A 225,908-nucleotide genomic window follows, 5' to 3' on the forward strand; every position below is an offset into this window, starting at 1 on the left:
CCGCAGCAGCAGCCACCGTCACCGCCGACGACACCACACCCGCCATCGTCTCCCGCAGGGACTCGCGGGCGCTCGCCAGGGACCGGGCCATGTCGCCGATCTCGTCGTTGCTGGTGACGTGCGCCTCGACGGTGAGGTCGCCGTCCGCCATCGCGTCGATGGAGGTCTGCAGCTCGCCCGCGGCGACCTTGATGCGACGCGCGAGGACGATGCCGAGGCCGAGCGCGATGATCACGCCGACCACCACCACGACGGTCACCAGGAGCTTGGTCGCGGCCACCGCGGAGTCGCTCTCGGCCATGTCGGCCTCGATCTGGGGACCGATCTGGTCGGTGAGGCCCGCGACCGCGGCGACCATCGCGTCGCCCAGCTCGGCGCGCTCCTCCTTGGTGATCTCCTCGCCCGTGTAGGCCGGGTCGAAGGCGGAGGCTTGCGCGAGCTTGTACCGCTCGTAGACCGCGACGCCGTCGCCGCCGTCATCGGCCAGCGGCACCCCGAACAGCTCCTCGAAGGTGGTGCCCAGCGTCGCGAACTCCTCCTCGAAGGACGCCTGCAGCGTCTGCAGCGTCGCGTAGTCGGTCGCGAGGTCCTCGGGGGCGGACGCACGGAGGCGCAGGCTCTGCGCGCGCATCTGCCAGAAGGCGTCGGTGAGCTCGGCGACCGCGAGGTCCGCGCGGTAGGCGCGCTCCGTGATCGCCTTCTGGTCGACGCCTTGCGCTCCCATCTGCACGATGGAGAAGACGCCGACGGCGGCGAGGATCGCCACGACGATGCCGAACGCGCCAAGGATCTTGGCCGTCAGCGGGAAGCGGCGCGCGGTGGCGCCGGCGGTGAGTCCGTCCGAGTTGTCCATGACATCTCCAAGATCGCGTACAGCTGAGGGGGTTGACGCTGTTCTCATCGGCCCTGGGACGTGCGTGGTGAGCGTTCGCCCGGTGCGGCGCGTGTCACGCTTCCGCCGCCCACGGATCCCTCACCGGCGCCCGCTCGGAGCCGATAGGCACCCGGATACCCACGTCAGCACCACCCGGAGGGCCCATGGACGCGATCAGCGCGATCAGCCAGCGCATCAGCGAGATCCACTCGCTCATCGGTGCCGTCGCGCCCTCGTCCGTCGCGACCGCGTCGTCCGCGGCCGCGGCGTCGACCGCGACTACGGCGAGCGCGGCGCTCGCGCTGCTCGGCTCCTCCGCATCGTCCGCCTCCTTCGAGGAGCTGCTGACCGCGGCGACGTCCCAGACGGGCACGCTCACGGCGGCGTCGACGCAGCTCAACGCCGACGGCGTGCCGGTCGCGCTGGCCGGCTACGGCAACGGCCGGATCCCGGCCGAGGCGCTGAGCCCGATCACGGGATCGTCGCAGCGCATGTGGGGGCCCGCGGCGGAGCAGCTCAACCGCCTCATGGCGGACGCGAGCGCGGACGGCGTGACCATCGGCGTGACGGACGGCTACCGGGACTACGACACCCAGGTGAGCCTCGCCGCGAGCAAGGGCCTGTACAGCCAGGGCGGTCTCGCGGCGGAGCCCGGGACCAGCCAGCACGGATGGGGCCTCGCGGCGGATCTGAGCCTCGACTCGACCGCGCTGGCCTGGATGCGCGAGCACGCGGCCGACTACGGCTTCGTCGAGGCCGTGCCGCGCGAGTCGTGGCACTGGGAGTTCCAGCCCGGCGCGTAGGTGCGCGTGGGCGTCCCGCTACAAGTCACGGATGTCCGGCGTCTCGATCCGGATCCTCCGTGCGGATCCGGATCGAGACTCTCGTGGTCCGTGACTTGTGGCGATAGGTGGCGGGCCGGCGCCGTCAGTACGCGACGACCACCGAGATGCGCCCCGAGCCGTAGCCCTGGATCTCGAGGGCGCCGTCGATGCGGCTCCCCTGCAGCAGGCACAGGTCGTTGACGTCCGCGGGCAGCGTCTCGCGCGGCGCGAACGTCTCGAGCAGCTTGAGGTGAGGCGTGTCCGGCTTGTTGAACATCGACGCGGCGACGTTGAGGATCTCCGCCATGTTGTCGAACATGGGCGGCGTGACGAGCCCGTCCTTGACCGCGGCCTCCGCCCCCACCTGGGGCATGAGCGCGATCGCCGAGCCGGCGCGTGCGGTCAGCGGCACGTCCGCGAGCGCGACCGCGGCGAGGTTGCCCAGGTCGTCGACGTACATCGCGACCGTGGCGCCGTCGAGCGGGTCGACGCGCCTCGCGGTGCCGTCCCACTCGACCTCGCGGCCCAGCATGCCGGCGAACAGCTCACGGATCTCGAACGCGGTCGGGACCGGCGTCGTGCGGGTGGTCTCCATGGCGCTCACCCGATGAACGGGTCGATGGTCTCGCGGAAGATGTCCGCGGTGAACGGCTTCGCGATGAGGAACAGCGCACCCGCCTGCTCCGCCTGCTCGCGCATCTGCGGCGAGCCCTCCGAGGTGACGAACGCGAACGGCGTCTCGTCCCCCTCGGCGCGCAGCGCGCGCAGCAGGTCGATGCCCGTCATGTTCGGCATGTTCCAGTCGGACAGCACGAAGTCCGGACGCGACGCGCGGATCTTGCCCAGCGCATCGGCCCCGTCCTCGGCCTCCTCGATCTCCCACCAGTCGTAGCCCGCCTGGCGCAGCGTGCGGACCACGATCTGCCGCATCACGCGGCTGTCATCGGCGACGACCACCTTCATGACGTCGACCTCCCTTCTTCTTGCACAACAGTTCTGCGAGCGGCGGCTACGGCAGGAGCCACAGCGCCACGGTGAGCGGCGCGCCGCGCCAGCTCAGGCATGCGTCCACGAGCACGGTGCCGTCCCCGAGCGGCGGCGCGGCGTGCGCCACCACGGGGATGGTGAGGGTGCCCGGGTGCGTGACCAGCGACTTCACGTTGCCGCACACCACATTGGCGACCTCGCCGACGGCGTCCATGAAGTCCTCGTCCGTCACCTCCGCGTCGTCCGGCAGCGCGAGCAGCGCGCGCGTGATCGCCTCGCCGGTCTCGCGGCCGGTGCCGATCACCACGCGCACGATCTGCTCGTCGGTGACGTCCACCCAGGTGTAGCGCGGGTCGACGAGCTCGGGGCGGGATCCGACCCAGTGGTGCACGTGGCCCGGCTCCGCATCGATCATGGTCGCGAAGAGGTCCTGCGAGATCTGCAGCAGCGGGTCCGTGTCGAGCACGGGCGCCCAGTCGATGGTCGCGGTCACACCGACACCCCGGTCTCGATCAGGCCCAGGTAGTCGAGCTTGTCGATGATGACGTCCGCGGTGAACGGCTTGATCACGTACTCGTGGGCGCCGGCCGCGAGGGCGCGGACGATCTGATCCTGCTCGCCCTCCGTGGTGACCATCATCAGCGTGATGTCGCGGTACTCGGGTCGCTTGCGCGCGGCCACGATGAACTCGTAGCCGTTCATCACCGGCATGTTCCAGTCGATGCAGCACAGCCGCACATCGGGGTGCTGCTCGAGGCGCATGAGCGCCTCCTGACCGTCGCCCGCTTCGATCACCTCGAAGCCGACGTCCGTGAGGATCGTGCCGACGATCCTGCGCATCACGCGCGAGTCGTCGATGACCAGGGCCTTCATGCTGCCTTCCCTTCCCGGGGCCGGTACAGGGCGCCGCCCGCGACGGGCACACGCTCCCAGATGTCGTCGACGCCGATGGTGCTCTCCGCGGCGCCCAGGAACACCCAGCCGCCGGGGGCGAGCACCGACCGCACGCGACGCATCACGTCACGCTTGGTCGCCACGTCGAAGTAGATGAGGACGTTGCGCAGGAACACGACGTCGTACGGTCCGCCCAGGGGCGGCGCATCGAGGAGGTTGTGGCGCCGGAACGTCACGGTCGACCGCAGCCGCTCGTGGACCTCGAACACGGGCCCCTTGCGCGCGAAGTGCTTGACCAGCAGGGGAGCGGGCAGGCCGCGGCTCACCTCGAGCTGCGAGTACTGACCGGCGCGGCCCTTGGCGAGCACCTCCTCGGACAGGTCCGTCGCGACGATGCTGGTGCGCACGTCGGGGAAGTGCTCGGCCATCGTCATCGCGATGGAGTACGGCTCCTGGCCCGACGAACACGCCGCCGACCACACGCGCAGGTGCTTCCCGCGCCGCGCGATCGTGTCGGGGACCACCACGTCCTTGAGCACCGTGAACGGGTGACGGTCGCGGAACCACGACGTCTCGTTGGTGGTGAGCGCCTCGACCACCTGATCGTGGAGCGTCACGTTCGCGCGCACGGCCCGGATGTAGGCCTCGACGTCCGCGACGCCCGCCAGCCGGGCGAGCGGCGCGAGCCGGCTCTCGACCAGGTACTCCTTGCCGCTCTCGAGCTGGATGGCGCTGCGGCGGCGCACGAGCGTCGCGACGAAGGCGAACGAGTCGGGTGCGAGCGTCATGCGACGGCCCCCGTCCCGATCGGGCGCGCCTGGATAGCGCGGGCCATGGCCGGGGCGATCGCCTCGAGCGGCAGGATCTCGTGCGCGAGCCCCGCGCCGGCGACGGCGCCGGGCATGCCCCACACCACCGAGGTCGCCTGGTTCTGCGCGATGGTGCGGCCGCCCGCGTCGACCAGCTCGCGGGTGCCGTCGCGTCCGTCCGAGCCCATGCCCGTGAGCATCACGCCGAGCAGGTCGCCGCCGTAGACCTTCACGGCCGAGCGGAACAGCACGTCCACCGCGGGACGGCAGAAGTTCACCTGCGGCCCGCGGTTGAGCGACGTGATCACGGCGGTCCCCGCGGAGCGCACCTCGAGGTGCAGGTCGCCGGGCGCGATGTAGACCGTGCCCGGCGTGAGGGTCTCGTTGCCGGCCGCCTCGATCACGCGCGACGGGCCGATGCGGTCGAGCCGGGCCGCGAGCTGCGTGGTGAACATCGGCGGCATGTGCTGGACCACCAGGACCGGCACGGGCAGCGGCGCGGTGAGCGCCCCGAACACCTTGGACAGCGCCTCGGGGCCGCCGGTCGACGAGCCGACGACGATCGCGCGCGGGGGACGCGCGGGGGCCGTCGCGGCGCGCGGGCGCGCGTTCGCGGCGGCGACCGGCGTCGCCCCGCACAGCGCCTTGACCTTGGGGATGAGCTGCGACGTGATGACCCGGATGGCCTCGGCCGGGTTGGCGACCTGCGTGGGCTTGGTCGCGTAGTCCGAGGCGCCGGACGCGAGCGCGTCGAGCGTCGCCGAGGCGCCGTGCGACGTGAGCGTCGAGAACATGACGATGGGCGTGCGCACGCCCGAGCGGCGCAGCTCACGGACCGCCTCGATGCCGTTCATCACGGGCATCTCGATGTCCATGGTGATGAGGTCGGGCTTGAGCGCGGCGACCTTGGTCAGCGCGATCGAGCCGTTCTGCGCGACGCCAACCACCTCGATGGAGGGGTCGGAGGCGAGCGACTCCGAGACGATGCGGCGCACCACCACGGAGTCGTCGACCACGAGCACCCTGATGGGCGCCATCACGGCCGCCTGACCGCGGCCGTCGCGGGGGCGACGGCGACGCAGCACTCGTGTGACATGGGGGCTCCTGAACGGGGAAGGGGAAGGGGGTCAGACCTGGGCGGCCAGGTCGACGTCGAGCGCGAGCAGCAGATCGTCGTCGAGCGAGTACACGCCGGTGACGAAGTCGCGCAGCGCGGGCTCGAGCGTGGGCGGCGGCGAGCCGTAGCGGGACGCGTCGATCTCGAGCACGTCGCCCACCTGGTCCACCAGGAGCGACACGGGTTCGCCGTCGACCTTGACCACCATCATCATCGGCTCGTCGTCCTCGCCGAAGGCCTCGCGGCCCAGCCGGACCCGCAGGTCGACCAGCAGGACCACCTGGCCGCGGAGGTTGACCAGACCCGCGACGCCCTTCGGCGCGTGCGGGACCGGGGTGTGGGCCTGCATGCGCAGGGCCTCCTGCACCCGGGAGACGTCGATGCCGTAGAGGCAGTCGTCGAGCTTGAACGTCGCGAGCTGGTGTCGCATCTCAGTGCTCCGATCCGACGCCGACGAGCTCGGCGTCCTGGGCGTCGTAGAAGCGTGCGTCAGCGTCCCGCACGGTCGTCTCGAGGTCGAGCAGCTCCGTGACCCGGCCGCGGACGATGATCGACCCGAGCAGCCCGAAGCCGGAGACCTCAGAGCGGTCCTCGGTCGCGCACTCGACGATGTCGACCACCTCGTCGGCGACCAGCGCCACCGAGCGATCGCCGCGCTGGCACACCACCACGGCGAGCTCCTCGCGGAACGTGGTGCCCATGCCCAGGATCTGCGCGAGGTCCACCACGGGCGTGATCCGCCCGCGGTACTGCATGACCAGCGAGCCGGAGACCCGCTCGAGCACGTCCATGGGGAAGCGCTCGAGGCGCGTCACCATGCCCATCGGCATGGCGACCTGGCGGTCCTCGCCGACGGACACGATGAGCATCTGCTCCGTCGCGCCGGTCTCGGCGACCACGGCCTCGCGATCATCGCCGATGGCCTCCTGCAGCTCGAGCGCGCGTCGCGCCACGGCCGGGATGTCGAGGATGAGGGTGACGGAGCCGTCGCCGAGCAGCGTCGCGCCCGCGTAGAGCCCGATGCCCTTGACCGCCGCCGAAATCGGCTTGGCGACGATCTCCTCGGTGTTGCGCACGTGATCGACCAGGAGGCCGAACCGGCCCCCGTCGGCGTGCATGACCGCGATGACGGCGCCCACGAGCGACTCGCGCGGCGTGCGGTCGAGCACGTCGCGGAGATCCACGAGCGGCAGCAGGCGACCGCGCAGGCGGAACACCGGCGCCTCGCCCACGTACTCGACGCCCGTCTGCTTGTCGTCGATCGCGAGCAGCTCGAGGAGGTTGATCTGCGGGATCGCGTAGGTCTCTGCGGCGCACTCGACGGTCAGCGCGGGCATGATCGCGAGGGTGAGCGGGATGCGCAGGCGCCACGTGGTGCCGACGCCGACGGTCGACTGCACGTCGACCACTCCGCCGATCGCGTCGACCTTGGTCTTCACCACGTCCATGCCGACGCCGCGGCCGGACACGTGGGTGACCTTCTCCGCAGTCGAGAAGCCGGGCAGGAACAGCAGCTGGAACACGTCCTGCGGCGCGAGGTCGGCCACATCGGCCGCGGAACGCAGGCCGCGCTCGACGGCCTTCGCCGCGATGGCCTGCGGGTCGATGCCCTTGCCGTCGTCCGCGATCTCGATGACCACCTGGCCGCCCTGGTGGTACGCGCGCAGCGTGAGCACGCCCTGCGCGGGCTTGCCCGCGGCGGTGCGCTGCTCGGGCGCCTCGATGCCGTGATCGATGGCGTTGCGGATGAGGTGGGTCAGCGGGTCCTTGATGGCCTCGAGGACGCCGCGATCGAGCTCGGTCTCCTTGCCGATCATGTCGAGGCGCACCTGGCGGCCCAGCGAGGCCGAGATGTCGCGCACCATGCGCGGCACCTTCGACCAGACGTTGTCGATGGGCTGCATGCGGGTCTTCATGACGCCCTGCTGCAGCTCGGTGGCGATGAGCGCGAGGCGCTGCGTCGCGTGCACCAGCGCCGGGTCGTCGAGCTCGGCTGCGATGCTCGTCATCGCGTTGCGCGCGAGCACCAGCTCGCCCACGTGGCGCATGAGCGCGTCGAGCACCTCGACGTCCACGCGGATGGAGGACTCGGTCGCGGAGCGCACCGGGGCCTCCTCGGCCGCGGTCGGCTCGGGCGCCGGCTCGGGCTCGACCGGTTCCGCCGCGGCGGCGGGCGCGGCCGGCAGCACAGCGGCGGGCTTGGCAGGCAGCACGGGCGCGGGTGCGGACGATGCGGCGGGCGCCTCGGCGGCGGGGGCCTCCTCGCCGTCGAGCACGGCCTGGATCGCCGCGACGACGGTCGTGGTGTCGAGGTCGCCCTCGGCGCCCGTCGCCTCGATCGCGCCCAGGATCTCGCGCACGCAGTCGACCATGGTGAGCAGCACGTCGGTGGTGCGCTGGTCCATCTCGCGCTTGCCGTCGCGCAGCTCCGCGAGCAGGCTCTCGCCCACGTGGGTCACGCCCTCGAGCGCCCCGAAGCCCAGGAAGCCGCTGGTGCCCTTGATCGTGTGGATGGTGCGGAACACCGAGCTCAGCAGCGAGCGGGATCCAACCTCGCTCTCGAGCGCCACCAGATCCGAGTCGAGCTGGTCGAGGTTCTCGTAGCTCTCCACCACGAACTCGCGGACGATCTCGTCCATCGCGTCCATAGAAATGCTCCCGTCGCCCGTCGTGGCGGCATCGCCGCCGTGTCGGGTGACCCATCGGCACGCGTCCCACGGTGGTGAGCAGTCCGCGAGCGCGCTGCGGGAGCGGGGTCAGGTGGCGGGCGGGGCGAGCTTCTTGAGCCCCTCGACCGCCGCATCGTCCACCGAGGCGGAGGCGGCGTTCTCGCGCTCGATCGCCTCGAGGATCTCGGCGCGGGTGACGCGGATCTCGCTGGGCGCGTCGATGCCCAGGCGCACGCCGTCGGAGCGCACGTCGAGGACCGTCACCACGATGTCGGTTCCAATGACGAGCTTCTCGCCGATGCGGCGCGACAGGACAAGCATGGGTCAACGTTATCGGCTCCGCGCCGAACCCGACGAACTACCCGCGCGGACGCGCCTCGCGGGCACGATGCGCACCGAGCGCCTGGTCGAGCCGCGCGGCCCACACCACCGCCGTCGCCGGCAGCCCGTCCAGCCAGGCGACGGGCAGGGGTCCGCCGAGCAGGCGGCCGGGATCGGGAAGCCCGGTCGCCCCCACGATCGCGACCGCGTCGATCCGCCCGGCAGCGCGCAGGTGCTCGACGGCCTCGCCGGGCACGTCCTCGGGAGCGCACGCGAGCCAGCACGCCTGCGCGCCGAAGGCGTCGAGCAGCGCCTCGGCCGGCGCACCGCCGGCCTCCTCGTCGATGCCGAGCGCGACGATCGCCGGATCCGTGCGCCGCGCCTCCTGCGCGATGCGTTCCCGGAGCGCCCGTGCGCCGGCCGCGGAGCGGATGCGTCGCCCATGCCCCGGCGTGGCCGGGGCGTCGCCCGCGAGCGCGACCGCCGTGGCGGGCATCCCATGCCATTGCGCCACCTGGCTCGCGACCGCGAGCGCGCGCTCGGGCTCGCCCAGCACCACCAGGAGCTCGCCCGGCTCGAGCGCGGACGCGGTTCCCGCGAGCCGGCGCGCCAGCGGCGCCAGCGTGCACGGGCCGTCCGTCGCGAGCGCCTCTGCGGGCACCCCGAGCGCCACCAGCTCCTCCGCCGTCGGATCAGCCGGGTCGGCCACGGGCGCGTCGAGCCGTGCGACCACCCGGTCGGTGGTCGCGGCGGAGGGGAAGCGGGCGGGCGTGAACTCGCGCGCCTCGGACGCGACGTTCCCGCGCCGCGCGGGGACGGGCACGTGGAGAGGCGCGGCGGGCGCCTCCGGCGGCTGCGGCGTGGCGACCAGCCGCGCGAGCAGCGCCGCGAAGTCGTCGGAGGCCTCGGACGCCTCCGCCGGCGCGGCCTCGGCGACGCCGCCGCGCCCCACCGCGGCGAGCAGCTCGCGGCTCACGGCCGCGACATCGGCGAGCTCGTCCGCCAGCTCCGCCGCCGCATCGTCCACCCGCACGCCGGGAACCAGGGACGATGCGGGACGCAGCGGCGCCTCGGACGCGTCGGGCACCTCGAGGGTGAGCGAGTAGGACTCCCTGGCGAAGAGGCCCAGCACGCCGCCGGTGCGCACACGCTCGGCGTGCACCACCCTGACCTCCGGGCCGTGCTCGTCGCGGGCGCGCACGAGCAGCGCCTCGGGGTCGGCCCCCTCAAGCAGCAATCGCCGCGGCATCGCTCACCACCCCCACGGCCTCGACCTGGAGAGGCGCGCAGGTCACCTCGGAGTAGGACAGCACCGGCACCAGCGGCATGGTGGCCGCCACCGTGCGCCGGAGCGCGGGGCGCAGCACCGGCGCGCACGCGAGCACCGCCTCGTGGCCGGCGCGCTCGAGCTCCGCGAGCCTGCCGCGCAGCGACGCGAGCATGCGTTCGAGGCGGTCGGGGTCGACCGCGAGGATCATGCCCTCGTCGCCCGGGCGGCGCGCCTCGACCAGGTGCTGCTCGAGCAGCGGGTCGAGCGTGAGGACGCGCAGCACGCCGTCCTCGGCGTAGGGAGCGGCGATGGCGGGGCCGAGAGCGGCGCGGGCCGCCTCGACGAGCCCCTCGGGGTCGGTCGCGACCTTGGCGCGCAGCGTGAGTCCCTCGAGGATGCGGGGCAGGTCGCGGATGGACACCCGCTCCGCGAGCAGGCCGTGCAGCACGCGCTGCACCTCGCCCAGCGACAGCAGGCCGGGGATGAGCTCGTCGACCACGGCGCGGTCGAGCTGCTTGACCCCGTCGACCAGCACGCGCACGTCCTCGCGGCTGAGCAGGCGCGGCGCGTTCTCGGTGATGATCGAGCCCAGGTGGGTGACGAGCACCGAGACGCGGTCCACCACGGTCGCGCCGGCGAGCTCCGCCTGCGCGCGCACCTCCGCGGGGATCCAGCGGCCGGCGAGGCCGAAGACGGGCTCGCGCACGGGCGTGCCCACCAGGTGGTCCAGGTGGTCGCCGAGCGCGAGGAGGCGACCCGCGGGAGCCTCGCCGCGGCCCACCTCGACGCCGGCGATCTTCACCACGTAGGTGGAGCGCGGGAGGTCGACGGAGTCGCGGGTGCGCACCGGGGGGATCACCAGGCCCAGGTCCATCGCGACCTTCCGGCGCAGCCCCTTGACGCGTGCGAGCAGGTCCTGCTCGGAGCCGCCGCCGACCAGGTCCACCAGGTCGGGGGCGAGCTGGATCTCGAGGGCGTGCACGCGCATCTGCTCCATGAGCGCCTCGGGCGAGTCGAGCTCGGGGGCGCCCCCCGGGGGCGCGGCGGGCAGCTCGGCGGCCTCCGCGGCGCGGAGCCGGTCGCGGGAGCCGACGCGCTGGCCGGCGATGAGCAGCACCCCGCCGACGAGGATGAAGGGCAGCTTGGGCAGCCCCGGCACCAGCGCGAGCGCGATGGAGGCCGCGCCCGCGATGAGCAGCGCGGTGCGCGACTGCGTGAGCTGCGCGCTGGTCGCGGTGCCCATGTCCGCGGACGCGGTCGCGCGCGTGACGATGAGACCGGTCGACACCGACAGCAGCAGCGCGGGGATCTGCGACACCAGGCCGTCGCCGATGGTGAGCATCGAGAACTTCTCGATCGACTCCTGCGGGGACAGGCCCATCTGCATCATGCCGACGCCGAAGCCGCCGACCAGGTTGACGATGGTGATGATGATGCCCGCGATCGCGTCGCCCTTGACGAACTTGGAGCCGCCGTCCATCGCGCCGTAGAAGTCGGCCTCCGCGGCGACGTCCGCGCGGCGCTGGCGCGCGGTGTCCTCGTCGATGAGGCCCGCGTTGAGGTCCGCGTCGATCGCCATCTGCTTGCCGGGCATCGCGTCGAGCGTGAAGCGCGCGCCCACCTCGGCCACGCGGCCGGCGCCGTTGGTGATGACCGCGAACTGGATCACCACGAGGATGAGGAAGATCACCAGGCCGATGACGAGCGAGCCGCCGACCACGATGTCGCCGAACGCGCCGATCGCCTCGCCCGCGTAACCGTCGCGCAGCACCAGGCGGGTCGACGCGACGTTGAGGCCCAGGCGGAACAGCGTGAGCACCAGCAGGAGCGACGGGAACACGGAGAAGTCGAGCGGCCGCTTCACGTACATCGACGTGAGCAGCACCACGAGCGCCATGCCGATGTTGAAGACGATGAGCAGGTCGAGCATCGCCGCGGGCAGGGGCACCACGAGCAGCAGGACGATGCCGACGACGCCGAGCGGGACGCCGAGGGTGCTGAGCTGGGACTTCACTGGGGTCCCTCCTTCTGATGGCGGGGGTGGACGATGCGCGGGATGGTCATGCGGCGACCACCTCCGCCTGGGGGTCGCGGTGGACGCCGGCGGCGGCGCCGCGGCGCTTGAGCGCCATGACGAAGGCGAGCACGCGCGCGACGGCGGCGTAGAGGTGCGCGGGGATCTCCTGACCCACCTCGCATGAATCATGGAGGGCGCGGGCGAGCGGGACGTCCTGCACCATCGGCACCTGCGCGTCGCCGGCCTTCTCGCGGATCCGTGCCGCGATGTGGCCGCGGCCCTTGGCGATGACGCGCGGGGCGCCCGTGCCGGGCTCGTAGCGCAGCGCGACCGCGACGTGCGTGGGGTTGACCATGACCACGTCCGCGTTGGCGACCTCGGCCATCATGCGGTTGCGGCTCATCGCGATCTGGCGCTGGCGGATCTGGCCCTTGATGTGCGGGTCGCCCTCCGACTGCTTGTGCTCGTCCTTGATCTCCTTCTTGGACATGCGCGTCTGCTTGCGGTTGCGCCTCATCACCACGAGCGCGTCGAGCCCGGCGAGCACGAAGCCGGCGATGACCGCGATCTTCACCAGGTCCATCGCGCCGCCGACCGCGAGGTCGAGCGTCGCGGGCAGCGAGTGGGCGCCCGAGCCGATGAGCAGCGGCACCACGCCCTGGATGACGGTGTAGAGCACGATGCCGATGGCGGCGGCCTTGAGCGCCGCCTTGGCGCCGTTCCACCACGCCTGGGCGCCGAACACCTTCTGGAACCCCTGCTTCGGGTGGAAGTGCTTGAAGGACGGCTTGAGCTTCTTGGGAGCGACGTGGATCCCGCCCTGCGCGGCGGCGGCGACCACGGCGGCCAGCACCGAGGCGCCGAGCATCGGCGCGAGGGTGCCGAGCATCGAGGCCATCGCGTCGCCGAGCATCTCGACGGCGACGCGGGCGTCGGGCGCCGTCGCGATCGCGTCGACGCGCGCGAGCTGGGTCTGCGCGGCCGCGCGGCCGCTCGTGACGACCATGGGCAGGGTGATGACCACCGCGCCGATGACGAGCCACGCGGAGAGGTCCTGCGAGCGCTGGAGCGAGCCCTCCTTGCGCAGCTTCCTCATCCGCTGCGGGGTGGCCTTCTCGGTCTTCTCGCCGCCTTCGTCCTTGCTCACCATGCACCCCCGCCCACGAGTCCGGTCGCGCGATCCGTGAGCCCCGAGATCATGGCGGGCAGGCCCAGGAAGGCGATCGACCCGAGCGACAGCGTCACCAGGATCTTGAGCGGGAAGCCGAGCGCGAACGCGTTGAGCGCCGGGGCGACGCGGGTGAGCAGGCCCAGGCCCACATCGGTGAGGAACAGCACCGCGATGAGCGGCCCGGCGATCTGCAGCGCGGCGAGCATCATGTCCGCGACGCCGCCCGTCATGAGGTCCGCGAGCACCGCGAGGTCCATGCCGCCCGCGAGCGGAAGCGCGTCGAACGAGCGCACGATGCCGGCGATGAGCAGCTGGTGACCGTCGGAGGCGAAGAGCAGCGCGAGCGCCGCCATCGAGTAGAAGCGGCTGAACTGGGCGCCGTTGGTGCCGCTGGTCGGGTCGAAGGCGGCGGCGACCTCGAACCCTCCGAACAGGTCGATGAGGCCGCCCGCGGTCTGCACGGCGGCGAACACCAGTCGCACCAGGAAGCCGAGCGCGAGCCCGACGAACGCCTCGACCACCAGGGCGCCGACGATCTCCCCGGTGCCGGACACGAGCATCGCGCCCTGCACCAGCTCCGACCGGGCGGCGGCCGCGGGACCCACCGCGAGCGCGATGCCCAGCGACAGCGCGACCTTGACCGTCCCCGGGAACGCCGTGACGTGGAACGGCGGGGACACGACCAGGAACGCCAGCAGGCGGACGCTCACGAGCATCGTGGTCTCGAGCCAGCCCAGGTCGAAGGCGAGGTCCACGTCAGCCCGCCAGCAGCGAGGGGAGCGTGTCGAAGAGCCCCTGGGTGAAGGTGATGGCCTCCTGGATCATCCAGTGGCCGCACACCAGGAGGGCGATGCCCACCGCGATGGCCTTGGGGACGAAGGAGAGCGTCGCCTCCTGGATCTGCGTGACCGACTGGAACAGCGACACGGCGAAGCCCACGACGAGCGCGGTGATGAGCATCGGCGCCGCGAGCTTCGCGGCGAGGATGAGCGCGTCGAGCCCCACGTTGAGGACGGCGGAGGTGTCCATCAGCCGTAGCTCCCCACGAGCGCGGAGATGATCAGCGTCCAGCCGTCGACCAGCACGAACAGCAGCAGCTTGAACGGCAGGGACACCATGACGGGCGGGAGCATCATCATGCCCATCGACATGAGCGCGGCGGACACGACCAGGTCGATCACCAGGAACGGCACGAAGATGACGAAGCCGATGATGAACGCCGCGCGCAGCTCCGACAGCATGAAGGCGGGCATGAGCGTGGTGAGGGGCACGTCCGCCGCGGTGGCGGGGTTGGCGGCGTCCGCGGCGCGCGTCATGAGCGCGATGTCGGACTCGCGCGTGTGGGCGAGCATGAACTCGCGCAGCGGGTCGATCGCGGCCTGCAGGCCCTCGGCGAACGTCATGTCGCCCGCGAGGTAGGGCTGCACGCCCAGGTCGTTCATCTCCGACAGGACGGGCGCCATGATGAACATCGACAGGAACAGCGCGAGGCCGGCGAGCACCTGCGCGGGCGGCGTCGACTGGAGGCCGAGCGCGTTGCGGGTGAGGCCGAGCACCACGAGGATCTTGGTGAACGCCGTGGTGAGCAGCAGCAGCGAGGGCGCGACGGACAGCAGCGTGATCGCGATGAGCACCACGATCGAGGTGGACGGAGCCCCGTCCGCGCCGTAGATGTCGATGCCGACGGTGGCGTCGACGGCGGGAGCGGTGGGCTCGACCGGCGACGTGGGGGCGTCAGGCCCGGAGGGCGCGGCGAGCGCCGGGGACGCACCGATCAGCAGCGTCGTCGCGAGGACGACGGCAAGCAGGATCGAGCGCCGCATGGCCCGCAGCGGGGCCCCGAGCGCGACTCGGTTCATGGACGACGGTTGGTCCGTTCTTGCAGCGCCACCACCGCCTTGCGCCACGTGTCGGGCGCGAGGATCGATCCGTCGAGGGGTGTGCGCTGCCCTCGGACGTCGGCCATCCGGGCCGCCGTCGGGTGAGAGCTGTCGGTGAGGGTGCCGGGCTCGGAGGCGAGGGCCCGCCCGAGGTCGGCGTCGAAGTCGTGCGTCCCCACGGGACGCGGGTCCGGCTCGGGCTCCGCCGCGGGCGCATCGCCCGCATCGTGCACGAGCGTGACGCCCTGGTCGCCGTAGCCGACCACGAGGCGACGTCCTGCCACCTCGACGACCGCGAGGCCGCTGCGCTTGGTCAGCTGCTGGCGCCCGAGGACCGCGAGGGTCTCGCGACGATGTGCCCGGCCACCGGCCTGCAGGCGGCGGGAGAGCCACCACATCAGGCCGAGCACGGCGACCAGCGAGAGGCCGACGCGCAGCACGAGCACGAGCGTGTCCATCGTCAGATGCCGCCGTCCGTGATGATCTCGGAGATGCGGATGCCGTAGTCCTCGTCGATCACGACGACCTCGCCGCGCGCGACCAGGCGGCCGTTCACCATGACGTCGGCGGGGGCGCCCGCCGAGCGGTCGAGCTCGAGCACCGTGCCGGGGACGAGGTCGAGCACCTGGCGCATCGGGAGACGCGTCCGGCCGATCTCGGCGGTGAGCACCAGCTCGACGTCGTGGAGGACGCGCATGCGGGCGCGGGTGGAGTCGGGGTCGGCCGCCGCGGGGGCGGCGGGCGCCTTCGCGGCTGCGCGGACGCGCAGCCCGAACCACGCCTGGGCGACGCCCGCGGCGTCGACGAGCGCGAAGGACTCGGTGTCGGCGTCGGCGAGCGCGTCCCCGAGCTCCTCGACGCGCGCGGTGTCGAGCACGCCGGCGCCGAGCGTCGCGGCCGCGGCCTCGAGCGCGGGGCGCAGGATCTCCGCCGCGGTGACGTCGCCGCCGGCGGCGGCGAGCGCGTCCGCGATCGCGGCGTCGGCCGCGAGCACGAGGTCCGCGCCGGTCGCGCCGACGAAGTGGGCGCGCACGCACGCGGTGCCCGCGGCGGGCGCGGTCGCGGCGTCGAACGGCGCGACCGTGAGCGGGGTGGCGCTCGGGAGCTGGGCGACGAGCTGCTCGGCTGCGGCTCCCGCGGTGGTCAGGGTGGTCATGCTTCCTCCTCGGTCGCGACGACAAGACAGGCGGCGCGCGTGCCGTTCGCGCCGATGGCGGCGTGCGCCAGGATCACGTCGCCGACGACCACCTCGAGCGGGCGGTCGGCGGCATGCCCGAGGGGCACGATCGAGCCCACCTCGAGCGCCGCCACGGCGGCGGCGGTCATCTCCCGCCCGGTGAACCGGACGGCGACGGGCAGGGGCACCTCGCCCATGCGGTCGGCCAGCTGGTGCACCGCGGCATCGTGCTCGCGCTGCTCCTCCGGGGTGCGCCCGTCCTGGGCGTCGGAGGTGCGCAGGAGGGCGAGCATCGGCTCGGCCATCAGCATGAGCGTGATCGGCGCGGTGACGGGGCCGAGCGTGAGCTCGAAGCGCGCGACGACAACCTGCTCGGAGGCCGGCACCAGCTGCATGAAGCCCGGGTTGTAGCGCACCGACTTCACGGAGAAGGACACCTGGCCCACGGTCGCGAGGCCGTACGCGAGGTCGTTGCACGCGTACTCGAGCATGTCGCTCATGAGCTTCCACTCGATCTCGGTGAGCTCGCGGAACGGCAGGTCCAGGTCCATCGCGGGGCCGCCGAGCATGCAGTCGACGAGCGTCATGGTGGCGCCCGTGGGGAGCTGCAGCAGCGCGGCCGTCCTGCTCGGGTCCATCTGGAGGACCACGGCGGTGGTCGAGCCCGGGAGCGAGTCGATGTGGTCGCCGTAGGTGAGGATGTCGAGGCGCTCGAGGCCCACGGTGGTGAGCACGCCCAGGCGCGAGGTCAGCAGCGTGCCCCACTGGCGCGCGAAGCCCTGCAGCCCCACCTCGAGGGCGCGCGCATGCTCGCGCGTCAGCGTCATCGGCTGGCGGAAGTCGTAGAGCTCGGGCACGCCGGAGCCACGCTTGCGTCGCGCGGGGGTCTGGGCAGTCACGCCGCCCCCATCGTCCGTACCGGGTCCGTGGTGAGGGTGCCGCCGCGTTTCCGGGCATGGCTACGCACGGGATGTGACGAACGTCTCCCCGTCGCACCCCTCACCCGGTCGGTGGGCCGCCGTCGCGGCCCGCGCGCTACTGGGTCACGAAGTCGGTGTAGTACACCCCCAGCACCTCGCCGTGATAGAGCTCCTCGAGCTCGGCGGCGAGCTCTGCCTTGAGCTCCTCACGGACCTCCTCGTTCATCAGCTCGTCCATCTGGTGGCCGGAGAACAGCGCGATGGTGGCGTCGAGCGCCAGCGCGGGGTCGACCTCGCCGTGCCCCTCGGCCCCGAGCTGGAGGCCCAGGCCGATGCGCAGGTAGTGACCGCCCTGCAGGTTGAGCGAGATCGCGTCGACCGTCTGCACGTCGCCCAGCTCGACCGGCTCCTCCGCGACCTCGGCCGCGGGGTCCTCGGCGCCCGTGCTCGCGCCCGGCCCGGCGAGGAACCAGTACGCGCCGGCGGCGATGACGAGGACGAGCACGCCGATGATGAGCGCGGGCAGGCGCTTGCGGCCCTTCGGCTGCTCCGGCTCGGGCTCGGGCGCGGCCGCCGGGGGCGCGGACAGCGGCGAGGGGCGCGTGCCGATCGTGGGCCGGGGCGCCATCACGCGGGTCTCGTTGCTCATAGGTCTCCTGCCTCCTTCTCTGTCGCTGCGGCGACCAGCTGGGCGCGCAGCTCCTCGGGCGTGAGGGCGCCCGTCTCGATGGCCTCGGCGATCTCCGGGAGCAGCGCCCGGACCTCCTCCGAGGCGGACGACTGCACCACGATGTCGACGCGGCGGTTGCTCTCGAGCGCCGCGTCGGAGCGCCCCGCGACGGCCGGGCGCGCGTCGCCGTAGCCCGTGGCCGCGACGCGCTCGGGCGCGATCCGGCCGGACTCGACGAACCGGCGCAGGACGCGGGTCGCGCGCTCGCTCGACAGCTCCCAGTTGGACGCGAAGTTGGACGAGGGCAGGGTGTTCGCGTGGCCCTCGATGGACAGCTCGCGACGCTCGGCGCGCAGCGGGCCCGCGAGGGTGTCCACCACCTTGCGCGCCACCTGCGTGAGATCCGCGGTGTCCGCGTCGAAGAAGACGTTGGAGCCCACCAGGCCGACCACCAGGCCGCGCTCGTCGATCTGGAACGTGACGTTCGCGTCGAGGCCCTTCTCCGCGAGGCGCTCCTCGAGCTCCTTCCGGACGTCGCTCAGCTGCTCGTACTCGCGCGCGGCGGCGAGGAAGTCGAGCGTCTCCTGGGAGATCGGGGTCGCCTGGCCGCCTCCCTCGGCGCCCTCGGTCGCGACCGTCGTGAAGTCAGGCGCGATCTCGAAGGACTCGAGACCGAGCATCGTGCCGGTGGAGCCGGGGATGATCGACGCGGCCTCGTGACCGAAGCCGAGCGCGAGCGACTGGCGCAGCTCCTCGAACTTCTCCTGGTCGATCGCGGACATCGCGTAGAGGACGATGAAGGTCGCGAGGAGCACCGTCATCATGTCGGCGTAGGAGACGGCCCACCGCTCGTGGTTCTCCGCCTCCTCCTCGTGGCTCTTGCGACCGCGGCGCGCGCTCACGCCGCCTCCTTCTGCTTGCCCGGGTCGCCCACGAGCGCGCGCAGGCGGGCCCCGACCACGCGCGGCCCGGAGCCGGCCTGGATCGCGAGCATGCCCTCCATCGCGAGCTCCATGTGGGCGGCCTCGAGCTCGGACACGCGCTTGACGCGCGCCGAGATCGGCAGCCAGATGAGGTTAGCGGAGAGCAGGCCCCAGAGCGTGGCGACGAAGGCCGCGGCGATCATGTGGCCGATCGAGGAGGGGTCCGCAAGGTTCTCGAGCACGTGGACCAGCGACACCACCGTGCCGATGATGCCGATCGTGGGCGCGAAGCCGCCCATGTCCGCGAACAGCTTCGCGACGGACCGGTCGGCCGCGCGGCGCCCGTCGATCTTCGCCTCCATCATCGCGCGGAGGTCCTCGGGGTCCGTGCCGTCGATCGCGGCCTGGAGTCCGTCGCGCAGGAACTCGTCGTCGACGTCGCGGGCGGCGTCCTCGAGCGCGAGCAGGCCCTCGCGACGCGCGCGGTCGGCGAGCGACACCACCAGCTCGACGGTCTCCTCGGCATCGCGCCTCTTGTACATGAGGTAGCGGCCGAGCCCGGTGAAGCCCCCGATGAAGTCCGCGAGCGTGGTGGTCGCGAGGCCCGCGCCGATGGTGCCGCCGATGACCAGCAGCATCGGGCCGGGCAGGATCACCGACATCGGCGACGATCCCTCGAGGAAGATCGACACGATGATCGCGCCGAACGCGACCGCCATGCCGATGAAGGTGGCCGGATCCATCAGTCGACCTCGGGCGTGACGCTGAGGTGGGCGCGGCTGCGGCGCGGCGGCATCGCGTCGGCCTCGGCGGCCTCGTTCGCGATCTCGATGGAGCGGGCGACCATCGCGGCGCGGTGGTCGTCGACGATGCGGATGACCTGGTCGAGGTCCTCCTTGACCAGCAGCTTGGTGCCGTCGACGAGCGTGACGATCGTGTCGGGGGTCGCCTCGGCGCGCTGGATCAGATCCGGGTTGACCGCGAAGCGCTGCCCGTTGAGGCGCGTCAGAGAGATCACGCGTGCACCATCCTGGTAGTTCTCGCGGGCCCATCCGTGGGCCCGACGTTCATCTCTCCCATCGGCGCGCGTGACCGACGTGTGAGACGTCTCCGGCCGATCGCCGCCGCATCGTGGCACGGGGTGACACCTGCGCATGCCGCCCGGGACGCACGACGCCGGCCCCCCGCGACGCGCGCGAGGGGCCGGCGTGGGCGGGGTCAGCGCTTGAGGTTGACCAGCTCCTGCAGGAGCTCGTCCGAGGTGGTGATGACGCGCGAGTTCGCCTGGAAGCCGCGCTGGGCGACGATGAGGCTGGTGAACTCCGAGGACAGGTCCACGTTCGACATCTCGAGCGACCCGCCCGTGAGCGAGCCGCGACCGCCCGAGCCCGCGGCGCCCACCTGCGCGTCGCCCGAGTTCACGGTGGCGGCGTACAGTGACGAGCCGGTCTTCTCGAGGCCGCCCGGGTTGGTGAAGTTCGCGAGCGCGACGCGGCCGATGGCCTGCTTGAGACCGTTCGAGAACGAGCCCATGAGCGTGCCGTCGGAGTTGATGATGAAGGACTGCAGGCTGCCGGCGGGGCGGCCGTCCTGGTCCTCGGCGGCGATGGTCTCGAGCCCCGCGTACCCCGTGAGCGTGGAGAGGTCGACGCCGACGGCGGGGAGGCCGCTCGCCGCATCGGCCGGGAAGCTCGGGAAGGTGAGGCCCGAGATGGCGCCCGCGGTGTCGAACGTGATCGAGCCGGTCTGGGTCGAGGACGTGCCGGCGATCGAGCCCGCGATGTCCCAGCCGGTCGCGGTCTTGGTGAACGAGAGGTTGAGCGAGCGCGCGGTGCCGGTGCCGTCGTAGATGTCGATCTGGCGGTTGAGCACCGTGCCGTCGGCCGCGTCGGCCGGGAGGTTGCCCGCGTACGAGACGTTCGAGGTCGCCGCGGCACCCATGAGAGTCGAGATCGGAAGGCGCAGCGGGGAGACCGCCGCGTTGAGGTCGACGCCGCCGGCCGCATCGGCCGCCCAGCCCTGGACCAGGCCGCCGTCGGGCGTGACCAGCTGGCCGAGCGAGTCGAAGGAGAAGGCACCGGCGCGCGAGTAGAGCTGCTGCCCGTCCTTCTCGACCACGAAGAAGCCGTCGCCGTTGATCATCATGTCGGTCGAGCGGTTGGTGAGCTGCGCCGCGCCCTGCTGGAAGTTGGTGACGATGCCGGCGACCTTCACACCGAGGCCCACCTGGGCCGGGTTGGTGCCGCCGACGCCCTGCTGGGCGCCGCCCGCGTTCTGGAGCACCTGGGACAGCGTGTCCTGGAACTGCACCTGGGAGGACTTGAAGCCCGCGGTGTTGACGTTGGAGATGTTGTTGCCGGTGACGTCGAGCATCGTCTGGTGGGCGCGCAGGCCCGAGATGCCGGAGAACAGGGAACGGAGCATGGTCGACTCTCTTTCGTGGAGGGGGAGGCCGGCTATGCGCCGGTGGGGGTGACGGACATGATCGCGTCGAGGGCGATCTGCTCGTCACCGACGGTGAGGGTGGGGACGGAGTATGCGAAGGACGCCGACTCGGCGACGCCCTCGACGATCTCGCCGGAGGCGTCGGTGTACGTGACCTGCTTGCCGACCATGTCGGACGCGGCCATGCGCATCGTCAGCGCGAACTGCTCCTGCATCGCGGTGTTGAGCTCGGTGAGCTGCTCCATCGAGGCGAGCTGCACCTGCTGCGACATCATCTCGTTGGTGTCCATGGGGGACGAGGGATCCTGGTTCTGGAGCTGAGCGACCAGGAGGCTGAGGAACATCTCCGAGTCGTACTCCTGTGACGCGGTGGATGCGGTGGCGCCGCTGGTGAGGGACGACACGGTGGTCGTCGCGGACACGGGATCGATGCTCATGGGCTCTCCCTTCAGAGGACCAGGTCGACGCCGCCGGGACGGACGGACGTCGGGAGGGACGATGCCGGCGCCGCGGGTGCGGCGACGGTCCGGGTGGGGGTGGGGACGAGCGGGCGGCCGCCCGCGGACGGCTCGTCGGCGTCGCCGCGGGGGTCGCCGCCGAAGCTGGTGTCGGAGCCGAGGTCGAGGTCGGCGGACATGCCCGCGGCCTCGAGGTCGCGGCGCAGGTCGGGCAGCGCGGCGCGCAGCGCCTCGCGGCCCGCGTCGGTCGAGCCGAGCAGCTGCATCGACACGCCGTCCGGCGTGATCGTCGCGATCACGCGCACGTGCCCGAAGGTCTCGGGAGTGACCGAGATCCGCAGCTGGTGCTCGCCCTGCGGGAGCTGGCGCAGCTGCGTGAGCGGCGCCGCGAGCTGCGACGCGAGCGGCACCTGCCGCGCGGGCGCGGCGGGGGACGATGCGGGGGCGGCCTGGGCGGGGGCGGCGGGCTCGGTGGTCGTGGGCGCGATCGCCGACGTCGGCGCCTCGGCGACGCGGGGCGTCGCAGCGAGGGGCGGCTCGACGTCGTCGGCCTGCCCGGCCGTCGCCGCAGGCGCCTGGGGAGCGACGGTGGCGAGCGGCGCGGCGACAGGGGCCTCGTCGACGTGCGTGACGGTGGCCGCCGGCGCCGGGGCGGGGACCTCGAGGGGCGCGGCCTCCGGCTGCGCGGTCGACGCGGTCGGCACGGTCGCGGCGCCGGGCACGGCCGGAGGCGCCGCGGGCTGCGCCGGGGCGTGGTCGGCGCCGTCCGGTGCGGGGGCCTGCGTCGCCGGGGGCGCGGTCGTCGCGGCCGCGGCGGCCGCCGCGAGCACGGCCGGCCGGATCGCCACGGTCGCCGGGGCGACCGCGGGCTCGACCGCGGGCGCCTCGCCCTCCGTCGTCGGCGTGGTCTCACCCTCGGACGTGGGGGCGGCCCCCGCGACTGCGGCGGCGAGTGCCTCCGCGAGCGGGGTGCCGGGCGCGGGCGTCGTGGCGGGCTGCGCGACAGGGGCGGCGGTCGGGGTCGCCTCGCCGGCCGCGGCGTCGTCCTGCGCCGTCGCGGCATCCGTCGACCGCGCATCGTCCTTCTGCTCGCGGCCGACGCGGCGGTGCCCGTCGGCCGAGCGCTCGGGACGGTCGGGGCGCTCGGGACGGTCGGGCCGGTCGGCGCGATCCGACGCCTGCGAGAGCTCGCGGGCGAAGGCGTCGCCGTCTCCCGCGGCCTTCTGCTGGGCGGACGCGCGCGCGGGCTGGGGCGCGGGCGCCAGGGGCATGACGGTCACTGGTCCTCCTCGGTGGCGCGGCGCAGCGCCGCCTCGTCGAGCACCACCTGCTCGGCGCGCAGCTCCTCGGCCACCACCTCGTCCTCGTGGCGGTCGCGCAGGCGCTCGATCATCGACGCTTGCGTGCGGGCGCGGTTCCAGGTCTCGGACGCGCCGTCGGCGCGCGCCTCGGCGACCGCGAGCGCGGTCTGCAGCTCCTGAACCCGCGCGGCGAGCGAGGCGCGCGCCGCGACCATGGCGCTCCATGAGCGCGCGAGGTCGGAGCCGTCCTCCTCGCCCTGGAGGCGCGGGTCGCGGAACTCGAGGCCCGCGAGCTGGGTGCGGGCGGTGCGCACCGCGGTCGCGGCCTCGTCGCGTGCGCGGTTGGCGCGGGCGAGGTCGGCCGCGGCCTGCTCCTCCGCGAGCGCGCGCGTGCGCAGCAGCCCGGCCAGGGGGAAGCGCCTGCTCATGCGTGGACCCCCATCTGCTGGACCAGCATCGCGAGGCGCGCCCACGCCTCGTCGGCGGGGATCGCGTGGTCGACCGCCTGCGTGAGGAAGCCGTCGATGGCGGGCGCATGCGCGACGGCGGCGTCCACCAGCGGGTTCGACCCCGCGGCGTAGGCGCCCACGTCGAGCAGGTCCTGCGCGCGCTTGCGCGCCGCGAGCACCTGGCGCAGCGCGAGCACCAGCGCGCGCTGCTCGGAGGTGGTGACGCGGCTGGCGACGCGGGAGATCGAGCCGAGCACGTCGATCGCCGGGTAGTGGCCCGCGACAGCGAGCTCGCGCGTGAGCACCACGTGGCCGTCGAGGATCGAGCGGGTGGCGTCGGCGATGGGCTCGTTGTGGTCGTCGCCGTCCACGAGGACCGTGTAGATGCCGGTGACCGAGCCGGAGGCGTCGGTGCCGGTGCGCTCGAGCAGCTGCGCGAGCATCGAGAACGTCGACGGCGGGTAGCCACGGGTGGCGGGCGGCTCGCCCACCGACAGGCCGATCTCGCGCTGCGCCATCGCGACGCGCGTGAGCGAGTCCATCATCAGCACCACGTCGCGGCCCTGCGAGCGGAAGTCCTCGGCGATGCGCGTGGCGACGAAGGCGGCGCGCAGGCGCACCATCGCGGGCTGGTCGGAGGTCGCGATCACCACGACCGACCGCGCGAGGCCCTCCGGCCCCAGGTCGTCCTCCAGGAACTCGCGCACCTCGCGGCCGCGCTCGCCGATGAGCGCGATGACGCTCACCTCGGCCTCGGTGCCGCGCGCGACCATCGACAGGAGGCTCGACTTGCCGACGCCCGAGCCGGCGAACAGGCCGATGCGCTGGCCCCGGCCCACGGTGGTCATGGTGTCGAGCGCGCGCACGCCCAGGCCCAGCGGGGTGTCGACGCGCGCGCGGTCGAGAGCGGACGGCGCCGTCGCGTCGACGGGGACGCGGCGCGCGTCGGGACCGGTGAGCACCGATCCCTTGCCATCCATGGGACGGCCGAGCCCGTCGAGGACGCGGCCGAGCAGCTGCGGCCCGGCAGGCACGGTGAGCGGGCGACCGGTCGCGCGCGCGGCCATGCCGACGTGCAGTCCGTGGACGGGGCCGAGCGGCATGCACCGCAGCGCGGTCGGGGTCACCGCGACCACCTCGGCCTCGGTCGAGCGTCCCTCGCCGATGTCGATCGCGACCAGGTCGCCGACCGCGCCCTGGAGCCCCGCGACGTCGACGGACAGGCCCACGATGGAGGAGACGGAGCCGACCAGCTCCGGCGCGGCCGCCGCGACGGCGCGCGCGAGCAGCGGCGAGCCCGCCGTCTCGGACGGCGCGCGATCGAGCAGCACGGGGGTGGTCACAGGCCGGCCTCCAGGGCGGCGCGCGCCCGGTCGAGCCCGGCGCCGATGCGCGCGTCGAGCAGCCCGTCGGCGTGCTCGGCGATCACGTCCCCGCGCGACAGGCGCGGGTCCGCCGCGAGCGCGATCATGGCGGGCACCGCCGCCTCTCCCGCGTCGACGAGCCTCCGGATCTCCGCGAGATCGTCGGGGTGCAGGCGCATCGTGGTGGTCTCGAGCCCGGCCGGCATCGCGAGGGCGCGGGACAGCACCGACCGCGCGGAGGCGTCGCCGTCGCGCAGCTCGTGGGTGAGGACGGCCTCCGCGAGCTCGACGGCGGCGGCGTGCATCGTCGACTCGGCCTGGGCGATCACGGGCAGCGCGCGCTCGTGCCACGTGCGGGCGGCCGCGCCGAGCGCGAGGAGCGCGTCGCACAACGCGGCATCGCGCGCCTCCTGGCGGCGGGCGTGATCGGCCTGCTCGCGCGCGCGGTCCTGCTGGGCCGCCTCGGCGGCCGCACGGGCACCGGCTGCCCACCCGGCGGCGAAGCCGGCCGCGTGGGACTCGCCCGGCGCATCGGCCCGCTGGGGCGCGATGGCCGACGGCACGAACGTGGAGACCTTGGCGTCAGGCGACATACTCGTCCTCGCCGTCCCGGCTGATCATGATCTCGCCGCGCTCCTCGAGGCCGCGGATGACCTGGACCACCTTCGAGCGCGCCTCCTCGACCAGCGAGATGCGCACCGGACCCAGCGAGTCGATCTCCTCGAGCAGGTTCTCTCGCGCCCGCTCGGACATGTTCCGCAGGATCTTGTCCCGCACGGCGTCCTCGGCGCCCTTGAGGGCGGTGGCGAGCGTGCTGGTCTCGACGGAGCGCATCACCAGCTGGATCGCGCGGTCCTCGAGCAGCGTGATGTCCGCGAACACGAACATCATCTGGCGGATCTGGTCGGCGAGCTCGGGGTCCTGCTCCGACAGCCCCTCGAGGATGAGCTTCTCGGTGGCGGCGTCGGCGCGGTTGATGATCTCGACCAGCGGCTGCACGCCGCCCACGGAGGTCAGCTCCTGCGAGGTGATGAGCGTGGTCGCCTTGAGCTTGAGCTGATCGGCGATGAGCGTGACGACGTCGGGCGACGCGCCCTCCATGAGGGCGATGCGGCGCGCGACGATGGTCTGGGTCTCGGGCGTGAAGCCCGCCATGATCGCGGAGGCGTGCTCGGGGCGCAGGTGCGCGAGCACGAGCGCGATGGTCTGGGGGTGCTCGCCGTTGAGGAGCGAGACCACCTGGCGGGCGTCGGCGTGCTTGAGGAACTCGAACGGCTGGACCTGCACGCTCGACTGGAGGCGCTCGAGGACCTCGGCGGCCTTCTCCCGCCCCAGGGTCTCCTCGAGCAGCTTCTTCGCGTAGGAGTAGCCGCCGCTCGCGACGGTGAGCGCGCGGGTGGCGGTGCGCTGGAACTCGTCGAGCACCTCGACGACCGTCGCCTCGTCCACCGTGCGCAGCCGGGTGATCTCGGCCGTCACCAGCTCGATCTCGTTCTCGGAGAGCTGCTGCATCACGCGCGAGGCGGAGTCCCGGCCCATCTGGATCAGCACGAGCGCGGCCTTCTGGGTGCCCGTCAGCATCACGGTCATGCGTTCCTCCCCGAGCCGATCCAGCCGCGCAGCACCTCGGCCACCTCGGCCGGCTGCTGCGCCGCGAAGGCGGCGATCTCGTCGCGGACCGCGAGCGCGACCGCGTCCATGTCCGGCACGGGCGCGGCCTCGAGCGCGAGCTCGGCCTCGTCCGCGACCGAACCGGCCTGGTCGAGCAGCGCCTGCGTGCGCGCCTCGAGGGCGGCCTGCGCGCGGGCCTCGAGCTCCTCGACGGCCTCGAGGCTCAGCTCGATGCGCTCGTCCATCGGCCCGCGACGACGGCGGCCCTTCACCAGGGCCAGCACCACGATGAGGATCACGGACAGCAGGAGCGCGCCCCACTTGGCGAACTCGATGTACATGGACCGGGTCGCGGCCTCCTTGTCGGCCGCGGCGGCCTCGCCGAGCGCCGCGGTCGCGGCATCGGCAGCGGAGGAGTCGAACGCCATCGTGTTGACGGACACCACGTCGCCGCGGGTCTCGTCGATGCCGGCGGCTGCGGCGACCATCGCGCTCAACGCGTCGAGGTCGATCGCGGCGGCGGCCTCCTGGTTCGCGACCACGGACACCGACTGGCGGCGCACGGAGCCCGGGGCGGTCTCGGTCACCTCGACGGTCCTGTCGACCGCGTTGTTGGTGACCGTGTCCTCCTTCTTGTAGGTCCCCTCCGAGTCCTCGCCGGACGGCACCGAGATGTTGTCGGGTCCCAGCACGCCGGCGCTGGTGCTGCCCGCGCCACCCGTGTACTCCTCGAGCGTCTGCGACTCGGACAGCGGCGCCGCGTCGGGGTTCGAGTCGTAGGTCTCGGAGGTGGTCGACGTCTTGTCGTAGTCGAGCTCCGCGGTGACGGAGACCATCGCGTTGCCGGCGCCGACCACGCGGTCGAGCATCGCCTGGACGCTCGCGGCCACGCGGTTCTCGTAGTCCGCGGTCTGGCCGCCCTGCTCGAGCGCGGTCGAGCCGCCGCCCACCGTGGACAGCACCACGCCGTTGGCGTCGATCACGGCGACGTCCTCGGGCTGCATGCCCTCGATCGACGCGGACACCAGGTGGACGATGGCCTGGACGCTCTGCGTGTCCAGCGAACGGCCGGCCTCGGTGTCGATGAAGACGGAGGCGGTCGGGTCCTCGCGCTCGTCCACGAACACGGTCTCCTGGGGGAGCGCGAGCTTGACCGAGGCGGTGCGCACCGCCTCCATCGCGCCGATGGTCTGCGCGAGCTCGCCCTCGAGGGCGCGCTGGTAGGTGACCTGCTGCTGGAAGTCCGAGCTGGTCATCGACATGTCGTCGAGGAGCGCGTACCCGGTGGCGGTGCCGGCGGGCAGGCCCGTCGCGGCGACCGCGAGGCGCGTGTCGTACAGCTGCTCCTGGGGCACCAGGATGGTGCCGCCGCCGGCCGTCAGCTCATAGGCGACGCCGGTCGCGTCGAGCTGCTCGACGATCGCGGCGGCGTCATCGGCGGCGAGGTTGGTGAACAGCGGCGACATCGTGGGCTTGGTGGTGTACTGCGCGAGGGCGATGAGGCCCACCACGAGCAGGCCCGCGAGGAGCGCCGCGAACACCTTCTGCGCCACCGACATCTGCCCCGCGTAGTCGCGCACGCGGTTCCACTCCTGCTGGATCTGCGCGGGCATCAGACCTGGATCCTCAGGATCTCGGTGACGCCCTCGACGGCCTTGTTGCGCAGCGCCGCGGCGAGCTCGAGCGCCACCGCGGCCTCGGTCGCGGCGATCGTGTAGTCATGCACGTCGGAGAGGTCGCCGGTGACGGCCTTGATCGCAAGGTCGCTGCTGGTCGACTGGAGGCCCTGGAGGCCGTCGACCGCCGAGCTGAGCTGAGCGGCGAAGGCCGCGCCGCCGTCCGCGGAGGCCGTCGCGGTCGCCTCGGTGGCGGCCGTGGGCAGGAGGGACGCGGCGGAGACCGCCGAGATGGGCGAGATGGACATCAGGCCTTCCCGATGGTGAGCGCGGTGGAGTACATGTCGCGCGCGCGGTCCACCACGGCGGCGTTCGCCTGGTAGCCGCGCTGCGCCATGATGAGCTGCGTCATCTGGCTCGACATGTCGATGTCGGGGTAGCGGACGTAGCCGTCCTCGTCCGCGAGGGGGTGGGTGGGCTCGTAGACCAGGCGGCCCTCGGCGTCGCCGAACGCGGCGCCGGCGACGTGCACGCCGCCCGACTCGCCGCCCTGGGTGTCGTTGGCCTGAGCGATGACGTAGCGCGCCTGGAAGGCGTCCTCGGAGGTCGCGGTGACGGTGTTGAGGTTCGCGAGGTTGTCGGAGACCGCGTCGAGCCACTTGCGGTAGACGGTCATGCCCGATCCGGCGATGCCGAGCGCGGCGAAGGTACCCATCAGGAGCTCCTCATCGCGGTGCGCAGCGCGGTGAACTTGCCGTCGATCGCCCGCGTCGCGAGGTCGTAGCGCAGCCCGGTGTCGACGTTCGAGAGGGTCTCGGTGTCGAGGTTGACGTTGTTGCCGTCCTCGCGCGTGGGCTCGAGCGAGCGCGCCACGGTCGCGGTCACGGATCCGTCGCCGTCCGCGACAGCCGCCGCGAGCGCGTCCTCGAAGACCACCTTGCGGGCCGTGTAGCCCGGGGTCTGGACGTTGGCGATGTTGTCGGCGATGGTGCGCTGACGCAGCGACAGCGCGTCGAGCGCGCTGTTCATCGCGTCCATGCTGACGGATCCGAACACGGGTCACCCTTCGAACGAGGTGGGGTGGCCGATCCGTGGCCGAGGCGAGAGCGATCCGTGCTCGCAGTCCTCATCGGACGGCGGAATCCGCCGGTGAGGCTTCACTTAAGTGACATGTGTCACTTCTGCAACAGGGGTCTACGCAGGGATGTCGACGTAGACCGGCGGCGTCGAGGCGCCCGCCGTGAGCTGCGAGATGGCGCGCCCGTGACGGCGCGAATCGCTCGCCGCGGCGGCGAGGCGCGCGGAGACGTCGACCTGGCGCGCGAGCAGCGCACGGGCACGGGCCTCGAGCGACGCCGGCATCGGTCCGATGCCGACAGGGGGACGCCACGTGCGGGTGGGCGCCTCCGGGGGGATGTAGGCGGCGGCGAGCATGCGCTCGGCCTCGTCGACGTCGAGCTCGAGCTCGGCGAGGGTGCGCTCCCAGGCCTCGTGCCAGGCCGCCTCGTCGCTCATGCGACGCCGGTCATCGCCAGGTGGTCGGCCGCGGCGGCGGCCGAGCCTTGGGCCACCTGACGCCACGTGTCGCGCAGCGGACCGACCAGGGAGCGGCACTCCGCGACCTTGTCGACGTCCTGGCGGATGTTCGCGTCGATGAGCGTGCCGCTGAGATACACGTAGATGGACATGAGCTGCGGGGCTCCGTCCCACGCGGTGACGTCGAGCGTGCTGGTGAGCTCGGCGACGATCTCCTGGGCGTGCTGCAGCTGCGCGCTCGCCTCGGCGCGCTTGCCGTCGCGCATCGCGATGTCGGCGCGCTCGAGGTCCAGCACCAGACGGTCGTAGAGCATCACCAGCAGCGCCCCGGGCGTCGCCGTGGTGACGGCGTCCTGGAGGTACCGGTTCCGTGCGGCGGCGTATCCCTGCATCGTGCCCCTCCCGTTACTTGCTGCTCGACGTCGACAGCGACTCGAGCGCGGACGTGATGTAATCCATCTGCGAGTTGAGGGAGGACAGCGTGACCTCCATCGCGGTGAACTTCGCGTAGAGCGCCTCCTGGCGCGCGGCCAGGCGCGTGTCCCAGTTGGAGATCTGGCTTGCGAGCGAGTCGATCTCGGTCTGGCGGGTCTTAAGGCTCTGGGTGAGCACGCCGTCCTGGGAGTCCGCGTAGATGTCCGCGGCGTCCTCGAGGCGGGTCGCGAGCGACTGCATCGCCGTGGCGACCCCCGCGGGGTCCTCGGCGAGCGCCTCCGCGAAGGCGGTCTCGTTGAACGTGATGGCGCCGTACCGGTCCACCTCGATGCCGTACTCCGACGGGGACTTGCCGTCGATCGGGTACGTCATCGCCTCGTTGAGCTTGGACCGCATGTTCCGCACGAGCGCGTCGCCCGCGAGGAGGCCGCCCGAGACGGAGCTGGTGCCGTCCGAGTTGGTGGTGGAGGTCGACTTGGTGCCCGCGTCGATCGCGGTGAGGATCGCGGTCATCTTGGTGACGAGCCCGCTCACCTGCGACTTGACCGCGGAGGAGTCGACCGCGGAGGAGACCGTGACGTCCTCCTCGACCTTGGAGACGGTGACGTCGACGCCGGTCATGAGGCCGGTGAAGGTGTTGGACGACTGGGTGAAGGACTGCTCCTCTGCGGTGCCCTTCCACAGCGTGATCTGCGCGTCGGAGGCGGCGCGCGTCACCGAGGCGTCGAGGCGCGTCGCGGTGCCCGCGGTCGCCGCCGCCTCGTCGCCGACGTAGAGCTCGAAGGCCCCGTCGGTGCCCGTGGCGGTGCCGGTGAACTGCAGGCGCGAGGTGCCGCCGCCGGTCGAGACCACCGTGGCGGTCACTCCGAGGTCGCCCGAGTTGATGGCTTTCGCGATGTCGGCGAGCGAGTTCGAGGTCGCGGTGACCGAGGCGTACGTGCCGTCGGCCTTCTTCACGGTGAGCGTGGGCGGGTTGTCCGCGACCAGGTCGGCGCCGGAGGCCACGGAGGCCGAGAGCGAGACCTGGGACTTCGCGACGGCGTCGACGGAGAACGTCAGCGAGCCGGCGGTCGCAGAGGTCGAGGCGGTCGCGGTGACGGCGCTCGAGCTGGAGGTGGCCTTGAACGTGGTCCAGGTCGAGGCCTTGGCGGCCGTCGCGGCCGCGTCCGCGAGCGCCTTGATCTTGGTGTTGATCGACTGGAGCGAGGAGACCACGCTCTCGGCGGTCGACTTCTTCTTCGACAGCAGCGTCTGCGGGCCGGCCTCGATCTGCATGAGCGCGCTGATGATCGAGCTGGTGTCGAGTCCCGACGAGATGCCGTCGATTCCCAAGGTGGCCACTGGCGCTCCTCCGTCGGTTGGTTGTTCCTGCGACTGCTTGCGACTTCGCGCCGCGGAAGAGGCCTGAGGGGAGAGCCTTTCCGCGGCGCGAAGGGGGGTGGCGGCGCCCCGGCCCGAAGGTCAGGACGCCGCCGGTGGGCCTTAGCCCTGGAGAAGCTGCAGCACGCCCTGCGGCAGCGACTTCGCCTGCGCGAGCATCGCGGTGCCGGCCTGCGACAGGATGTTCGCGGAGGTGTAGTTCACCATCTCCGACGCCATGTCGGTGTCGCGGATGCGCGACTCCGAGGCCGTCAGGTTCTCGATCGCCACGTTGACGTTCTTGATGGTGTGCTCGAGGCGGTTCTGGTACGCACCGAGGTTGGCGCGGGCCGTGGAGACCGTCTTGATCTGCGAGTCGATCATGTCGATCGACGCCTGCGCAGCGTCGGCGCTCGAGAAGTCGAGGCCGATCGGCGAGGAGGTGCCCGCCGTGCCGGCCGCGATACCCGCACCCGGAGCGGTCACGCCCACGCTGCCGCCGTTGAGCGCCTTCACCGAGATGCCGGTCGCGGCGCCATCGGCGTCCTTGACCACGGACACCGAGAAGTTCGCCGCGAAGTTCGCGTCCGCCGACAGCTTGTCGGCGAGGTCCTGGACGGACGTCGGCGCAGCGCCGCCGCTCAGGTCCACCGCGATGGTCGAGGTGACGCCCGAGCCGTTGTCGACGTCGAACGAGTAGGTGCCGTTGGTGAGCGAGCCGGTCGTCACCGCGAACTCGGTGCCGGTGGTCGCGAGGGCGCCCGTGGTGAGCGTCTGGGCGATCGTGGAGATGTTCGCCGAGGACAGGTCGACCGAGATCTGGCTGTCCGTGCCGGAGCCCGCGCCCACCTGGAACTTCAGCGTGCCAGCCGTGCCGTCGAGCAGGTTGGTGCCGTTGAAGTTGGTGGACTTCGAGATGCGGCCGAGCTCGTCGACCAGGCTCGAGGCCTCGGTCTCGATCGCGGTGCGCGCGTCGGCGTTGTTCGAGTCGTTCGCCGCCTGGACGCCCAGGTCGCGGAGACGCTGGAGGATCGAGTGGACCTCGGTCAGCGCGCCTTCAGCGGTCTGGACGACCGAGATGCCGTCCTGCGCGTTGCGGGACGCGACGGTGAGGCCGCCGATCTGCGAGCGGAGGCCCTCCGAGATGGCGAGGCCGGCCGCGTCGTCAGCCGCACGGTTGATGCGGAGACCCGAGGACAGCTTCTCGAGCGACTTGCCGAGGTCGTTCTGCGTGTTGGAGAGGTTGCGGTACGCGTTGAGCGCGGCAACGTTGTTGTTGACGGTGAGACCCATGGTGTTTCTCCATCCTTGAGAGGGCCGGACTGGCAACCCATCCGTGGGTTGACATCTGCCTCATCGACCCCGGCGCGGGGGTGTTGAGGGATTCGGGAAGGAATTGACCCGACGTCCCGATCGCACCCTCTACGAGGCACGATGCATGGATTCAGGCCTCGTCGGAGGCGTCGTCGGCGAGCACGGCCATCGCGGCGATGGCGAGGGCGGCGCGGTCGGTCGCCGCGCGCTGCGCGGCGGAGCGCGCTGTCACCGCCGAGGCGCACGCCCCGAGGCGCTGCTCGGGCAGCCAGGACGAGTCGGCCTCGGCGCGCGCGGCGTCGACGGTGTGCTGGTCGACCTGTCCGGTGCGCACGTCGCCCTCGATCAGGACGCCGCTCGGGTGTGCGCGGGGCGGGCCGTCCCGTGGACCGCGCCTGCGGCCGCCATGACGCCCGCGTGGGTCGAGGTGCGCGCCGCGATGGAGGCGAAGTACGCCTGGCGGCGGCGCTCGGCCACGCCCTGCTGGGGGTCGACCGTGGGGACCTCGTCGCGCTCGAGGTTCGCCTCGAGCCCGTCCTTGAGCAGGGACAGCGCCTCGGTGCGCAGCTGGCTGATGCGCGAGCGCGTCACGCCCAGCTCCTCGGCCAGCTCGACCACCGGGCGGTCGTGCATGAACAGCTGCTCGATGACGTAGCGGAGCTTGTCGGGCAGGCACTCGACGCCGGCGCGCAGGTAGTCGATCCGCTCGGCTCCCACCACCGCGTCGAGAGGACCGGCGCTCGTGTCGACCACCACGTCGGCGATCGCACCGTCGAAGGCCTCGATCGACAGCATCCGGGCGTCGCCATCGGCGTGGGCCGCGTGGACCTCGGCGATCGAGACGCCGAGCGCGGAGGCGATCTCGGCCCGGCTGGGCTCGCGGCCCAGCGCGGCGGCGAGGCGCTCGGAGACCTCGGTCACCTGGCGAGCGCGCTGGCGGGCGCCGCGCGAGACCCAGTCCATCGAGCGGAGCTCGTCGATGAGCGCGCCGCGGATGCGCATCGAGGCGTAGCGGGCGAACGGGACGCCCTTGGACTCGTCGAAGGACCGTGCCGCGCGGACGAGCGCGATGGACCCCGCCGACATGAGGTCGGCACGCGACACATGCGCGGGGACGCGGGCCATGACCTCGTTGACGTTGTAGCCCACGAGCGCAAGGTGCTCTTCGACGAGAGCGTTCGAAGCGCGGAGATCGGTGTCCATGCGGAGCATCGTGGCAGGCGTTCACATCCCGGCGTCGCTTTTGCTGACCGGATTGACGGCATTACGTGCCATTACGTGTGTCATCGCGTCGAAAGCGCGTCCGTTTCGCACCCTTCGGCGCCGATGCACCCCCGGCTTTGTCCAGATTTGCGGCATTGAACTGTACAGGTGTCAGTGAGGAAGTCCACACGAGTGGGCCGCGTCACATTCGTTGCACGCGTCGCCGCACTTCCGCATGCGCAACATAACCGTCACAATTGCGTGTCGGAGGCCGATAGGACTGCTGTGACCGGTGCGAGAAGGCTCGCGAGGGTCGGAAAAGTCGACGCCGGCGAAGGGATACCGAGGAGCGTCATGTCATTCGATGAGCTGTCCGCCGTTCTCTGGCGCGAGCGCGAGCTCCTGGAGACCCTGCTGTACAAGCTGGAGACCGAGGAGCTGGTCATCACGAGCGGCCGTAGCCGCTGGCTGGCACGCGCGGCGCGCGAGGTGGAGCTGGTGCTCGACCAGATCCGCGGAGCCGACCTGGGCCGCGCGGCCGAGGCCGATGCGGCCGCGCGCTCGATCGGGCTCGACGGCGACCCGGGCCTGCGCGAGCTGGCCGCCGCCGCACCGTCCCCGTGGGACGAGATGCTGACCGCCCACCACGTCGCTCTCTCCGGCCTCGCGTCGCAGATCGCCGCGCTCGGCGAGAGCAACCGCGAGCTGCTGGCGGTGTCGCTGCAGGCGACACGCGAGGCGCTCGTCGGCATCGAGGCGACCGTCGGCACGTACGACCAGAAGGGCAGCGCGTCGCGCTCGTCCTCCTCCTTCCTCCTGGACGAGACCCTCTGATGAGCACCTTCTCCGGCATCTCGGGCGCCCTGTCCTCGCTCATCGCGCAGCGCCAGGCGCTCGACGTCGCGGGCCAGAACATCGCGAATGCCAACACCGCCGGCTACACCCGCCAGACCCTCTCGGTCCAGGCGATCAACGCGTCCTCCGTGACCGCGCTGTACTCGACGTCGAACGGCGTGGGCAACGGCGTGCAGGTGGTGGGCATCAACCGCATCGCGGACATGTTCCTGGACTCGCGGCTGCGCAGCCAGACCGCGTACGCCTCGAGCACCGACGCCGCGGCCACCGCGCTCGAGCGCCTCGAGACCGTGGTGACCGAGCCCAGCGACACCGGCGTGGCCTCGGCCCTCACCGCCTTCTGGTCCTCGTGGGAGGACCTCGCGAACTCCCCCGACAGCGCGGCTGTCCGCACCACGGTCCTCGGCCAGGCGTCGAGCCTCGCCAACCGCATCTCCGACACGTACACCCAGTTCCGCTCGCAGTGGGATCAGGGCCGCACGGAGGCCGACACGATGGCGGCGCGCGTCAACACCGCCGCCGGCGCGATCGCCGACCTCAACCAGCAGATCCGCGGCGTGCTCGTCTCGGGCGGCTCGGCCAACGAGCTCATGGACCAGCGCGACCTGCTGGTCACCGAGCTCTCCGGGCTCGTGGGCGCCACGGCGACCACCAAGGCCGACGGCACGATGACGGTCATGGTCGCGGGCAACCCGCTGGTCCAGGGCGACCATGCCACGTCGATCAAGGTCAACGGCTCGTACGTCATGACGACCGCGATCGCCGAGCCCGCATCGTCCGGCGCGATCTCGCTGTCGTGGGCCGACGGCACGGCCCTCGCGCTCACCGGCGGCGCGCTCGCCGGCACGGTGTCCTCCCTCCAGCCCGCGTCGCTGGGCGGCTCGGTCGCGAAGGCCGTGGGCGCCGTCAACGACCTCGCGACCGGCGTCGCGGCGAAGGTCAACGCGCTCCACGTCACCGGCTCGACGCTCGCGGCCGCGCCGGACGACACCGGGGTGGAGTTCTTCACCTTCAGCGCCGGCGCGCCCGCCGCGCTGGGCCTCACCGTCGCGATCACCGACCCGAGCAAGGTGGCCGCGGCCGTCTCCGGCGCCGGCGAGTTCGACGGCTCGCTGGCCGACGCGATCTCGCAGCTGCGCGAGGACCCGACCGGTCCCGGCGCGACCTGGCGCTCGTTCGTGGTCGACCTGGGCGTCACCACCGCGTCGGCGCGCACGCGCGCGACCGTCGCGGAGTCCACGCGGGCCACCGCGGAGTCCCTCCAGCTGGGCAACGCGACCGTCGACATCGACGAGGAGACCGCCAACATGCTCCAGTACCAGACGGCGTACGAGGCTGCCGCGCGCGTGCTCACCACGCTCGACGAGATGCTCGACACGCTCATCAACCGCACCGGCACGGTCGGGAGGTAACCCGTGATCAACCGCGTGACCCAGCAGACCGTCCAGCGCTCCACGCTGGCCAACCTGCAGATGAACCTGTCCAAGATGGCGGACCTGCAGGGCCAGATGTCCTCGGGCAAGATCATCACCAAGGCGTCGGACGACCCGAGCTCGGCGGGGCGCGCGATGTCCTACCGCGCCGAGAAGGCCGCATCGGAGCAGGCGCTGCGCAACGCGACCGACGGCGAGTCCTGGCTGTCGCAGATCGACTCGACCCTCCAGTCCGCCGTCTCGGCGCTGCGCCGCGCGCGCAACCTCACGGTGCAGGGCGCCAACTCGGGCGCTATGGGCGACACGTCGCGCGAGGCCATCGCGGTCGACATCGACGGCCTGCGCGACGCGCTGCTCGACCTCGCCAACACGAAGCTCGACGGCCGCTCGATCTTCGCGGGCACCACGAGCACCGCGGCGGCGTTCTCCGACACCGCGGGCGGCTACGCCTGGAACGGCGTCGCCGGCTCGGCCGTCACCCGGCGCATCGGCCCCGAGGCGACCGTCCGGGTCGACGCCGACGGCTCCGCCGCCTTCGGCGAGGGTGCCGCCTCGGTGTTCCAGCTGCTCGACGACATCTCGGCGGACCTCCGCGCCGGCGTCGATGTCGCCCCTCGCCTCGCGGAGATCGACACCCGGCTCGACGCGATGCTCTCCACCCTGTCGGACGTGGGCACCCGCTACTCGCAGATCACCGAGGCGAAGTCCTCGCTCGAGTTCCGCGTGCAGGACCTCACGTCGCGCATCTCGGGCCTCGAGGACATCGACCTCGCGAAGGCCGTCCTCGAGCTCCAGATGCAGGAGGTCGCGTACCAGGGAGCGCTCGGCGCGACCAGCCGCGTGCTCCAGCCGACGCTCCTGGACTACCTCCGATGAGCGTCGCGGTCGCTGTCGACGGTGCGCGCACGGACGTGCGCGAGGTCCCCGACGCGCTCGGGTTCGTCGAGCGCATCCCCGGCATGGCCGACCTCACCCGATTCCGCCTGGCCGCGATCGACGACGCAGGCTTCGTCTTCACCCTCCGCAGCGAGGACGACCCGGGCGTGCGGCTCTTCGCCGCCTCGCCGCAGGCCTACTTCCCCTCCTACGCGCCGGCCGTGCCCGCGGAGGTGCGCACGGCGCTCGGCGCCGGGGACGATGCGGGGCTCGTCATGCTCGCGATCGTCCACCCGGGCGGCGAGGCCGACGCGACGACCGTCAACCTGCTCGCGCCCATCGTCATCGAGCCGTCCTCCGGCTCGGCGGTGCAGATGGTGCTCGACGGCGACGAGTGGCCGCTCCGCGCGCCGCTCGGCGGCGCGGCGAACGCGGCCTGACCCGTGCACGGCCAGGCCTGATGGCGCTGGCTGACACTCACGTTACGATGCCCGCATGGGTGTCCTGGACCGCTTCGAGCGCGGCGTCGAGAACGTGATGCAGAACGCGTTCGCACGCACGTTCAAGGCGGGCGTCAAGCCGGTCGAGCTCGCCGCCGCGGTCAAGCGCGAGTGCGACGCCCGCGCGGCCGTGGTCGACCGCGGCCGCACCGTGGCCCCGAACGAGTACATCGTCGCGCTCGCGCCCGCGGATCACGACACGGTCGAGCAGTGGGGCGCCGACGCGCTCCGTCACGAGCTCGTCGACTCGCTGCGCACCCACGCCGAGCGCCAGCGCTACTCGTTCGTCGGGACCGTCGACGTGACGTTCGAGGTCGACGACACGCTCGCGACCGGGCGCTACGCCGTGGTGTCGCGCACCACGCGTGGACCCGTCGCGCCCGCCACGGGCACCAACCCGAGCTCGCGCTACCCGCTGCTCGACATCGACGGCGTGCGCTACTACCTCACGGGCGAGTCGACCACCATCGGCCGCGGCACGGAGGCCGACATCGTGGTCGACGACACGGGGGTGAGCCGCCGCCACGTGCGACTCGAGGTCACCGACCACGGCACCATCCTCACGGACCTGGGCTCCACCAACGGCACCTTCGTCGAGGATCAGCGGGTCGGGGAGGCCACCCTGCTCGACGGCAATGCGATCACCATCGGGCGGACCACGCTCATGTACTGGGACGCCGTCGCCGGGGACGAGGACCTCTGACGTGAGCCAGCTCTCCATCACCCTGCTGCGCCTGGGCTTCCTGGTCCTGCTGTGGGCGCTCGTGCTCTCCGCGATCGCGGTACTGCGCGCGGACCTGTACGGCACGCGCGTCACGGCCCGCGGACGCGGGCGCGAGTCGCGCCGCGAGGAGGCCCGCGCGGAGAAGACGGCGTCGCCCAGCCGCGCCGCGACCGGCATCCGCACCGGCTCGATCTCGACACGCGAGCCCTCCGCCGGGCACCTCGCGGTGACCTCGGGGCCCCTCAAGGGCACCACCATCCCGCTGGGCGCGGCACCCGTGCTCGTGGGCCGCGCGAGCACGTGCACGCTGGTGATCGACGACGACTACTGCTCGGCGAAGCACTGCCGCATCTACCTCGAGGGGGAGCGCTGGATGGTCGAGGACCTCGGCTCGACCAACGGCACCTACCTGGGCAACCAGCGCGTCACCGACCCCGTGCCGTTCCGGTCCGGTGACGTGGTGCGCATCGGCGCGACCTCGCTGGAGCTGCGCGGCTGATGTACCTGGGGATCCACTTCGCCGCGCGCTCCGATGTGGGGCTGGTGCGCGCCAACAACCAGGACTCGGGCTTCGCCGGCCCGCACCTGCTCGCCGTCGCGGACGGCATGGGCGGCGCCGCGGGCGGCGACATCGCCTCGTCGATCGCCATCGGCCGTCTCGCCGCCCTCGAGGGCGAGGCGCACGGCCCGGACGATGCGCTCGACGAGCTCAAGGCCGCGATCTCCGACGCCCACGCCCAGATCGTGGAACGCGCGCGCAACGATCCGGAGCTCTCGGGGCTGGGCACCACCGTCACCGCGATCCTGCGCTCGGGCTCCACGCTGTCCATGGCGCACATCGGCGACTCGCGTGCCTACCTGCTGCGCGGCGGCGAGCTCGAGCAGGTCACCACCGACCACTCGTTCGTCCAGCACCTGGTCGACACCGGGCGCCTGTCGGTCGCGGACGCGGAGCACCATCCCAAGCGCTCGATGCTGCTGCGCGTGCTCGGCGACATCGACGCCGACGTGCCCGTCGACATCTCGGTGCGCGAGACGCACCCCGGCGACCGCTGGCTGCTGTGCTCCGACGGCCTCTCGGGCGTGGTGAGCAAGGACACGATGCGCACCACGATGCTCGAGGTCGAGGACCCGGGCGACTGCGCCGATGCGCTCGTGGGCCTCGCGCTCGCCGGCGGCGCGCCCGACAACGTCACGTGCATCATCGGCGACATCGTCGACATCGACGCCGCGCCGGACGGCGTCGGGCCGTCCACCTCCTCCCAGATCGTCGGCTCCGCCGCGCGCGACCGTCGCAAGCCCTCCGCGGGCGGCGACTCCCCGGCGGGCAAGGCCGCGCGCCTCGCCGCGCGCGAGGAGCCCGAGGACGACGACGAGCCTGCGCGAGACCGCTGGGCGCGCCTGCGTCCGTGGATCCTGCCCATCGCCGCGCTGCTGGTGCTCGCGGGTGCGGCGTGGGGCGGCTACGTGTGGTCGCAGAAGCAGTACTTCGTCGGCGAGAGCGACGGGTTCGTCACCATCTACCGCGGGATCCCCGAGGCGGTGGGCGACCTCACGCTCTCCCACGTGGTCGAGCAGACCGGCATCCCGGTCGACGAGCTCGAGCCTTACCAGCGCGAACGCGTGCTCGATGCCATCCGGGTGAGGAGCCTGGACGAGGCGGCCGAGGTGGTCGTGGGACTGGAGACGGGCGACTAGTGGCCACCGTCACGGACGTCAAGGTCCGCACCGGCCGCAGGAGCGAGCTGGGCCTCCTCGGCCTCGCCGTCGCGATCGCGGTGCTCGCGCGCGGGCTGGTCGACTATCACGCCGACTTCCTCGAGCTCGACGAGCTCGCGTTCTACGCAGCCGGATGGACGGTGGTCGCCCTCGCGATCCACCTCGCGATCCGCCGCTGGGCGCCGTTCGCCGACCCCGTGCTGGTGCCGGCCGTGCTCGGCCTCAACGGCATCGGCCTCGCGATGATCCGCCGCATGGACTTCGCGTACGCGTCGCGCGGCCGCGAGACCGACTTCGGCGGGGTGCAGACGGTCTGGACGCTGCTGGGCATCGCGCTCGCGCTGCTGGTGATCCTGCTGCTGCGCGACTACCGCCTGCTGCGCCGCTTCACCTACACCGCGGGCGTGCTCGGCATCATCGGCCTGCTGCTGCCGCTCGTGCCCGGGCTGGGCACCGAGATCAACGGCGCCCGCATCTGGATCTCGGTCTTCGGCCGCTCGCTCCAGCCCGCCGAGTTCGCGAAGATCGCGTTCGTCGTGTTCTTCGCCGGCTACCTGGTCACCAACCGCGACACGCTCGCCCTCGCCGGACCCAAGGTGCTGGGCATGCGCTTCCCGCGGCCCCGCGACATGGGCCCGCTCGCGCTCGTGTGGGCGGCCGCGATGCTCGTGCAGATCTACGAGCGCGACCTGGGGACGTCGCTCCTGCTCTTCGGCATCTTCGTCGCGATGCTCTACGTCGCGACCGAGCGCCTCAGCTGGGTGCTCGTGGGCCTCGGCATGTTCGGGTTCGGCGCCGTGCTCGCGGGCACCCTGTTCAGCCACGTCGCCGTGCGCTACACGGCGTGGCTGCATGCGCTCGACGCCGAGGTCTACCGGTCCGGGACCAGCGAGCAGCTGGTGCGCGGCCTCTTCGGCATGGCCTCGGGCGGCCTGTTCGGCACCGGCCTCGGCGAGGGACGCCCCGACCTGGTGCCGTACGCCGAGTCCGACTTCATCGTCGCGTCGATCGGCGAGGAGCTGGGGCTCACGGGCCTCATGGCGATCCTCACCCTCTACGTCATCATCGTGCAGCGCGCCATGCGCACCGCGATCGGGACCCGCCACGGCTTCGGCAAGCTGCTCGCCGCGGGCCTGGGCTTCGCGATCGCGCTGCAGGTCTTCATCGTGGTCGGGGGCGTCACGCGCGTCATCCCGCTCACGGGCCTCACCACGCCGTTCCTCGCGTACGGCGGATCGTCGATGCTCGCCAACTGGATCATCGTCGGCCTGCTGCTGCGGCTGTCGGATCAGGCCCGGCGCCCCGAGGAGGTGACCGCGTGAACGAGCCCGTCCGCCGCCTCTCCGTCGTGGTGCTCGCGATGTTCCTCGCGCTCATGGTCGCGGCGTCCTACATCCAGGTGATCGCCGCCGGCGACCTCAACGCCGACGCACGCAACGTGCGCACGCTGTACCGCGAGTACGGGACCTTCCGCGGGCCCATCGTGGTCGACGGCGAGTCCGTCGTGTGGTCCAAGCCGGTCGACGACCCGTTCAGCTACCAGCGCACCTACGCCGACGGCCCGCTGTACGCCGCAGCGACCGGCTACTACTCCATCGTCTTCGGCCGCACCGCGATCGAGCAGACCGAGAACGATCTCCTGTCGGGCACCGCCGACTCGCTCTTCTGGACGCGCCTGTCGGACCTCGTGTCGGGGGAGACCCAGCGCGGCGCGAGCGTCGAGCTCACGCTCAGCGCGCAGGTCCAGGAGGCCGCCGCGAGCGCGCTCGGCGACAGCGCCGGCGCGGTGGTCGCGCTCGACCCGCGCTCGGGCGAGGTGCTCGCGATGGTCACGAGCCCCACGTACGATCCCGCGACGCTCGCCGGTCACGACAGCGCCGAGGTCAACGAGAACTACCAGGCGCTGCTGAGCCAGGAGGACGGCCCGCTGGTCAACCGCGCGATCGCGGGCGACCTCTACCCGCCGGGCTCGACGTTCAAGCTCATCGTGTCCGCGGCGGCGCTCGAGGCCGGCTACGACGCCGACTCCGAGCTCTACGCTCCGGACCAGCTCGAGCTGCCGCAGTCGTCGAACACGCTCGGCAACTACGGCGGCGAGTCCTGCTCCGCGAACGAGTTCCAGACCCTCGCGGACTCGCTCGCGATGAGCTGCAACACGTCCTTCGCGAACCTGGGTATGCAGCTCGGGTGGAACCTGGTCGCGCGCAAGGCCGAGGAGTTCGGCTGGGGCGAGCAGCTCTCCATCCCGCTCGCCGTGACCCCGTCGGTGCTGCCCGACAACCCGGACGATGCGCAGACCGCCATGTCCTCCATCGGCCAGTTCGACGTCCGCGCCACTCCGCTGCAGATGGCGATGGTCGCGGCCGGCATCGCGAACGACGGCGTCCTCATGCGCCCCTACCTGGTCGACTCGGTGCGCGACGCCAACCTGCGGCTGGTCGAGGACGCCGAGCCCGAGGAGATGTCGCAGCCGATGTCCCGCGCGGACGCGAACGAGCTCACCGACATGATGGTCCAGGTGGTCGAGGCGGGCACCGGCTCCGCCGCGCGCATCGACGGCGTCTCCGTGGCGGGCAAGACCGGCACGGCCGAGACGGGCACCGACGAGCGCCCGCACACGTGGTTCGTGGGCTTCGCCCCCGCGAACGACCCGGTGGTCGCCGTCGCCGTGCTCGTGGAGAACGGCGGCTCGACGGAGGGCGAGGTGACGGGCGGCAAGGTCGCCGCCCCCATCGCGCGCGCCGTCATGGAGGCCGCCATCGCGGCCCAGGGAGGAAGCTGACATGGCGATCCACGCGGGGACCACCCTGGCCGGCCGCTACGTGCTGCGCTCGCTGCTCGCGGTGGGCGGCATGGGAGAGGTGTGGCGCGGCACCGACGCCGAGCTCGACCGCGAGATCGCGATCAAGGTCCTCAAGGACGGCGCCGCGGAGAACGAGACGTTCCTCAAGCGCTTCCGCAACGAGGCGCGCAACGCCGCCGGCCTGGTGCACTCCAACATCGCGCAGGTCTTCGACTTCGGCGAGCACGACGGCACCCCCTACATCGTCATGGAGCTGGTCGAGGGCGAGCCGCTGTCGACGATCCTCGAGAGGGAGCGCACGCTCGACGAGGCCCGCCTCGTGACGCTCATGCGCCACACGTGCCGCGGCCTCGCGGTCGCGCACGAGGCCGGGATCATGCATCGCGACGTCAAGCCGGGCAACCTGCTGGTGCAGGAGGGCGACCGCGTCAAGATCACGGACTTCGGCGTGAGCCGGGGCACGGACCAGACCACGCTGACCGCGACGGGCATGGTGATGGGCACCGCGCAGTACCTCGCCCCCGAGCTCGCGCTGGGCAAGCCGGCCACCGCCGCCTCGGACCTCTACGCGCTCGGCATCATCGCCTTCGAGGCCGTCGTGGGCAGGCGGCCGTTCACCGCCGCGAGCGCCGTCGACATCGCGATCGCCCAGGTCAACGAGCCGGTGCCGCCGCTGCCCGCCGGCGTCTCGCCCGACCTCGCGGCGCTGATCTTCCGGCTGCTCGACAAGAACCCACGGCGCCGGCCCCACGACGCGCTCGAGCTCGACAGGATCCTCGCCGAGCTCGAGCTGCTCGAGCCCGGCACCGGCGCGGCGCAGCCGCCGCTCGACACCGGGCTGCCCGCCTCCGCGCCGCGCCGCGCGATGCCGCCCAGCATCGCCCCGCGCGAGTACCGCCCCCGCCCGGATGTCGAGCGTCGCAGGCCACAGGCCCGGTAGATGCGAGAATGGCCCCCAGCACGTAGGACCACGAAGGACGTTTCATGAACCAAGAGCCGAAGATCCTCGCCGGACGGTACGAGGTCGGCGACCTCATCGGCCGCGGCGGCATGGCCGAGGTGCACGTCGGCTACGACACGCGCCTGGGCAGGACCGTCGCCATCAAGATCCTGCGCGCCGACCTCGCGCGCGACCCGTCCTTCCAGACCCGGTTCCGCCGCGAGGCCCAGGCTGCCGCCGGGCTCAACCACCCGAGCATCGTCGCCGTGTACGACACGGGCGAGGACAGCATCGTCAACCCCGACGGCAACCCGCAGGCCGTGCCGTTCATCGTGATGGAGTACGTCGAGGGCCACACGGTCCGCGAGATCCTCAAGGGCGACGTCGCCGCGCCGATCGACGAGGCGGTCGAGATCACCGCGGGCGTGCTCGCGGCGCTCGACTACTCGCACCACGCGGGGCTGGTCCACCGCGACATCAAGCCGGCGAACATCATGCTCACGCCGACGGGCGCCGTGAAGGTCATGGACTTCGGCATCGCCCGTGCGCTGGCGGACTCCGGTCAGACGATGACCCAGACCCAGGCCGTCGTGGGCACCGCGCAGTACCTCTCGCCCGAGCAGGCGCGCGGCGAGAACGTCGACGCGCGCTCCGACCTGTACTCGACCGGCTGCGTGCTGTTCGAGCTGCTCACCGGACGCCCGCCGTTCATCGGCGACTCCCCCGTGTCCGTCGCCTACCAGCACGTGCGCGAGGCGGCGCCGCGGCCCTCGGAGTTCGCCTCCGACGTCCCGGAGGAGCTCGACCGGGTGGTGCTGCGCGCACTCACCAAGAACCGTGACGAGCGCTACGCGAGCGCCCAGGACTTCCTCGCGGACCTCCGCAGCGTGATGTCCGGCGAGCCTCTCGCGCCCTCGACCGGGGCGATCGCCCTCGGCTCTGCCGCGCTCGGCGCGGGCGCCGCCGGCGTGGCGGCCGCGGCGCTGGGAGACCAGGGACCGGAGACCAACGCGACGGAGATCATGCCCGAGCCGACGCTCGGCGGTCAGACCGCCGTCATGCCGGCCGGCGGCCCGTGGGCCTCGGTCGACGAGCCCGGCGCGACGGGTCCGGAGACCGCGGGCGTCGACACACTCGAGGAGGACGAGGAGGACGCCGCCGCCGCGCGGCGCAAGAAGATCGTGCAGTGGTCGATGCTGGGCGCCGCGGCGCTGGCCGCGATCCTCGCGATCCTCGCCATCTGGATGATGACCCGCGAGGCGGGGTCCGGCGCCGAGCCGAGCCCGTCGGCCTCCGTCACCGTCGACATCACCGACATGGAGGGCATGACCCGCGAGCAGGCGCAGGCCGAGCTCGACAGGCTCGGCCTGGTCGGGAAGTTCAAGCAGGAGGCCTCCGCCGACGTCGACGAGGGCCTGGTGACGCGCACCAACCCCGAGGCGGGCAAGGACGTCGAGGAGGGCGCGACCATCACGGTCTTCCTCTCGAGCGGCCCCGACGTGGTCACCATCCCCGACGTGAGCGGCGACACCGAGGAGGAGGCCGTCCAACGCCTCGAGGAGGCCGGTCTCCGGGTGGTCGCACGTGACACCGAGAACGACCCGAAGTTCGACGCGGGCCGCGCATCGAGCACCGAGCCCGAGGCCGGCGAGGAGGTGGCCGGCGGATCCGCGGTGACGCTCTACCTGTCGTCGGGCCTGGTCGACCTCCCCGACCTCACGGGCGCGACCCTCGCCGAGGCGCGCAAGACGCTCGGCGAGCTCAACCTGGTGCCGGACGAGTCCTACCGCGAGACCGAGGACAAGAACCCGGGCACGGTGCTCGAGCAGAACCCCGGCGCGGGCGAGGTCGAGCGCGGGTCCACCGTCGCCCTCGTCGTGGCCGAGGAGCCCTCGACCGTGGTGGTGCCGGACGTCACCGGCAAGTCTCAGAACGCCGCGAAGTCGGATCTCGAGGGCGACGGCCTCGCGGTCGGGACGGTCACCATCGACACGAGCGAGGCGAACCCCGACCTCGCCGGCACCGTCAAGGCGACCAACCCGCGCGCGGGCCTCGAGGTCACCCCGGGCAGCACCGTCGACCTCACGATGTGGTGCGACGTGCGCGCCGTGCTGGTGACGCCCGACCCGACCAACGCGCCCGACGTCACCGAGGAGCAGTACCAGTGCCGGTGACGACCCGCGACTGAGTCGCGGCCGACCAGCCAGGCACGATGCACGCCGCCCCGCGGGAATACCCCGCGGGGCGGCGCTGTCTATCCTGACGTGATGATGCCGATGGACACCGTCGACGGGGTGCAGGCGTTCGTCGCGCGGGGCCTCGACGAGGTCAGGCTGGTCCTCGCGGCGCACCTGGCCCGCGTCCAGGCCGAGCTCCCCGCGGCGGGCGCCGACTACCGCGACCTGTGGGACGCCGTGGGCGACCTGCACCTCGCCGGGAAGAACCTGCGGCCGATGCTCACGCTCGCCGCGTACTCGGGCCTGGGCGGTCGCGACACCCGCGCCATCGCCCCCATCGCGGCGGCCGTGGAGATGCTGCACGCCGCGATGCTGATCCACGACGACCTGCTGGACGGCGACGAGGTCCGGCGGGGTCGCCCCAACGTCGCCGGCGCCCGCCGGATCGCGCTCGAGGGCACCGGCCTCTCGCCCGCCCAGGTCGAGGCGCACGTCCGGGCCGCAGCCGTCCTGGGCGGCGACCTCGCGCTGTCCTCCGCCTACGACCTGGTCGCGCGGGCCGACATCGCCTCGCACCATCGCATCGCGTGCCTCGACCTCCTCACCCGCGCGGTGCGCACCACCATCGCGGGCGAGCTCCGGGACATGTACGCGGACGCGCGCGCACCCGAGGATGCCGAGCCCCTGGTCATCGCGGAGCTCAAGACCGCGACGTACTCCGTGGTGGTCCCGCTGCTCGCGGGCGCGCAGCTCGCGGGCGCGGATCCGACCATGACGGCGCACCTCGAGCGGCTCGGCACGGCGCTCGGCCTGAGCTTCCAGCTGGTGGACGACGACCTGGGGGTGTTCGGCGACCCCGCGGTCACGGGCAAGTCGGTGCTGTCCGACCTGCGCGCGGGCAAGCGCACCGAGCTGATGCGCCTGGGCTTCGCGCACGCGGACGCGGCGGGACGCGCCGTGCTCGCGGGCGCGGTCGGGGATCCGGCATTGGACGAGGCGGCCGCCGCGCGGGTCCGCGAGGTGCTCGTGTCGAGCGGCGCCCGCGAGCGCGCGCTGCTCACCGCGCGGCAGCAGGCACGGATCGCGCGCCGCATCGCCTACGAGCGGATCCCCGCCCCGCTATCGGGCTACCTGGTCGACCTCATCGCGACGCTCGAAGAGCGCACCTCGTGAGCCGAGGAGCGCGCCACCGCCGCCACGATGACGAGGCGGCCGCGCTGGCGCTGTACGACGCGACGGCGGACGAGGCGACCGCGCGGGTGCTCGCCCGCTACTCGACGTCCTTCGGCATGGGGACGCGACTGCTGCCGCGCGCGCAGCGCACGCATGTGCGCAACGTCTACGCGATGGTGCGCGTCGCCGACGAGCTGGTCGACACCTACCGCGGCCCGGACGCCGGCGCGCTGCTCGACGGCTTCGCGGACCAGGTGCACGCCGCGATGGAGCGCGGCTTCAGCGCCGACCTGGTCGCGCACGCGTTCGCGCGCACCGCCCGGGCCGTGGGCATCACGCGCGAGCAGACCGAGCCGTTCTTCGCGTCGATGCGGATGGACCTGGTCGACACCGTCCACGACGAGGAGTCGCTCGCGCGCTACATCCTCGGCTCGGCCGAGGTGGTGGGGGAGATGTGCCTCGCCGTCTTCGTCAACACCGGGCGCGGGCCCCGGCCGCTCGACCCGGAGGTGCGCGCGGGCGCGCGGCGCCTGGGCGCGGCCTATCAGAAGGTGAACTTCCTGCGGGACCTGGGCGTCGACCTGGACCGGCTCGGCCGGTCCTATCTCCCCGGCGTCACCGCGGCGACGCTCGACCAGGAGCGGCTCGCGGCGCTGGTCGCCGGATGCCGCGCCGACATCGCCGCCGCCGAGCGCGCCTTCGACCGCCTCCCGTGGCGCGCCCGGGCGGCGGTGGGCACCACCATCGACATCTACGCGCGGCTGCTGCGGCAGATCGAGGAGACTCCCGCGAGTGAGATCGCCTCCCGACGGGTGCGGGTACCCGATCGGGTCAAGCTCGCCCTCGCCGCGCGCAACGTCGCCACCGGCGGCAGGAGGAGGGACGCATGACGGCGCCGCGCATCGTGGTCGTCGGCGGGGGCGTCGCGGGCCTCGCGACCGCCGGCCTGCTCGCGCGCGGCGGCGCCGAGGTGACCCTGGTGGAGCGCCACGCGGCGCTCGGCGGCCGCACCGGACGCGTCGAGATCGCGGGCCACACGTTCGACTCGGGTCCGACCTGGTACCTCATGCCCGAGGCCTTCGCGCAATGGTTCGCGCTCATGGGGCGCGACGTCGAGGAGGAGCTCGAGCTGGTCGACCTCGACCCGCGCTACCGCGTGCTGTTCGAGGGCGAGGACCCGTGGGGCCCCGCCGACGCCCTCGAGGTGTCCGCCGACGCCGAGGAGAACTGGCGTCGCTTCGACGCGCTCGCGCCCGGCGAGGGCGAGGCGATGCGCGCCTACGCCGAGGACGCGCGCGAGCTCTACCGGATCGCCCTCGACCGCTTCCTCTACACGACGTACGCGCGCCCCCTGGGCGTCGCATCGTCCACCGTGCTGCGACGCCTACCCACGCTCGCGAGCCTGCTCGCGCAGTCGCTGGGCGCGCGCATCGCGTCGCGCGTGCGCGACCCGCGGCTGCGTCAGGTGCTGGGCTTCCACGCGGTCTTCCTCGGCTCCTCGCCCGACCGGGCGCCCGCGCTCTTCTCGCTCATGAGCCACCTCGACCTCAACGACGGCGTGCGCTACCCCCGCGGCGGCATCCACGCGGTGGTCGAGGCCCTCGCGCGCGTCGCGCGCGAGGAGGGCGCCGAGCTGCGCACCTCGTCGCCCGTCGCCGGCATCCTGGTGGACGATGCGGGGCTCGCGACCGGCGTCGCGCTCGAGTCGGGCGAGACCCTCCACGCCGACGCGGTGGTCGCGGCCGCCGACCTCCACCACGTCGAGACCCGCCTGGTCCCCGAGCGGTGGCGGACCCATCCCGAGCGCGCATGGCGGAGGCGCAGCCCCGGCGTGAGCACGCTGCTGGTGCTCGCCGAGGTCGACGGCGCGGTCCCCGAGCTCGCGCACCACACCATGCTCTTCACGCGCGACTGGGACGCGAACTTCGGCGCCCTGCGCGACGGCTCGCCCCCGCCGGTGCCCGCGTCCGTGTACGTCGCGCGCCCGGGCGCGACCGATCCGTCGGTGTCGCCGCCGGGCAAGGACTCGCTGTTCGTGCTGGTGCCGTTCCCGGCGGACGAGTCGCTGGGCGCCACCCCCGAGTCGCGCGCCGAGCTGGTCGCGCTCGGGCGCCGCTACCTCGCCCAGGTAGGGGCGTGGGCGGGCGTGCCCGATCTCGCCGAGCGGTCGACCGTGCTCCAGGTCATCACCCCCGCGGACTTCGCGTCCCGCTACGGCGCCTGGCGAGGCGGGGCGCTCGGGCTCGAGCACACGCTCGCGCAGACGGCGCTGCTGCGCCCGTCGAACGTCTCCGGCAAGGTCCCCAACCTGCTCTACGCCGGGGCGTCCACCGTGCCCGGCATCGGCGTGCCGCTGTGCCTCATCTCGGCGGAGCTCGTGGCGAAGCGGCTGCTCGGGGCGGTCGACGCCTCGCCGCTGCCGACGCCGGCGCCCCGCGGCTTCCTCGCGCGCTCGCGCGCCGCGGGCGTGCTGGGGGATCTCGCGCGGCGGGTGCGCCCGTGAGCCACCTCGCCTACCTGGCCGCGCTGCTGGTGTCCCTCGCGGGCCTGACCGCGCTCGACCTCCGGTACCGCGTCGCGGTGTTCGACCGCCCCCGTGCCGCGCTGCTCACCGTCGGCGCCACGGTGGCGTTCCTGCTGGTGTGGGACGTGGTCGGCGTGGGGCTGGGGATCTTCTTCGTCGGCTCCTCCGAGTGGCTCACCGGGATCCGCCTCGCGCCCGAGGTGCCGCTCGAGGAGCCGATCTTCCTCACGCTGCTCGCCTACCAGACGCTGCTGCTGTGGCGCTGGCTGTCGCGGAGGGCGCCGGCCTCATGACCTACGTGGTGCTGTCCGTCGCCGTGCTCGCGCTCGTGGCGCTTGCGTGCCTGCCCGTGCTCCGGCGGCTCCCGCATCGTCCCCTGCTGCTCACCGGCGCGGCGCTGGTGGCCCTCACCGCGGTCTTCGACCCGCTCATCGTCGCCGCGGGGATCGTCGCCTACGACGAGTCGCTGATCTCCGGCGTCCGCGTGGCGGGCGCCCCGATCGAGGACGTGGCCTACGCGCTCGCCGCGGTGCTGCTGGTCCCCACGCTGTGGACCCTCCTCACCCCCACCGGTCGGGACGCCGAGGCCTCATGATCCGCTCCCTCCTCAGGGCCTCGCGCCCCGTCTCGTGGATCAACACCGCCTTCCCTTTCGCGGCCGGCTACCTGCTCGCCACCCACGAGCTCGATGCGGTGCTGGTGGTCGGCACCCTGTTCTTCCTCATCCCGTACAACCTGCTGATGTACGGCGTGAACGACGTGTTCGACCACGAGTCCGACCTCGCGAACCCCCGCAAGGGCGGCATCGAGGGCGACGTGATCCGCGATCGCGCCGAGGCCGCGCGCGTGCACCGCGCCATCCTGTGGGCCTGCGTGGTGCTGGTGATCCCGCCGGCGGTCTGGCTGCTCACGCGGGGCCCGCTCGCGGCAGGGGTGACGCTCCTGCTCGTCCTGCTCGGGGTGCTCGCCTACTCCGTGCCGGGTCTGCGCTTCAAGGAGCGCCCGTTCCTCGACTCCCTCACGTCCGCGCTGCACTTCTGCGGGCCGCTGCTGTACGCGCTCGTGCTCGCCGGCACGCCGCTGCTCGCGCGCACCACGTGGCCCGTGTGGGTGGGATTCATCCTGTGGGGCATGGCGAGCCACTCCTTCGGCGCGGTGCAGGACGTGCGCGCGGACCGCGAGGGAGGGATCGCCTCGGTCGCGACCGTCATCGGGGCCCGCGCGACGGTGCGCCTCGCGCTCGGGCTCTACGTCGCATCGTCCCTGGTCCTGGCGTTCCTGCCGTGGCCGGCCTCGCTCGCCGCCGCGCTGCCGCTGCTCTATGCGGCGTCCGTGGCACGGTTCCTCGGCGTCACGGACGCGAGCTGCGAGGAGGCCAACCGCGGCTGGCGCACGTTCCTGTGGCTCAACCAGCCCGTCGGGTTCGCGGTGACGATGCTGGTGATCGGCGCGTGGAAGGGCTGGGGCTGACCCGACCGCTTTACGGCCGCTCGGCTCGGGCGAGCGCACCGCGCTGTCACCGGCGCACGAGCGGGCTGAGACCCGCCGACCGCCCCTCGGGGTCGGGCATCCCGCACACCTCGAGCCAGTTGGCGAGCAGGCGGTGGCCACCCTCGGTCAGCACGGACTCGGGGTGGAACTGCACACCGTGCAGCGGCAGCTCGCGGTGGCGCAGGCCCATGATGATCCCGTTCGCTGTCGAGGCGGTGACCTCGAGCTCGTCGGGCACCGTCGGGTTCTCGACCGCGAGCGAGTGATAGCGCGTCGCGGTGAACGGCGACGGTAGGCCGCCCAGCACGGAGTCGCCGCCGTGCGTGACCTCCGACGTCTTGCCGTGCATGAGCTCGGGCGCGTGGGAGACCACGCCGCCGTAGACCTCCGCGAGCGCCTGATGGCCCAGGCAGATCCCGAGCATCGGCGTGCCCGTCTCCGCGCACTGGCGGATGACGTCCATCGACGCGCCGGCCTCGGCGGGCGTGCCGGGCCCGGGCGAGATGAGCACGCCGTCGTATCCCGACACGGCGCCGGCATCCGCGACCGCATCGTTCCTCACGACCACGGTCTCGGCACCCATCTGCCGGAGGTAGCCGACGATGGTGTAGACGAACGAGTCGTAGTTGTCGACCACGAGGATGCGCGTCACGGCACGGCCTCCACGCTGGCCTCCTCGATGTCGAACGTCACCGAGAACCACGGGTAGACCCACTGGAAGAGCGCCGCCACGATCGCGGCGATGAGAAGCAGCACCAGGAGGAACCGCACCCACGCGGGGCCGGGCAGGATGCGCCACACGGCGGGGAAGATCATGGCTGCGGGATCTCCTCGAGGATCTCGGCGGGGACGCCGTTGCCGGTCGGGGCCCAGTACTCGAGCTCGCCGTGGACGATGTAGCGCTCGGCCGCCGAGTACATGGGATGGCAGGACGTCAGGGTGATGTAGTGGCCGTCGGGCGCGGCGCCGGGGTCGTACGGGTTCGGCGCGATGACCTCGACCTGGCTCGGGTCGACGATGAGGTGCTCGGTGACGCGGTAGACGTACCAGGCCTCCTCGGTCTGCACCACGAGCGCATCGCCCTCCTGGAGCTCGGCGATCCGGTTGAACGGCTTGCCGTACGTGGTCCGGTGCGCGCTGATGGCGAAGTTCCCGTACGCGCCTGGCATGCCGGTGCCCGGATAGTGGCCGATGCCCAGCACGTCGAGCACCTCGCGGCGCGTCACGCCCTGGGAGATCGGCTTGATGTAGTCCGTGCCCCAGCGCGGGACGTAGAACGTCGCGAAGGTCTCGGCGAAGCCGGGCTCGTCCATGACGGGCGCGGTGTCGGGGGACAGGTGGAGCTCCGCGGGGATCACCTGCGGGCCGTCGTCCTCGGCGACGTCACCTGCCGTGATGGCGCCGGTGTACGCCCAGTCCAGGTCCTCGACCACCTCGGCCTGCTCGCGATCCGCGACCACGTCGGTGTAAAAGAGCTGCCACACGACGTACAGGCCCACCACGGCGCCGGCGATGATGCAGAGCTCGCCGACGAGCGAGACGAGGCGGGTGCCGATGCCCGGCGCACGCCGCCTCGGGTCCGGCGGCGGGGCGTCGGGCTGGGTGGGGACTTCCACTGATGCGGACATGATCCACCAGCCTACGGGAGGCTCCGACCTGCGGGAATCCTGCTCACGGCATCTTGCTCGGTACCCTTGTCCGTGAGCACCGCGCGCGTGCGCGGGCACAGCAGAGCGACGGAGTGTGCAGTGGCGCGATCGAAGAAGAACGACGACAAGGTCTACAAGGCCCCCCGCAACCTGGGCAAGCCCCAGTCCGACAACCCCAAGTGGCTGCTGCCCACGGCGCTGACGCTGCTGGTGGCGGGCCCCACGTGGATCGTCGTCTACTACGTCGCGAAGGCCCAGTACCCCATCCCCGGCATCGGCGACGCGAACCTCATCATCGGCTTCGTGCTCATGGCCGTCGGCATGGGCCTGCTCACCCGCTGGCGCTGAATCACACGCGTGTAGTTATCCCCAGATCCCTCCACAGCGGTGGAGAAAACCACACGGCTGTAGTTATCCCCGAATGTGGATGACGGTGGGGATAACTACGCGGATGTCATTCACATCTGTGGATGAGTGTGGGGAAAGCGGGGATTCGGGCCGTACCTGTCCACAGGCCCGGCCTGTGGATGACCGGTGGACGATGCGCCGGGCGCCTCGGTGGTCCACCGGCCGGATCTCCAGCCTGACCACCAGCCGGGTCACCTCCCGAATGGGGCGCTGACGGTCGCTCTCGCGGGCTCCGTGCGCGCCATGGGGCATTCGGCGTCGCCCGGCCGCACCCCACGCCGCACCCCCCGCCGACCGCGCGCCGCACCCCACGCCGCCCGCGCGCCGCATCCCCGCGCCGACCGCGCGGCCCGTCCGCGGACGCCCCATGGGAGATACAGCGACCCGCAGATCGACCGTGAGCGCCCCATTCCGGGAGGGCGGCGCGCGGCGCAGCACGAAGGCCCCGCCGCACGCGCGACGGGGCCTCGGCACTGCGAAGCGCGGCTGAGCTCAGCCGGGCCTGCGCTCCACCCAGCGGAGCATGGCGAGCATCGTGAGCCCGCCGACCACGGCGCCGCCCAGGTGCCCCTGCCACGAGATGTTCGGGATGACGAGTCCCAGCGCCAGCCACAGGCCGGCCGTGGTGATGAGCGACCGGTAGTCGAGGCGCAGCTTCATCAGCACGACCGCATAGGCGGCGATGAGGCCGAAGATCGCGCCCGAGGCGCCGCCGTGCGGGCTGGCCCCGGTGCCCAGGAGCACGATGGCCGCCGAGCCGCCCAGCAGGGACGCGAGATAGAGCAGCCCGAAGCGGAGCCGCCCCATGAGCGGCTCGAGCTGCGAGCCGAACTGCCACAGCACGAACATGTTCATGCCGATGTGGAGCAGGTTCGAGTGCAGGAACCCGGAGGTGATCCACCGGTACCACTCGATGCCGAGTCCGCCCGTCTCCTTGCCCACCCCGGGGAAGAGCGCCCAATCGATCCACCAGGACTGCCAGCCCAGCACGTAGGTGCCGTAGAGGTAGGCGATCACGTTCGCGGCGATGAGGCCGAACGTCACGTACGGCGTGCCATGGGCCATCGTGAAGCCGAGCCGGTTGCGCATCGGCCTTGCCGAGGCCTTCGCCTCGCGCACGCAGTCGACGCACTGGATCCCGACCGCCGCGGGCTTCTGGCACTCGGGGCAGGCGGGACGCCCGCAGCGCTGGCAGCGGACGTAGGACACCCGATCCGGGTGCCGCGGGCACGTGGGCGCCGCGGCACCCGGATCGTGAGCCATCGAGTGTTACTCGGAGATCGTGACGGACGTGATCATCACGTCCTCGAGCGGACGGTCGCGACCGTCGGTCGGGGTCTTGCAGATCTTGTCGACCACGGCGCGCGACTCCTCGTCGGCGACCTTGCCGAAGATGGTGTGCTTACCGTTGAGCCAGCTCGGCTTGTCCACCGTGATGAAGAACTGCGAGCCGTTGGTGCCGCCCGGGCGCCCGGTGATGGGGTTGAGGCGCTGGCCGGCGTTCGCCATCGCGAGCAGGTAGGGCTCGTCGAAGCGGAGCTCGGGGTGGATCTCGTCGTCGAAGTTGTAGCCCGGGCCGCCGGTGCCGGTGCCCAGCGGGCAGCCGCCCTGGACCATGAAGCCGTCGATGACGCGGTGGAAGACGAGGCCGTCGTAGAAGGGCGCGGTCGACTTCTCGCCGGTCTGCGGGTCCTTCCACTCCTTCTCGCCGGTGGCGAGGCCCACGAAGTTCTTGACGGTCACGGGCGCGTGGTTCGGGAACAGCTCGATGCGGATGTCCCCGGCGGTGGTCTGAAGGGTTGCGATCATGCCCGCCATTGTTCCACGGCCCTCGCCACCACGCGCCTCTAGTGGCACGATGGACGGAAGGGTTCGCGCACCAGGTGGGTTGTCCACCGGGGTGGCCCAAGTCCCCACGGACCAGGAGGAGCGCAGCATGAGCAAGGTGACTTTCCAGAGCTTCGACGCCGACAAGGCTCGCGACCAGGCGGCCGATGCGGCCAAGGCGGCCCGCGAGGCCGCGCGCGAGGCGTCGGTCGCCGCACGGAAGGCCGCGAAGCGCGCCAAGGAGTGGGCCGGACCCCAGGTCGAGCACGCCAAGGACTGGGCGTCCCCGCGGGTCCAGGAGGCGTACCACTCGGGCGCCAAGAAGGCCTCCCCCTACGTCCGCAAGGCCGGCGAGACCACGGAGCACTGGGTCGACGTCGCGCACGCCGCGATCGTCGGCGCCGCCATCCCGGCCGTGATCGCGGCGGTGGACGATGCGGCGCGGAGCGAGCCCGAGGACAAGGGCGGGCGCTCGTGGAGCAAGGTGCTGGTGCCGCTCGCGCTCGCCGCGGCCGCAGGTGCCGCCGTGGTGGTGTGGGCGCGCCGCGACCAGGGTCGCGACGCGTGGGCCGGCGAGGACGAGGAGTGGGAGTTCGCCGCGGAGGGCGACCTCAAGGACACCGTCCGCCGCAACGTCAACAAGGCCGTGGACGCCGCCGCCGAGGCCGCCAAGAAGGCCGCGGACGCCGCGACCGCCGCCGCCAACGCCGCGGCCGAGGTCATCACGGACAAGGCCGGCCCCACCTACGAGAAGGTGCGCGAGGCCGCCGGCCCCGCGGCCGAGCACGTCAAGGACACCGCCGTCACCGAGGCGAAGAAGGTCGCCGACGTCGCCGGTCCGGCCTTCACCAAGGTCAAGGACACCGCGATCGCCGAGGCGAAGAAGGTCAAGGAGGCGGCCGACGAGGCGCGCGCCCGCGCGGCCGAGGAGGTCGTGTCGACCATCGACGACGCGGGCGACGTCTGGGAGGACGCGGTCGAGGAGCTGAGCGACGCCGCGGAGAACCTCAAGGGCGACGAGAAGTAGCGGTCCGCGCCGCGGGCCTGCCGGCGCTCAAGCCCGCGACGCTCAGCCCCGCGGGGTGGTCACGGTGAGCAGCGCGCTCGCGCCGCCCGCGTCCGCCCGGTACGCGTGATCGACGTCGCTCACCCACGTGAGAAGCTCGCCGACGGCCGCGTGCCGCTGCTCGCCCGCGCGCCCCGCGGTCACGGCGCCGTTCAGCACCAGCAGGCGCTCGACCACGCCGGCGCCGTGCGCCCCCGAGCGATGCTCGACCCCGCCCGCGAGCTCGAGCCGGTAGACCTCGACCACGGCGTCGGGACCCTCGTCGACGTCGAGCAGCCGCGCGGCAATCCCGTCCGCGGCCACCTCGGCCCCGGGACGGTCCGCGAGCAGCGTCGCGAGCGGCGCCCCGAGCGCGGCCGCGAGCGCGTACAGCGTGGAGAGGTTCGGGTTGCGCGACCCGCGCTCGAGCTCGGAGAGCGAGCCCTTGCCGATGCCCGCCGCACGCGCGAGCGCGCCGAGGCTCATCCCCTGAGCGACGCGGGCGTCGCGCACGCGGATGCCGATGATGCGTGCCAGCTCGCCTGCCTCCATGCTCCGAGCATACGGACCGCCGTTCCATCGACGGAACACCCGTGTTAGCGTTCCGTTCATGGAACACACGTGGCTGCGCCCCGCGACGGTCGGCGTCACCACCGCGCTCGTGGGGTTCACCAGCTCCGTCGCGGTGCTCATCGCCGGCCTCACCGCGGCCGGCGCAAGCGGCGCCCAGGCCTCCTCGGGCCTGACGGCGCTGTGTCTCACGGTCGGCGTCGGCACCATGGTCCTCGCGTGGCGCTTCCGCACACCCCTCACGCTCGCGTGGTCCACCCCCGGCGCCGCGCTGCTGGCGACCCAGGCATCGCTGGGGTGGGAGGCCGCGGTCGGCGCGTTCGCGGTCACGGGCGCGCTCATCGCGGCGGTGGGGCTGTGGCCCCGGCTCGGCCGCCTGATCGCCGCGATCCCCGCGCCGCTCGCGCAGGCCATGCTGGCCGGCGTGCTGGTGCCGCTGTGCCTGCGGCCCGTGACCGAGCTCGCGGCGCATCCGTGGCACGTCGCCCCGGTGGTCGCGATCTGGCTGGCGCTCCAGCGCCTCGCCCCGCGGTGGGCGACGCCGGCCGCGTTCGGCGCCGCCCTCGTGGCGATCACCGTCCAGGCCGGACCCGCCGTCACGGCCGCCGTCACCGCACCGGCGATCGAGCTGACGCGGCCCACCTTCTCCTGGGCGGCCGTCATCGGCATCGCCGTGCCGCTCACGGTGGTGACCATGGCGTCCCAGAACGTGCCGGGCGTGGCCGTGCTCGCGACGGCAGGCTTCCGCGTCCCCTGGCGGGAGACGATGCTCGTCACGGGGGCCGGCACCCTCGCGGGGGCCGCCGCGGGCGGACACGCGATCAATCTCGCGGCCATCACCGCCGCGCTGCCCGCGTCCCCGGACGCGGACCCCGCACCCGAGCGGCGGTGGATCGCGGCGTTCGCGGCCGGCTGCTCGTACGTGGTGCTTGCGGGGGCGGGTGCCACGCTGGTGGCCCTGGCCGACGTCGGCGCGGCCGAGGTCCTCGCGGTGGTGGCCGGGCTCGCCCTGCTTCCCACCCTCGCCTCCTCGCTCGGGGGAGCGTTCTCCGAGCCGCGCGACCGCCTCCCGGCCGCCGCCGCGTTCGTGCTCGCGGCGAGCGGCACCACGCTCGTCGGGATCGGCTCCGCCTTCTGGGCGCTGGTCGGAGGCCTCGCGGTGGCCGCGGTCCTGCGGCCGCGCCGCGCCGGGCGCCGGGTCAGCGCGCGGGCGTCATGAGCGCGACCGCGACGATCCCCGCGGTGGCGCCGCCGGCACCCGCCTCGAAGCGGACCTCGATCCCCGAGGCGGGCGCCTCGACCTCGTAGACGGCCTCGACGACGTCCCCGTACAGCGGCACGTCGCGCACGGCCGACGACACGGGGGAGGCGACCGCGCCACCCAGGCGCACCACGGCATCGTCCCCGCCCGCCGGCGCGCCCACGAGCGACCGGATCCTCACCAGGTGAGGTCCGGCCTCCCGCGGGGTGAGCACGTAGGAGAACCAGTCCTCCGCCATGCGCCAGCTACGCGCGTTGACCCACTCGATGCGCGAGGCGTGCGAGAGGTAGCCGTGGTCCATCTCGGACTGCTGCTCGCCGGGCGCGACGATGTCGACCACGTCGGCGTCCTCGAGCTCATCGGCGTCGAGCTCGAGGAGCATCGCGCGAAGCGCCTCCGCGGACTCGCCCACCGGGAGGTAGACGGTGGCGCGCTCGTCGTGGATGCCCAGGTACGGCTCGAGCGCGAGCTCGATGCGCCGCGGCTCGTCGCCGTCGAGCCGCCACGCGGTCAGCGTCGCCCGCGATCCCCAGGCCGCGACGTCGACCTCGTCGCCCACGACCACGGGCGTCTCGATCATCCGGCGGCGCGGCCCGAGCGCGATGTGCGGCGCGCCCTCGCCCGTCGCCACCAGGCCCTCGAGCGCCTCGGCGCCGTCGCGATGCGCGAGCACGAACGGCCCGTAGCGGAACGACGCCCAGGGCGACCCATCCGGCAGGCCCCCCAGCGCGAGACGCGGCGCGAGGTCGAGGACGATGCGCGTGGTCCCGTCCCAGCGCCGGCTCAGCGCGATCTCGCCGGCGCCGGGCTCGACGGCGACGGGCGCGCCGTCGACGGTCACGGTCGCGCCGTCGACGGTCACGGTCGCGCCGTCGGACCAGTCCGGGATGCGCAGGCGCACGATGCGCTCGTGGGGCCGCGCCGCCGTCACGTCGACCTCGACGCGCCACGAGGCCTCGAGGTCGGCGCGTACCTCGATGCGGACGCCGTCCCAGTCGAGGACGGCGGGCTCGTAGATCTCGACGCGCGGGCTGTCGCCGTCGCGCGAGAACAGGAAGCGGTCGTAGCGCGAGTGCCCCTCGAGCCCGCTCCCGACGCAGCACCACATCGACTCGCCGTGCGCCGAGTAGACGCGGTAGTGCGCGGGACGGAGCGGGGAGAAGTAGACGAAGCCGCCGTGACCGGGGTGCTGCACGGTGAGCGCGTGGTTGTAGATGGCGCGCTCGGCGAACTCGACCAGCTCGAGGCTGTCGGTGCCCTGGCGGAGCAGATCCGTGAGCTGGAGCATCCCGAACGTGTTGCAGGACTCGGGGCCGAGCGCCTCGAGGATCATCGCGCGGAAGTCGCCCCGGGGGTGGAAATGCTCGCGCACGCCGTGGCCGCCGATCGCGACGGTGCGGTGGTGGACCACCTGGTCCCAGAACACGCGGGCGGCGTCCACCAGGTCCGCCTCGCCCGAGCGCGCGTAGCCGACCACCTTGGGCACCTGGGTGTTGGCGTGGAGGCCGTCGAGCCGGTCCTCGCCCGCGACGAGCGGGTCCAGCAGCAGACGGTGCGACCACCGGCGTCCCTCGGCGGCCAGGTCCTCGCGGTCCGCGAGCGCGGCGAGGCGGAAGAAGGCGTCGTTCATCCCGCCGAACTCGGCCGTGAGGATCTCCTCGATCTGCGCATCGTCGAGCTCCGCAGAGATGCCCATCCACCAGTCGGCCCACGCGCCCGCCATCGCGAGCGCATCGTCCTGGCCGGCGACCTCGAAGGCGTCGAGCAGCCCGTTGAGCACCTTGTGGAGGTTGTACATCGGGACCCAGCGGCCGTTGAGCGCGAAGGGCTCGGCCTCGATGCGACCGGCGCGCAGCTCCTCGCCCAGCGCCACGCCGCGCGGCGTGCCGCCCAGATAGCCGGTGCCGACGGCGTCCTGGCATGCGCGCAGCCCGTCGAGCATGGTCCGCAGCCGCGCGAAGACGTCGTCGCGCCCGGTCGCGGCGTAGAGGTGCGACAGCGCGGACACGTAGTGACCGCCGATGTGCCCGTCGAGGCCGCGCGACTCCCAGTCGCCGTAGGGCTCGGCGAGCGGGGCCAGACCGGCCTCGCGACGGTAGGGCGCGAGCAGACGATGCGGGTCGTGGGCGAGCGCCGTCGCGACCGAGCGCTCGAGCGCCGCGAGCAGGGGCCCGCCCGTGAGCGTGATCGAGCCCGGCGGGAAGGAGCGCGCGGCGGGTTCGTTACAACGTTGGAAATCACCCATGGATCGATGGTAGCCGCGGGCGGCCGCGACCGCGTCGGGCACCGCGTGCGGGAACTGTGGCGAACTGCACATCCCGGGCCGCTCGATTCCCCTGAAGTCGCCGCGAAACGGGCCGATAGGACGATCACAGGACACGGAGGTGTGCATGCGAGAGCCCGTCGAGGCGCGATCGTGAGGGCATGGCCCACCGCCGCGCGCGGCTACGCGCCGCCCGCCCCGCCCGGCTCCCCGGACGACGACCCGACCACGCATCGTGCCCGCCTGGACCGGCTCCTCTCGCCGCCGCTCCTCGACGCGCGGCCGCGCCGCCGGCGCGTGCTGTGCGGCGCCGTGGTGCATGTCGACGAGCTGAGCGGGCGCGTGCTGCGCTGCACGCGCGACACCGGCCACGGCGGCACGGATCACGACAACCTCGGCGCGCAGGTGCTCACCGACTGGGCCGAGACGGGCGGCGCGGAGCTGCTGACCTCCCCCATCCCGGTCACGCCGCTCGGTCAGACGATCGCGACGATCATGTCCCACATCCGCTCCTACGAGGGCGTGCGCCAATGGCGCCTCGAGCGCGGCCTCGAGGCCGATGCGACGGCCGCGTGGGAGCGCGCGGAGGCCCTGCGCCTCCTGGTGAGGACGCTCGGGCGCTGACGCGGCGGCCACGCGGCCCCGCCCCCACGTCACCCCCCCCCTCCGACACAAGTCACGGCTCTGGAGACCGCCGCTCCGCTCTTCGTGCGTGGACCCGAGGTCGACGGTCACAGGATCCGTGACTTGTGGCGGGGGGTGCGGCTCAGCGGCAGGACGGCTCAGCGGCAGGACGGCAGCGACGGACCGCGCGGGCGACGGCCTCAGGCGGTGCCGGCGACGGCGAGCGTGCCGCCGCAGCCGGGAACCGGGTGCCAGTCGCCCGACAGGCCCAGCCGCCGCGCCGGCGTGCCCGGCTCGACCGCCGCATCGGTCGCCGCGATGATGCGGCCCGCCGCGGTGCCGACGATGGCCGGGACCGCAGCCGCATGCAGCACGCCGTCGGTGAGGCGTTCGAGGCGCGCGACCGACAGGTCCGCGCCCACGACGCCCGCGACCGCGCCGTCGACCGTGACCGGCGAGGTGAGGGTGAGCGTGAGCTCGTCGGTGCACAGGTAGTCGATGTAGGGACCCGTGAGATAGGCGCCGCCGGACTCGACCGCGCCGCGCCACCACTCGAGGCGCGTGTAGTCGTGGAAGGACTCGTCGAGCGGGTTCTCGACCGAGGCGAGGCGCCGGAGCGTCCCCGGACGCGCGCCCAGACCCACGCCGTTCGCCGCGCTCACCCACCACGCGAGATGCCACGGCGCGTCCTCGAGGAACCCCGGTGCGGCGACGAAGCCGGCGCCGATCATCGGCCGGGCGTCGTCGAGCGACGGCGCCACGAGCCACTCGACCGCATCGTCGACGACCGGGCCGGTCGAGGACCCGGCGGCGAGCGCCTGCTCGAGGCGCGTGCGCCAGTCCGCGACCTCGGCGAACACCGGCCCCAGCGCCGTGCCGAGCACATCCGCGATCTCGAGGATCGCCTCCGTGATCACCGTTCCGCGACCTCTCGGATCGCCAGCAGGCGGTCGACCAGCCACCCGACCTGTTCGGCCACGACGGCGCGCGCCTGCTCCGGGCTCTCGTCGCCGATGGCCGCCAGCAGCCGGCGGTGGCGCGCGGCGTTGCCGGTCACCACCCCATGCTCCTGCAGCGCGATCCACAGCAGCGGGCCGAATTCCGCCTGGAGCCGTACCTGCTCGGACACCAGGCGCGCGGAGCGGGACAGCGCCGCCACCTCGAGCCGGATGCCGTTCTCGGCGCGCCGCGCGGCGACCCCGTTGGCCACCGCGCCGTCCTCGACCAGCGTGCCGAGCATCGCGACCTCGTCCGGCGTGGCGAACAGCGCCGCACGCTCCGCCGCGGCTCCCGCGATGAGCCCGTAGTGCAGCCCCATGTCGCGCAGCTCGACGCGCGAGAGCGCCGCGAGACGCGTGGTGAGCGCCGCGCGCGCATCGTCCCCGCTGCCGCACACGAAGCTGCCGCCGGCACGCCCCCGGCGCGTCTCGATCAGCCCCGCCGAGCGCAGCGACTCGAGCGCCTCGCGCGCGGTGACGGTCGCGACCCCGAACTGACGGCCGAGGTCCTGCTCGGTCGGCAGGCGCTCGCCCTGCTCGAGGAGCCCGAGCTGGATCGCGTCGGCGAGGCGCTGCGCGACGGCCTCGGCGCGGCCGACCGGCGCGAGCGGCGCGAAGATCGCCGCGTGCGTCGCGGACCGCGCGGCGTACGCGCCGGTGCCCCAGGTGAGTCCCATCGCGCCATTGTGACGGGTGCGCATGCGCCCCGGAAAGGTCTGGATCCAGAGATTTAATCAAGTCGTTACACGCCAGGTCTTGCCAATGACATCTGGAACCAGATGAATAGTGGGTCATGGAACCAGCCATCCGTCTCCGCGGCCTGCACAAGCGATTCGGCGACACGGTCGCGGTCGCCGACCTCGACCTCGACATCGCCGCGGGGGAGTTCTTCTCGATGCTCGGCCCGTCCGGCTCGGGCAAGACCACCGTGCTGCGCGTCATCGCGGGGTTCGAGCAGCCCACCGCCGGCACCGTCGAGCTCTTCGGCAAGGACGTCACCGCGCTCGCGCCCTTCGCCCGGCCCGTCAACACCGTCTTCCAGGACTACGCGCTCTTCCCGCACCTCAGCGTCATCGCCAACGTCGAGTACGGGCTGCGGGTCGCCGGCGTCGGCCGCCGCGAGCGCCGCGCGCAGGCCGAGGAGGCGCTCGCCTCGGTGCGCCTGGCCGGCCTCGAGGACCGCCGCCCCCACGAGCTCTCGGGCGGCCAGCGCCAGCGCGTCGCCCTGGCCCGCGCCGTCGTGCTCCGGCCCCAGGCGCTCCTGCTCGACGAGCCGCTGGGCGCGCTCGACCTCAAGCTCCGCGAGCAGATGCAGGTCGAGCTCAAGGAGCTCCAGCGCTCGCTCGGCATCACCTTCATCTTCGTGACGCACGATCAGGACGAGGCGCTCACCCTGAGCGACCGGGTCGCGGTCTTCGACGCCGGGCGCGTGGTGCAGCTCGGCACGCCGCGCGAGGTCTACGACCACCCGCGCAACCCGTTCATCGCGTCCTTCGTCGGATCCTCGACGCTCCTCGAGCCCGCGATCGCGGAGGCGTTCGGCCTCCCCGCCGTCGCCACGGCGGTGCGCCCCGAGCGGGTCACTCTCGACGCCCCGGCGGGCGGCGTGCGCGGCACCATCGCCGAGGTCATCTACACGGGCCCGGAGCACCGCATCGTGGTCGACCTCGAGGGGCTCGGCACGCGCATTACCGCGCTCGAGCCGAACATGGGCGCCGCGCACGAGCGTCGCCGCGGCGACGCCGTCACCGTCGCGATCGACCCCGCAGGCGCGGCCGCCCTCGAGTCCGAGGCGCCCGCGGCCTGACCGTCCCACCCAAGCCAGCACCACCCGCAGTTCCCATCGAAAGGAAGTGAAGTCCCGTGTCGAAGTCCCCGTCCCGCCTGGCCCTCCGGGCAGGCATCGCCGCCACCGCGGCCGTCTCCCTCGCCGCATGCGGCACCTCCGGCTCCGATGGCGGCTCCGAGGCCGCCTCGTCCATCGGCGACACCGAGGGCTCGGTGTCGATCCTCGCCTGGCCCGGCTACGTCGAGGACGGCTCCAACGACCCGACCGTCGACTGGGTGTCCGGCTTCGAGGAGGCGACCGGCTGCATGGTCGACGCCAAGACCTACGGCACGTCCGACGAGGCGTACCAGCTCATGCAGAGCGGCGGCTACGACGTGGTCGCCGCCTCGGGCGACCTGACCCTGCGCCTGGTGGCCTCCGAGCTGGTCGCGCCGGTCAACACGGACCTGCTCGAGAACTACGAGGGCATCTTCGACTTCCTCAAGAACAAGGAGTGGAACTCCGTCGACGGCGTCTCGTACGGCGTGCCCCACGGCTACGGCGCCAACCTGCTCATGTTCAACACGGACGAGGTCACCCCCGCGCCCACCAGCTGGGACGTCGTGTTCGACAAGGCCTCCGACTACTCGGGCAAGGTCACGGCCTACGACTCCCCGATCTACATCGCGGACGCCGCCGTCTACCTCATGACGCACAACCCCGAGCTGGGCATCGAGAACCCGTACGCGCTCGACGAGGACCAGTTCGCCGCCGCCGTCGAGCTGCTCAAGGAGCAGAACGCGTCTGTCGGCGAGTACTGGTCGGACTACCTGCTCGAGATCCAGGCCTTCGAGACCGGGGACTCCGTGGTGGGCACCACGTGGCAGGTCATCCAGAACTCGATCAGCACGGGCAACACCGACGTGGTGCTCCCCGAGGAGGGCGCGACCGGCTGGTCCGACACGTGGATGATCGCCTCGGACGCCGAGGCCCCCAACTGCGCGTACAAGTGGCTCGACTACATCGCGAGCCCCGAGGTCAACGCGACCGCCACCGCCTACTTCGGCGAGGCGCCCTCGTCCGAGGCGGCATGCGACTTCCGCGACGACTGCGAGGCGTACCACGCGGGCGACGAGGAGTACGCGAAGCAGATCTGGTACTGGACCACCCCGATCGCCGAGTGCGTCGACGGGCGTGAGGACGTCGAGTGCGTCGACTACTCCGAGTGGACCAAGGCCTGGCAGGAGATCAAGGGCTGACGCCCCGCGCGGGGGGACGATGCGCATCGTCCCCCCGCGCACCCCTCACCTCCCCCGGAAGGAACCATGACCGCCACCCGCGTCTCCACCTACCTGGCCCCGCGCCGCCGCCTGCGGCTCGCGGGCCTGCTCACGGCACCCGTGCTGTGGCTGGGCCTCGTCTACGTGGTCGCGCTCGCCGCCCTGCTCATCACGGCCTTCTGGACCGTCGACGCCTTCACGGGCCAGGTGCGGGTCGAGTGGACCACCGAGAACATCGTCGAGGTCCTCACCGAGGCGCTCTACCGCACCGTCACGCTGCGCACGCTCGGGATCGCGGCGCTCGTCACGGTGCTCGACATCATCGTCGCCGTTCCCGTGGCGTTCTTCATGGCGAAGATCGCCCGACCGCGCATGCGCCACCTGCTCGTCATCGCGATGCTCGCCCCGCTGTGGGCGTCGTACCTGGTCAAGGTCTACGCGTGGCGCGCGCTGCTGTCCGGCAACGGCCTCATCGAGTGGGCGGTGGCGCCGTTCGGCGGCGAGACCCCGGGCTACGGGATCGTCGGCGTGGTGCTCACGTTGTCGTACCTGTGGCTGCCGTACGTGGTCATGCCGATCTACGCGGGCTTCGACCGTGTCCCCGACCGCCTCCTGGAGGCCTCGGCCGACCTGGGCGGCCGCGGCTGGCGCACCCTCACCGCCGTGGTCCTGCCGATGATCCGCCCCGCGATCATCGCCGGCTCGATCTTCGCGTTCTCGCTGAGCCTGGGCGACTACATCACCACCACGATCGTCGGCGGCTCGACGCAGATGCTCGGCACGCTCGTGTACGACAACGTCGGCTCCGCCAACAACCTGCCGCTCGCCGCGGCGATCTCGCTCATCCCGATCGGGATCATCCTCGTCTACCTCGCCGCGGTCCGCCGGACCGGGGCGCTCAGGAGCCTCTGATGCAGCTCGGACGCGTCGCCCGCTGGGTGCTCGGCGGGATCACCACCGTGGTGCTCGCCCTGATCTACCTGCCGCTCGGCGTGGTGTTCCTCAACTCGATCAGCACCTCCGAGAGCCTCACGTGGCCCCCGCCCGGCTTCACGCTCGAGTGGTGGCGGCGCGCGATGCACTCGGAGGGCGCGTTCGAGGCACTCGGCATGTCCGTCATGGTGGCGCTCGCCGCCTCGGCGATCGCGCTGGTGCTCGGCACCCTGGCGGCGATGGCGCTGTCGCGGCACCGGTTCTTCGGCAAGGAGAGCGTCAACCTGCTCATCGTGCTGCCGATCGCGCTGCCCGGCATCGTCACCGGCATCGCGCTCAACAACGCCTTCCGCACCCTCATGGGCGTGCAGCTCGCGGTGTGGACGCTCATCATCGCGCACGCGACGTTCTGCATCGTCACCGTCTACAACAACGCCTTCGCGCGGCTCAACGCGTCCGGCACGCGCCTCGAAGAGGCGTCGATGGATCTGGGCGCGGGACTCTTCACCACGTTCCGCCTGGTGACCTTCCCGCACCTCAAGTCCGCGCTCATGGCGGGCGGGCTGCTGGCCTTCGCGCTGAGCTTCGACGAGATCATCGTCACCACCTTCACCGCGGGCACCGGCGTCACGACGCTGCCGCTGTGGATCCTGCAGAACATGTTCCGGCCCAACCAGGCGCCCGTGGTCGCGGTGATCGCCGTGATCCTCGCGGTCGTGTCGGTGGTACCGCTCGCCATCGCGCAGCGGCTCACCGCGAAGGACGCGGAGGCCGTGTCGCGCTGAGGCGCGGTGCCCATCGCCATGCGGTGGTCCACCACAAGTCACGGATCTGGTGATGGTCGATGCCCGGCGCGTGCGTGAATGCGCGATCGGCAGGCCCGGGATTCGTGACTTGTGCGCCGGGGCGCCGGGGCGCCGGGGCGCGGCGCGGCGCGACACCGGGACCAAGGGTTGACCTTCCACCCGAGGGGAAGGCTTACCGTCGAGGCATGAACGACACCACCCTCGCCGGCGCGACCGGCACCGTCCTCGACCTCGCCGTCTCGGGCATGACCTGCGACGGCTGCTCCTCGACCGTGCACGATGCGCTCGTCGCCCTCCCCGGCGTCCGCTCGGCCTCCGTCGACCACGCGACGGGCCGCGCCGTCGTCCTCCTCGCGCCCGAGGCGTCGGCGGAGGACTTCGCCTTCGAGGCCGACGCCGCGGTGCACGATGCGGGCTACACCCTCGAGTCCGCGCGCGTGCTCGAGCTCGCGACCGTGGGCGACGACGAGGGCGTGACCTCGTGCGGAGGCGACGGGGGCTGCGGCTGCGGCGGGGCGGCCGAGGCGTCGGACAAGGCCAAGGCCAAGGACGAGTCCGGCGGCTGCGGCGGGGGAGCCGGCGGCTGCTGCTGAGCCGCGCCGCGCATCGTCCACCCGCACCCGGACACCACGAAGGCCCCGCCGCCGGCGGGGCCTTCCATGTCTGGTGGAGCCTAGGGGACTCGAACCCCTAACCCCCTGCTTGCAAAGCAGGTGCGCTACCAATTGCGCCAAGGCCCCTCGTGGTCCACCGGGTGATCAGCGGACCGGGTGGTGGACATCGTCCCACACGTCTCGATCGGAGTTCTCGGTGATGAGCACGTACGCGATCGCGCCTGCCACGAAGGCGGCTGCCAGGATCAGCGTGTTCCTCATCGAATCACCTCGGTGGGCCCAGGAGGACTTGAACCTCCGACCTCTTCGTTATCAGCGAAGCGCTCTAACCGCCTGAGCTATGGGCCCTTCGCGGCATCCCTGCCGCGGCGATAAACGATACCGGACGCCAGCCGCGAAACAAAATCGCGGCCGGCGCGGCCTCGTTCACCGGACGATCAGTCGTCCGTGAGGGTCACGTAGACGCCGCCGACCACGGAGGCGACCACGTTGTACAGGAACGCGCCGATGGTCGACAGCGCGGTGAGCAGCACCACGTTGATGACCGCGACGAGCGTCGCCGCGCCCATGACCTTGTTGGGGTCGACGAACTGCATGATGTCGATCTCGGAGTCCGTCGAGAAGAGCTGCACGACCCACTCGTTGACGAGCGTGAACACGCCCATCTGGTTGAGCACGGTCCACATGACGAAGACGGCGACCACGAACATGATCCCCGCCGCGATCGACAGCAGGAAGCCGAGCTTGAGCGCCGACCACGGGTCGATGCGCGACAGCAGGACGCGCGCCTTGCGCGGGCCGCCCTTCGACGCGGGCACGGCCATGTCGTCGCCCGCCTTGAAGCTCTCGGCCGCGCGACCCGCGAGGCCCTTGACCTTCGCGGCGCCCGCACCCAGCACGGCGCCTCCGGCACCGATCGCGCCCTCGCGCTTGGACGGGGACTCGGCCGGGGCGGCGGGCGCCGCAGGCGCTGCGGGCGCGCCGGTCGGGGCGAAGGCCTGGGGACGCTGCGCGGTCCGCGTCGGGATGCCCTCGGGCGCGGACTGCGGCCGCAGCGCGGTGCGCGTCGGGATCGAGCCGGTCGACGTGGGTGCCGCCTGGGCGGGGGACGATGCCGCGGCGGCGGGTGCTGCGGAGGCGGTGGGGGCCGCGGGCGCGGTCGGGGCGGGGGCCGCCGGGGCCTCTGCGCCGACGGGCATGAATGCTCGACGCGACGGGACCTGACCGGTGGTCGGCTCCGTCGGGCGCGGCGTGTACAGGCCGCGGGCCGTCGAGGTGGTGCGGTCGTCCGCGTTCATAAGGCTCCCTGTTCTCTGACACGCTTCTCAGCGGTCGCATCCGCTCGCTCGCGCGTGCGGGCATCATCGTCAAGGGTAACCGAGCGGCTCGCGCTGGTCATTCCCCCTGGTGGGCGCGGCGCGCCGGACCCTCCCGCGGCCATGCGATGCGGTCTAGCGTGGCCCCATGGACACCGAGACGCCCCGGTCCGAGCCGTCGCCCCTCGCCTCCGCCTGGGAGCTCGTGAGGCGGGTGCCCGGCACCATCACCGTCACCGTCCTGGTGCTCGCGGTGGGTGCGCTCACCGGCGCGCTGTGGACCTCCGCGGAGAGCTCCGGCCTGGTGGATCGCTGGGGATGGGGCGTCGACGAGTTCGCCGATGGCCGCTGGCTCAACCTCCTCGCCGGCGCCGCGATCGCACCGGCACCGTGGATGTACGTGCTCATCCTGGGCACCTTCTGCATCGGCGGCGGTTTCCTCGAGCTGCGCTACGGCACGGTTCGCATGCTCATCGCGGTGATCGGCACGCATGTCGCGGCGGTGCTGGGGACCGCGGCGCTGCTGCTCGGGCTCGGCGCGCTCGGCGTGGGCTGGGCGGAGACGCTCGCGCATGTGCCCGACGTCGGGCTGAGCAACGGCGGCTTCGGCGCGCTGGGCGCCGCCACCGCGGGCATGCCCCTGCTGTGGCGCCGTCGCGTGCGCCTGGTCGGGCTGCTCTACTGCGTCGCGATGATCCTCTACGCCGCGGAGATCTGGGACTTCACCCACGGCATGGCCTTCGCCGTCGGCATCCTCATCGGGCCCTGGATCGTCGGCCGCGAGCGCGAGCGCCTCGACTGGCGCTTCGGCACGCAGGAGGTGCGCGACACCGCCGCGATCCTGCTCGCGTTCGGCGGCCTGCACCAGCTGCTCACGCGCATCTGGCCCGGTCAGGGCGGCATCCTCGAGTTCGGCGGCGCGGCGGACGATGCGGGGGTCACCACGCTCGGCCTGGTCGGCGGCGCGGTGGTCTCCCTCGCGTTCGCGTACGCCCTGCACAAGGGGCGCCGCGGCGCGTGGTGGGTGGTGACCGTCCTGTCGGCGCTCACGGTGCTCGCGTCGCTGCTGGTCGATCTCACGCCGTCCGTGGTGCTCGACGTGATCCTCGACGCGGCCCTGCTGGCGCTCCTGATCGGCTGGCGGCGGTGCTTCGCGGTGAAGGCGTCGAAGGCCAACCGGCGCCGGGTGTGGCGACGGGGCCTTCTCACGGTCGCCGGTCTGGTGACGTTCACCGTGGTGGCGATCATGGCGCTCGGCGACCAGATCGACCCGGAGCCGACGCTCGGCTACGCGATCGGCGAGGCGCTGCTCCGGGTGTTCGGGCTGTCGAGCGGACTCGAGGGCACCACCACCCTGGCGCGGACCCTGCTGAGCGGCATCGGCATCGTCTGGTTCGTCGCGTTCGCGATCTTCCTCGCGAGCCTGCTGCTCGCCTCGCGTCAGCACAGCACCGACGAGGCGGTGAGGGACCGCTACATCGCCCTCCAGCGCGGCACGGCCTCGATGACGAGCATCGGCTACATGACCCGCTGGGAGGGGATCGACCACTGGATCTCCGACGACGGCGAGGCCGGCGTGGGCTTCCGTCAGGTGGGCAGCACGGTGATCGTGCTCTCCGATCCGGTCGGGACGGCGGAGGGCGTCCCGGCCGCGCACGCCGAGTTCGCCGACTTCTGCCGCTCGCGGGGCTGGCGCCTCGCGTACTTCGCCGTGAGCGAGGCCCAGCGCGCGGTCCTCGAGCGCGAGGGCTGGCGGGCGATCCAGGTCGCGGAGGACACGGTGATCCGCCTGCCGGAGCTCGCGTTCACGGGCAAGGCATGGCAGGACGTGCGCTCCGCCATCAACCGCGCGAAGCGCGAGGGCATCACCATGCGGACGGTGAGGTTCGCGGACGCCCCACGCGGCCTCAAGGACCAGATGGAGGCGATCTCGGCGCAGTGGGCGGGCGACAAGTCGCTGCCCGAGATGGGGTTCACGCTGGGCGACCTGCGCGAGGCGGACGATCCCAACGTCGAGATGCACCTCGCCGTCGACGCGGACGGCACGGTCCACGGGATGACCAGCTGGCTCCCGGTGTACCGCGACGGCGACGTGGTCGGCTGGACCATAGACATCATGAAGCGGCGGCTCGACGACGGCGTGATGAGCGGCGTGATGGAGTTCCTCATCGCGCAATCGGCCGTGGAGTTCAAGGAGGCCGGCTACGAGTTCATCTCGCTGTCGGCCGCGCCGCTGAGCTACTCGGGCGAGATCGAGGGCAGCGTGGAACGGCTGCTCGACGTCCTCGCCGACAAGATGGAGCCGTACTACGGGTTCACCAGCCTCGAGCGGTTCAAGGCGAAGTTCAAGCCCGAGCACCGGCCGCTGTCGCTCATGTACGCCGACGAGGCCCAGCTCCCCGCGATCGCACTGGCGATCCTCCGCGCGTACCTGCCCGACGCGACGGCGGCGGACCTGGTCAAGGCCGCGGTGAGCCGCCCCGATTAGCCCCCCTCGCGCGGCTCGGGACGCCGCGTCCTCCCGCTGGCTAGTGCCCCGTGCCCAGCTGCCCGGTCATGCGCCCGTGGAACTCGCGCGAGGCCTCGTTGAGCCCCACGATCTCGACCTCGATGCCGTGCGCGGCGTACTTGTGCTCGACCGCGTCGAGCGCCGCGACCGTCGAGGCGTCCCACACGTGCGAGTCCGACATGTCGATGACCACGCGCGACGGGTCGCCCGCGTAGTCGAACTGGCTGTAGAGATCGTTGGAGCTGGCGAAGAACAGCTCGCCCGTGACGGTGTAGCGCCGCTCGCCGTCCTCGATCGGGCCGCCGGTGACCTCCGCGAGGTGCGCGACGCGCCGCGCGAAGAGCACGGACGCGAGCAGCACGCCCGCGACCACGCCGAATGCGAGGTTGTGCGTCACGACCACCACCACGACGGTGACCAGCATCACCGCGTTCTCCGAGCGCGGCAGACGCTTCAACGTCGACGGCCGGATCGAGTGCCAGTCGAAGGTCGCCCACGACACGAACAGCATCACCGCGACGAGCGCGGCCATCGGGATGACCGCGACCACGTCGCCGAGCAGCAGGATGAGGACGAGCAGGAACACGCCCGCGGACAGCGTCGACAGGCGGGTGCGCGCGCCGCCGGCCTTGACGTTGATCATGGTCTGGCCGATCATCGCGCAGCCGCCCATGCCCCCGAACAGGCCCGTGACGATGTTAGCCGCGCCCTGACCCCACGCCTCGCGGGTCTTGTCGGAGTGGGTATCGGTGACGTCATCCACGAGCTTCGCGGTCATGAGCGACTCCAGCAGGCCCACGAGCGCGAGGCCCAGCGCGTACGGCAGCACGATGCGCAGCGTGTCGAGCGTCCACGGCACGTCGGGGACGAACAGCCCGGGCAGGCCCTCGGGCAGCGCACCCTCGTCGCCCACGGTCGGCACGGCGATGCCCGCCCACACGGTCACGATGGTGAGCACCACGATCGCCACCAGAGGCGCCGGCACGGCCTTGGTCAGCCGCGGCCACAGGAAGATGACGACCAGTCCCGCCGCGACCAGTGCGTACACCGGCCACGTCTTGCCGGTGAGGTGCGGCAGCTGCGCCATCGCGATGAGGATCGCGAGCGAGTTCACGAAGCCCACCATGACCGAGCGCGGGATGAACCGCATGAGCTTCGCGACGCCCAGCAGCCCCAGCGCCACCTGGATCATCCCGCCGAGGATCACCGCGAGCACCAGGTAGTCGAGCCCGTGCTCCTTCGCGAGCGGGGCGACCACGAGCGCCACCGCGGCCGTCGCGGCGGAGATCATCGCGGGGCGCCCGCCCAGGATCGCGATCGACACCGCCATCGTGAACGAGGCGAACAGACCCACGCGCGGGTCGACTCCGGCGATGACCGAGAAGGAGATCGCCTCGGGGATGAGCGCGAGGGCGACCATGAGGCCCGAGACGAGCTCGACGCGCATGACGCGCGGCTCGAGGGCGGCACGCCAGGACGATGCGGCGGCGGCCTCGGGCACGCCGGTGGCGGTGCGGGCGGCGGTGGGCATGGGGACTCCGTCCGGGCAGGTGGGGGAGGCCGGCATCGGCCGCGCACCAGGGTAGCCGGTGGACTCCCGATGACGAATGTGTACTGAATTGCCGCCCGTGCCGGATGTGGTCGCACCGGCCATGACATCGTCCGCTCGCGCCACATGTGTCATCGGGAGTCGCGCGGGCGGCACGGCGCAGGCCCGGACCCCCGTGCGGGGGTCCGGGCCTGCGGAGGGGACTGCTTAGACCGTCACGGGCTCCACGCCGGTGCCGGGCTCGCCCGCCTCGACGGGGGCCTCGCCGGAGAGGTTGGCGCGAAGCTTCGCGCCCAGACCGGCGTCGACGTTGGTCCAGTACTGGATCGCACGCTCGCGGATCTCGTCCGACTTCACCGCGCCGACGTGGCCGGTGATCTGGTCGAGGATGTGCGCCTTCTGCTGGTCGTCGAAGACCTCGCGGTACAGCGTGCCCGCCTGACCGAAGTCGTCGTCCTCGGCGTGCAGCGTCGCCGCCGCGCGGACCATGGCGCCGTCCGACTCCCAGTTGCCCGCGTCGCCCGCGCGCTCGGCGTCGGCGTGAGCGCCGCCGTGCGAGTTGGGCGCGTAGACCGGCGTCGACGCCGAGGCGAACGAGTAACGCATCGCGCCGTCCTTCGCGTACGAGTGGCCGTTCGCGTCGGCCGCGTGCGGGGCGTTGACCGGCAGGTCGGCGTGGTTGGTGCCCACGCGGTAGCGGTGCGCGTCCGCGTACGAGAAGATGCGCGCCATCAGCATCTTGTCCGGCGAGGCGCCGATGCCGGGGACGAAGTTCGAGGGGGCGAAGGTCGCTTGCTCGATCTGCGCGAAGTAGTTCTCGGGGTTCTTGTTGAGCTCCATGACGCCCACCGGGATCAGCGGGTAGTCGCCGTGCGGCCACACCTTGGTGAGGTCGAACGGGTTGAAGCGGTAGGTCTTCGCGTCCTCGTACGGCATGACCTGGACGAACAGGTCCCAGCGCGGGAAGTCGCCGGCCTCGATGTGCTCGTAGAGGTCGCGGATGTGGTGGTCGCCGTCCGAGCCCGCGAGCTGGCCCGCCTCATCGATAGTGAGGCCGTGCACGCCCTGCTGGCTCTTGAAGTGGTACTTCACCCAGAAGCGCTCGCCCTCGGCGTTGATCCACTGGTACGTGTGCGAGCCGTAGCCCTGCATCTCGCGCCACGAGCGGGGGAGGCCGCGCTCGCCCATGAGCCACGTGACCTGGTGGGCCGACTCCGGCTGCAGGGTCCAGAAGTCCCACTGCATGTCGTTGTCGCGCAGGTGCGAGCCCGGCAGACGCTTCTGCGACCGGATGAAGTCGGGGAACTTGATGCCGTCGCGGATGAAGAACACGGGCGTGTTGTTGCCCACGAGGTCGTAGTTGCCCTCGGTCGTGTAGAACTTCAGCGCGAAGCCGCGGGGGTCGCGCCACGTGTCGGGCGAGCCCGCCTCGCCCGCGACGGACGAGAAGCGCGCGAGCATCTCCGTCTGGACGCCGTCCTGGAAGAGCGCCGCGCGGGTGTACTTCGCGATCTCGGGGTTGGTGGTGGTGAACGTGCCGAACGCGCCGCCGCCCTTGGCATGCACCACGCGCTCCGGCACCCGCTCACGGTTGAACTGGGCGAGCTTCTCGACCAGGTAGTGGTCGGTCAGCGCGGTGACGCCGCTGTTGCCGACGGTCAGCGAGTGCTGGTCCGAGGCGACCGGGGCGCCGGCGTTGGTGGTCGTGAACTTCTCCGACATGGAGATCCTCCTAGGAAGTGATGACGTTCAAGGGTGGGCGGGGACGGGGTCCGACGCGGTGGTGACGGCGGCCTGGCATTCGAGGCACAGGCCCCAGAACGTGACCTCGGCCTCATCGAGGACGAAGCCGTGGGACTCGCTGGGGGTCAGGCACGGCGCATGACCGACCACGCAGTCGACGTCCACGATCGCGCCGCAGCGCGTGCAGACGAGGTGGTGGTGGTTGTCGCCTACCCGAAGCTCGTACCGGACCGGGTGATCGCCCGGTTCGATCGCTCGGGTGAGACCGCTGCCGGTGAGGTCCCGCAACACGTTGTAGACGGTCTGGAGGGACACGTCCGGCAGCGCCTGCGCGACCTTGGCGTGGATCGCGTCGGCCGAGGCGTGCGGAAGACCCCCGAGGGCCTCGATCACCGCGCGTCGCGGCTCGGTGACGCGCAGACCCGCTCCACGGAGCAGGTCGGTGGCGTCGGTGAGGGTCATGGGGGACAGCGTACGGCCTTTTTTTGAATGATTCAAATGAAAGTCCTCACGCCACGCTCTCGGGTGGTCAACGGACGGCGCGCGGCGCACGCTCCCTGGGCCGAGCCGGGACTTGATACCCCCAGGTGTGGATACCCCGGGGGATATCTTCGACAGCAGAAGCAGATACCTCGGGAGGTATGTCATGAAGCTCGTCGTCATCGGTGGCGTCGCCGCCGGAGCGTCCACCGCAGCACGCGCCCGTCGGCTCGACGAGTCCGCCGAGATCGTGGTCTTCGAACGCGGTCACCACGTCTCGTTCGCGAACTGCGGCCTGCCCTATCACGTGGGCGAGGTCATCACCGATCGCTCGCGACTGCTGCTCCAGACGCCCGAGAGCCTGCGCGAGTCGCTCGACCTGGATGTGCGCGTCGCCACCGAGATCGTGTCCATCGACCGCACGGCCAAGACCGTCACGGCCCGCGAGGTCGACGGCGGCCGCGAGTACACCGAGCCGTACGACACGCTCGCCCTGTGCATGGGTGCGGAGGCCGTGCGGCCGCCCCTGCCGGGCATCGACCACCCCGCCGTCGAGGTCCTGCGCCGCATCGGCGACATGGACCGCATCAAGACCCGGCTCGACGCCGCGATCGCGGCCCAGAAGGCGGGCAGGCGCGGCACCGTCACCGCCGTCGTGGTCGGCGCCGGGTACATCGGCCTCGAGATGGCGGAGAACCTCCACCACCGCGGTGTGCGCGTCGAGGTGGTCGAGCTGTCCGACCAGATCCTGCCTCCCGTCGACAATGAGATCGCCACCCCCGTCGAGCAGCACCTGCGCATGCGCGGCATCGGCCTGCACCTGTCGACCGCGGCGGCGGCCTTCCAACCGGCGGACGATGCGGACGGCGCGGGCCGCGTGAACGTCGAGCTCACCTCGGGGAAGGTCCTCACGGCCGACCTGGTGATCCTGGCCGCAGGGGTGAGGCCGGCGGTGCAGCTGGTGAAGGACGCCGGGATCGAGCTCGGCCCGAAGGGCGGCATCAAGGTCGACACCCACATGCGGACGTCCGACCCCGACATCTACGCGGCGGGCGACGCGGTCGAGACCCCGCACCCGGTGCTCCCGGGCTCGTACCTCTCGCCCCTCGCCGGCCCGGCCAACCGCCAGGCGCGCGTGGCCGCGGAGAACATCTGCGGCCGCGACACCGAGTACCGGAGCACCCAGGGCACCAGCATCGTCAAGGTCTTCGACATGACGGCCGGCGGCACCGGCGCCACCTCGCGCCAGCTCGACGCGGCCGGCATCGACTACCGGGTCGCCCACGTCCACCCGTCGGGCCACGCGGGCTACTACCCCGGCACCGCGATGATGCACATCAAGCTGCTGTTCTCGCCCGTGGACGGCCGCGTGCTCGGCGCCCAGGCCTGCGGCTTCGACGGCGTCGACAAGCGCCTCGACCTGTTCGCGATGGCGGTCCGGTCGGGCCTCACCGTGTTCGACCTCGAGGAGCAGGAGCTGGCGTACGCGCCGCCGTTCGGCTCCGCCAAGGACCCCGTCAACATGGCCGGCTTCGTCGCCGCGAACACCCTCCGCGGCGACTTCACGCTCTGGTACGCGCAGGAGTGGCCGCTCGCGGCGGGTGCGCGCCTCATCGACGTGCGCACCCCCGAGGAGTACGGCATCCACCACCTCGCCGGAGCCGAGAACCTGCCGCTCGCGACCTTCCGCGAGGCGGTCGCGGGCTGGACGGACAAGGACCGGCCCATCCGCCTCTACTGCGCCGTCGGCTTCCGCTCCTACCTCGCCCACCGGATCCTGGTGCAGCTCGGCTTCACCGACGTCGCGACCCTGTCGGGCGGGTCGACCACGTTCGGCCACGTCCACGACGACCCGGCCGACCGGTACACGGCGCGCCCGCCCATGGAGAGCTACGCGGAGGAGGTCTCGGTCGCCTCGGCCGTCGCCGCCGCGACCGGCACCCTCACCGAGCTCGACTGCACCGGTCTCGCCTGCCCGGGCCCGATCATGCGCCTCGCGGATGCCATGGCGAAGGCGAACGCCGGCGACGAGGTCCGCATCATCGTCTCCGACCCGGGCTTCGCGCTCGACGGCCCTGCGTGGGCATCCAAGAACGGGCACACCCTGGTGAGCCTCGACCCCCAGGGCCCCGGCTTCGTGGGCACCTTCCGCAAGGGCGGCGTCGCGCCGGTCGCGACCGGTGCATCGTCGTCGGGCAGGAGCAAGACCTCGATGGTGGTCTTCAGCGGCGACCTCGACAAGGTGCTCGCGGCGTTCATCATCGCCAACGGCGCGGTCGCGATGGGCGACGAGGTCTCGATGTTCTTCACCTTCTGGGGCCTCAACGCCCTGCGGAGGACGGACCCGCCCAAGCGCGAGAAGACGATGATGGACAGGATGTTCGGCGCGATGATGCCGCGCGGCGCCGAGAAGCTGACCCTGTCGCAGATGCACATGGCCGGCGCCGGCACCGCGATGATCAAGAACGTCATGAAGCAGAACGACGTCCCATCGCTGCCCGCGCTCATCCGGTCGGCGCAGGAGGGCGGCGCGCGCCTGCTCGGCTGCACCATGACGATGGATCTGCTCGGCATGGCGCAGTCCGACCTCATCGACGGCGTCGAGCTCGCGGGCGTCGCGACCTTCCTGGGCGAGGCCGACCAGAGCGGCACCACGCTGTTCATCTGACGCCGTCACCTCACGCGGCGGAGGCCTCCGAGGCCGAGGGCGCGGTGGGAGAGTTGAGCGCGGGCGCCGTGCCGATCCCGAAGATCCCTGCGTAGCCGATCGCGCACCCCAGCGAGAGGACCGCGGCGCCGGTGACGACGATCCCGAGCGCCGTGATCCCGCGGTCGCGCGAGGTCGCACCGATCGCGAGGGCGGCGACGGCCAGGCCGACGGCGATGACCGCCACCACGAGCGCGGCGAGCGGGACCCAGAAGAGCAGCAGCGCGATGATCGCGCACAGGATCGCGCCCGTAGCGAGCCAGAAGCCCCGACCAGTCACGCGATCCTCCGTCCACGCCCTGTTCGGAATCTAACAAGAGCGGGCGCGGCGCGCAGGGGCGCGGGGCCTACGGCTCGGCGACGCTGAGCGAGCCGGGGTCGACGAACCACACCCGGGCGTGCCCGCCCCGGGAGGTGGGGACGATGAAGGCGTCGCCGTCGCGCGTCACCCCGCCGAGGGCGTCGTAGTAGTCCGCGAGCCCCTCCTCGGTGAGGACACCCCCGACCGACTGCTGCGCGTCCGTGACGTCCGTGCTCAGCAGCATCGACATCGGCTCGCCGACCGGTGGGAAGGGGATCTGGAAGGCGACGGTGCTCGCGTCCCGCCAGATGGCGACCGCGTCGGTGGCGAGCACGTAGACGTCGTCCCCCTCGAACACGTCGCCGTCGTCGCTGGGTGTGACGCGGTAGCGGATCCCGTCGTCATGCACCACCGACCAGGACCCGGCCTCCACCTCGCCCTCGGGATGCGAGGCCTCGAGGTCGGCGACGAGCGCGTCCCAGCCGCGCCCGTACTCGAACACGTACGTCGCCCCGTCCTTCGCGAGCGGGACGTTGCGGACCTCCGCGGAGAACTGCGGGTCGCGGTCGTGGAAGCCGACCACCCAGATCTGGTCGACCTGCTCGAGGCGCTGGACCCCGAACGAGGCACCGACGGCGAGCGCCGCGAGGATCCCGAACGCGGCGGTCACGCGCCACAGGCGCGCGAGCGCACCGATGAGCGCGATGACGGCGGCGAGGGCGGCCACCCACAGCGCGGCGGTCGCGAGCGTCTCATGGAATCCCACCTGGTCCCCCTCGGTCCTCGGTGAGGGGAATGTAGCAGGAAGGGCCGGCCGCGGAGGCGGCCGGCCCTTCCTGTCAGCTGGGGATCACTCCGCGGTCGGAGCCTCCGGCGCCACGGTCTCGACGGGGGTCTCGGGAGCGGCGCTCTCAGCGCCCTCCTCGGCCTCGTCGCCGTCGAGGTTGCGCTCGACGTTGCGGGCGATGCCGATGATGCGGTCGCCCTTGCCCGGCTTGGCGAAGATGACGCCCATCGAGTTCTTGCCCTTGACCGGGACCTCGGACACGGCGGAGCGGACCACCTTGCCGGACTCCATGATGACGAGCACCTCGTCGGTGTCCTCGACCAGCAGAGCGCCCACGAGGTCGCCGCGCTCCTCCGTGAGGGTCGCGACCTTCACGCCGAGCCCGCCGCGATGCTTCGCGCTCCACGCCGAAGCGCTCGTGCGCTTCGCGTACCCGTGACGCGTCACCACGAACGAGTACGGGCCGTCGCCTGCGGGGACCTCGTCCTCGCCGCCCTCGACAACGGCCGCGTCCTCGACCTCAGCATCGTCCGTCGCCACCGCCGTGCCGGCGAGGATGACGTCCAGCGCGAGCAGCTCGTCCTCGCCGCGGAAGCTCATGCCCTTGACGCCGGAGGTCGCGCGGCCCATGGGGCGCAGCTCCGAGTCCTTGGCGTTGAAGCGGAGCGACTGGCCGAGGCGCGAGACCAGCATGAGGTCGTCCTCCGCGGAGACCAGCCGCGCCGAGACGAGCTCGTCGGGGATGAGCTCGCCGTCCTCGGACTCGACCTCGCGCAGGTTGATCGCGATGAGGCCGCCCGTGCGGTTGGAGTCGTAGGCCTTGAGCTCGGTCTTCTTCACCAGTCCGCGCTTGGTCGCGAGGACCAGGTAGTCCGCGTCGTCGTAGCTGCGCAGGTCCAGCACCTGGGCGATCTCCTCGCCCGGCTGGAACGCGAGCATGTTCGCGACGTGCTGGCCCTTGGAGTCGCGGCCGCCCTCGGGCAGCTCGTACGCCTTCGCGCGGTAGACGCGGCCCAGGTTGGTGAAGAACAGCAGCCAGTGGTGCGTGGTGGTGACGAAGAAGTGCTCGACCACGTCGTCGTTGCGCAGCGTCGCGCCGCGCACGCCCTTGCCGCCGCGCTTCTGCGCCCGGTACTGGTCCGAGCGCGTGCGCTTGACGTAGCCGCCGCGGGTGATGGTGACCACCATCTCCTCCTCGGCGATGAGGTCCTCGATCGAGACGTCGCCCTCGAAGGGGTGGATCACGGTGCGGCGGTCGTCGCCGTACTTGCGGGTGACCTCGGCGAGCTCCTCCGAGATGATCGTGCGCTGACGCTGCTCGTTGGCGAGGATGTCGCGCAGGTCGGTGATCTCGACCATGAGGGCGTTGTAGTCGTCCGTGATCTTCTGGCGCTCCAGGGCCGCGAGCCGGCGCAGCTGGAGGTTGAGGATCGCGGTCGCCTGGACCTCGTCGACGTCGAGCAGCTCCATGAGGCCGCCGCGGGCCTCGTCCGCGGACGGCGAGCGGCGGATGAGGGCGATGACCTCGTCGAGCGCGTCGAGCGCCTTGAGGTAGCCCTGCAGGATGTGGGCCTCGCGCTCGGCCTCGCGCAGGCGGTAGGCGGTGCGGCGCTGGATGACCTCGAGCTGGTGCGTGGTCCAGTGGCGGATGAAGCCGTCGAGCGACAGGGTGCGGGGCACGCCGTCGACGATGGCGAGCATGTTCGCGCCGAACGTCTCCTGGAGCTGCGTGTGCTTGTAGAGGTTGTTGAGCACCACCTTGGCGACGGCGTCGCGCTTGAGCACGATCTCGAGGCGCTGGCCGGTGCGGCCCGACGTCTGGTCGCGGATGTCCGCGATGCCGGAGACCTTGCCGTCCTTGACCAGCTCCGCGATCTTGATCGCGAGGTTGTCGGGGTTGACCTGGTACGGCAGCTCGGTGATCACCAGGCACATGCGGCCCTGGATCTCCTCGATGTTCACCACCGCGCGCATGGTGATGAGGCCACGGCCGGTGCGGTACGCGTCCTCGATGCCCTTGCGGCCCAGGATGGTCGCGCCGGTGGGGAAGTCCGGACCGGGGATCCGGGCGATGAGCGCCTCGAGCAGCTCCTCGCGCGACGCGTCGGGGTGGTCGAGGTGCCACTGCACGCCGTCCGCGAGCTCGCGCAGGTTGTGCGGCGGGATGTTGGTCGCCATGCCGACCGCGATGCCGGCGGAGCCGTTCGCGAGCAGGTTGGGGAAGCGCGCGGGCAGGATGGTGGGCTCCTGCTCGCGGCCGTCGTAGTTGTCCTCGAACTCGACGGTGTCCTTGTCGATGTCGCGGACCATCTCCATGGCCAGCGGCGCCATCTTGCACTCGGTGTACCGCGAGGCCGCGGCGCCGTCGTTGCCGGCGGAGCCGAAGTTTCCCTGGCCCGCGATGAGCGGGTAGCGCAGCGACCACGGCTGCACCATGCGGACGATCGCGTCGTAGATCGCGCTGTCACCGTGCGGGTGGTACTTGCCCATGACGTCGCCGACGACGCGGGAGCACTTGGAGAACGCGCGGTCGGGCCGGTAGCCGCCGTCGAACATGGCGTAGAGCACGCGACGATGCACGGGCTTGAGGCCGTCGCGCACGTCGGGCAGGGCGCGGCCGACGATGACCGACATGGCGTAGTCCAGGTAGGACCGCTGCATCTCGGTGTTGAGGTCGACCGCCTCGATGCGACCGTGATCCATCTCGGGGGTCTCAGATGTCAAGGAACCTCACGTCCTTCGCGTTGCGCTGGATGAAGCTGCGGCGGGACTCCACGTCCTCGCCCATGAGGACGGAGAAGATCTCGTCCGCCGCGGCGGCATCGTCCATGGTGACCTGGAGCAGGGTGCGGGTCGCGGGGTCCATGGTGGTGACCCGCAGCTCCTCGTGGTTCATCTCTCCCAGACCCTTGTAGCGCTGCACCCCGTTGTCCTTGGGGATACGCTTGCCGTTGGCCTGGCCGTCCTTGAGCACGGCGTCGCGCTCCCGGTCGGAGTACACGTACTCGTGGTCCGCGTTGGTCCACTTGATCTTGAACAGCGGCGGCTGCGCGAGGTACACGTAGCCGGCCTCGATCAGCGGACGCATGTAGCGGAACAGCAGTGTGAGCAGCAGCGTGCGGATGTGCTGGCCGTCGACGTCGGCATCGGCCATGAGCACGATCTTGTGATAGCGCGCCTTGTCGATGTCGAAGTCCTCGCCCATGCCCGCGCCGAACGCGGTGATGAGGCCCTGGACCTCCTGGTTGGAGAGGGCCCGGTCGAGGCGCACGCGCTCGACGTTGAGGATCTTGCCTCGGATGGGCATGATCGCCTGGTTGTAGGGCTCGCGTCCGGCCTTGGCGGAGCCGCCGGCCGAGTCGCCCTCGACGATGAAGATCTCACACTCGGAGGGCTTGCGGCTCTGGCAGTCCGAGAGCTTGCCGGGCATGCCGCCCGACTCCAGGAGCCCCTTGCGCCGGGTCGCCTCGCGCGCCTTGCGAGCGGCGATGCGGGCCTGCGAGGCCTGGATGGCCTTGCGGATGACGTCCTTGGCCTCGTTCGGGTGCGCGTCGAACCAGTCCGTGAGCAGCTCGTTGACCACGCGCTGCACGAAGGTCTTGGCCTCGGTGTTGCCCAGCTTGGTCTTGGTCTGGCCCTCGAACTGCGGCTCGCCGAGCTTGATCGAGATGACCGCCGTGAGGCCCTCGCGGACGTCGTCGCCCGTGAGGTTGTCGTCCTTGTCCTTGAGGATCGACTTCTCGCGGGCGTACTTGTTCACGAGCGTGGTCAGCGCCGCCCGGAAGCCCTCCTCGTGCGTGCCGCCCTCCGTGGTGGAGATGGTGTTCGCGTACGTGTAGACGGCCTCGGAGTACGCGGAGGTCCACTGCATGGCCATCTCGAGGGAGATCTTCTTCTCGGTGTCCTCGGACTCGAGCGAGATGACCTCGGGGTGGACCAGCTCGGCTTTCTTCGCGGCGTTGAGGTGGGCGACGTAGTCGACCAGTCCGCCGTCGTACTTGTACGTCACGGTGCGGGACGTCGGCTGCTCCTCCGCCTCCGCATCGTCCTCGACCGCGATGTGCTCGGGACGCTCGTCGATGAGCGTGATGCTGAGGCCCTTGTTGAGGAAGGCCATCTGCTGGAAGCGCGCACGCAGCGTCTCGTAGTCGTACTCGGTGGTCTCGAAGATCAGCGGGTCGGCCCAGAAGGTCTGCTGGGTCCCGGTCTCGTCCGTGGCCTCGCCCTGGATGAGCGTGCCCTGCGGCTTGCCGCCCTCGGCGAAGCTCTGCCGCCACACGTGCCCCTGGCGACGGACCTCGGTCTCGACCTTGTAGGACAGCGCGTTCACCACGGAGATGCCGACGCCGTGGAGGCCTCCGGACACCGCGTAGCCGCCGCCGCCGAACTTTCCGCCCGCGTGCAGGATGGTCATGACGACCTCGACGGTCGGCTTGCCCTCGGTCGGGTGCATGTCGACCGGGATACCGCGCCCGTTGTCCTGGACCTTGACGCCGCCGTCGGCCTGCAGCGTCACCGTGATGGTGTCGCAGTAGCCGGCGAGCGCCTCGTCGACGGAGTTGTCGACGACCTCGTACACCAGGTGGTGGAGACCGCGCTCGCCCGTGGACCCGATGTACATGCCGGGACGCTTGCGGACGGCCTCGAGGCCCTCCAGGACGGTGATGTTCTCGGCGCCGTAGGCAGGCTCGTTCGCCCGCTCCTCGCTATTCGCCACAGATTCGCCTTTCAAGCCGCTGACGGGACTGTGCACCAGTCCCGTCGTATCTCGACCCATTCTAGTGGCTCTGAGGGGCGATACGGCGCGTTTCACAGGGTGTTCAGGGCGGGTCGACGGTATCCGGCGACGCGCTCCTCGAGCCCGCACCCTGTGGGAGGCCCGCCGGGCGCCATGAAGCGCACATGCGCGGGAACCGTTCCGGGGAGCGGCCGCGCCCTCAGCTCACGTCCGCTCCCCGCGGCCGCCGATGCGACGATGCGCACCGGCACCGGGCGTCATCGCCCGGCCCCCTCGACGCGTCGCCGCCTCGCGGCGGCGACGCGCGCCCTCCAGGGACGGAGACCTGGAGGGAACCGGGTCAGAGACCCAGTTGATCTGCGGCGTGCTCCGCCTGCGCCTGGGTGAACTGGCTGCCGTACTCCGACGTCATCTGATCGATGAGCCCGGCGCGGCTGAAGGCCATGGTCTCGAGGTACGACTCGGCCGCCTCGACCGCCTCCGCCTTCCAGTCGACCTCGATGCGCTCGACGGCGTGCTCCGCCTGCGCCTTGGTGAACTGGCTGCCGTACTCCGACGTCATCTGGTCCATGAGGCCCGCCTTCGAGAAGGGCAAGGTGTCGACGTAGGACTGGGCCTGCTCGACCGCCTCGGCCTTCCAGTTGACCTCGACGTTGTCGATCGCCCAGGTCGCGGCCTTCTCGGTGAACTGGCTGCCGTACTCCGAGGTGAGCTGCTCGAGCAGGCCCGCCTTCGAGAACGAGGAGAACTCGAGGTACTGCTCCGCCGCCTCGAGCGCCTGCTCGGACTCCTTGTTCGGCGCCTCGGGTCGCGCGGGCTCGGGCTCCTCCTCGACCGCGTCGGCCGCGGCGTCGACATCCTCGACGGGGTCCGCGTCGCCCGCAGTCGCATCGGACGTCTCGTCGGCTGCCGCGGCGTCGGGCTGCTCGGCGGGCTGCTCGATCGCCGCCGCATCGTCCTGGGTCCCGGCCTCGTCGTCGCCGCCGGCGACCGCGTTGCTCGCTCCCACGACGAGGAGGACGCCGCCGACGCCGGTGAGGATCTTGTGGCGGGCGAACCAGTTCTTGCGGGTCTCGGGCTGCTGCTCCATCGGAGGCGCCTGGTCGGTGTGCTGCTCGGTCATGCTGTGCTCCTGCTGGGGCGCGCAGCGGCGCGACCCTGTCGGTTTCGTGATCCACAGGCAGGAGTCGCAGATGACGGCCCTCGTCGGGGCCGCACGGCGCGGGGACGCCTCGTGCTTGCATGGCACCAAGTGCCTCAACCACGATACGTCCGTTTCGCGGCTATCGTGACCGATCCCAATGTGGGGATCGTCACATGAGGGACGGCGCCTCGATCACCCGTAGGTGTCGCGCGGCCCTCGACCCTTCACCGTACGAGGGCCTTTGGTCCACGAGCGTGGCGCGGTGGGGCCGAGCACCTTGAGCTCCGTGACGATCTCGCGGCCGAACTCCTCGTTGATGCGGTGGCGGATCTGGCCCGACATGATCTGGAGCTGCGTCGCCCACGCGGTCGAGCTGGCCTTGACGGTGAGCACGCCCTCGTCGAACCCGAGCGGCTCGCAGTGATCGGCGATGCGATCGCCGATGACCTCACGCCATCGCCCGGTCACCGAGGAGACCTCGATCTGCTCGGTCCAGCCCATGCGGCGCAGCAGCGACGCGACGGCGTCGCCCATCGGCAGAGGGTCCCGGCCGTTGGTGTACGGCTCGGTGGAGCGCCGTGCCTCGGTGCGCTGCTTGCGTGCGCGGCCGGGGCTGGTGCGCTTCGCACCGCGCTGGCGAGCCGCCTGACGCGCACGCTCGAGCGCCTCCCGCGCCATCCGTGCCGCGTCGGTGGGCACCAGCGGCTCGCCGGGGGAGTCGGCAGCGGGATCGGGGACGATGCCCTCGTCACTCATCGCCGACCCTCCCCTTGGTCACGGGGATGACCCTGCCCGCGAGCGACGACGGCACATCCTCGGCGACGGCAGCGGTGATGAGCACCTGGCTCGCGCGCTCGAGCCGTGCCGCCAGGGCGGCGCGCCGGCCCGCGTCGAGCTCGGCGAAGACATCGTCGAGGATGAGCACCGGCTCCCCGTCCTCGTCCGAGTCCGGCCCGGCCTCGGACGTGAGCAGGTCGTAGGTGCCGATGCGCAGCGCCAGCGCGCAGGACCACGACTCGCCATGGCTCGCGTACCCCTTCGCGGGCATGCCGGCGAGCCTGATCTCGAGGTCGTCACGCTGGGGACCCGCGAGCGTCACCCCGCGCTCGAGCTCCTTGGGACGCAGCTCGCCCAGCCGTGCCAGGAGCAGGTCAGCGAGCGCGCTCGCTTCCCCTGGAAGCGACTCTGCCAGGGACGATGCATAGGAGATCCCGCACTCACCACCATCGGGAGCGACATCCTCGTAGGCGGCCTGGACGTGAGGCGCGAGCGCGGTCACCGCACGTAGGCGAGCCGCGACGATGCGGCCGCCGAGCTCGGCGAGCTTCTCGTCCCAGATGTCGAGCATCGTGAGATCGCCACGCGCGTTCCTCGAGGTCTTCAGCATCGTGGTGCGCTGCCGGAGCACGCGGTCGTAGTCGGCGAGATCGCCGGCGAGGGCGGGCTGCAGCGCGACGCAGAGCTCGTCGAGGAACGCGCGCCGCCCCGAGGGATCGCCCTTGACCAGCGCCAGATCCTCCGGCGCGAACAGCACGGTCCTCAGGATGCCGAGCAGGTCGCGCGGACGCGCCGCGCCTCGATTGAGGCGCGCCGTGTTCGCACGGCCCTGCGTGAGCGTGACCTCGAGCCCGAGGGTCCTGCCCGCCTTCTCCACCTTGGCCCTCACCACCGCCCGCTCGGCGCCGAACCGGATGAGCGGGGCGTCCGACGCGACGCGATGCGAGCCGAGCACCGACAGGTAGCGGACCGCCTCGACCAGGTTGGTCTTGCCCTGCCCGTTGCGCCCGACGAACGTGGTGACGCCCGGGCCCAGCTCGACGTCGGCGTCCGGGTACGAGCGGAAGTCGGCGAGCTGAACGTGGGTGACGCGCACTAGGAGGCGATGCGGATGGGCACCAGGAGGTAGCGGAAGTCCGTGGAGACCTCGCCGCCGGGCTCCGAGAGCCCGACGAACTCGACAGGCTTGGTCTCCTGCGTGAAGCCGAGCTGCACGAAGTCGCTGCCGAGCGCCGAGAGCCCGTCGAGCAGGTACTGGGGGTTGAACGCGACGGTGATGGGCTCGCCGTGAAGGTGAGCCGTCAGCGCCTCGGACGCCTGCGCATCGTCGCTCTGGCCCGCATCGAGCGTGACCTCGCCCTCCGCGAAGGCGAGCCGCACCGACGAGTTGCGCTCGGCGACGAGCGCGACACGACGGGTCGCGTCGATGAGGTCCTGCGTGCGGACGGTCGCCGTGATGGGGCTCGACTCCGGGAAGAGGCGACGCACCTGGGGGTAGTCGCCGTCCATGAGGAGCGAGGTGGTGACCAGGCCGCCGGCCTCGAAGCCGATGAGGTCCATGCCCTGACCCGAGCTCAGCGCGACGGTGACCTCTCCGGCTCCCAGGGACTTCGCGGTGTCGGACAAGGTCTTCGCCCGCACGAGCGCGACCGCGCTGATGTCGGTCTGGGACGGGGTCCACTCGAGCTCGCGGAGCGCGAGGCGGTAGCGGTCGGTCGCGAGGAGCGAGATGTGGGAGCCCTCGATCTCGACGCGCACACCCGTGAGGATGGGAAGGGTCTCGTCGCGGGACGCCGCCGAGGTGACCTGCGCGACGGCCTGCTGGAGGGTCGACCCGTCGATGGTGCCGGAGGTCTCGGGCAGCTCGGGCAGCGACGGGTACTGGTCGACGGGCATCGTCGCGAGCGTGAAGCGCGAGGCGCCGCAGGTCACGGTGACCTTGGTGCCCTCGAGCGAGAGCTGCACGGGCTTGTGCGGGAGAGCGTTCGCGATCTCTCGGAGCAGTCGACCGCTGACGAGCACCTCGCCGGCGTCCTCGACGTCTGCGGGGAACTCGCCGCGCGCGGATACCTCGTAGTCGAAGCTCGCCAGGCGCACGAGACCCTCGGTGTCCGCGGTGATGCGGACGCCCGCAAGGACGGGGACCGGCGGGCGTGCCGGCACGGCACGCGACGTCCATGCGACGGCGTCTGCCAGAACGTCGCGCTCGACGGTGAACTTCATGCTTGCTCCTCTGATTCCGAACACAGACTATGCCACGGGTCCGACGATGCCGGGAGGCGACGACGACGACGGCGACGCTTCGGGGCGCCGGCCCAGATGAAGGCCATGTGGACAATCACAAGAAAGTGGTCTCATAGTCGTATTAGGCGCCGTGGATTCTGTGGAAGGCCGTCATCATCGCTGGAAATCACAAGAATCGGCATGTGAGATTCCTGAGGGCGGATCGACGGTCGGCTGGGGACGGCCCTGGGATGGACCGCGTGGGCGCCTCAGGATTCTTGTGATTCTTCACAGGTCGTCCCCTGGGGATCCAGCACGTCATCCACGGGCGTCCACAGAGTTTTCCACATTTGTGAGGGAAATCGGCCGGGAGGTGCTCCAGGGGCCCGCACGGCCCGCTCACGAGCCGCTGCGCGAGGTCGATCCCACCACGTAGAGGCCCTCGGTGACGCAATCCGGGCGGCTCTGACGGAGGTCCTCCGAGGCCCTCGGCTCGCAGCCCTCGTGAGGATCGGTCCTGACGAACGATTCAGGCACCTTCGGCACACCTGGGCGTGTCGGGGCTCTATGAGGCGTCGATTCGCTCGTCAGGACGCGCCAGGAGCGAGGCGAGCTCCGGGGCGTCGGCGTGGTGGGACGATGCTCCGGTCTGGCGTCACGCGACAGGTCGCGTCATATCGCGTTCTGGCGAAGGAATCGGGGCGTCCCGGCGCACCGGGACCGCGCGCGGCGCCCGAGGGCCCGGAATCGTGCGTCAGGAGCCACGGAGACGATGAGGCGGTGGCGTCGGCCTCGATCCTCGCGGTGGGCACGATCGTCGCCGCGCGGGCGGTGCGGCGCATGCGAGCCCGCCCGCGGTCCGGCGCGGGCGGATGGTCAGCATCCCGCAGGACGGCTGCTGACGAACGATTCGGCCGGTCGTGGCGCCGACGGGCGCCCTTCGGCGCCCGAGGCCCCGGAATCGTGCGTCAGGAGCCGCCGAGAGCGCCAGAGCAGCGAGGAGGCGTCCGCGCCTCGTCTCGGCGGCGTCGCGGCCGTCGATGCGAAGCGCCGCCACGAGGGCTCCTGGAGAAGGATTCGGGCCCTTGTCGGGCCGTGGAGGCGTGAGGGCGCGCCGAGGCGCCCGAATCGTTCGTCAGGAACGATCGAGTCGGGCGGGCTCGACGCTAGGCGCGCGACTGCTTGATGCGGGCGTGGATCTCGTTGACCTGGTTGTACATCTGGCGCCGCTGCGCGATCTGGTCCTCGACCTTCTTGACCGCGTACATGACGGTGGTGTGGTCCTTGCCTCCGAAGTGCTCGCCGATCTTGGGCAGCGAGAGGTCCGTGAGCTGGCGGCACAGGTACATGGCGATCTGCCGTGCCGTCACGAAGACCCGGGAGCGGCTGGTGCCGGTGAGCTCCTCGAGGGAGATGCCGAAGTACTCAGCGGTCTTGCCGATGATCGACGCGGCCGTGATCTCCGAGTCGTCGTCGGAGATGAGGTCCTTGAGGACCACCTGCGCGAGCGACAGGTCGACGGGCTGCCGGTTGAGCGCGGCGAAGGCCGTGACGCGGATGAGCGCGCCCTCGAGCTCACGGATGTTGCTCGTGATGTTGGACGCGATGTACTCGAGGACGTCCGAGGGCGCCTGGACAGCATCGGCCGCGGCCTTCTTCCTCAGGATCGCGACGCGCGTCTCGAGGTCCGGCGGCTGGACGTCGGTCATCAGCCCCCACTCGAAGCGCGTGCGCATGCGCTCCTCGATGCCGTCGAGGTAGCGCGGGCTCACGTCCGAGGTGATGACCACATGCTTGCCCGCGTTGTGCAGCGCGTTGAACGTGTGGAAGAACTCCTCGAGGGTCTGCTCCTTGCCCTGCAGGAACTGGATGTCGTCGATGAGGAGGACGTCGACCTCGCGGTACGTGCGCTTGAAGCTCAGCGAGCGGTCGTCACGGATCGAGTTGATGAAGTCGTTGGTGAACTCCTCCGAGTTCACGTACCTCACCCGGGTCTGGGGCTTGAGGTGCCGGGTGTAGTGGCCGATCGCGTGCAGCAGGTGCGTCTTCCCCAGCCCGGAACCGCCGTAGATGAACAGCGGGTTGTAGGTCTTACCAGGCGATTCGGCCACCGCGAGGGCGGCCGCGTGCGCGAAGCGGTTCGACGGCCCGATGACGAAGGTGTCGAACGTGTACCGCGGGTTGAGGTGCGGGTCCTCGACCACCGGGGCCGGTGCCGGCTCGGGCCTCCGCACGGCGGGCCGCGGCGCATCGTCCGCGACGGCGTCGCCGTCGGTCGACGCGGGCGGCGTCACCGATGCGTCGACCGTCACCGCGATCCGCACGTCCCGGCCGAGCACCTCGCTCAGCGCCTCGGTGACCGGCCCGCGCAGGGTGGTCTCGACATAGTTCTTGGTGAAGTCCTCGGCGACCGCGAGGAACACGTTGTCCTCGACCACCGCCAGTGGCTTCACGAGCCGAAGGAAGGATCGGTTCTGTGCGCTCAGCGACCCGTCTTCCGTCAGGAAGTCGAGCGCACCGCGCCACACTGCGTCGATCGATTCCGGGGCAGGCTCTGCCGCCACTGGCGTCACCCCCAAGTTGTTTCCACAGAGTTGCTCACAGTCGGTGCATGGCCCGTCACCTGCTCGTTACCGCGTCGCCGCGTGTCGCTCAGCTGGTGCGTGGCCGTGATGGTGGAGCCTATCCTGTTCGGGTGGCGCCACCCAAGGGCGCGCCGCGATTTGACCGTCGTGGTGGATACGCGTAACGTGAGTGCGCTGATTTGACCATGCCCTGAAACTTGGAGTTACCCGTGAGCAAGCGGACTTTCCAGCCGAACAACCGCAAGCGTGCCAAGACGCACGGCTTCCGTCTGCGCATGCGTACGCGTGCCGGACGCTCGATCATGGCGTCGCGCCGCCGCAAGGGCCGCGGCAAGCTCTCGGCCTGAGGTTGCTGCCGGCCGACGCGCGTCTGCGATCGTCCGCGGAGTTCCGCTCCGCGATGCGATCGGGGACTCGCAGCGGCCGGCGCACCGTCGTGGTGCATCTGGCGCTCACCGGCGATGCTTCGCGCATGGCCGGTTTCGCTGTTTCTAAGGCCGTAGGAGGTGCGGTGGTGCGCAATCGCGTCAAGCGACGCCTTCGCGCGATCATGTCGCCGCGCCTCGCCGCGCTTCCCGCCGGCAGCTCGGTGGTGGTGCGGGCGCTCCCGCCGGCCGCGGCCGCATCGTTCGCGACCCTCGAGGCCGATGTCGACGGCGCGCTTCGGCACGCGATGTCGAAGGCGGGCCGATGAGCATCGCGGCACGTGCACTCGGTGGCGCCATCCGTGGCTACCAGCTGACGGTGTCGCCGCTCACCGGGCCGCGCTGCAAGTTCCACCCGTCCTGCTCGCACTTCGCGCTCGAGGCCATCCAGGTCCATGGCGCGGCCGTGGGCTCGAGCCTCGCGGCGTGGCGACTGCTGCGCTGCAACCCCTGGAGCAACGGTGGCGTCGACGACGTGCCGGCGAAGGGGGAGCGACTCTTCCGCCTCACGCGCAATAATGCCGCGATGCTGACCGAACCGACCTCAGCCGTCTGACCGAAGGACTAGCGCCTCCATGCTTGACACCATCCTCTACCCGCTCGAATGGGTCGTCGCCAACGTCATGGTGATCTGGCACTGGGTGTGGTCCGCGATCGGGCTCGATCCGGCGGCCGGCATCACCTGGGCCCTGTCGATCGTCGGCCTCGTGATCACCATCCGTGCCGCGCTGATCCCGCTCTTCGTCAAGCAGATCAACGCCTCGCGTGCGATGCAGGTGATCGCGCCCGATCTCAAGAAGATCCAGGACAAGTACAAGGGCAAGAAGGACCAGGCGTCCCGCGAGGCCATGAGCCGCGAGACGATGGAGCTCTACTCCAAGCACAAGACGAACCCCTTCGCCTCGTGCCTGCCGATGCTCATCCAGGCGCCGATCTTCTTCGCGCTGTTCCGTGTGCTCAACTACCGCCTCGAGGGCAATGCGAGCGGCAGCGGCAGCACCGAGGGAATCGGCATGCTGACCAACGAGGTCGCGGCCCAGGCCCAGCACGCCGAGCTGTTCGGCGCCTCGCTGTCCGACTCGTTCTTCAACAGCCCCGGGGCGGCCGCCAAGATCCTGTCGGTGGTGCTGATCGTCGCGATGGTGGCCACCACGTTCCTCACCCAGCACCAGCTCACGCGCAAGAACCTGCCGGCGTCGGCGCTCGAGGGGCCGATGGCCCAGCAGCAGAAGATCCTCATGTACGCGCTGCCGTTCATCTTCGTGATCTCCGGCCCGAACTTCCCGATCGGTGTGCTGATCTACTGGACCACCACCAACGTGTGGACGTTCGGGCAGCAGTGGTACGTGATCCGCAACAACCCGACGCCGGGATCCGAGGCCGACAGGCTCCACAAGGAGCGGCTGGCCGCAAAGGCCGCGAAGCGTGCGGCGAAGCGAGGCGAGGACCCGCAGGCGGCCGTGATCGAGGCGGCTCCCGAGGAGGAGAGCGCCCAGAAGCGATCCGGCCAGCGCCAGCAGCCCAAGCGCAAGAGCCGTGGCGGCGGCAAGTCTCAGCAGCTTCCTGTGAACGACGACAAGGACCTCTCATGACCGACAACATCAAGAAGCTCGACGCCGAGGGCGACGTCGCGGCCGACTTCCTCGAGGAGCTGCTGGACATCCTCGACATGGATGGCGACATCGACATCTCGGTCGAGGCCGGGCGTGCCAAGGTCGCGATCGTCGCGGATGGCCCGAGCCAGGACCTCAAGCGACTGGTCGGCCCTGACGGCGAGGTTCTCGAGGCGCTCCAGGACCTCACGCGCCTGGCCGTCCAGTCGGAGACGGGCGAGGTGAGCCGCCTCATGCTCGACATCGCGGACTTCCGTGCGGGACGCCGCGAGCGTCTTGCCGAGCAGGCGCGAGAGGCGGTCGCGCAGGTGCGCGAGTCGGGAAGCCGGGTCGCGCTTCCGGCGATGAACGCGTTCGAGCGCAAGGTGGTGCACGACGTGGTACTCGAGGCCGGCCTGTCCTCGGAGTCGGAGGGTGAGGACCCGCAGCGCTACGTCGTCGTGCTTCCGGCCTGACGTTTCACGTGAAACAGCGATGACAAACGCGAGCCTCGGCGAGGATCCCCTGCACCAGAGCGACGCGGTGCGCGAGTACTTCGGTGATGTGTACCCGCGGGTGCTGGCGTTCGCGGAGCTGCTCGCACGGGAGGGCGTCGAGCGCGGACTCATCGGTCCGCGCGAGGTGACGCGCCTGTGGGAACGGCACATCCTCAACTCGGCGGCGCTCATGCCGTTCCTGGGGGAGGGCCGCGTGGCGGATGTCGGTTCGGGCGCCGGGCTGCCGGGCATGGTCCTGGCGGCCATGGACCCCGAGCGCGACTACGTGCTGATCGAGCCGATGGAGCGCCGCACGCAGTGGCTGTTCGAGGCGGCTCGGGAGTGCGGCATCGACAACGCGAGGATCGTGCGCGGCCGTGCCGAGGAGGTGGCCGAGTCCGTCGAGGTCGAGGTCGTCACTGCGCGTGCCGTGGCTGCGATCGACAAGCTGGTCAAGTGGTGCTCGCCGTTGCTCACATCCCAGGGACGCATGGTGCTTCTCAAGGGAAGGAGCGCGGCCGACGAGCTCGAGCGTGGCAAGTACACGCTTCGCAAGCAGCGGTTCACGGGCGAGGTGCACCGCGCCGGCACGGTGCCCGGGGTCGAGGAGACGACGGTGGTGGTGCTGGAGAGGGTGTGATCTCCACACGTCGTCTCCACAACGCTATGCACAGCGATTCGTTCGGGAATCGGGGTCCCATGACCGTCTTTTCCACAGGCGCTCGGCGGCGATGTCGGTGCCCTCGCGCATGATGATGTCGACCGTGGAGGGCTTGTCATGCACGCATCGTGCTGGGGTAAAGTCGGGGATTCCGGCAGGCGTTCTCGTTCATGACTGAGATGCCCCGGCTTCTCGAATGGGGCTTGTGTTTCACGTGAAACGAATGACGTCACGTCTGTCCGTACCGCCGTATGCAGAAGGGAACTGGGTGTCCAGCGACAACATGCACGCACCGATCGCTTCAGGCGAGCCGCGTGGCGCCGCCACCGCTGTTTCACGTGAAACACGAGATCCCTTCGACGGTCTCGCCGACGACGCCGACAGCCCTCTCGCGGCGGAGATGATGGCGACGGAGCGTCGGCGCCGCGAGCTGGAGACGGCAGACTTCCCCAAGCCGCCGGGCACCCGCATCATCGCGGTGTCCAACCAGAAGGGTGGGGTGGGGAAGACCACCACCTCGGTGAACGTGGCCGCGGCGTTGGCGAAGCGTGGCGCGAACGTGCTCGTGGTGGATGCCGACCCGCAGGGCAACGCATCGACCGCGCTCGGCGTCGAGCATCGGTCGGGGACGCCCTCCATCTATGAGGTGCTGCTCGACGACACCCCGATGGCGAAGGTCGCTCAGCGGTGTCCGGACATCGACACGCTCTGGTGCATCCCCGCGACCATCGATCTCGCGGGTGCCGACATCGAGCTCGTCTCGGTGGTCCGGCGCGAGTTCCGCCTGCACGATGCGCTGAAGGAGCTGCTCGCCGGCCCTGGCAAGGACCTCGACTACGTCTTCATCGACTGCCCGCCGAGCCTGGGCCTGCTCACGCTCAACGCGATGGTCGTGGCGACCGAGGTGATGATCCCCATCCAATGCGAGTACTACGCTCTCGAGGGCCTCACGCAGCTCATGAAGACGGTGGAGATGGTGCGGAAGCACCTCAATCGGGGCATCCACGTGTCGACCATCGTCCTCACGATGTACGACGGTCGCACCAATCTCGCGCGCGAGGTCGCCAACGAGGTCCGTTCGCACTTCCCGACGCAGACGCTCGAGCAGACGGTGCCGCGCTCGGTGAGGGTTTCGGAGGCCCCGGGATTCGGCCAGACTGTCATCACGCATGACCCCCATTCCTCGGGTGCGGTCGCCTACATGACGATCGCCAGGGATATCGCGGTGCGCGGAGCCGCGGGATCGGAGAGCAAGTGAGCAAGGCGAAGCGTGGCCTCGGACGGGGCCTGGGCGCCCTGATCCCCACCGAGCCCGAGGAGGACAGCATCGCCGCACCCGCGAGGGACCGCCCGCGCGATGTCTTCTTCTCCGATACCTCGACGGCGGCGATCCCGACGATCACCGAGGTGTCGGAGGACGGGGAGCTGGTCCCGGTGCCCGGCGCCGCCTTCGCACACATCGAGCCGGCGAGCGTGGTGCCGAATCCGCGGCAGCCGCGCTCGGTCTTCGACGAGGACGCGCTCGCCGAGCTGGTCGCCTCGATCAAGGAGATCGGCGTCCTGCAGCCGATCGTCGTGCGTCCCCACCCCACGGGGGAGGGCTACGAGCTCATCATGGGTGAGCGGCGCCTTCGCGCGACCAAGGAGGCCGGCCTCAGCGAGATCCCGGCGATCATCCGTTCCACGGACGACACCGACATGCTCCGCGATGCGCTGGTCGAGAACCTGCATCGCAGCCAGCTGAACCCGCTCGAGGAGGCGGCCGCCTACCAGCAGCTCCTCGAGGACTTCGGGATCACCCATGAGGAGCTCGCGGCGCGGATCGCACGATCGCGCCCGCAGATCTCCAACACGCTGCGTCTCCTCAAGCTCCCGGCGACGGTGCAGCGCCGCGTCGCGGCGGGTGTGCTGAGCGCGGGCCATGCCCGTGCCCTGCTGGGGCTCGACTCCGCCGAGGCGATGGAGCACCTGGCTACCCGCATCGTCGCGGAGGGCCTGTCCGTGCGCGCGACCGAGGAGGCAGTTGCGCTGGGGGTCGAGGCTCCGCGCCAGCGCCGCGGCACCACGCGTGCCGGGGGTAGGACCGAGGCGCTCGACGAGCTCGGAGGGCGGCTAGGCGACCGCTTCGACACGCGCGTGAAGATCAAACTCGGACGCGCCAAGGGCTCGATCACGATCGACTTCGCCACGGTCGACGACCTCAACAGGATCGTCGCGATGATCGATCCTCAGGATCCCGGGGTGCTCGCCGCGCAGTAGGCCGCATCAGCACAAGGCCCGGATCGCGATGATCCGGGCCTCGTGCTTCGTCGGCACGGCGGGTTCAGTCGCGCGAGACGGCCGTCTCGATGACCTCGCGGTACACCGCTCCGAGGTCGAGGCCCGCAGCCTCCGCCGCTTGCGGGAAGAGCGACGTCTCGGTCATACCAGGGGCGATGTTGATGTCGATCACCTGCGGGACGCCCGACTCGTCGAAGATGAGGTCGATCCGCGAGAGGTCCCGCAGGTCCATCGATCGGTGCACGGCGAGCGCCGTCGACGCCGCCGCCTCGGCCTGCGCGTCCGTGAGCCGGCCGGGGCAGAAGTACTCGACGCGACCCGGGTTGTAGCGCGCGTCGTAGTCGTACGCGCCATCGGTGACGGTCTCCACGGCAGGAAGGACACGGGCCGTGTCGCCGGTCCCGAGCACGCTCATCGCGACCTCCGTGCCGGCCACGAAGCGCTCGACCAGCGCGGTGTCGCCGTACGCGAAGCAGTGGACCATGGCACGCGCGAGATCCTCGCGTTCGCGGACGATCGACACGCCGAGCGCCGAACCTCCGCGCACCGGCTTCACCACCACGGGAAGCCCGAACTTGGCGACAACGGCATCGAGCACCTGCTCCGCACCCACCTCACGGAACAAGGATTGAGGCAGGGTGACGTGCTCGGGCGTCGCGATGCCGGACCTCGCCATCACCGCCTTCGAGACGGCCTTGTTCCAGGCGACGCGTGCCGAGTGCGATGCCGTGCCGACGAAGGGGACCCCGACCAGCTCCAACAGCGCCTGAAGCGAACCATCCTCGCCGGTGGCACCGTGAACCAGGGGCCAGACGACGTCGATGTCGCCGTGACGGAGCGTCGGGATCAGCTCGGTGTCCACATCGACCAGGCTGACCTTGTCGACGGCGCCCCTCAGCGCCTCCTGCACGCGCCGGCCCGAGCGGATCGAGACGTCGCGTTCGTGGGAGAGCCCTCCGGCGAGGATCAGTGCATGCATGGGGGTCCCTTCGTGCTCAGAAGAGGTCGGGTGCGGGGAAGTCGACGGTGTCGCCGGCGGCGCCGCCCGCGGTGCCGAAGATCCGTACGGTCTCGAGCTCCGCGTCGACCACGGTCGCGAGCCGCCGCACCCCTTCGCGGATGCGATCAGGGGTGGGGAAGCAGTAGGACAGGCGCAGGTGATCGGTACCGGAGCCGTCGATGTAGAACGCGCTGCCGGACACGTACGCGACGCGCGCCGTGATGGCACGGGGAAGCATCGACTTCGCATCGAGGCCGTCGGGGAGCTTCACCCACACGTAGAAGCCGCCTTCGGGCACGTTCCAGGAGGCCTCGGGGATGTGCTCGCTCAGGGCGGAGATCATCGCGTCGCGCCGTTCGCGGTACTGCTCGCGGAACTTCTTGATCTGGCCCTGCCAGTCGAAGTGCTCGAGGTAGGTCGCGATCGCCATCTGCGACGCGTTCGACGGCGAGAGGATCGCGGCCTCGGACGCGAGCACCAGCTTCTCGCGCACCGCGTGAGGCGCCACGGCCCATCCCACCCGGTAGCCGGGAGCGAAGGTCTTGGAGAAAGACCCCAGGTAGATGACCCCTTCGGGGCTCATCGAACGCATCGCGGGCAGCGGCTCCTGGTCGAAGCCGAGCAGCCCGTAGGGGTTGTCCTCCAGCACCAGCACACCGTGCCGCTGGCAGATGTCCAGCACCTGGGGACGCCGCTCGAGCGACAGCGTCACGCCGCCCGGGTTGTGGAAGTTGGGCACCGTGTAGAGGAACTTGACCCGCTTGCCCGCCGCCGCGAGGCGTGTGAGCGTCTGCTCCAGCGCCTCCGGGATGAGGCCGTGGGCGTCCATGGGGACGTGCACCACCTCGGCCTCGTGCGCACGGAAGACCCCGAGCGCCCCGACGTAGGACGGCGCCTCGGCCACGATGACGTCGCCCGGGTCGATGAAGATCTTGGTGACCAGGTCGAGCGCCTGCTGCGAGCCCGTGGTCACCACCACATCGTCCGGGTGAGCCGAGATTCCCTCGAGCGCCATGACGTCGAGGATCTTCTCGCGCAGCACGGGATCGCCCTGCCCGGACCCGTACTGGAGGGCGACCTCGCCCTGCTCCACGATGAGCCGTCGGCTCATCTCGCCGAGCTCCTCGAGCGGCAGGCCTCCGATGAAGGGCATCCCGCCCGCGAGCGAGACCACCTCGGGACGGCTCGCGACGGCGAAGAGCGCGCGGATCTCCGAGGCGCGCATCTGGTGCGCGCGCTGCGCATACGACCCGTACCAGGGATCGAGGCGGGTGCCCTCGCGAGGGGTGGGAGTGCCGTCGCTCATGGCGCAAGTCTGGCACGGCGCCCGGGGTCCAGCCTGCAACGGCCTGGACCCCGGACGCCGACGTTCAGGAGCCGACGGGAGCGGCGATGACCTCGTCGAAGAGCTGCACCAGCGCGGGCTTGGGACGTGCGCCCACGACGGACCGCACCACCTGGCCGTCCTTGAAGAAGCTCATCGTCGGGATGGACGTCACCCCGTAGGCCATGGCGAGCTCGGGGTTCGCGTCCGTGTCGACCTTGACCACCTTGAGCCGGCCGGCGTACTCCTCGGCGAGCTCGTCGAGCAGGGGCGCCACCGCGCGGCACGGGCCGCACCACGTCGCCCAGAAGTCGACCACCACGGGGACCGAGCTCTGGAGGACCTCCGCCGGGAAGGAGTCGACGGTCGCGTTGACCGGCACCGCAGGAAGCTGGGCCGGCGCCGCCACCGCGTCCGCGGGCTCGACGGCCGCCGGTGCGACGTCGGCGAGCGAGTCGAGGAAGTGTTGGGCGTCGAGGGCGGCGGCGCAGCCCGAGCCGGCGGCGGTGATGGCCTGGCGGTAACGGTTGTCGACCAGGTCGCCGCACGCGAACACACCGGAGACGTTGGTCGCGGTGGTGCGGCCGATGACCTGGACGTAGCCCTCGGCGTCGGTGTCGACCACACCCGTGACCAGCTCCGAGCGCGGCTCATGACCGATCGCAACGAACAGCCCGGTCGCGGCCAGCGTCGACTCCTCACCGGTGACCCGGTTGCGCACCCGCACCCCGGCGAGCTTGTCCTCACCGTCCAGCCCGACCACCTCGGAGTCCCACACGAACTCGATCTTCGGATCCGCATGGGCACGGTCGGCCATGATCTTCGACGCCCGCAGCTCGTCACGGCGGTGCACCAGATACACCTTCGACGCGAACCGAGTCAGGAACGTCGCCTCCTCCACCGCGGAGTCGCCACCACCGACGACCACCACCGCCTGGTCACGGAAGAAGAACCCGTCGCACGTGGCACACCACGACACACCCTTGCCCGACAGCCGCTTCTCATCGTCCAGCCCCAGCTCCCGGTACGCCGACCCGGTCGCGAGGATCACCGCCGACGCCGTGAACGTGCCCGACATGCCCGTCACCACCGTCTTGACCGGACCCTCAAGATCCAGCGACACCGCATCATCGAACAGCACCTCGGCACCGAAACGCTCCGCCTGCGCCTGCAACGTCTCCATCAGCTCAGGACCCTGCACCCCCTCGACGAACCCCGGGAAATTCTCCACCTCCGTGGTGTTCATCAACGCCCCACCCGCCGTGATCGACCCCGCCACCACCAACGGCGCAAAACCCGCACGCGCCGCATAGATAGCCGCCGTATACCCGGCAGGACCAGAACCGACGATGATCAGGGTGCGGTTGTCGCTCACGATGTTTCCTCGTTCGATGGGGATGCCCGGCGGTCACGGCCGGGCGGCGTTCTGTCAACAGATGGTACGGGGACGATGTTCCCCGCACGGGCGGCGTTCGCCGCGGGAGATCACCCGGATGGGTCGGGAGAGGGCTCGAGCGTCGCGGTGACCGCGGGGTTCGGGATCGACGAGGGGTCCTCCTCGATCACGATGGCAGGGTCCAGCGGCGAGTCGAGCCAGCCCAGCGCGAGCATCACGGCGAAGACCATGCCGACGATAGCGATGGTGATGACCACCCGCGAGCCGTTGAGTGGACCGCCGTGCACCGCGCGATCGCGCGCGCGCCGCAGGCTGGTGGCGATCAGCTCGGACCCGGGAAAGCGGCGGTTGAGGGACTCGAGCACCAGCTCCCAGGTGCCGGGCTCCCTCACGCGGTTCTGGTCGGCGACCATGATCTCGAGCGTGTCGAACGCGGCCTCGTGGCGATCCGCGGGGCGTCCCACGGTCGCGATCGCATCGGTGTCGGGCGCGGACGGCTCGTGGCCCTCCGGGGCCGCATCGTCCATGCCGATGTCGGTCGCCGGCACGGAGAGCGCGAGCACGGACTCCCGGAGCCCCGGCGTCGACATCTCGGCCGCGATCGCCTCGTCCGCCGAGCGCTGCGCGTTCGCGAGGGTCTCGGCGGCGACGAGCGCGCGTGCCGCCTCGCGGGCCTCGGCCTCGCGCCGCGCGGCCTCCTCCGCCTCCCGCAGCGCCCTCTCCTCGGCCTCGCGCTCCAGGCGCGGCGTCAGCGGCAGGGCATCCACGGTGGCCGCGAAGTCGGCGAGCGAGCGCGAGTCGGCGGACACGAGCGCCGCCACCACCTCGGACAGCGTGGCCGGTCCGGGACCCTGGAGCAGGCTCAGCACGAGCGCGCGGGCCTGGCCGGGGAGGTCCTCCGGAAGGTCGTCGGCCGTCGCCTCGGACGGCTCGAGGCCGGTGAGCGCTCGGACGAGCAGCGCGGTGATCGCGCGCGCATCCTCGGACTCGCCTGCCGAGCCCACCAGCCCCGCGGCCTGCGCCGCCTGCCCGTCGACGCCCAGCCCTCCGACCACCACGCGGCCGCGCGGGGAGACGGTGACGCATGCGGGCCGCACGTAGCCGTGCGACATGCCGTTGGAGCGCGCGACGGCGAGCGCTCGCGCGGCACCCGCGGCGACCGCCAGCGCGCGGCGCGGCTCGATGCGATGGGTCGCGAGCACCTGGTCCAGGACGGGCCCGGGCACGTGCTCGAAGGCGACGTACGTGACGGGACCGTCGGGCGCGTCCTCCTGGCCGGCGGCGACGATGCGCGCGAGGCGAGGATCGCGCAGCCGCGAGGCCCGCGTCGCCTCCTGGCGGATGGCGTCCGCGGCGTCGCCCGCGACGAGGTCCACGACCGTCCGACGCCCCAGCCGGGCATCGTGCCCGAGGTACCGCTCGACCCCCGGGATGTCGTGCTCGACCCGCTCGAGCAGGGTGAACCGCGCACCCACGATCGTGCCCGATTCCACCTGTGCCGTACCCCCGTGATCCGTCCGGTGCCTATCGTACGGTGCGCCGCAGACGTCGCAGCAGGGGCTCCGCGAGCTCGCTCGCCTCGGGCACGCGCAGCACGCGCAGCAGCGCCCAGTAGAGCACCCCCATGAGGGGCACGAGCACCGCGAGGGCGCCGCACGCGATCATCAGGCTGTGAAGCCGATCGGCGGGATCCGGCTCGGGGATGAAGCGCAGCAGGGACCATCCGGCCACCCCGGCGAGCGCGGCCGCCAGCAGCGCTCGCGAGGCCACCGCCGTGTAGGCCGCGAGGCCGAGGCTGCCGATGCGGCGCCGGACGCCCCGTGCGCGCAGCACCACCCCGACGACGTTCGACAGGGACAGCGCGAGCGCGACCCCCGCGGTCCACCAGTAGGGATCGAGCACGCGCTGGAAGGCGAGCATGCCCACCGCCCACGCGATGGTCACGGGGATCTGGATGAGGAAGACCGCCCGGCCGTCCTCGAGCGCGAAGAAGACGTTCTTGAACACGCCCAGTAGCGCGAGGGGCACACCTCCGACCGCGAGGGCCATCAGCACGTACGCGACGGAGCGCACCACATCGGCCTCCACCGTGGGCAGGGCGAGGCGCACGATCGCCGGGGCGAGCGCGACCAGCACGGCCGTGGACCACAGGCCGAACACCGTGACGATGCGCATGCCGCGCTGCACGGTGGCGCGCAGCGCGGCCATGTCCTGCGCGGCGGCGTGACGCGACATCGTGGTGGCGAGCGCCGTGAGCAGCGACACGATGATGAGTGAGTGCGGGAGCAGGTAGAGCATCATGGCGTTGAAGTAGGCGGCGTTGCCCGCGATCGACGGGTCGCCGAGCTCGGACCCGATCGCGCCCGCCTCGCTCGCGATGCGCGTCACGACGATGACGCCCGCCTGGTCGAGCAGCACCGCGCCGAGCGCCCACCCGGCGACCGTGGTGACGCCGGAAAGCTCGCCCTGGGGGCCCGTCCACACCGGGCGCCAGCGATAGCCGCCGCGCAGGAGCGGCCACACCAGGATCAGCGCCTGGGCCGCGATGCCGAGCGTGGCCGTGCCCGCGATGAGCCAGATCGCGTTCGCGCCCCACCAGCCCGGGTCGTCGAACGCGGCGCTGTGGCGGTCGTACCCGCCGTACATCGCAAGGAAGGCCGCGAGCCCCACGATCGAGACGATGTTGTTGAGCACGGGCGCCCACATGTAGGGGCCGTACTGCTCGCGCGCGTTGAGCACCTGGCCCAGGATCGTGTAGACGCTGTAGAAGAGCAGCTGCGGGATGCACCAGAATGCGAAGGCGATCGCGAGCTCGCGCTGCGGCGCGTCCCAGCCCTGCGTGTACACGTTGACGAAGACGGGCGCGGCGAGCGTGAAGAGCACCGTGATCCCGAGCGAGCCGGCGATCCCGAGGGTGACGATGCGGTCGACGGTGCGCTTGCCGTCAGGGCGGCGGAACGCGCGCACGATCTGCGGCACGAGCACGGCGTTGAGCACGCCGGCCGCGACGATGGCGTAGAGCGTGTTCGGGATCTTGTTCGCGACGTCGTAGGCGTTGGCGGCGATCCCGGTCGCGCCGATCGCGCCCACGAGCATCGCGTTGCGGATGAAGCCCAGCCCGCGCGACACGAAGGTGCCCGAGGCCATCACCAGCGTGTTGCGCCCCACCGAGCGGCGCGGCGCCGCCGGGGCCTCGGGCCCGCCGGCGGTCGCCTCGTCCTCGGTCACGTCAGCCCTTCCCGCCGCCGTCGGTGCGCGCGGTGCGGGTGTCCTTGCGACCGCGGCGCACCGTGCGGATCACGCCGAGCACCAGCATGACGATGAGCCCGACGGTGAACACCGCGGTGACGGCCGTGCCCCAGTCGGCGCGCACGCGCACCGACATGCTCACCGGCGCCGCGATGCTCGCGCCGTCGGTGTTGCGCAGCACCGTGCGCGCTTGGACGTTCGCGGTCGAGACGGCGGAGACCTCGACGGGCACCGTGATGCTCGAGCGGGCCGGGACGGTGACGGTCGGGGAGTCCCTGATCTGCAGGTTCGCCGAGAACGAGGTCATGTCGACCACCACCGTGGCGTCGACGTCGAGGTCGTTCACCACGGTGACGGGGAGCGCGCCCTTGTCGGCGATGAAGTTGATGTCGGAGCCGGCGGCGACGTGCAGCGCGCCGAGCGTGGCGTCGATGCTGGTGGCGGAGTCGGCGAGGCGCAGCTCCCGCGCGACCTCGTCGCCGCGCAGCGAGCGCGTGAGGGGCGACAGGACCGCGGCGCCGCCGGGATCGAGCACGTCGTCCGGGTCGTCCGCCACGACGCTGAGGTCCATGAGGTCCGCGAGGCGCGTCGTCAGGCCCGTGATGGCCGTTTGGCCGAGGTCGTCGTCCTCGCCCACGAGCGCGGGCGCGCGGGTGGTGCGGCCCTCGTCGGCCTCGACCAGCTCGGCGACGCCGACGGTGCTCACGAACGGGCTCTCGAGCAGCCCGGCCAGCGCGTCCGTCGCGTCGGAGGCGGACGGGGTCCAGTCGTCGCCGGTCCACACAAGCACGGGAGCGTCGGTCTCGGCTGCCGTGAGCGCCCCCGCCGCGACCGCGGCCCCCACCGCGCCGGGATCGACCTCGCCGTCGGCGACGGCGTAGCCCGAGAGCGTCGCGTCGGGGGTGAGGAGCGTGAGGCGGGCGCCGTCGCCCCGTGACGGCAGCGTCGCGGCGGTGACCCCCGACGTCGCCGCGTCCAGGCCGTCCGTGACGAGCAGCGCCGTCGCGCCGGCGTCCGCGGCCAGCCGCAGAGTGGGGCGGTCCGCCTCGCCGACGATGCCGAGCCACGGCAGGTCGGTGAACCCGCCGGTCGCGGCCTGCTCGGAGCGGGCCAGCGAGTAGTCGAGCAGCGAGGTGTTCTCGGCGTGGGCGAGGGAGACGAGGTCCGGGTCCTGCGCCGGCAGGCGCATCACGTCCCGGTCGGAGAGGTCGAACGTGCTGGTGCCGAGAGCCGAGAGCGCGGTGCCGTCGATCGCCAGGGTGACGCCGTCGATGCTCGAGGCGGTCGCGACGGCGCGCACCCGGGCGCTGAGGCCCGAGGCGGTGGCGAGCGTGGACAGCGTGAGCTCGGGGACGTCGGCATCGGCCCACGTCACGGCGCCCGTGAGCAGCGTGGTGACCTGGTCGCCCACGCGAAGCTCGAGCGTGACGCCATGCGCCGCCCACGAGTCCTCGGCGAACGGGAGCCGTCCCTCCCGCGCGGTGACGGACACGGTGGTCGAGACGCCGTCGCCCAGCCGGGTCACCTCCTCGGTGCCGTCCGAGCCGCTCGCCGGGGCTGTGGTGGTGGTCACCCCGAGCGGTGCGGTCCCGACCGTCACCAGCGCGGCCTCGCCGCCGCCGAGGAACTCCGCCAGCGCCTCCCGGTCCTCGAGCGGGTCGCGCGTGACGCGCATGGCGACCGTCGCATCGTCGACCGGCGCGCCGGTCGTGTTGGACACGGTCACCATCGCGCTCAGGGGATCGCCCGGCTCGACGTACGGGGTGGGCGCCGAGACGATGGAGGCCTCGAGGCCGAGGTCGACGGGGTCGGCCAGGGGAGCGGCGTGCGCGGGCGTGGTCAGCGCGACCGTGCCCAGCGCCGCCGCCGCGCCGAGCGCGCGGTGGAGCCGCGAGCGGGCGCCGGCGTCCCGCATCGTCCCTGCGGTCACGGCCCGATCGCGAGCAGGCGTGCCGCGGCCTGCGCCATCTTGCGCTCGTTGGGGTACGCGAGCTCCCGGGTGAGGTCGGCGACCGCGATCCACCGGGCGACCTCGGCCTCGTGGTCGGGGTCGTTCTCGGTGGTGATGATGCCGCCCTTGGCCTCGAGCAGGTAGTGGTGGACCACCTTGTGGACGCGACGGTCGTCCCCGGTGAACCAGTAGTCGATAATGCCCAGCGGCTGGATGATCTCGGCGTCGATGCCGGTCTCCTCCGCCACCTCGCGGACGGCCGCGATCTCGGGCGTCTCGCCCTCCTCGATGTGACCCTTCGGCAGGCACCACTCGAGGCGGCCTGCGCGGTTGCGGCGGCCGATGCACGCCGCGTAGGCCACGCCGTCCTCGACGCGCACCGCGATGCCGCCGGCGGAGGTCTCGTTGCTCACCGGGAGGTGGGGGGCACGATGCGCGACGCCCTCGCGACGAGGCCGGACCCCGGCGCCCTGCGGAGGCATCGGCACGGGGCCGGGGCGCGGGACGGGGGACGTGGGCATGGCCCAACTCTAACGACAGGCAGGAGGCGCGCCGGTAGGCATGACCGGGGGCGGCGTGCCCCGGGGCCGGGGCGGGACGGCTTGCGTCTGGGACACTGGTGCGGTGACCACCGCCTCCTCCGACCTGCCCACGCTCGATGTCCTGCGCCGTCGCGCCGCCGGACTGTGGGCCGCGCTCCCGCCCGAGATCGGTCGCCTGGCGGACGCGTTCGCGGAGGCGGGCCACGAGCTCGCGTTGGTCGGAGGTCCCGTGCGGGACGCGTTCCTCGGGCGCTCGAGCGCGGACCTCGACTTCGCCTCGTCGGCCAGACCCGACGAGATCGAGCGGCTCCTGCGCGGGTGGACCAAGGCGACGTGGGACATGGGGCGCGAGTTCGGCACCATCGGTGGGCGGCGCGGCGATCTGGTGGTGGAGATCACCACCTACCGGGCCGACGAGTACGACGGCGAGACGCGCAAGCCTGTGGTCGCGTTCGGCTCGTCCCTGTCCGGGGACTTGGCGCGCCGCGACTTCACTGTCAACGCGATGGCGGTGCGCCTGCCGTCGATGGAATTCGTCGACCCGTTCGACGGGCTCTCGGACCTCGCGGGCGGGCTGCTGCGCACCCCCATCGATCCCGCGGTGTCCTTCGGCGACGATCCGCTGCGCATGATGCGTGCGGCGCGCTTCGCGTCGCAGCTCGGCTTCGAGATCGAGCCCGCGACCTTCGCCGCGATGGCGTCGATGGCGTCGCGCATCGAGATCGTCTCGGCCGAGCGCGTGCGCGACGAGCTGGTGAAGCTCCTGCTCGGCACGTCGGTGCGGGAGGGCCTTGCGGCGCTCGTCGACTCGGGGCTCGCCGCGCACGTGCTGCCGGAGCTGCCCGCGCTCAAGCTCGAGGTCGACGAGCACCACCATCACAAGGATGTCTACGAGCACACGCTCACGGTGGTCGAGCAGGCGATCGCGCTGGAGACCTCCGCCGACGGTCCGGTGCCCGGGCCCGACCTGGTGCTGCGCCTCGCCTCGCTGCTGCACGACATCGGCAAGCCCCCGACCAAGCGCCTCGAGCCCGGCGGCGGCGTCTCCTTCCACCACCACGAGGTGGTGGGCGCGAAGATGGCGGCCCGCCGGCTCAAGGCGCTGCGTTTCGACAAGGACACGATCAAGGCGGTCGAGCACCTCGTGTTCCTGCATCTGCGCTTCCACGGGTACGCCGACGCGCGCTGGTCGGACTCCGCGGTGCGCCGCTACGTGGTGGACGCGGGCGCGGGGCTCGAGCGCCTGCATCGTCTGACGCGCGCGGACGTCACCACGCGCAACAAGCGCAAGGCCGATCGCCTGTCCTTCGCGTACGACGACCTCGAGCACCGCATCGCCGAGCTGCGCGAGCAGGAGGAGGTCGACGCGATCCGTCCCGACCTCGACGGCACGCAGATCATGGAGATCCTGGGCATCGCACCCGGCCGGGAGGTCGGCCAGGCCTACAAGCACCTGCTCGAGCTGCGCATGGAGCACGGCCCGCTGGGCCCCGAGCGCGCCGAGGCCGAGCTCAAGGCCTGGTGGGAGTCGCGCTCGGAGTGAGCGCGGGGCCCTGCACCCGCGGCGCCCTGCGCCCTGCGGCCTCGGTACGCCGACCCCTGCGCGCTGAGGTGATCGTCGCGTTCCGGTTCTTCACCCCTCGCTGAACTAAGCCCGCAGGCGACGCGGTCGTGAACGGGAACATCGCGCGCCGGGTGGGGTTGTTTCACCTCGGGATGAAGCTCCCGAGAGCGACAACGGTGGCCGAATGCGCCTCGCGGCGGTCGACGTCGATCGGGGGTCGGGGGTCGGGGGTCAGGCCGGGACGGTCCGCGACAGGTGTGGGAACAGCTCCGCGACCGGGGCGTGGACGATGCGTCCGTCGACCGTCGCGAGCCCGCGCGCCAGCGCCGGGTCCTTGGCGGTCGCCACCTCCCAGCCGTCGGTCGCCAGCCGCAGGGCGTACGGCAGCGTCGGGTTGGTGAGCGCCAGCGTCGAGGTGTGGCCCACCGCGCCCGGCATGTTGGCGACGCAGTAGAAGGTGGACCCCTCGACGGCGTAGGTCGGGGCGGCGTGCGTGGTCGGCCGCGAGTCCTCGAAGCAGCCGCCCTGATCGATCGCGATGTCGACCAGGACGGAGCCGGGACGCATGCGTGCGACCAGCTCGCGGGACACCAGCCGCGGCGCCCGCGCGCCCGCGACGAGCACGGCGCCGATGACCAGGTCGGCCTCGAGGCACGCGCGCTCGACCTCGTACGCGGACGAGGCGACGGTCCGTACCCTCCCGGCGTAGTGCGCGTCGAGCTGGCGCAGGCGGGGGATGGAGAGGTCGAGCACCGTGACGTCGGCGCCCATGCCCACGGCCTGGGCGATCGCGTTCTGCCCCGAGATGCCGGCGCCGAGCACCGTCACCTGCGCGGGACGCACGCCGGGCACGCCGCCGAGCAGCACGCCGCGGCCCCCTTGGCTCGACTGCAGGCTGAACGCGCCGACCATGGTCGCCATCCGTCCCGCGACCTCGCTCATCGGGGCGAGCAGCGGCAGCGAGCCGTCCTCGAGCGCCACCGTCTCGTAGGCGATCGCCGTGGTCCCGGAGGCGACCAGCGCGCGCGTCAGCGGCTCGTCGGCCGCGAGGTGGAGGTACGTGAAGAGGAGCAGACCCTCGCGCAGGTGGCGGTACTCGGTGGCGATCGGCTCCTTGACCTTGATCACCATAGCGGCGCCCCACGCCTCGTCGACCGAGCCCAGCGTCGCGCCCGCCGCGGCGTAGGCCTCGTCGGGGAACGAGGAGCCCACGCCGGCTCCCGCCTCCACGATCACGGTGTGCCCGGCGCCGACCAGCTCCCGCACGCCCGCAGGGGTGGCTCCGACGCGGCGCTCGTTGTCCTTCACCTCAGCAGGGATGCCGATGCGCATGGTCGCTCCTCACTGGCGCCGGGGACGCCGATCCGTGCCGGGTCTCGCATGTTCTTCACCCGACCCCTACGATTCTTGAAGAAAGTTCGAAGCACGCAAGCAATCGTGAATCGAAGTCCGAAAAAACCGATGCGGGGAGAAGGATCGATGGATCAGGGTGCGCGGGACGGCCTCCGGCCGAAGAGTGTTCGGCTCGACGATCTCGACGAGCGCATCCTCTGGGAGCTCATGCGCGACGCCCGCATCCCCAACGCGGCGCTCGCGGCCCGGCTGCACGTCGCCCCGTCGACCACGCACACGCGGGTCAAGGCGCTGCGTGACGCGGGCGTCATCCGGTCGAGCCACGTCGAGGTCGACTACGCCGCGCTCGGTCTCGACGTCCAGGGCATCGTCTCCGTGCGCCTCCGCGCGCAGGCGCGCCCTCAGATCAAGAGCTACGCCGCGAAGGTCATCCAGCTCCCCAACGTGCTCTCCGTGTTCTTCGTCGGCGGCTCCATCGACTTCCTCATCCACGTCGCCTGCACGTCCACCGCGCAGCTGCGGGACTTCGTCGCGACGGAGCTGAGCATGGATCCGGTGGTGGCGTCGACCGAGACGAACATCGTCTTCGATCACCTCATCGGCCAGGAGCACCTGGGATCCGGCGGCCTTGCCGCGTTGCGCGGCCCCATCACCCGGTAGGGACGATGCGTCAGGAGGCGGGCGTCGGCACGCGCGGCGCCCGCGCGAAGGCCGCCGCCAGCGCGAGGTAGGCGACCGCGATGCCGCCCATCACCCACGCGGAGTAGCCCGTGGGCGGCAGCACGAGCGCCGCGAGGGCCGCGCTCGACACGAAGGCGACGTTGTAGGCCATGTCGTAGAGGGTGAAGGCGCGGCCGCGGTAGTCGTCGGCGGTGTCCTGCTGGACGATCGTGTCGACGGCGATCTTCGCGCCCTGCACCGCGAGCGACACGGTGGTCGCGGCCGCGAGCAGCGACCAGCGCGCGGACGATGCGGCGAGCAGGGCCTGGCCCGTCGCGCCGAGGAGCAGGCAGCCGACGATCCAGCGGTGAGGGCCGACGCGCGGCCCGAGCCACGGCGTCAGCACCGCGGCGAGCCCGAAGCCGACCGCGGCGTACGCGAGCACCACGGTGAACTCGCCGAGCGAGCCGGCGGCCGCGCCCGGATCCGCGAGGAGGTAGCGCGACATGAGGATCGAGGCGACGAACATCATCCCGTAGAGCAGCCGCTGCGCGGCCATCACGCCGAGGGCGTGCAGCGGCGTCACGCGGGCGCTCAGGTAGCGCACCCCGGACGCGAGCTCCGCGACGAGCGCGCGCACCTGCGCGGCGAGGTGCAGCGCCGCCAACGGGGACTCGGGGCCGAGCTCGCCGCGCCCCAGCAGCGAGGCAGCCCACGAGGACAACGCGAACGCGCAGGCCGCGCCGATGATCGCGGACAGCGCGAGCGAGGAGTCCGAGGCGCTCGGGGACACGAGCGTCACGACCCCGCCGATCGCCGCCCCGGCCGCCGCCGCGATGGTCCCCAGCGTCGGCATGATGGCGTTCGCGGCGAGGAGCTCGTCCTCCGGGACCACGTTGGCGAGACCCGCGGACATCGCGGCGAGCAGGAAGCGGTTGACCGACAGCGTGAGCAGCGCGAGCGCGTAGAGCGACCACAGCGGCGGGTCGACGGCCAGGGCGGCGGCGATGCCGAGCGCGAGGCCGACGCGCACCAGGTTGCCCACAAGCAGGATGCGCTGGCGCTGCCAACGGTCGATGAGCGCGCCCACGAAGGGCCCGACCAGGGTGAACGGCGCGAGCAGGATCGCGAAGCCCAACGCGATCCGACCGGGGGTCGCGGCCTCGGTCGGATCGAAGAAGAAGGCCGTCGCGATTCCCACCTGGAGCATCCCGTCGCCGCCCTGGGAGAACAGCCGCGCCAGGGTGAGCCTGCGGAAGCCGCGCTCGCGCCACAGGCGTGCGAGGTCGCGGGCCAGTGTCACGTGCCCCAGCGTAGGGGAGGCGGTCAGTACAGTGACCGCATGGGATTCGCCGATGCCGTCGTGGCCTGCCTCCGTGGCTTCGCGACGTTCCGCGGCCGCGCACGGCGCCGCGAGTACTGGTGGTTCCAGCTGTTCGGCTCGCTCGTGTGGGCGGTGACGTTGCTCGTGGCCGTGCCGCTGTGGTTCGCGGCCTTCGAGGGGGAGGCCAGGCCGAGCGAGGACCCGGCCATCGTCCCCGACTCCGTGAGCTGGGGGCTGCTCACCCTCGCGGCGGGCCTCATGCTCGCCTACGTCGTCGGCATCGGCGTGCCGACGGTCGCCGTGACCGCGCGGCGGCTGCACGACCTGGACCAGCCCGCGTGGTGGCTCCTCGCGATCCCGCTGGGCCTGGGCATCGTCCTCCTGGTGATGGCGCTGCTGCCCGGCCAGCCCGGCGCCAACCGCTTCGGCCCGGATCCGCGCGTCGCCGCGTCCCGCCATAGCGACGTCATCCCTGGATAGATTGGTCCCGATGCGACGGACACGCCGTCGCGCGAGGGAGGGGCCATGAACGGCTACATGACGGCGCTGCGGCGCTACGCGGAGTTCAGCGGGCGCTCGCGCCGCGCCGAGTACTGGGGCTTCGTGTTCACCAACATGCTCATCGCGATCGTCTTCAGCATCCTGCTCGCGGTCACGGGCTACGACTACTCGAGCAACGAGCCCAGCGGCTTCGCGGTGGTCATCCTCGTGGTCTTCGCCCTGTACGGCCTCGCGGTGCTCATCCCGTCGCTCGCGCTGCAGTGGCGCAGGTACCAGGACATCGGCTGGGCGGGCGCGGTGTCGATCGTCGGGTGGTTCCTGCCTCTGCTCACCTTCATCGTCGCCCTCATCCCGGGCAACCCGGGCCCGAACCAGTACGGTCCCGACCCCAAGGGCTGAACCGCTCCCTCCGTCCTGGTCCCCCCGGTTGCAGCGCTGCAAGCGCGGGGCCAGGGTGGAGGTATGAGCATCCCGGCGCGTGTGGCGATCGTCGGCGGCGCGGGCAAGGTGGCCCGGCGTCTCATCCCCATCCTTCTTCACCGCGACCACGAAGTGGTCGCGCTCGCACGCACCGACGAGCAGCTCCACGAGCTCGCGGGCCTCGGCGCGGCGGCGCGCCATCTCGACATCGAGGCGGCGGACGAGCCGGACTTCGCCGCCGTCTTCGGTGGGTGCGACGCGGTGGTCTTCACGGCGGGGGGAGGGCCCGACGGGAACGCCTCGCGCAAGCGGACGGTGGACCTCGAGGGTTCCCTCAAGGCCCAGGCGGGCGCGCGGCTGCGCGGCATCAAGCGGTTCGTGCAGGTCTCGGCCATCGGCGTCGACGTCGATCCCGATCCGGAGCGCGGCGAGGTGTGGACCGCGTACGTGTACGCGAAGCGCGAGGCGGACGTCGCGCTGCGCGGCTCGGGGCTGCAATGGACCATCCTGCGGCCGGGCGTCCTGGTCGACGGGGTGGGGACCGGCGCGATCAGCATCGGCGAGAAGGTGATCCCGGGACCGATCCCGCGCATCGACGTCGCGCAGACCATCGCCTCGTGCATCTCGCGGCCCGCGACCGCCGGGCATCAGTGGGAGATCGTCACGGGGCCGGAGCCCATCGGGGTGGTGCTTGATCGGCTCACGGCCTGACGCCAGCACCGTCCTCTGCACACGACGATGCCCGGGTCCCCCTCAGCGGGGACCCGGGCATCGTGCGAGTCGGCGACTCAGATCAGCGCTCGACCTCGCCGGCGACGAAGGCCTCGAGCTGCGCACGGCCCTTCGTGTCCTCCATCTGGACCGGCGGCGACTTCATGAAGTAGGTCGACGCGGACAGGATGGGGCCGCCGACGCCGCGGTCCTTGGCGATCTTCGCCGCACGCATGGCGTCGATGATGATGCCGGCCGAGTTCGGGGAGTCCCACACCTCGAGCTTGTACTCGAGGTTGAGGGGCACCTCGCCGAAGGCCGAGCCCTCGAGGCGGACGTACGCCCACTTGCGGTCGTCGAGCCACGCGACGTAGTCCGACGGGCCGATGTGGACCTCGCGCGAGTCCTTGAGGCCGGCGAGCGGGCCCGTGAGGTTGGACGTCACGGCCTGGGTCTTCGAGATCTTCTTGGACTCGAGGCGGTCGCGCTCGAGCATGTTCTTGAAGTCCATGTTGCCGCCGACGTTGAGCTGGTACGTGCGGTCCAGGCGCACGCCACGGTCCTCGAACAGCTTCGCCATCACGCGGTGCGTGATGGTCGCGCCGACCTGCGACTTGATGTCGTCACCGACGATCGGCACGCCGGCGGCCTCGAACTTCGCGGCCCACTCGGGGTCGGAGGCGATGAAGACGGGGAGCGCGTTGACGAACGCGACCTTGGCGTCGATGGCGCACTGCGCGTAGAACTTGGCGGCCTCCTCCGAACCCACGGGGAGGTAGCAGATGAGGACGTCGACCTCGCGGTCCTTGAGGACCTGGGTGACGTCGACGGGGGCCTCGTCCGACTCGACGATGGTCTGGCGGTAGTACTTGCCGAGGCCGTCGAGCGTCACGCCGCGCTGGACCTGGACGTCCGTCTTCGGCACGTCGCAGATCTTGATGGTGTTGTTCTCCGAGGACTGGGTCGCCTCGACGAGCTCCTTGCCCACCTTGAGCGAGTCCACGTCGAACGCGGCCACGAACTCGATGTCCGAGACGTGGTAGTCGCCGAACTGCACGTGCATGAGGCCGGGCACGGTGTCCTCGGGCTTGGCGTTCTTGTAGAACTCCACGCCCTGGATGAGGGACGTCGCGCAGTTGCCCACGCCGACGATGGCGGCACGAAGCTTGGCCATTTCTTGTCTCCTTGACTAGTGGTCCGCTGGCGCGGAGCCGTTGTTCTCACCGCCGCGGGCGGATCGTTCGTTCTCGATGAGCTGGTCGAGCCAGGCGACCTCGCGCTCGACCTGCTCGAGGCCGTGGCGCTGGAGCTCGGCGGTGTAGGCGTCGTGGCGCTCGTGCATGCGCTTGAGCCCGTCCGACACCTCCTCGAGCCGTTCGGAGAGCCGGCTGCGCCGCCCCTCCAGGATCCGCAGCCGCGTCGCGGCGTCGGTGTGCGAGAAGAGCGAGAAGCGGACGTCGAACGCGTCGTCGTCCCACGACGACGCGCCGGCGTTCGCCAGCTCCTCCGACAGTCGGGTGCGGCCGGCGTCCGTGAGGCTGTACGCGATACGCGCACGCCGGGACGATGCGGGGGAGGCGCCCGTGGGCTCCTCGCCGGAGGCCTCGATGAGGCCCGCGTCGACCATGCGCCGCAGCCCCGGGTACAGCGACCCGTAGCTGAGGGCCCGGAAGGGGCCGAGCTCGGCGCCCAGACGCTTGCGGATCTGGTAGCCGTGGAGCGGCTGCTCGCGGAGGATGCCGAGGATCGCGAGCGTCAGCACGTCGGTCTTCGCCACGCATCCTCCGCTTCCTCCAGCGACCGGCCCTTCAGCCGATCGCACGAACAGTTATATCGCTCCGATACATCGGGAACCGTACATCACGAGATCGTGATGCGCGAATCCGCCCCGCCGGGTCACGATGAACCCACACCGCGCGTTGACGGTGCACCCGGTGACACCGGCGTGCGCCGCCGCGCGGCGCGCATCGGCCCCACCGGGGGTACGCATCGTCCGCAGTCCTTAAGGTGGTCACGTGACCGAACGCTCCTCCGCTCCGCAGCGCGTGCCCGCGCGCCGTCCAATGTCCGCCTCCGGCCAGCAGCCGGCGCGACGCACCACGCGCGCCTCGCAGCCGAGCACCGGGTGGGCGGCCACGGGCGTCGCGGCGTCCACGCCCGCGACCGCGCCGAAGGGCGCCGGCGGAGGCAAGGGCAGCGGGTCGGGAGGTGGCGGCAACGGCTCGGGCCAGGGCAAGGGCGGCAAGGGAGAGCTGCCGCGCTGGAAGCGCATCCTCCGGATCACGGGGGTCTCGGCGCTCATCGCGCTGTTCACCACCATCGCCGCCGGCGCGATCTTCGTCATGGTGATCTACTCGCAGCTCGAGGTGCCCGAGGCGAACGACGTGGCCCTCGCGCAGGCGTCCACCGTGTACTGGTCCAACGGCACGTCCGAGCTGGGCAAGGTGGGCGAGGTCGACCGCGAGATCATCGACTGCTCGACGCTGCCCGACTACGTCGCGCACGCCGTGGTCGCGGCGGAGGACCGCACGTTCTACACCAACCCCGGCATCGACTTCATGGGCACCGCGCGCGCCCTCTACCGGACGGTGGTCCAGGGTGACAAGCAGGGCGGCTCGACCATCACGCAGCAGTACGTCGAGCGGTACTACGTGGGCGAGACCACCACGGACATCCCCGGCAAGATCAAGGAGGCGCTGCTCGCGCTCAAGGTGGATCAGGAGCAGACCAAGGACGAGGTCATCTGCAACTACATGAACACCATCTACTTCGGTCGCGGCGCGTACGGCATCGAGGCCGCGTCCCAGGAGTACTTCGGCAAGCCCGCCTCCGAGCTCACGCTCTCGGAGTCGGCGATGCTCGCCGGCGTCATCCCCGCGCCGAGCGCGTGGGACCCGCGCATCGACGCGGTCAAGTCCGAGCAGCGCTGGAACTACGTGCTCGACGGCATGGTCACCACGGAATTCATCACCCAGGCGGAGCGTGACGAGCAGGAGTTCCCCGAGACCATCGAGTACAGCACCGCCAACACGTTCGGCGGCACGGACGGCTACCTCCTGCGCACGGCGCTGGACGAGGCGATCGGGCATCTCGACCTCACGCAGGAGGAGCTTGAGATGGGCGGTTACCAGATCATCACCACGTTCCGGAAGGGCGACCAGAAGTCCGTGGTGCAGGCCGTCAAGAACATGCCGGACGACCATGCTGACAACCTCCGCGTGGCCGCGACCACCGTCGATGCCGAGACCGGCGCCGTCACGGGCATGTACGGCGGTCCGGACTACCTCACGGTGCAGCGCAACGCGGCGACGCAGGACATCTCGCAGGCGGGGTCGACCTTCAAGCCGTTCGCGATGATCGCGGCGCTGTCGAACGGCTACTCGCTCGACACCAGCTACGTCGCCAACGACAACATGACCATCCCGGGCTTCGACAACCCCGTGCGCAACTACGGCGCGACCAGCTACGGGTGGATCGACATGGTCAAGGCCACCCAGAACTCGGTCAACACCTACTACGTCCAGCTCAACGAGGACGTGGGCCCCGCGACCACGATGGAGACCGCGATCGCCGCGGGCCTGCCGGAGGACACGTACGGTCTCGACGACAACGCCGCGAACGTGCTCGGCACGGCCTCGCCCACCGCGATGCAGATGGCGCACGCCTACACGACGATCGCGTCCGGCGGCGTGGAGAAGTCGACCTTCACGGTGAAGAAGATCATCGGCCCGGACGGCGAGCCGGTCTACACGCGCCGCGACGACTCGGAGCGCGTCTTCTCTAAGGACGTGATGGCGGACACGACCTACGCGATGCAGCAGGTGGTCAACGGCGGCTCCGCGTACAAGGCTCAGGAGCTCGGCCGTCCGCTCGCCGGCAAGACCGGCACCTCGAACGACAACAACTCCGCGTGGTTCATCGGCTTCACGCCCCAGATCGTGGGAGTCGTGTCGATGTACCAGGTGGGCGAGGACGGCTCGGTCGAGTCGATCACGCCGTTCGGCGGCTACAGCGAGATCACGGGAGGGTCGGTCCCCACCGACGTGTGGATCGCCATGATGGGCCCGATCCTCGAGCGCTTCGACGTGGTGGACTTCCCCGACCGCGCGAACGTGGGCACGGCGGTCAACTCGAGCCCGACGCCGACGCCGAGCGAGACGGTCTCCGAGGAGCCGACGCCCGAGCCGTCCGAGACCAGCACGCCGAAGCCCTCCAAGACGAGCACCCCGAAGCCGTCGAAGACCACCGAGCCCGTGGTCACGCCCACGCCGGAGCCGACCGACACCTCCGAACCGGTGGTCACGCCCACGCCGGAACCCACGGACGGCGCCGATGCGGCGGGCGGGGCGGGGTGACCCCGGTGGGTGCGCCGGCGGTCACCTCGCGCCGGCGCCCGGGCGTCAGCGCGCGATCAGGCGCTTGAGGCGCAGGGCCGCGACCAGGGCGCGGTAGCGCAGCGGCTTGAGCGGCACGTCCCACGCGCCGTCGCACTCGACGATGTCGCCGAACTGCTGCTTGAACTCCCGCACGCCCATGAGCTGGGGAGCGCGCTCCGAGCCGACCCCGAACAGGTCGTACTCCCGCACGCCCTCGGCCTTGAGGGTCATGAGGATCTCCCACTTGATCCGCAGCGCCGCGTTGGTGTCACGCGCCTCGAGGTTGTTGCCGGCGTAATAGTCGGTGCCGCCGCGCTCGTGCACCACGGCGATGACCCACGCGATCGCGCGCCCGGGCGCCAGGTCGCCGTCCGCGCCCGCATCGTGGCGCCGCGCGACCCAGATGCGGGCGTGCGGCGCGAGCGCCTCGAGCATCGTGAGGTACATCTCAGCAGGGAAGATGCCGAAGCCGGCGCCGGCCGCGGTCTCGCGGTAGATCTCGTAGAGCTCCGCGAAGGCCTCGGCCGTGAGCCCGGTCTCCTCGGTCACCGTCATCGCCTCGTCCTTGAGCGTGCGGCGGATCTTGTAGCGGCCGCGCTTCGAGAAGGTGGACATGATGGCGTCGCTGTCGGGGGTGAGGTCGATGATGACCGTGTGGTCGAACGTCACCGTCTGGAGCAGCTCCCGCAGGTCGGGGGCGGCGTGGCGCGCGTGCATGCGGAGGAAGGTCGCCCACGGGTAGCGGACCCGGAGGTCGGCGACCAGGGCGTCGCGGATCGCCTTCTCGTTCTCCGGGGTGCGCTCGACCAGCGGGATGGGCCCGTGCTTGGCCCACACGTAGGGGAAGCCGCGGACCTCGTAGCGCGACAGCGAGACGACCGCGACGGCCTCGCCGGCGGCGTCCATCACCCCCAGGCGGGCGAGGTGCTCGCGTCCGGGCACGGCCGCGTCGTACGCGTCCCACGCCGGCGCCTGCTCGATCGGGACCGGGTGGTCGCCGCGGCGGGCGAGCTCCAGGAAGCGGTCGTCGTCGAGGGGCACCACGGTCAGGTCTCGCATCGTCACGCCCACGAGCCTAGACGGACCCGTGCGGGCCCGCGCCGGCGCCCGCCGACCATAATGGCCCGATGGACTCCGTGAGGATCGGCCTGGCACAGGCGACCGGCACCCGGCCCGAGGACTGGTACCTGGCCTTCAAGGCGCGCTACGGCATGCAGCAGGTCTTCGCCGCGCTGTCCTCTCGGAAGGGCCCGGGTGCCGTGCTCACCCAGGCGCTCACCTGCGCGACCGCCGTGGATCCGATCGTGGCCGAGGGGCTCACGCCGGTGTACGGCGACATCTCGGCGGAGTCGCTCGCGCTCGACCCGGCCGCGCTGCCCGCGGGCGAGCCCTGGCTCGCGGTGATGATCCAGCACACGTTCGGCGTGGTGGACGAGCAGCGGGCGCGCGAGCTCGCCGCGGCCGCGCGCGTCCGTGGCGCTCTGGTCGTGGAGGATGCGGCGCACGCGCTCGGCCGCATGGCGCGCGACGCGGACGGGGCGCCGCTCGCGGACGTCTCGATCCACTCGTTCGGCTCGGAGAAGGCGCTACCCACCAAGTTCGGGGGGGCCGTGTGGGTCAACCCCGCTCTCGCCGATGCGGAGCTGCGCGAGCTCATGGTGGGGATGCTCGAGAACCTCGGGGCGCCCGGGACGCGGCTGCGCTTCGCGGCGCGGACCTACCGTGCGCAGCTCGCGGCGCTGCGCCGGCTGCCCGGCGGAGTCGCGTCGCGCCTGCGTCGCGCGCTGACCGCCGCCGGCCTGTTCGAGCCCGCGGTCGCGCCGGCCGAGCTCGAGGGGCGGCTCGCGCACGCCGACGTCGGCGCATCGTCCTGGGTGATCGCGCAGATGGCCGCCCACCTGCCCGGACTTGCGTCCCTCGAGGCGGGCCGACGCGAGGCCGTCGGCGTCTACGTCGAGGAGCTCGGCGACCTGGTGCCGGGCGCCGCTGCGCTCGCGGGCCAGCCGCTCATCCGCATGCCGCTCCTGGTGCCCGTGGGCGTCGACGCCGACGCGGTGGTGTCCGCGCTCGCCGCGCGAGGGGTCTACGCGGGCGACTGGTACCGCCCGGCGCTGTACCCGGGCGCGAAGGACCCGGCCGCCTACGGCTACCGCGAGGACGCGCCCGAGCTGGGTGTCACGCGCGACGTCATCGCGCGCATCGTCAACCTCCCGACGGGCGTGACCGCGGCGGAGGCGAGGCGCATCGCGGGCCTCGCCCGCGGGGTCATCGGTTCAGCCCGGAGCGCCCGTACCTGAAGGTCGACAGCGTGTAGCGCACGTCGACGCGCAGCACCTCGACCAGGCGACGCAGGCTCCGATCCTCGCGGTACCGCAGCGTGTGCGCCGTGCGGCGGCGCGCGGCGCGGCGCACCTGGGAACGCAGCGCGCGCGGCGTGTAGAGGCGGCTCACCCAGCGGGGCAGGTTGATCCACAGCGCCTGGTCCGTGGTGACCTGGTCGCCGGGATCGCGGCCGTACACCCGGTCCTCGACCAGGGCCTTCACGATGTTCCCGCCCGCCGCCATCGTGTAGTAGCTGGTCGCGCCCTGGCGGAGGTTGACCTCGAGGACCTTGGAGACGCCGTCGCGCGGGTCGCGCATGACGTCGAAGTTCGCGGTGCCGGTGTAGCCGACGCCGTCGAGCAGCGTGCGCATGGACTCGACCAGCTCCGGGTCCTCGACCGTCATGATGGCGTTGTTGTTGCCCACCATCGTCGGCTCGTGGTCCGCCATCACCACCTGGCCGACCGAGGCGAAGCGCATGCGGCCGCGCGCGTCGGAGTAGGTGTTCGCGACGCGCATCACCGTCTCGTCCCCGGGGATGAGCTCCTGGACGATCATGTCGTCCTCATAGCCCGCGCCGAACACCCGCGCGAGCACGTCGCGCAGCTCCGCGGCGTCCTCGACGCGGTAGACCTTCTCCTTGCCGGCGAAGCTCAACCGCGGGTAGACGTCCGTGTTCGAGGGCTTCGCGATGACCGGGTAGGGGAACGGCAGCGCCTCGCCCAGCGCCGCATCGTCCATGTCCGCGGGGGTGACGATGCGCGTGCGCGGGTGCGGGATGCCGTGCGCCTCGCACGTGGCGTAGAAGGCGGTCTTGTCGATGAGCGCGTCGGCGAGCTCGCGGTCCACGAGCGGGATGGTGTAGCGCTCGCCCAGGCGGTCGCGGTGGTCGATCACCACGTTCGTGTAGAACTCGATGCACGCGATGAGGAGGAGCCTGCGTCCCGCGAGCTCGTCGGCGAGCCGCTCGAGCGTGGCGACGATGCCCTCGGGCGTCGCGAAGTCGCGGGTCGCGCGCACGTCCATGATCGCCGAGTGCGCGGTCTCGTGGAGCGCCGCGCGGCCGAGCGCGAGCGAGCGCACGCCGTACGCCTCGTGGAGGGAGCGCGCGATGTTGTAGGCGCCCACGCCCGTGCCCAGGAGCACGGGCACGAAGTCGTCGTTGCCGTAGGTCATGGGCCGCAGTCTACGAAAGGCGCCCCGCGCATCGTCCTTCCCCAGGCCGGGACCTGCTACTGGCGCGGTGTCCGTGGCGGACGGTATCCTGTGATGTCGCGGAAACGACCGGCACCCGCCGGGACGTCCGCGACTGCATCACCCTCCTGCCACGGAACGTCCGTGGCCGCATAGTCCAGAGGAGGTGGGTATCGATGCGTCAGTACGAGATGATGATCATCCTCGACCCTGAGATCGACGAGCGCACGGTTCAGCCGTCGCTCGACAAGTACCTTCAGGTCATCACCGGCGATTCCGGCACCGTCGACAAGCTCGACATCTGGGGCCGTCGCCGCCTGGCCTACCCGATCAAGAAGAAGAACGACGGCATCTACGCCGTCGTGAACTTCACCTCGGAGTCCGCCACCGCGAAGGAGCTGGAGCGCCAGCTGGGTCTCAACGAGACCATCCTCCGCACCAAGCTGCTCCGTCCGGACGCCCGCTAAGGGCTGCTCTCTCCCGACTCTCACCAGTACTCATACGAAACCAAGGGGAACACAACATGGCAGGCGACACCCAGATCACCGTGGTCGGCAACCTCACCGGAGACCCGGAGCTTCGCTTCATCTCCTCCGGTGCGGCCGTCGTCAACTTCACGGTGGCGTCCACCCCCCGCACGTTCGACCGTCAGTCGAACGAGTGGAAGGACGGCGAGACCCTGTTCATGCGGTGCTCCCTGTGGCGTGAGGCCGCCGAGAACGTCGCAGAGTCCCTCACCAAGGGCATGCGCGTGATCGTCACCGGCCGCCTGGTTTCGCGCTCGTGGGAGGCGAACGGCGAGAAGCGCTCCGTCATGGAGATGCAGGTCGACGAGGTCGGTCCTTCGCTCCGCTACGCCACCGCCAAGGTCACGCGCACGCAGCGCGGCGGCCAGGGCGGCGGTGGCTTCGGCGGCGGCGGGGGCGGCGGCTTCGGCGGCGGCAACTCGGGCGGGGGCTACAGCGGCTCGCCGGCCGGCGGCTCCTCGAACGACCCGTGGGCGACCGCCCCGGCGTCGGACGAGCCGCCGTTCTGATCGGTACTTTTCACTCAGGAGTCTTCAACATGGCTAAGCACGACATCCGCAAGCCGCGCAAGAAGGTCAACCCGCTCAAGGCCGCCAAGGTCGACAAGGTTGACTACAAGGACACCGCGCTGCTTCGCAAGTTCATCTCCGACCGCGGCAAGATCCGTTCGCGCCGCGTCACCGGTGTCACCGTCCAGGAGCAGCGCGAGATCGCGCGCGCGATCAAGGTCGCGCGCGAGATGGCGCTCCTTCCCTACTCCGGCTCCGGCCGCTGATCGGGGGGATCTCACATGGCTAAGGTCATCCTGACCCACGAGGTCTCCGGCCTCGGCATCGCCGGCGACGTCATCGACGTCAAGGACGGTTACGCCCGCAACTACCTGGTTCCGCGCAAGCTCGCCACCCCGTGGTCGGCCGGCGCCGAGAAGCAGATCGAGGCCCTCCGCAAGGCGCGTCGCGCCAAGGAGATCGCCACCATCGAGGGTGCCCAGGCTGCGCGTGACACGCTGCAGTCCGCTCCCGTCACCGTGTCGGTCAAGGCCGGCGAGTCGGGTCGCCTCTTCGGCGCCGTGTCGCCTGCCGACATCGCGGACGCCATCGGCGACCGTGCGACCGTCGACAAGCGTCGCATCCACATCGCGCAGCCCATCAAGGCGCTGGGCGAGTACCAGGTGAAGATCGCTCTTCACTCGGACGTGGCCGCGAACGTCACCGTCAAGGTGGTTGCCGCCAAGTAGTCCTGGTTCTCCAGGTCGCTCGAGGCCCGTCGCTCCCGCTGGTCGGGGGTGGCGGGCCTCGTCGCGTCTGCGGCGGTGCTGAGACGGTCGCTGGGCCCGCCCGCCCGCCGTTCCGTCCCGCACCCCCGGCGCGGGTCTGGCGCCGGATCCGAGGGCCGCACCTCCGACATGGGTGCCTGCGGCGGCACGGATGTCGGGCCGATGCGGTCACGCTCCGTCATACGGGCGGGCGGGTGGGTGGCCGGGCAGGTGTGCCGGCTTGGTCGGGCGGGCCGACGGTGCGGGGGCGGTTCACGCGCCGTCCGCCGCCCGCGCGCGGGCACGGCTCGACAACGTTTGCCAGGGGATGTCCGATTTGCGGCACCCTGGCGCGCGACACGCCGGGGCGCGACACGCCCGGCACTTGAGCGCGCATCGTTGTCCACAGCCAAGACTGGACAAAGAGCGCAGGTAGCTTCCCTTTCATCGGGATACCAACCGAGTCATCCACACCGTTGTCCACAGCCGCACCGGGGGGTTGTCCACGGGTCCGACGCCCGTCATCCACGGTTGTCCCCACGTTGTCCCCATGTTGTCCACGGGTGCCGCCCCGCTCGATTTGTGAGCGTGCCCACCGCGCCATACATTCGCGTGTCTGGTCCGGCTGTCGGACCCCGGCGAGACACTGGTGACGGTGGTGGGAGAGGAGCGGCATGTCTGTCGACGAGCTTGAGGCGGCCTACGGCTCCGACCCCGGACCGCGCAGCTCGTTCGATCGCCTGCCTCCTCAGAACCTCGAGGCGGAGCAGAGCGTCATCGGCGCGATGCTCCTGTCGAAGGACGCGATGGCGGACGTCATCGAGGAGATCCGCGGCGACGACTTCTACAAGCCGGCGCACGAGACCATCTTCCACGTCGCGGTGAAGCTCTACAACGCGGGCGACCCGGTCGACGCGCTCACGGTGAGCGCCGAGCTCCAGCGCCAGGGCGAGCTGTCCAAGGTGGGCGGCGCCGAGTACCTCCACACGGTCATCTCGCTCGTGCCGTCGGCCGCCTCGGCGGGCTACTACGCGCGCATCGTCCGCGAGCAGGCGATCCTCCGCAAGCTGGTGGAGGCGGGCACGCGCATCGCCAACCTCGGGTACGACGGCGAGGGCGCGGAGGTCGACCAGATCGTCGACGCCGCATCGTCGGAGATCTTCGCGGTCACCGAGCGGCGCAACTCCGAGGACTACCTCCCGATCGGCGAGATCATGGAGCGCACGCTCGAGGAGGTCGACGCCGCGTCGTCGCGCGACGGCACGATGCTCGGCGTCCCCACGGGCTTCCGCGCGCTCGACGATCTCACCGGCGGGCTGCAGGGCGGCCAGATGGTGGTCATCGCCGCGCGTCCCGCGGTCGGAAAGTCGACGCTCGGCCTCGACATCGCGCGCTCGTGCGCGATCCACCACAACAAGACCGCCGTCATCTTCTCGCTCGAGATGAGCCGCGAGGAGATCACCAAGCGCATGCTCTCCGCGGAGGCCGGCGTCAAGCTGTCGAGCCTCACCAAGGGGCCGATGGGGCCTCACGACTGGGAGCGCCTCGCGCAGACGGCCGCCACCATCGCGAAGGCGCCGCTGTTCATCGACGACAGCCCCAACATGTCGCTCATGGAGATCCGCGCCAAGTGCCGCCGCCTCAAGCAGCAGCACGATCTCAAGCTCATCGTGGTCGACTACCTCCAGCTCATGACCTCGGGTCGCAAGGTCGAGTCGCGTCAGCAGGAGGTCTCGGAGTTCTCCCGTGCGCTCAAGCTGCTCGCCAAGGAGGTCGAGGCGCCGGTCATCGCGATCTCGCAGCTCAACCGTGGCTCCGAGCAGCGCGGCGACAAGAAGCCGATGCTGTCCGACATGCGAGAGTCGGGCGCGATCGAGCAGGACGCCGACATCGTCATCCTGCTGCACCGCGAGGACGTCTACGACCGCGACAACCGCCCCGGCGAGGCCGACTTCATCGTGGCGAAGCACCGCGCGGGCCCCACGGACACCATCGAGGTCGCGTTCCGCAAGGACTACGCGCACTTCACCGACATGGCTCACGACATGTAGCACCCATCCGGGGCGCGATGTGCTCCGAACACCTCGCGGTTCGACCGGGCGACGAGGAGGATGAGGAGATGCGACGAGCGACGATGCTGGCCGCCGTGATCGGGGCGATGGCGCTCGCGGGCTGCGCGAGCGGCGCGGGGGACGATGCGGACGTCGCCGAGGCGGGAGCCGCGCCTGGGCCGAGCGGGTCGGCACCCGCCGCGACCCACGACGGCGCGGGAGGCGCGGAGGCGTCCGCGATGCCCGACGCCGCCCCGGCGGACGATGACGCCGGCACCGACGCATCGTCCGACCCGGACAACGCCTTCGCCTTCACCGGCATGACGCTCGCGGGCGAGGAGTTCGACGGGCTCACGCTCGACGACCGCGACGTGATCCTGTGGTTCTGGGCGCCGTGGTGCCCCACGTGCTTCGCGGAGGCGGGCCCTCTCACCGAGGCGATGGACCGCCTGCCCGACGGGGTCGAGATGGTCGGGATCGCGGGGCTGTCCGACGATCAGGCGGCGATGGAGAAGTTCGTCACCGACGCGCAGGTCGAGGGCATGACCCACGTGGCGGACCTCGACGGATCGATCTGGAAGCGATTCGACGTGGTCACCCAGGCGACCGTGCTGGTGATCGACGACTCGGGCGACGCGTACACGCTCGGCGGCGGAGTGACCGCGGATCAGCTGGTCGACTACGCGGAGAAGATCGCCTCGACCTGAGCATCGTCGCTGGGTGCGCGGTCCCGGTCCGGACGCAATAGCCTCGGGGCATGAGCCTCATCTCCGGTGACCAGATCACCCTGACCTTCGGCGACCAGGTCGCCACCATCGCGACGCTCGGCGCGGCGCTGCGCGAGTACACCGTCGGCGGCCGCGAGGTGGTCATCCCGTTCGCGGCCGATGAGCTGCCGGCCGCGTTCCACGGCATGGTGCTCGCGCCGTGGCCCAACCGCCTGCGCGACGGCCGCTACGAGTTCGGTGGACGTGACCTGCAGGTCCCCGTCTCGGAGCCCGACCGTGGGACCGCGCTGCACGGGCTCGTGAGCTTCGCCCTCTGGACCGTCGCGTCGAGCAGCGCGACGCAGGCGGCGCTCGCCTTCACGCTCGCCGCGAGCCCCGGTTACCCGTTCCAGCTCGCCCTCGAGACCACCTATGCGCTCGGCCCGGACGGCCTCACCATCACCACGGTCGCGCGCAACGCGGGCACCGGCCCGCTGCCGTACGGCGTGGGCTTCCACCCGTGGTTCGCCCCGGGCGGCACCCCGCTCGACGAGTGCACCCTGCAGCTCGACGCCGCGTCGAGCGTCACGGTCGACGAGCGGCTCCTGCCCACCGGCACCGCCGCCGTCGACGGCGACTTCGACCTGCGCGCGCCGCGCTCCCTTCGGGGAGTCGCCTTCGACGATGCGTGGGTGGACGTCATCCCCGATGCCGAGGGCCGCTCGTGGGCGCGCCTGGGCTGGGCGGATGGCAGCACCGTCGAGATCTGGGCGGACGGCGAGGCGAAGGCCTGGCAGATCTGCACCGGCGACCAGGTCGCAGGCGTGCGCCGCGCGGGTGTCGCGATCGAGCCGATGAGCTGCATCGCCGACGCGTTCCGCACGGGCGAGGACCTGGTCACCCTCGAGCCCGGGGCCGAGCACACGCTCGTGTGGGGCATGCGCCTCGTCTGACGCGTGAGCCGCGGTGGCGGTTCCGCTCAGCGGACCCCGCCACCCGCGCGCCGTGCGGCGATGAGCACGGCGACGGTCGCGCATGCGGCGGCCAGCACCACGCCGACGAGCACCGTGGTGCCCCAGGACTGGATCGCGAGCGACAGCGAGGACTGCCACCGGGACGTCGCGAGCAGCACGCCGTCGAGCGCATGCACGCCGTGGCGCGGCAGGATCTCGGCGAGCGCGAACACCACCACGTAGATCCCCGCAAGGATCATGAGCACGCCGCCCGCGCGCATGAGCACGGGCGTGCGCCGCCGCAGCGCCGTCGCGAGCCCGGTGCCCGCGACCGCCGCGGCGAGCGAGACGAGGACCACCGAGGCCCCCATGCCGAGCGCATACGCGACGAACGGCGCGACGGCGGCCACCGGACCCGAGGCGGCCAGCGCCTGCGTCACCACCACGAGGAACAGGCCGATGGTGCAGCTGAGCGACGCGAGCGCGAAGCCCGCTCCGTAGACCGCCTGCGACGCGAGGGTGGAGCCGGGTGCGCGCCCCGCGCGGGCAAGGGCGCCGAGGCCCGGGCCGCGCAGCTCGCCGCGCACGGCCATCACCGCGCCGAGCGCGATCACGAGGATCCCGAGCGCCAGGGTGACCCACGACATGGACGGCAGCACGGAGCCCTGAAGCCCGAGGCTCACCCCGCCGAAGAGCAGGCCGAACGCGAGGAACACCGCCACGAAGCCGACCGTCATCGCGGCGGCGAAGCCGAGGGCGCGCCGGAGCGCGATCGCGCGGGGCACCGCCTCGCCCGCGGCGCCGGCCGTGCCCGTGATGATCACCGTGAGGTACGCCGGCAGCAGCGCGAAGCCGCACGGGTTGAAGGCCGCGACCGCCCCGAGAAGCAGGGCGTATGCGGCGTCCGACGTGTCCATGAGCGACCTCCTCGGCCCACGTTCGGAGCCTAGCGGCGCGCGGACGGGTGGCGGGCTCGGCGACGGGGCGGGCGCGGGCGGCGCCGACGGGGGAGGAGGGCGAGGATGGGAGGAGGAGGCGGCGACGATGCGCGCGGAGGCGATCGAACGGGTGGTGCCGGGGATCCGGGTGGCCCGCGCCTACCGCCGCGCGTGGCTGTGGCCCGACATCCGCGCCGGGGTGGTGGTGACCGCGCTGCTCATCCCGGCGGGGATGGGCTACGCGCAGGTGGCGGGCCTGCCGCCGGTCACGGGGCTCTACGCGACCATCGTGCCGCTGCTGGTCTACGCCGCGTTCGGCCCGTCGCGGATCCTTGTCCTGGGGCCCGACTCGGCCCTCGCGCCCATCATCGCCGCCGCGATCCTTCCGCTCGCCGGCGGCGACGCGGGCCGCGCGGTGGCGCTCGCGGGCCTGCTCGCGATCCTGGTCGGCGCGCTCATGCTGCTCGGCGCCGCGCTGCGGCTCGGCTTCGTCACGGACCTGCTGTCGAAGCCGGTCCGCGTGGGCTACCTCAACGCGATCGCGCTCATCGTGATCCTCACGCAGGTGCCCGCCCTGCTGGGCTTCTCGATCGACCGCGACGGCCCGTGGCGCAACGCGCTCGCGACCGTGGAGGCGCTCGCCGCCGGGGACGTGGTCCCCGCGGCGGCGGCCGTAGGGGTGGGCTCGCTCGCGGTGATCCTGGTGCTCGGCTGGCTGCGCTCCCCGGTCCCCGGCGTGCTGGTCGCGGTGGTGCTCGGCATGGCCGTGGTCGCCGCGACGGGGGTCGGCGACACCGTCGCCACGGTCGGAGCGCTCCCGCAGGGCCTGCCCGCGCCCGCGCTGGGCGGGCTCCGGTGGGACGATGCGGCCGCCCTGGTCGCGCCGGCAGCGGGCATCGCGCTGGTCGCCTTCACCGACAGCGCCGTGCTGTCGCGCACCCTCGCGGCCCGGCGAGGGGAGGCGGTCAGCGGGAATGCGGAGCTCGCGGGCATCGGACTCGCCAACATCGGCGGCGGGCTGTTCGGCGGCTTCGCCGTCTCCGCATCGTCCTCCCGCACGCCGGTGGCGGCCGCGGCCGGCTCGCGCACCCAGCTCACGGGCGTGGTCGGCGCCGCCCTCATCGTGGCGTTCATGCTGCTGGTGCCGGACCTCACGCGGTACCTGCCCGAGCCGACGCTCGCGGCCGTGGTGATCGCCGCGGTCCTCACGCTCGTCGACGTGCGTGCCGTGCGCACGCTCTGGCGCATGAAGCGCGTCGATGCGGCCCTGTCGCTGCTCGCGACCGTCGCGGTGCTGGTGGTCGGCGTGCTCGAGGGCATCCTCGTCGCGATCGTGCTCTCGCTCCTGACGTTCGTGGACCGCTCGTGGCGGCCCTACCGCGCGAGCCTGGGGCGCATCCCCGGGGTGCGCGGCTATCACGACCTCTCACGGCACCCCGACCACGCGCGGCCCATCCCCGGCGCGCTGGTGCTGCGCTTCGACGCCCCGCTGTTCTTCGCCAACGGCGGCGTGTTCGCGGACTGGGTGCGCGCGGAGGTCGCCGCCGCGGAGCCGGACGTGCGCACCGTCGTGCTCGCCGCCGAGCCGATCACCGACATCGACACCACCGCGGTCGACGCGCTCCTCGAGCTCGACGACTTCCTGGCGGTGCGGGGGATCCGCCTGGTGCTGGCCGAGGTCAAGGGGCCGGTCAAGGATGCGCTGGGACGCTACGGCGCGCTCGAGCGGTTCGCGCCCGACCGGCTCGCGCCCACGGTGGGCGCCGCCGTCGACGCCGTCACCGGGACGCTCCGCGGGGATCTCGAGGGCGGAGGGGCGGAGGGGCCCGCGTAGGAGCGGCGGGCGGGGCCAGGCGGCCGCGGTCCCGCGCGAATCGGCGTTTTGCGCACCGGTGACGGTGATCGCCACCGCGCGGGGCCGCGCCTTCCTACTCTGAAGCCGCTCACGACGAGGTGGGCATGCGCTGATTGGACGGTCCCCCCATGACGTACGTTGCACCCTTCAGGTCCCTTGCGAGCGGAAGGCGGCGCGCGATCGTCATCGCGGCGACGGCCTCGTTCGCCGCCGGCCTCGCCGCATGCACCCCGGCAGGAGTCGACGACGCCGACCCGTCGGACTCGGCCTCCGGCTCCGGCGGCGGTTCCGGCGACGCCTCGGGCGGCACCATCACGATCGGCTACATCGCTCCCGCGACGGGAGCGCTCACGGGCTTCACCGACGGCGACCCGTACATGCTGAGCGTGGTGCGCGAGCAGTTCGCCGACGGCATCACCATCGACGGCACCACCTACGAGGTCGAGATCATCGACCGCGACTCGGGCTCCGACGCGGCGAAGGCGGGCGAGCTCGCTCAGGAGCTCATCACGGAGGAGAAGGTCGACCTCCTCATGGCGACCTCCACGCCCGAGACCGTCAACCCGGTGGTCGCGCAGTGCGAGGCGCACGGCGTCCCGTGCCTCACCGCGAACGCCCCCTGGCAGGCGGTGGTCTTCGGCGGCGGCTTCGGCCCCGACAAGCCGCTCGAGTGGACGCACCACTTCTTCTTCGGCATCGAGGGCTTCGGCGACGTCGACCCGCTCGCGTGGGACCAGGTGGAGACCAACAAGAAGGTCGGCGTGCTGTGGCCGAACGACGCGGACGGCGGCGCCTTCCGCGACCCCGAGACCGGCTACACCCCGCTGGTCGAGGCGCACGGCTACACGGTGGTCGACCCGGGTGCCTACGAGAACGGCACGCAGGACTTCACCTCGATCATCCAGACCTTCAAGGACGAGGGCGTCGAGATCATCGCGGGCATCCCGATCCCGCCGGACTTCGTCACCTTCTGGACCCAGGCGGCGCAGCAGGGCTTCGAGCCCAAGGTCGCGACCGTCGGCAAGGCGCTGTTCTTCCCGACCACGGTGCCGTCGATCCCTGACGACCTGGGCGACGGCCTCGCCTTCGCGACCTGGTGGGGTCCCACCTACCCGTACGAGTCGAGCTTCGACGGCGCGACGCCGGAGGAGTGGATCGCGAGCTTCGAGGCGAGCCCCGAGGGGGAGGGGCTCGTGTGGAACCAGGCGACCCCCCTGAACGGCTCGCTGTTCGAGGTCGCGAAGGTGGCGCTCGAGGCCTCCGGCGACCCGTTCGACAAGGAGGCGCTGGTCGCCGCGTTCGACGACATCGACATGATGACGCTCGGCGGTCAGATCGACTTCACCAGCGGCCCCTTCCCCGGCATCGCGACCATCCCGACCGCGATCGGACAGTGGGAGAAGACGGCAGAGGGCGAGTGGGAGTGGGTGGTGGTCGACGCCGGCACGGTGCCCGACCTCCCGGTCGACCGTCCGCTCGAGCTCCTCGAGTGGTGATGACCCGCACGGCGGGGGCCGGCGAGGCCCTCCTCGAGGTCGACTCCGTGGCGAAGTCGTACGGCGCGCTCGACGTGCTGACGGCGGTCCACCTGTCGGTCCCCGCCGGGCAGGCCCTGGGCATCGTCGGCCCGAACGGCGCCGGCAAGTCCACCCTGCTCAGCGTGATCAACGGTACCGAGCGCGCCACGGCGGGCACGGTGCGCTTCGGCGGCCGGGACGTGACCGCCACGCCGGCCGATGCGCGGGCGCGGGCGGGCATGGGACGCACCTTCCAGGTGCCGCGCCCGTTCGCCCACCTCACGGTGTTCGAGAACGCGCTCGCGGGCGCGACGGCGGGCGCCGGGCTGCGCGGCCGGGCGGCCGACGACCGCGCGCTCGCGGCGCTCGCGATGGCGGACATGCTGGGCGTCGCGAACACCCCGGCCGGCGCGCTGCCGCTCCTCGGGCGCAAGCGCCTCGAGCTCGCCCGCGCGCTCGCGACGGATCCGCGGCTGCTGCTTCTCGACGAGATCGCGGGCGGCCTCACCGAGGCGGAGTGCGACAGCCTCGTGGCGACCATCCGATCGCTGCATACGCAGGGCATCACCATCATCTGGATCGAGCACGTGGTCCGCGCGCTGCTCGCCGTGGTCGAGCGCCTCGTGTGCCTCGCCACGGGCGTCATCGTCGCCGACGGCGAGCCGAGCGAAGTGATGCGCAGCGACGCGGTGCGCGCCGTCTATCTGGGAGGCGCGCTGTGACGGCCCTGCTCGCGGCCGAGCGCATCGAGGCCGGCTACGGCGACTCCCGAGCGGTGGCAGGCGTCTCGCTCGCCGTCGAGCCCGGCGAGGTGCTCGCGCTCGTGGGCGCGAACGGCGCCGGGAAGTCGACGCTGCTGCGCGTCCTGGCGGGCGCGCATCGTCCCGACGCCGGGCGCGTGCTGCTCCATGGCGATGACGTCACGCAGGTCCGGGACTTCGAGCGCAACCGGCTCGGCGTGAGCCTGGTCCCGGAGGGGCGACGCCTCTTCGCGAGCCTCACGGTGCGCGACAATCTCGAGATCGGGGCCGGCTCGCGCCGGACCGGGACCTGGACCGTGGACACGGTGGTCGACGCGTTGCCGATGCTCGGCGACCTGCTGGAGCGCAACGCGTCGCAGCTGTCGGGCGGCCAGCAGCAGGCCGTCGCGATCGGGCGAGGGCTCATGTCCAACCCCGAGGTGCTGCTGCTCGACGAGGTCTCGCTCGGCCTGGCGCCCATCGTCATCGACGAGCTCTACGCGTCCCTCGCGGCCGTGCGCCGCGGCGGGCTCGGCATCGTCCTGGTCGAGCAGGACCTCGAGCGGACCGTCGCCGTCGCCGACCGCATCGCCTGCATGCTCGAGGGCCATGCGGTGCTCGAGGGCACGCCCGCGACGCTCACCCGGGCCCAGATCACCGACGCCTACTTCGGCCACGAGGTCGCGTCATGGTGATCGTCAACGCGCTGGTGCAGGGCGTCCTGCTGGGCGGCCTGTTCGCGATGGCCGCGCTGGGCCTGTCGATCGCCTTCGGGATCCTGCGGGTGGTGAACCTCGCGCACGGCGAGATCATGACCGTCGGCGCGTACCTGGCCGCGGTGGCGCTGTCGAGCCTGGGCGTCGACGTGTGGGTCAGCCTGCTCCTGGTGGTGCCGCTCCTCGGCGTGGTCGGCTACTGGGTGCAGCGGCTCCTGCTCCAGCGTGCGCTCACGCTCGGCGAGCTCGCCCCGCTCCTGGTGACGTTCGGCATCGCGATCATCATCCCCAACGCGCTCATCGAGCTGTTCACCACCAATAAGCAGGCGATCCCGACGGGTTCCCTCGCGGTGCGCAGCATCCGCGTGGCGGACGGCGTGAGCATCGGCGTGCTGCCGCTCCTCACCATGGTCATCGCGGTCCTGCTCATCGCCGGCACGCAGCAGTTCCTCGCACGCACGCGGTCGGGCCGCTACATGCGCGCCGCCGCCGACGACTCGGACACCCTGCGCCTCATGGGCGTCGACCACCGGCGTGTGTACGCGTCGGCGATGGGGCTCGCGTTCGCCATCGCGGCGCTCGCGGGCGTGTTCTTCGGGATGCGTCAGGGCGGCGTCACCCCGTTCGACGGCCAGCTCATGGTGCTGTTCGCCTTCGAGGCGGTCATCATCGGCGGGCTCGGCTCGCTGTGGGGCACCCTCGCGGGCGGCATCGTCCTCGGGGTCGCGCAGACCCTCGCGGGGGTGGTGAGCCCCGAGCTCCCGCTCCTCGTCGGCAACCTCGTGTTCCTCGCGGTGCTGGTGCTCCGCCCGACCGGCATCGTCCGCAGCAAGGTGGTGGCGTAGATGACGTCCTTGGTCCCGGGGGAGGTGCGGGTCGACCGCCTGCGCCGGCGCATGATCACGGTGCAGATCATCGGCGCGGGCGTGATCCTCGCGCTCGCGATGGCGCCCTACGTGTTCGAGCCCTCGATCACGAGCCAGTGGATCAAGCTCTTCTACCTGATCACCCTCGCAACCGCGTGGAACCTCCTTGCGGGCTTCGCGGGGATGGTGTCGGTGGGGCAGCAGGCGTACATCGGGCTCGGCGCCTACGGGGTCTTCGTGTTCAACGACCTGGGCCTCGACCCGTACTCGAGCGCGTTGGTCGCGTCGCTGGCGATCGGGGCGATCGCGTTCGCGCTGTCGTTCGTCGCGTTCCGCCTGCGCGGCGGCTACTTCGCGATCGGCACGTGGGTGATCGCGGAGGCGGCCAGGCAGATCGTCATCCGCTTCGACTCCCTTGGTGCGGGGCGCGGGCGCGGCATCTCGGACTACACCGCGGACCCGGTCATGAGGAACCTGTTCACGTACTGGCTCGCGCTCGGGATCGTGGTCGCGACGCTCATCGGAACGCTGTTCCTGCTGCGCAGCAGGCTCGGCGTCGCGCTCCAGAGCGTGCGCGACAACGAGGTCGCCGCGCGCGCGCTCGGCGTGGACGTGAGCCGTGCCAAGCGCATCGTCTTCGTCCTCGCGGCGGTGATGGCCGCGCTCGCGGGCGCGGTGATCTGCCTCCAGCAGATCGGGGTCCAGTCGCCGTCGCAGATCTTCTCCGTGAGCTTCTCGGCGTTCATGGTCTTCATGGTGCTCATCGGCGGCATCGGGACGCTCGAGGGCCCCATCATCGGCGCGATCGTCTACTACGTCATGGACCTCTACTTCAGCCAGATGGGGCTGTGGTACCTCGTGGTGCTCGGGGTCCTGGCGATCGCGATCACGCTGTTCCTCCCGCAGGGGATCTGGGGTGCGCTGCGCTCGCGGTTCGACATCACGCTCTTCCCGGTGGGCCATCGGGTGGTCGCGACGTCGCGCCCGGCCGGTGCCGCCCCCGCCGGTCCGGGCGAGCCCCGGCCGAACCGCACGACCGACGCAACGGCCGCCTCGGCCACGACGGAAGGATGACCATGGGATTCTTCGAGCAGCCGGCCTGGGAGGGCCGCACATACCTGGGCGGATGGATCGAGACGGGTGCGGCGGCCGATGCGGTGTCGCCCTCGTCGGGCGAGCGCCTCGCGTCCTACGCGGTCGCGTCGGCGGCGGACGTCGAGACCGCGACGGACCTTGCGGTGAGCGCCCAGCGCACGTGGGCGGTCGCCTCGCCCGAGGAGCGCGCCGCGGTGATGCGGCGCGCGGCGGCCGTCCTTGAGGCGAACGAGCCGGCGCTCGTGCGCTGGCTCGAGGACGAGGCCGGGTCGGCGCCCGGCAAGGCCGCCTTCGAGGTCGGGCTGGTCGCCTCGGAGCTGCACCTCGCCGCCGCCACGGCGCTCGTCCCCTACGGCCAGCTGCTGCGCTCGGGCCGCCCGCGCCTCAGCATGGCGCGCCACGTTCCCGTCGGGGTCGTGGGCGTGATCTCGCCGTTCAACTTCCCGGCCATCCTCGCGATGCGCTCCGTCGCGCCCGCGCTCGCGCTGGGCAACGCGGTGGTGCTGAAGCCGGACCCCCGGACCGCCGTCGCCGGCGGGCTGCTGCTCGCGGCCGTGCTCGAGGAGGCGGGCCTGCCGGTCGGCGTCCTCTCGGTGGTGCCGGGCGGGGCGGACGTGGGCGCCGCGCTGGTGGAGGAGCCGCGCATCCCCGTGATCTCCTTCACGGGCTCGACTCCCGCCGGCCGCGCCATCGCCGCACGCGGCGGCGAGCTGCTCAAGCGCGTGCACCTCGAGCTCGGCGGCAACAACGCGCTCGCGGTGCTCGAGGACGCGGACGTCGAGGCGGCCGCCTCGGCCGGCGCCTGGGGATCCTTCCTCCACCAGGGCCAGATCTGCATGACCACGGGCCGCCACCTGGTCCACGAGAGCCTCTACGACCGCTACGTCGCGCTGCTGACCGAGAAGGCGGCGCGCATCCCCGCCGGGCCGCCGTCGACCGGCGCGCCCCTGGGCCCGATCATCGACGCGGGGCAGCGCGACAAGGTGCACTCGGTGGTGAGCCGCAGCGTCGAGGCGGGCGCCCGGCTCACCGTCGGCGGCACGTACGATGCGCTGTTCTACGCCCCCACCGTCCTCGCCGATGTGGCGCCCGGGCACGCGTCCTTCGAGGAGGAGATCTTCGGCCCCGTCGCGTCCATCACGCCGTTCGCGACCACCGAGGAGCTGGTGCGGCTGGTGAACGCGTCGCCGTACGGGCTCTCGCTCGGCATCCTCACCGGGGATCCGTACGGGGCGTTCGAGCTCGCCGCGCGCATGCCCACCGGCATCGTCCACATCAACGACCAGACCGTCGACGACGAGGCGCAGGCGCCGTTCGGCGGCGTCGGGCACTCCGGCACGGGCGTGAGGTTCGGCGGGCATGAGGCCAACATCGAGGCCTTCACCGACACGCAGTGGGTGACCATGCAGGCCGAGATCGCGACCTACCCGTTCTGACGCCCCTCAGAGGCGGTTTCATAACATTGTGGCCAACATTGTTGACGATCACCGGGCGCGAGCCTAGTTTGCAGAGCATCAGCGCAAGGAGGCGGTGATGGTCGTTCACGCGGTGGGCAGCGCGGACGAGTGGCAGGACGTGGTCCGGCGCTGCTTCGTCCCCATCAACTGCGGCGCGTTCGAGCCGGGGTTCCACGGCCGGATGGATCAGCTCGAGCTCGACGACAGCATCTCGATCGCGTGCGTCGCGACGGACGGGCACACCGTGGACCGCTCGGAGCGCCTCGCGGCGCGCGCGGACGGCGACGCGCTCCACCTGTCGCTCCAGGTCGCGTCGCGCGGCACCGTGCGGCAGGGGCGGCGCATGGTGTCGGTGCGGCCCGGCCGCGCGTTCATGTACGCCACCGACGCCCCGTACTACCTCGACTACTCGGAGCCGGGCCAGCGCCAGCTCATCGTGCAGGTGTCGCGGTCCGCCCTGGACGCGCCGCGCGCGGCGCTCGACCACGGGCTGGGGCAGCTCAACGTCGCGGCCGGGGCCGCGACCCGGGTGTTCTTCGCGTACGCGCTCGACGTGCACCGGCAGGGCCTTGCGGCCGGAGGCGCGGAGGCGGGCGCGGCCGCTGAGGTGGCGGCCGACCTGGCGGCGACCATGATCCGGGCGTCCGCGGAGGGCACGCGTGTGCTGCCGCGCACGCGTGGCGGGCTGCTGCGCGCGATCGAGGACTTCGTGGCCGTCAACCTGCCGCGGGTCCGGGTCGACGACATCGCCGCAGAGTTCTTCGTCTCGCGCCGCACGGTCTATCACGTGTTCGAGGACGTGGGCACCACGCCGAGCGACTACCTGCGGCGCGAGCGGCTCGCGCTCGCCGCGCGACGGCTGGTGGACCCGGCGCTTGCCGAGGTCCCCATCGCGGAGATCGCCGCCGGCGCGGGGTTCGACGATGCGACCACCTTCACCCGGGCGTTCCGTCGTCACCAGGGCGTGACGCCGCGGGAGTGGCGATCCTCGCATGGCGGCGCGATGAGCGTCGCCTCCTGACCGTCTCCCAGGCCCGCCGCGACGCTCAGCCCGTGGTGTACGCCGTCTTGACCTTGCGCTCGCGCAGGTACGTGGTGCCGTAGTACTTCACGAAGACCCGGCCCTGCGGGAGCGCCGCGGTGGTGACCCGCACCTTGTAGACGGAACCCGACCTCACCAGCTTCACCTTGGACGAGACCGGGGTCGAGCCCACGTACAGGCGCACGTAGCCGCTCTCGGGTGCGACGTCGCTCGCGACGCGGACCACGAAGGTCGCCTTGGCGTCCTTCCGCACGGCGGTGCGCGCCGCGGCCGTCACCTTCGGGGTCGCCTTGACCACGGTCGCCGTCACGGAGGTGGAGGAGGCCTTGAAGGTCGCGTCGCCGTTGTACCGCACTGTCAGCGTGCGTGTCCCCGGCTTCCAGTCCTTCGGCAGCGTGACCGTGGCCTTGCCCCTGGAGTCGACGGCGCGCGTCCACACCTTGGAGCCCACGGTGACCGTGACGGTGCCGGTGGGGGTGGTCCGCCCGGTCACCGTGACGGTCACCTTGCCGGCCGTGCCGTAGGGGGTCGAGGTGGCCTTCGCCGCGATCGAGCTCGCCAGGCGCTCGTTGACGGTGAGCGTGCGGGACGCCTGCGAGGGGCGCACCTGGTCCGAGCCCGAGTACACGGCGCGGAGCGCATGGGTGCCCCGGGGGAGCTTCGGCAGCGTCGCGGTCGCGACGCCGGAGGCGTCCACAGTCGCGGTGGCGGCGGCCGTGGCGGCGCCGTCGACGTAGAAGTCCACCGTGCCGGTGGGAGCGGTCGAGGAGGTGACGGTGGCGGTCACCTTCGGCTGCGAGCCCGCGTAGGTCGCGGGCGCCTTGAGCGCGAGGCTCGACAAGACCCGCATCGAGGCGCCGGTGGCGATCTCGACCGTCGCGGACGTCGAGGAGAGCGCGACGACGTCGACCGTGAACGCCTCGTCCGGCGCGACGAACGCGTCGCCCTCGCGATAGGAGGACTGGAGGACGCCGTCGGCGTCCTCGGTGGCGAAGACGTAGTCCTGGCCGTCGCCCGGTACCCACGTCACCACCACGCCCGCGCCGTACGCCGCGTAGAGGCCGTCGATGTCGAGCCAGTAGTCCGAGCCGTAGAACGCGCCGGCGTCGACGCCCGCGGCGTCGCGGAAGTCCACGTAGTAGGTGGTGCCCGTCGAGCCGTCGGCGATCGCGATCGCGGTGGTGCCCTCCTCGGCGGTGGACGATGCGAGCGTCACCGTCTGCGTCGAGGTGTCGCCCGGCGTGAGAGCGACGTGCGCGGTGGACCCCTCCACGCCCGGGAGGTCGAGCGCGGCCCGGTTGGCCGCGCTCAGGGCGGCGGGCGCGAAGTCGATGATGGAGGCCGCCATAGGGCTGAACGCGCCGTAGTACTCGGCGTACTCGCCGTCGCGGTAGGGGTCTCCCCAGATGAGGTTGGAGTGGTCGAGGCCGAGGTTGTGGCCCAGCTCGTGCGCGATCGAGGACGGATCCGGCGCAGGCATGTGGATGTAGCCGCCGCCGGACATGGTCCCGAACGTCGCGACGCCGGCGTAGGGGTACGAGCAGGACGTGGGCGTGTAGACCACCAGGTGGTTGGTGGCGCCGACGAAGTCGACGGACGGGAACAGCGCCTCGGCCCGCTCCCACAGGTCGGCGAAGCCGTAGCTGCACGAGGACGCGAGCGACAGCGTCGCGGTGGAGGCGATGTCGAAGGATCCGATCGCGCCGCGCGCCTCGCGCAGCCAGTAGTCGATGGTGCCCTCGACATCGGCGCGCGCGGCCGTCATCGCCACGTCGGTGGTCACCGTCGGGTCGTCGACGCGGACCACGTACGCGTGGTGCACGGTGGTGGCGGCGGTCGCCGCGACGGCGGCCTCCGTGACGGTGAGCGCGGTGACCTCGGCGGTGCCGCCCACGGGTGCGGTCGCGACGGTCGCCTCGACCTCGGCGCCGGACTCGACGCCGTCGAGGTGCGCGGGCAGGTCGACCGGGGTGAGGTCGCCGTCGTCCTCGACCAGCAGCCAGGCGTCCTCGCCGTCACCCGTCGGGTGCGCGGCGTCCGCCGTCTCGGCCTCCTCGCCGTGCGCGATGCGCAGCAGGTGCCCGGCGACGGTGTCGCGCTCGTCGGCCGAGGCGCTGGAGAGGCCGGTGAGGCACAGGGCCCCGGCGGTGATCGCGGCGGCCAGGGAGCGTCGGGCGAGGCGAGTGGTCACCTGGGCAACCTAGCGGCGGGGTCCGACGCTGACCAGGGGTGACGGGCGTATGTGACCGATCCCTCACCGTGAGGCAGGCGGCATCACGCCCTCCTCCCGGACGATGCGGGCCGCGGTTCGCGCGTGCGTGCGGCGGCCGCGCACGGCACAGTGGTGGGCAGGCGCGCTCGAGGAGGATGCACATGGACGTCACGATCAACGCCGGCCCCGCCTTCGCGATGGGGACCATCACCATCCCGCCGGGAGGCTCGGTGCGGGTCGAGGCCGGGGCGATGGCCATGACGCGCGGCGACATCACCATCGAGACCTCGACGCGCGGCGGGTTCATGAGCGGGCTCAAGCGGTCGCTCGGCGGCGAGAGCTTCTTCGTCAACGACTTCCACTCGGGTGCGGGCGGACAGGTCGGCGTCGCCGCGACGCTGCCGGGCGATATGGCGGAGGTGACGCTCGACGGGTCCGGCGCGCTGCTCGTGCAGTCGGGCTCGTGGATCGCGTCGGATCCGTCGATCCAGGTGGACTCGACGTGGGACGGGGGTCGGTCGTTCTTCTCGGGGGAGGGGCTGATCCTGCTGCGTTGCACGGGCGCGGGCGAGCTGCTGCTCGCGTCCTACGGCGCGATCCAGGCCTTCACGCTCGCGGCCGGCGAGACGCTGACGCTCGACACGGGACACGTGGTCGCGTTCGACGACTCGGTCCGGTTCTCCGTGCGCAAGGCGGGGAGCTGGAAGTCGACCATCCTGGGCGGCGAGGGCCTGGTCACGGACTTCACCGGTCCGGGGCGCGTGTGGCTCCAGACCCGATCGAGCAACGACCTCGTCGAGTGGATCAAGAAGGTCAACCCGCAGCGGAGCAACTAGCGCTCCGCGCGACCGTCAGGTGGTGGCGAGGTCGCGCCTGCGGAAGCCGGCGAAGCCGATCGCGACGAACGCCGCACCGACGAGGGTCACCACGGCCAGGCCCGTCCATTCGACGGTCGACGTCGCGATCGCGGGCACGTGGTAGAAGGGGCTGATCGCCAGGACCCAGTCGTCCAGCCCGAAGGTCGGGCCCAGCAGCGTGAGGCCGAACGACAGCAGGACGCCGGCCCACGCGGCGATCGACACGTGGGGTCGTGCGCCGACCACGGCCACCGCCACCGCGATGACGGTCCAGACCGCCGGCACGGTCGCCAGCGCCTGCCCGAAGGCCTGCCCGTAGGTGACGCCGATGTCGGCGCTCGAGGCGAACCCGGCGATGACGAGGCCCGCGATCGTGAGGAACGCGAGGGCGGCCCCGAGCGCCACCACGACGTTGCTCGCGTAGTAGCGCGCACGCGACGTCGGGGTGGCGAGGAGCGGCTCGACCCGGTCCTCCATCTCCTCCTTGCGTACGCGGAGCACGATCTGCACGCACGCGATCGACGCGATGATGCCGACGAGGCTGATCACGGTCGCGACGAACGTGCCGAACAGGTCGGCGGGGGTGGAGGCGCCGGAGGCGAGGATCTGACCGATGCCCGCGTCGCCCGACAGCAGGTCGGTGATGGCGGTGGTGAAGTAGCCGAACACGATGCCGAGGACCGCGAAGCCGAGGGTCCAGGCGACGAGGGTGCCGCGGTTGAGCCGGAGCGCGAGCGCGAGCGGGGACCGCGTGCTGCCGCGCGCAGGTCCCGGCGCGGGTGCGATCGCACCCTGCCCGAAGTCGCGCCGCGCCTGCAGGACGAACGCGACCGCGAGGAGGGCGCCGGTCAACGCGACGGCCAGGGCGAGCGGCCACCAGGTGTTCTCGACGGCGGGCTTGGTCTCGGTCATCCACGCGAGGGGGTTGACCCACAGAGCCCAGTCGGGGGCCTCGACCGAGTACGCGAATCCGCGCAGGATGAACAGCGTTCCCATGATGGCGACCGCCATCGAGCTCGAGGCGCGGGCCTCGGCGCCGAGCTGGGACGTGACCGCGGCGACGCCGGTGCCCATCCATCCGCTGGCGGTGTAGGTGGCGCACAGCAGCAGCGTCGCCTCGGTGCCGCCGCCGCACAGCAGGGTCACCGTGGCCGCCACCGCGCCGACCAGCACGGACACGATCGCGCCCATGGACACCGCGGTGAGCAGGCGCGAGGATCGGCCGAGGACGCCGGAGGCGAGCAGCTCCGCCTGGCCGGAGTCCTCCTGGCCGCGGGTGGCCTTGGTGACCACGAAGATCGCGCCGAGCGCGGTGAGCAGGCCGCCGAGCGCGAGCGTGCGCCACGCGTTGAAGCCGTCGGCGGTCGACACGTCGAACGCGGGCCCGAAGATCAGGCCAAGGGCCGGGTTCGCGCCGACCAGCGCCGCGAGGCCTTCGCGGTCGGCCTGCGTGGGGAACACCCACGGATAGACCAGGACGGACGATGCCGACAGCACCGTCGCGATCGCGATCCACGGCGCGAAGCTTCGCGCCTCGTGCTTGACGGAGGTCCGCAGCAGCAGCGGCGCGCCGACCACGGGAGCGTTCACCGCGCGCCCGCCGCATCGTCGTCGTTCTCGTACAGGCGAAGGAACAGGCTCTCCAGCGACGGCGGGGCCACCGCGAGCGCCTCGAGCCCGTACCCGGTGAGGAGCGTCATGGCGTCCCCGATGCCATCGGCGTCCACGGTGGCCGTGACCTTGGTGCCGTCGACCTGGACATCGTGGAGCCCGGCCAGCTCGGCCGCGACGGGCTCGCGCGCGAGCGTGGCGTGGACGGTGGTGCGCGCCTTGCCGCGCATCTGGGCCAAGGTGCCCGTCTCGACGATCCTGCCGGCGCGGATGATGCTCAGCCGGTCCGCGAGGGTCTCGACCTCGGACAGGATGTGGCTCGACAGCAGCACGGTCGCGCCACGCTCCTTGGCCTCGCCCAGCACCTCCTGGAAGACGTTCTCCATGAGCGGGTCCAGGCCCGACGTGGGCTCGTCCAGGATCAGCAGCTCGGCGTTCGACGCGAGCGCGGCGACGATCGCGACCTTCTGGCGGTTGCCCTTGGAGTACTGCCGGCCCTTCTTGGTCGGGTCGAGCTCGAAGCGCTCGATGAGCTCCGCGCGCCGCGCATCGTCCAACCCGCCGCGCAGGCTGCCAAGGAGGTCGATCGCCTCCCCGCCGGACATCGACGGCCACAGCGCGACGTCGCCGGGAACATAGGCGAGGCGCTTGTGCAGCTCGACCACGTCGGCCCACGGGTCGCCGCCCAGGAGCCGTGCCGTGCCGCCGTTGGCCTTGAGCAGGCCCAGCAGCACGCGGATCGTCGTCGACTTGCCGGCGCCGTTCGGCCCGAGAAACCCGTGGACCTCGCCCTGGGTGACCGCGAGATCCAGCCCGTCCAGCGCCGTGAACCTGCCGAACATCTTCACCAGGCCGTCGGTCTCGATGACCAGCTCGTCTGCAGACATGCACACCTCTCATGGCGTCGGCGCGAAGGCTCGCGAACCGCTCGTGCGGATGACAGCCATTCAACGCCATGGCACATCAATTCGCCAGTTGTGGAGTTTCGTTACGATGGGCGCATGGGTGGGACGGGCGAGGCCGGCAGACGCGGAGACGGAGCGCGCCGTCCCGTCGGGCGCCGGCCGGGTGAGAGCGGCTCCCGGGACGCGATCCTCGCAGCGGCGCGCGATACGTTCGCCGAGCGCGGCTTCGCCGGCGCGACGATGCGCGCCATCGCCGCTCGCGCAGGCGTGGATCCCTCGCTGATCAGGCACTTCTTCGGCAGCAAGGCGGCGCTCTTCGCCGCCGCTGTCGCGGCGGGCAGCGATGTCGCGAGCCACCTGCGCGACGCGCTCACGGGACCGCGCGACGGCATCGGTGCGCGCGTGGCCGACGCGTACCTGCGGCTGTGGGAGGACCCCGAGGTGGGCGAGGCCCTGCGCGCGTTGATCCGGTCGGGCGTGGCCCTCGGCGGTCCCGCCGAGCAGCTGCTCGAGGCCATCGGCGCGAGCGACGGCGCGCCGCTGCCCCTCGAACGGGTGCTGGCCGGCACGCATCTCCTGGGCGTCGCCTACGCGCGCTTCATCGCTCAGCTGCCGGCGGTCGCCGCGCTCGACCACGACGAGCTCGTGGAGCTGATCGCGCCCGCGATACAGCGGTACCTCGTGCCGGACGGCGCCTCGCGCGGCTGAGCATCGTGCTCGTGATCTCGCGGCGTTCGACGTTGCGGTGGCTGCACGTCGTCGCCACCCTGCGGCACCGGGGCTGCGGGTCGGGCGCCGTTGCGTCAGCCGGGCGTCTCCTCGTGGGGTCCGGTCATGCTGCGGTAGAACTCGTCGCCTGTGAGCGCGGGGGCGCCAAGCCCGGTCGGGCCGTCCCGGCGCGTCCGCAGGCCGTCGAGCAGCAACGCGGCGTAGCGCCGCCACTGGCCGGGCGCGACGTCACGGCTCCGCTCCGATGCGGCGCCGAGCATGAGCTGGAGCATCGGGAAGTCGATGGGCTCGAGGTCCTCGCGCAGATGTCCGGAGCGTTGCGCGCGCGCGATGAGCGCGTCGACCCTGGGCGTGAGGAGCGCCTGCGCGGTCTCCAGTGCGGCGCCGGTGCCATGTCCGCCGAGGAGCAGGATCTCGCGCAGCCCGCGGTCCTCCGCGAGCGCAGCGGTCGCCTCGAGGAAGAAGCGCTCGAACGCCGCCCATGGGTCGTCGTCGGTGAGCGCGTCCTTGGCGATCTGAGCGACGTGCCGGACGCCTTCGTCGAGCACGGCCTCGATGAGCTCCTCGCGGTTCGCGAATCGGCGGTAGACGGTACCGACGCCCACCCCGGCATGGCGCGCGACGTCGTCGAGCGCGACGTCGAGGCCTCGCGCGGCGAACACCTCACGGGCTGCGCGCAGGAGGCGCTGGCGGTTGCGTTCGGCGTCGGCGCGAAGGGGGCGGTGCTGCGGCGAGACCGAGGTGCTCATGGAGTCATCCTAGATCGGTAAGCGGATGCATGTGCTCCGCTTTAGTGCTAAGGTCCTATCGAAGCGGAGGTATAGCCTCCGTTTCTATGGCGTCGATGCCGGCTGCGGAGGCGCCACGATGGGCCGACGCTGCCAACCCCGACGCCGTCGACAGCCCTGTGATGCGCACCAGGCGCGCACATGGCACGCACCGAACGGGAAGGCACGATATGAAGGCGCTGCGCATCCATGCCTACGGGGGGCCCGAGGTCCTGCAGGTGGACGACGTCCCGATGCCGCGACCGGCCCCGGGGGAGGCGCTCGTCAAGGTGGCGGCGACGTCCTTCAACCCTGCCGACGTGGCCATCCGCACGGGCGCCTTCGCCGCGGTGCTCCCGTTGAGCTTTCCCCACACCTTGGGCATGGACCTCGCCGGGACGCTCGTCGGCGATGCCGGTCCCGGACTCCTCCAGGGAGATCCTGTCGTCGCGTTCCTCCCGCCGAACATGGCGGGAGCGGCGGCCGAGTACGTCGCCGTGCCGGTCGCGCTGCTCGCGCATGCGCCGGCCACGATCCCGCTGATCGAGGCCGCGGGGTTGCCGTCCACCGGGACCACCGCGTGGCAGGCGCTGTTCGAGCACGGTGACCTGGTCGAAGGCCAGCGCGTGCTCGTCAACGGTGGCGGCACCGCGGTCGGTGGCCTCGCGGTGCAGCTCGCGGTAGCAGCTGGCGCGGAGGTCGACGCGCTCGCGGGCCCGATGAGCGTGGAGCGCGTGCGAGGCTACGGCGCCGAGAAGGTCGTCGACTACACCGTGAGGGGCGCAAGCGAGGTCGAACCGGGCGTCTACGACCTGGTGGTCAACCTGGCGCCCACCCCGGTCGCCGAACTCGCGCCGCTGGTCCGTGCGGGAGGTCGCCTGGTGTCGGCGACCACTGCGAGCGAGGCGGCCGATGATCGGATCACGATCGTGAGGATGGCGGCCCACCCGTCGCGCCAGGTCCTCGAGGAGCTGGTCACGGCCGTGGACGCCGGCCGCCTGCACCTCCACGTGACCGGCGCGCGTCCCCTCGAGGACGCCGCTGCCGTGCACGTCGACCGCGCGCGCGGGAAGACCCTCCTGCAACCGTGACGCGTGACCGCGGGGCTTCGCACGCCCGGCGACCGGCCGGCTTCTCCGTTCTCCTCCTCGTTCCCCTCCACCTGTGAAAGGACCCCCAGTGGCTGCATTCCTCTACCGGCTCGGCATCTCGTCGGCCCGGCACCCATGGCGCGTGATCGGCGCGTGGCTCAGCGCGCTCGCGGTCGCCGTAGGCGCCTTCGTGCTGTTCGGTGGCACTCTCTCCACCGCGATCAGCATCCCCGGCACCCCGACCGAGGAGGTCGGCGCGCAGATCGCCGAAGGCTTCCCTGACGCGGGTGCGGGCGCCAGCACCGTGCTGTTCCAGACCGTCGACGGTGAGCCGTTCACCGAGGCGCAGCGGGCCGAGGTCGGAGCGACCCTTGCCGCCTTGGAGGACGTCGAAGGCGTCACGGGCACCGTGGATCCCTTCGCGACGGCCAGCGAGCTCGACACGCAGCGATCGGACGTCGCCCGGGGCCTCGAGCAGATCGCCGCGGCACGCGCCGACATCGAGGCGGGTCTCGAGCAGATCGAGGACCAGCGCGAGACCCTCGCGGACGCGGGAACGCTCGACGCCGCTAGGGGCGCCCTCGACGCCCAGCGGGACGAGCTGGAGGATGCACGCGACGAGCTCGACGCCCAGGCGACGTCGCTCGGCAACGTCGCCGCGCTCCTGGCCCTCGCGGAGGGTGCCGAGCAGATCTCCGTCGACGGCGCCACGGCGATGGCCGCGGTCCAGTTCGATGAGGCCGCCACGACGATCTCGGAGGAGCTCAAGGACGCCCTCAAGGACAGCCTCGCGGGCTACCCGATCGACGGCGTCGATGTGATCCCCGCCGGTGAGATCTCCGGCGAGATGCCCAGCATCGTCGGGCCGGGCGAGATCGGCGGGCTTCTGGTGGCAGCGGTCGTCCTGGTCGTCATGCTCGGCACCATCACGGCGGCGGGCCTCCCGCTCATCGTCGCGCTGCTCGGTGTCGCCGTCGGGCTCATGGTCTCGCTCAGCCTCTCGAGCGTCCTCGACATGATGACGCTCACGCCGATCCTCGGGCTGATGCTCGGCGTCGCGGTAGGCATCGACTACGCGCTCTTCATCATCAACCGCCACCGCAAGCAGCTCCGTGGCGGCATGGAGGTCCAGGAATCGATCGGTCTGGCCAACGGCACGTCGGGCAACGCCGTGCTCTTCGCCGGAGCTACCGTGGTGACCGCGCTGCTGGCGCTCAACCTCGTGGGCATCTCGTTCCTTGGCGCGATGGGCACCGTGGGCGCCATCTGCGTCGCGGTCGCCATCGCGATGGCGCTCACGCTCACCCCGGCTCTCATGGGGCTCGCGGGATCGCGTCTCACCCCCAAGGCGAAGGAGCGCGGCCAGAACCGCTCGGCACGGAAGCGCGACCGGGGCGCGACCCCCACGCAGATGACCACGCGCCGCGCCGTTCTGACGATCGTCGGCACGGTCGCGACGCTCATCGTGATCGCCATCCCCGCGCTCGACATGCGCATGGGTCTCAACACGAGCGCCGGCGAGCCGGCGGAGTCGGACGGCTATCGCGCCTACACGCTCACCCGGGACGAGTTCGGAGCCGGCTTCAACAGCCCCCTGGTCACGGTCGCGGACATGGGCGACGTCGTCGCGGACGATGCGCTGCTGGCGGAGCAGGTTCGCGTCGGTACAGCGTTGAAGTCGCTCGACGACGTCCGTGCGGTGGTGCCGATGGGTGCCTCCGAGGACGGCACCCTCCTCGCGTTCCAGCTCATCCCGACCGAGGGGCCCACCGCGGTGTCGACCGAGGACCTGGTGGTCGAGATCCGCGACCTCGAGCTTGCCGGGGTCGACTCCTTCGGCGTCGCAGGCAATGCCTCGGGCAACATCGACATCAGCGAGAAGGTCGCCGATGCGCTCCCGATCTACCTCGCCGTGGTCGTGGGATTCTCGCTGCTGATCCTGCTGGTGGTGTTCCGCTCGGTGCTCGTCCCGCTCACCGCGACTCTCGGCTTCGTCCTGTCGCTCGTCGCCATGTTCGGCGGCCTGACCGCGGTGTTCCAGTGGGGGTGGCTCTCGGGGGCGTTCGGCATCAACGAGCCCGGGCCCGTGCTGACGTTCATCCCGATCGTCGCCGTCGGGGTGCTGTTCGGGCTCGCGATGGACTACCAGCTGTTCCTGGTGTCCGGCATGCGTGAGGCGCACGTGCATGGCGCGCCCGCACGCGAGGCCGTGGTCACCGGCCTCCGCGCGGGCCGGAGCGTGGTGGTCGCCGCCGCCCTCATCATGGTGTCGGTCTTCTCGGGGTTCATCTTCGCCGAGTCGGCCCTGGTCAAGTCGGTCGGATTCGCGCTCGCGTTCGGCGTGCTGCTCGATGCATTCGTCGTGCGGCTGATGCTCATCCCGGCGATCATGCACCTGCTCGGGTCGGCCGCGTGGTGGCTTCCGAAGTGGCTCGATCGCGTCCTTCCCGACGTGGATGTCGAGGGAGCGGCGCTCGAACGATCGCATCCTCGGCGGCATGTGGAGGATCGGACGGAGGACGATGACCTTGTCGCGGCGGGGTCGCCGCAGGCCTGACGCTGCACTGACGGCCGTCCCGGAGCGCGCTGCCGCGCGCGTCGGGGCGGCCGTCTCGCGTCCGGGCGCCGGCGCGGGCAAGGTGGACTCGCAGCTGAACCGCGGGACGTCCGTCGTGGCCGGCTCTGGTCGGTCGACGGGCCCCGAGGGGCCGGCGTCGCGGGCGTCCGACGCGGTTATGTACGATCGTACGCATGAGAGATGACGAAACCCCTCGTGTCGACGACGCGGACGACATGCGGTCCCACCACGAACGGATGATGGCGGGAGACCTGTACATCGCGGACGACCCGGCGATCGCCGAGGCGCAAGGTGTCGCCGTGCGGCGCATGGCTCGTTTCGCCGACGAGTACCACCGGGACCCCGAGCGTGGTCAAGAGGCCGCGCGAGAGCTGATGCCGGGGGTGGACCCCTCCGCATTCGTGCGCGCGCCGGTCTACGTCGACTACGGCACGAACATCCGCATCGGCGCGCGCACCTTCGTCAACATGGGCCTCACCGCGTTGGACGTCGCGCCCATCACGATCGGCGCCGACTGCCAGATCGGTCCCCATGTCCAGCTCCTCACGCCGACGCATCCCTTGGAGCCAGGGCCCCGGCGCGACAAGTGGGAGGCGGCGCGGCCCATCGTCATCGGCGACAACGTGTGGCTCGGCGGGGGTGCCATCATCTGCCCAGGGGTGAGCGTGGGCGAGAACTCGGTCGTCGCGGCCGGTGCCATTGTGACCAAGGACGTGCCGGCGAACGTCGTCGTGGCCGGCGTTCCCGCAAAGGTCATCCGCACGCTCGAGGAGGACGGCGAGCGTGCGGCGCCATGATCCCGGAAGGCGCGACCGCATCGTCGAGGTCACGCTCGAGCTGATCGCGGAGGTCGGCGTGGCCGGCCTCTCTCACCGAGGGATCGCGCGACGCGCCGACGTGCCCCTGGGGTCCATGACCTATCACTTCGACGGCATGGATGACCTGCTCCGCACGGCGTTCACGCGCTTCGCTGAGCGCTTCTCCGCGTCCTACGCCGCGCACTTCGCGGAGGTGGGGGCTCGCGAGGAGGCCGTCTCCGCGATCGTGGCCCTGATCCGCGAGCTCTCGGCTGACGCCGGGATGCGCGACAACATCGTCGCGTACGAGCTCTACACGCTCGCGGCGCGGGATCCCGCCTACCGTGAGATCACCGGCCGATGGATGGCTGTCAGCCGGTCCGAGCTCGAACGCTGGTTCGCCGGGGATGTCGCGCGTCAGCTCGATGCCCTGATCGAAGGATTCGCGCTGCACGGTGCCCTCGATGTGGCGCCGCTCGAGATCGGGGTGGTGGAGTCAGCGGTGAGGAGGCTCGTGGGCGCGTGATCCGCCGCCGGAGCCCGCGCGCGCGGCGACGCGTGCCGCGCGCGCGAGCCGTGTCGAACACCGTCAGCGCGACGCCTTCCAGTCGCCGACCATCTCCACGTAGCAGTACCCGGTGACCGGCTCGCCGTCGATCGTGCCTGCGACGTCGCTCGCGGCCTCGTAGTGGGGGAGGAATCCCTGCAGCTCCTGCTCGCGCGGCGACGGCGTCACCACGAGGTCGAGGCTGAGCTCCGGGGCGGTCAGGTGCCACCGCGTGGGGTAGCGGTTGCCGCTCGCCGGCAGCCAATAGTCGCTGGCGCCTTCGGTCAGCGGGGTGAGAGAGGCGACGCGGTGGCTGCCGTGCTCGTCGATGCACGTCACCCAGGAATCGGTCCGTCCCTCCGTGTCGACGGCCTCCCACAGGCTCAGACGCAGGCCGTTGCTCAGGTTGAGGTCCATCCAGGTCCAACGCCCGTTGAGCTTGAGGATGTTCTGGTTCTGCCACTGGCGGTCGAACCAGGACGTTCCGATGACGTCGTGGGTCCGCCCCTCGATCGTGATGCGGCCCGAGGTCTCCATCGTCGGGAGCGAGTACTGGCGTACGTCGAGCCCGAGCAGCTCGAAGCGTCCGGTGCCCTTGTTGTAGAGCGGGTGGCCGGTGCCGTGAAGGACGAGGTCGATGCTGGCGCCCTTCATCTCGGCGCGGACCCGCATGGTCTCGAGGTCGCCCTCAAGGCTGCAGTTCGGCGCCCGGACCACGAAGCGATCGGGCGCGAAGGTGCCCTTCCATGGCGCGTACAGCTTGTCCTCGGATCCGTACCAGCCGGTGGTCTGATCGGTGACGGAGAACGAGCTGTTCAGCGCGACCGGGATGCCCTTGACGGACATCACGATCACGTGAGCAAGGTAGTTGAGCACATGATCATCCGACTCGAAGCGGCCGATCGCGAACCACGAGTTCACGGAGTAGCCGCGCTTCATGGGCAGGTCCGCGACGATGTCGATCGCGGGCCTTGCCCCCGGAGGCGTGGTGTGGGTATTCGCAAGGAGGGCGGTGCGGGCCATGATCGTCGCTTTCGGGTGGTGGATGGTGTCGGGGAACCGTGGGGGAGATCGGGGATCAGGGGGCCGGGCGATCCGCGTGCGCCGGGTCGTCGGAGCCGCAGGTGCGAGCCGCAAGGAGCGGCATGAGGATCTCGTCGACCGCGCGGATCGCGAGCTCGCGATCCGGCCCCGACCCCTTGACGAGCCCGTGCGTGACGACGATCGCGGGGATGAGCATGGCGATCATGTCCAGGCTGTCCGTGGCGGTGATGGCCTCACCGCGCATGCGCGCGCGCTCGATGATCTCGGTCAGCACGGGCTGGTTGTCGACCAGCACTCCGCCGACGAGCCGCTGAACGAGCTCCGGCTCGGTATCGCGCGAGAGCACCAGCGCGGCCAGCGCCCTCAGCCTGTCCTCCGTCATGTGACCTGATGCCGCCTCCAGCAGCCCGATGAGGTCGTCTCGCAGGCAGCCGCGGGGTTCGAACCGCACAGAGTTCGCCTCGACGTCGCGCTCGATCGCGGCGAGGACGAGCGAGTTCTTGTTGCCGTATCGGCGGTAGAGCGCGGGCATCGTGGTGCCGGCGCGGCGCGCGACCTCGGCGAGCGACAGCGCGTCATAGCCGACCTCCGCGAGCAGGCCTGCGGCCGCCCCGATCAGGGCGGCGTCGAGCTCGGGGTTCGGCGGGCGCCCGGGTGAGCGTCGAGTCGCGGTCATCTTGTCTCCATGGCGTTGCGGTGCGAGCGAGAGCAGGGCTCCCCGCTGATTCATTACGATAACACTCATAACGTTAATCGGCAACAATGCCGCAGTGCTGTCGCCGTGACCGTCGTCCCATGGTGAACGCGGCGTCAGCGTGACGGAGCGGCCGCGAGCTCGAGCTGCGCCGCGCCGCGCCGCGCCGCGCAAGCGTCCGCACATCTGCGAGCGCCGCGTGGTCGACCCCGGGCGTGAGGCCTTCGGGTTCGAAGGTGCGAAGCGACCCCCGGACGCCGGTCGGCCGCCCCAAAAACCGGCACTGGTGCCGGTTTCTGCTACGCTCTCTGCTCATCCCGGCCAGACGGCTCGGGACGTCGCGACGCACGAGAGGACGAGCCTCGATGGAGAGTCTCACCAAGAACCGCCAGTCCACCGCCGTCCTCCGGGTGCTGATCGAGCGCGGGTTCGGAAGCGATGAGGTGCCCGACGGCGAGGACTTTGCCGAGGAGATCACCGAAGGCTGGTTCAACGTGGCGTACCGCATCCGGCTTCGGTCGGGTCGGCTGGTGGTGCTCAAGGTCGCCCCGCCGGCGGACGTTCCGGTGCTCACGCGCGAGGTCGACATGATGCGCAACGAGCTGGAGGCGATGCGCCTGGTCGCCGAGCAGACGTCCGTCCCGGTGCCGCGGATCGAGCACGTCGACCTCTCGCATGAGGTGGTGGATGCGGACCTGTTCTTCATGGAGCACATCGACGCGGACAACTTCGGCTTCGCGGCCGCCGAGGGGCGGCTCGCCGCGGATGTGGTCGCCGCAGGCAACCGTGAGCTCGGTGCGCTCAACCGCGCGATCAACCAGGTGGTGGGTCCGCATTACGGGCCGCTGTCGGGTCCGGGTTTCGCCACGTGGCGCGAGGCCTTCACCGCCGCCGTCGAGGACACGCTGCGCGACGGAGCAGCGGTGGGGATCGACCTTGGGTGGGAGCCCGACGAGATCCGGCTCGTGCTCGAGGAGCATGCAGGCGCGCTTGACGAGGTCGCCGAACCGAGGCTCATCGAGGTCGATTTGTGGGCGAAGAACTCCATGATCAGGGACGGGCGCATCGTCGCGGTCCTCGACCACGAGCGCGCTCTGTACGGCGATCCGCTCATGGAGGCCGGCCTCACCGGACTCGACCTCGCCGGCTTCGACGACCCGACGGACTTCATGGAGGGCTTCGGCGTGCGCGTGCTCAGCGAGACGCAGCGCACCCGACGCCGCCTCTACTCGATGTACCTCGCGCTCATCATGGTGGTCGAGACCCGCTACCGAGGCCACACCGACACCGTCGTCTACGACTTCGGCAGGACGGAGCTCGACCGCGTGATGGCCGCGCTCGGTCGCGCGCGCCGCTGACGTGCGGCGCTCGCCTGCGCGCGCCGACGAGCTCGGGACCCGTCCCCTCGGACCCCTCCTGTGGGAGTCGTGCCTGCACACGACCATGTCCGTGGGTGTCTACGGCGTCTACGCGCTGACCAACGCGTGGTTCGTGGCACGGATGGTCGGCGAGACCGCGCTCGCGGCGGTCGCGCTGGTGACGCCGCTCCTGCTCCTCGTCGGCGCGGTAGCGACCACGGTCGGCGTCGGGGCGGCGTCGCTGGTCGCGCGGGCGCTCGGCGCGGGCCGGCCGGGCGACGCCGCTCGCGCCACGGGAAACGCGATCGTACTTTTCTGGTCGGCAGCGGGAGCGACCACCGTGCTCGGGCTGACGTTCCTGGACCCGCTGCTGCGGCTGCTGGGAGCGACGGCGGAGACGATGCCGTATGCGCGACCCTATGCGGCCGTGATCCTTGCCGGCGCGCTGGTGTCCACCGGCTTCTCGGCGATCGTGCGCGCTGAGGGACGGATCGGATTCTCCACGCTGCTCTGGGTGATCCCCGTGGCGGTGCAGATCGCGCTGGACCCGCTGCTCATCCTGGGATTCGACATGGGTGTCTCAGGAGCGGCGCTCGGCACGGTGGGCGGGCAGGCGGTGTCCGCGTTGATGTCCATGTGGTTCTTCTTCGGGCAGCCGAACCGCCCGTATCGGATCACGCTCGCGCATCTGCGTCCCCGTATGCGCACGATCGGCGCCATGGTCGCGATCGGTGCGCCGTCCTTCCTCGCCGGCATCGGAGCGACCATCGTCGCAACCGTGGTGAACGCGTCCCTCGCCACCGCGGGCGCGTCCGCGCTCGCCGCGTTCGCGGTATGCGCGCGGGTCCAGACCTTCATCACGATGCCGCAGACCGGCATCACCCAGGGGGCTCAGCCCGTGGTCAGCTACTCGAGCGGCGCCGGCCTCGCCGACCGGGTCGGCGCCGCGACACGCATCGTCATGCGCGCGACGGTCGTCTACGGCACATCGGCGTGCGCAGCCGTGCTTCTCGCCGCGGAGCCCCTGGCAGCCGTCTTCCTCGGCCCGGGCCCGGCGCACGACGACGCGGCGACGGCTCTCCGCATCGTCGCCCTGGGATTCGTCTTCTCCGGGGTCGCGCCGCTGGTGTCGGGGCTGTTCCAGGCCACAGGATCGCCCCTGGCCTCGTACGTCGTATCCATCGGCACGGTGCTGCTCATCCGGCTTCCGCTTGTCGTGACGTTCGCTCCCTTCGGTCCGACCGGGATCTGGATCGCCCTCGCGTCGGGCGAACTGGTCTCCGCCGTCACCGCCGTGGGCGTGACGCGGTGGGTTCGCCGTCCTGGCCGTGCCAAGGTGATGGCATGACGGGGAGCGACACGCCGCCTGCAGCGCGCGCACGCGGCGGCTACGCGAAGGGAGAGAGGCGGCGTGCCGAGATCCTCAACACCGCGTTCTTCGCATTCGCCGCTGGGGGATACCGCTCCGCGTCGATGGTGCAGATCGCCGCTGCGTGCGGAGTCTCACGCGCGGGACTTCAGCACCATTTCCCGTCCAAGGAGGCGCTCCTCACCGCGGTCCTCGAGGAGCGCGATCGTATCAACGGCGTCCTCTTCTTCGAGGGCGCGGACCCGCAGCGCGACGGCATCGACTACCTTCGCAGGCTGCTCGACGTCGTCGCGCACAACGTCACGCAGCGCGAGATCGTCGCGCTGTTCGCGGTCCTGTCGGCCGAGGCCTCCGACCCCGACCACCCCGCGTACGCCTACTTCGTCGCCCGGTATCGATCGCTGCGGGCGGACATCGACGATGCGCTGGTCGAGGCATCGTCCCGAGGCAAGGTGCGAACGGGCTCCTGGACGCCGGGACTCTCATCCGAGCTCGTCGCGCTCATCGACGGGCTTCAGGTCCAGTGGCTCCTCGATCCGCGAGCCGTCGACATCGTCGAGAGGCTCCGGAGCCGCCTCCAGGACGTGGTCAGCGAGGATCTCTCGCTCTAGCTCCGCCCCGTACCCTGATCCACGGTCTCCGATGGCACGGCAGGGAACATCTGCCTGAGCTCGACCTTGCGTACCTTTCCGCTCGCTGTCCGGGGGAGGTCGTCCACGATTACCACCGCGCGCGGTTGCTTGTACCGCGCGAGCCGTCCCTTGAGGTGGTCGAGGACCGCCTGCGGCGACAGGTCGGCGCCGTCGTGCAGCGCGATGACCGCGAGGGGGACCTCTCCCCACCGGTCGTCGGGCACGCCGATGACGGCGCTCGCCCGCACGGCTGACAACTCCATGATGAGCTGCTCGATCTCCGCGGGGTACACGTTCTCGCCGCCGGAGATGATCATGTCCTTGAGCCGGTCGGTCACGGTGAGGTAGCCGTCGCGGTCGACGCTGCCGACGTCCCCCGATCTGAGCCAGGCGCCGTCGTGGCTCTCCGCGCTCTCCTCAGGGCGCCGCCAGTACTCGCGGATGACGTTCGGCCCCGAGATCTGGATCTCACCGGCTTCGCCCGGCGGGAGCACCGATCCATCCGGACCCACGATGCGCACGCTCGTGAAGAAGTGCGCCAACCCGGACGTTCCGACGTGCTCGCTCGCCTTGCGTACCGGGAGCGAGGTTGCTCCGGGCGACGCCTCGGTCATCCCGTAGCCGCTTGAGAACGACAGTCCGCGTGCGGCATAGGCCTCGATGACGCGCAGCGGGATGCTGGAGCCGCCGCAGGTGAGCTTCCTGATGCTCGACAGGTCCGCCTCGGCCCATGCCGGATGCTCGGCGAGGAACTGGAACGTCGTGGGGACGCCTGACAGGCTGGTCACCCGATGGCGCTTGATCGCGTCGAGCACCGCCGCTGGTTCCACGCGCTCCTGGAGCACCACGGCGCCGCCCTTGAGCAGCGCCGGCAGGGCACCCATCGACAGGGAAGCGACGTGGAACATCGGCGAGAGCATGAGGGCGACCTCCTCGCTTGTGACGTCGTAGTCCACGATCGCGTTGAAGACGTTCCAGGTGAGGTTCCCATGCGTGAGGACGGCGCCCTTCGGGCGACCGGTGGTGCCGGACGTGTACAGGATCATCGCGGGATCCTCGAGCGAGACCTCTTCGTCGCGCAGCGATCCGCTCGCGGCGTCCACCACCTCGTCGAAGGATTCGACCGCGGGCAGATCCGCAGGGCCGCCTACCACGAGGCGATGGCGGATGCCGCTCGACCAGGCGGCGGCCCGGGCGAGGTCGCGGACCGACTCGTGGGTGACCAGGAACGTCGCACCGGAGTCCTCGATCATGTACTCGAGCTCTCGTGGGGCGAGCCTGGTGTTGAGCGGCACGAAGATCGCGCCGAGGGTGCCGCACGCGAAGAAGGTGGTCAGGAAGTCCTGGTGGTTGTTGCCCAGGTAGACGAGCCTGTCGCGCTTGGCGAGCCCTCGGTCGGCGAGCGCGTCGGCGAGCCGAGCGATCCGGTCTGCGAAGGCGTCGTAGGTGTACGTGCGATCCTCGCCGATCAGCGCGATGTCACCTGCGGACTTGATCCGTCGGCGGGCGACCCAGTCGCCGAGTCCCTGGTTTCTCATGTGTGCCTCGTTGCAGCGTGAGCGGGGTCGAGTTCGGAAGATATCAGGCGTAGAAGCGGTACAGGCCTCGCGCTACCACCGCAGGCTTGGCGCCGCCCTCGACCTCGATGGTCTGGTCGACGGTGAGCTGGTAGCCGCCGGGGATCTCGGCGACCTCGGCGATCACGGCGTTCATGCGCACGCGCGCGCCCACCGTGACCGGCGAGATGAACCGCACCTTGTCCAGACCGTAGTTGACCTTGGTGGTGACGCCGTCGACGTCGAGCAGCTCGGTCCAGAAGCGCGTGGCGAGCGACAGGGACAGGAAGCCGTGCGCGATGGGTGCCCCGAAGGGGCTCTCCGCGGTCGCGCGCTCGGGGTCGGTGTGGATCCACTGGTGGTCGTCGACCGCGTCGGCGAACAGGTTGACGCGGTCCTGGGTGATCTCGAGCCAGTCGCTCCACCCCAGGTCACGGCCCCGGAGGTCCGGCAGCGTGGCATAGGTGGCGGTGATGGTCATGATGGGTGCCCTTCGGGTCGGGGTCGGGGGGAGGGGACGATGCGGTGGTCGGGTGGTCGCTCAGGTGCCGAGTCCGAGCAGACGGACGGCGTTGTCCTTGAGGATTCCGCCGAGCCGCTCGGGCCTGAGCGCGGTCTGCCGCACGTCGTCGAGCCACCTGTCGGGGGTCAGCAGGGGGAAGTCCGTGCCGAACAGCACGCGATCCTTGAGGTAGGAGTTCGCGGCACGCACCAGTGATTCCGGGAAGTACCTCGGGCTCCAGCCGGACAGATCGATCCACGTGTTGTGCTTGTGGGTCGCCACCGCGAGCGCCTCGTCCTGCCACGGCACGCTGGGGTGGGCCATGACGATCTGCAGGCTCGGAAAGTCGGCCGCGACGCCGTCGAGCAGCATGGGGTTCGACAGTGCCAGGCGCAGCCCGCGGCCTCCGGGAAGCCCGGCCCCGATACCCGTCTGGCCGGTGTGGAACAGCGCGGGGACGCCGGCGTCGGCGATCGCCTGGTACAGCGGATACCAGCGCTCATCGCTCGGATCGAAGCCCTGCACGGTCGGATGGAGCTTGAAACCGCGTACTCCGTGAACCTCGACCAGACGCTGGACCCGTTCGACCGCATCGTCCCGATGAGGGTCGACCGAGCCGAAGGGGATGAGGACGTCGGCGTGGACCGCCGCGCCCGCGGCGATCTGTGCGCTCTCGAGGGGCGGGTGGCCCAGGTGGGCCTCGGCGTCGACGGTGAACACGACGGCTGCCATGCGGCGCTCGCGGTAGTGCTTCGCGATCGCGTCGAGCTCGGGGCGCGGACCATCCGCCTTGAAATAGCGCGACGCCGCCTCGACAAGATCGCGCGGCAGAGAGGCGTGGCCGTGATCGTCGATCTCGACGTGGACGTGCATATCGATCGCGGTGAGCGAGTCGAGGTCGAGCGCGGGCTCGTATCGCGTGGGTGCCATGACTGCCGCGTCAGGCGGTGGCCGGCGGGCGCACCAGGTCACCCGGGAGTGGCGGGAGCTTCTCACCTACCGACTGGAGGGTGCTGCCGATGGCGGTGGGGAACTCCGCGACGAGGGCTTCGAAGGTCCAGCCGCCGGCGCGGTAATCGGTGGTCACGGCCTCGGGGTGGGACCACAGCTGGAGCCTGTCGCCGCCGACGCCGATGGCCTGGCCCGTGACGTCCGCAGCGGCGTCGGAGGCGAGGTACGCGATGAGCCCCGCGACGTCGTCGGACGTACCGAACCCGATGTCACGGCGGAAGAACGAGGGCATCGCCTCGCCCGCGGCATCGGCCTCGACGGCCGCGGCGAAGTAGGGGACGGTTGCCGTCATCGCGGTCGCGGCGACCGGGACGACGACGTTGGCCGTGATGCCCGCACGCTTGAGCTCGAGCGCCCACGTGCGCACCATCCCGACGATGCCGGCCTTCGCGGCCGCGTAGTTGGTCTGGCCGAAGTTGCCCCGCTGGCCCGTGGGGGAGCCGATGCAGATGATCCGGCCCTTCACCTCGTTGTCGCGGAAGTAGCGCGCGGCGGCGCGCACGCAGGTGAACGTGCCCCTGAGGTGGACCTGGGTGACCAGGTCGAAGTCGTCGTCGGTCATCTTCCATAGGACGGTGTCGCGCAGCACGCCGGCGTTGGTCACCATGATGTCGAGCCCGCCGAACTTCTCCACCGCGGTGGCGACCAGGCGCTCCGCGGTCTCGGTCGGGCCGACGGGCGCGACGACGGCGCACGCGGCGCCGCCAGCGGCCTCGATGGATGCAACGGCCTCCTCGGCGGCGGCCGCATCGACGTCGTTCACCACCACGGATGCGCCCCGACGGGCGAGCTCCTGAGCGTAGGCGAGGCCCAGGCCGCGGCCCGAGCCCGTGACGACGGCGACCTTCCCGCGGAGCGGTGCGGTGTGCGGCATGGGCGAACTCCCTTGTTCCATGGGTACATGCCAGCACATATCGTTGAGAACGTCAATGATTGAAGATCTCGCGACGCTTGCTAGGCTTGCGCCATGGATGTCGACCGCATGCGAGCCGGGATCGGACGCAGCGCGCTCGACTCGGACGCGAGCTTCCTCCTCGCGCGCGCGGGAGCGGTGGCGGCGGCGGTGGCCAACCGTGCGCTCGGCGACCTGGGTCTCAAGGTGAGGTCCTACTCGGTGCTGACGCTCGCGGCCGAGTGCGGGCCGACGCAACGAGAGCTCGCCGCACAGCTCCGTCTCGATCCGAGCCAGATCGTCGCGCTGGTCGACGACCTCGAGGCCCGCGGCCTCGTCCGCCGCAGGGCCGTTCCGAGCGACAGGCGCACCCGGATCGTCGAGGCGACCGCAGAGGGAGCCTCGTTGCTCGCCGCAGCGAGGCGGGCCGTGGAGTCTGCCGAGCGTGACGCGCACGCCGCGCTGTCCGAGGCGGAAGCGCAGGTCCTGCGGGATCTGTTGCTCCGCATCGCCTACGTCGACCTGGGTTAGCGCGCGGCGTGCGGTGGCGCGGCGTCCGCTGCCGCGCACGGACGGCGAAGACGGCCCCGGCCGCGCTGCCATCGCGCCTCGGCGGGCGCAAGCGGTCAGGGACTAGTCACTGAAAGGTCAACCAGATACTCTGGCATTGCAGCAAGGCGACAACGAGGTCGCACCGACGATGCAAAGGCGCATGTGATGACGCAAATCAGAGAATCTCGACCGTCGACCGGACCGTCGACATCGGCCATCGACCAGGTCGCGCTCGGCGGCGAGGCAGGTGTCAGCCCCGATGCCCTCAAGGCCCTGTTCCGTGACCATCCGTCCGGAGTCGCGGTGATCACCGCGGACGCGGGGAGCGGTCCGGTCGCGATGACCGCCTCGTCCTTGTTCTCCATCAGCGTCGCGCCGCCGCTTCTCGTGTTCTCGGCGTCGGCGATGTCGTCGAGCACGCCGACGTTTCTCGAGGCCGAGACCCTGGTGATCCACCTGATCGACGCCGAGAGCCACGACATCGCGGTGCTCGGTGCCACCAGCGGGGTGGATCGGTTCGCCGACGCCGAGCGGTGGGCCGTGCTTCCCACGGGTGAGCCGTACTACGTCGCGCCCCGGAGGCGCCTCCGGGGGCGCGTCGTGAAGAAGGAGGATGCGGGCGCCGCGACCCTCTTCGTCGTGCACGTGATCGAGTCGTGGCAGGACGGATGCGACGAGGCGTCGCCGCTGGTCTATCACAACCGCGAGTGGCACGTCCTCGGAGACGTGTCGAGGCTCGCATGAGCGCCGACGCGAGCCCCGCGGTCCCGATCATCTCCGCGCCGGAGCCGGCCCCTGGTGCGTCACGTATGCTCCACGATGCCGATCTCACCCGTGAGAGCCTTGCCGCCCGTCTCCGCACGCAGAGCCGGATCGACGATCCGACCGTGGGCTGGTGCGATCCCGGCGCCTTCGAGGCCGGATCGCTCGTCTGGCCCGATCGCGGCTGGGGATCGATCGAACGCATCGGTGTGATGGAGACCGACGAGAGGGACGTCTGGGAGTACACGTTCCGCCGCAGCGATGGCGAGCCCGGCGAGGTCCCCGTGGCGTTCGTCTGGGACAAGAGCGGCCCGGAGCTCCTGACCCGGGTCTACTACAACAAGGCGCACTTCGGGCTGACAGATCCCCGCCGTCCTGTGCTCGCACCGACAGAGTTCGAGTGGCCGGACGAGCTGCACCGCTACTTCACCGCGGTGACCAGGGGGGATCGCGCGCTGCTCGAGGCGGTCGTCCATCCGGAGGCCGAGTTCCACTCGCCGATCGGCGTCGTCGGGCGCGACGTGTTCGTCGCGGCCTTCTCCGGCGACAAGGGCGGGGTCCCTCTCGAGTTCACCACCGTCACGGGGGCGGCCGGCGAGTACCTGGTCGAGTTCACCAGCTGGCGGCGGCCGCCGCACGCCGGGCTCGGCGCCTACACGTTCCGCGACGGCATGATCGTGGGCGCCCGCGTGTACGAGGGCCCCGTCTACCGTTGACAGCGACGAGGGGGTGCCCCGCCGCCGCGGTGCACCCCCTCGTGTGGTGTCGTCGAGCTGAGGAGCCCTCGTCAGTCGACGACACGCCATCCGGCGGCGCGGGCGGGAGGGAAGATGCCAGCCTTCACCTTCCCGGTCACGGCGTCGCCGTCGAACTCGAGGGCCAGGTGGATCCTCATCGCCATGGGCTTGACGGTCTGAACCCCGAACTCGACCTTCGAGCCGTCCACCTTCGCATCGAGGATCTCGGAGGCCTCGCCATCCGGTCCGGCGAGCGTGCCGGTCGCCGTGGAGCCCTGCACCTCGAGATCCAGCACGGAGGTCTGCTTGCCCATGGGCGTCATCGCCTCGATGTGCCAGCGGCCGTCGTACTCTGCCATGTCCCGCTCCCTTGCTCGCTCCGTGGCGAACGGCTGATGCAGCCCGCCCGGGGTCCGGCGTGCACCGCTCGCCAGAGCCGCTCGTGACGACTGGGGAGCGAGGTCGGTCCGCGCTGACACCTCGTAGGCACTGAACCTAGACAGCGACATTCTGAGATGTCAATAGAGCGGAATGAAATTTCACCAACCGCTGCGGCTCTGGCGTCCGGCGCCAGAGGTGGCCTGCGCTCGCGCGCCGGAGCGTGCGGCGTGGCGCTGCGACGGAACGCGGGCAAGGCGGCTGCCTGCCCTACGCTGGGCGGATGAACGATCGACCGTCGACCACGTCGCTCGTCGATCGCGCCTACGACCTGCTCCGTCGCGAGATCCTCGAGTGCACGCTCGCCCCCGGGTCGCAGGTGACGGAGCGGTCTCTCGCGGCGCAGTACGAACTGGGCCTCTCGGCTGTGCGGGGCGCCCTGGTCCGACTGACCGCCGACAATCTCCTGACGGCGATCCCCAGGGTCGGCTATCAGGTGGCGCCGATCACGCTGAGGGGGATCATCCAGTTCTTCGAGGCGTGGGAGATCCTGGGTCCGCCGATCCTGAGGCTCGCGGTCACGCGGATGAGCGACGAGCATCGCGCGGAGATCGCGGCCATGAAGGTCCCTGGCCCGCATTCGGGAGGGGACGAGATCGTCGCCTACGCCACGCGGACGTGGGCGGTCGTGGTCGCGGCGGCCGACAACGTGCTGCTGGCCGACCTCTATCGCCGGCTCGCGGGGGACATGCAGCGGATCTTCACGCTCGTGTGGAAGTCGGAGACCCTGAGCGCCATGCAGGTGCTCGGCATGTCGACCGCCCTGTCGGCGACGCCCGACGAGGCGGAGAAGCTCGCGTTGGCGTTCATCCGTGAGTCTCGAGCCCGCGTGACGGAGTGGCTGTTGACGTCGACGTCCCTCGCCAGCCACTCGGTCGACTTCCAGTTCTGAGGCGTCGACCGCGCGAGCGCGCCGCCGACGGTCGCCAAGCCTCGCCGAGGCAAGGTCTTGACCGCGCCGTCTGATATGTCAATACTCGGTTGTGAACTGACACGGCTAGGCTGTGCAGTCTCACCCTTATCGGCACCGGAGCCGATCGGGGCATCGAGAGAAGGGCTTCAGCAATGACGCTGACCACAGAACCCACGCAGCACCTCGACAACACGGGGACCGTCGCCGCCATCATGCGCAAGCTCGAATCGGTCGCCGACGAGCTCAAGGCCGAGGCCGCCGCGACCGAGGAGGCGCAGAGGCTCACCGACCGCGCGATCGAGCTGCTCGTCGATACCGGTGTGACGCGGGTCTTCCTCCCGCAGGAGCTCGGGGGCCTGGGCCTCTTCCCGGGGGAGGCGCTCCCGATCCTCGACCGCGTCGCGCAGATCGACGGGTCGATCGGCTGGGTCAACACGATCTTCGCCGCCGGCGGCCACATGATCGACTACCTCGAGTACGAGCCGGCGCGCGCCATCATCGACTCGGGCGAGCCGCTCTTCGGTGCGGTCAGCAACGGTGCGGCGACGGCGGTCGCCGTGGACGGAGGCTGGAGGCTCACCGGGTCGTACCGGTACGCGAGCGGCTCCAAGCACACCCGTTTCATCTTCACGCCGGCCAGGAAGGTCGTCGACGACGAGCCGGTCGAGGGCCCTCCCGCGATGTTCGCGATCCCGACCGCGGCGATCTCCTACGGCGGCGGCTGGGACACGATCGGGCTGCGTGGAACCGGAAGCGTGGACTTCACGTTCACCGACGTCTTCGTCCCGGCCGAGCATGAGGCGGTGGTGCTCGGCGCGCCCATCCTCGGCGGCGATGAGGCGCTCGGAGGCGTGGGTCTGCTCATCCCCCTCATGCACCTGGGCTTCGCAACCGGGATCACCCGCCGGATCCTCGACGACGCGGCCGCGAACGCGAGCAGGCCCCCGACGCGACCGGGCGCTCGACGCCAGGCGGACAACGATCGGTTCCGCACCGAGTACGCCCAGCAGGAGATGAAGGCCCGCGCCGCACGGGCACTCGTCACCGAGGTGCTCGCGGACATCGACGACACCCTGCGCGACGGGTGCGGACTCTCCCGAGCGCAGACCTCGATGCTCATGGGCGCGAACATCCACGCCCACGATGTCTGCCGTGAGATCGCGGAGTGGGCGTACCGCCGCGGAGGAGGCGTCACCTTGCGCGCCGGCGACACCCAGCGCGCGATCCGCGACGCGCTTGCGGGGGTCCAGCACTTCATCGTGGACGACTCGCACATGGTCAACGTGGGGTGGGACCTCCTGGGCGCTCCTCCGAACTACATCTGGATGGGTCCCACGTTCGGCCCGATCCCCGGTACCGAGTGAACCGGCCACAGGCCACGACGGGAGGCGACGCATGACCATCGAGATCGGCGAACACAACGGCGTGCCGTTGAGGATCGCACGTGCCGGCGGAACCCCGCGTGGGGGCGTGGTGGTGCTCCACCAGGCGCCGGGGTACACCCCGCAGATCGCCGAGTGGTTGGAGCGGCTGGCGGCGCACGGCTATGCGGCTGTGGCTCCCATGCTTCACCACAGGCGCGGCGCGGAGCTGGTCGATCCGCTCGGCTTCCCGAGCATCGAGGAGTTCGCGCTCGCCATGCCCGGTGACGAGTCCACGGGAGCCGATATCGCCGGCGCGGTCGACTTCTTGAGGGATCTCGGGATCGACGGAGCCCGAGTCGGAGTCCTGGGATTCTCCTTCGGAGGGCGTGCGGCGCTGGTCGCCGCGCTCGAGGGCTCGGTGGCCGCGGCAGCCAGCTACTACGCGAACGGCATCATCGAGCCGGCGTACGGCGAGCATCCGGGGCTTCGGGCGCTGGGCGACCGTCTTGGGGATCTCAGCACGCCGTGGATCGGGCTGTTCGGAGCCGACGACTTCCTCCTTGCCGAAGGTGAGCTGGACGCGATCGAGCGGGCTCTGGTCCAGGCTTCGGCCGAGTCGGAGGTGGTCCGGTACGAGGGCGCCGGGCATGCCTTCGACCTCGAGGAGTTCATGCCTGGGCTGCCGAGCCCGCTCGTGCCTGACGCGGCTGCGGATGCGCGAACGCGCACCATGGCGTTCTTCGAGCAGCACCTCGGCTGAGGGGCGTCAGGCCGCCGTGCCGGTCCCGGGCCCTCACGGCCTGGGGTCGGCGCGGCGCGGTCATGGCCTGGAGGCGTCAGCGCCCGACCGGGCTACGCCGAAGGATCAGCGGGCGCTACAGCTCGCCCTTGCGCTCGAGGTACTTCATCGCGACGTATCCGAGCGGGATGCGCAACCAGTACGTCAGCAGGCGGTAGACCAGCACCGCGGGCAGCGCGATCGAGTACGGCACGCCCGCCGAGAGCAGGCCGGCGGTGAGCGCGGCCTCGACCGCGCCCAGGCCGCCCGGGGTGGGCACGGCCGCGCCGACGGCGTTCGACACGAAGAACAGCACCGCGACGTCGATGACGGCCATGTCCCAACCGAACGCGAGCAGCGAGGACTGGAACGCGCCGACGAATCCGACGGTGAGGAGCAGGTTGCCCGCGAGCCCGAGCGCAAGCCTCCACGGCTGGCCCAGCACCTGCGTGAGGCGGGGCCACGTCTGGCGCAGCGTGGGCATGATGCGCTGGGCGGCCCACGCGCGCACCTTCGGCAGCAGCAGGGTCGCGCCGAGCGCGAGCGCCACCACCGCGAAGGAGACCACCACGGCGGTCGACGGCAGCGCGGCGAGCGCGCCGTTCGAGCCCGAGGCGAGCGTGAGGGCCACGAGGCCGAGCACGGTCACCACCACGGAGCTCACCTGAACCAACGCGACCGTCGCGACGGCGAGCGGCGTCGCGACCTTGCGCTTGGTGAGCAGGCGCAGATTGAGCGCCGCCGGTCCCACGCCCGCGGGCACCGCGATCGACACGAAGGCGGCGGCGACCTGCGTGAGCAGCACCCGCATGAAGGGCAGCTTGACCGGGCTGAAGGCGGCCAGCGCAAGCGCGGCGCCCACGAAGGTGAGCAGCGCCCACACGAAGCCCACGACCATCCACCAGCCGTTCGCCTGCTTGACCGCGTCGAGGAAGTCCTGCGTGTTGAAGCTCAGCACCACGAAAGCGATGACCAGGCCGAGCATGATCGTGACGACGGTGCGCCAGCCGAAGCGGGTGATGTTCTCGCTGCCCACCTCGGCGTCGGGCGAGCGGGTGAGGATCTCCTCGCGCACCGCCTCGAGCACCTTCTCGTGAGGGCTGCTCTTGACCGCGGCGCGCGTGCTCGGCGGCAGCACCACTGTCTGCAGCACCGGCGCCGCCTGCTCGACGTGTGTCGCGCCCAGCGACCGGAAGGCCGAGTCGACCGCGCGGTCCGCGCCGACGAGCGCGGCGGTGATCGCGAGCACCTGCGCGACGTCGATGCGCTGCGCGATGGCGCTCGTCGCGGCCTCGCCCAGCTCCCACGAGGTGAGCCACACCGTGGGCTCGTCGCCCTCCGCGTCGCCGCCGACGAGGATGGTGTCGGCGTCGAGGTGACGATGCGAGATGCCGGCGCCGTGCGCGCGCGCCACCTCGGTCCACACGGCGTCGAGCAGGGCGTCCGAGATCTCCTCGACTGGGACGTCCGAGAGCGGACGGGACGCCGGCGGGCGCTGGTAGACCAGCAGCATCGTGTCGCGGATCTGGCCCATGCCGAGCACGCGTCCCGTGCGGACCCCGGCGACGCGCGCGGCATGCGAGACGAGCGCGGTGGCCTCGGCCGTCTGGCGCAGCGAGACGTCGGCACGGGTGTCGATGCCGCGCAGGCGCAGCGACGACCACAGCTTGGCGACGAAGCCGGCGGCCTGCTGGTCGCCGTCCATCGCGACCACCAGCAGGTGGTGGTTCTCGACGGTGGTCATGGCGTAGACGCGACCCTGGCGCGTCCGCGCGAGCGCATCGGTCACCGCGTCGAGCTCGGGGTGGTCCTCGTCGTGCTCGAGGTCCGCGCGCACGATCGACCTCGGATGGAAGCCCGCGCGTGTGAGGCCCTCGACCAGGGCGTCGCCGTACGCGCGGTCCGCGGTCGACCCGAGCCAGTAGCGCAGCACCAGGCCGGCGATCCGGCCCAGCAGCACCGTGAGCAGCGCGGCGGGGATGGTGACCACACCGAAGATGACAGCGATCGCGAGCCCGAGCCACAGGATGTTCCACGACAGCCCGAGGCTGCGTCGCGCCGAGCGCCGGCCGGCCGCGGTGAGCAGGCCCGAGATCGCGGTGACGTACGCCGGCAGCTGCAGGGTGTCGTAGGTCCTTGGGGTGAGGCTCGAGGCCAGCTCGTCGCTCGCGAAGTTGAGCAGCAGCAGCGCCGCGATGAGGGTGAGGATCACCCCGAGCACCCCCGCGGCGAGGGCCTCGATGAGGCGGCGCGGCTCGCGGCGGATGAGGAGGTCGATGATCATGATCGCCGGGATGATGACGGCGAGGATCGCGGTGAAGAGGTTCACGGGCGCGACCAGGAGGCGCTGGAGGATCGGGGAGATCGAGGCGATGTCCTGCGTGAGGCCCTCGGTGGTGCCGATAAGGAACTCGCCCACGAGCAGCACGCCTGCGATGCCGAGCACGGTCGCCAGCATGGCGATGACATCGGTGAAGCGGCGGACCCGCGTCTCCGGCTCGTCGACGATGCGCACGGCGGGCGCGTCCACGCTCGTCTCGTTCACCTCGGCGGCCATGCGGCGAGTCTACGGGTGGCGGTGGACCCCGCCGCGGACCTACACCACGCCCAGCGATACGAGCCACTCATGGGGCACCACCTCGGGCCCGATAAACGCGACCGCGTCGAGCGTCCAGTGCGCGAGCACCAGGGGCGCGAGCCGCCCGCGGCGCACGTACACCCAGCCGAACACCAGGCCCATCACCACGTTCCCGAGCGCCATCGGCCAGCCCTGGTAGAGGTGGTACGCGCCCCGCAGCAGTGCCGCGAGCACGATCGCGGTCCACGGCGAGCGCCCCAGATCGCGCAGCCGCGTGAGCACGAAGCCGACCACCACGAACTCCTCGAGCACGCCCGCCGCCGCGGCCGACAGCAGCAGGATGGTGGCCGACCACCACATGTCCGGCAGCCCCGACGTGTCGACCTTGACCGTCTGCCCGAGCGCGCGCGAGATCGCGTACAGCGCGAGCCCGGGCAGCCCGATCGAGGCCGCGAGGATCGCCCCCCAGCCCACGTCGCCCCACCAGCGCCGCGCGGGGCCGACCAGCCCCAGCCGCACGCGGGACGATGCGCCGTGCTGGCTCAGCAGGTACAGCGCCAGGGCGACCGGCACGAGCGCGAAGCCGATGCTCAGCACCTGGCGGATGAGGTCGATCCAGTCGATCGCGGACCGGCTGGGGTTGAGCGTGGTGGTCTGCCCCGCGATGGGGGTGTCCTCGAGGTAGCGCTCGACGAGCCGGATCGCCGCGTAGATCGCCGTCTGGCCGAGCGACAGGCCGAGCACGATCCACACCTCGGCGCGCATGCGCCGCCTGCTCGGCAGGGTGAGCGCGGGGGCCGGGGACTGCGTGGGGGGAGCGGCGGTGTCCATCGTCACGCCACTCTAACGAGCGGGGGTTCCCGTCCTACGCTGGCGCCATGCGCATCGTCTCCCTGCACCGGTACCCCGTGAAGGCCCTGGGGGGCGAGCGGCTGTCCGCGGTGGAGGTGGATGCGCGCGGCCTCGCGGGGGATCGCGCGCTCGCGGTCGTGGACCCCGACGGGCTGTTCGCGGCGGGCAAGCGGGGCAGCCGGTGGCGCCCCCGGGAGGCGGTCCTCGCGTTCGCCGCGCGCCGGGTGGACGATGCGGTGGTGGTCACGGGCGGCGGCGGCGAGTGGGAGGCAGGGTCGCCGGGGCTCGACGCCGAGCTGAGCCGCGTCGCGGGCGCACCGTTGCGGGTGGTCGCCGAGGTCCCGGGCGAGCGCACCTTCTTCGACGCGCAGCCGGTGTCGCTGGTGGGCACCGCGACCCTCGACTGGTGCCGCGCCGAGCTCGGCGCCGACGCGGACCCGCGGCGGCTGCGGGTGAACCTGGTGGTGGAGACCGAGGAGCCGTTCGTCGAGGAGACGTGGCTGGGTCGCGAGGTGGCCGTCGGCGGAGTGCGTCTGCGGGCGACCAAGCGCAACGAGCGCTGCCGCGTGATCGACCTCCCGCAGAACGGCGTCGAATCCGCGACGCGGTGGCTCAAGCCGTTGGGCGAGCGCCGCGACGCGTGCGCGGCGATCTACCTCGAGGTGGTAGGGCCGGGCCGGATCGAGGTAGGCGACCCCGTGATCGTGGAGAGTTCGCTCCGCACGGTCTGACGCGCGACACGCGGGCGCAACCCACGCATCGTGCCCGGATCCCCGGGGTGTCGGATCTGAAACCGTGCGGAGCGAACTCCCGGGGTCAGGCGAGGTAGCCGTCGACCAGCTTCTCCGCGAGGCCCACGTACGTGCCCGGGGTGAGGTTCGCGAGGCGCTCGGCCGTCTCGGACGGCAGCCCGAGACCGCCCACGAAGGCCCAGATCGCGTCGGCGTCGATCTGCTGACCCCGCGTGAGCTCCTTGAGGCGCTCGTACGGGTCCTCCATGCCGGCCACGCCCGCGACGGCGGCGGCGCGCATCGCCGACTGGATCGGCTCCGCGAGCACCTCCCACGAGGCGTCGAGGTCCGCGGCGAGCGCACCCTCGTTCACGGACAGCGTGCCGAGGCCGCGCCGCACGTTGTCGATCGCGAGCATCGAGTGGCCGAAGGCGACGCCGATGTTGCGCTGCGAGCTCGAGTCCGTGAGGTCGCGCTGGAGGCGCGAGGTCACCAGCGTCGCGCCGAGCGTGTCGAACAGCGCGGCCGAGATCTCGAGGTTCGCCTCGGCGTTCTCGAAGCGGATCGGGTTGATCTTGTGCGGCATGGCCGAGGACCCGATCGAGCCCTTGGTGGTCGCCTGCGCGAAGTAGCCGAGCGAGACGTAGGTCCACACGTCGGTCGCCAGGTTGTGGAGGATCCGGCCGAAGCGCGCGACGTCGGCGTACAGCTCGGCCTGCCAGTCGTGCGACTCGATCTGCGTGGTGAGCGGGTTCCAGGTGAGCCCCAGCCCCTCGACGAAGGTGCGCGACACCACGATCCAGTCCGTGCCGGGCACCGCGGCGGTGTGCGCGCCGAACGTGCCGGTCGCGCCGTTGATCTTGCCCAGGTACTCCTGCGCCTCGACGCGGCGCAGCTGGCGACCCAGGCGGTGCGCGAGCACCGCGAACTCCTTGCCCAGCGTGGTGGGCGTGGCGGTCTGGCCGTGCGTGCGTGACAGCATCGGCACGGCCTTGGTGTCCCGCGCCAGGTCGGCGACCTGGGAGACCAGGGACGATGCGGCAGGCAGCCACACGTCGCGCACGGCGCCCTGCACCATGAGCGCGTAGGAGAGGTTGTTGATGTCCTCGGAGGTGCACGCGAAGTGGACCAGCTCGCGCAGGGGGTCGAGCGACGTCCCCTTGATGCGGCGCTTGATGTAGTACTCGACGGCCTTGACGTCGTGGACCGTGATGCGCTCGATGTCGGCGTGCTCGGCGATGCCGGCGGCGTCGAAGTCCGCGGGGATCGCGCGGAGGAGCGTGATCTCCTCGGAGGTGAGCGGGCGGGCGCCGGGCACGGCGTCGGAGGCGCACAGGTGGATGAACCACTCGACCTCGACGTGGAGACGCATGCGGTTGAGCGCGGGCTCCGACAGGTGGTCGACCAGGCCCGCGACGGCGCCGCGGTAGCGGCCGTCCAGGGGACCGAGGGCGATAGCGGGCTCGAGGGCGGCGAGGGAGGTCCAGGAGTTCACGCCGCACATTCTTCCACGCACGGCGACGCGCGTCCCCGGGGCGCCGTCCCCAGACCCGGGACGCGCCGCGCGATCCCCAGCCGGCGCATCGTCCGGGCGTCCGTGAGCGGCGTCGCCCTAGCGTCGCCGCATGGATGAGGTCACCGCGCTGGTCGCGCAGGCAGGGCACGAGCTCGAGGCGGCGCATGCGCGTCTCATCGCCGCGCGGCGGGCACGATGGCAGGGCACGGAGAGCGATGCGTACCGGGACCGGCTCACCGAGGCCGCCGCGCGCCTGACCGTGCTGACCGATGCGGTGCGCGCCTCGCATGCCGCCGCGCCGTGGGCGCCGCCGTGAGCGAGCCTGCGTGGAGCCACGGCGGACACGGCGGGACGCGCGCCGTGATCGGCGACCTGGAGATCGCCGCCGGCGGGCTCGTGGACGCCGCCGAGGCGCTCGAGCGCGCGGCGCGCGCCCTCGGGGTCGCGGCGCAGCTCGCCATGGCGGGAGCGCGACCCGCTCTCGGCATCCAGGCGGCGGCGGTCGGGTGCGCACGGGAGGCCGATGCGCTGCGCACGCTCGCGGGCCGCCTCACGGCCGCGGTGGCCGCGTACCTCGAGGCGGAGCGCGCGGCCCACCACGGGGTGAGCGCGTTCACCTACGGGCTCGACGTGGTCGGCGACCACCTGGGCCGCACGTGGCGGGGTCTGCGCGCGTTCGTGGGTGCCGGCTGGCCGGGCGTGGCGCTGGCGCTGCCGTGGATGCCCACCACGGGCACGGTGAACGAGCCGACCGTCGGCGCCGCGATGGGGGCGCCGGGCGACGCGTACGACTCGCTCGTGGGCGCGCTCGCGGCCGCGGTCCGTGCCGCCGAGGCCCTCGAGCCGGATCTGCGGGGGGTGGAGGCGGCCGATGCCGCGCTCGCGGTCGAGGCGCCGACGACCGTCGAGGAGCTCATGGGCCGGCTCGTGTGGCTGGGGTCGCTCGGCGACGGCAGCGTCGCGGTCGAGACCGTGCAGGGCCCCGTGGGTGCGCGTCACATCGTCTACATCCCCGGGACCCAGGACTGGGGCGTGCTCGACGGCAACCCCGCGGATCTCGAGTCGAACCTCCAGGCGGTCACCGGCGGCGCGAGCGACGCGGCCGTTGCGGTGGTGGAGGCCATGCGCGCGCAAGGGATCGGGGCCGACGAGCCCGTGATGCTCGTGGGCCACAGCCAGGGCGGCATCATCGCGACGGTGGTCGCCGCTCAGCTCGCGAGCACGTACCGCGTCACGCACGTGGTCACCGCGGGCGCGCCGACGGGACGGCTCACGCTACCCTCGCAGGTCGAGGCGCTCCACCTGGAGAACCTGCGCGACGTGGTGCCGGGGCTCGACGGCCGCCGGAACCCGGCCACGCCCACGCGGACCACCGTGACGCACGACCGCCGCCACAGCGAGCAGGAGGACGTCCCCGACGCCTCGCACACGCTGCTTCAGGCCCACGGCCTGCGCGGCTACGCGCAGACGGCCCGGCTGGTCGACGAAGGGCTCACCCCATCGACGCGGGCATGGCGTGCCACCGCGACGCCGATGCTCGCCGGCGGGGCGTCGAGCCTCCAGGCCTACCGGCCGGTGACCGGATGAGCGCGAGGCGTCAGCGGCGCGCCCCGGGCACCACCGCGGACAGGACCGCCGTGCAGATGCTGATGAGCAGCGCCGCGCCGAGCGTCTCCCAGAACGCGCCGATGGTGAGCTCCGCCCACGGCACGAGCGTGGTGAGCCACGCGGTCACCCACAGCATGAACCAGCTCACCACCAGGGAGAACAGCCCGAGGGTGAGGATCTTGATGGGAAGGGCGAGCGCATCCACGACGGGCTTGAGGATGAGGTTCGCGGCCGCCATCACCGCGCCGACCAGCAGGAACACGCCGATGCGCGCCCACGGACCGGCATCGCCTCCCGTGACCTCGACGCCGAGCGGCAGGAAGGTGACCAACCAGACGGCCACGGCTGTGATCGCGGACAGCAGGACGAAGCGCATGGCGGCCATTGTTCCACGGGGGTGTCATCCTGGTTCCCATGCCCGACGCGCACGCCTCCGCCCTGCCCGAAGCCCGCCCCGCGATCGCCGCGCTGCCCGCCTACGTCCCGGGCGCGCGTGGCGCCGCCGACGCGGCGCCGCCGGTGAAGCTGTCCTCGAACGAGAGCCCGGACGCGCCGCTCCCCTCCGTGGTCGCCGCGCTCGAGCGTGCGGCCGGAGGCGTCAACCGCTACCCGGACATGGGCGCGGCCGAGGTCACGGCGCGCATCGCGCGCGAGGTGGGTCGCGACGCCGCCGAGGTGGTCGTCGCGGCGGGGTCGGTCGCGGTGCTCGCCCACATCCTGCAGGCCTACGCGGGTCCGGGCGACGAGGTGATGTTCGCGTGGCGCAGCTTCGAGGCGTACCCGATCCTCACGCGCATCGCGGGGGCCGAGCCCGTCATGGTCCCGCTCACCGCCGAGGCGCGCCACGACCTGGGCGCGATGGCGGCGGCCGTGACGTCCCGCACGCGCGTCGTCATGCTGTGCTCGCCGAACAACCCGACCGGCCCGACGCTGACCCAGGCCGAGCTCGACTCGTTCATGGCCTCGGTGCCCTCGCGCGTGCTCGTGGTGCTCGACGAGGCCTACCTCGAGTACGTCCGCGATCCGCAGGTCGCCGACGGCCCCGCGTCGCTCGAGCGCTACCCCAACCTCATGCTGCTGCGCACGTTCTCCAAGGCGTACGGGCTCGCGGGCCTGCGCGTCGGCTACGCCGTGGGCCCGGCCGCGCTCATCTCGCCCGTGCGGGCGTGCGTGACTCCGTTCTCGGTGTCGGGCCCGGCGCAGCTCGCGGCGATCGCGTCGCTCGACGCGCGCGACGAGCTCGAGAAGCGCGCGGCTCGCGTGGTCGCCGAGCGCGGTCGCGTCCTCGAGGCGCTGCGCGCCGACGGCTGGGACGTGCCCGACGCCCAGGGCAACTTCGTGTGGCTCGGCGTCGGCGACGCGACGGCCGCGCTCGCGGCGCACCTCGGCGCGGCGGACCCGGCGGTGCTCGTGCGCCCCTTCGCGGGCGAGGGCGTGCGCGTCACCATCGGCGCGCCCGCCGAGAACGATGCGTTCCTCGCGCGCCTCGCGACGTGGGACGGGCGCCCGTGACGGCATCGTCTCAGGTGGCGAGCCCGACCGCCACGAGCGCGCACTCCTCGATCCGTCTCGACATCCAGGCGCTGCGCGCGCTCGCGGTCGGAGCCGTGCTGCTCTACCACCTGTGGCCTGCCAGGCTGCCGGGCGGGTTCGTCGGCGTCGACGTGTTCTTCGTGGTGTCCGGCTTCCTCATCACCGCGCTGATCCTCAAGGAGGTCGAGCGCACCGGCCGGGTGTCGCTCACGCAGTTCTGGGCGCGGCGCATGCGACGCCTGCTGCCTGCGTCGCTGCTGGTGCTCGGCGTCACGCTCGTGCTCGTCGTGGCGTACCTCCCGCAGACGCAATGGGACAACTCGGCGAAGCACGTGATCGCGTCGGCGTTCTACGTCGAGAACTGGCTCCTCGCCGCGCAGTCGGTCGACTACCTCGCGGCTGACGGCGCATCGACGGCGGTTCAGCACTACTGGTCGCTCTCCGTCGAGGAGCAGTTCTACGTGGTGTGGCCGATCATGATCCTCGCGATCGCCGCGCTTGCGCGCCGCCGATGGCGCACCATCGCGGTGGTGGCCATCGCCGTCGTCACGCTCGCCTCGTTCGCCTACTCCCTGTGGAGCACCGCAACCGCCCCGACCTCGGCCTACTTCATCACCCCGACGCGTGCGTGGGAGTTCGGCGCCGGCGCGCTCGCCGCCGCCCTCCCGGCGCTGCGATGGCGGGAGCGCCCCCGCGCCGTGCTGTCATGGACAGGCGTGGCGCTCATCGTGGCGGCATCCTTCATCCTCACCGGCGCCACGCCGTTCCCTGGATGGGCCGCGAACCTACCGGTGGTCGGCGCGCTCGCGATCCTGGTCGCACGCACGGAGTCGCGCCTGTCGCCGATGATCGTGGGCAGGCTGCGCCCCGTGCAGCGTCTCGGCGACCTGTCCTACTCGGTGTACCTCTGGCACTGGCCTCTCATCGTGGTCGCGCCGGCGGTCCTGGGCCGCGATCTCCGCACGGTCGACAAGGTGGTCCTCATCGCGCTCACGTGGATCCTCGCCGAGGTCACGTACCGCGGGGTCGAGCAGCCGTTGCGGCACCTGCCGGTGCTGGCCCGCCGCTCGCCGTGGTGGTCGCTCGTCGCGGGCACGGCGCTCTCCGTCGCGGTGCTGGCCGGCGCCCTCATGGTCATCCGCACCGTGGATCGCGCGGAGGACGCCCAGGTCCAGGAGCTGGCGCAGGTGGGTGAGCTCTCCGAGCCGGGAGGGTGCTACGGCGCCGCAGCGCTCGCCGAGGGCCCAGGCTGCGACGATGCGGCGCTCGACGGGGTGCTCGTGCCCGCACCCCTGGTCGCGCACGACGACTCCGTGAAGGGCACCTGCATGCAGGGGCAGACCCAGGCCGAGCTCCGCGTGTGCGAGTCCGGGGTCCCGGTCGACGATGCGGTGGAGACCGTCGCGGTCATCGGGGACTCGCACGCCACCCACTGGATCCCTGCGGTCCGCGCCATCGCGGCGGAGCAGGGCTGGCACGTGGTCGAGATCACCAAGGGTTCGTGCCCCTTCACGACCGCGACGCGTGCGGCGCCCGCGGACATGGCCGCGAGCTGCGACGCGTGGAACGCCGCCGCGTCGGACTACGTGGACACGCATCCGGAGATCAGCCGCGTGTTCACCTCGGGTTCCTCGCAGAACGGCTTCGTCAACGAGGGCCCGCTCACCAGCGTCGAGGCGGGCGTCGCCGGATACGCCGAGACCTGGGACGCGCTGCCCGCCACGGTGACGGATGTGTACGCGGTCCGCGACGTGCCGCGTCCGCTGCCCGACGTGCTCGACTGCTTGGTGTCGCTCCCGTCGGTCGAGGCGCAGCTCGACGCGTCCGAGTGCTCGCGCCCGCGGGACGAGGCGTTGCTCGTCGATCCGCTGGCGACCGCCGCCGACGAGGTCGGCGGACGCGTGCACGCCGTGGACCTGTCGGATCTGTTCTGCGAGCCCGAGATATGCCGACCCGTGGTGGGCCACGCGACGGTGTATCGCGACGGCCACCACATGACGCGCAGCTACGCGGAGTCGCTGGCCCCCTACCTCGCCAAGGCGATCGGGGTCGCGTAGCGCACCCCCGCCCGTCGCGTCAGCGGGCGCGGCGGGCGGCAGCAGCGCGCTCGGCGGCGCGCCACTCGTCCTGCAGCGGGACGTTCATGGGTCGCCACGGCTTCACGTGCCCGAGCCAGTGGGCGATCCGGGGCTCGTCGAGGACCTCGCGCAACGGCCACGCGTTCCACGGGGCGTCGAGCGGCACGTAGTCGGGGCCCGCGTAGATGTTGAGCAGGTGCTGATCGTGGAGCCCGAAGGCCCCTGCGACCGCGGCGAAGCGCTCGGTGAAGCGGTCGCGGCGCATTCGGCCGAGGTTCATCACCAGGACCCCGGCGTTGAACACGGTGAAGTCCTGCCGCACCTCGCGGTGCAGCAAGGACTGCAGCTGCCAACCGGCGCGGCTGGTGCCGGGCAGCCCGCGGGTCGACCCGACGAGGATCGCCATGGCGCTCTCGTGCACGTCGGCGATCGCGGGCCGCGCGGCGAGCGCCGCGTCGCCGAGCGGAGTGTCGAACAGCGGCGCGATGTCGACGAGCGGGAGCAGGTCCAGGTCGAGGTAGAGCACCCGGTCCAGGTCGTCGAGCAGCTCGGGCAGCAGGAGCCTGTCCATGGTGGACACGGTGATGTGCTCGATCATCTGCGTGATCTCGCCGTAGTCGACGCTGTCGCATGCGATGAAGGTCGCGTCGATCTCGGGGAACGCGCGCGCGAAGTCCTCGAAGTCGGCCTGGTCGAGCCCTCGGCTGAGGGCCCACATGCGCATCGGCCGCGACAGGTGCGAGGTGGTCGCCGTCATCATCGTGTAGAGGGCGTCGAGGTAGTTCCGGTCGAGCGCGACGCACACGTCGATCGCGTCGGATGCGCCGGTCGCGGGCGAGGACCACGCGGCTGCGCGCAGCTCGCGGGCGAGAGCCACCAGCTCGGTACGCGGGGCGGGCCACGTGTGCTCCGTGGACCTCCGCGCGACATGAACGTCCACGAGCGGTTCCGTGATCTCACGCCAGCGTGCGCGGACCTCGGGCTCCTCGGCGCCGGCGAGGATGAGGTCGAGGACCGGGCGGATGAGGGTCTCTCGCAGGGTCTCGCGCATGGTCGCGAGGTCGTCCTCGCCTGCGTCGAGGAGGCCCTCGAACCGGATGTCGGACTCGCGACGAGGCGTGAAGCGCGTCGGGATCCCGATGCTCGCGGCGGGGAGGTAGCAATGAAGGCGAGACGTGACGAGGTGCCCGAAGTCGCGGCGGTAGCCGTCGAGGGTCTCGAGCGCGAGGTCCAGGTTCGCCGCGAGCGTGAGGCCCGCGACCTCGGGCCGCTCCTGCGCGATCACCGTGCCGCCGGGGTTCTTGACGTCGACGTAGCCCGTCTCGGACGACGCGGGGGCCGAACGGTCCTCGACGTAGGCGTCGACCGTGGTGGTGAGGCATCCCGAGAAGAAGGCGCGCACCCCGACCTGGGTAAGGAGGTCGACCGTGTACCAGTCGCGGCAGCCGATCGGCTCGGCACGGCGGAGGTACTCGACGGCCTCGGCCGTCAGCAGCTCTCGGCGGTTGCAGTGGAACGAGACGAACACCGGGACGAGGTTCGGGTGGTACGGGAAGTCGTGCCGGCCGAGTGCGTCCGGGTGCATGTGCCAGCCGAAGGCGAGCATCCACGTGGCGGGCGGGACGTCGTCGTAGGTCGAGTCGTCGCGGCTGATCTCGAGGAGCTCGACCGTCGCCGGGGTGCCGTCGAGCCGCAGATCGGGTCGGATGCGGTCCTGCAGGCGCCGGGCGCTCGCGACCAGCTCGTCGTCGCCGGCGAGGGTGACGTCGGAGCGACGCACCACGTGGCTGAGCGACGCGATGGTCTGGATGTAGTCGCCGATGTTGATGGAGCCGGCCTTCGACGACGCGCGGCCGTAGCTCATCACGGCGAGGCGCACCGTCCCGGGCGCATCGGCGTGGGATCCGGCGGCGCGAGCGCGGGCGACCGTCGCGTCGACATGGGAGAGCGCGGCCCGCTGCTCGTCCGAGAACGAGTCCTGCGACAGCCGGGCCTCGTCGCCGAGGCGCGCGACCGACTCCAGATCGCGGACCGCGAGGAAGACGTCTCGGAGCGCGATGATCTCGTGCGGTGAAGGCGTGGCGTGGGCGAGCACCTCGTCGCATACCTGCGCGGGCACGGCTCCCTCGCGCAGGCGGAAAGCCGCGTACTCCACCGGGAACAGGCGGGCGCAGTCCCCGGGCTCGGCCCGGTCGAGGAAGTGCTGCGCGAGCGCGCGGTGCCCGGTGAGGATCGCGTGGAGCGCCCGGGCGGCATCGGCATGCCGCCTCTCGACTCCTTGCCGCGCGAACGCCTCGGCCGTCACCGGCGCGCGCCAGCGGTCGCGCAGCTGCGCGGTAGCGCGCACGTACGCGACGAGGGCCGTGCCCGGGTCCTCGCCGCGGCTGAGAGCCTCGACGAGCGTCGCCGAACCGGCGCGTGCCCGGACGCCGTCGCGCTCGCCGTCGGACTCGAGGAGGCCCTCCACGTCGCCCGTCGCGGCATCGCGTCGCATGCGATCGAGCGTGCGAGCCGCGTCGCGCCGCGCACGGCGCGCTGACGATGCGTCCTGGCGGGCCTCCTGCACCCGCTCGCGCAGCCGCTCCTGCTGCTGCTGGGAAGCCTCGCGGACCTCGTCGAGGCGACCCTCGAGCCCGGCGACGCGGGCACGCGCATGCTCGAGCCGGGTCTGCGCGTCGCGCAGCTGCTGCTGAGCGTCGCGGAGACCCTGCTGTGCATTGCGCAGCCGCGGCCCGAGCACGGGGGTGCGCAGCACGACGGCCTTCGCAAGGCGGCGAGGCGATCGGGCCATGGGTTCCTCCACTGGTATTCCGGGCAGCGGGCGCCAGGCCCGCGAGAGTCGACTCTACTGCCGGGGTTCCGCGAGGGCGGCGCCGGCGTGATGGTGCGGAGCGGTGCCCGGGTCAGCCGAGCCGGGCGTCCTCGAGCGACAGCGGCTCGAGCATGGGCAGGTTCGGGCGCACGGTGGCGTCCCGCAGCTCGACGCCGCGCTCATCCAGCAGAGCCTTGACCACCTGGTAGCCGAACGGGCCCTCGCCGCCGTCCTCCCACGTCGCCACGAGCGTGTCCTCGCGCGTGGTGTTCGAGGCGTGCTCGGAGCCCGCGTAGAAGTACGAGCCGGAGGCGCTCGCGTAGTTCGAGTCGCAGCCCACCAGGACGATGCGGCTCGCCCCCATGTGCAGCGCCATCGGCACCCCGGCGGTGAGCACGCCGGTGTTGGAGTCCACGAGAGGCGCGTAGAGGTCGAGCGGAGCCCAGCCGGTGTGCGCGATGCGCCGCTTGAAGGGCTTCTCGAACAGGAAGTACCGGACCTCGTAGCCGCGGAGCTCCTCGAGCGTCTCGATGTAGTCCTTGAAGTAGAAGGAGAACCACAGGGTGGGACGGTGCTCGTGGCGCGTGAGCGCGGTGAGGAACGCCTCGGGAAGCGCGGGCGTCATGGTGTGCCAGCTGCCGAAGAGCATGTGCGACGGGAGCACCAGGTGATCGGGCGCGATCGTGTCGAAGTCCGGGTGGTTGACGAACCAGTTGAACGCGATCTTCTCGTACCCGGCGAACGCCGACATGTCGGTGTCGTTGAGCGACGGGCCGTTGCCGATGAGCACCGCGGGCCGCCCGGCGCAGCGTCCCTCGAGCGCACGGAGCGCTGTTCCCTCCTCGGCGAGGAAGCGCTGCGTGCGGGACTGCACGATGGTGGACCGGTAGGCCTGGTTCCACAGCGCGAACGCGGTGGCGAACTCGGCGCGGGCCTTGGGGCGCCACTTGCGGTCCTGCTCCGTCAGCAGCGTGTCGTCGCTGAAGGAGTACCAGGGCTTCGGGCCCGTGAGGTGGAGGATCCGGATCGACCCGATCTCGTCCGGGTAGTCGCGGCACAGCAGGATCTTGTTGGTGTTGTAGGTCTGCGGGAGCATCTCGACGTCGCGCCCACCGAGGTAGATGTTCCAGAACTTCTGGTCGGCGTAGCGGAACAGGGCGGGGTCGGTGACATCGTTGACGCGGGCCAGGACCTCGGCCATGCGGGCCGCCGCCTCGGGGCCGCGCTCCGATCGAGGGAAGGACAGCACGCCGCTGTTGATGACGAGCCGCCCCGTCTCCGCCGACGCGATGGCGTACGGGCGGTGGCCGACGTCCGCGACCGCCTTGATGCGCGTGCCCGACCACAAGGCGGAGATGTCGCCGAGCACCAGCAGGTCGGTGTCGAGGACGACGATCCACTCGGGCTCCTCCATGGTGAGCACCTCGAGCGTGAGGTACCCGAGAAGTCCCACGCGGGCGTGGTTGTACCCGGTGCCCATCGCGACGTCGTAGACGCCGGGGTCACGCCGTTCGAAGTCGAAGTGGGGGTAGATGCCGAGGAGGCGCGCGCGGGCGAAGTCGCTCAGACCGTCGTCGTGGAAGATCACGAAGCGGTTGGACATGCCCGGGTAGACGCGCACGAGGCTCAGGATGAGCGCCTCGAGGCCGGGCACGTACTTGTCGTTGCACACACCGGCGAACACGAGCCCCTCGGGGGGAGGCACGGTGCCGATGCGGTCCTCGAAATGCGCGACGTCCGAGCGGCCGCCGACCAGTGCGGCGAGGTCCTCGGCGTGCGACGTCACCGGGAGCGAGCCGGGGTACTCGCCACCGGCGCGGCGCAGGCGGTCGAGGTTGAGCGCGCTGAAGCGAGCCGGCTTGGGCGCTGGTGCTGCGACCGGCGCGGCCTTGGGTGCAGGCGCTACGGGCCGCGGGGGACGCGGATCGAGGCGACGCAGCCACGGCGCGCGCGGGACCACGTGACGGCCCAGCAGGCTTCGCGTGCGGTAGTAGCCCCTGCGCAGCAAGCCAGGCATATGTCCTCCGAGTCGTTGTCGTGCCCGCGCTGTCGCGCGGGTGACGGTTCGGCGAGGATTATTTCATGCGGAGCACGACCGGCGGGCTTGTGCGCGTGTCAGCGGCCCGCCCCCGCAGCGATCGGCTAGCGTGCTTCGACCGGGTGATCCCGGCGTCTCGAGAGGATGATCATGGGTGCATGGCGACACCGCGCAGCCGTCGCGGTCGCGGTGGCCGGATGCGGCCTCACCCTGGTCGCCTGCGACGGGACCTCGGTCGGCGACGCCACGCCGACCCCTTCCGCCTCGGTGGAGGCGGAGGTGAAGGCGCCGCCCGAAGGCGCCGAGACCGCCTCCGCCGGCGCGGAGGCGAGCGCGCAGGCGACCGCGGCGGCGTCCAGCTCTCCCGAGGCGTCCCGATGGGAGCCCGATGCCGGGCTCGAGAGCCAGGTCGCGGCGGATCCCAGCGTGGACGAGGCGATCGGCGCGTGGGCGATCGGCGGAGCCGAGGCGAGCGTCGCCTCGGGCGCGATCGACCCCGCGGAGGCCGACCCGGACAGCTACTTCGCGGCGCATTACGCGCGCCTGGGCATCGAGGACGGCCTCACGGTCTCGCACGAGGTCTCGAGCACGCACGCGGGTGCGCCGCTCCTCGTGGTCGACCTGGTGCCCGTGGAGGGGCAGGGCGGCGACGCGCAGACCATCTTCGTCGCGTTCGGCGACGCGACGGCGGTGCAAGGGGTCATGACATACGACGGCGGCGTCGACGACCAGCTGCGCGCGCAGCTGCTCGAGATCGCCGCCAAGGTGGAGGTAGCAGGGTGACGGTGTCCATGTCGCGCGGGATGGTGCGCACGCTGCTGCTCGGTCTGGCGCTGCCCTTCGCGCTGGCGCTCGGCCTGGTCCAGGCGACCGAGGCCGACGCCGCCGATGCAGGAGACTTCGAGGCAGGGTTCCTCATCTCCGACGACCTGTTCTTCGACGGCGCGGCGCTCACCGGGGCCCAGGTCGACGCCTTCATCGCCGACCGGAACCCGGGGTGCGCGCTCGGGCGCACCTGCATCGTCAACTACCGCGAGGACATCACCGCGCGTGCGGCGAGCAGCCTCGGCGGCGTGGAACGATGCAAGGCGATCGCGGCCGCCTCGAACCGTACCGCCGGACAGATCATCGCGACCGTGGGCAAGGCGTGCGGCATCAGTCCCAAGGCCCTCCTGGTGATGCTTCAGAAGGAGCAGGGCCTGATCACGAGCACGGCGCCCAGCTCGCACGCGTTCGCCTACGCCATGGGCGCCGGCTGTCCCGACGACGGCGGTTGCGACACGCCTTACCAGGGCCTCTACGCGCAGGTCTACTACGGAGCCTCGCTCCTCAAGGGCTACACGCTTCCCGCCTCGAGCCACTACAAGCGCTACGCCGCGGGCGCGTACTCGGCGATCCAGTACGACGTGCCGACGTCCTGTCTGACCAAGAACGTCTACGTCCAGAACCAGGCGACCCACGCGCTGTACGTCTACACCCCGTACACGCCCAACGCCGCTGCCCTCAAGAACCTCTACGGGACGGGCGACAGCTGCTCGGCGTACGGCAACCGCAACTTCTGGCGCTTCTACTCCGACTGGTTCGGGGACCCGCACGGCATCGAGCCGCTCGTGTCGAACGGCGGCACGAGCTACTTCGTGTCCGAGGACCGGCGCTACGCCTTCGGGAGCGCTCCGACGCCCAAGGACTACGCCATCTTCGGCAGCGTCACGCCGGTGAAGGCCGCGTACCTCGCTGACTCGACGCTCGTGGGCACGCTGACGTACATGGTCAAGGACTCCGAGACCAACGAGTACTACTTCATCGAGAACGGGGTGAGGCACCTCCTCGACCAGTGCTCCGGCGGTCAGGGGCATGGTTTCAGGTACAGCTGCGGCGCGGCCGCCCGGCTCACCCCCGACGAGCTTGCGCGAGTGCCCCTTGGCAACGCGGTGAGCTCGCGTGTCTTCGTGCGCGGGTCGGACGAGAGGTACTACGTCGCGGACGGCTACCGCCACGTCTTCACCTCCAACGCGGCGCTTGCCGAGGCCGGCTACGAGGTCGCCACCACGCCGGTGACCCTGCCGGCCGCGCTCCTCACGCACATCCCGTTCGGCAACCCCGTGGCCAGCGCTGGTGAGGCGTTGCGTGGTGGTGGTGCGGTGGTGCTGGGGGCGGGTTCGTCGTCGGAGTTCTATGCGCCGCGGGGTGATCTGTGGGCGTCGGCGGGGTTGTCGCAGTGGTTCGCGGTGACGGACGTGGCGTCGGCGGCGATGCCGTCGTCGGGTGTGACGAGCTTCGGTGGGTTGGTGCGTGCCGCGAGCGGTGGTCAGGTGTACCTGCTGCGTGAGCGTGGGCTGTGGCCTGTGGCTGCGGATCTGGTGCCGTCGTCCGGGGTGTCGGTGCTGCCGGATGCGGTGCTGGCAGAGATCCCGGTGATGGGGTACTCGTTGAGCGGGCCGGTGTTCGTGCGGGCGGAGTCGGGTCAGCTGTACCTGGTGGCCGATGGTGAGCGTCGCCGGGTGCGGGACAACGTCGAGCGTGCGGTGCTGGCGCGGGCGCTGGGGATCAGCGCGAGCACGGTGACGGTGCCGACGGCGTCGGTGGAGGCGTTCCCGGCGGCCGGGCGCATCCTGGCGCCGGGGACCGCGGTGTCGGGTGATGGCGGATCGACGTGGTGGCTGGTCGATGGGGCCTCGTCGCGTCGTCCGGCGAGCGCTGCGGTGGTGTCTCACGTGGCGTCGATGGCGCGGACCGTGCCGGCGTACTGGCTGGATGGCTACTCGGTCGCGGGTGGGGCCTCGCTGGGGGCGGCGTGCGATGGCGGTCGCTGGTTGTTCGTCGATGGCGAGCGTCGACGTATCACGGCGTCTGCGTCGGCGTCGTGGACCGGTGCGGTCGACTTCGTGTCGTACAGCGCGTGGAACTGCACGGTCGCGGACGTGTCGTCGCAGACGGTGGGACGGGTCCTGGTGGGTCCGTCGGGTGGGCTGTGGCTCATGGAGGACGGTGAGCGTCGTCGGGTCCGTGATGGGTCCACGTTGACGCAGCTCGAGGCGGCCTACGGTGCGTCCACGGTCCTGCCCGCCGACATCCTCTCCACCATCCCCACCGGCCCCGCGATCACCTGACGCGCGCGGCCTTCCCGCGCGCCGCACGTACCATGGTGGCGCCCGGTCCGTGCGGTCCGGCGATCTCGACCGTCCCCGGGCACACGAAAGGCTGACCATGACTGCTGCCGGCGACCGCGGCGTCGTCCCGCTCCCCGCTGGCTCCACGTTGCTTCACATCGGGCTGCCCAAGTCCGGCACGACGGCGGTGCAGTCGGCGGCCCATCGCCTGCGTGGTCAGCTGCTGCAGATGGGGGTCTGCTACCCGGGCAGGAATCTCAACCACATCCGGGCAGGCAACGCCCTCATGGGTCGCGCCACCGCGGTGACCGGGTCGCGTCCGATCTCTGAGTGGCTCACGGTCCGCGACGAGCTCCGCTCGCATCCGGGATGCATCGGGTGGATCAGCTACGAGCAGATCGTGCTCGCCGACGACGACGCGGTGGCCCGCTTCCGCGCCGAGCTCGGACCCGAGACCCACGTGGTGATCACAGGTCGCAGCTACCCGTCGATGTTCGCGTCCGCGTGGCAGCAGTGGATCAAGGACGCCGGCGACGTGCCGTTCGCCGAGTGGCTCGAGGCCGTGCTCGGTCCCGTGCCTCACGAGGGCGCTATCGCGGGGTTCTGGCGCCGCCATGACCTCCCTGGTATCGCGCGCCGATGGGCCGAGGCGCTCGGCCCGGATCACGTCTCGGTCGTCGTGCTCGACAAGGAGCGCCCCAACCTGCTGTTCGAGGCATTCGAGCAGATGCTGTCGCTGCCGCCGCGGACGCTGTCGGATGTCCCGCGCAACGCGCTCAACGACAACCGCAGCCTGTCCCGCATGGAGGCCGAGCTGCTCGCGGGCGCGAACGTCCACTATGCGGCAAGCCCGCGGCCCCCGCGCCGCGACGACTACTACCGGCTCATGAAGACGGGCGCCGTGTCGGCGATCCTGCGCAAGCGGGTGCCCGGCGAGCACGAGGACCGGATCGTCGCGCACGAGTCGGCGGCGCGTCGCATCGCGGAGCGAGGAGCCCAGGCGGCGAGCGAGCTGGAGCACATCGGCGTGAGGATCATCGGCGACGTCGCGGTTCTGAGCGAGATGCCGGGCCGCGTCGCGGCGGCCGCGCCCTCGCCGTTCGCGCGGGTGGATGTCGACCTCGCCGCGCTCGCCGTCGCGGGAGCGGTCTCCTCGGGTCTGGGGGAGGGCATCGACTTCGACACGCGGGGCCGGCGCGCCGCGGAGCCCGGCGCGCGCCGACGCGTGGGCGCGCGAGCCGCCGCGGCCGAGCTGGCGCGCCGCGCGCTCGGCGGGACGGCGCGCGCATGATCCGGGCCGTGGTGAGGGCGGACGCGCACGCGCTCGCCGATGTCGATGTCCCGCGGGACGCTCTGGTGCTGCGGCGCATCTCCGATGCCGCCACGCTCGACCGGCAGGCTCGGCTCGCGTCCACGGGGCGCGAGGGTTCGCGTCTGCTCGCGCTCGTGCGCTCCCATCGGGATGCGTCGGCGGCGCTGCGCGCACACCGCGGCGTGGTGGTCGTGGCCGCGCTCGGCGGTCTGGGAGGCGCGCTCGGCATCGCCGTCACGGCCGAGCCGCGAGAGCTCGGCGCCGGCGAGCGCGCGCTGGTACGGCGCGTCCGGGAACGGCTGGCACACCACGCTGCGGACGATGTGCGGAGCGTGATCGTCGAGGAGGCGGTGCTCGGCGGCCTGTACCGCACCGCGGTCGGGACCCCCGCGACGGCGTCGCCACGCATCGGGACGCTTGCGGAGCGGGTGGCGGATGCCGCCCTCGCCCGCCGCCTGCGGACGCGGGGAGCATCCCTGCCCCCGCGTACCGCCCGCCCGTTGGACGAGGGAGCAGGCACCGTGCCCGTCGACGGCGCGTCGACGGCGCTCGCCGCGACCATCTCGACGATGCTCGGGTGCGGAGGCCTGTACGACGCCGCCGGACCCGCGCTGGTGCGCGAGCGCGACACGGCCGCGCGGGCGCCGCTCACCGCGCGCGACCTGCCGACGCGCGATCTGTGGCGCATCGTGGCAGGACGGCTCGGCGGAAGCCGGTGATCGAGAGGTGGATGTGAGAGAGCAGCCGACGCTGCGTGCGTCATTCGTCATGCCTGTGCTCAACGAGGAGGACTACGTCGCGGCCGCCGTCGCGTCGATCCTTGCGCAGGAGGGGCTCGACGAGCGCGAGATCCTGCTGGTGCTGGGCGCGTCGACGGACCGTACCGACCAGGTGGTCGCGGGGCTCGCGGCTGCGCACCCCGAGATCCGGGTCCTCCACAACCCCCGCAACGCGATCTCGCAGTCGATGAACATCGGCATCACCGAGGCGCGCTACCCGGTCGTGATCCGGGTCGACGCGCACTCGGTGCTGCCCGAGGGCTACGCCGTGACCGCGCTGCGCAGCCTGCGCGCGGCGGGCGCCGTCAACCTGGGCGGCCGCATGCACGCCGCGGGCGTCACGCCGTACGAGCAGGCGGTCGCATGGGGCTACAACTCGCCCGGCGGGCTCGGAGGGGCGGTCTACCACACGGGAGGCGACGCCGGTCCGGCCGAGTCTGCCTACCTCGGGGTGTTCGACCGTGCCGCCGTGCTGGGCATCGGCGGCTTCGACGAGACGCTCTCAAGGGGCGAGGACTGGGACCTCAACCGGCGGCTCATCGCGCGTGGCGGCCTGGTGTGGTTCGAGCCCGCGCTCGACGTCGCCTATCGTCCCCGCTCCTCCGTGAAGGCGCTCGCGAAGCAGTTCCACGCGTCAGGGCGGTGGCGCGGAGAGATCATCCGTCGCCTGGGAGGGCGCGTGCCGCTGCGCTACTTCGTGCCGCCGACGCTCGTCGCGGGCCTCGGGCTCGGCCTCGTCCTCGTGGTCGTGGGCGCGGTTCTCGGCTCCATGGTCGGCACGGTGCTCGCGGGCATGGGGCTGCTCCCCGCCGTGGTCTACGGTGCGTGGGTGCTGCTCACCGGGCTCCGTGCGGACGCGCCGCGCGCCGTGCGCTGGCGGCTCCTCGGCGTGCTTCCCACCATGCACCTGTCTTGGGGTGTCGGATGCGTCTTGGGTATCCTCATGCCGAGCAGGGGGCACAACGCCTTCGCAGGACGTTGAGGCTTCACCCCCGAGGAGACGTGTGACCGACATCGACTACGCCGCGCTTGCGCGGGAGGCAGGGCTCGAGCGCGTCGGCGCCCGGCCGTCCCTGCCGAGCTACCTGAAGGAGATGTGGCAGAGGCGCCACTTCGCCACGAGGCTCGCGAAGTACCAGATCGAGGCGAGCCTCGCGCAGAACCGGCTCGGCCTCGCCTGGGTGGTGCTCAACCCGCTGCTCCAGGCGGCGGTGTACGGGCTCGTGTTCGGCGTGATCATGGACCGGTCGTCGCGAGCCGGGGTGAACTTCATCCCCTTCCTCGTGAGCGGCTTCTTCGTCTTCCACTTCTTCGGCAGGTCGTTCAGCCAGGGCGCGAAGGCGATCACCGGCAACGCCTCGCTGGTCCGCAGCCTCGGCTTCCCGCGCATGCTCCTCCCGGTCTCCGCGGTGGTCAGGGAGATCTACGAGCTGGTGCCCATGATGGGCGTGCTCGCGGTGATCCTCATCGGCTTCGGAGAGCTCCCGACGTGGCGGTGGCTGCTGGTGCCGTTCATCCTTGCGCTGATGACCCTGTTCAACACGGGCGTCGCGCTCATCGCAGCCCGTCTCACGGTCCACCTGCGCGACGTCACGCAGATCATCCCGGTGGTGACGCGGCTCCTGATGTACATGACCGGGATCTTCTACTCCATCGAGGAGGTGCTCGCGGACAACCCGCCGTGGATGCTCACCCTCGCCCAGCTCAACCCGGTGCACGACTACATCCAGATGGTCCGGACGTGCGTGCTCGAGGGTCAGACCGTGAACTCGCTCATCGTGATCACCGCCTTCGTGGCCGCCGTCGTGTTCTTCATCGCCGGCATCGTGTTCTTCTGGAGCGCGGAGGAGAGGTACGGCCGTGACTGAGCCGCGCAATCCCACCGTCGTGGTGGACAATCTCCACGTCGACTACAAGACCTTCGCCTCCGGCAAGGCCGCTGCGGACAGGCGCTCGCTGATGAGCCGTCAGCGCGGCATCCGCATCGTGCATGCCCTCAAGGGCGTGTCCTTCGTCGCTCACGAAGGCGAGTCGATCGGCGTCATCGGCCACAACGGGTCCGGCAAGTCCACGCTCATGCGGACCATCGCGGGTCTCATCCAGCCGGCCAAGGGTGCCGTGTACGGCGCCTCGCGTCCGGCGTTGCTGGGCGTCAACGCCGCGCTCATCAACGGTCTGACCGGTGAGAAGAACGTGATGCTCGGCGGGCTTGCGCTCGGCATGTCGCCTGAGGAGGTCGACGCCCGGCGGGACGAGATCATCGAGTTCTCGGGTATCCGCGAGTTCATCGACCTGCCGATGAAGGCGTACTCCTCGGGCATGGCGGCGCGCCTGCGGTTCTCGATCGCGATCTCGCGCGAGCACCAGGTCCTGCTGGTCGACGAGGCGCTCGCGGTGGGCGACAAGGCCTTCCGAGAGAAGAGCGAGCAGCGCATCCGCGACCTGCGGGAGCAGGCCGGAACGGTCTTCCTGGTGAGCCACTCGATGCGCTCGATCCTGGACACCTGCACGCGCGTCCTGTGGATCGACCACGGCACGCTCAGGATGGACGGCGATCCGCACGACGTGATCGACGCCTACAAGAAGTCGAAGTGAGCGCCGGCGGCCTCCGCATCGGGTGGGTCGAGTCGCCTCTCCAGCTCATCAACGCTGTCGAGGCGGCGTCGCATCGCGCGGAGGAGACCCGGATCCTCCTGCGCGACGGCGTCGCGCAGCTCGCGGACACCGCCGCGTGGCTCGAGCCGCACCTGCCTGGCGGTGTCACGCTCGCGATGGCCGCGTCCGCGACGGACCGCGCCTTCCGTGACGCGCGCCGCCGACTGGTCGGCGACGCCTTCTCGGGGCAGTTCCGCGCGGTGGTCGCCGCGACCGGCGTGCGGGACCTGGTGGTGGTCGATGACGGCTCCGCCGCGCTGCACCTCGCCGCGGTCCTCGCGGGCCACGAGCGCTTCTCGCGCATGGGCCAGCGCGAGCCGCTGCGTCAGCGCATGCTCGGCGCCGTGGTGGGCGCCCGCCTGCGCGCCGCGGCGCGCGCGGGCGACGTCACGCTGGTGACGGCCTACGCGGAGGACCCGGCGATGGCCGCGCTCGCCGGCGCGCGCATCGTCCCCAACGCCTACGCATGGCTGCGGTCTCTCGACGCGGATCCGCCGGTGGCGCTGCCCGCGACCGTCGTGCTCGGGTCCGCGCTCGCGGTCGACGGCTACGTCGACGCCGCGGCCTACGAGCGCTGGGCCACGTCGCACCCCGCGGGCACCGCGTATCTGCCGCATCGGCGTGAGGGCGGCGAGTCGCTCGGGCGCCTGAGCGCGGGCGGGCTCGAGGTTCTCGAGCCGGGCCTGCCCGCCGAGATCGTGCTCGGCATGGCGCGCGGCCTCGCGCACGTGAGCTCGCTGCCGTCGAGCACGGGCGCGACCCTCGCGCGCGTGCTGCCCGCCGGGGCGCGCCTCGACGTGACCCCCGTCCCCGACGCCTGGTGGACGGCGCGCGCCGACGCGACGTTCCGCTCCACGCTCGCATCTCTCGCGAGCAACGACGATGCTTCTACCGAGGAGGCCTGACATGCGCGCAGTCGCGATCATCCCCGCCCGCGGCGGGTCCAAGGGAGTGCCCGGGAAGAACGTCGCCCGCGTGGGCGGGATGCCGCTCGTCGCGCGCGCCGTCCGCTCGGCGCTCGCGGCGCCGTCGATCGACGGCGTCTTCGTGTCGACGGACGATGCGGCGATCGCGGCCGCGGCCCGCGCGGCGGGGGCCGACGTCATCGACCGACCCGCGGCGATCGCGGGCGACCTCGCGACCTCCGAGGCCGCGCTGATCCACGGGCTCGACGCCCTGGCCGAGCGCGGCATCGAGCCCCAGGCGCTCGCCTTCCTCCAGGCGACCTCGCCGTTCATCGACCCGACCGCCCTCGACGGCGCCGTGGCCTCGGTCCTCGCCGGCGAGCACGACTCGATGTTCTCGGCCTTCGAGACCTACGCCTTCCTGTGGCAGTGGGGCGAGGGCGGCGCCACCGGCGTCAACCACGACCACTCCTTCCGTCCGCGCCGTCAGGACCGCGAGCCGCACTTCCAGGAGACCGGCGCGTTCTACGTCATGGACATCGCAGGCTTCCGCGCGTCGGGCTTCCGCTTCTTCGGCCGCGTCGGGATCGCGGAGGTGCCCGCGTCGACGGGAATCGAGATCGACGACCTGCACGAGCTCGAGGCCTCGCGCGCGCTCGCTGCTCTGCTCGACGCGCCCGCCCCGGTGGATGTCGACGCGCTGGTCATGGACTTCGACGGCGTCCACACCGACGACACGGCGACGGTCGACCAGCACGGCGTCGAGTCCGTCACCGTGAGCCGCTCGGACGGCATGGGCATCTCGCTGCTCCGCAAGGCGGGCGTGCCGATGCTCATCCTGTCGCGCGAGGAGAACCCCGTGGTCGCCGCGCGCGCCCGCAAGCTCGGCATCGAGGTGTCGCACGACGTCCAGGACAAGCTCCCGTACCTCGAGCGCTGGTGCGCCGAGAAGGGCGTCGCGCTCGACCGTGTGGCCTACGTGGGCAACGACCTCCCCGATCTGCCATGCCTGGGCGCGGTGGGCTGGCCGGTGGTCCCGGCCGATGCGCACGCGCGCGTCGCGGCCGTCGCCCGGGTGGTGCTGAGCCGGCCCGGAGGCCGCGGCGCGCTGCGCGAGCTGGCCGAGCGGATCCTGGCGGCCCGTGACTGACGCGTCCGCAGGCGGCGCGCGGCGCGCGCTCGTCGTGGCGGACTCCGACTCCTACCTCAAGTGGGCCGTGACCCGTGCGGCCGATCTGCGCGAGGGCTGGGACGTCGAGGTCGTCGTGGTGCGCAACGCGGTCACACCGTCGCCCGCGCAGATCGCGTCCGCGGTCGACGGGCGGCTCGGCGAGCCGCCCGCGGTGATCGGCCTCGACGCGCTCGCGGCACGCCTGCGCGCCGAGCGACCCGACCTGCTGCTCCTCGCGTGCCGCGGCCCGCTCATCGAGCTGCTCCTCCTCGACGAGCTCGGGGGCGAGCGCGTCGCGGGCGTGGTCGCCACCGGCATCCCGGGGATCTGGTACCCGCCCACCGCGCTCGGCGTGAGCCTGCGCGCGGGCTGCGACCTGCTCGTCGTCCACTCCGAGCGCGAACGCGACGCGGTCGCGGCGATGCTGCCGTCCGGCCGCCTCACGGACGTGGGTCTCGCCTCCCTGCTGACCCCCGCCGAGGTCGGCGGCGCCGCGCGGCCGCGCGTCGTGTTCGCGCCCCAGGCGCTGGTGCCGGCGACGGTCGCCCAGCGTCGCGAGCTCCTCGACGGCCTGGTCGAGACCGCGCGGCGTCATCCCGAGCTCGACGTGGTGGTCAAGCTCCGGGGCGAGGCGGGCGAGGCGCAGACGCATGCCGAGCATGCGCCGTTCGACGCGCTCGCGAGCGACGTCGACGTGCCCGGCAACCTGGTGTTCGCGCGCGGGCCGCTGCGCGAGTACCTGGGAGAGTGCGTCGGGTTCGTCACGGTGAGCTCGACCGCCGCGCTCGAGGCGCTCGACGCGGACGTGCCGGTGCTGATCCTCGCGGACTTCGGCGTGAGCGCGGACGTCATCAACGCGGTGTTCGAGGGCTCGGGCCTCTTCGGGGACCTCGCCGACCTGGCCGACCTGCGGTTCCGGCGTCCCGATCCGGCGTGGCTCGCGCGCAACTACTTCCATGCGCACGACGACTGGACCGAGCAGGTCGGGCGGCGGCTCGACCGAGGAGCCGAGGCGGCGGGGCGGGTGCCCGATCCGCTCGCGGGCGCACGATCCTTCCCGCGCCGCGTGCGGAGGCGCCTCGTGGCCCTCGGCGCGGAGGACCGGACGTGGGCCGGACGCGCGGCGCTGCCGCTGCGCCCCTGGTTGACGCGGTCGCGCGGCGCGTGAGCCGCGCGCGCTCGGGGAGGCGGCTCGCGCGAACGCGGTTAGACTATTCGGGACACAAGGGGAGACACCCCCGGGCCCGGCCGTGCCCAGCGGCCACTGAGTTCAAGCAATGAGGTGCTGAAGTGACGGATGCGGTGCAGATCGGCGATATCGTCGTCGGTGACGGTCACCCGACCTACGTGATCGCGGAGATCGGCCTGAACCACAACGGTTCGGTCGAGAACGCCAAGAAGCTCATCGACGTCGCCGTCGAGGCGGGCGCGCAGGCGGTGAAGTTCCAGAAGCGTACGCCGGAGATCGCGACGCCGGAGCACATGAAGGCCACCCCGCGCGAGACGCCGTGGGGCACGATGACGTACCTCGAGTACCGCTACAAGGTCGAGTTCGAGCAGGCCGAGTACGCCGAGATCGACGCGTACTGCAAGGAGAAGGGCGTCGTCTGGTACGCCTCCCCGTGGGACGAGCCGAGCGTCGACTTCCTCGAGTCGATGGACACCGTTGCGTACAAGATCGCCTCGGCCTCGGTCACCGACCTGGGCATGCTGCGCAAGATCAAGGCGACGGGCAAGCCCGTCATCCTGTCGACCGGCATGTCGACCATCGAGCAGATCGACACCGCGGTGGAGACGCTGGGCAAGGACAAGCTCATCATCCTGCACGCCACGTCGACGTACCCGCTGCCCCCGGAGGAGGCCAACCTCCGCATGATCCAGACCCTCAAGGACCGCTACGGCGTGCCGGTGGGCTACTCGGGTCACGAGCCGGGCCTGCAGATCTCGATCGCCGCGGTCGCCCTGGGCGCCGTCGCCGTCGAGCGTCACATCACGCTCGACCGCACCATGTGGGGCTCGGACCACGCCGCGTCGCTGGAGCCCAAGGGCTTCATCTCGCTGTGCCGCGACATCCGCATCATCGAGCAGGCCATGGGCGACGGCGTGAAGAAGGTCTTCCCCGGCGAGCTCGCGCCGCTGTCGAAGCTCCGCCGCGTCGACGGCTGACCATGTCTGCGCCTGACGAATCCCGACAGGCGCGGAGGTCGGCGCCGGAGGCCCCGAGGGGCCTCCGGCGCCAGCTCGGGCGTGTGCGGCGCCGTCTGGCGCCGCCGCCTGGGCCCCACCTCGATGCGAACCGCCGATGGTGGAGCCTGCTGGCGGAGGCGCATCGCCTCGCCGAGGTGCATTCCCCCTCCGCTGCCGCATCGACCATCCCCTTCCTGCGCGCCGTCGCGAGGCTCGCGGGCCCGCTGACGGCTCGCCAGGCGAGGCAGCCGCGGGCGATGGGCGAAGGCACGGCTCCGCTGTTCCGCGCGGACCTGGCGGCGGACAAGCGTCGGGCGCTCGACCTCGCGCGCGACGCGCGCCTCGTCGGCGAGCACGGGTTCGCGATCGCGCTCCTCCAGGCGGTCATCGAAGGAGACCCGAGCTCGCCTCTCGCCTGGGCGTACCTCGCCGATGCGCGGCGTGCGGCGGGCGACCTCGACGGATCGCTCGAGGCGCGTGCGCGGCATCTCGCGCTCGCCGGCGGAGACGCCGGCTGGGAGGAGCGGGTCCGCGCGGCTCGCCTCGACGTCGCCTCGCGGCTGCGGGACCGCACCGTCGCGGCGGCGCCGGAGCCCGGCGCCGAGGCCATCGCGGCCGCGGCTCGTGCCGCGCTGGGCGGTGAGGCGGAGCCCGGGCGGCCGATCCCGGACTCGCTCGTGCACGCCGGTGACACGGCAGCAGCGATGAGGATCGCGCACGCGGAGGTGGCGCGCGCCGCACGCCATGCGGGTGCCGCGACCGCGGCCGACGCCGCGCTCGCCCGAGCGCTCGCCGGCGCCACCGAGCCGCACGACCGGCCGCTCCTCACAGAGTCGGCGGCGCGGACCCTGTCGACCATCGACGTGAGCGGGTTCCGCCAGCTCGTCACCGGCAAGCGGGTCTGCCTCGTCGCCAACTCGGCGACCGTCGCGACCTCCGGGCTCGGCGAGGTCATCGACTCCTACGACCTGGTGGTCCGGTTCAACTCCTTCAAGATCGATGCGCCGCACACCGGTTCCCGCACCTCGGTGCACGCGCTGATCCACCTGCACGACTTCAACTGGGACGTCCCCGTGGATGTCCGGCTCGTGTTCTCGGGGGACCCGGTGGCGTGGCGGCGATCGCTGCTGCGACGGGTGGTCGCCGGGGCTCAGACCCACCTGGGCGACGAGACGCTGCGGTGGCCGATGCGCGATGCCCAGCTGGTCGGTGACACCACGCACCCGGACCTTCCGACGACGGGCTTCAACGTCATCCGCCTCCTCGACTTCCTCGACGTGAGCGCGGCGATCGACCTCATCGGTTTCGACTTCTACGAAGGCGGCACGTTCCGGCTGGACGAGGCGATGCACCTGCCCGTGGTCGACGTGCACCAGTACTCGGTGGAGAAGGAGTGGGTCCTCGACCGCGCCGTGTCCGTCGACGGACCCATCATCTCGCTGAGGTAGAACCGTGACTTCTGACATCCGACCCGACGGCGGGCGACGCATCGCGTTCGCGTCCTACGTCGACCGCGCCTACCTCGAGGGCTTCGAGGTTCTGCTGACCAGCCTGCTCCTTCACAACCCGTGGTTCGACCACGAGTACATCGTCCTGTTCGACGAGCTCGAGCCCGGTGACATCGAGCGCCTGTGCGTGCGCTACCCCCGGCTCGTGTTCCGTCACGTGGACACGACGCGCTATGCGACCTACGCGAAGGGCGACGCGGCGAACTACCTGGTCGAGAAGGCCTATTACATCCTCGATGCGTTCCGCCTGCGCGGCTACGACCGCGTGGTCACCCTCGACGTCGACATGGTGATCCTCGGTGACATCCGCGCGCTCATCGACACGGACGCCGACTTCTCGGCCGTCCCGCAGCATTTCGAGTCGGACGGCGGACGCCGCATCAACAGCGGTGTGATGACCTTCTCCGAGGCCTGCATGAGCGACGCGTTCGTCGCCCGCATGGACGCGATCGGCGTGGCAGGAGACTACGAGCTCGACAGGCACGACCAGGGCGTCCTGAGCGCGGTCCTGGACGGCGGCTTCGTGCGGCTCGACAAGAGGTTCAACCTGGTCAAGCGGGCCGTGCGGCCCGGGGACGAGGTCCCTGAGGACACCCGCATCCTTCACTACACCGGCCGCTTCAAGCCGTGGACCGGAGGCGAGCGCGGTTACGAGCGCATCGAGCGCCACTGGCATGATGCCGCCTTGCACCCGGTGCTGCTCTGGCGGCGCCTGGTCGCCGACCCGGCTACCGCGCCGTCCCTCGCTGGGACGTTCTCGGCATGGGCGGCACCGTTCGCCGAGCTCGACGATGACGCCATCGGCGACCTGCGGGCCACGGCCGAGCGGCATCGGCGTGCCGGCGCCTTCGGCCTCGCGCTCGCGGCCCTGCGCGCGGCGGCGCTGGCCACCGGCGACCTGCCGGCGGGGGCCTGGCGCGAGCTCGGCGTGGTGGCCGCGGCATGCTCCCGGACGGACGAGGCGCGCGTCGCCTTGACGCGGGCGACGGCCGACGAGGTGGTCGCCCCCGCCGCGTTGGCCGCGTTGGCCGACCTCGAATGGGTGGCGCGACGGTACGACGCGGCTCAGGACGCGGCGCTCGGTGCGATCCGGCATCACCCGACCTTCGCGCGCGCGCACCAGCTGCTCGAGCGCGTGGAGCGCACGCGGACGCTCGACCGCGAGATCCCTGCCGGTGCCGGACCGCGCATCGGGCACGTCGCCTTCTACGTGGATCCGGGCGGGAACTTCGGCGACGTGATGCTGCCGGTGGCGGTACGCGCCTCGCTCGAGGACGGCCTGGGCCCGGTCCGATGGGCGTCGGTCCACGCGCACCAGGTCTTCGACCTCGACAGCGCACGGTGGGCGAACGAGCACCTCGATGCGATCGTGATCGGCGGCGGCGGCCTGTTCCTGCCGGACACCGCGCCGAACGGCAACAGCGGCTGGCAGTGGAACGTCACGGACGAGGCCCTCGAGGCGCTCGAGATCCCGATCGTCGTCTACACGGTCGGCTACAACCTCTTCCCGGGGCAGCGCTTCCATGGCGATCGCTTCGCCGAGTCCCTGCGACGCCTGGTCTCCAAGGCGGCCTTCGTCGGTCTGCGGAACCACGGCTCCGTGGACGCGGTCCGCGAGATCGTGGGACCGGAGCTGGCGGGCAAGGTCGAGTTCCTCCCGTGCGTGACCACGGTCTACGGCGGTCTCACCGGTCGTGCCAGCACACCCGCGGCCATGCGGGCGACGGTGCTGCTCAACATCGCGTTCGATCGCAAGGAGAACCGCTTCGGAGACACGTATGACCAGTTCGTGCGGGGGATCGCCGATCTGGTGGGCCGTCTGTCGGACGTCGCCGACGTGCGCTGCCTGGCGCACACCAAGCAGGACGAGCAGATCGTCGACGACGTGCGACGGGAGCACGGCATCTCGATCCCCGTCGATGCGGTCTACGACCTCTCCTACGACGACGCGCTGGACCTCATCGGCCGTGCGGACGTGGTCGCCGGCATGCGAGGACACGCGGGGATGATCCCGTTCGGGATCGGCGTCCCGATCGTCAGCATCATCTCCCACGCGAAGCTGAGGTTCTTCCTCGAGGACATCGGCCACCTCGAATGGGGTGTCGATGCTGCCGATCCGGCGCTCGGTGCCTCGCTGGAATCCGCGATACGTGGAGTGCTCGCCGATCGCGAGGGCACCGCTCGCCAGCTCGCGGAGGCCCAGGCGAGCCTGCGCACGATCGTGGACGACGCGAACCGTCGCGTGGCGGAGGTCATCGGCGGCCGCTGATCCGAGGCGCCGGCCTCGTGGGAGCAACCGGTCGCGTCAGGGCATGTGCGCCGTCTGCGCGGTCGCGGAGATCACCGCGACGACGGCGGCGACCGCCTGCTTGGTCGCGATGTCCGTGACGGACTCGGCCTCGACCGCGCCGGTGGCGGCGCGAACAGGGCGAGGCGCGTCGCCGCAGCTCATGAGCGCGTCGTGCGCGCGGCGATCGACCTGGTCCAGGGCGTCGGCCACGTCCATCGGAAGCGCGAGGGGCGCCTGCTTGTCACCCGCGGTGGCGACCATCGCCGCGACGAGCGGGGCGAGGACGGAGGACCGAGGCGCCGCATGCGCATCGTGATCCGGATCCAGCGCGTCCTGCGCATCCCGCGATGCGAGGGTGCGCAGCAGCTCGAGCTGACCGTTGGTCAGCAGGGTCGCATCCGGGATCGAGCCGACGGATGCGGCCAACGCATCCGGCTCGAGACCATGCGCCCTCTCGAGCTCGTGAGCCAGCGCCCGCAGGTCGCTGTTGCCATGGACCTGTCGGATCGGGAGCGGCGCGCCCATGGCGTCGGCGGCGGCGCGCAACGTCGACGCCGCGCCGCTCCACACGGTCGGATCGCTCGCCGGCGCAAGATCGATGCCGCGCACGAACTCCTCCCAGCCGAGGGTCCCGCCGGCGATGAGATGCTCCTGGTAGCGCCGCCGGATGACGGTGGTCGCGGGTTCCCAGGCCACGAAACCGTCGCCGAGCACCGTGATGGCCGCGGGCAGGGCAGGAGGCAGCACGGGCTCGACGCTGAGGCCCGCAGCTGACGCGAACGCGGCCGTCACACCGTGGGAGCGCTCGGTGGCATCGACGCCCCGCTGCTCGTCGGCGGGCGTGTCCACCGCGCGGTACGGCGGCTCGGCAGCCCGGTCGAGCACTCCCTCGAGCCCGTCGGCGATCATCCCGACGGAGACGCGCTTGGGCGGTGCGTACGGGATGGAGGAACCGGCTCGCGGTGCGCGGGCGAGCTCGTCGAGGTCGCCGATGACGGTGACGCCCGCCCGCTCGATGTCCGCCTTGAGCGCCATGCCGGCGCGCCGCGCGGGCCCGACGGCCCACTCGGGCAGCGACACGCGCGGCCCACCGTCCGAGCGGCCCCACTTCATCCCGTTCGAGAAGCCGAGCTGGACCAGCTGGATGCGATCCTCGTTGGTGATGCGCCGCCGGACCTTCGCGCCGACCAGTCGCGCGATCTCGCACTGGGTGAACGTGAGCGACTTGTTGCTCGAGTACGTGGCGAGCGTGCCTTCCTCGACGTCAAGGAGCGACTCCATCGCGCGGAACACGCTGCCGTGATCCTGCGGGTCCGGCACCAGCACGGTGACGTTGCGCGCTCCGACGATCGAGACCCAGCGCGAGAGGAGCGTGAGCCCGTCGTCTCCGCGCATCGACTTCACGGGGCGGAGGTCGAGCCCCTCGGGATCCCGCAGCACCTTCCCGAGCCACTCCTCGAAGGGCCGCTGACGCCCGGCCGATGCCCCTTGCTGCCACGACGACGGCAGGATCTGCGGGATCGACCGCAAGGTGATGAGCACATGGACCTTTCTGCCCAGGGCGCGGACCGCCCGGCGGGCCTCGTCGACGTCGGCCTCCGCGAGGAACTCGGAGCTGATGACCACGCGGCGCACGCCCCGACCGGAGGCGAGCTCCTTGAGCCGCTGGAGCTGCTCCGACGAGCGTCCGTCGGCGTTCCACGTCGGGTTCGTGCGGCCGAGCAGCTGGACCGCCAGCCGGTGATGGTTCGGACGGCCATCGAGGTCGGGGTAGAGGACTCCGGCCGCATGCAAGGCGTCGCGGCTGGAGGCCAGACTGTTCTGGAGCGCGGTGGTCGCAGACTTGGGCACGCCGATGTGGAGCAGGACGGGCACCCGCAGGCGGCGCTGCCGCAGCCGTTGCCGCAGGCCCGCGGTCATCGCGCCTGGCCGCCGACCACGGTGGACCGAGCCTTGCGGAGGTAGCCGTAGACGGGCTCCGCGACGCCCGACGGCAGGCGTTCGATGGTGCCCTTGGCCACGCGCCTCACACCCGTCGGGATCTGCGCGCCGGGCAGGCCGAGCACATTGAGGCGCCCCTGCGTGAAGTAGCGCCGTCGCTCGCCCTCGGCTGCGCCATCGAGGAAGGCGACAGCCTCGTCCCTGCGCGCGGCGAGCGTCTGCGGCTGCATCGCGTAGGCGACGGCGACGGTGAGCCGCCGCAGCCCTTCGATGTCGCGGTCGCCGTCGCGGTGGCGACCGCGGTGGTCCACGATGGTCAGCGGGATGCGGTTGCTGTTCTGGAACGGATCGAGCGTCCGCAGCAGCACCTCGGTGCCGACGCTGCGCGTCGGCAGTCCGAAGACGCGCTCGGCGGTCGCGAGGCCGGTCGAGAAGCCCGCGACCACGCCCACCAGCCGATGGGTCGCCATGACGGCCTCCGCGAACAGCCGCGAGTCGACGATCTCGATGGTGAGCCCCTTGGCCTCCGCTGCGGCGAGCAGCGCGGCCGTGTTGGTCGAGGCGGCGGACGGGTGGGGCTTGAACAGCACATGCGAGGCCCCGAGCTCGAGCGCGGCGTCGAGCATGCTCACCTGCATCTGCGACTCCTGGCGAGGCGAGATGAGCTTGAGCTCGGACAGGTACTGGCCGAGCAGCAGGACGCTCGGGCGCTCGTCCTCGACCACGGGTACGTCCGCGGCGGCGCAGACCTCCTCCGTGAGCGCGCGATACGTGGCCGGCGGGATCGCGCGATACGTGATCCCGTGCTCGGACAGAAGCAGCGGGTCGAGCCCCTCGACCAGGTCGAGGTAGACCATGCTCGTGATGCGCTGACCGAAGGTGTGGGTCTGCGGGTTGCGGGTGGGTCCGTAGCTCATGAGGCCCTCGGACAGCACCGTGATGGGAGCGTCTGCGAGGACGGCGGCCAGCGTCGCTGCCGGTGGCACGTGCACCGACTCGATCACCAGCTCGACCGGCTCGTCGCCGAGCCCCCAGAAGGCGCGCAACAGGCGTTCCTGCGCGGGCTCGTCCATGGTGGCGACGCGCCAGTGCGCCGGGCGCTGCGGGCTGAGGAGCGCGCCGAGGTCGACCACGCGGTCGAATCGCGTGAGCACCGCGGCGGCGCCCGGCGTGTCGACGAGCGGCGGCGCGACCTCGGGGATGGGCGCGTTGTTGGCCACGACGAGCACGCGCTCGCGCGGCTCGCCGAGCAGCCCGGCGTCGATGGCGGCGGCAGCGGACATCGCGCCGAACAGCGTGGTGGCGAGGGTGAGCTGGATCATGCGGCGGCGCCTCCCTTGAGCACGGGCGTGATGGCGCGGTTGAGCAGCGCGCGCCGCGAGGACCCGACGTCCTCCCACTGCTGCGCGAGCACATCGAGGTCCACGCTGCGCGCGAAATCCGTGATCGAGGCGCGGAGGAGCTGCCTGGTCGCGCGGTCCATGCCCTTCTTGCGGGCCATGTGGTGCGCCGAGATGGCGAGGAACTGGCGGATGAGCTTGTGCTCGAAGATGCGGTCCTCGGGGTTGGCGAGAACCAGGTCGCGCACGAGCGCGAAGCCGCGCAGGAATGACAGCTGCCGTGCGTCGTAGACCTGGGTGAGCGAGGAGGCGATGTCGCGGCGATACATGATCCACGGGGCATCGACCACGGCGAGCGTGGCATCCGTGAGGGCGAGCCTCCAGATCGCGACCCGGTCCTCGAAGCTGTGCAGGCCTTCGTCGTATGCGAGCCGGCCGTCGTCGACCAGCCGGCGGTGGAAGATGCCGGCCCATGGGAAGGGATAGTCGATGAGCGTCGAGGCGTCGACAGGCAGGATCGCGTCGCGTCCGGACAGCGGTGTGTTCCTGCGACCCTCGGGCGCCCGGTGGAGCTCGCGCGGTGCGCCCGACTCGAAGGTCTTCACGTGGTCGGTGCGGACGTAGTCGACGCCCAGCTCCTCGGTCCGGCGCATCAGGTGCTCGAGGCGTCCCGGAGCCATCCAGTCGTCGGCGTCGAGGAAGGCGATGTACTCGCGTTCCGCGGCGGCGAGACCCTGGACCCGGCCGGTGCCCACGCTCAGCGCTTCCTCGTTGCGAAGGATCCGCACGTCTCCCAGGCGGGGTGCGAACGCACGCACGATGTCCGCGGTGCCATCGGTCGAGCCGTCGTCGACGACGATCACCTGGAGCCTCGAGCGGTCCTCGACCTGGCGCTCGAGAGACTGCAGGGCGGTCCCGATGTAGGCGGCGCCGTTATGCACGGGGATGATGACCGAGACGGACCGGTCGGGCGACATGCGTCCTCCTGCACGTGGGTGTCGTGGCGCGAGCCGCGCGCCCGCACGCCGCCGAAGGGCGGCACCGCAGGAGGCGCGGGCGCCTCCTCACGTCGCGAACCAGGTTCCGCGGGCGCGCGCGATTCGTCCCCAACTGTACTCCAGGGGTGTCCGAGGGGAGTGGCCGGCCGCCGCGGCTCCTACCATGGTGCGATGACGTCGACGATGGTGCCCGGGCGCGCCGCCAGCCCCGCCACCACCGGCGCCGACCGCATCCGTGTCGACATCCAGGGCCTGCGCGCCCTCGCGGTCCTGCTGGTGGTCGCGTACCACCTGTTCCCCGGCCGCCTCACCGGCGGCTACGCGGGCGTCGACGTGTTCTTCGTCATCTCGGGCTTCCTCATCACGTCGCACCTGGTGCGCGAGGTGGATGCCACCGGCGGGGTGCGGCTGGCGCACTTCTGGGCGCGCCGCGCGCGCCGCCTGCTGCCCGCGTCGATGACGGTGCTGATCGCGGTCCTCGTCGCCGTAGCCGTGTGGGTGCCCCGCGCGCTGTGGGGCGAGTTCACCCGCCACGTCATCGCCGCCGCCGCGTACGTCGAGAACCTGGTGCTCGCGGGCGACTCGGTCGACTATCTCGCGTCCGACAACGCGGCCTCGCCCGTGCAGCATTACTGGTCCCTCGCCGCCGAGGAGCAGTTCTACGTGGTGTGGCCGCTGCTCATCGTGCTCGCGCTGTGGCTCGGCGCGCGGTTCGGGCGCCGACGGGCCATCGCGGCGGCGCTCGCGCTCGTCACCGGCGCATCGTTCGCCGCCTCGGTGGTGTGGACCGCCGCGTCGCCCGCGCAGGCCTACTTCGTCACGCCCACGCGTGCGTGGGAGTTCGGCGCGGGTGCCCTGCTCGCGCTCGTGCCCGCGGCCACCGGCCTCGCGCGCGGCCGGGCGGCGGCCGCGTGGGCGGGCTTCGCGGTCATCGTCGCCGCGGCGATGCTGCTCGACGATGCGACGCCGTTCCCGGGCGTCTGGGCGCTGCTCCCCGTGGTGGGGACGATGCTGGTGCTGTGGGCCGACGGCGACACGGTCGCCGGGGCGCCGACCGGGCTTCTGCGGGTGCGCCCGGTGCAGGTGACGGGAGAGCTGTCCTACTCGATCTACCTGTGGCACTGGCCGCTCATCATCCTCGCGCCCTTCGTGATCCGGCACGACCTCGGGGTGACGGACAAGCTGGTCCTGATCCCGCTCATCGGTGCGCTCGCGTACGCGAGCTGGCGCTGGGTCGAGAACCCGGCCCGCCGCGCCCGCCTCCTCACCGCAGGCCGGCCCCGGATCACGTTCGGGCTCACGCTCGTCGCGATGGCGGTGGTGATCGCGCCGGCGGCGATCATGGCGGCGAGCGTCGAGCGCGAGGTCGACGCAAGCCTCGCGCAGGCGCAGCAGCTCGCGTCGGCGGCGAGCAGCGTCGATGACGGAGGGCGCGAGCAGTCCTCGATCACCGCCGGTGGACAGGGGGCCGGTGCCACGAGCGGGTCCGAGGCCGAGCAGATCGAGGTGGTGTGCATCGGCGCGGCGACGCGGGACCCGCAGGGCGGTTGCGAGCCGACCCTGCCGCCCGGCGAGGTGGTGCCCGTGCCGGCGGCCGCGAAGCTCGACTCCCCGGAGGACTGCCTGGGCGACAAGGGCACGCGCCGCTTCGACGCGTGCGAGTTCGGCGTGCCTCTCGACGAGTCTCGCGGCACGGTGGCGCTCGTGGGCGACTCGCATGCTTACCACTGGCTCCCTGCGATCGAGGACCTCGCGCACGAGAACGGCTGGCACGGCGTGGTGATGACGCGCGCCTCGTGTCCGTTCACCCCCGCGGATCGCACGCTCGAGCCCCGGATCGTCGACACCTGCCGCTGGTACGACGACCGCGTCGCACGCGAGCTCGAGGAGCGTGAGGACATCACGGTCGTGGTGATGGGCGCGATGTCCTCCACGCGCTTCGCGGCGCCGCCCGGAGCGGACGAGCGCGCCTTCGCCCGCGACTCGTTCCGCGCCGCCATCGAGGCGCTTCCCGAGCGCGTCACCGACGTGTACGTCATGCGCGACGCGCCCATCCCGTTGGCGGACAACGTGGAGTGCGTCGAGCGCGACCTGCGCGCGGGCGGGACGGACCCGGGCCGGGCCTGCGCGGTGCCCCGGGCCGAGGCGCTCGAGCCGGATGTGCTCGCCGAGGCGGGCGAGACCTCGCCCCGCGCCACCGTCGTGGATCTCACGGACCTCTACTGCGACGACGCGGCGTGCGAGCCCGTGGTCGGCAACGTCATGGTCTACGCGGACCAGGGCCACCTCACGCGCACGTGGGTGCACAGCACGGTGCCGCAGGTCGGCCGGGTGATGACCGCGCTCACGGCAGGGTAGGTGCGGGCGGCCTCAGATCATGTAGGTGGGCTCGGCGTGGAGCACCGCGCGCAGGACCGCCTCGGCGGCCTCCTCGATGCTCTCGTCGTCCGCGCCCACCGCGATGTCCGCGTCGGCGGGGGTCTCGTACGGGTCGGAGATGCCCGTGAACTCCTTGATCTCGCCCGCGCGCGCCTTGGCGTACAGGCCCTTGCGGTCGCGCGCCTCGCACACCTCGAGCGGCGTCGCGACGTGCACGAGCACGAACCTCCCGTGCTCCTCCGCCATCGCGCGCATCTCGGCGCGCATCGACGCGTAGGGCGCGATCGGCGCGCACACGGCGATGCCGCCGTGCGCGGCGAGCTGGGCCGCGACCCAGCCGATGCGACGCACGTTGAGCTCGCGGTCGGCCCGCGAGAAGCCGAGGCCGGACGAGAGCATCGCGCGCACCTCGTCGCCGTCGAGCAGGGTGACGCGCTGGTGGCTCTCGGCGCGCAGGCGGCGCGTGAGCTGGCGTGCGATGGTCGACTTGCCCGAGCCGGACAGCCCGGTGAGCAGGATCACCATGCCCGAGCCGCGAGCGCGCCCCGTGGCGCGGCGCGTGGTGACCGAGGACGCGAAGAGCACCTCGGCCAGGTGCGTGAGCAGCGCGTCCGCATCGTCCCCCGAGAGGTGCGCGGCGGCGGGCCGCGGCAGGACGCGGATCTCGCGCGGCGAGCGCGACGCGGCGGCGACCGCGCGGGAGAGCGACTCGACGTCGCCCGCGTCGACCAGGACGGCGTCGCCGTCGGGGTCGCGCACGTCGTTGCCCAGCGCGAGGGTGGCGTGGTCGAGCAGCGGCAGCCCGGCCGACGGACGATGCTCGGCGAACGGCGCCGCGGCGGGCTCCCGGAGCATCGTGACGTCCCCCGCGACCCAGGTGCCGGCGGCGGTGGTCCGCGACTCGCGCACGTCGACGCGCGCGATCGGGGTCGCCTCGGTGTCGAGCAGCTCGATGCTCGGCGGCACCGCGATGTCGGTGACCCGCAGGGTCGCCACGTTGGCGTCGCGCGTGGGCAGCTGGTAGCGCATGTCGGCGCCGTAGGCGCCCGCGCGCAGGAGCTCGAGCTCGTTGAGCTGGGGTCGGGTGAGTCGCAGCTGCACGTCAGCCTTCCTTGGTGTCGGCGGGCTTGGCCGCCTCGGCCGGCGGGGTGATCTCGGCGGCCATCGCGGCGGTCTCCGCCGCGCGCGCCCGCTTCGCCTGCCAGATGAAGAACGAGAAGCCCAGCCGACGGCGGATCAGCGCCCACGCGAGCGTGCCGCCGATGAGCGCGGTGGCGAGCGCGGCGAGCGTGAGCTCGTTGGACGCGCCGAGCATCTTGAGGCCGGACACCATGAGGACCATCGCGAGGGCGCGGCGCACGAGGCCGCCGCCCACGCGCGAGGACAGGTGCGCGCCGAGGTACGTGCCCGGGATGGAGCCGATGATCACGGGCAGCGTCACCGACCAGTCGACCTCGCCGAACATGAGGTGCGCGATCGCGGCCGACACCACGAGCGGCACCGCCTGGACCAGGTCCGTGCCCACCAGCTGCGAGGCCTTGAGCGCCGGGTACAGCGCCATGAGCGCGATGATGATGAGCGAGCCGGAGCCCACCGAGGTGAGGCCCACCATGAGCCCGCCAATGACACCCACGATCACGGTGGGCACGGGGCGGGGCACCACGTCCGGGCGTTCCTTGGGCAGCGGCGCGGCCGAGCCGTCGCGGCTGCGGGCGCGCTCGCGAAGGCGCAGGTAGGCGCGCACCAGCAGGCCAGCCGAGGCGAGGATCAGGGCGACGCCGAGGGCCTTCTTGGTGAACGTCTCGAGCGTGTCGGCGTTGCCGAGCGCGTGCTGGAGCAGCACGCCGCCGAAGGCCGCCGGCACCGAGCCGTACGTGAGAAGCCGCACCAGCTTCCAGTTCACCGTGCCGTGCTTGATGTGCACCCACGAGCCGAACGGCTTCATCGCGGCGGCGGCGACCACGTCCGAGGACACGGCCACCGGCGCCGGGATGCCGAAGAACAGCACGAGCGTGGGCGTCATGAGGGCGCCCCCGCCCATGCCGGTGAGACCGACGACGACCCCGATGCCGGCTGCGGCCAGGATGAGGCCGATGTCCATCAGTTCTCGCGCACGAAGCCCGCACCGACGGTGCGGTTGGTCGCCTCGTCGATGAGGATGAAGGATCCGGTGGTCCGGTTGTCCGCGTACTCGTCGACCAGCAGCGGGCTGGTGACGCGCAGCTTGACACGCCCGATCGAGTTGAGGCCCAGCTCGTGGATCTCCGCGTTGCGGTGGAGCGTGTTGACGTCGAGCTCGTAGACGACGTCCTTCACCATCGCACGCGCCATGCGCGTCGTGTGGAGGATGCCGAGCTTGCGGCCGACGGTCAGCGCGTCCTGGTCCATCCAGCAGATGGTCGCATCGACGTCCTGCGTGGGCTCCGGGTGGTTGCCGGCGCGGCAGATGATGTCGCCGCGCGAGACGTCGATCTCGTCCTCGAGGCGGAGGGTCACCGACATCGGCGGCATGGCCTCCTCGAGCGGGCCGCTGGGGCCGTCGATCGCGGCGATGCGCGACGTCATGCCCGACGGAAGCGCCATGACCTCGTCGCCCACCTTGAGGATGCCCGAGGCGACCTGGCCCGCGAAGCCGCGGTAGTCGTGGACCTCGTTGCGCATCGGCCGGATCACGTACTGCACCGGGAAGCGGGGGTCCTGGAGGTTGCGGTCGGACGCGATGTGCACGTGCTCGAGGTGGTGCATGAGCGAGGCGCCGCCGTACCAGGGCGTGTTGACCGAGCGCTCCACGACGTTGTCGCCGAGCAGCGCGGACAGCGGGATCGCGGTGAGGTCGGCGATGTCGAGCTTCGCCGAGAACTCGGTGAACTCCCGGTAGATCTCGTTGAAGCGGTCCTCCGACCAGCCGACCAGGTCCATCTTGTTGACCGCGAGCACGATGTGCGGCACGCGAAGCAGCGACGCGATCGTCGCGTGGCGACGCGACTGCTCGGTCAGCCCCTTCCGGGCGTCGACAAGGATGATCGCGAGGTCGGCGGTCGAGGCGCCGGTCACCATGTTGCGCGTGTACTGCTGGTGGCCCGGCGTGTCCGCGATGATGAACTTGCGCTTGGGCGTCGCGAAGTAGCGGTACGCCACGTCGATGGTGATGCCCTGCTCGCGCTCGGCACGCAGGCCGTCCGTCAGCAGCGCGAGGTCGGTGTACTCGGTGCCGCGCGCCTTCGAGGCGGCCTCGACCGACTCGAGCTGGTCCTCGAAGATCGACTTGCTGTCGTAGAGCAGGCGGCCGATGAGGGTGGACTTGCCGTCGTCGACCGACCCGGCGGTCGCGAAACGGAGAAGATCCATCAGAAGTACCCTTCCTTCTTGCGGTCCTCCATCGCGGCCTCCGACACTCGGTCGTCGCCGCGGGTGGCACCGCGCTCGGTCAGCCGCGTCGCGGCGGTCTCGGCGATGATCTGGTCGATCGTGCTCGCGTCGGACAGCACCGCCGCGGTCAGCGTCGCGTCGCCGACGGTGCGGTAGCGCACCGTGCGACGCTCGATCATCTCGCCCTCACGGGGGCTGCAGAACTCGTTCGCGGCCATCCACATGCCGTCGCGGTGGAACACGTCGCGCTCGTGCGCGAGGTAGATCGAGGGGACCTCGATGCCGCGCGAGTTGATGTAGTCCCAGATGTCCAGCTCGGTCCAGTTGCTCAGCGGGAACACGCGGATCGACTCGCCCATGTGGACGCGGCCGTTGTAGAGGCTCCACAGCTCGGGGCGCTGGTTGCGGGGATCCCACTGGCCGAACTCGTCGCGGAAGGAGAAGACGCGCTCCTTGGCGCGGGCCTTCTCCTCGTCGCGGCGGGCGCCGCCCATGCACGCGTCGAAGCGGTTCTTCTCGATGGTGTCGAGGAGGACCGGGGTCTGGATGCGGTTGCGCGAGCCGTTGGGCTCCTCGCGCACGAACCCGCGGTCGATCGCCTCCTGCACGGAGCCGACCACCAGGTTGAGGTCGTGCTCCGCGACGATGCGGTCGCGGTAGTCGATCACCTCGGGGAAGTTGTGGCCGGTGTCCACGTGGACCAACGGCATGGGGAGGCGGGCGGGGGCGAAGGCCTTGAGCGCGATGTGCAGGAGCACGATCGAGTCCTTGCCGCCCGAGAAGAGCAGGGCGGGGCGCTCCATCTGCGCGACGACCTCGCGCACGATGTGGATGGCCTCGGCCTCCAGCGCGTCGAGCTGGCTGAACGAGGTGGCTGTCATCACGACTCTCCGTGGGTGTTCTCAGCGATCGCCGCGAGGATGCGCGGCGCCAGGCCCGGACGGCACACGACCAGGTCCGGCAGGTACGGGTCCGGGCCATTGTAGACGAGCGGGCTTCCGTCGATTCGTGACGTGAACAGGCCCGCCGCCCGGGCGACGGCGATGGGGGCCGCGGAGTCCCACTGGTACTGGCCGCCCGCGTGGACGTAGGCATCGACCTGCCCGCGGACCACGGCGGCGATCTTCACGCCGGCGGAGCCCATGGGCAGCAGCTCGGCGTCGAGCGCGGCGCGGACGGGCTCGGTGACCGCCGGCGGGCGCGAGCGCGACACGGCGAGCCGGACCGGCGCATCGTCCGTGGCCTCGGGGGCCGCGGCGACGCTGCTCGACACGAGCACCAGGTCCTCGCCGGGGATGCCGACGGCGCCGAGCGCGAGCTCGCCCTCGATCCACAGCGCGATGTGGACGGCCCAGTCCGCGCGTCCCTCGGAGTACTCGCGGGTGCCGTCGAGCGGGTCGATGATCCAGACGCGGTCGGCGCTGAGGCGCGCCTCGGAGTCCTTGGCCTCCTCGCTCAGCACGGCGTCGTCGGGGCGGTGCTCGTCCAGCAGCGCGGCGAGCAGCTCCTGGGCGCCCGCGTCGCCGGCCTTGCCGAGCTCCTTGCCCTCGAGCCCGGACTCGCGGCGCACGCGCAGCAGCTCGTCGCCCGCGGCACGCGCGAGCAGCTCGGCGAGCGCCGCGTCGGTGAGCGCGTGGGTCATGGAAGCCTCCAGGTCTGCGCGCTCGATCGGCGGGCGCGCGTGACGCCCACCGTACAGGCTCACGGCGCGGCGCTCCCAGGGGTGAGGTGTCCGAATTGCTAACCTACGGTTGCGTAGCCTACGCTGGCGTAGGTTTCTCGCGCGGTGCATGCCGGCGCGGGGCAGGACGGAAGGACACGCGCGTGGACGCACACGGACCTCTCTCCGAGGAAGGCCTGGTACGCCTCCTCTCGCACACGGGCGAGCGGCTCGACCACCCCGACTTCGGGCGCTTCGCCGCGGAGCTCGACGCGGCCGCGCTGCGGCACATGTGGCACGACATGACGGTGGTGCGCGCCTTCGACCAGGAGGCGACCAGCCTTCAGCGCCAGGGCGAGCTGGGCCTGTGGGTGCAGGCGGTGGGCCAGGAGGCCGCGCAGATCGGCTCCGGGCATGCGCTGCGCCCCCACGACTTCGTGTTCCCGTCCTACCGCGAGCACGCCGTCGCGCACACGCGCGGCGTCGACCTGCCCGAGATCCTGCGCATCTTCCGCGGCCTGCAGCACGGCGCGTGGGACCCGCAGGCGCACGGCTTCCACCTCTACACCTTGGTGATCGGCGCGCACGCGCTGCACGCGACGGGCTACGCGATGGCGATGGCGCGCGACGGGCGCGTCGGCACCGGTCAGGACTCGGACTCTGCGGTGGTCTGCTACTTCGGCGACGGCGCAACCAGCCAGGGTGACGTCAACGAGGCGCTCACGTTCGCGGCGGTGAACGATGCGCCCATCGTGTTCTTCGTCCAGAACAACCAGTTCGCGATCTCCGAGTCGACCGCGCGCCAGAGCCGCGTGCCGCTCGCACAGCGCGGGGCCGGCTTCGGCGTGCCCTCCGTCCGCGTCGACGGCAACGACGTGATCGCGTCCTACGCGGTGACGCAGTGGGCGCTTCAGCACGCGCGGTCGGGTGCCGGGCCGGTGCTGATCGAGGCCTTCACCTATCGCATGGGCGCGCACACCACGTCGGACGATCCGACGCGGTACCGCTCGCACGCCGACGAGGCCTACTGGGCCGAGCGCGACCCGATCGCGCGGCTCGAGACCTACCTGCGCGGCATCGGCGAGCTGTCCGACCAGGACGTCGAGGCCGCGCGCGCCGAGTCCAAGGAGCTGGGCAAGCGCACGCGCGAGACGGTGAAGGCGTGGGAGCGGCCCGCCGTCGAGACGATGTTCGACCACGTCTACGCGGAGCCGCACGCGACCGTCGCCGCGGAGCGCGCGTGGCACTCACGCTACGAGCGGTCCTTCGCGGACCAGGGGGCGCACGCATGACCACGATGACGATGGCGGGCGCGATCAACCGCGGCCTGCGCGCGGCGATGGAGCGCGACCCCAAGGTGCTGCTCATGGGCGAGGACATCGGCCAGCTCGGCGGCGTGTTCCGCGTGACCGACGGCCTGTGGAAGGACTTCGGCGGCGACCGTGTCGTCGATACGCCGCTCGCCGAGTCCGGCATCGTCGGCACCGCGATCGGGCTCGCGATGGGCGGGTACCGCCCGGTGGTCGAGATCCAGTTCGACGGCTTCATCTTCCCCGCCTACAACCAGATCACCACCCAGCTCGCGAAGATGCACTACCGGTCGCAGGGCCTCATCACCCTGCCCGTGGTGATCCGCGTGCCGTTCGCGGGCGGCATCGGCGCCGTCGAGCACCACTCCGAGAGCCCCGAGGCGCTGTTCGCGCACACCGCCGGCCTGCGCGTGATCTCGCCCGCGACCCCGCAGGACGCGTTCGACATGATCCAGCAGGCCATCGCCTCGCCCGACCCGGTGCTGTTCCTCGAGCCCAAGGCCCGCTACTGGGACAAGGGCGAGGTCGACGAGTCGCGCGTGGCCGCCCAGCTCGAGGGCGAGCACGCCGCCTCGGCCGCGACCTCGGAGATGTCGCGCGGCCGCGTGGCGCGCGAGGGCTCGGACGTCACGCTCGTCGCGTACGGCCCGACGATGCGCCTGGCCCTGCAGGCGGCCGAGGTCGCCGCCGCGGACGGGACCAGCGTCGAGGTGATCGACCTGCGCTCGATCTCGCCGCTCGACTCGGACACCGTGCTGCGCTCGGCGAAGCGCACCGGGCGCGTGGTCATCGTCCACGAGGCGCCCACCGCGTTCGGGCCGGGTGCCGAGCTGTCCGCGCGCGTCACGGAGCAGGCCTTCTTCCACCTGCACGCGCCCGTGCTCCGCGTCGGAGGCTTCCACGCGCCCTACCCTGGGGCGAAGCTCGAGCACGACTACCTGCCCAGCCTGGATCGCGTGCTCGACGCTGTCGACCGTGTGATGACGCACTGAGAGGGCGCGCATGCCTACCTTCGAGATCTTCCACATGCCCGATGCCGGCGAGGGCCTCACCGAGGCCGATGTGGTGACGTGGCGTGTCGCCGTGGGCGACGCTGTCGAGGTCAACCAGCCGCTGGTCGAGATCGAGACCGCGAAGTCCCTGGTCGAGCTGCCGTGCCCGGTCGACGGCGTGGTGGTCGAGCTGCTGGTCGCCGAGGGCGACACCGTCGACGTCGGGGCGCCCATCGCGCGGTTCGACGTCGATCCCGGTGGCGAGCCTGCGGCTGACGAGGCGCCCGTGGCCGAGGCCCCCGAGCCCGAGACGCCGTCCGTGCCGGTGGTCGAGGCGCCTGCGGCGCAGGCGGCGGCCGAGCCCGCCGACGCATCGTCCGGCGCGGTGCTGGTGGGCTACGGCGTGTCCGCGGGCTCCGCGGTGCGCCGCCCGCGCAAGGAGGGCGCGCTCGAGCCGATCGGCGGCGCGGGCGAGGCCTCCGACTACCCGGTCCTCGCGAAGCCGCCGGTGCGCAAGCTGGCGCGCGAGCTCGGCGTCGAGATCACGACGGTGACCCCGTCGGGACCCGGCGGGCTGGTGACGCGCGAGGACGTCGAGCAGGCGTCGAAGGCGAACTCGGCCCGATCGCTCGCGACGTACGCGACGGACGATCAGCCGTGGCTCGAGTCGGGCTACAGCGCCGACGGGGGCCGCTCCACGCGCGTGCCGGTCAAGAGCGTGCGCAAGCGCACCGCCGAGGCGATGGTGAAGTCCGCGTTCACGGCGCCTCATGTGACGGTGTTCCACACCGCCGACGTCACGGCCACCATGGACCTGGTCAAGCGGCTCAAGGCCGATCGCGAGTTCGCCGACGTGCGCGTCACGCCGCTGCTCATCGTCGCCAAGGCGCTCCTGCTCGCCGTGCGCCGCCACCCCGAGATCAACGCGAGCTGGGACGACGAGGCCCGCGAGATCGTTTACAAGCACTTCGTCAACCTGGGCATCGCGGCCTCGACGCCGCGCGGCCTGCTGGTGCCGAACATCAAGGACGCCCACCGCCTGCCGTTGCACGAGCTCGCCGCGGAGCTGGGCGACCTCACGTCCCTGGCCCGCGAGAACCGCACGCCGCCCAGCGCGCTGACCGGCGGCACCATCTCGATCACCAACGTGGGCCCGCTCGGCATCGACACCGGCACCCCCATCCTCAACCCCGGCGAGTCGGCCATCCTGGCGTTCGGCGCGATCCGGGAGCAGCCGTGGGTGCACGAGGGCGAGATCAAGATCCGGTGGGTCACGCAGCTCGCGCTGAGCTTCGACCACCGCCTCGTGGACGGCGAGCTGGGTGCGCGCGTGCTCGCGGATGTCGGGCGGGTCATGAGCGACCCGGGTCAGGCGCTCGTCTGGGGGTGAGCATCCGGCCGTCGACGCCCGGCGGCGGCGACCGTTGCTAGCCTTCGCGCATGCGTGAGACGGCGACGGGCGAGGCGCCGTCGGCGCGCCCGCGCAGCGCCGGCCCCGACCAGCTCAAGGCGCTCCTGCTGGTGCTCGTGGTGTTCGGCCACACCTACATGGTGCCGTTGGACTCCGACCTGCTGCGCTACATGATCTACGGGTTCCACATGCCCGCGTTCCTCTTCCTGTCGGGCTACCTGGTGTCGGAGGCGAGCCTGCGCCGACGCTCGCTCGGCGAGCTGCTCCGCCACTACTGGCGCCGGATGCTCCTCGCCTGGCTCGTCGTCTCGCTCGTGTGGCGCGCCGCAGCGACCCCGGGCGCCTCCTGGGCGCCGAAGGACCTCGTCGACGCCGTCGTGCTGCAGCCGGCGTTCCACCTCTGGTACATCCCGGCGCTGATGCTCGCGGTCGTCGTCGCGTGGGTCCTGGTGAGGACTGCGCGGCCCGGGCTGTGGATCGGTGCGGTCGCGGCGCTCGCCTATCTCGGCACGCCTGCGCTCGAGTCGATCACGGGGCCCCTCCCGTTCGACAGGCGCTACCTGCTGTATTTCGTCTACTTCGCGTTCGGCCTCATGGTGCGCAACGGGTGGGCGCGCGTGCTCCCGGTGCCGTGGGCGCTGGCGAGCGTCGCCGGCGGGCTGGTGCTGCGCGCGGCGGTGTTCGCCGGCGCCGAATCGATCGATCAGCTCGCCTGGCTCGTGCTCAACATCGGCGCGATGTCGCTCGTGCCACCCGCGATCGGCTGGCTCGAGCGACCGCTCCCGGCGATCGGACCCTCGCTCGCGACCATCGGGCAGTACTCGCTGTGGGTCTATCTCCTTCACCCCTTCGTGACCTCGGGCAAGGTGATGCCAGGTGCAGAGATCTGGGGCAGCTCGGTGCCGCTGTCGCTTGCCGTCACGGTGCTCGTCCTCGTGGTCGCCGTCGTGCTGATCGCCGTCGGGACCCGCCTCCGAGAGCGGATCGGCGGCAGGCCGGTCGGCGGCGCCGCTTTTTGACTCGGGGCCGTCGGCGCCGTCGGGGCTGGCGGGTACGCTCGCGGGTGCGGGTGGCGACGTCCCGCGCGCAGGCTCAAGGAGGGTGTCCCTATGGCGGTGGAGTTCGAGAAGCTGGTCTACCTGGACCCTCAGAAGACCGGGTCGACCTTCGTCGAGGAGGTGCTGATCGAGGTGTTCGGCGGTGAGCCCACGCTGCGTGCGCGTCACACGCCGCTCAAGGAGCGTGACCCCGAGCGGCTCCACTGCATCTCGGTGCGCGATCCGTGGGATCAGTACCTCTCGCTGTACCGGTACGGCGCGGACCGCCGCGGCGGCGTGTACCTCAACCTCAAGGCCGCGGGGCTGAGCGACGCCTACGCATCGTTCGGGGACTGGCTCGACGTGGTCCTCGATCCCGCGAACGCAGCGATGGTGGCGCCCAACTGGGGCAGCACCGGCATCGCGCGCTTCGTCGGCGTGCAGTCGTTCCGCTACCTGCGCATGGCGCTGCCGCGCGCGCTCGAGCGGATGCGGACGATGGAGTCCGTCGAGGACGTCCGCGAGCAGCATGCGCAGCACAAGGCGTGGGACGTGGTGCTGCGGACCGAGACGCTCGCCGACGACGTGGTCGACATGCTCGACACCCACCGCGACCGCCTCGGCATCACGATGAGCAGGGAGGACCTCGACCGCATCGCGCGCCAACACGCCGGCGCGAACGCGTCCAAGTCGAAGCGGGTCGAGATGGAGGACGCGCACCGCGCGCGCATCGCGAGCTCCGAGTGGCTGCTGCTCGAGGAGTTCGGCTACTAGGAGCGCGGGCCCGGTCCCCGCGGGGCCGCCCCCGCCCCCCGCACTACCCCGCGCCGCCTCGCACTACCCCACGTCGCCCCGCACCCCACCCCACGCCACCCCCTCGCCGCCCCGCGCCACCCCATACCAGCCCTCGCGAATGGGGCGCTGGCCGACGTTTCTGCTCGGCGCGCGCCTCCTAGGGGGCGTTCTCGCTCGCGCGTCGTCGGGTGCGACGCGAATGCCCCATGGCGTGCGGCGACGTCCGAGAATCGACCGTGAGCGCCCCATTCGGCGGGGGGAGTGGGTGGCGGTCGCGGGTCGCGCGCTCAGCCGCTAGGACGCGTCCGCCCAGGAGACCTCGACGGGCAGCCCCACGAAGGCGCCGAACGGCGCGAGCGACCTCTCGCATCGTCGCCGCGCTCGCGCGCCCATCCCCACGACGTCGTGCGCCTCGACGGCCACGGACCGCGCCTTGATCGTGCGGCGCCAGGTCCCCACCACCCGGCCGTCGAGCACAAAGGTCGAGCGGAACACGCCGTTGCCGCCGGGCACCACCGCGCGCTCGTGCGCCTTGTCGAGCTGCGCGCTGCGATCCGCGTAGCCGAGCACCAGCTCGTCGAACCCCGGAAGAGCGAGGTCCTCGAGCTCCGGGACGCCGCCTTCGAGGGCCTCCGGCGAGACGAGCATCGGCCCCGCGACGGTGTCGACCGCGACCACCGCGTCCCCGGCGGCCGCGATGCCGGCCCGGCAGTCGCGCAGGGGCAGCCCGGTCCATCGGGCGAGGTCGCGCTCCGTCACGGGCCCGTGCCCGCGGACGTAGCGGGTCGCCAGCGTGCCCAGCGCCTCGGCGCGTCCCGGCAGGTGCGGGTCGGGGGCCGCCTCGTCGAGCCGCGCCAGGACCTGCTCCTTGCCCTGCTGGCCCACGAGGCACACGACGCCGGCCTGGGCCGCGTCGACGATCACGTGGTATCCGCGCTGGCCGTCCGGTGGGACGCCCGCCTCGGCGAGCGCGTCCAGGCATGCGGACCGCGTGAGGCGCCGCCCCGTGAGGGCCTCGCGGAGCGCCGCGGCACCGCGCGCGACGTCCGCGTCCGTGAGCCCGAGCTGGTGGCGCCGCGCGGCCGCCGCCGCACGCGGCCGCGCGCTCATGAGGGCCGTCATCCACGCCGCATCGCGCGTCGGGACCAGGTGGATGGTGCCGCGCATCGGCCATGTGCGGAGGGCCTCGCCGCGCTCGAGGGCGGCGTCGATGTCCGCTCCGACGGCACCCGGCAGCCTCACTCCGAGCGACCATCGTGCCGAGGCGATGTCCTGCGCCTGCATCGCGCCCAGGTGCTCGACCACGCGCGCGACCGCGCCCGGGCCGTCGCCGAGCGCCTCCCCACGCGCGCCCGTCAGCAGCAGCGAGCGCGGGCGAAGCGCCGCGATCGACGGGAGGTCGAGCGGAGCGGGTGCCATGCGGTCACGGTAGCGCCCTGTTACGCTCGCCGAAGGTCAAAGATTCGTCAAGCACGTGGCAAGGAGTGTCTATGGAGCGGTGGCTCGCGGGGGAGGGCGCGGCACTCGACGAGGTCGCCGCGACCGTGCGGGCGTGGATCCCCTACGCGGTGGACTCGCCGCTGTACTCGCGGCTCGCGGCGGGCATCGCCGAGGACCCGGAGATGCTGCGCGTGGTCGCCGGCGTGCGCGCGATGCCGCCGATGACGCTGCTGCTCGGCGCGGTCCAACTGCTCCTGCGCGAGGACGATGCGCTTGCGGCCTGGTACCCGCGGCTCGCGGGCGAGGCCCGCCCTCCGGACGATGCCGCGTACGTGGCCTTCCGCGACTTCGCCCTCGCGCGCCGCGACGAAGTCGAGGCGATCACCGCGACGCGGCGCACGCAGACGAACGAGGTGCGCCGTTGCGCTGTGCTCATGCCCGCCGTGGCGCGGGCGATCGCAGCGCAAGGATGGGACGGCCCGGTTCACGCGGTCGACGTCGGGGCGTCCGCCGGGCTGTGCCTGCTGCTCGACCGCCTCGCGTACCGCTACGGCGACGTCGCCGTGGGGGACGGGCCCCTCACGCTCGACGCCGAGCTGCGCGGCGGCCTCGCCGCGCCTCGCGCGGTGCCGGAGCTCGCGACGCGGACCGGGCTCGACCTCGAGCCCGTCGACCTCGACGATCCGGCGGCCGCCGCGTGGCTCGAGGCGCTCGTGTGGCCCGAGCACGTCGCGCGCCTCGAGCGGCTGCGGGCCGCGATCGCGCTCCACCGCGCGACCCCGATCTCGATGGTCGCAGGCGACGCGGTCGAGACGCTGCCGCGCGTGGCGGCCGCGCTGCCCGAGGGGCCGCTCGTCGTCTGGCACTCGATCGCGGTCTACCAGCTCACCGAGGCGCAGCAGGATGCGCTGGACGATGCGGTGGAGGCGGTCGCGTCGACCCGGCCGACGGTGCGGGTCGCGTTCGAGCCTTCGGACGGTGGGGCGTCCGATGTGCGCATCGGCCTGCGGCCGCGTGCCGCGACGCCTGTGGCGCGCGCCCACCATCACGGCGGGTGGATCGCGGCGGTGTGACGCGTCGCGCCTGGCAGCACCATGATCCCGGGGGTGCGGAGAGGTCCCTCTGGGGTTAGCCTGACGCCAGGAGCGACCGGGGGGCGTGCGTGATGGAGGGCGGGAGCTTCCGGCCCGAGCCGGAGGAGCAGGGTGAGGGTCCGCCGTTGCCGCATGCGCGGCCCGGGGAGCCCGGGGCCCGAGGGACCGCGGGTCCCATGCGCGCGAGCGCGGTCGACCAGGTCCGCGGTCGCGGCGTCAGCATGGAGTGCAACCGCTTCGGGCACTACGCGGTCGCGCTCGGCGTCGCCGCGATCCTCGGTGCCGTCGCCGTGCATGTGCTCGGCAGCACGCCGTGGGTCGCGGTCGTCGCCGCGATCGCCGCGGCGCGCTTCGGATCGCGCGGATGGAACGCGGCGGAGCGGGGCTTCGCGACCAACCGGGGCACGGCCGGCGCCGGTCTCGCGCTCGGTCTCGCGGCGCTGGTCGCGCTCGCCGCGCGCGCGGTGCTCGACGCGATCGAGGCGAGCGCGGTCCTCTGACGCGGCGCGGTCGCGTCCGGAACGCTCCCGCCCGCGTCGCACCCGCCGGGTCGGAGCGTCGCGCGGGCCGCTCTACGCTTGTCCGCATGACGGTCGAGACGCTCGTGACGCTCAGCGCCGCGACGAGGGACCTGTCCATCGCCGCGACGGCCGGTGCGCTGCTCGTCATCGCGGGCGTGCTGCCCGTGGGCCACGCCGCGGTCGCGCGCGCCTCGCTGATCGCCCGGGTCGGCTCGATCCTGTGGGTCGTGGGAGCGTTCGCGCATTCCCTCGCCACGTATGCGAGCATCCGCGGGGCCCTTCCCGACGCCTCCCGCTTCATCGAGGAATGGTGGAGCTACTCGACGTCGGTGGACCTGCTCCAGGCCTACCTCCAGGTGCTGCTCGCGGGGCTGATCGCCTCGGTGCTGTGCACGCTCGTGCGCACGCCCGCGCTCGCGGCCTGGTCGCTCGTCCCGGTCGCATGGGCGCTGGGCTGGCTCGCGCAGACCGGGCACGCCGCGGGTGCGGCCGACCACCACCTCGCGACCTCCGCCATGTTCCTCCACCTCGCGGGCGCCACGGTCTGGACCGGCGTCATCGGGGTGATGGTCGTGCTGCGCGGCGTCCTCGGGGGCACGGCCAAGGACGCGATGATCCGCGTCTCGCGCCTCGCGATCTGGGCGGCGGCCGCGGTGATCGTGTCCGGGATCGCCAACGGCGCGATCCGCCTCGCGACCCCCGCGGAGCTGTGGACGACGCCCTACGGCCGCCTGCTGCTGCTCAAGACCGCGCTCATGTGCGTCGCGATCGCGCTCGCGGCGTGGCACCGCCGCGTCGCGCTGCCGCGCCTGAGCGACGCCGCGGTCGCGCGCCGGTTCTGGCGGCTCATGGCGGTCGACGTCGGCGCGCTCGTGGCGGTCATGGGCGTCGCCGCGGTGCTCGCGTCGACCGCGCCCCCGGTGCCCATCGAGGCGCTCGCGGAGCCCAGCCCCGCCTACCAGCTCACGGGCTACGCGCTCCCGCCGGCGCCGTCGTTCGCGACGTGGGTGGGTCTGTGGCGGCTCGAGATCATCGCCGCCTTCGTGCTCGTCGCGCTCGCCGCGGTGTACCTCATCGGGGTGCTGCGTCTGCGCCGGCGCGGCGACGCGTGGCCGTGGCACCGCACCGCGAGCTGGCTCGCGGGCATCGTCCTCATGCTGTGGATCACCCAGGGCGGGCCCACCGTCTACGGGATGGTGACCTTCTCGGGCCACATGCTCGAGCACATGCTGCTCGTGATGGTCGCGCCCGTGCCGCTCACCTTCGGTGCTCCCATCACCCTCGCGCTGCGCGCCCTGCCGCCCCGCCGCGACGGCTCGGTCGGGCCGCGCGAGTGGATCCGCATCGTCGTCGAGTCGCGGTGGATGCGCTTCTGGGCCCACCCGATCGTCGCCGCCACCAGCTTCGCGGGCTTCCTCATCGTCTTCTACTACTCGCCGCTGTTCGAGCTCGCGCTGCGCAACCACGCCGGCCACCTGTGGATGACCCTGCACTTCACCGTGGTCGGCTACCTGTTCGTCAACGCGCTCGTGGGCGTCGACCCCGGGCCCACGCGGCCGAGCTACCCGCTGCGCATCGTCCTGCTGTTCGCGACCATGGCGTTCCACGCCTTCTTCGGCGTCGCGATCATGATGTCGACGGTGCTGCTCGCCCCCACCTACTTCGGGCTCATGGGGCGCACGTGGGGGCCCGACGCGATCACCGACCAGCAGTACGGCGGCGGTGTGGCGTGGGGCATCGGCGAGCTGCCGGTGGTGCTGCTCGCGATCGGGATCATCACCGCGTGGCGGCGCGAGGACGCCCGGGAGGTCAAGCGCCGCGATCGTCAGGCGGACCGCGACGACGACGCCGAGCTCAGGGCCTACAACGCGATGCTCGCCGCGACGGCCGAGGAGGACGCGCAGCGCGAGCGCTGACCCGTGAGCCCGGCGCCGGGCTCCGTTGTCGGCGCGGTGGCAGACCGGTCCGACATACGGGCGCCGTTTCACATGGATGACGGACGATGCGCGGATCGGTCCGACATACGAGCGGGGCCGGGCCGGGCAGGGCTGGGCAGGGCTGAGCCGGGCCAGACCGGACCGCCGCCCGCCCCCGGGTCAGCCTTCGAGGACCGTGCCGTCCGGGATCGTCTCCGCCTTGCCGGTGTCCTCGAGCGCCACGTCGCCGCGCACGATCACGCCCGCGCCGAACGTCCAGTCGCCCTTGACCGTCAGCGAGGTCGCCTCGCGCAGCGACGGGGCGCCGTGCGGGAAGCGCGCCTCGAAGCGCGACATCGTTTTGTAGTGCTTCGAGTCGAGGTCGATCTCGGGGGCGTGCGGCACGGCGAGGCGGAGCCCGCCGTCCTCGCCCAGGTCGTACGCGTCGGAGCGCAGGAGCAGCAGGTCGTTGGTGGTCTTCACCGGCAGGAACCGGTCACGCCCGACCACGATCGACGTGGCGCCCTCGAACACCTCGATCGCGGCGCCCATGGCGGTCTCGATCTGGAAGACCTCCGGCGAGCCAGCATCGGTGGGGTCCACGTTCTTGATGTTGCGGATGAGCGGGAGGCCCAGCACCGCGCCGCGCTCGGTGAGCGCCGCCTTGAGCCGCTCGAGGTCCCACCACAGGTTGTTGGTGTGGAAGAACGGGTGGTGGTGCTCGTCCGTGAAGTAGTGCATCTCCTCCGGGGCGGTCTGCGCGGTGTCGCGCAGGATGAGCTGCCCGTCGGCCTTCCGGATCGCGAGGTGCCCGCCCTTGCGGTCCATCGCGGTGCGGGGGCACAGCTCGGCGGCGTACGGAGCGCCCGAGGCGGCGAACCAGCCGGCGATGCGGCCGTTCGGCACCGCGCCGAGGTTGTCGGAGTTCGACACGCACGCGTAGCGGAAGCCCGCCTCGAGCAGCGCGTCGAGCACGCCCGACGCGAGGATCGCCGTGTAGATGTCGCCGTGGCCCGGGGGGCACCACTCGAGCGTGGGGTCCTGCGCCCACGTCACCGGCATGAGGCCGTCCACCAGGAGCTTGGGCTCGGCGTTCTGGAGGAAGTCGAGCGGGAGGCCATCGACGGCGAGGTCGGCGTAGGGCGCGAGCGCCGCCAGCGAGTCGTCGCGCGTGCGGAAGCTGTTCATGAGCACGAGCGGCAGCGGGGCCCCGGTCGCGACCCGCGCCTGCTGGACCTGCGCGACGATGAGGTCGAGGAACGAGCGCCCGTCGCGGACGGGGAGCAGGGACTTCGCCTTGTCCATGCCCATCGAGGTGCCGAGGCCGCCGTTGAGGCGGATGATCGCGGTGCGCGCGAGCGCGTCGCGGGCCTGCTCGGCCGTGACCTCGACGCCGTCGAGCAGCGGCGGGTCGAGCAGCGGCTCGATGGTGTCCTCGCGGATGAGGCCGGTCGCGCCGGCCTCGAGCTCCCCGAAGTAGTGGGAGAACACGTCGATGGCGGTCTGGTCGACCCCGGCGGCGGCCATCTTGGCCTGGGCGGCGATGAGTCCAGGAGCGGTCGTCATGGTGACGAGACTAGGGGGAACCGCGCGCCAGGGCCAGGCGGAGGGTCCCGGTTCACCCGTCCGTCACCATGACGGTGTTTCCACAGATTTCATCCACAGGTGTGGGTAAAACCCTCCGGACGCCGCGTGGCGCATGTGGATGACCTTGTGGGCGCGCGGTGGACAGGAGAACGATGTCCGGTACCCCTTGCAGTGCCCGCCCGACGCGAGTAGAAACGCCGGTAGCGAGAAGGTGCGACGCGCGCCGGCGGGGGACGTGAGAGCGTTCTCCGGAGGCCGTCGGACCCACCGCACGTCGGCGACGGCGCGGGGCGGGGGCGATGGTCCGGCACCCGTGCGCCTGATCGGATTCCTCGGACAACGGCGGTCCATGTCCGCGGCCTCGACGCGGGCTGCGCGACTTGTGGGTGACGGCACAGGGCAGACGGGCCCGGGGAGTCGGCCGAGAGGTCGTCGCCGCGTTGCGGGTGCCCCCCTGCCGTGGTCTCTCGTGCTTCAGGGCAAGGCCCCCCGGACCCGAATTCCGGGGGGCCTTCGCCGTCTCCTCGCGCGGTGCCGTGCCCGCGCATCGTCCGCGCGCCCGCGCCGCGGCGGCGTGCGAGACTGTGCCGGATGCGAGCCGCGAGGGAGGACGGGATGGTCGACGCTGTCGAGACCGACGTGGAGGACGATGCGTCCGTCGCGGGCGGCGACGGCGTGGGCATCGCGGCGTTCGTCGCTGGCTGCCTGGCGCTCGGGCCCGTCGCGATCGTGCTCGGCGCCATCGGGCTCGCACGGTGGCGCTCAGGTGCCGCCAGCCGTCGCAGCTGGCCGCTCGCGGGCCTGGTCCTCGGCGTGGTCGGCACCCTGCTGCTGCTCGCGGGCTGGCTCCTCCACGTGGGGACCGAGCGCTCCGAGGGCACCGTGCTCGCGCACGCCCAGGTCGACGTCATCACCGTGGGCAACGCGCTGGTCGCCCGGCACGTCGCGGATCCGCAGGCGACCGACGTCGACGTCGTCGTCGAGGACGATGCCTACGTGGTCGCAGGGGATCGCGTCCCGCGTGTCTCGGCCGACGTCGCCGCGGTCTCGTACGCGGGCTCGACGGCCTGGGACTGGTGCGTGACGCTCGTCGCGGGCGCGGACGGCTCGACCACCGTCGGGTACGCGGCCACCGCGGGCCTCGTCGAGGCATGCCCGGCGGGGTAGCGCGCGAGAATTCATCGAAGGAATCCTCACCGATGCGCGCCGCCGGTCGATAGGGGATCAGGCGACCATCGTGCCGCCATGTCCGGAGGAGGGTCGGTGGGGATCCGCATCGCACGGCCGACTCGTCTCGACGCCTATGTGACCGCCGTCGCCGTCGCCGGGATCGCCGCCGCCCTCGCGTGCCTCGTCCCCACGCCGTGGGTGCAGGTCTGGGACGCGATGCCGGTGCTGTCGGTGGCCGTGCTGCTGCTCGCCGCGATCGCCGGCGAGTGGAAGCCGATCATCCTCCACGTCAGCGGCAACGAGTCGCGCGCGATCGGCATCTCCGCGCCGTTCGTGCTCGCGCTCGTCCCGATCGCCGGGGTCGCGGTCGCGATCGTCGTGCAGGTGGTCGCGGGCGCCGTCGCGGACGTGCGGCGTGGTGCGGCCCCGCACAAGGCGGTCTTCAACGTGGGGCAGAACGCGCTCAACGTGCTCGTGGCCGGGGTGGTCTACGCGGGCCTCACCGGCACCGAGCTGATCGGCGTGCCCGCCGACGTCGACCACTGGCGCGTGCTGGCGCTGCTGGTCGCGGGCGCCGCGATGGTCGCCTCCAACGACCTGCTGGTGAGCATCGCGGTCTCGCTCGCGACGGGTCGCCGCCTCGCGGAGCTGATCCGCCAGGACATCGGGCTGCTCGCGGTGACGCAGGTGGTGCTGCTGAGCGTCGCGGGCGTCGCGGCCGAGGCCGCGCACCACGGCGCCTTCCCGCTGATCCTCCTCGCGGGCCCCGTCGCGGCGGCCCACGCCTTCGCGGCGATGGGGGTCAGGCATGCGCACGATGCGCGGCACGACCTGCTCACGGGCCTGGGCAACCGCGCGCATCTCCACCTCGAGCTGAGGTCGGCGCTCGGCGGCGGGGCGCGGGCGGCGGCTCTGGGCCCCGGTCTCGTGCTCGTTGACCTCGACAACTTCAAGGACTTCAACGACGCGCTCGGGCACCCCGTCGGCGACGCCATCCTGTGCGAGGTGGCGGCGCGGCTCGTGAGCGCGGCGCCCGAGACCGCGTCCGTGCATCGCCTCGGCGGCGACGAGTTCGCGGTGGTCGTGCATGGAGGGCTCGTCGAGACCCAGCAGATCGCCCGCTGCCTGCTCGACTCGTTCGCGGCGCCGGTGCGGGTGGACGAGCTCGAGCTGCTGGTCCGCGGATCCGCCGGGGTGGCCGTCGCGCCCCTGCACGGGCACGACGACGCGACGCTCATGAAGAACGCCGACATCGCGCTCTATCACGCCAAGCTCGAGCGGGACCGCGTGAGCACCTACTCGCGGGAGTTCGCGGTCAACACGGTCGACCGGCTCCGGCTGCTCGTGGACCTGCGTGCCGCGGTCGAGGGTGGCGACCTCGACGTCGCTTACCAGCCGCAGATCGACCTGGCCACGGGGCGCATCGTCGCCGTCGAGGCGCTCGCGCGCTGGAACCACCCCGAGCGCGGCCCCGTCGGCCCCGACGAGTTCGTGCCGCTCGCGGAGGACTCGGGGCTCATCTACCAGCTCACGGGATTCGTGCTCGATCGCGCGCTCGCGGACGTCGCCACGTGGCGGGCCCGCGGCCACGACCTCCGCCTGGCGGTCAACCTGTCCGCGCGCCACCTGTCCGACCTTGCGCTGCCCAGCACCGTGCGCGCGGCGCTCGAGCGGCACGGCGTGCCCGCGACGGCGCTCGTGCTCGAGATCACCGAGACCGCGATCTTCTCCGACCGCGTCCGAGCCGACGTGGTCCTGCGCTCGCTCCGCGACCTGGGCATCGCCATCGCGATCGACGACTACGGCACGGGCAACGCGTCGCTCAACTACCTCCGGCGCCTCCGGATCGACGAGCTCAAGATCGACCGCTCGTTCGTCGCCGGCGTCGGCGCCGACCCTCACGACCTCATCATCGTCCGCTCCACCGTCGAGCTCGCCCTCGCCCTCGGGCTGCGCGTGGTCGCGGAGGGCATCGAGGACGCGGCGACGGGGGAGGCCGTGAGGGCGCTCGGCGACGTCATCGGGCAGGGGTACCATTACAGTTCGCCTGTGAGCGCGGCCGCCTTCGGAGCGCTCATCGAGGCCGAGGCGACGAGGGAAGCGGCGCGCGCGTGAGGACGGGACCCGTGGGTGACTTTCGCAACAAATGCAGGAAAAACCCTCGCCCTTTCGGAGACTTCGCGCCAGTATGTTGCGCAGGTCGAACCCTCCCGGCCTCTTTGACAATTGACGATGTGTGCAGCGGCGGCCTTCACCTCTCTCAGCGGTCACCACTGTGGTAGGGACGGCGCGAGCCGTGCGCACCGTCGCAGCTGAAGGGAAGTGCGTCATGGGCAAGTGGACCAAGATCAAGGACAGCGTCACCATCCGCGTCGCCGCGAGCGCGAGCACCATCGCCGCTGTCGCCGTGGTGGCTGGCGCCGGAGTCAAGTGGAACTGATCGCTCCACGTCGCGGTGGTGCCAGGCGATCCCGCCTGGCACCACCGTCCGCGCTCGACACCTTCGTCCTCGCGGTCATCACCACCGGCGCGCTCGCCGTAGCCGTCGTCGCGCTCGGCTCGCCCTGGGGTAGCGTGGTCGGATCGCCGATGACCTGGCAGGCGCTCCTGCTCGTGGGCGCCGCGATCATCGGCGAGGTGCGCCCCATCCGCCTGGTCGACGGGGGATCGGGCACGCGCACGCTGTCGACCTCGGCGCCGTTCGTGCTCGCGCTCGTCGCGGTGGCGGGCGTCGGGGTCGCCGTCCTGGCGCAGCTGGTCGCCAGCACGGTGGACGACGTCCTCCAGAGGCGGCCGGTGCGGAAGTCGCTGTTCAACCTTGCCCAGTACGCGCTGAGCGTGGTCGCCGCGCGCGGCGCGTACGCCGCGCTCACGGGCGTGCCCTTCTTCGGCGGCCCGAGCGCCGTCGGCATGGACGAGGTCGGGGCGCTGCTGGTCGCGGGTGTCGCGATGGTCGCCGTGAACTGGCTGCTCGTCGCGGTGGTCGTCTCCCTGTCCGCGCGCATCTCCATCGCGGACGTCCTGCGGATGGAGCTGCGGGACTTCGTGCTCGTCAACCTGGTGCTGCTGAGCGTCGGCTCGCTTGCGGCGGAGATCGCCTCGGACAGCGTCTGGGGCCTCCTGCTGCTCGCGGGCCCCGTGCTCGCGGCGCACGTGTTCGCCTCCTCGGCCGCGCGGCACGCCCACGACGCCGCGCACGACCTCCTCACGGGACTCGGCAACCGCGCGCAGCTGCAGCGCGACCTCACCAGCGCGCTCGAGCGGTCCCCGGACGCCACGGGTCCCGGGCTCGTGCTGCTCGACCTCGACCACTTCAAGGACTTCAACGACACGCTCGGGCACCCCGTCGGCGACACGATCCTGCGCCAGGTCGCGCAGCGCCTCATCGAGGCGGCGCCCACGAGCGCCCGCGCCCACCGCCTCGGCGGCGACGAGTTCGCCGTCGTGGTGCGTGGCGGGCTCGCCGAGAGCGAGAGGGTCGCGCGGGACCTGCTCGCCTCGTTCGAGGACCCCGTGAACGTCGACGGCCTCGAGCTGCTCGTGCGGGCCTCGGTCGGCGTGGCGGTCGCGCCGGTGCACGGCACCGATGGTGCGGCGCTCCTCAAGCACGCGGACATCGCGCTGTATCACGCGAAGCTCGAGCGGGACCGGATCTCGACCTTCGACCCCGAGTTCGACATCAACACCGTCGAGCGGCTCCAGCTGCTCGCCGACCTCCGCTGGGCGCTCGCGGAGGGCGGCCTCCACGTCGAGTACCAGCCGCAGGTCGACCTCGCCACGGGGCGCATCGTCGCGCTCGAGGCGCTGGTGCGCTGGCGTCATCCGCAGCGCGGGCTCGTCCCGCCCGACGAGTTCGTGCCGCTCGCCGAGAACTCGGGCCTGGTGCTCGAGCTCACCACCTTCGTGCTCGATCAGGCGCTGAGCGATCTCGCGATCTGGCGATCGCGCGGGCACGACGTCCGCATGGCCGTCAACCTGTCCGCCCGGCACCTGTCGGACCTGGCGCTGCCGCTGCACGTGGGCGAGGCGATCGCGCGCCACGGGGTCCCCGCGACCTCGTTGGTGCTCGAGGTCACCGAGACGGGCATCCTCTCCGACCCGGTGCGCGCGGACCTGGTGATCCGTGAGCTGCGCCGGCTCGGCGCGGCGATCGCGATCGACGACTACGGGACAGGGAACGCGTCCCTCAGCTATCTCCGCCGCCTCGCGATCGACGAGCTCAAGATCGATCGGTCGTTCGTCAGCAACATCGGCGCGGACGACCACGATCTCATCATCGTGCGCTCGACCATCGAGCTCGCGCTCGCGCTCGGGCTGCGCGTGGTCGCCGAGGGGGTCGAGGACGAGGCGTCCGCAGCGGCCCTCGCGGCGTTCGGCCCGGTCATCGCCCAGGGGTTCCACCTGGGGCGGCCCGCGCCCGCCGACGCGGTCGCGCGGTCGCTCGACGCGTCGCCGACCGCCGCCGTGCGGCGGGGCTGACGATGCTGGTGCTGGCCGCCGGCGTCCTCGCGCTGCTGTCGCCGCTGCTCGCGCTGCGGTGGCCCGCGGGACTCGCGCTGCGGCGCTGGCGCGCGCCGGCCCTCATCTGGGGGGCGCTCGTCGCCCAGATCGTCATCATCGACGTGAGCCTGCCGGAGGCGGTCGCACCGCCCGCGCACGTCGCGACCTACGTCGCCGTGCTGGCGTTCCTGTGGCTCAACCGGGAGGCGCGCGGCGCGCTCGTCGTGGCGGCCGGAGCGTTCGCGAACGGTCTCGCGATCGCGCTCAACGGCGGCGTGCTGCCGGCGAGCGCCGGCGCGATCGAGGCCGCCGGGATCGACGTGGACCACGAGTTCGTCAACTCCGCGGTGATGGCGGACCCCGTGCTCCCGTGGCTCGGCGACGTGTTCGCCTGGCCGGATCCGCTGCCGCTCGCGAACACCTTCAGCATCGGCGACGTGCTCATCGTGGCCGGGGTGGCGGTCGCCGCGTGGTCGCAGGCCCGGCCGCTCCGGCCGCGCAGGCACGCACCCGCGCCGACGGTCGACGCGTAGGGGGGCGTCGGCCACCCATCGGCGTGCCGGCGGGCCCGCCGCCCGCAGGTACCATGGCCGTCGTCCGGCGCCCCCGTGAGCGCGGCGCGGGGCGCACGGGTCTCAACAGCCTCCGTCCTCGGCCGATAGGGGCCTGGGGAGGCGTTCACATCGGTCGGGGCCGGGTGCCCGCCGCCGCGCGGGACGCCTGCGCCCACGACCCGAGCCAAGGAGACAGGATGACGAGCGCCTCGCCGCACATGCGCCAGCGGCTGCTCCTCGTCTACATGGTCGCGGTGACCGTCGTCGGTGCTGGCGCGCTCGCCCTCACGTCGGCCCACCTCACGTGGCCCACCGACCTCTCCGCGAGCACCGTCGTGTCCGTGATCTTCCTCTCGGTCTTCGGGATCGTCGGCGAGCTCCGCCCGATCTGGCTGGTGCGCCGCGGGCAGGAGACCAGGACCCTCTCGCTCGCGACGCCGGCCGTGCTCGCGCTCGTCGCCGTCGCAGGCCCGCTCATCGCCGTCGCCGTGCAGGTGTCGAGCACGCTCATCGACGACATCATGGACAAGCGCCGCTGGTACAAGACGGTGTTCAACGCGGCCCAGTACGCCGTGTGCGTCCTGGCCGCGCACGGGATCTACGAGACGCTCGCCGGCGACCTCGGCGGCGTGCGCAGCCCGCTCGCGCATGCGCAGCGGATCGGCGCGCTCATGCTCGCGGGACTCGTGATGATCGTGCTCAACTGGGTGCTCATCGGCATCGCGGTGTCGCTCGCGTCGGGGCAGACGCTGCGCTCCACGCTCAACACCGATGCCGGCGAGTTCATCGCGACCCACGTGGTGCTCCTGAGCCTCGGCGGCGTGGCGGCCGACCTCGCGCCGCATGGCGTCGGGGCGCTCGTGCTCCTGGTGCCGCCCGCGATAGCGGCGAGGCGCTTCGCCTCAGCCGGTGCCCGGCACGCTCACGAGGCGTCCCATGACTCGCTCACCGGGCTGCGCAACCGCAGCGAGCTCCATCACGCGCTCGGGGACGCTCTCGAGGAGGCGCAGCACGTCTACGGTCAGGGCCCCGGGCTGGTCCTGCTCGACCTCGACCACTTCAAGGTGTTCAACGACACGCTCGGCCATCCCGTCGGCGACGAGATCCTCCGGGAGGTCGCGCGCCGCCTCGAGGCGAAGGTGCCCGAGGGGGCGTCGGTGCACAGGCTCGGCGGGGACGAGTTCGCCGTCGTGGTCGCCGGCAGCGCGGAGGACGCGCGCTCGCTCGCGGCGCAGCTGCTCGCGGGGCTCGACGATCCGGTGCGGATCGATGACCTCGAGCTGCTGGTGCGCGCGAGCGCCGGGGTCGCGTGCGCCCCGATGCACGGCAGCGACGTCGACACGCTCATGAAGAACGCCGACATCGCGCTGTACCACGCCAAGCTCGAGCGGGACCGGATCAGCGTGTACGCGCCCGAGTACGACCTCAACACGGTCGAGCGGCTCCGGCTCCTCGCGGACCTGCGCGTCGCGATCGACAAGGGCGACCTCGACGTGGTCTACCAGCCGCAGTTCCAGCTCGCGGGCTCGCGCGTGGTCGCGGTCGAGGCCCTCGCGCGCTGGCGTCACTGCACGCGCGGACCGATCGGCCCCGACGTCTTCATCCCGCTCGCCGAGGACTCGGGCCTCATCTTCCGCCTCACCACCGTGGTGCTCGACAAGGCACTCGCGCAGCTCGCCCTGTGGCGCGAGGCGGGTCACGACATCCGCATGTCGGTCAACCTGTCGGCGCGTCACCTCTCCGACCTCGGCGTGCCCCAGCAGGTCGCCCTCGCGTTGCGCCGCCACGGCGTCCCCGCATCGTCGCTGGTGCTCGAGGTGACCGAGACGGCGATCCTGTCCGACCCGGTCCGTGCCGACCTGGTGATCCGCGCGCTGCGCGCGCTGGGCGTGACCATCGCGATCGACGACTACGGCACGGGCCACGCGTCGCTCAGCTACCTGCGCCGCCTCGAGGTCGACGAGCTCAAGATCGACCGCGTCTTCGTGAGCAACATCCGCGCCGCGGACCAGGACATGATCATCGTGCGCTCGACCATCGCGCTCGCGCTCGAGCTGGGCCTGCGCGTGGTCGCCGAGGGCGTCGAGGACCAGCCGACCGTCGAGGCGCTGCGCGGCTACGGCGACGTCATCGCGCAGGGCTACCACCTGGGCGGCCCGGCGCCTGCGGCGGAGGTCGAGCAGATGATCATCCGCGCGAACGGCATGCCGGCGCTGGAGGGCCTCGCGCGCTCCTGACGCCGCGCCCGCGTCGATGCGTCCCGGGAGGTTCCGAGTGCCCGAATCCTCGAATATCGGGCACTGAGCACCTCGCGGCGCGCGGTGGGGCGGCGCGGCCCACACGTGCGAAACGGCCCGGATCCCCTGAGGGAGCCAGGCCGTTCTCGCGAGAGCGGGTGACGGGAATCGAACCCGCGCTATCAGCTTGGGAAGCTGAAGTTCTACCATTGAACTACACCCGCGAGCGCCGTCCGAAGGCGGCGCGTGACCCATTGTAGGGGGTCGCGCGAGCCCTCAGCGCTGAGGCGTCGCCGCGATGGCGAAGGTCGCCGCGACGGTCTCGCCCGGCGCGACGGTGAACAGGCCGGTGCCGCCCACGCCCGTCGCGTGCATCGTGAACGCGTCGTTCGCGTGGGAGACGGGCTCGAGCGCGAAGAAGTCCTTGCCCGGCGGGACATACACGACGGCGTGCCCGAGCACCGGATCGGCCGTGATCTCCAGCGACACCGCGCCCGGGTACT

Annotated in this window: 209 protein-coding genes, 3 tRNA genes and 1 pseudogene (1 of these 213 running past the window's edge); 106 read left to right on the plus strand and 107 right to left on the minus strand. The window is 71.8% G+C overall.

Annotation, left to right across the window (positions count from 1 at the left end; genetic code table 11):
• Positions 1 to 853 (minus strand): HAMP domain-containing protein (locus AOM09_RS00045; RefSeq protein WP_156162158.1); only part of this gene is annotated, 853 nt, incomplete at its 3' end.
• A 185-nt stretch (positions 854 to 1,038) separates the two neighbouring features.
• On the opposite strand from AOM09_RS00045, the gene AOM09_RS00050 reads away from it, so the two are divergent.
• The gene (locus AOM09_RS00050; RefSeq protein WP_062382435.1) at positions 1,039 to 1,677 is read left to right on the plus strand and encodes a M15 family metallopeptidase; all 639 of its coding nucleotides are present in this window, start codon (positions 1,039 to 1,041) and stop codon (positions 1,675 to 1,677) included.
• A gap of 124 nt (positions 1,678 to 1,801) precedes the next feature.
• Here AOM09_RS00050 and AOM09_RS00055 read toward each other — a convergent pair whose 3' ends face one another.
• The 39 genes from AOM09_RS00055 to AOM09_RS00245 form a co-directional block, all read right to left on the minus strand.
• Complete coding sequence (locus tag AOM09_RS00055; RefSeq protein WP_062382439.1) at positions 1,802 to 2,293, minus strand: hypothetical protein; 492 nt, start codon at positions 2,291 to 2,293, stop codon at positions 1,802 to 1,804.
• Positions 2,294 to 2,298: 5 nt separating this feature from the next.
• Positions 2,299 to 2,661, minus strand: coding sequence for a response regulator (locus AOM09_RS00060; RefSeq protein ID WP_062382442.1), 363 nt, complete (start codon positions 2,659 to 2,661; stop codon positions 2,299 to 2,301).
• 46 nt (positions 2,662 to 2,707) lie between these two features.
• Positions 2,708 to 3,178: a chemotaxis protein CheX gene (locus AOM09_RS00065; RefSeq protein WP_062382445.1), complete on the minus strand. Its 471-nt coding sequence runs from the start codon at positions 3,176 to 3,178 to the stop codon at positions 2,708 to 2,710.
• Positions 3,175 to 3,558, minus strand: coding sequence for a response regulator (locus tag AOM09_RS00070; protein ID WP_062382448.1), 384 nt, complete (start codon positions 3,556 to 3,558; stop codon positions 3,175 to 3,177). Before AOM09_RS00070 ends, AOM09_RS00065 begins: the two co-directional genes overlap by 4 nt.
• A complete protein-coding gene (locus AOM09_RS00075) occupies positions 3,555 to 4,367 on the minus strand; it encodes a CheR family methyltransferase (protein ID WP_062382451.1) in 813 nt (270 codons plus the stop codon). Before AOM09_RS00075 ends, AOM09_RS00070 begins: the two co-directional genes overlap by 4 nt.
• Positions 4,364 to 5,425: a protein-glutamate methylesterase/protein-glutamine glutaminase gene (locus AOM09_RS00080; protein ID WP_062384308.1), complete on the minus strand. Its 1,062-nt coding sequence runs from the start codon at positions 5,423 to 5,425 to the stop codon at positions 4,364 to 4,366. Before AOM09_RS00080 ends, AOM09_RS00075 begins: the two co-directional genes overlap by 4 nt.
• A gap of 90 nt (positions 5,426 to 5,515) precedes the next feature.
• Complete coding sequence (locus AOM09_RS00085) at positions 5,516 to 5,935, minus strand: chemotaxis protein CheW (protein ID WP_062382455.1); 420 nt, start codon at positions 5,933 to 5,935, stop codon at positions 5,516 to 5,518.
• 1 nt (position 5,936) lies between these two features.
• Positions 5,937 to 8,144, minus strand: a complete 2,208-nt coding sequence (locus tag AOM09_RS00090) for a chemotaxis protein CheW (RefSeq protein WP_228375012.1) — start codon at positions 8,142 to 8,144, stop codon at positions 5,937 to 5,939.
• Between the two features lie 117 nt (positions 8,145 to 8,261).
• Complete coding sequence (csrA, locus tag AOM09_RS00095) at positions 8,262 to 8,495, minus strand: carbon storage regulator CsrA (protein WP_062382463.1); 234 nt, start codon at positions 8,493 to 8,495, stop codon at positions 8,262 to 8,264.
• A 37-nt stretch (positions 8,496 to 8,532) separates the two neighbouring features.
• Positions 8,533 to 9,744 carry a serine/threonine-protein kinase gene (locus tag AOM09_RS00100; protein WP_062382466.1) on the minus strand — a complete coding sequence of 404 codons (1,212 nt, stop codon included), beginning with the start codon at positions 9,742 to 9,744 and terminating at the stop codon, positions 8,533 to 8,535.
• Positions 9,722 to 11,779 carry a flagellar biosynthesis protein FlhA gene (locus AOM09_RS00105; protein ID WP_062382470.1) on the minus strand — a complete coding sequence of 686 codons (2,058 nt, stop codon included), beginning with the start codon at positions 11,777 to 11,779 and terminating at the stop codon, positions 9,722 to 9,724. The genes AOM09_RS00100 and AOM09_RS00105 overlap by 23 nt, the downstream gene beginning before the upstream one ends.
• 46 nt (positions 11,780 to 11,825) lie before the next feature.
• On the minus strand, positions 11,826 to 12,929 hold the full coding sequence (locus AOM09_RS00110; protein ID WP_228375013.1) for an EscU/YscU/HrcU family type III secretion system export apparatus switch protein: 1,104 nt from the start codon (positions 12,927 to 12,929) through the stop codon (positions 11,826 to 11,828).
• Positions 12,926 to 13,708: a flagellar biosynthetic protein FliR gene (locus tag AOM09_RS00115; protein ID WP_062382476.1), complete on the minus strand. Its 783-nt coding sequence runs from the start codon at positions 13,706 to 13,708 to the stop codon at positions 12,926 to 12,928. The genes AOM09_RS00110 and AOM09_RS00115 overlap by 4 nt, the downstream gene beginning before the upstream one ends.
• Position 13,709: 1 nt before the next feature.
• Entirely contained in the window at positions 13,710 to 13,982 is a 273-nt protein-coding gene (gene fliQ, locus AOM09_RS00120) for a flagellar biosynthesis protein FliQ (protein WP_062382480.1), read from the minus strand.
• Positions 13,982 to 14,812: a flagellar type III secretion system pore protein FliP gene (fliP, locus tag AOM09_RS00125; RefSeq protein ID WP_062382483.1), complete on the minus strand. Its 831-nt coding sequence runs from the start codon at positions 14,810 to 14,812 to the stop codon at positions 13,982 to 13,984. Before fliP ends, fliQ begins: the two co-directional genes overlap by 1 nt.
• Positions 14,809 to 15,291, minus strand: a complete 483-nt coding sequence (locus AOM09_RS00130; protein WP_062382487.1) for a FliO/MopB family protein — start codon at positions 15,289 to 15,291, stop codon at positions 14,809 to 14,811. The genes fliP and AOM09_RS00130 overlap by 4 nt, the downstream gene beginning before the upstream one ends.
• A gap of 2 nt (positions 15,292 to 15,293) precedes the next feature.
• A complete protein-coding gene (fliN, locus tag AOM09_RS00135; protein WP_062382490.1) occupies positions 15,294 to 15,989 on the minus strand; it encodes a flagellar motor switch protein FliN in 696 nt (231 codons plus the stop codon).
• The gene (locus tag AOM09_RS00140) at positions 15,986 to 16,909 is read right to left on the minus strand and encodes a flagellar motor switch protein FliM (RefSeq protein ID WP_062382493.1); all 924 of its coding nucleotides are present in this window, start codon (positions 16,907 to 16,909) and stop codon (positions 15,986 to 15,988) included. Before AOM09_RS00140 ends, fliN begins: the two co-directional genes overlap by 4 nt.
• A gap of 136 nt (positions 16,910 to 17,045) precedes the next feature.
• On the minus strand, positions 17,046 to 17,579 hold the full coding sequence (locus AOM09_RS00145; RefSeq protein ID WP_062382497.1) for a flagellar basal body-associated FliL family protein: 534 nt from the start codon (positions 17,577 to 17,579) through the stop codon (positions 17,046 to 17,048).
• Positions 17,576 to 18,502: a flagellar motor protein MotB gene (locus AOM09_RS00150; RefSeq protein ID WP_062382500.1), complete on the minus strand. Its 927-nt coding sequence runs from the start codon at positions 18,500 to 18,502 to the stop codon at positions 17,576 to 17,578. Before AOM09_RS00150 ends, AOM09_RS00145 begins: the two co-directional genes overlap by 4 nt.
• Entirely contained in the window at positions 18,499 to 19,266 is a 768-nt protein-coding gene (locus tag AOM09_RS00155; RefSeq protein WP_062382503.1) for a motility protein A, read from the minus strand. Before AOM09_RS00155 ends, AOM09_RS00150 begins: the two co-directional genes overlap by 4 nt.
• Positions 19,266 to 19,541, minus strand: a complete 276-nt coding sequence (locus AOM09_RS00160; protein WP_082098681.1) for a flagellar FlbD family protein — start codon at positions 19,539 to 19,541, stop codon at positions 19,266 to 19,268. The genes AOM09_RS00155 and AOM09_RS00160 overlap by 1 nt, the downstream gene beginning before the upstream one ends.
• Positions 19,542 to 19,741: 200 nt before the next feature.
• Complete coding sequence (locus AOM09_RS00165) at positions 19,742 to 20,947, minus strand: flagellar hook protein FlgE (RefSeq protein ID WP_062382506.1); 1,206 nt, start codon at positions 20,945 to 20,947, stop codon at positions 19,742 to 19,744.
• A 32-nt stretch (positions 20,948 to 20,979) separates the two neighbouring features.
• Positions 20,980 to 21,405 carry a flagellar hook assembly protein FlgD gene (locus tag AOM09_RS00170; RefSeq protein ID WP_062382510.1) on the minus strand — a complete coding sequence of 142 codons (426 nt, stop codon included), beginning with the start codon at positions 21,403 to 21,405 and terminating at the stop codon, positions 20,980 to 20,982.
• A gap of 11 nt (positions 21,406 to 21,416) precedes the next feature.
• Positions 21,417 to 22,697 carry a flagellar hook-length control protein FliK gene (locus AOM09_RS15605; RefSeq protein ID WP_267127873.1) on the minus strand — a complete coding sequence of 427 codons (1,281 nt, stop codon included), beginning with the start codon at positions 22,695 to 22,697 and terminating at the stop codon, positions 21,417 to 21,419.
• 5 nt (positions 22,698 to 22,702) lie between these two features.
• On the minus strand, positions 22,703 to 23,155 hold the full coding sequence (locus AOM09_RS00180; protein WP_062382517.1) for a flagellar export protein FliJ: 453 nt from the start codon (positions 23,153 to 23,155) through the stop codon (positions 22,703 to 22,705).
• A complete protein-coding gene (locus AOM09_RS00185) occupies positions 23,152 to 24,504 on the minus strand; it encodes a FliI/YscN family ATPase (RefSeq protein WP_062384311.1) in 1,353 nt (450 codons plus the stop codon). The genes AOM09_RS00180 and AOM09_RS00185 overlap by 4 nt, the downstream gene beginning before the upstream one ends.
• Positions 24,505 to 24,515: 11 nt before the next feature.
• Positions 24,516 to 25,133 (minus strand): FliH/SctL family protein, encoded by a 618-nt coding sequence (locus AOM09_RS00190; protein ID WP_062382520.1) that lies wholly within the window; start codon positions 25,131 to 25,133, stop codon positions 24,516 to 24,518.
• Positions 25,123 to 26,130 (minus strand): flagellar motor switch protein FliG, encoded by a 1,008-nt coding sequence (gene fliG / locus AOM09_RS00195; protein ID WP_062382523.1) that lies wholly within the window; start codon positions 26,128 to 26,130, stop codon positions 25,123 to 25,125. The genes AOM09_RS00190 and fliG overlap by 11 nt, the downstream gene beginning before the upstream one ends.
• Positions 26,127 to 27,764, minus strand: coding sequence for a flagellar basal-body MS-ring/collar protein FliF (gene fliF, locus AOM09_RS00200; RefSeq protein WP_062382526.1), 1,638 nt, complete (start codon positions 27,762 to 27,764; stop codon positions 26,127 to 26,129). Before fliF ends, fliG begins: the two co-directional genes overlap by 4 nt.
• The gene (gene fliE / locus AOM09_RS00205; protein ID WP_062382529.1) at positions 27,764 to 28,075 is read right to left on the minus strand and encodes a flagellar hook-basal body complex protein FliE; all 312 of its coding nucleotides are present in this window, start codon (positions 28,073 to 28,075) and stop codon (positions 27,764 to 27,766) included. The genes fliF and fliE overlap by 1 nt, the downstream gene beginning before the upstream one ends.
• Positions 28,075 to 28,482, minus strand: coding sequence for a flagellar basal body rod protein FlgC (flgC, locus tag AOM09_RS00210; protein WP_062382533.1), 408 nt, complete (start codon positions 28,480 to 28,482; stop codon positions 28,075 to 28,077). The genes fliE and flgC overlap by 1 nt, the downstream gene beginning before the upstream one ends.
• Entirely contained in the window at positions 28,482 to 28,823 is a 342-nt protein-coding gene (locus AOM09_RS00215; protein ID WP_062382536.1) for a flagellar basal body rod protein FlgB, read from the minus strand. The genes flgC and AOM09_RS00215 overlap by 1 nt, the downstream gene beginning before the upstream one ends.
• A gap of 138 nt (positions 28,824 to 28,961) precedes the next feature.
• Complete coding sequence (locus AOM09_RS00220; protein WP_062382539.1) at positions 28,962 to 29,282, minus strand: hypothetical protein; 321 nt, start codon at positions 29,280 to 29,282, stop codon at positions 28,962 to 28,964.
• The gene (gene fliS, locus AOM09_RS00225) at positions 29,279 to 29,695 is read right to left on the minus strand and encodes a flagellar export chaperone FliS (protein ID WP_062382543.1); all 417 of its coding nucleotides are present in this window, start codon (positions 29,693 to 29,695) and stop codon (positions 29,279 to 29,281) included. Before fliS ends, AOM09_RS00220 begins: the two co-directional genes overlap by 4 nt.
• 13 nt (positions 29,696 to 29,708) lie before the next feature.
• On the minus strand, positions 29,709 to 31,079 hold the full coding sequence (gene fliD / locus AOM09_RS00230; RefSeq protein ID WP_062382547.1) for a flagellar filament capping protein FliD: 1,371 nt from the start codon (positions 31,077 to 31,079) through the stop codon (positions 29,709 to 29,711).
• A 141-nt stretch (positions 31,080 to 31,220) separates the two neighbouring features.
• On the minus strand, positions 31,221 to 32,390 hold the full coding sequence (locus tag AOM09_RS00235) for a flagellin N-terminal helical domain-containing protein (RefSeq protein ID WP_062382551.1): 1,170 nt from the start codon (positions 32,388 to 32,390) through the stop codon (positions 31,221 to 31,223).
• A gap of 151 nt (positions 32,391 to 32,541) precedes the next feature.
• Positions 32,542 to 32,745 (minus strand): hypothetical protein, encoded by a 204-nt coding sequence (locus tag AOM09_RS00240; protein ID WP_062382555.1) that lies wholly within the window; start codon positions 32,743 to 32,745, stop codon positions 32,542 to 32,544.
• An 11-nt stretch (positions 32,746 to 32,756) separates the two neighbouring features.
• Positions 32,757 to 33,614, minus strand: coding sequence for a sigma-70 family RNA polymerase sigma factor (locus tag AOM09_RS00245; RefSeq protein ID WP_062384314.1), 858 nt, complete (start codon positions 33,612 to 33,614; stop codon positions 32,757 to 32,759).
• A 354-nt stretch (positions 33,615 to 33,968) separates the two neighbouring features.
• Here AOM09_RS00245 and AOM09_RS00250 point away from each other — a divergent pair, with 354 nt between their 5' ends.
• The 17 genes from AOM09_RS00250 to AOM09_RS00330 all read left to right on the plus strand — a co-directional run bounded on the left by AOM09_RS00250 (position 33,969) and on the right by AOM09_RS00330 (position 50,808).
• Positions 33,969 to 34,448, plus strand: a complete 480-nt coding sequence (locus AOM09_RS00250; RefSeq protein WP_062382558.1) for a flagellar protein FlgN — start codon at positions 33,969 to 33,971, stop codon at positions 34,446 to 34,448.
• Positions 34,448 to 35,881 (plus strand): flagellar hook-associated protein FlgK, encoded by a 1,434-nt coding sequence (flgK, locus tag AOM09_RS00255; RefSeq protein WP_062382562.1) that lies wholly within the window; start codon positions 34,448 to 34,450, stop codon positions 35,879 to 35,881. The genes AOM09_RS00250 and flgK overlap by 1 nt, the downstream gene beginning before the upstream one ends.
• A gap of 3 nt (positions 35,882 to 35,884) precedes the next feature.
• Positions 35,885 to 36,778, plus strand: a complete 894-nt coding sequence (gene flgL, locus AOM09_RS00260) for a flagellar hook-associated protein FlgL (protein ID WP_062382566.1) — start codon at positions 35,885 to 35,887, stop codon at positions 36,776 to 36,778.
• Positions 36,775 to 37,218: a flagellar assembly protein FliW gene (locus tag AOM09_RS00265; protein WP_062382569.1), complete on the plus strand. Its 444-nt coding sequence runs from the start codon at positions 36,775 to 36,777 to the stop codon at positions 37,216 to 37,218. Before flgL ends, AOM09_RS00265 begins: the two co-directional genes overlap by 4 nt.
• A gap of 55 nt (positions 37,219 to 37,273) precedes the next feature.
• Positions 37,274 to 37,981, plus strand: a complete 708-nt coding sequence (locus tag AOM09_RS00270; RefSeq protein WP_062382572.1) for an FHA domain-containing protein — start codon at positions 37,274 to 37,276, stop codon at positions 37,979 to 37,981.
• Position 37,982: 1 nt separating this feature from the next.
• The gene (locus tag AOM09_RS00275; RefSeq protein WP_062382576.1) at positions 37,983 to 38,501 is read left to right on the plus strand and encodes an FHA domain-containing protein FhaB/FipA; all 519 of its coding nucleotides are present in this window, start codon (positions 37,983 to 37,985) and stop codon (positions 38,499 to 38,501) included.
• On the plus strand, positions 38,501 to 39,700 hold the full coding sequence (locus AOM09_RS00280) for a PP2C family protein-serine/threonine phosphatase (RefSeq protein WP_082098682.1): 1,200 nt from the start codon (positions 38,501 to 38,503) through the stop codon (positions 39,698 to 39,700). The genes AOM09_RS00275 and AOM09_RS00280 overlap by 1 nt, the downstream gene beginning before the upstream one ends.
• Positions 39,700 to 41,043: an FtsW/RodA/SpoVE family cell cycle protein gene (locus AOM09_RS00285; protein ID WP_062382579.1), complete on the plus strand. Its 1,344-nt coding sequence runs from the start codon at positions 39,700 to 39,702 to the stop codon at positions 41,041 to 41,043. Before AOM09_RS00280 ends, AOM09_RS00285 begins: the two co-directional genes overlap by 1 nt.
• Positions 41,040 to 42,503 (plus strand): peptidoglycan D,D-transpeptidase FtsI family protein, encoded by a 1,464-nt coding sequence (locus AOM09_RS00290; RefSeq protein WP_062382587.1) that lies wholly within the window; start codon positions 41,040 to 41,042, stop codon positions 42,501 to 42,503. The genes AOM09_RS00285 and AOM09_RS00290 overlap by 4 nt, the downstream gene beginning before the upstream one ends.
• A gap of 1 nt (position 42,504) precedes the next feature.
• On the plus strand, positions 42,505 to 43,464 hold the full coding sequence (locus AOM09_RS00295; RefSeq protein WP_062382591.1) for a serine/threonine-protein kinase: 960 nt from the start codon (positions 42,505 to 42,507) through the stop codon (positions 43,462 to 43,464).
• A gap of 44 nt (positions 43,465 to 43,508) precedes the next feature.
• On the plus strand, positions 43,509 to 45,638 hold the full coding sequence (pknB, locus tag AOM09_RS00300; RefSeq protein ID WP_062382595.1) for a Stk1 family PASTA domain-containing Ser/Thr kinase: 2,130 nt from the start codon (positions 43,509 to 43,511) through the stop codon (positions 45,636 to 45,638).
• A gap of 93 nt (positions 45,639 to 45,731) precedes the next feature.
• Positions 45,732 to 46,814 (plus strand): polyprenyl synthetase family protein, encoded by a 1,083-nt coding sequence (locus tag AOM09_RS00305; protein ID WP_082098683.1) that lies wholly within the window; start codon positions 45,732 to 45,734, stop codon positions 46,812 to 46,814.
• Positions 46,811 to 47,704, plus strand: coding sequence for a phytoene/squalene synthase family protein (locus tag AOM09_RS00310; protein WP_062382602.1), 894 nt, complete (start codon positions 46,811 to 46,813; stop codon positions 47,702 to 47,704). Before AOM09_RS00305 ends, AOM09_RS00310 begins: the two co-directional genes overlap by 4 nt.
• A complete protein-coding gene (gene crtI, locus AOM09_RS00315; RefSeq protein ID WP_062382607.1) occupies positions 47,701 to 49,317 on the plus strand; it encodes a phytoene desaturase family protein in 1,617 nt (538 codons plus the stop codon). The genes AOM09_RS00310 and crtI overlap by 4 nt, the downstream gene beginning before the upstream one ends.
• Entirely contained in the window at positions 49,314 to 49,631 is a 318-nt protein-coding gene (locus tag AOM09_RS00320; protein ID WP_062382611.1) for a lycopene cyclase domain-containing protein, read from the plus strand. Before crtI ends, AOM09_RS00320 begins: the two co-directional genes overlap by 4 nt.
• Positions 49,595 to 49,933 (plus strand): lycopene cyclase domain-containing protein, encoded by a 339-nt coding sequence (locus AOM09_RS00325; RefSeq protein WP_062382615.1) that lies wholly within the window; start codon positions 49,595 to 49,597, stop codon positions 49,931 to 49,933. The genes AOM09_RS00320 and AOM09_RS00325 overlap by 37 nt, the downstream gene beginning before the upstream one ends.
• Positions 49,930 to 50,808 (plus strand): prenyltransferase, encoded by an 879-nt coding sequence (locus AOM09_RS00330; protein ID WP_062382618.1) that lies wholly within the window; start codon positions 49,930 to 49,932, stop codon positions 50,806 to 50,808. Before AOM09_RS00325 ends, AOM09_RS00330 begins: the two co-directional genes overlap by 4 nt.
• A gap of 46 nt (positions 50,809 to 50,854) precedes the next feature.
• Here the strand turns inward: AOM09_RS00330 and AOM09_RS00335 are convergent, their stop codons facing one another.
• From AOM09_RS00335 to AOM09_RS00340, 3 genes are read right to left on the minus strand one after another with little or no spacing between them, the layout of a single operon-like run.
• Entirely contained in the window at positions 50,855 to 51,481 is a 627-nt protein-coding gene (locus tag AOM09_RS00335; RefSeq protein ID WP_062382621.1) for an aminodeoxychorismate/anthranilate synthase component II, read from the minus strand.
• The gene (locus tag AOM09_RS15050) at positions 51,478 to 51,645 is read right to left on the minus strand and encodes a hypothetical protein (RefSeq protein WP_156162159.1); all 168 of its coding nucleotides are present in this window, start codon (positions 51,643 to 51,645) and stop codon (positions 51,478 to 51,480) included. The genes AOM09_RS00335 and AOM09_RS15050 overlap by 4 nt, the downstream gene beginning before the upstream one ends.
• On the minus strand, positions 51,642 to 52,457 hold the full coding sequence (locus tag AOM09_RS00340; RefSeq protein ID WP_062382625.1) for a class E sortase: 816 nt from the start codon (positions 52,455 to 52,457) through the stop codon (positions 51,642 to 51,644). Before AOM09_RS00340 ends, AOM09_RS15050 begins: the two co-directional genes overlap by 4 nt.
• Before the next feature lie 120 nt (positions 52,458 to 52,577).
• On the opposite strand from AOM09_RS00340, the gene AOM09_RS00345 reads away from it, so the two are divergent.
• Positions 52,578 to 52,826: a cell division protein CrgA gene (locus tag AOM09_RS00345; RefSeq protein WP_082098684.1), complete on the plus strand. Its 249-nt coding sequence runs from the start codon at positions 52,578 to 52,580 to the stop codon at positions 52,824 to 52,826.
• Positions 52,827 to 53,378: 552 nt separating this feature from the next.
• On the opposite strand, the gene AOM09_RS00350 is transcribed toward AOM09_RS00345, so the two are convergent.
• Together AOM09_RS00350 and AOM09_RS00355 are read right to left on the minus strand one after the other, a co-directional pair.
• Entirely contained in the window at positions 53,379 to 54,149 is a 771-nt protein-coding gene (locus tag AOM09_RS00350; RefSeq protein WP_082098685.1) for a rhomboid family intramembrane serine protease, read from the minus strand.
• A 6-nt stretch (positions 54,150 to 54,155) separates the two neighbouring features.
• Positions 54,156 to 54,695, minus strand: a complete 540-nt coding sequence (locus AOM09_RS00355; RefSeq protein ID WP_062384320.1) for a peptidylprolyl isomerase — start codon at positions 54,693 to 54,695, stop codon at positions 54,156 to 54,158.
• 127 nt (positions 54,696 to 54,822) lie between these two features.
• On the opposite strand from AOM09_RS00355, the gene AOM09_RS00360 reads away from it, so the two are divergent.
• Positions 54,823 to 55,740: a hypothetical protein gene (locus AOM09_RS00360; RefSeq protein WP_062382631.1), complete on the plus strand. Its 918-nt coding sequence runs from the start codon at positions 54,823 to 54,825 to the stop codon at positions 55,738 to 55,740.
• 42 nt (positions 55,741 to 55,782) lie between these two features.
• Here the strand turns inward: AOM09_RS00360 and AOM09_RS00365 are convergent, their stop codons facing one another.
• A complete protein-coding gene (locus AOM09_RS00365; RefSeq protein ID WP_062382635.1) occupies positions 55,783 to 56,310 on the minus strand; it encodes a helix-turn-helix domain-containing protein in 528 nt (175 codons plus the stop codon).
• 58 nt (positions 56,311 to 56,368) lie between these two features.
• Between AOM09_RS00365 and AOM09_RS00370 the strand changes: the two genes are divergently transcribed.
• Positions 56,369 to 57,547: a benzoate/H(+) symporter BenE family transporter gene (locus AOM09_RS00370; RefSeq protein ID WP_062382639.1), complete on the plus strand. Its 1,179-nt coding sequence runs from the start codon at positions 56,369 to 56,371 to the stop codon at positions 57,545 to 57,547.
• On the opposite strand, the gene AOM09_RS00375 is transcribed toward AOM09_RS00370, so the two are convergent.
• Entirely contained in the window at positions 57,528 to 59,834 is a 2,307-nt protein-coding gene (locus tag AOM09_RS00375; protein ID WP_169747586.1) for a beta-L-arabinofuranosidase domain-containing protein, read from the minus strand. The genes AOM09_RS00370 and AOM09_RS00375 overlap by 20 nt on opposite strands.
• A 171-nt stretch (positions 59,835 to 60,005) precedes the next feature.
• On the opposite strand from AOM09_RS00375, the gene AOM09_RS00380 reads away from it, so the two are divergent.
• The gene (locus AOM09_RS00380) at positions 60,006 to 60,476 is read left to right on the plus strand and encodes a hypothetical protein (protein WP_062382645.1); all 471 of its coding nucleotides are present in this window, start codon (positions 60,006 to 60,008) and stop codon (positions 60,474 to 60,476) included.
• A 200-nt stretch (positions 60,477 to 60,676) separates the two neighbouring features.
• Here the strand turns inward: AOM09_RS00380 and AOM09_RS00385 are convergent, their stop codons facing one another.
• Both AOM09_RS00385 and AOM09_RS00390 read right to left on the minus strand, forming a co-directional pair.
• Positions 60,677 to 61,393, minus strand: a complete 717-nt coding sequence (locus tag AOM09_RS00385; protein ID WP_062382649.1) for a cache domain-containing protein — start codon at positions 61,391 to 61,393, stop codon at positions 60,677 to 60,679.
• Positions 61,390 to 62,151 (minus strand): FadR/GntR family transcriptional regulator, encoded by a 762-nt coding sequence (locus AOM09_RS00390; protein ID WP_062382654.1) that lies wholly within the window; start codon positions 62,149 to 62,151, stop codon positions 61,390 to 61,392. Before AOM09_RS00390 ends, AOM09_RS00385 begins: the two co-directional genes overlap by 4 nt.
• A gap of 116 nt (positions 62,152 to 62,267) precedes the next feature.
• Here AOM09_RS00390 and AOM09_RS00395 point away from each other — a divergent pair, with 116 nt between their 5' ends.
• The 5 genes from AOM09_RS00395 (at position 62,268) to AOM09_RS00415 (ending at position 66,854) form a co-directional block, all read left to right on the plus strand.
• Positions 62,268 to 63,281: an ABC transporter ATP-binding protein gene (locus AOM09_RS00395; RefSeq protein WP_062382658.1), complete on the plus strand. Its 1,014-nt coding sequence runs from the start codon at positions 62,268 to 62,270 to the stop codon at positions 63,279 to 63,281.
• A gap of 56 nt (positions 63,282 to 63,337) precedes the next feature.
• Positions 63,338 to 64,501 (plus strand): extracellular solute-binding protein, encoded by a 1,164-nt coding sequence (locus tag AOM09_RS00400; protein WP_062382661.1) that lies wholly within the window; start codon positions 63,338 to 63,340, stop codon positions 64,499 to 64,501.
• A 66-nt stretch (positions 64,502 to 64,567) separates the two neighbouring features.
• Positions 64,568 to 65,434: an ABC transporter permease gene (locus AOM09_RS00405; RefSeq protein ID WP_062382664.1), complete on the plus strand. Its 867-nt coding sequence runs from the start codon at positions 64,568 to 64,570 to the stop codon at positions 65,432 to 65,434.
• Positions 65,434 to 66,240, plus strand: a complete 807-nt coding sequence (locus AOM09_RS00410) for an ABC transporter permease (protein ID WP_062382667.1) — start codon at positions 65,434 to 65,436, stop codon at positions 66,238 to 66,240. The genes AOM09_RS00405 and AOM09_RS00410 overlap by 1 nt, the downstream gene beginning before the upstream one ends.
• 206 nt (positions 66,241 to 66,446) lie before the next feature.
• Positions 66,447 to 66,854, plus strand: a complete 408-nt coding sequence (locus AOM09_RS00415) for a heavy-metal-associated domain-containing protein (protein ID WP_062382671.1) — start codon at positions 66,447 to 66,449, stop codon at positions 66,852 to 66,854.
• Positions 66,855 to 66,925: 71 nt separating this feature from the next.
• Here AOM09_RS00415 and AOM09_RS00420 read toward each other — a convergent pair.
• The 3 genes from AOM09_RS00420 to AOM09_RS15445 form a co-directional block, all read right to left on the minus strand.
• A tRNA-Ala gene (locus AOM09_RS00420) sits at positions 66,926 to 67,001 on the minus strand.
• A gap of 148 nt (positions 67,002 to 67,149) precedes the next feature.
• Positions 67,150 to 67,223 (minus strand) — tRNA-Ile (locus AOM09_RS00425).
• An 89-nt stretch (positions 67,224 to 67,312) separates the two neighbouring features.
• A complete protein-coding gene (locus AOM09_RS15445; RefSeq protein ID WP_228375014.1) occupies positions 67,313 to 68,173 on the minus strand; it encodes a DUF3566 domain-containing protein in 861 nt (286 codons plus the stop codon).
• A 166-nt stretch (positions 68,174 to 68,339) separates the two neighbouring features.
• Between AOM09_RS15445 and AOM09_RS00435 the strand changes: the two genes are divergently transcribed.
• Positions 68,340 to 70,679 carry a bifunctional lysylphosphatidylglycerol flippase/synthetase MprF gene (locus tag AOM09_RS00435; RefSeq protein WP_062382675.1) on the plus strand — a complete coding sequence of 780 codons (2,340 nt, stop codon included), beginning with the start codon at positions 68,340 to 68,342 and terminating at the stop codon, positions 70,677 to 70,679.
• 40 nt (positions 70,680 to 70,719) lie between these two features.
• Here the strand turns inward: AOM09_RS00435 and AOM09_RS00440 are convergent, their stop codons facing one another.
• The 3 genes from AOM09_RS00440 to AOM09_RS00450 form a co-directional block, all read right to left on the minus strand.
• Positions 70,720 to 72,231, minus strand: a complete 1,512-nt coding sequence (locus AOM09_RS00440; RefSeq protein WP_062382678.1) for a SulP family inorganic anion transporter — start codon at positions 72,229 to 72,231, stop codon at positions 70,720 to 70,722.
• A gap of 225 nt (positions 72,232 to 72,456) precedes the next feature.
• The gene (locus AOM09_RS00445; RefSeq protein ID WP_062382681.1) at positions 72,457 to 73,971 is read right to left on the minus strand and encodes a catalase; all 1,515 of its coding nucleotides are present in this window, start codon (positions 73,969 to 73,971) and stop codon (positions 72,457 to 72,459) included.
• A 27-nt stretch (positions 73,972 to 73,998) separates the two neighbouring features.
• Positions 73,999 to 74,454 (minus strand): Fur family transcriptional regulator, encoded by a 456-nt coding sequence (locus tag AOM09_RS00450; protein WP_062382685.1) that lies wholly within the window; start codon positions 74,452 to 74,454, stop codon positions 73,999 to 74,001.
• Between the two features lie 184 nt (positions 74,455 to 74,638).
• On the opposite strand from AOM09_RS00450, the gene AOM09_RS00455 reads away from it, so the two are divergent.
• Positions 74,639 to 77,140: an FAD-dependent oxidoreductase gene (locus AOM09_RS00455; protein WP_062382689.1), complete on the plus strand. Its 2,502-nt coding sequence runs from the start codon at positions 74,639 to 74,641 to the stop codon at positions 77,138 to 77,140.
• Between the two features lie 10 nt (positions 77,141 to 77,150).
• Here AOM09_RS00455 and AOM09_RS00460 read toward each other — a convergent pair whose 3' ends face one another.
• From AOM09_RS00460 to dnaA, 9 genes are all read right to left on the minus strand, one after another.
• Positions 77,151 to 77,459 carry a hypothetical protein gene (locus AOM09_RS00460; protein ID WP_062382692.1) on the minus strand — a complete coding sequence of 103 codons (309 nt, stop codon included), beginning with the start codon at positions 77,457 to 77,459 and terminating at the stop codon, positions 77,151 to 77,153.
• Positions 77,460 to 77,526: 67 nt separating this feature from the next.
• Entirely contained in the window at positions 77,527 to 78,246 is a 720-nt protein-coding gene (locus tag AOM09_RS00465; protein ID WP_062382695.1) for a hypothetical protein, read from the minus strand.
• A gap of 84 nt (positions 78,247 to 78,330) precedes the next feature.
• Positions 78,331 to 80,970: a DNA gyrase subunit A gene (gene gyrA, locus AOM09_RS00470; protein ID WP_082098689.1), complete on the minus strand. Its 2,640-nt coding sequence runs from the start codon at positions 80,968 to 80,970 to the stop codon at positions 78,331 to 78,333.
• A gap of 10 nt (positions 80,971 to 80,980) precedes the next feature.
• A complete protein-coding gene (gene gyrB, locus AOM09_RS00475; RefSeq protein WP_082098690.1) occupies positions 80,981 to 83,044 on the minus strand; it encodes a DNA topoisomerase (ATP-hydrolyzing) subunit B in 2,064 nt (687 codons plus the stop codon).
• Positions 83,045 to 83,345: 301 nt separating this feature from the next.
• Positions 83,346 to 84,128, minus strand: a complete 783-nt coding sequence (locus AOM09_RS00480; protein ID WP_062382704.1) for an Ltp family lipoprotein — start codon at positions 84,126 to 84,128, stop codon at positions 83,346 to 83,348.
• 213 nt (positions 84,129 to 84,341) lie between these two features.
• Complete coding sequence (locus tag AOM09_RS00485) at positions 84,342 to 84,905, minus strand: DciA family protein (protein WP_062382707.1); 564 nt, start codon at positions 84,903 to 84,905, stop codon at positions 84,342 to 84,344.
• The gene (recF, locus tag AOM09_RS00490; protein ID WP_062382710.1) at positions 84,898 to 86,022 is read right to left on the minus strand and encodes a DNA replication/repair protein RecF; all 1,125 of its coding nucleotides are present in this window, start codon (positions 86,020 to 86,022) and stop codon (positions 84,898 to 84,900) included. The genes AOM09_RS00485 and recF overlap by 8 nt, the downstream gene beginning before the upstream one ends.
• A complete protein-coding gene (gene dnaN / locus AOM09_RS00495) occupies positions 86,022 to 87,149 on the minus strand; it encodes a DNA polymerase III subunit beta (RefSeq protein ID WP_062382713.1) in 1,128 nt (375 codons plus the stop codon). The genes recF and dnaN overlap by 1 nt, the downstream gene beginning before the upstream one ends.
• 1,166 nt (positions 87,150 to 88,315) lie before the next feature.
• Positions 88,316 to 89,686, minus strand: a complete 1,371-nt coding sequence (gene dnaA, locus AOM09_RS00500) for a chromosomal replication initiator protein DnaA (protein WP_082098780.1) — start codon at positions 89,684 to 89,686, stop codon at positions 88,316 to 88,318.
• 257 nt (positions 89,687 to 89,943) lie between these two features.
• Here dnaA and rpmH point away from each other — a divergent pair, with 257 nt between their 5' ends.
• The 8 genes from rpmH to AOM09_RS00540 all read left to right on the plus strand — a co-directional run bounded on the left by rpmH (position 89,944) and on the right by AOM09_RS00540 (position 95,168).
• Entirely contained in the window at positions 89,944 to 90,081 is a 138-nt protein-coding gene (gene rpmH, locus AOM09_RS00505; protein ID WP_062382720.1) for a 50S ribosomal protein L34, read from the plus strand.
• 2 nt (positions 90,082 to 90,083) lie between these two features.
• Positions 90,084 to 90,428 (plus strand): ribonuclease P protein component, encoded by a 345-nt coding sequence (rnpA, locus tag AOM09_RS00510; RefSeq protein WP_062382724.1) that lies wholly within the window; start codon positions 90,084 to 90,086, stop codon positions 90,426 to 90,428.
• On the plus strand, positions 90,425 to 90,715 hold the full coding sequence (yidD, locus tag AOM09_RS00515) for a membrane protein insertion efficiency factor YidD (RefSeq protein ID WP_082098691.1): 291 nt from the start codon (positions 90,425 to 90,427) through the stop codon (positions 90,713 to 90,715). Before rnpA ends, yidD begins: the two co-directional genes overlap by 4 nt.
• A gap of 19 nt (positions 90,716 to 90,734) precedes the next feature.
• Positions 90,735 to 91,751, plus strand: a complete 1,017-nt coding sequence (gene yidC, locus AOM09_RS00520) for a membrane protein insertase YidC (protein ID WP_062382728.1) — start codon at positions 90,735 to 90,737, stop codon at positions 91,749 to 91,751.
• Positions 91,748 to 92,227 (plus strand): Jag family protein, encoded by a 480-nt coding sequence (locus AOM09_RS00525; protein ID WP_062382731.1) that lies wholly within the window; start codon positions 91,748 to 91,750, stop codon positions 92,225 to 92,227. The genes yidC and AOM09_RS00525 overlap by 4 nt, the downstream gene beginning before the upstream one ends.
• 19 nt (positions 92,228 to 92,246) lie before the next feature.
• Positions 92,247 to 92,888 (plus strand): 16S rRNA (guanine(527)-N(7))-methyltransferase RsmG, encoded by a 642-nt coding sequence (rsmG, locus tag AOM09_RS00530; protein ID WP_062382733.1) that lies wholly within the window; start codon positions 92,247 to 92,249, stop codon positions 92,886 to 92,888.
• A 289-nt stretch (positions 92,889 to 93,177) separates the two neighbouring features.
• Complete coding sequence (locus AOM09_RS00535) at positions 93,178 to 94,167, plus strand: ParA family protein (RefSeq protein ID WP_439644946.1); 990 nt, start codon at positions 93,178 to 93,180, stop codon at positions 94,165 to 94,167.
• A complete protein-coding gene (locus tag AOM09_RS00540; protein WP_062382736.1) occupies positions 94,164 to 95,168 on the plus strand; it encodes a ParB/RepB/Spo0J family partition protein in 1,005 nt (334 codons plus the stop codon). Before AOM09_RS00535 ends, AOM09_RS00540 begins: the two co-directional genes overlap by 4 nt.
• Before the next feature lie 64 nt (positions 95,169 to 95,232).
• Here AOM09_RS00540 and AOM09_RS00545 read toward each other — a convergent pair whose 3' ends face one another.
• The 7 genes from AOM09_RS00545 to AOM09_RS00575 all read right to left on the minus strand — a co-directional run bounded on the left by AOM09_RS00545 (position 95,233) and on the right by AOM09_RS00575 (position 104,630).
• Positions 95,233 to 96,168 carry a D-alanine--D-alanine ligase family protein gene (locus AOM09_RS00545; RefSeq protein ID WP_062382739.1) on the minus strand — a complete coding sequence of 312 codons (936 nt, stop codon included), beginning with the start codon at positions 96,166 to 96,168 and terminating at the stop codon, positions 95,233 to 95,235.
• Positions 96,169 to 96,184: 16 nt separating this feature from the next.
• Positions 96,185 to 97,495, minus strand: a complete 1,311-nt coding sequence (locus AOM09_RS00550; RefSeq protein WP_062382743.1) for an aminotransferase-like domain-containing protein — start codon at positions 97,493 to 97,495, stop codon at positions 96,185 to 96,187.
• 64 nt (positions 97,496 to 97,559) lie between these two features.
• Positions 97,560 to 98,888, minus strand: a complete 1,329-nt coding sequence (gene trxB, locus AOM09_RS00555) for a thioredoxin-disulfide reductase (protein WP_062382746.1) — start codon at positions 98,886 to 98,888, stop codon at positions 97,560 to 97,562.
• Positions 98,889 to 98,998: 110 nt separating this feature from the next.
• On the minus strand, positions 98,999 to 100,402 hold the full coding sequence (locus tag AOM09_RS00560) for a protein kinase family protein (RefSeq protein ID WP_062382750.1): 1,404 nt from the start codon (positions 100,400 to 100,402) through the stop codon (positions 98,999 to 99,001).
• 31 nt (positions 100,403 to 100,433) lie between these two features.
• Positions 100,434 to 102,137, minus strand: coding sequence for a murein biosynthesis integral membrane protein MurJ (murJ, locus tag AOM09_RS00565; protein WP_062382754.1), 1,704 nt, complete (start codon positions 102,135 to 102,137; stop codon positions 100,434 to 100,436).
• A gap of 1 nt (position 102,138) precedes the next feature.
• Entirely contained in the window at positions 102,139 to 104,088 is a 1,950-nt protein-coding gene (locus AOM09_RS00570) for a DUF6049 family protein (RefSeq protein WP_156162162.1), read from the minus strand.
• Entirely contained in the window at positions 104,085 to 104,630 is a 546-nt protein-coding gene (locus tag AOM09_RS00575) for an NUDIX hydrolase (protein ID WP_082098693.1), read from the minus strand. Before AOM09_RS00575 ends, AOM09_RS00570 begins: the two co-directional genes overlap by 4 nt.
• 103 nt (positions 104,631 to 104,733) lie before the next feature.
• On the opposite strand from AOM09_RS00575, the gene AOM09_RS00580 reads away from it, so the two are divergent.
• Complete coding sequence (locus tag AOM09_RS00580) at positions 104,734 to 106,194, plus strand: CCA tRNA nucleotidyltransferase (RefSeq protein ID WP_062382761.1); 1,461 nt, start codon at positions 104,734 to 104,736, stop codon at positions 106,192 to 106,194.
• Between the two features lie 252 nt (positions 106,195 to 106,446).
• Here the strand turns inward: AOM09_RS00580 and ald are convergent, their stop codons facing one another.
• A complete protein-coding gene (gene ald / locus AOM09_RS00585) occupies positions 106,447 to 107,547 on the minus strand; it encodes an alanine dehydrogenase (protein WP_062382764.1) in 1,101 nt (366 codons plus the stop codon).
• A 147-nt stretch (positions 107,548 to 107,694) separates the two neighbouring features.
• On the opposite strand from ald, the gene AOM09_RS00590 reads away from it, so the two are divergent.
• A complete protein-coding gene (locus AOM09_RS00590; protein ID WP_174452900.1) occupies positions 107,695 to 108,228 on the plus strand; it encodes an Lrp/AsnC family transcriptional regulator in 534 nt (177 codons plus the stop codon).
• Between the two features lie 10 nt (positions 108,229 to 108,238).
• Here the strand turns inward: AOM09_RS00590 and AOM09_RS00595 are convergent, their stop codons facing one another.
• Positions 108,239 to 109,531, minus strand: a complete 1,293-nt coding sequence (locus AOM09_RS00595) for an MFS transporter (RefSeq protein WP_062382771.1) — start codon at positions 109,529 to 109,531, stop codon at positions 108,239 to 108,241.
• A gap of 39 nt (positions 109,532 to 109,570) precedes the next feature.
• Here AOM09_RS00595 and AOM09_RS00600 point away from each other — a divergent pair, with 39 nt between their 5' ends.
• From AOM09_RS00600 to AOM09_RS00610, 3 genes are all read left to right on the plus strand, one after another.
• Positions 109,571 to 110,032, plus strand: coding sequence for a DUF805 domain-containing protein (locus AOM09_RS00600; protein ID WP_062382775.1), 462 nt, complete (start codon positions 109,571 to 109,573; stop codon positions 110,030 to 110,032).
• Positions 110,033 to 110,077: 45 nt separating this feature from the next.
• Positions 110,078 to 110,452, plus strand: a complete 375-nt coding sequence (locus AOM09_RS00605) for a DUF805 domain-containing protein (RefSeq protein ID WP_062382778.1) — start codon at positions 110,078 to 110,080, stop codon at positions 110,450 to 110,452.
• Between the two features lie 63 nt (positions 110,453 to 110,515).
• Positions 110,516 to 111,184 (plus strand): SDR family oxidoreductase, encoded by a 669-nt coding sequence (locus AOM09_RS00610; protein ID WP_062382781.1) that lies wholly within the window; start codon positions 110,516 to 110,518, stop codon positions 111,182 to 111,184.
• Between the two features lie 82 nt (positions 111,185 to 111,266).
• Here AOM09_RS00610 and AOM09_RS00615 read toward each other — a convergent pair whose 3' ends face one another.
• Together AOM09_RS00615 and AOM09_RS00620 are read right to left on the minus strand one after the other, a co-directional pair.
• Positions 111,267 to 112,358: an inositol-3-phosphate synthase gene (locus AOM09_RS00615; RefSeq protein ID WP_062382784.1), complete on the minus strand. Its 1,092-nt coding sequence runs from the start codon at positions 112,356 to 112,358 to the stop codon at positions 111,267 to 111,269.
• Positions 112,359 to 112,373: 15 nt separating this feature from the next.
• Positions 112,374 to 112,961, minus strand: coding sequence for a PadR family transcriptional regulator (locus AOM09_RS00620; RefSeq protein WP_062382787.1), 588 nt, complete (start codon positions 112,959 to 112,961; stop codon positions 112,374 to 112,376).
• 238 nt (positions 112,962 to 113,199) lie between these two features.
• On the opposite strand from AOM09_RS00620, the gene AOM09_RS00625 reads away from it, so the two are divergent.
• Positions 113,200 to 115,539, plus strand: a complete 2,340-nt coding sequence (locus AOM09_RS00625) for a transglycosylase domain-containing protein (protein WP_062382791.1) — start codon at positions 113,200 to 113,202, stop codon at positions 115,537 to 115,539.
• Positions 115,540 to 115,584: 45 nt separating this feature from the next.
• Here the strand turns inward: AOM09_RS00625 and AOM09_RS00630 are convergent, their stop codons facing one another.
• Positions 115,585 to 116,619 (minus strand): lipid II:glycine glycyltransferase FemX, encoded by a 1,035-nt coding sequence (locus AOM09_RS00630; RefSeq protein WP_062384333.1) that lies wholly within the window; start codon positions 116,617 to 116,619, stop codon positions 115,585 to 115,587.
• 68 nt (positions 116,620 to 116,687) lie between these two features.
• On the opposite strand from AOM09_RS00630, the gene AOM09_RS00635 reads away from it, so the two are divergent.
• Positions 116,688 to 117,857 carry a DegT/DnrJ/EryC1/StrS family aminotransferase gene (locus AOM09_RS00635; RefSeq protein ID WP_062382796.1) on the plus strand — a complete coding sequence of 390 codons (1,170 nt, stop codon included), beginning with the start codon at positions 116,688 to 116,690 and terminating at the stop codon, positions 117,855 to 117,857.
• Here the strand turns inward: AOM09_RS00635 and AOM09_RS00640 are convergent.
• On the minus strand, positions 117,826 to 119,058 hold the full coding sequence (locus AOM09_RS00640; RefSeq protein ID WP_062382815.1) for a carboxylate--amine ligase: 1,233 nt from the start codon (positions 119,056 to 119,058) through the stop codon (positions 117,826 to 117,828). The two genes, AOM09_RS00635 and AOM09_RS00640, sit on opposite strands and share 32 nt — an antisense overlap.
• Positions 119,059 to 119,252: 194 nt before the next feature.
• On the opposite strand from AOM09_RS00640, the gene rpsF reads away from it, so the two are divergent.
• The 7 genes from rpsF (at position 119,253) to AOM09_RS00675 (ending at position 124,569) form a co-directional block, all read left to right on the plus strand.
• Positions 119,253 to 119,543 carry a 30S ribosomal protein S6 gene (gene rpsF, locus AOM09_RS00645; RefSeq protein WP_062305488.1) on the plus strand — a complete coding sequence of 97 codons (291 nt, stop codon included), beginning with the start codon at positions 119,253 to 119,255 and terminating at the stop codon, positions 119,541 to 119,543.
• 56 nt (positions 119,544 to 119,599) lie between these two features.
• Complete coding sequence (locus AOM09_RS00650; RefSeq protein ID WP_062382817.1) at positions 119,600 to 120,112, plus strand: single-stranded DNA-binding protein; 513 nt, start codon at positions 119,600 to 119,602, stop codon at positions 120,110 to 120,112.
• A gap of 29 nt (positions 120,113 to 120,141) precedes the next feature.
• Positions 120,142 to 120,378, plus strand: a complete 237-nt coding sequence (gene rpsR, locus AOM09_RS00655; protein WP_062290299.1) for a 30S ribosomal protein S18 — start codon at positions 120,142 to 120,144, stop codon at positions 120,376 to 120,378.
• A gap of 15 nt (positions 120,379 to 120,393) precedes the next feature.
• Entirely contained in the window at positions 120,394 to 120,840 is a 447-nt protein-coding gene (gene rplI, locus AOM09_RS00660) for a 50S ribosomal protein L9 (protein ID WP_062382824.1), read from the plus strand.
• 692 nt (positions 120,841 to 121,532) lie between these two features.
• The gene (gene dnaB / locus AOM09_RS00665; protein ID WP_062382827.1) at positions 121,533 to 122,909 is read left to right on the plus strand and encodes a replicative DNA helicase; all 1,377 of its coding nucleotides are present in this window, start codon (positions 121,533 to 121,535) and stop codon (positions 122,907 to 122,909) included.
• A 68-nt stretch (positions 122,910 to 122,977) separates the two neighbouring features.
• The gene (locus tag AOM09_RS00670) at positions 122,978 to 123,616 is read left to right on the plus strand and encodes a redoxin domain-containing protein (RefSeq protein WP_062382829.1); all 639 of its coding nucleotides are present in this window, start codon (positions 122,978 to 122,980) and stop codon (positions 123,614 to 123,616) included.
• A gap of 50 nt (positions 123,617 to 123,666) precedes the next feature.
• The gene (locus AOM09_RS00675; RefSeq protein ID WP_062382831.1) at positions 123,667 to 124,569 is read left to right on the plus strand and encodes an aldose 1-epimerase family protein; all 903 of its coding nucleotides are present in this window, start codon (positions 123,667 to 123,669) and stop codon (positions 124,567 to 124,569) included.
• A 26-nt stretch (positions 124,570 to 124,595) separates the two neighbouring features.
• On the opposite strand, the gene AOM09_RS00680 is transcribed toward AOM09_RS00675, so the two are convergent.
• Positions 124,596 to 125,486, minus strand: a complete 891-nt coding sequence (locus AOM09_RS00680; protein ID WP_062382834.1) for a cytochrome c biogenesis CcdA family protein — start codon at positions 125,484 to 125,486, stop codon at positions 124,596 to 124,598.
• Positions 125,487 to 125,613: 127 nt separating this feature from the next.
• Here AOM09_RS00680 and AOM09_RS00685 point away from each other — a divergent pair, with 127 nt between their 5' ends.
• From AOM09_RS00685 to AOM09_RS00720, 8 genes and pseudogenes are all read left to right on the plus strand, one after another.
• On the plus strand, positions 125,614 to 127,341 hold the full coding sequence (locus tag AOM09_RS00685; RefSeq protein WP_062382836.1) for a SulP family inorganic anion transporter: 1,728 nt from the start codon (positions 125,614 to 125,616) through the stop codon (positions 127,339 to 127,341).
• Positions 127,342 to 127,490: 149 nt separating this feature from the next.
• Positions 127,491 to 128,858, plus strand: a complete 1,368-nt coding sequence (locus AOM09_RS00690) for an ABC transporter substrate-binding protein (protein ID WP_062382838.1) — start codon at positions 127,491 to 127,493, stop codon at positions 128,856 to 128,858.
• Complete coding sequence (locus AOM09_RS00695) at positions 128,858 to 129,601, plus strand: ABC transporter ATP-binding protein (protein WP_062382840.1); 744 nt, start codon at positions 128,858 to 128,860, stop codon at positions 129,599 to 129,601. Before AOM09_RS00690 ends, AOM09_RS00695 begins: the two co-directional genes overlap by 1 nt.
• A gap of 65 nt (positions 129,602 to 129,666) precedes the next feature.
• A pseudogene (locus tag AOM09_RS00700) lies at positions 129,667 to 130,314 on the plus strand (ABC transporter ATP-binding protein); the annotation flags it as partial.
• On the plus strand, positions 130,308 to 131,180 hold the full coding sequence (locus tag AOM09_RS00705; RefSeq protein WP_062382849.1) for a branched-chain amino acid ABC transporter permease: 873 nt from the start codon (positions 130,308 to 130,310) through the stop codon (positions 131,178 to 131,180). The pseudogene AOM09_RS00700 and the gene AOM09_RS00705, both read left to right, overlap by 7 nt.
• A complete protein-coding gene (locus AOM09_RS00710; protein ID WP_062382852.1) occupies positions 131,181 to 132,275 on the plus strand; it encodes a branched-chain amino acid ABC transporter permease in 1,095 nt (364 codons plus the stop codon).
• A gap of 2 nt (positions 132,276 to 132,277) precedes the next feature.
• Positions 132,278 to 133,732 carry an aldehyde dehydrogenase family protein gene (locus AOM09_RS00715; RefSeq protein ID WP_062382855.1) on the plus strand — a complete coding sequence of 485 codons (1,455 nt, stop codon included), beginning with the start codon at positions 132,278 to 132,280 and terminating at the stop codon, positions 133,730 to 133,732.
• A gap of 97 nt (positions 133,733 to 133,829) precedes the next feature.
• Entirely contained in the window at positions 133,830 to 134,774 is a 945-nt protein-coding gene (locus AOM09_RS00720; RefSeq protein ID WP_062382859.1) for a helix-turn-helix transcriptional regulator, read from the plus strand.
• A 25-nt stretch (positions 134,775 to 134,799) separates the two neighbouring features.
• On the opposite strand, the gene AOM09_RS00725 is transcribed toward AOM09_RS00720, so the two are convergent.
• Positions 134,800 to 136,986 (minus strand): Ig-like domain repeat protein, encoded by a 2,187-nt coding sequence (locus AOM09_RS00725; protein ID WP_062382862.1) that lies wholly within the window; start codon positions 136,984 to 136,986, stop codon positions 134,800 to 134,802.
• A gap of 182 nt (positions 136,987 to 137,168) precedes the next feature.
• Here AOM09_RS00725 and AOM09_RS00730 point away from each other — a divergent pair, with 182 nt between their 5' ends.
• Entirely contained in the window at positions 137,169 to 137,843 is a 675-nt protein-coding gene (locus tag AOM09_RS00730; protein ID WP_062382863.1) for a TIGR00266 family protein, read from the plus strand.
• A 15-nt stretch (positions 137,844 to 137,858) separates the two neighbouring features.
• Here AOM09_RS00730 and AOM09_RS00735 read toward each other — a convergent pair whose 3' ends face one another.
• Both AOM09_RS00735 and AOM09_RS00740 read right to left on the minus strand, forming a co-directional pair.
• Positions 137,859 to 139,454 (minus strand): ABC transporter permease, encoded by a 1,596-nt coding sequence (locus AOM09_RS00735; protein WP_062382872.1) that lies wholly within the window; start codon positions 139,452 to 139,454, stop codon positions 137,859 to 137,861.
• Positions 139,451 to 140,362 (minus strand): ABC transporter ATP-binding protein, encoded by a 912-nt coding sequence (locus AOM09_RS00740; protein ID WP_062382875.1) that lies wholly within the window; start codon positions 140,360 to 140,362, stop codon positions 139,451 to 139,453. The genes AOM09_RS00735 and AOM09_RS00740 overlap by 4 nt, the downstream gene beginning before the upstream one ends.
• Before the next feature lie 114 nt (positions 140,363 to 140,476).
• Between AOM09_RS00740 and AOM09_RS00745 the strand changes: the two genes are divergently transcribed.
• Entirely contained in the window at positions 140,477 to 141,088 is a 612-nt protein-coding gene (locus tag AOM09_RS00745) for a TetR/AcrR family transcriptional regulator (protein WP_062382879.1), read from the plus strand.
• Between the two features lie 95 nt (positions 141,089 to 141,183).
• On the opposite strand, the gene AOM09_RS00750 is transcribed toward AOM09_RS00745, so the two are convergent.
• A complete protein-coding gene (locus AOM09_RS00750) occupies positions 141,184 to 141,858 on the minus strand; it encodes a TetR/AcrR family transcriptional regulator (protein ID WP_062382882.1) in 675 nt (224 codons plus the stop codon).
• Between the two features lie 209 nt (positions 141,859 to 142,067).
• On the opposite strand from AOM09_RS00750, the gene AOM09_RS00755 reads away from it, so the two are divergent.
• From AOM09_RS00755 to AOM09_RS00770, 4 genes are all read left to right on the plus strand, one after another.
• The gene (locus AOM09_RS00755) at positions 142,068 to 142,967 is read left to right on the plus strand and encodes an NADP-dependent oxidoreductase (protein WP_062382885.1); all 900 of its coding nucleotides are present in this window, start codon (positions 142,068 to 142,070) and stop codon (positions 142,965 to 142,967) included.
• 88 nt (positions 142,968 to 143,055) lie between these two features.
• Positions 143,056 to 145,524: an MMPL family transporter gene (locus AOM09_RS00760; protein WP_062382888.1), complete on the plus strand. Its 2,469-nt coding sequence runs from the start codon at positions 143,056 to 143,058 to the stop codon at positions 145,522 to 145,524.
• Between the two features lie 194 nt (positions 145,525 to 145,718).
• Positions 145,719 to 146,342 carry a sugar O-acetyltransferase gene (locus AOM09_RS00765; RefSeq protein ID WP_062382891.1) on the plus strand — a complete coding sequence of 208 codons (624 nt, stop codon included), beginning with the start codon at positions 145,719 to 145,721 and terminating at the stop codon, positions 146,340 to 146,342.
• On the plus strand, positions 146,329 to 146,868 hold the full coding sequence (locus AOM09_RS00770; protein ID WP_062382894.1) for a TetR/AcrR family transcriptional regulator: 540 nt from the start codon (positions 146,329 to 146,331) through the stop codon (positions 146,866 to 146,868). Before AOM09_RS00765 ends, AOM09_RS00770 begins: the two co-directional genes overlap by 14 nt.
• Before the next feature lie 63 nt (positions 146,869 to 146,931).
• Here AOM09_RS00770 and AOM09_RS00775 read toward each other — a convergent pair whose 3' ends face one another.
• Both AOM09_RS00775 and AOM09_RS00780 read right to left on the minus strand, forming a co-directional pair.
• Entirely contained in the window at positions 146,932 to 147,912 is a 981-nt protein-coding gene (locus tag AOM09_RS00775) for a lipocalin-like domain-containing protein (RefSeq protein ID WP_062382897.1), read from the minus strand.
• Between the two features lie 55 nt (positions 147,913 to 147,967).
• Entirely contained in the window at positions 147,968 to 148,609 is a 642-nt protein-coding gene (locus tag AOM09_RS00780; RefSeq protein WP_062382901.1) for a TetR/AcrR family transcriptional regulator, read from the minus strand.
• Positions 148,610 to 148,992: 383 nt separating this feature from the next.
• On the opposite strand from AOM09_RS00780, the gene AOM09_RS00785 reads away from it, so the two are divergent.
• From AOM09_RS00785 to AOM09_RS00795, 3 genes are all read left to right on the plus strand, one after another.
• Positions 148,993 to 149,985 carry a phosphotransferase family protein gene (locus AOM09_RS00785; RefSeq protein ID WP_062382904.1) on the plus strand — a complete coding sequence of 331 codons (993 nt, stop codon included), beginning with the start codon at positions 148,993 to 148,995 and terminating at the stop codon, positions 149,983 to 149,985.
• Positions 149,986 to 150,070: 85 nt separating this feature from the next.
• Entirely contained in the window at positions 150,071 to 151,333 is a 1,263-nt protein-coding gene (locus AOM09_RS00790; RefSeq protein WP_082098782.1) for an MATE family efflux transporter, read from the plus strand.
• On the plus strand, positions 151,330 to 151,965 hold the full coding sequence (locus AOM09_RS00795; RefSeq protein WP_062382910.1) for a TetR/AcrR family transcriptional regulator: 636 nt from the start codon (positions 151,330 to 151,332) through the stop codon (positions 151,963 to 151,965). The genes AOM09_RS00790 and AOM09_RS00795 overlap by 4 nt, the downstream gene beginning before the upstream one ends.
• Here AOM09_RS00795 and AOM09_RS00800 read toward each other — a convergent pair.
• Genes AOM09_RS00800 through AOM09_RS00815 form a run of 4 tightly spaced genes read right to left on the minus strand, consistent with a single transcriptional unit; the run spans position 151,962 to position 155,929 of the window.
• A complete protein-coding gene (locus AOM09_RS00800; protein ID WP_062382922.1) occupies positions 151,962 to 153,524 on the minus strand; it encodes an acyl-CoA synthetase in 1,563 nt (520 codons plus the stop codon). The genes AOM09_RS00795 and AOM09_RS00800 overlap by 4 nt on opposite strands.
• Positions 153,525 to 153,567: 43 nt before the next feature.
• On the minus strand, positions 153,568 to 154,023 hold the full coding sequence (locus AOM09_RS00805; RefSeq protein WP_062382925.1) for a MaoC family dehydratase: 456 nt from the start codon (positions 154,021 to 154,023) through the stop codon (positions 153,568 to 153,570).
• A gap of 60 nt (positions 154,024 to 154,083) precedes the next feature.
• Complete coding sequence (locus tag AOM09_RS00810; RefSeq protein ID WP_062382929.1) at positions 154,084 to 154,974, minus strand: amidohydrolase family protein; 891 nt, start codon at positions 154,972 to 154,974, stop codon at positions 154,084 to 154,086.
• A 10-nt stretch (positions 154,975 to 154,984) separates the two neighbouring features.
• Positions 154,985 to 155,929, minus strand: coding sequence for an SDR family NAD(P)-dependent oxidoreductase (locus AOM09_RS00815; protein ID WP_062382931.1), 945 nt, complete (start codon positions 155,927 to 155,929; stop codon positions 154,985 to 154,987).
• 93 nt (positions 155,930 to 156,022) lie between these two features.
• On the opposite strand from AOM09_RS00815, the gene AOM09_RS00820 reads away from it, so the two are divergent.
• From AOM09_RS00820 to AOM09_RS00830, 3 genes are all read left to right on the plus strand, one after another.
• A complete protein-coding gene (locus tag AOM09_RS00820; protein ID WP_228375016.1) occupies positions 156,023 to 156,478 on the plus strand; it encodes a MarR family winged helix-turn-helix transcriptional regulator in 456 nt (151 codons plus the stop codon).
• A 186-nt stretch (positions 156,479 to 156,664) separates the two neighbouring features.
• Complete coding sequence (locus AOM09_RS00825; RefSeq protein WP_082098698.1) at positions 156,665 to 157,243, plus strand: flavin reductase family protein; 579 nt, start codon at positions 156,665 to 156,667, stop codon at positions 157,241 to 157,243.
• Entirely contained in the window at positions 157,240 to 157,977 is a 738-nt protein-coding gene (locus AOM09_RS00830; RefSeq protein WP_062382934.1) for a nuclear transport factor 2 family protein, read from the plus strand. Before AOM09_RS00825 ends, AOM09_RS00830 begins: the two co-directional genes overlap by 4 nt.
• 71 nt (positions 157,978 to 158,048) lie before the next feature.
• Here the strand turns inward: AOM09_RS00830 and AOM09_RS00835 are convergent, their stop codons facing one another.
• A complete protein-coding gene (locus tag AOM09_RS00835) occupies positions 158,049 to 158,357 on the minus strand; it encodes a hypothetical protein (RefSeq protein ID WP_062382937.1) in 309 nt (102 codons plus the stop codon).
• A 302-nt stretch (positions 158,358 to 158,659) separates the two neighbouring features.
• Between AOM09_RS00835 and AOM09_RS00840 the strand changes: the two genes are divergently transcribed.
• The 3 genes from AOM09_RS00840 to AOM09_RS00850 all read left to right on the plus strand — a co-directional run bounded on the left by AOM09_RS00840 (position 158,660) and on the right by AOM09_RS00850 (position 161,473).
• Positions 158,660 to 159,328 (plus strand): GntR family transcriptional regulator, encoded by a 669-nt coding sequence (locus AOM09_RS00840; protein WP_062382941.1) that lies wholly within the window; start codon positions 158,660 to 158,662, stop codon positions 159,326 to 159,328.
• A gap of 173 nt (positions 159,329 to 159,501) precedes the next feature.
• Positions 159,502 to 160,713 carry an acyl-CoA dehydrogenase family protein gene (locus AOM09_RS00845; RefSeq protein WP_062382943.1) on the plus strand — a complete coding sequence of 404 codons (1,212 nt, stop codon included), beginning with the start codon at positions 159,502 to 159,504 and terminating at the stop codon, positions 160,711 to 160,713.
• A gap of 31 nt (positions 160,714 to 160,744) precedes the next feature.
• Complete coding sequence (locus tag AOM09_RS00850) at positions 160,745 to 161,473, plus strand: dienelactone hydrolase family protein (RefSeq protein WP_062382945.1); 729 nt, start codon at positions 160,745 to 160,747, stop codon at positions 161,471 to 161,473.
• Between the two features lie 115 nt (positions 161,474 to 161,588).
• On the opposite strand, the gene AOM09_RS00855 is transcribed toward AOM09_RS00850, so the two are convergent.
• Both AOM09_RS00855 and AOM09_RS00860 read right to left on the minus strand, forming a co-directional pair.
• Positions 161,589 to 164,048, minus strand: a complete 2,460-nt coding sequence (locus tag AOM09_RS00855; RefSeq protein ID WP_062382947.1) for a lysylphosphatidylglycerol synthase transmembrane domain-containing protein — start codon at positions 164,046 to 164,048, stop codon at positions 161,589 to 161,591.
• 39 nt (positions 164,049 to 164,087) lie between these two features.
• Entirely contained in the window at positions 164,088 to 164,900 is an 813-nt protein-coding gene (locus AOM09_RS00860; protein ID WP_062382950.1) for a CPBP family intramembrane glutamic endopeptidase, read from the minus strand.
• Positions 164,901 to 164,947: 47 nt separating this feature from the next.
• Between AOM09_RS00860 and AOM09_RS00865 the strand changes: the two genes are divergently transcribed.
• Positions 164,948 to 165,652 (plus strand): MOSC domain-containing protein, encoded by a 705-nt coding sequence (locus AOM09_RS00865; RefSeq protein WP_062382953.1) that lies wholly within the window; start codon positions 164,948 to 164,950, stop codon positions 165,650 to 165,652.
• A gap of 85 nt (positions 165,653 to 165,737) precedes the next feature.
• On the opposite strand, the gene purB is transcribed toward AOM09_RS00865, so the two are convergent.
• The gene (gene purB / locus AOM09_RS00870) at positions 165,738 to 167,156 is read right to left on the minus strand and encodes an adenylosuccinate lyase (protein ID WP_062382956.1); all 1,419 of its coding nucleotides are present in this window, start codon (positions 167,154 to 167,156) and stop codon (positions 165,738 to 165,740) included.
• Between the two features lie 121 nt (positions 167,157 to 167,277).
• Between purB and AOM09_RS00875 the strand changes: the two genes are divergently transcribed.
• Positions 167,278 to 167,484, plus strand: coding sequence for a hypothetical protein (locus AOM09_RS00875; RefSeq protein WP_062382959.1), 207 nt, complete (start codon positions 167,278 to 167,280; stop codon positions 167,482 to 167,484).
• Entirely contained in the window at positions 167,481 to 168,755 is a 1,275-nt protein-coding gene (locus AOM09_RS00880; protein WP_156162164.1) for a lipase family protein, read from the plus strand. The genes AOM09_RS00875 and AOM09_RS00880 overlap by 4 nt, the downstream gene beginning before the upstream one ends.
• Positions 168,756 to 168,765: 10 nt before the next feature.
• On the opposite strand, the gene AOM09_RS00885 is transcribed toward AOM09_RS00880, so the two are convergent.
• Entirely contained in the window at positions 168,766 to 169,152 is a 387-nt protein-coding gene (locus AOM09_RS00885; protein WP_169747587.1) for a phage holin family protein, read from the minus strand.
• Between the two features lie 38 nt (positions 169,153 to 169,190).
• On the opposite strand from AOM09_RS00885, the gene AOM09_RS00890 reads away from it, so the two are divergent.
• Both AOM09_RS00890 and AOM09_RS00895 read left to right on the plus strand, forming a co-directional pair.
• Positions 169,191 to 170,288: a histidinol-phosphate transaminase gene (locus AOM09_RS00890; protein ID WP_062382968.1), complete on the plus strand. Its 1,098-nt coding sequence runs from the start codon at positions 169,191 to 169,193 to the stop codon at positions 170,286 to 170,288.
• Positions 170,285 to 172,366 carry an acyltransferase family protein gene (locus AOM09_RS00895; RefSeq protein WP_169747588.1) on the plus strand — a complete coding sequence of 694 codons (2,082 nt, stop codon included), beginning with the start codon at positions 170,285 to 170,287 and terminating at the stop codon, positions 172,364 to 172,366. The genes AOM09_RS00890 and AOM09_RS00895 overlap by 4 nt, the downstream gene beginning before the upstream one ends.
• Positions 172,367 to 172,385: 19 nt before the next feature.
• On the opposite strand, the gene AOM09_RS00900 is transcribed toward AOM09_RS00895, so the two are convergent.
• Both AOM09_RS00900 and AOM09_RS00905 read right to left on the minus strand, forming a co-directional pair.
• Positions 172,386 to 175,178, minus strand: coding sequence for a glycosyltransferase (locus tag AOM09_RS00900; RefSeq protein ID WP_062382972.1), 2,793 nt, complete (start codon positions 175,176 to 175,178; stop codon positions 172,386 to 172,388).
• Between the two features lie 112 nt (positions 175,179 to 175,290).
• The gene (locus AOM09_RS00905; protein ID WP_062382975.1) at positions 175,291 to 177,216 is read right to left on the minus strand and encodes a glycosyltransferase family protein; all 1,926 of its coding nucleotides are present in this window, start codon (positions 177,214 to 177,216) and stop codon (positions 175,291 to 175,293) included.
• Between the two features lie 171 nt (positions 177,217 to 177,387).
• Between AOM09_RS00905 and AOM09_RS00910 the strand changes: the two genes are divergently transcribed.
• The 13 genes from AOM09_RS00910 to AOM09_RS00970 all read left to right on the plus strand — a co-directional run bounded on the left by AOM09_RS00910 (position 177,388) and on the right by AOM09_RS00970 (position 193,133).
• Entirely contained in the window at positions 177,388 to 178,020 is a 633-nt protein-coding gene (locus AOM09_RS00910) for a hypothetical protein (protein WP_156162165.1), read from the plus strand.
• The gene (locus AOM09_RS00915; RefSeq protein ID WP_062382979.1) at positions 178,017 to 180,347 is read left to right on the plus strand and encodes a hypothetical protein; all 2,331 of its coding nucleotides are present in this window, start codon (positions 178,017 to 178,019) and stop codon (positions 180,345 to 180,347) included. The genes AOM09_RS00910 and AOM09_RS00915 overlap by 4 nt, the downstream gene beginning before the upstream one ends.
• Before the next feature lie 97 nt (positions 180,348 to 180,444).
• Entirely contained in the window at positions 180,445 to 181,638 is a 1,194-nt protein-coding gene (locus tag AOM09_RS00920) for a hypothetical protein (RefSeq protein WP_062382981.1), read from the plus strand.
• Positions 181,635 to 182,378, plus strand: a complete 744-nt coding sequence (locus AOM09_RS15055) for a hypothetical protein (protein ID WP_062382983.1) — start codon at positions 181,635 to 181,637, stop codon at positions 182,376 to 182,378. The genes AOM09_RS00920 and AOM09_RS15055 overlap by 4 nt, the downstream gene beginning before the upstream one ends.
• 13 nt (positions 182,379 to 182,391) lie before the next feature.
• A complete protein-coding gene (locus AOM09_RS00930; protein ID WP_156162166.1) occupies positions 182,392 to 183,420 on the plus strand; it encodes a glycosyltransferase family 2 protein in 1,029 nt (342 codons plus the stop codon).
• Positions 183,421 to 183,442: 22 nt separating this feature from the next.
• Positions 183,443 to 184,306, plus strand: coding sequence for an ABC transporter permease (locus tag AOM09_RS00935; RefSeq protein WP_062382987.1), 864 nt, complete (start codon positions 183,443 to 183,445; stop codon positions 184,304 to 184,306).
• Positions 184,299 to 185,033 (plus strand): ABC transporter ATP-binding protein, encoded by a 735-nt coding sequence (locus AOM09_RS00940; protein WP_062382989.1) that lies wholly within the window; start codon positions 184,299 to 184,301, stop codon positions 185,031 to 185,033. The genes AOM09_RS00935 and AOM09_RS00940 overlap by 8 nt, the downstream gene beginning before the upstream one ends.
• On the plus strand, positions 185,030 to 185,998 hold the full coding sequence (locus tag AOM09_RS00945) for a hypothetical protein (RefSeq protein ID WP_062382991.1): 969 nt from the start codon (positions 185,030 to 185,032) through the stop codon (positions 185,996 to 185,998). The genes AOM09_RS00940 and AOM09_RS00945 overlap by 4 nt, the downstream gene beginning before the upstream one ends.
• A gap of 1 nt (position 185,999) precedes the next feature.
• The gene (locus tag AOM09_RS00950) at positions 186,000 to 187,148 is read left to right on the plus strand and encodes an acylneuraminate cytidylyltransferase (protein ID WP_062382993.1); all 1,149 of its coding nucleotides are present in this window, start codon (positions 186,000 to 186,002) and stop codon (positions 187,146 to 187,148) included.
• Positions 187,141 to 188,337: a DUF6716 putative glycosyltransferase gene (locus tag AOM09_RS00955; protein ID WP_062382995.1), complete on the plus strand. Its 1,197-nt coding sequence runs from the start codon at positions 187,141 to 187,143 to the stop codon at positions 188,335 to 188,337. The genes AOM09_RS00950 and AOM09_RS00955 overlap by 8 nt, the downstream gene beginning before the upstream one ends.
• A gap of 122 nt (positions 188,338 to 188,459) precedes the next feature.
• On the plus strand, positions 188,460 to 189,335 hold the full coding sequence (locus AOM09_RS00960) for an N-acetylneuraminate synthase family protein (protein WP_156162167.1): 876 nt from the start codon (positions 188,460 to 188,462) through the stop codon (positions 189,333 to 189,335).
• Between the two features lie 176 nt (positions 189,336 to 189,511).
• Positions 189,512 to 190,804 carry a glycosyltransferase family 29 protein gene (locus AOM09_RS00965; RefSeq protein ID WP_156162168.1) on the plus strand — a complete coding sequence of 431 codons (1,293 nt, stop codon included), beginning with the start codon at positions 189,512 to 189,514 and terminating at the stop codon, positions 190,802 to 190,804.
• Positions 190,805 to 190,808: 4 nt separating this feature from the next.
• Positions 190,809 to 193,133 (plus strand): polysaccharide pyruvyl transferase family protein, encoded by a 2,325-nt coding sequence (locus AOM09_RS00970; RefSeq protein ID WP_062383001.1) that lies wholly within the window; start codon positions 190,809 to 190,811, stop codon positions 193,131 to 193,133.
• 36 nt (positions 193,134 to 193,169) lie between these two features.
• On the opposite strand, the gene AOM09_RS00975 is transcribed toward AOM09_RS00970, so the two are convergent.
• The 3 genes from AOM09_RS00975 to AOM09_RS00985 are packed head-to-tail and all read right to left on the minus strand — an operon-like array spanning position 193,170 to position 197,412.
• Positions 193,170 to 195,074 (minus strand): hypothetical protein, encoded by a 1,905-nt coding sequence (locus tag AOM09_RS00975; RefSeq protein WP_062383004.1) that lies wholly within the window; start codon positions 195,072 to 195,074, stop codon positions 193,170 to 193,172.
• Complete coding sequence (locus AOM09_RS00980) at positions 195,071 to 196,417, minus strand: polysialyltransferase family glycosyltransferase (protein WP_062383008.1); 1,347 nt, start codon at positions 196,415 to 196,417, stop codon at positions 195,071 to 195,073. Before AOM09_RS00980 ends, AOM09_RS00975 begins: the two co-directional genes overlap by 4 nt.
• The gene (locus AOM09_RS00985) at positions 196,414 to 197,412 is read right to left on the minus strand and encodes a glycosyltransferase family 2 protein (protein WP_062383013.1); all 999 of its coding nucleotides are present in this window, start codon (positions 197,410 to 197,412) and stop codon (positions 196,414 to 196,416) included. The genes AOM09_RS00980 and AOM09_RS00985 overlap by 4 nt, the downstream gene beginning before the upstream one ends.
• 192 nt (positions 197,413 to 197,604) lie before the next feature.
• Here AOM09_RS00985 and AOM09_RS00990 point away from each other — a divergent pair, with 192 nt between their 5' ends.
• Positions 197,605 to 199,791 carry an acyltransferase family protein gene (locus AOM09_RS00990; protein ID WP_062383015.1) on the plus strand — a complete coding sequence of 729 codons (2,187 nt, stop codon included), beginning with the start codon at positions 197,605 to 197,607 and terminating at the stop codon, positions 199,789 to 199,791.
• Positions 199,792 to 199,803: 12 nt separating this feature from the next.
• Here AOM09_RS00990 and cysC read toward each other — a convergent pair whose 3' ends face one another.
• The 5 genes from cysC to AOM09_RS01015 are packed head-to-tail and all read right to left on the minus strand — an operon-like array spanning position 199,804 to position 204,823.
• On the minus strand, positions 199,804 to 200,913 hold the full coding sequence (gene cysC / locus AOM09_RS00995) for an adenylyl-sulfate kinase (RefSeq protein WP_062383017.1): 1,110 nt from the start codon (positions 200,911 to 200,913) through the stop codon (positions 199,804 to 199,806).
• A 1-nt stretch (position 200,914) separates the two neighbouring features.
• Entirely contained in the window at positions 200,915 to 201,913 is a 999-nt protein-coding gene (locus tag AOM09_RS01000) for a sulfite exporter TauE/SafE family protein (RefSeq protein ID WP_062383018.1), read from the minus strand.
• Entirely contained in the window at positions 201,913 to 203,160 is a 1,248-nt protein-coding gene (locus AOM09_RS01005; RefSeq protein ID WP_062383019.1) for a sulfate adenylyltransferase subunit 1, read from the minus strand. Before AOM09_RS01005 ends, AOM09_RS01000 begins: the two co-directional genes overlap by 1 nt.
• Positions 203,160 to 204,062: a sulfate adenylyltransferase subunit CysD gene (gene cysD / locus AOM09_RS01010; RefSeq protein WP_062383022.1), complete on the minus strand. Its 903-nt coding sequence runs from the start codon at positions 204,060 to 204,062 to the stop codon at positions 203,160 to 203,162. The genes AOM09_RS01005 and cysD overlap by 1 nt, the downstream gene beginning before the upstream one ends.
• Positions 204,062 to 204,823 carry a 3'(2'),5'-bisphosphate nucleotidase CysQ gene (locus AOM09_RS01015; protein ID WP_062383025.1) on the minus strand — a complete coding sequence of 254 codons (762 nt, stop codon included), beginning with the start codon at positions 204,821 to 204,823 and terminating at the stop codon, positions 204,062 to 204,064. The genes cysD and AOM09_RS01015 overlap by 1 nt, the downstream gene beginning before the upstream one ends.
• A gap of 182 nt (positions 204,824 to 205,005) precedes the next feature.
• Here AOM09_RS01015 and pdhA point away from each other — a divergent pair, with 182 nt between their 5' ends.
• The 5 genes from pdhA to AOM09_RS01040 all read left to right on the plus strand — a co-directional run bounded on the left by pdhA (position 205,006) and on the right by AOM09_RS01040 (position 210,365).
• Entirely contained in the window at positions 205,006 to 206,133 is a 1,128-nt protein-coding gene (gene pdhA / locus AOM09_RS01020) for a pyruvate dehydrogenase (acetyl-transferring) E1 component subunit alpha (protein ID WP_062383028.1), read from the plus strand.
• Entirely contained in the window at positions 206,130 to 207,143 is a 1,014-nt protein-coding gene (locus tag AOM09_RS01025) for an alpha-ketoacid dehydrogenase subunit beta (protein WP_082098701.1), read from the plus strand. Before pdhA ends, AOM09_RS01025 begins: the two co-directional genes overlap by 4 nt.
• A gap of 10 nt (positions 207,144 to 207,153) precedes the next feature.
• Positions 207,154 to 208,533 (plus strand): dihydrolipoamide acetyltransferase family protein, encoded by a 1,380-nt coding sequence (locus tag AOM09_RS01030; RefSeq protein WP_062383030.1) that lies wholly within the window; start codon positions 207,154 to 207,156, stop codon positions 208,531 to 208,533.
• A gap of 50 nt (positions 208,534 to 208,583) precedes the next feature.
• Entirely contained in the window at positions 208,584 to 209,573 is a 990-nt protein-coding gene (locus tag AOM09_RS01035) for an acyltransferase family protein (RefSeq protein WP_062383033.1), read from the plus strand.
• A 90-nt stretch (positions 209,574 to 209,663) separates the two neighbouring features.
• Complete coding sequence (locus tag AOM09_RS01040) at positions 209,664 to 210,365, plus strand: hypothetical protein (RefSeq protein ID WP_062383036.1); 702 nt, start codon at positions 209,664 to 209,666, stop codon at positions 210,363 to 210,365.
• A gap of 315 nt (positions 210,366 to 210,680) precedes the next feature.
• On the opposite strand, the gene AOM09_RS01045 is transcribed toward AOM09_RS01040, so the two are convergent.
• Positions 210,681 to 211,805 carry a winged helix DNA-binding domain-containing protein gene (locus AOM09_RS01045; RefSeq protein WP_062383041.1) on the minus strand — a complete coding sequence of 375 codons (1,125 nt, stop codon included), beginning with the start codon at positions 211,803 to 211,805 and terminating at the stop codon, positions 210,681 to 210,683.
• 71 nt (positions 211,806 to 211,876) lie between these two features.
• Here AOM09_RS01045 and AOM09_RS01050 point away from each other — a divergent pair, with 71 nt between their 5' ends.
• The 3 genes from AOM09_RS01050 to AOM09_RS01060 all read left to right on the plus strand — a co-directional run bounded on the left by AOM09_RS01050 (position 211,877) and on the right by AOM09_RS01060 (position 215,357).
• On the plus strand, positions 211,877 to 212,899 hold the full coding sequence (locus AOM09_RS01050; protein ID WP_062383043.1) for a DUF2332 domain-containing protein: 1,023 nt from the start codon (positions 211,877 to 211,879) through the stop codon (positions 212,897 to 212,899).
• A gap of 197 nt (positions 212,900 to 213,096) precedes the next feature.
• Positions 213,097 to 213,420, plus strand: coding sequence for a hypothetical protein (locus tag AOM09_RS15295; protein WP_062383046.1), 324 nt, complete (start codon positions 213,097 to 213,099; stop codon positions 213,418 to 213,420).
• Between the two features lie 86 nt (positions 213,421 to 213,506).
• Positions 213,507 to 215,357 (plus strand): bifunctional copper resistance protein CopD/cytochrome c oxidase assembly protein, encoded by a 1,851-nt coding sequence (locus AOM09_RS01060; RefSeq protein ID WP_062383049.1) that lies wholly within the window; start codon positions 213,507 to 213,509, stop codon positions 215,355 to 215,357.
• Between the two features lie 180 nt (positions 215,358 to 215,537).
• Here the strand turns inward: AOM09_RS01060 and AOM09_RS01065 are convergent, their stop codons facing one another.
• Positions 215,538 to 216,923: a UTP--glucose-1-phosphate uridylyltransferase gene (locus AOM09_RS01065; protein ID WP_062383052.1), complete on the minus strand. Its 1,386-nt coding sequence runs from the start codon at positions 216,921 to 216,923 to the stop codon at positions 215,538 to 215,540.
• A 612-nt stretch (positions 216,924 to 217,535) separates the two neighbouring features.
• On the opposite strand from AOM09_RS01065, the gene AOM09_RS01070 reads away from it, so the two are divergent.
• The 5 genes from AOM09_RS01070 to AOM09_RS01090 all read left to right on the plus strand — a co-directional run bounded on the left by AOM09_RS01070 (position 217,536) and on the right by AOM09_RS01090 (position 225,405).
• Positions 217,536 to 218,111: a hypothetical protein gene (locus AOM09_RS01070; protein ID WP_156162171.1), complete on the plus strand. Its 576-nt coding sequence runs from the start codon at positions 217,536 to 217,538 to the stop codon at positions 218,109 to 218,111.
• Between the two features lie 96 nt (positions 218,112 to 218,207).
• On the plus strand, positions 218,208 to 220,229 hold the full coding sequence (locus tag AOM09_RS01075; RefSeq protein ID WP_062383058.1) for a putative bifunctional diguanylate cyclase/phosphodiesterase: 2,022 nt from the start codon (positions 218,208 to 218,210) through the stop codon (positions 220,227 to 220,229).
• 474 nt (positions 220,230 to 220,703) lie between these two features.
• A complete protein-coding gene (locus AOM09_RS01080; protein WP_156162172.1) occupies positions 220,704 to 222,593 on the plus strand; it encodes a putative bifunctional diguanylate cyclase/phosphodiesterase in 1,890 nt (629 codons plus the stop codon).
• A gap of 2 nt (positions 222,594 to 222,595) precedes the next feature.
• Complete coding sequence (locus AOM09_RS01085) at positions 222,596 to 223,147, plus strand: DUF5317 domain-containing protein (RefSeq protein ID WP_062383064.1); 552 nt, start codon at positions 222,596 to 222,598, stop codon at positions 223,145 to 223,147.
• 218 nt (positions 223,148 to 223,365) lie between these two features.
• Entirely contained in the window at positions 223,366 to 225,405 is a 2,040-nt protein-coding gene (locus AOM09_RS01090; protein WP_062383066.1) for a putative bifunctional diguanylate cyclase/phosphodiesterase, read from the plus strand.
• Positions 225,406 to 225,558: 153 nt separating this feature from the next.
• Here the strand turns inward: AOM09_RS01090 and AOM09_RS01095 are convergent.
• Positions 225,559 to 225,629: transfer RNA gene (locus tag AOM09_RS01095), tRNA-Gly, on the minus strand.
• A gap of 52 nt (positions 225,630 to 225,681) precedes the next feature.
• Positions 225,682 to 225,908 carry the final stretch of an aldose epimerase family protein gene (locus AOM09_RS01100; protein WP_062383068.1) on the minus strand. 688 nt of this gene lie beyond the right edge of the window, so only the last 227 of its 915 coding nucleotides appear in the window; the start codon falls outside the window, past its right edge; it ends in the stop codon at positions 225,682 to 225,684.

Source organism: Demequina iriomotensis (genome assembly GCF_000971395.1).
In the GTDB taxonomy this organism is placed as follows: domain Bacteria; phylum Actinomycetota; class Actinomycetes; order Actinomycetales; family Demequinaceae; genus Demequina; species Demequina iriomotensis.

Bases quoted from the DNA above. Each gene is read 5' to 3' on its own strand.
- AOM09_RS00050 (WP_062382435.1), top strand. From the start codon at position 1,039: ATGGACGCGATCAGCGCGATCAGCCAGCGCATCAGCGAGATCCACTCG.
- AOM09_RS00055 (WP_062382439.1), bottom strand. From the start codon at position 2,293: ATGGAGACCACCCGCACGACGCCGGTCCCGACCGCGTTCGAGATCCGT.
- AOM09_RS00060 (WP_062382442.1), bottom strand. From the start codon at position 2,661: ATGAAGGTGGTCGTCGCCGATGACAGCCGCGTGATGCGGCAGATCGTG.
- AOM09_RS00070 (WP_062382448.1), bottom strand. From the start codon at position 3,558: ATGAAGGCCCTGGTCATCGACGACTCGCGCGTGATGCGCAGGATCGTC.
- AOM09_RS00075 (WP_062382451.1), bottom strand. From the start codon at position 4,367: ATGACGCTCGCACCCGACTCGTTCGCCTTCGTCGCGACGCTCGTGCGC.
- AOM09_RS00080 (WP_062384308.1), bottom strand. From the start codon at position 5,425: ATGGCGCCCATCAGGGTGCTCGTGGTCGACGACTCCGTGGTGGTGCGC.
- AOM09_RS00085 (WP_062382455.1), bottom strand. From the start codon at position 5,935: ATGCGACACCAGCTCGCGACGTTCAAGCTCGACGACTGCCTCTACGGC.
- AOM09_RS00090 (WP_228375012.1), bottom strand. From the start codon at position 8,144: ATGGACGAGATCGTCCGCGAGTTCGTGGTGGAGAGCTACGAGAACCTC.
- csrA (WP_062382463.1), bottom strand. From the start codon at position 8,495: ATGCTTGTCCTGTCGCGCCGCATCGGCGAGAAGCTCGTCATTGGAACC.
- AOM09_RS00100 (WP_062382466.1), bottom strand. From the start codon at position 9,744: ATGCCGCGGCGATTGCTGCTTGAGGGGGCCGACCCCGAGGCGCTGCTC.
- fliQ (WP_062382480.1), bottom strand. From the start codon at position 13,982: ATGGACACCTCCGCCGTCCTCAACGTGGGGCTCGACGCGCTCATCCTC.
- fliP (WP_062382483.1), bottom strand. From the start codon at position 14,812: ATGAACCGAGTCGCGCTCGGGGCCCCGCTGCGGGCCATGCGGCGCTCG.
- AOM09_RS00130 (WP_062382487.1), bottom strand. From the start codon at position 15,291: ATGGACACGCTCGTGCTCGTGCTGCGCGTCGGCCTCTCGCTGGTCGCC.
- fliN (WP_062382490.1), bottom strand. From the start codon at position 15,989: ATGACCACCCTGACCACCGCGGGAGCCGCAGCCGAGCAGCTCGTCGCC.
- AOM09_RS00145 (WP_062382497.1), bottom strand. From the start codon at position 17,579: ATGAGCAACGAGACCCGCGTGATGGCGCCCCGGCCCACGATCGGCACG.
- AOM09_RS00155 (WP_062382503.1), bottom strand. From the start codon at position 19,266: ATGGATCCGGCCACCTTCATCGGCATGGCGGTCGCGTTCGGCGCGATC.
- AOM09_RS00165 (WP_062382506.1), bottom strand. From the start codon at position 20,947: ATGCTCCGTTCCCTGTTCTCCGGCATCTCGGGCCTGCGCGCCCACCAG.
- AOM09_RS00170 (WP_062382510.1), bottom strand. From the start codon at position 21,405: ATGAGCATCGATCCCGTGTCCGCGACGACCACCGTGTCGTCCCTCACC.
- AOM09_RS15605 (WP_267127873.1), bottom strand. From the start codon at position 22,697: ATGCCCCTGGCGCCCGCGCCCCAGCCCGCGCGCGCGTCCGCCCAGCAG.
- AOM09_RS00180 (WP_062382517.1), bottom strand. From the start codon at position 23,155: ATGAGCAGGCGCTTCCCCCTGGCCGGGCTGCTGCGCACGCGCGCGCTC.
- AOM09_RS00190 (WP_062382520.1), bottom strand. From the start codon at position 25,133: ATGTCGCCTGACGCCAAGGTCTCCACGTTCGTGCCGTCGGCCATCGCG.
- fliG (WP_062382523.1), bottom strand. From the start codon at position 26,130: ATGACCGTGATGCTGACGGGCACCCAGAAGGCCGCGCTCGTGCTGATC.
- fliF (WP_062382526.1), bottom strand. From the start codon at position 27,764: ATGCCCGCGCAGATCCAGCAGGAGTGGAACCGCGTGCGCGACTACGCG.
- fliE (WP_062382529.1), bottom strand. From the start codon at position 28,075: ATGTCCATCTCGCCCATCTCGGCGGTCTCCGCCGCGTCCCTCCTGCCC.
- flgC (WP_062382533.1), bottom strand. From the start codon at position 28,482: ATGGGTACCTTCGCCGCGCTCGGCATCGCCGGATCGGGCATGACCGTC.
- AOM09_RS00220 (WP_062382539.1), bottom strand. From the start codon at position 29,282: ATGAGCGACGAGGCGGCCTGGCACGAGGCCTGGGAGCGCACCCTCGCC.
- fliS (WP_062382543.1), bottom strand. From the start codon at position 29,695: ATGCAGGGATACGCCGCCGCACGGAACCGGTACCTCCAGGACGCCGTC.
- AOM09_RS00235 (WP_062382551.1), bottom strand. From the start codon at position 32,390: ATGGGTCTCACCGTCAACAACAACGTTGCCGCGCTCAACGCGTACCGC.
- AOM09_RS00245 (WP_062384314.1), bottom strand. From the start codon at position 33,614: ATGGACACCGATCTCCGCGCTTCGAACGCTCTCGTCGAAGAGCACCTT.
- AOM09_RS00250 (WP_062382558.1), top strand. From the start codon at position 33,969: ATGTCATTCGATGAGCTGTCCGCCGTTCTCTGGCGCGAGCGCGAGCTC.
- flgK (WP_062382562.1), top strand. From the start codon at position 34,448: ATGAGCACCTTCTCCGGCATCTCGGGCGCCCTGTCCTCGCTCATCGCG.
- AOM09_RS00265 (WP_062382569.1), top strand. From the start codon at position 36,775: ATGAGCGTCGCGGTCGCTGTCGACGGTGCGCGCACGGACGTGCGCGAG.
- AOM09_RS00270 (WP_062382572.1), top strand. From the start codon at position 37,274: ATGGGTGTCCTGGACCGCTTCGAGCGCGGCGTCGAGAACGTGATGCAG.
- AOM09_RS00280 (WP_082098682.1), top strand. From the start codon at position 38,501: ATGTACCTGGGGATCCACTTCGCCGCGCGCTCCGATGTGGGGCTGGTG.
- AOM09_RS00295 (WP_062382591.1), top strand. From the start codon at position 42,505: ATGGCGATCCACGCGGGGACCACCCTGGCCGGCCGCTACGTGCTGCGC.
- pknB (WP_062382595.1), top strand. From the start codon at position 43,509: ATGAACCAAGAGCCGAAGATCCTCGCCGGACGGTACGAGGTCGGCGAC.
- AOM09_RS00305 (WP_082098683.1), top strand. From the start codon at position 45,732: ATGATGCCGATGGACACCGTCGACGGGGTGCAGGCGTTCGTCGCGCGG.
- crtI (WP_062382607.1), top strand. From the start codon at position 47,701: ATGACGGCGCCGCGCATCGTGGTCGTCGGCGGGGGCGTCGCGGGCCTC.
- AOM09_RS00330 (WP_062382618.1), top strand. From the start codon at position 49,930: ATGATCCGCTCCCTCCTCAGGGCCTCGCGCCCCGTCTCGTGGATCAAC.
- AOM09_RS15050 (WP_156162159.1), bottom strand. From the start codon at position 51,645: ATGATCTTCCCCGCCGTGTGGCGCATCCTGCCCGGCCCCGCGTGGGTG.
- AOM09_RS00340 (WP_062382625.1), bottom strand. From the start codon at position 52,457: ATGTCCGCATCAGTGGAAGTCCCCACCCAGCCCGACGCCCCGCCGCCG.
- AOM09_RS00350 (WP_082098685.1), bottom strand. From the start codon at position 54,149: ATGGCTCACGATCCGGGTGCCGCGGCGCCCACGTGCCCGCGGCACCCG.
- AOM09_RS00355 (WP_062384320.1), bottom strand. From the start codon at position 54,695: ATGATCGCAACCCTTCAGACCACCGCCGGGGACATCCGCATCGAGCTG.
- AOM09_RS00360 (WP_062382631.1), top strand. From the start codon at position 54,823: ATGAGCAAGGTGACTTTCCAGAGCTTCGACGCCGACAAGGCTCGCGAC.
- AOM09_RS00365 (WP_062382635.1), bottom strand. From the start codon at position 56,310: ATGGAGGCAGGCGAGCTGGCACGCATCATCGGCATCCGCGTGCGCGAC.
- AOM09_RS00370 (WP_062382639.1), top strand. From the start codon at position 56,369: ATGGAACACACGTGGCTGCGCCCCGCGACGGTCGGCGTCACCACCGCG.
- AOM09_RS00375 (WP_169747586.1), bottom strand. From the start codon at position 59,834: ATGGGTGATTTCCAACGTTGTAACGAACCCGCCGCGCGCTCCTTCCCG.
- AOM09_RS00390 (WP_062382654.1), bottom strand. From the start codon at position 62,151: ATGGGACTCACCTGGGGCACCGGCGCGTACGCCGCGCGGTCCGCGACG.
- AOM09_RS00395 (WP_062382658.1), top strand. From the start codon at position 62,268: ATGGAACCAGCCATCCGTCTCCGCGGCCTGCACAAGCGATTCGGCGAC.
- AOM09_RS00405 (WP_062382664.1), top strand. From the start codon at position 64,568: ATGACCGCCACCCGCGTCTCCACCTACCTGGCCCCGCGCCGCCGCCTG.
- AOM09_RS00410 (WP_062382667.1), top strand. From the start codon at position 65,434: ATGCAGCTCGGACGCGTCGCCCGCTGGGTGCTCGGCGGGATCACCACC.
- AOM09_RS00415 (WP_062382671.1), top strand. From the start codon at position 66,447: ATGAACGACACCACCCTCGCCGGCGCGACCGGCACCGTCCTCGACCTC.
- AOM09_RS15445 (WP_228375014.1), bottom strand. From the start codon at position 68,173: ATGAACGCGGACGACCGCACCACCTCGACGGCCCGCGGCCTGTACACG.
- AOM09_RS00435 (WP_062382675.1), top strand. From the start codon at position 68,340: ATGGACACCGAGACGCCCCGGTCCGAGCCGTCGCCCCTCGCCTCCGCC.
- AOM09_RS00440 (WP_062382678.1), bottom strand. From the start codon at position 72,231: ATGCCCACCGCCGCCCGCACCGCCACCGGCGTGCCCGAGGCCGCCGCC.
- AOM09_RS00445 (WP_062382681.1), bottom strand. From the start codon at position 73,971: ATGTCGGAGAAGTTCACGACCACCAACGCCGGCGCCCCGGTCGCCTCG.
- AOM09_RS00450 (WP_062382685.1), bottom strand. From the start codon at position 74,454: ATGACCCTCACCGACGCCACCGACCTGCTCCGTGGAGCGGGTCTGCGC.
- AOM09_RS00455 (WP_062382689.1), top strand. From the start codon at position 74,639: ATGAAGCTCGTCGTCATCGGTGGCGTCGCCGCCGGAGCGTCCACCGCA.
- gyrA (WP_082098689.1), bottom strand. From the start codon at position 80,970: ATGGATCACGGTCGCATCGAGGCGGTCGACCTCAACACCGAGATGCAG.
- gyrB (WP_082098690.1), bottom strand. From the start codon at position 83,044: ATGGGTCGAGATACGACGGGACTGGTGCACAGTCCCGTCAGCGGCTTG.
- AOM09_RS00480 (WP_062382704.1), bottom strand. From the start codon at position 84,128: ATGACCGAGCAGCACACCGACCAGGCGCCTCCGATGGAGCAGCAGCCC.
- AOM09_RS00485 (WP_062382707.1), bottom strand. From the start codon at position 84,905: ATGAGTGACGAGGGCATCGTCCCCGATCCCGCTGCCGACTCCCCCGGC.
- dnaN (WP_062382713.1), bottom strand. From the start codon at position 87,149: ATGAAGTTCACCGTCGAGCGCGACGTTCTGGCAGACGCCGTCGCATGG.
- yidD (WP_082098691.1), top strand. From the start codon at position 90,425: ATGAGCATCGCGGCACGTGCACTCGGTGGCGCCATCCGTGGCTACCAG.
- yidC (WP_062382728.1), top strand. From the start codon at position 90,735: ATGCTTGACACCATCCTCTACCCGCTCGAATGGGTCGTCGCCAACGTC.
- AOM09_RS00525 (WP_062382731.1), top strand. From the start codon at position 91,748: ATGACCGACAACATCAAGAAGCTCGACGCCGAGGGCGACGTCGCGGCC.
- rsmG (WP_062382733.1), top strand. From the start codon at position 92,247: ATGACAAACGCGAGCCTCGGCGAGGATCCCCTGCACCAGAGCGACGCG.
- AOM09_RS00545 (WP_062382739.1), bottom strand. From the start codon at position 96,168: ATGCATGCACTGATCCTCGCCGGAGGGCTCTCCCACGAACGCGACGTC.
- AOM09_RS00550 (WP_062382743.1), bottom strand. From the start codon at position 97,495: ATGAGCGACGGCACTCCCACCCCTCGCGAGGGCACCCGCCTCGATCCC.
- AOM09_RS00575 (WP_082098693.1), bottom strand. From the start codon at position 104,630: ATGCCCACGTCCCCCGTCCCGCGCCCCGGCCCCGTGCCGATGCCTCCG.
- ald (WP_062382764.1), bottom strand. From the start codon at position 107,547: ATGCGCATCGGCATCCCTGCTGAGGTGAAGGACAACGAGCGCCGCGTC.
- AOM09_RS00590 (WP_174452900.1), top strand. From the start codon at position 107,695: ATGGATCAGGGTGCGCGGGACGGCCTCCGGCCGAAGAGTGTTCGGCTC.
- AOM09_RS00600 (WP_062382775.1), top strand. From the start codon at position 109,571: ATGGGATTCGCCGATGCCGTCGTGGCCTGCCTCCGTGGCTTCGCGACG.
- AOM09_RS00605 (WP_062382778.1), top strand. From the start codon at position 110,078: ATGAACGGCTACATGACGGCGCTGCGGCGCTACGCGGAGTTCAGCGGG.
- AOM09_RS00610 (WP_062382781.1), top strand. From the start codon at position 110,516: ATGAGCATCCCGGCGCGTGTGGCGATCGTCGGCGGCGCGGGCAAGGTG.
- AOM09_RS00615 (WP_062382784.1), bottom strand. From the start codon at position 112,358: ATGGCCAAGCTTCGTGCCGCCATCGTCGGCGTGGGCAACTGCGCGACG.
- AOM09_RS00630 (WP_062384333.1), bottom strand. From the start codon at position 116,619: ATGCGAGACCTGACCGTGGTGCCCCTCGACGACGACCGCTTCCTGGAG.
- AOM09_RS00635 (WP_062382796.1), top strand. From the start codon at position 116,688: ATGGACTCCGTGAGGATCGGCCTGGCACAGGCGACCGGCACCCGGCCC.
- AOM09_RS00640 (WP_062382815.1), bottom strand. From the start codon at position 119,058: ATGACCTACGGCAACGACGACTTCGTGCCCGTGCTCCTGGGCACGGGC.
- rpsF (WP_062305488.1), top strand. From the start codon at position 119,253: ATGCGTCAGTACGAGATGATGATCATCCTCGACCCTGAGATCGACGAG.
- AOM09_RS00650 (WP_062382817.1), top strand. From the start codon at position 119,600: ATGGCAGGCGACACCCAGATCACCGTGGTCGGCAACCTCACCGGAGAC.
- rpsR (WP_062290299.1), top strand. From the start codon at position 120,142: ATGGCTAAGCACGACATCCGCAAGCCGCGCAAGAAGGTCAACCCGCTC.
- rplI (WP_062382824.1), top strand. From the start codon at position 120,394: ATGGCTAAGGTCATCCTGACCCACGAGGTCTCCGGCCTCGGCATCGCC.
- dnaB (WP_062382827.1), top strand. From the start codon at position 121,533: ATGTCTGTCGACGAGCTTGAGGCGGCCTACGGCTCCGACCCCGGACCG.
- AOM09_RS00670 (WP_062382829.1), top strand. From the start codon at position 122,978: ATGCGACGAGCGACGATGCTGGCCGCCGTGATCGGGGCGATGGCGCTC.
- AOM09_RS00675 (WP_062382831.1), top strand. From the start codon at position 123,667: ATGAGCCTCATCTCCGGTGACCAGATCACCCTGACCTTCGGCGACCAG.
- AOM09_RS00680 (WP_062382834.1), bottom strand. From the start codon at position 125,486: ATGGACACGTCGGACGCCGCATACGCCCTGCTTCTCGGGGCGGTCGCG.
- AOM09_RS00685 (WP_062382836.1), top strand. From the start codon at position 125,614: ATGCGCGCGGAGGCGATCGAACGGGTGGTGCCGGGGATCCGGGTGGCC.
- AOM09_RS00690 (WP_062382838.1), top strand. From the start codon at position 127,491: ATGACGTACGTTGCACCCTTCAGGTCCCTTGCGAGCGGAAGGCGGCGC.
- AOM09_RS00695 (WP_062382840.1), top strand. From the start codon at position 128,858: ATGACCCGCACGGCGGGGGCCGGCGAGGCCCTCCTCGAGGTCGACTCC.
- AOM09_RS00705 (WP_062382849.1), top strand. From the start codon at position 130,308: ATGGTGATCGTCAACGCGCTGGTGCAGGGCGTCCTGCTGGGCGGCCTG.
- AOM09_RS00710 (WP_062382852.1), top strand. From the start codon at position 131,181: ATGACGTCCTTGGTCCCGGGGGAGGTGCGGGTCGACCGCCTGCGCCGG.
- AOM09_RS00715 (WP_062382855.1), top strand. From the start codon at position 132,278: ATGGGATTCTTCGAGCAGCCGGCCTGGGAGGGCCGCACATACCTGGGC.
- AOM09_RS00720 (WP_062382859.1), top strand. From the start codon at position 133,830: ATGGTCGTTCACGCGGTGGGCAGCGCGGACGAGTGGCAGGACGTGGTC.
- AOM09_RS00730 (WP_062382863.1), top strand. From the start codon at position 137,169: ATGGACGTCACGATCAACGCCGGCCCCGCCTTCGCGATGGGGACCATC.
- AOM09_RS00740 (WP_062382875.1), bottom strand. From the start codon at position 140,362: ATGTCTGCAGACGAGCTGGTCATCGAGACCGACGGCCTGGTGAAGATG.
- AOM09_RS00745 (WP_062382879.1), top strand. From the start codon at position 140,477: ATGGGTGGGACGGGCGAGGCCGGCAGACGCGGAGACGGAGCGCGCCGT.
- AOM09_RS00750 (WP_062382882.1), bottom strand. From the start codon at position 141,858: ATGAGCACCTCGGTCTCGCCGCAGCACCGCCCCCTTCGCGCCGACGCC.
- AOM09_RS00755 (WP_062382885.1), top strand. From the start codon at position 142,068: ATGAAGGCGCTGCGCATCCATGCCTACGGGGGGCCCGAGGTCCTGCAG.
- AOM09_RS00765 (WP_062382891.1), top strand. From the start codon at position 145,719: ATGAGAGATGACGAAACCCCTCGTGTCGACGACGCGGACGACATGCGG.
- AOM09_RS00775 (WP_062382897.1), bottom strand. From the start codon at position 147,912: ATGGCCCGCACCGCCCTCCTTGCGAATACCCACACCACGCCTCCGGGG.
- AOM09_RS00780 (WP_062382901.1), bottom strand. From the start codon at position 148,609: ATGACCGCGACTCGACGCTCACCCGGGCGCCCGCCGAACCCCGAGCTC.
- AOM09_RS00785 (WP_062382904.1), top strand. From the start codon at position 148,993: ATGGAGAGTCTCACCAAGAACCGCCAGTCCACCGCCGTCCTCCGGGTG.
- AOM09_RS00790 (WP_082098782.1), top strand. From the start codon at position 150,071: ATGTCCGTGGGTGTCTACGGCGTCTACGCGCTGACCAACGCGTGGTTC.
- AOM09_RS00795 (WP_062382910.1), top strand. From the start codon at position 151,330: ATGACGGGGAGCGACACGCCGCCTGCAGCGCGCGCACGCGGCGGCTAC.
- AOM09_RS00800 (WP_062382922.1), bottom strand. From the start codon at position 153,524: ATGAGAAACCAGGGACTCGGCGACTGGGTCGCCCGCCGACGGATCAAG.
- AOM09_RS00805 (WP_062382925.1), bottom strand. From the start codon at position 154,023: ATGACCATCACCGCCACCTATGCCACGCTGCCGGACCTCCGGGGCCGT.
- AOM09_RS00810 (WP_062382929.1), bottom strand. From the start codon at position 154,974: ATGGCACCCACGCGATACGAGCCCGCGCTCGACCTCGACTCGCTCACC.
- AOM09_RS00815 (WP_062382931.1), bottom strand. From the start codon at position 155,929: ATGCCGCACACCGCACCGCTCCGCGGGAAGGTCGCCGTCGTCACGGGC.
- AOM09_RS00820 (WP_228375016.1), top strand. From the start codon at position 156,023: ATGGATGTCGACCGCATGCGAGCCGGGATCGGACGCAGCGCGCTCGAC.
- AOM09_RS00825 (WP_082098698.1), top strand. From the start codon at position 156,665: ATGACGCAAATCAGAGAATCTCGACCGTCGACCGGACCGTCGACATCG.
- AOM09_RS00830 (WP_062382934.1), top strand. From the start codon at position 157,240: ATGAGCGCCGACGCGAGCCCCGCGGTCCCGATCATCTCCGCGCCGGAG.
- AOM09_RS00835 (WP_062382937.1), bottom strand. From the start codon at position 158,357: ATGGCAGAGTACGACGGCCGCTGGCACATCGAGGCGATGACGCCCATG.
- AOM09_RS00840 (WP_062382941.1), top strand. From the start codon at position 158,660: ATGAACGATCGACCGTCGACCACGTCGCTCGTCGATCGCGCCTACGAC.
- AOM09_RS00845 (WP_062382943.1), top strand. From the start codon at position 159,502: ATGACGCTGACCACAGAACCCACGCAGCACCTCGACAACACGGGGACC.
- AOM09_RS00850 (WP_062382945.1), top strand. From the start codon at position 160,745: ATGACCATCGAGATCGGCGAACACAACGGCGTGCCGTTGAGGATCGCA.
- AOM09_RS00855 (WP_062382947.1), bottom strand. From the start codon at position 164,048: ATGGCCGCCGAGGTGAACGAGACGAGCGTGGACGCGCCCGCCGTGCGC.
- AOM09_RS00860 (WP_062382950.1), bottom strand. From the start codon at position 164,900: ATGGACACCGCCGCTCCCCCCACGCAGTCCCCGGCCCCCGCGCTCACC.
- AOM09_RS00865 (WP_062382953.1), top strand. From the start codon at position 164,948: ATGCGCATCGTCTCCCTGCACCGGTACCCCGTGAAGGCCCTGGGGGGC.
- purB (WP_062382956.1), bottom strand. From the start codon at position 167,156: ATGTGCGGCGTGAACTCCTGGACCTCCCTCGCCGCCCTCGAGCCCGCT.
- AOM09_RS00875 (WP_062382959.1), top strand. From the start codon at position 167,278: ATGGATGAGGTCACCGCGCTGGTCGCGCAGGCAGGGCACGAGCTCGAG.
- AOM09_RS00885 (WP_169747587.1), bottom strand. From the start codon at position 169,152: ATGCGCTTCGTCCTGCTGTCCGCGATCACAGCCGTGGCCGTCTGGTTG.
- AOM09_RS00890 (WP_062382968.1), top strand. From the start codon at position 169,191: ATGCCCGACGCGCACGCCTCCGCCCTGCCCGAAGCCCGCCCCGCGATC.
- AOM09_RS00900 (WP_062382972.1), bottom strand. From the start codon at position 175,178: ATGGCCCGATCGCCTCGCCGCCTTGCGAAGGCCGTCGTGCTGCGCACC.
- AOM09_RS00905 (WP_062382975.1), bottom strand. From the start codon at position 177,216: ATGCCTGGCTTGCTGCGCAGGGGCTACTACCGCACGCGAAGCCTGCTG.
- AOM09_RS00910 (WP_156162165.1), top strand. From the start codon at position 177,388: ATGGGTGCATGGCGACACCGCGCAGCCGTCGCGGTCGCGGTGGCCGGA.
- AOM09_RS00920 (WP_062382981.1), top strand. From the start codon at position 180,445: ATGACTGCTGCCGGCGACCGCGGCGTCGTCCCGCTCCCCGCTGGCTCC.
- AOM09_RS15055 (WP_062382983.1), top strand. From the start codon at position 181,635: ATGATCCGGGCCGTGGTGAGGGCGGACGCGCACGCGCTCGCCGATGTC.
- AOM09_RS00950 (WP_062382993.1), top strand. From the start codon at position 186,000: ATGCGCGCAGTCGCGATCATCCCCGCCCGCGGCGGGTCCAAGGGAGTG.
- AOM09_RS00975 (WP_062383004.1), bottom strand. From the start codon at position 195,074: ATGACCGCGGGCCTGCGGCAACGGCTGCGGCAGCGCCGCCTGCGGGTG.
- AOM09_RS00980 (WP_062383008.1), bottom strand. From the start codon at position 196,417: ATGATCCAGCTCACCCTCGCCACCACGCTGTTCGGCGCGATGTCCGCT.
- AOM09_RS00985 (WP_062383013.1), bottom strand. From the start codon at position 197,412: ATGTCGCCCGACCGGTCCGTCTCGGTCATCATCCCCGTGCATAACGGC.
- AOM09_RS00990 (WP_062383015.1), top strand. From the start codon at position 197,605: ATGACGTCGACGATGGTGCCCGGGCGCGCCGCCAGCCCCGCCACCACC.
- AOM09_RS01000 (WP_062383018.1), bottom strand. From the start codon at position 201,913: ATGGACATCGGCCTCATCCTGGCCGCAGCCGGCATCGGGGTCGTCGTC.
- AOM09_RS01005 (WP_062383019.1), bottom strand. From the start codon at position 203,160: ATGGATCTTCTCCGTTTCGCGACCGCCGGGTCGGTCGACGACGGCAAG.
- cysD (WP_062383022.1), bottom strand. From the start codon at position 204,062: ATGACAGCCACCTCGTTCAGCCAGCTCGACGCGCTGGAGGCCGAGGCC.
- AOM09_RS01015 (WP_062383025.1), bottom strand. From the start codon at position 204,823: ATGACCCACGCGCTCACCGACGCGGCGCTCGCCGAGCTGCTCGCGCGT.
- AOM09_RS01025 (WP_082098701.1), top strand. From the start codon at position 206,130: ATGACCACGATGACGATGGCGGGCGCGATCAACCGCGGCCTGCGCGCG.
- AOM09_RS01030 (WP_062383030.1), top strand. From the start codon at position 207,154: ATGCCTACCTTCGAGATCTTCCACATGCCCGATGCCGGCGAGGGCCTC.
- AOM09_RS01035 (WP_062383033.1), top strand. From the start codon at position 208,584: ATGCGTGAGACGGCGACGGGCGAGGCGCCGTCGGCGCGCCCGCGCAGC.
- AOM09_RS01040 (WP_062383036.1), top strand. From the start codon at position 209,664: ATGGCGGTGGAGTTCGAGAAGCTGGTCTACCTGGACCCTCAGAAGACC.
- AOM09_RS01045 (WP_062383041.1), bottom strand. From the start codon at position 211,805: ATGGCACCCGCTCCGCTCGACCTCCCGTCGATCGCGGCGCTTCGCCCG.
- AOM09_RS01050 (WP_062383043.1), top strand. From the start codon at position 211,877: ATGGAGCGGTGGCTCGCGGGGGAGGGCGCGGCACTCGACGAGGTCGCC.
- AOM09_RS15295 (WP_062383046.1), top strand. From the start codon at position 213,097: ATGCGCGCGAGCGCGGTCGACCAGGTCCGCGGTCGCGGCGTCAGCATG.
- AOM09_RS01060 (WP_062383049.1), top strand. From the start codon at position 213,507: ATGACGGTCGAGACGCTCGTGACGCTCAGCGCCGCGACGAGGGACCTG.
- AOM09_RS01065 (WP_062383052.1), bottom strand. From the start codon at position 216,923: ATGACGACCGCTCCTGGACTCATCGCCGCCCAGGCCAAGATGGCCGCC.
- AOM09_RS01070 (WP_156162171.1), top strand. From the start codon at position 217,536: ATGCGAGCCGCGAGGGAGGACGGGATGGTCGACGCTGTCGAGACCGAC.
- AOM09_RS01080 (WP_156162172.1), top strand. From the start codon at position 220,704: ATGACCTGGCAGGCGCTCCTGCTCGTGGGCGCCGCGATCATCGGCGAG.
- AOM09_RS01085 (WP_062383064.1), top strand. From the start codon at position 222,596: ATGCTGGTGCTGGCCGCCGGCGTCCTCGCGCTGCTGTCGCCGCTGCTC.
- AOM09_RS01090 (WP_062383066.1), top strand. From the start codon at position 223,366: ATGACGAGCGCCTCGCCGCACATGCGCCAGCGGCTGCTCCTCGTCTAC.